The sequence below is a fragment of the Hyphomonas sp. genome (genome assembly GCF_965284475.1).
In the GTDB taxonomy this organism is placed as follows: domain Bacteria; phylum Pseudomonadota; class Alphaproteobacteria; order Caulobacterales; family Hyphomonadaceae; genus Hyphomonas.
The window spans coordinates 2006328-2228855 of record NZ_OZ260087.1; the positions used below are offsets into that span (position 1 = coordinate 2006328).

The 222528-nt window shown below is 62.0% G+C and carries 219 protein-coding genes, 1 other RNA gene and 1 pseudogene (2 of these 221 running past the window's edge); 129 read left to right on the forward strand and 92 right to left on the reverse strand.

Annotated elements, in window-relative coordinates:
• Positions 1–1246: the 3' portion of an AMP-binding protein gene (locus ACQ66M_RS09915; protein ID WP_430403551.1), read on the forward strand. The gene continues 224 nt to the left of window position 1, outside the view; the window shows 1246 of its 1470 coding nt (coding positions 225–1470); the start codon falls outside the window, past its left edge; the stop codon is at positions 1244–1246.
• Positions 1247–1331: 85 nt separating this feature from the next.
• The gene (locus ACQ66M_RS09920) at positions 1332–1922 is read left to right on the forward strand and encodes an exopolysaccharide biosynthesis protein (protein WP_430403553.1); all 591 of its coding nucleotides are present in this window, start codon (positions 1332–1334) and stop codon (positions 1920–1922) included.
• Here ACQ66M_RS09920 and ACQ66M_RS09925 read toward each other — a convergent pair whose 3' ends face one another.
• On the reverse strand, positions 1923–3149 hold the full coding sequence (locus ACQ66M_RS09925) for a hypothetical protein (RefSeq protein ID WP_430403555.1): 1227 nt from the start codon (positions 3147–3149) through the stop codon (positions 1923–1925).
• A 114-nt stretch (positions 3150–3263) separates the two neighbouring features.
• On the opposite strand from ACQ66M_RS09925, the gene ACQ66M_RS09930 reads away from it, so the two are divergent.
• Both ACQ66M_RS09930 and ACQ66M_RS09935 read left to right on the forward strand, forming a co-directional pair.
• Positions 3264–4154: an acyl-CoA desaturase gene (locus tag ACQ66M_RS09930; RefSeq protein WP_430403557.1), complete on the forward strand. Its 891-nt coding sequence runs from the start codon at positions 3264–3266 to the stop codon at positions 4152–4154.
• Between the two features lie 154 nt (positions 4155–4308).
• Positions 4309–5067 carry a vWA domain-containing protein gene (locus tag ACQ66M_RS09935; protein WP_350170483.1) on the forward strand — a complete coding sequence of 253 codons (759 nt, stop codon included), beginning with the start codon at positions 4309–4311 and terminating at the stop codon, positions 5065–5067.
• A 152-nt stretch (positions 5068–5219) separates the two neighbouring features.
• Here the strand turns inward: ACQ66M_RS09935 and ACQ66M_RS09940 are convergent, their stop codons facing one another.
• On the reverse strand, positions 5220–5999 hold the full coding sequence (locus ACQ66M_RS09940) for an SDR family NAD(P)-dependent oxidoreductase (protein WP_350170482.1): 780 nt from the start codon (positions 5997–5999) through the stop codon (positions 5220–5222).
• A 66-nt stretch (positions 6000–6065) separates the two neighbouring features.
• Between ACQ66M_RS09940 and ACQ66M_RS09945 the strand changes: the two genes are divergently transcribed.
• From ACQ66M_RS09945 to ACQ66M_RS09955, 3 genes are all read left to right on the forward strand, one after another.
• Positions 6066–6467 carry a YkvA family protein gene (locus ACQ66M_RS09945; protein ID WP_350170481.1) on the forward strand — a complete coding sequence of 134 codons (402 nt, stop codon included), beginning with the start codon at positions 6066–6068 and terminating at the stop codon, positions 6465–6467.
• 6 nt (positions 6468–6473) lie between these two features.
• Complete coding sequence (locus ACQ66M_RS09950) at positions 6474–7121, forward strand: lysoplasmalogenase (RefSeq protein ID WP_430403558.1); 648 nt, start codon at positions 6474–6476, stop codon at positions 7119–7121.
• A gap of 155 nt (positions 7122–7276) precedes the next feature.
• The gene (locus ACQ66M_RS09955; protein ID WP_430403560.1) at positions 7277–7708 is read left to right on the forward strand and encodes a MauE/DoxX family redox-associated membrane protein; all 432 of its coding nucleotides are present in this window, start codon (positions 7277–7279) and stop codon (positions 7706–7708) included.
• Positions 7709–7714: 6 nt separating this feature from the next.
• Here ACQ66M_RS09955 and ACQ66M_RS09960 read toward each other — a convergent pair whose 3' ends face one another.
• On the reverse strand, positions 7715–8551 hold the full coding sequence (locus ACQ66M_RS09960) for a TauD/TfdA dioxygenase family protein (protein WP_430403562.1): 837 nt from the start codon (positions 8549–8551) through the stop codon (positions 7715–7717).
• A gap of 134 nt (positions 8552–8685) precedes the next feature.
• Here ACQ66M_RS09960 and ACQ66M_RS09965 point away from each other — a divergent pair, with 134 nt between their 5' ends.
• From ACQ66M_RS09965 to ACQ66M_RS10000, 8 genes are all read left to right on the forward strand, one after another.
• Positions 8686–9849: a phosphoserine transaminase gene (locus tag ACQ66M_RS09965; protein WP_430403564.1), complete on the forward strand. Its 1164-nt coding sequence runs from the start codon at positions 8686–8688 to the stop codon at positions 9847–9849.
• Between the two features lie 42 nt (positions 9850–9891).
• A complete protein-coding gene (locus ACQ66M_RS09970; RefSeq protein ID WP_430403566.1) occupies positions 9892–10422 on the forward strand; it encodes a GNAT family N-acetyltransferase in 531 nt (176 codons plus the stop codon).
• 1 nt (position 10423) lies between these two features.
• Complete coding sequence (gene serA, locus ACQ66M_RS09975) at positions 10424–12019, forward strand: phosphoglycerate dehydrogenase (protein ID WP_350170475.1); 1596 nt, start codon at positions 10424–10426, stop codon at positions 12017–12019.
• 258 nt (positions 12020–12277) lie between these two features.
• Entirely contained in the window at positions 12278–12856 is a 579-nt protein-coding gene (locus tag ACQ66M_RS09980) for an acyloxyacyl hydrolase (RefSeq protein WP_430403568.1), read from the forward strand.
• A gap of 88 nt (positions 12857–12944) precedes the next feature.
• Positions 12945–14414: a flavin-containing monooxygenase gene (locus ACQ66M_RS09985; protein WP_430403570.1), complete on the forward strand. Its 1470-nt coding sequence runs from the start codon at positions 12945–12947 to the stop codon at positions 14412–14414.
• Between the two features lie 101 nt (positions 14415–14515).
• Positions 14516–15808, forward strand: coding sequence for an adenylosuccinate synthase (locus ACQ66M_RS09990; protein WP_350170472.1), 1293 nt, complete (start codon positions 14516–14518; stop codon positions 15806–15808).
• 76 nt (positions 15809–15884) lie between these two features.
• On the forward strand, positions 15885–16421 hold the full coding sequence (locus ACQ66M_RS09995) for a hypothetical protein (RefSeq protein ID WP_430403571.1): 537 nt from the start codon (positions 15885–15887) through the stop codon (positions 16419–16421).
• 88 nt (positions 16422–16509) lie between these two features.
• On the forward strand, positions 16510–16746 hold the full coding sequence (locus tag ACQ66M_RS10000; RefSeq protein ID WP_430403572.1) for a YdcH family protein: 237 nt from the start codon (positions 16510–16512) through the stop codon (positions 16744–16746).
• 53 nt (positions 16747–16799) lie between these two features.
• Here ACQ66M_RS10000 and ACQ66M_RS10005 read toward each other — a convergent pair whose 3' ends face one another.
• Together ACQ66M_RS10005 and ccrA are read right to left on the reverse strand one after the other, a co-directional pair.
• Positions 16800–17054 carry a hypothetical protein gene (locus tag ACQ66M_RS10005; RefSeq protein ID WP_350170469.1) on the reverse strand — a complete coding sequence of 85 codons (255 nt, stop codon included), beginning with the start codon at positions 17052–17054 and terminating at the stop codon, positions 16800–16802.
• 125 nt (positions 17055–17179) lie between these two features.
• Positions 17180–18436 carry a crotonyl-CoA carboxylase/reductase gene (gene ccrA, locus ACQ66M_RS10010; RefSeq protein ID WP_430403574.1) on the reverse strand — a complete coding sequence of 419 codons (1257 nt, stop codon included), beginning with the start codon at positions 18434–18436 and terminating at the stop codon, positions 17180–17182.
• Between the two features lie 179 nt (positions 18437–18615).
• Here ccrA and ACQ66M_RS10015 point away from each other — a divergent pair, with 179 nt between their 5' ends.
• On the forward strand, positions 18616–19485 hold the full coding sequence (locus ACQ66M_RS10015) for an aminotransferase class IV (RefSeq protein ID WP_430403576.1): 870 nt from the start codon (positions 18616–18618) through the stop codon (positions 19483–19485).
• On the opposite strand, the gene ACQ66M_RS10020 is transcribed toward ACQ66M_RS10015, so the two are convergent.
• Positions 19482–19979 carry a hypothetical protein gene (locus ACQ66M_RS10020; RefSeq protein WP_430403578.1) on the reverse strand — a complete coding sequence of 166 codons (498 nt, stop codon included), beginning with the start codon at positions 19977–19979 and terminating at the stop codon, positions 19482–19484. The genes ACQ66M_RS10015 and ACQ66M_RS10020 overlap by 4 nt on opposite strands.
• A 176-nt stretch (positions 19980–20155) precedes the next feature.
• Between ACQ66M_RS10020 and ACQ66M_RS10025 the strand changes: the two genes are divergently transcribed.
• Together ACQ66M_RS10025 and rimK are read left to right on the forward strand one after the other, a co-directional pair.
• The gene (locus ACQ66M_RS10025) at positions 20156–22150 is read left to right on the forward strand and encodes a methylmalonyl-CoA mutase family protein (RefSeq protein WP_430403580.1); all 1995 of its coding nucleotides are present in this window, start codon (positions 20156–20158) and stop codon (positions 22148–22150) included.
• A 144-nt stretch (positions 22151–22294) separates the two neighbouring features.
• Positions 22295–23704, forward strand: a complete 1410-nt coding sequence (gene rimK, locus ACQ66M_RS10030) for a 30S ribosomal protein S6--L-glutamate ligase (protein WP_430403582.1) — start codon at positions 22295–22297, stop codon at positions 23702–23704.
• Here rimK and ACQ66M_RS10035 read toward each other — a convergent pair.
• Positions 23691–24959, reverse strand: a complete 1269-nt coding sequence (locus ACQ66M_RS10035; RefSeq protein WP_430403584.1) for a multidrug effflux MFS transporter — start codon at positions 24957–24959, stop codon at positions 23691–23693. The two genes, rimK and ACQ66M_RS10035, sit on opposite strands and share 14 nt — an antisense overlap.
• A gap of 153 nt (positions 24960–25112) precedes the next feature.
• Positions 25113–25703, reverse strand: coding sequence for a CC0125/CC1285 family lipoprotein (locus tag ACQ66M_RS10040; protein WP_350170462.1), 591 nt, complete (start codon positions 25701–25703; stop codon positions 25113–25115).
• A gap of 158 nt (positions 25704–25861) precedes the next feature.
• Between ACQ66M_RS10040 and ACQ66M_RS10045 the strand changes: the two genes are divergently transcribed.
• Positions 25862–27421 (forward strand): PQQ-dependent sugar dehydrogenase, encoded by a 1560-nt coding sequence (locus ACQ66M_RS10045; RefSeq protein WP_430403586.1) that lies wholly within the window; start codon positions 25862–25864, stop codon positions 27419–27421.
• 76 nt (positions 27422–27497) lie between these two features.
• Here the strand turns inward: ACQ66M_RS10045 and ACQ66M_RS10050 are convergent, their stop codons facing one another.
• Together ACQ66M_RS10050 and ACQ66M_RS10055 are read right to left on the reverse strand one after the other, a co-directional pair.
• Positions 27498–28928: an aldehyde dehydrogenase family protein gene (locus tag ACQ66M_RS10050; protein WP_350170460.1), complete on the reverse strand. Its 1431-nt coding sequence runs from the start codon at positions 28926–28928 to the stop codon at positions 27498–27500.
• Between the two features lie 126 nt (positions 28929–29054).
• The gene (locus tag ACQ66M_RS10055; RefSeq protein ID WP_350170459.1) at positions 29055–30575 is read right to left on the reverse strand and encodes a helicase HerA-like domain-containing protein; all 1521 of its coding nucleotides are present in this window, start codon (positions 30573–30575) and stop codon (positions 29055–29057) included.
• A gap of 160 nt (positions 30576–30735) precedes the next feature.
• On the opposite strand from ACQ66M_RS10055, the gene ACQ66M_RS10060 reads away from it, so the two are divergent.
• From ACQ66M_RS10060 to mtgA, 5 genes are all read left to right on the forward strand, one after another.
• Positions 30736–31854, forward strand: a complete 1119-nt coding sequence (locus ACQ66M_RS10060; RefSeq protein WP_350170458.1) for an AI-2E family transporter — start codon at positions 30736–30738, stop codon at positions 31852–31854.
• 360 nt (positions 31855–32214) lie between these two features.
• Positions 32215–36921 (forward strand): NAD-glutamate dehydrogenase, encoded by a 4707-nt coding sequence (locus tag ACQ66M_RS10065; protein ID WP_430403588.1) that lies wholly within the window; start codon positions 32215–32217, stop codon positions 36919–36921.
• Between the two features lie 100 nt (positions 36922–37021).
• The gene (locus ACQ66M_RS10070; protein WP_430403590.1) at positions 37022–37696 is read left to right on the forward strand and encodes a glutathione S-transferase family protein; all 675 of its coding nucleotides are present in this window, start codon (positions 37022–37024) and stop codon (positions 37694–37696) included.
• Positions 37677–38816 carry a tRNA epoxyqueuosine(34) reductase QueG gene (gene queG / locus ACQ66M_RS10075; protein WP_430403592.1) on the forward strand — a complete coding sequence of 380 codons (1140 nt, stop codon included), beginning with the start codon at positions 37677–37679 and terminating at the stop codon, positions 38814–38816. The genes ACQ66M_RS10070 and queG overlap by 20 nt, the downstream gene beginning before the upstream one ends.
• Positions 38813–39877 (forward strand): monofunctional biosynthetic peptidoglycan transglycosylase, encoded by a 1065-nt coding sequence (gene mtgA / locus ACQ66M_RS10080; RefSeq protein WP_430403594.1) that lies wholly within the window; start codon positions 38813–38815, stop codon positions 39875–39877. The genes queG and mtgA overlap by 4 nt, the downstream gene beginning before the upstream one ends.
• Positions 39878–39898: 21 nt before the next feature.
• Here the strand turns inward: mtgA and ACQ66M_RS10085 are convergent, their stop codons facing one another.
• On the reverse strand, positions 39899–40816 hold the full coding sequence (locus ACQ66M_RS10085; protein WP_430405150.1) for an SDR family NAD(P)-dependent oxidoreductase: 918 nt from the start codon (positions 40814–40816) through the stop codon (positions 39899–39901).
• 107 nt (positions 40817–40923) lie between these two features.
• Between ACQ66M_RS10085 and ACQ66M_RS10090 the strand changes: the two genes are divergently transcribed.
• From ACQ66M_RS10090 to ACQ66M_RS10100, 3 genes are read left to right on the forward strand one after another with little or no spacing between them, the layout of a single operon-like run.
• Complete coding sequence (locus ACQ66M_RS10090; protein ID WP_350170453.1) at positions 40924–41574, forward strand: HAD-IA family hydrolase; 651 nt, start codon at positions 40924–40926, stop codon at positions 41572–41574.
• On the forward strand, positions 41561–42142 hold the full coding sequence (locus tag ACQ66M_RS10095) for a hypothetical protein (protein ID WP_430403596.1): 582 nt from the start codon (positions 41561–41563) through the stop codon (positions 42140–42142). Before ACQ66M_RS10090 ends, ACQ66M_RS10095 begins: the two co-directional genes overlap by 14 nt.
• Before the next feature lie 3 nt (positions 42143–42145).
• Positions 42146–42439 (forward strand): 4a-hydroxytetrahydrobiopterin dehydratase, encoded by a 294-nt coding sequence (locus ACQ66M_RS10100; RefSeq protein ID WP_350170451.1) that lies wholly within the window; start codon positions 42146–42148, stop codon positions 42437–42439.
• 21 nt (positions 42440–42460) lie between these two features.
• On the opposite strand, the gene ACQ66M_RS10105 is transcribed toward ACQ66M_RS10100, so the two are convergent.
• From ACQ66M_RS10105 to ACQ66M_RS10125, 5 genes are all read right to left on the reverse strand, one after another.
• Entirely contained in the window at positions 42461–44116 is a 1656-nt protein-coding gene (locus ACQ66M_RS10105) for an ATP-binding protein (protein ID WP_430403598.1), read from the reverse strand.
• 100 nt (positions 44117–44216) lie between these two features.
• Complete coding sequence (locus ACQ66M_RS10110; RefSeq protein WP_350170449.1) at positions 44217–45767, reverse strand: GNAT family N-acetyltransferase; 1551 nt, start codon at positions 45765–45767, stop codon at positions 44217–44219.
• 56 nt (positions 45768–45823) lie between these two features.
• The gene (locus tag ACQ66M_RS10115; RefSeq protein WP_430403600.1) at positions 45824–47116 is read right to left on the reverse strand and encodes an ATP-binding protein; all 1293 of its coding nucleotides are present in this window, start codon (positions 47114–47116) and stop codon (positions 45824–45826) included.
• A gap of 8 nt (positions 47117–47124) precedes the next feature.
• Positions 47125–47811, reverse strand: a complete 687-nt coding sequence (locus ACQ66M_RS10120) for a response regulator (RefSeq protein WP_430403602.1) — start codon at positions 47809–47811, stop codon at positions 47125–47127.
• 1 nt (position 47812) lies between these two features.
• A complete protein-coding gene (locus tag ACQ66M_RS10125) occupies positions 47813–48277 on the reverse strand; it encodes a MarR family winged helix-turn-helix transcriptional regulator (protein ID WP_350170446.1) in 465 nt (154 codons plus the stop codon).
• Between the two features lie 54 nt (positions 48278–48331).
• Between ACQ66M_RS10125 and ACQ66M_RS10130 the strand changes: the two genes are divergently transcribed.
• Positions 48332–49216, forward strand: coding sequence for a branched-chain amino acid aminotransferase (locus ACQ66M_RS10130; RefSeq protein WP_430403604.1), 885 nt, complete (start codon positions 48332–48334; stop codon positions 49214–49216).
• Between the two features lie 4 nt (positions 49217–49220).
• Here the strand turns inward: ACQ66M_RS10130 and ACQ66M_RS10135 are convergent, their stop codons facing one another.
• From ACQ66M_RS10135 to ACQ66M_RS10150, 4 genes are all read right to left on the reverse strand, one after another.
• Positions 49221–49472: a DUF3297 family protein gene (locus ACQ66M_RS10135; protein WP_350170444.1), complete on the reverse strand. Its 252-nt coding sequence runs from the start codon at positions 49470–49472 to the stop codon at positions 49221–49223.
• An 83-nt stretch (positions 49473–49555) separates the two neighbouring features.
• A complete protein-coding gene (locus ACQ66M_RS10140) occupies positions 49556–50716 on the reverse strand; it encodes a dipeptidase (RefSeq protein WP_430403606.1) in 1161 nt (386 codons plus the stop codon).
• 126 nt (positions 50717–50842) lie between these two features.
• On the reverse strand, positions 50843–51463 hold the full coding sequence (locus ACQ66M_RS10145; RefSeq protein ID WP_430403608.1) for a glutathione S-transferase family protein: 621 nt from the start codon (positions 51461–51463) through the stop codon (positions 50843–50845).
• 149 nt (positions 51464–51612) lie between these two features.
• Entirely contained in the window at positions 51613–52251 is a 639-nt protein-coding gene (locus ACQ66M_RS10150) for a peroxiredoxin (protein ID WP_430403610.1), read from the reverse strand.
• A gap of 128 nt (positions 52252–52379) precedes the next feature.
• Between ACQ66M_RS10150 and ACQ66M_RS10155 the strand changes: the two genes are divergently transcribed.
• Positions 52380–52907 (forward strand): SixA phosphatase family protein, encoded by a 528-nt coding sequence (locus ACQ66M_RS10155; RefSeq protein ID WP_430403612.1) that lies wholly within the window; start codon positions 52380–52382, stop codon positions 52905–52907.
• 121 nt (positions 52908–53028) lie between these two features.
• Here ACQ66M_RS10155 and ACQ66M_RS10160 read toward each other — a convergent pair whose 3' ends face one another.
• From ACQ66M_RS10160 to ACQ66M_RS10170, 3 genes are all read right to left on the reverse strand, one after another.
• The gene (locus ACQ66M_RS10160; RefSeq protein WP_430403613.1) at positions 53029–53340 is read right to left on the reverse strand and encodes a UrcA family protein; all 312 of its coding nucleotides are present in this window, start codon (positions 53338–53340) and stop codon (positions 53029–53031) included.
• Between the two features lie 85 nt (positions 53341–53425).
• Positions 53426–53608: a hypothetical protein gene (locus ACQ66M_RS10165; protein WP_350170438.1), complete on the reverse strand. Its 183-nt coding sequence runs from the start codon at positions 53606–53608 to the stop codon at positions 53426–53428.
• Positions 53609–53841: 233 nt separating this feature from the next.
• The gene (locus ACQ66M_RS10170) at positions 53842–55407 is read right to left on the reverse strand and encodes an FAD-binding domain-containing protein (protein ID WP_430403615.1); all 1566 of its coding nucleotides are present in this window, start codon (positions 55405–55407) and stop codon (positions 53842–53844) included.
• A 296-nt stretch (positions 55408–55703) separates the two neighbouring features.
• Between ACQ66M_RS10170 and ACQ66M_RS10175 the strand changes: the two genes are divergently transcribed.
• From ACQ66M_RS10175 to ACQ66M_RS10190, 4 genes are read left to right on the forward strand one after another with little or no spacing between them, the layout of a single operon-like run.
• Positions 55704–56138, forward strand: coding sequence for a hypothetical protein (locus tag ACQ66M_RS10175; RefSeq protein ID WP_430403617.1), 435 nt, complete (start codon positions 55704–55706; stop codon positions 56136–56138).
• 12 nt (positions 56139–56150) lie between these two features.
• Positions 56151–57365 carry an acyl-CoA dehydrogenase family protein gene (locus ACQ66M_RS10180; RefSeq protein ID WP_350170435.1) on the forward strand — a complete coding sequence of 405 codons (1215 nt, stop codon included), beginning with the start codon at positions 56151–56153 and terminating at the stop codon, positions 57363–57365.
• A 2-nt stretch (positions 57366–57367) separates the two neighbouring features.
• Entirely contained in the window at positions 57368–57994 is a 627-nt protein-coding gene (locus ACQ66M_RS10185) for a 2-hydroxychromene-2-carboxylate isomerase (protein ID WP_430403619.1), read from the forward strand.
• A complete protein-coding gene (locus ACQ66M_RS10190; RefSeq protein ID WP_430403621.1) occupies positions 57991–59127 on the forward strand; it encodes an acyl-CoA dehydrogenase family protein in 1137 nt (378 codons plus the stop codon). Before ACQ66M_RS10185 ends, ACQ66M_RS10190 begins: the two co-directional genes overlap by 4 nt.
• Before the next feature lie 82 nt (positions 59128–59209).
• Here the strand turns inward: ACQ66M_RS10190 and ACQ66M_RS10195 are convergent, their stop codons facing one another.
• Positions 59210–59647, reverse strand: coding sequence for a DUF2853 family protein (locus ACQ66M_RS10195; protein WP_350170432.1), 438 nt, complete (start codon positions 59645–59647; stop codon positions 59210–59212).
• A 303-nt stretch (positions 59648–59950) separates the two neighbouring features.
• Here ACQ66M_RS10195 and ACQ66M_RS10200 point away from each other — a divergent pair, with 303 nt between their 5' ends.
• Together ACQ66M_RS10200 and ACQ66M_RS10205 are read left to right on the forward strand one after the other, a co-directional pair.
• A complete protein-coding gene (locus ACQ66M_RS10200) occupies positions 59951–61543 on the forward strand; it encodes an FMN-binding glutamate synthase family protein (RefSeq protein WP_350170431.1) in 1593 nt (530 codons plus the stop codon).
• A gap of 95 nt (positions 61544–61638) precedes the next feature.
• The gene (locus ACQ66M_RS10205; protein WP_350170430.1) at positions 61639–61866 is read left to right on the forward strand and encodes a hypothetical protein; all 228 of its coding nucleotides are present in this window, start codon (positions 61639–61641) and stop codon (positions 61864–61866) included.
• Positions 61867–61923: 57 nt separating this feature from the next.
• Here ACQ66M_RS10205 and bfr read toward each other — a convergent pair whose 3' ends face one another.
• The 4 genes from bfr to ACQ66M_RS10225 form a co-directional block, all read right to left on the reverse strand.
• On the reverse strand, positions 61924–62403 hold the full coding sequence (bfr, locus tag ACQ66M_RS10210) for a bacterioferritin (RefSeq protein ID WP_350170429.1): 480 nt from the start codon (positions 62401–62403) through the stop codon (positions 61924–61926).
• A 145-nt stretch (positions 62404–62548) separates the two neighbouring features.
• On the reverse strand, positions 62549–62749 hold the full coding sequence (locus ACQ66M_RS10215) for a (2Fe-2S)-binding protein (protein WP_350170428.1): 201 nt from the start codon (positions 62747–62749) through the stop codon (positions 62549–62551).
• Between the two features lie 32 nt (positions 62750–62781).
• Complete coding sequence (locus tag ACQ66M_RS10220; protein WP_430403623.1) at positions 62782–63009, reverse strand: helix-turn-helix transcriptional regulator; 228 nt, start codon at positions 63007–63009, stop codon at positions 62782–62784.
• A gap of 3 nt (positions 63010–63012) precedes the next feature.
• A complete protein-coding gene (locus tag ACQ66M_RS10225; protein ID WP_350170426.1) occupies positions 63013–63435 on the reverse strand; it encodes a hypothetical protein in 423 nt (140 codons plus the stop codon).
• Positions 63436–63600: 165 nt separating this feature from the next.
• On the opposite strand from ACQ66M_RS10225, the gene ACQ66M_RS10230 reads away from it, so the two are divergent.
• Together ACQ66M_RS10230 and ACQ66M_RS10235 are read left to right on the forward strand one after the other, a co-directional pair.
• Positions 63601–65190, forward strand: a complete 1590-nt coding sequence (locus ACQ66M_RS10230; protein WP_430405152.1) for a lysine--tRNA ligase — start codon at positions 63601–63603, stop codon at positions 65188–65190.
• Positions 65191–65261: 71 nt separating this feature from the next.
• Complete coding sequence (locus ACQ66M_RS10235) at positions 65262–65600, forward strand: hypothetical protein (RefSeq protein ID WP_350170424.1); 339 nt, start codon at positions 65262–65264, stop codon at positions 65598–65600.
• Positions 65601–65607: 7 nt separating this feature from the next.
• Here the strand turns inward: ACQ66M_RS10235 and ACQ66M_RS10240 are convergent, their stop codons facing one another.
• Entirely contained in the window at positions 65608–69066 is a 3459-nt protein-coding gene (locus tag ACQ66M_RS10240; RefSeq protein WP_430403625.1) for an indolepyruvate ferredoxin oxidoreductase family protein, read from the reverse strand.
• Positions 69067–69194: 128 nt separating this feature from the next.
• On the opposite strand from ACQ66M_RS10240, the gene ACQ66M_RS10245 reads away from it, so the two are divergent.
• On the forward strand, positions 69195–69689 hold the full coding sequence (locus ACQ66M_RS10245) for an Lrp/AsnC family transcriptional regulator (protein ID WP_350170423.1): 495 nt from the start codon (positions 69195–69197) through the stop codon (positions 69687–69689).
• 12 nt (positions 69690–69701) lie between these two features.
• On the opposite strand, the gene ACQ66M_RS10250 is transcribed toward ACQ66M_RS10245, so the two are convergent.
• The 4 genes from ACQ66M_RS10250 to ACQ66M_RS10265 form a co-directional block, all read right to left on the reverse strand.
• Positions 69702–70307, reverse strand: coding sequence for a hypothetical protein (locus ACQ66M_RS10250; protein ID WP_350170422.1), 606 nt, complete (start codon positions 70305–70307; stop codon positions 69702–69704).
• A gap of 86 nt (positions 70308–70393) precedes the next feature.
• Positions 70394–71575, reverse strand: a complete 1182-nt coding sequence (locus ACQ66M_RS10255; protein WP_350170421.1) for a thiolase family protein — start codon at positions 71573–71575, stop codon at positions 70394–70396.
• Positions 71576–71942: 367 nt separating this feature from the next.
• A complete protein-coding gene (locus ACQ66M_RS10260) occupies positions 71943–72119 on the reverse strand; it encodes a hypothetical protein (RefSeq protein WP_430403627.1) in 177 nt (58 codons plus the stop codon).
• A 51-nt stretch (positions 72120–72170) separates the two neighbouring features.
• A complete protein-coding gene (locus tag ACQ66M_RS10265; RefSeq protein WP_430403629.1) occupies positions 72171–72527 on the reverse strand; it encodes a hypothetical protein in 357 nt (118 codons plus the stop codon).
• Between the two features lie 296 nt (positions 72528–72823).
• On the opposite strand from ACQ66M_RS10265, the gene ACQ66M_RS10270 reads away from it, so the two are divergent.
• Positions 72824–74398: an ABC-F family ATP-binding cassette domain-containing protein gene (locus tag ACQ66M_RS10270; RefSeq protein ID WP_430403631.1), complete on the forward strand. Its 1575-nt coding sequence runs from the start codon at positions 72824–72826 to the stop codon at positions 74396–74398.
• Positions 74399–74410: 12 nt separating this feature from the next.
• Here the strand turns inward: ACQ66M_RS10270 and ACQ66M_RS10275 are convergent, their stop codons facing one another.
• The 6 genes from ACQ66M_RS10275 to ACQ66M_RS10300 form a co-directional block, all read right to left on the reverse strand.
• The gene (locus ACQ66M_RS10275) at positions 74411–74641 is read right to left on the reverse strand and encodes a dodecin family protein (RefSeq protein ID WP_350170417.1); all 231 of its coding nucleotides are present in this window, start codon (positions 74639–74641) and stop codon (positions 74411–74413) included.
• Positions 74642–74754: 113 nt separating this feature from the next.
• Positions 74755–75081: a hypothetical protein gene (locus ACQ66M_RS10280; RefSeq protein WP_350170416.1), complete on the reverse strand. Its 327-nt coding sequence runs from the start codon at positions 75079–75081 to the stop codon at positions 74755–74757.
• Between the two features lie 154 nt (positions 75082–75235).
• Positions 75236–77410 (reverse strand): M13 family metallopeptidase, encoded by a 2175-nt coding sequence (locus ACQ66M_RS10285; protein WP_350170415.1) that lies wholly within the window; start codon positions 77408–77410, stop codon positions 75236–75238.
• 81 nt (positions 77411–77491) lie between these two features.
• Positions 77492–80713: an efflux RND transporter permease subunit gene (locus ACQ66M_RS10290; protein WP_430403633.1), complete on the reverse strand. Its 3222-nt coding sequence runs from the start codon at positions 80711–80713 to the stop codon at positions 77492–77494.
• On the reverse strand, positions 80710–81984 hold the full coding sequence (locus ACQ66M_RS10295) for an efflux RND transporter periplasmic adaptor subunit (RefSeq protein ID WP_350170413.1): 1275 nt from the start codon (positions 81982–81984) through the stop codon (positions 80710–80712). The genes ACQ66M_RS10290 and ACQ66M_RS10295 overlap by 4 nt, the downstream gene beginning before the upstream one ends.
• A 6-nt stretch (positions 81985–81990) precedes the next feature.
• Positions 81991–83463 (reverse strand): efflux transporter outer membrane subunit, encoded by a 1473-nt coding sequence (locus ACQ66M_RS10300; protein WP_430403635.1) that lies wholly within the window; start codon positions 83461–83463, stop codon positions 81991–81993.
• A gap of 236 nt (positions 83464–83699) precedes the next feature.
• Here ACQ66M_RS10300 and ACQ66M_RS10305 point away from each other — a divergent pair, with 236 nt between their 5' ends.
• Entirely contained in the window at positions 83700–85070 is a 1371-nt protein-coding gene (locus ACQ66M_RS10305; RefSeq protein ID WP_350170411.1) for a sensor histidine kinase, read from the forward strand.
• Between the two features lie 15 nt (positions 85071–85085).
• Here ACQ66M_RS10305 and ACQ66M_RS10310 read toward each other — a convergent pair whose 3' ends face one another.
• Positions 85086–85592 (reverse strand): SRPBCC family protein, encoded by a 507-nt coding sequence (locus tag ACQ66M_RS10310; protein ID WP_350170410.1) that lies wholly within the window; start codon positions 85590–85592, stop codon positions 85086–85088.
• Between the two features lie 189 nt (positions 85593–85781).
• Here ACQ66M_RS10310 and ACQ66M_RS10315 point away from each other — a divergent pair, with 189 nt between their 5' ends.
• Together ACQ66M_RS10315 and ACQ66M_RS10320 are read left to right on the forward strand one after the other, a co-directional pair.
• Positions 85782–86798: a zinc transporter ZntB gene (locus ACQ66M_RS10315; protein WP_430403637.1), complete on the forward strand. Its 1017-nt coding sequence runs from the start codon at positions 85782–85784 to the stop codon at positions 86796–86798.
• 9 nt (positions 86799–86807) lie between these two features.
• Complete coding sequence (locus ACQ66M_RS10320; protein ID WP_430403639.1) at positions 86808–88211, forward strand: mechanosensitive ion channel family protein; 1404 nt, start codon at positions 86808–86810, stop codon at positions 88209–88211.
• A gap of 42 nt (positions 88212–88253) precedes the next feature.
• Here the strand turns inward: ACQ66M_RS10320 and ACQ66M_RS10325 are convergent, their stop codons facing one another.
• The gene (locus ACQ66M_RS10325) at positions 88254–88781 is read right to left on the reverse strand and encodes a GcrA family cell cycle regulator (protein WP_350170407.1); all 528 of its coding nucleotides are present in this window, start codon (positions 88779–88781) and stop codon (positions 88254–88256) included.
• Between the two features lie 277 nt (positions 88782–89058).
• Here ACQ66M_RS10325 and ACQ66M_RS10330 point away from each other — a divergent pair, with 277 nt between their 5' ends.
• The 3 genes from ACQ66M_RS10330 to ACQ66M_RS10340 all read left to right on the forward strand — a co-directional run bounded on the left by ACQ66M_RS10330 (position 89059) and on the right by ACQ66M_RS10340 (position 91178).
• Positions 89059–89934, forward strand: coding sequence for an ABC transporter permease (locus ACQ66M_RS10330; RefSeq protein ID WP_350170406.1), 876 nt, complete (start codon positions 89059–89061; stop codon positions 89932–89934).
• Between the two features lie 79 nt (positions 89935–90013).
• On the forward strand, positions 90014–90610 hold the full coding sequence (locus tag ACQ66M_RS10335; protein ID WP_350170405.1) for an alanine-zipper protein: 597 nt from the start codon (positions 90014–90016) through the stop codon (positions 90608–90610).
• A gap of 229 nt (positions 90611–90839) precedes the next feature.
• Positions 90840–91178, forward strand: coding sequence for a hypothetical protein (locus tag ACQ66M_RS10340; protein WP_350170404.1), 339 nt, complete (start codon positions 90840–90842; stop codon positions 91176–91178).
• Between the two features lie 73 nt (positions 91179–91251).
• Here ACQ66M_RS10340 and ACQ66M_RS10345 read toward each other — a convergent pair whose 3' ends face one another.
• Together ACQ66M_RS10345 and ACQ66M_RS10350 are read right to left on the reverse strand one after the other, a co-directional pair.
• Positions 91252–91980 carry a GGDEF domain-containing protein gene (locus tag ACQ66M_RS10345; RefSeq protein WP_430403641.1) on the reverse strand — a complete coding sequence of 243 codons (729 nt, stop codon included), beginning with the start codon at positions 91978–91980 and terminating at the stop codon, positions 91252–91254.
• Between the two features lie 196 nt (positions 91981–92176).
• Complete coding sequence (locus tag ACQ66M_RS10350; protein ID WP_430403643.1) at positions 92177–92926, reverse strand: GGDEF domain-containing protein; 750 nt, start codon at positions 92924–92926, stop codon at positions 92177–92179.
• A gap of 232 nt (positions 92927–93158) precedes the next feature.
• On the opposite strand from ACQ66M_RS10350, the gene ACQ66M_RS10355 reads away from it, so the two are divergent.
• Together ACQ66M_RS10355 and ACQ66M_RS10360 are read left to right on the forward strand one after the other, a co-directional pair.
• Positions 93159–94472 (forward strand): Na+/H+ antiporter NhaC family protein, encoded by a 1314-nt coding sequence (locus ACQ66M_RS10355; RefSeq protein ID WP_350170401.1) that lies wholly within the window; start codon positions 93159–93161, stop codon positions 94470–94472.
• 888 nt (positions 94473–95360) lie between these two features.
• Positions 95361–95562 (forward strand): annotated as a pseudogene (locus ACQ66M_RS10360) (IS110 family transposase); the annotation flags it as partial.
• A gap of 380 nt (positions 95563–95942) precedes the next feature.
• On the opposite strand, the gene uvrB reads toward ACQ66M_RS10360, so the two are convergent.
• Together uvrB and ACQ66M_RS10370 are read right to left on the reverse strand one after the other, a co-directional pair.
• The gene (uvrB, locus tag ACQ66M_RS10365; RefSeq protein WP_430403645.1) at positions 95943–98132 is read right to left on the reverse strand and encodes an excinuclease ABC subunit UvrB; all 2190 of its coding nucleotides are present in this window, start codon (positions 98130–98132) and stop codon (positions 95943–95945) included.
• Between the two features lie 84 nt (positions 98133–98216).
• A complete protein-coding gene (locus ACQ66M_RS10370) occupies positions 98217–99119 on the reverse strand; it encodes an HNH endonuclease (protein ID WP_430403647.1) in 903 nt (300 codons plus the stop codon).
• A gap of 263 nt (positions 99120–99382) precedes the next feature.
• Between ACQ66M_RS10370 and ACQ66M_RS10375 the strand changes: the two genes are divergently transcribed.
• Positions 99383–99730: a PilZ domain-containing protein gene (locus tag ACQ66M_RS10375; protein WP_430403649.1), complete on the forward strand. Its 348-nt coding sequence runs from the start codon at positions 99383–99385 to the stop codon at positions 99728–99730.
• Between the two features lie 63 nt (positions 99731–99793).
• Positions 99794–100705 (forward strand): DMT family transporter, encoded by a 912-nt coding sequence (locus tag ACQ66M_RS10380; RefSeq protein WP_430403651.1) that lies wholly within the window; start codon positions 99794–99796, stop codon positions 100703–100705.
• 112 nt (positions 100706–100817) lie between these two features.
• On the opposite strand, the gene ACQ66M_RS10385 is transcribed toward ACQ66M_RS10380, so the two are convergent.
• Positions 100818–101027 (reverse strand): cold-shock protein, encoded by a 210-nt coding sequence (locus ACQ66M_RS10385; RefSeq protein WP_045697313.1) that lies wholly within the window; start codon positions 101025–101027, stop codon positions 100818–100820.
• A 277-nt stretch (positions 101028–101304) separates the two neighbouring features.
• On the opposite strand from ACQ66M_RS10385, the gene ACQ66M_RS10390 reads away from it, so the two are divergent.
• Positions 101305–101676: a PilZ domain-containing protein gene (locus ACQ66M_RS10390; protein ID WP_350170396.1), complete on the forward strand. Its 372-nt coding sequence runs from the start codon at positions 101305–101307 to the stop codon at positions 101674–101676.
• Positions 101677–101864: 188 nt separating this feature from the next.
• Positions 101865–103343, forward strand: a complete 1479-nt coding sequence (locus ACQ66M_RS10395; protein ID WP_350170395.1) for a sigma-54-dependent transcriptional regulator — start codon at positions 101865–101867, stop codon at positions 103341–103343.
• A gap of 59 nt (positions 103344–103402) precedes the next feature.
• Here the strand turns inward: ACQ66M_RS10395 and ACQ66M_RS10400 are convergent, their stop codons facing one another.
• Complete coding sequence (locus ACQ66M_RS10400; RefSeq protein ID WP_430403653.1) at positions 103403–103993, reverse strand: TetR/AcrR family transcriptional regulator; 591 nt, start codon at positions 103991–103993, stop codon at positions 103403–103405.
• Between the two features lie 66 nt (positions 103994–104059).
• Between ACQ66M_RS10400 and ACQ66M_RS10405 the strand changes: the two genes are divergently transcribed.
• A complete protein-coding gene (locus ACQ66M_RS10405) occupies positions 104060–104467 on the forward strand; it encodes a GFA family protein (protein WP_430403655.1) in 408 nt (135 codons plus the stop codon).
• Here the strand turns inward: ACQ66M_RS10405 and ACQ66M_RS10410 are convergent.
• Complete coding sequence (locus ACQ66M_RS10410; protein WP_430403657.1) at positions 104464–105360, reverse strand: hydrogen peroxide-inducible genes activator; 897 nt, start codon at positions 105358–105360, stop codon at positions 104464–104466. The two genes, ACQ66M_RS10405 and ACQ66M_RS10410, sit on opposite strands and share 4 nt — an antisense overlap.
• Before the next feature lie 124 nt (positions 105361–105484).
• Between ACQ66M_RS10410 and ACQ66M_RS10415 the strand changes: the two genes are divergently transcribed.
• The 12 genes from ACQ66M_RS10415 (at position 105485) to ACQ66M_RS10470 (ending at position 118385) form a co-directional block, all read left to right on the forward strand.
• Complete coding sequence (locus tag ACQ66M_RS10415) at positions 105485–106045, forward strand: peroxiredoxin (protein WP_430403659.1); 561 nt, start codon at positions 105485–105487, stop codon at positions 106043–106045.
• A 111-nt stretch (positions 106046–106156) separates the two neighbouring features.
• Positions 106157–106699 (forward strand): carboxymuconolactone decarboxylase family protein, encoded by a 543-nt coding sequence (locus tag ACQ66M_RS10420; protein WP_430403660.1) that lies wholly within the window; start codon positions 106157–106159, stop codon positions 106697–106699.
• A 462-nt stretch (positions 106700–107161) separates the two neighbouring features.
• Positions 107162–107677: a division/cell wall cluster transcriptional repressor MraZ gene (locus ACQ66M_RS10425; protein ID WP_430403662.1), complete on the forward strand. Its 516-nt coding sequence runs from the start codon at positions 107162–107164 to the stop codon at positions 107675–107677.
• Positions 107677–108705 (forward strand): 16S rRNA (cytosine(1402)-N(4))-methyltransferase RsmH, encoded by a 1029-nt coding sequence (rsmH, locus tag ACQ66M_RS10430; protein ID WP_430403664.1) that lies wholly within the window; start codon positions 107677–107679, stop codon positions 108703–108705. Before ACQ66M_RS10425 ends, rsmH begins: the two co-directional genes overlap by 1 nt.
• On the forward strand, positions 108702–109037 hold the full coding sequence (gene ftsL, locus ACQ66M_RS10435; RefSeq protein WP_350170387.1) for a cell division protein FtsL: 336 nt from the start codon (positions 108702–108704) through the stop codon (positions 109035–109037). Before rsmH ends, ftsL begins: the two co-directional genes overlap by 4 nt.
• A complete protein-coding gene (locus ACQ66M_RS10440) occupies positions 109034–110659 on the forward strand; it encodes a peptidoglycan D,D-transpeptidase FtsI family protein (protein WP_430403666.1) in 1626 nt (541 codons plus the stop codon). Before ftsL ends, ACQ66M_RS10440 begins: the two co-directional genes overlap by 4 nt.
• The gene (locus ACQ66M_RS10445) at positions 110656–112092 is read left to right on the forward strand and encodes a UDP-N-acetylmuramoyl-L-alanyl-D-glutamate--2,6-diaminopimelate ligase (protein WP_430403668.1); all 1437 of its coding nucleotides are present in this window, start codon (positions 110656–110658) and stop codon (positions 112090–112092) included. Before ACQ66M_RS10440 ends, ACQ66M_RS10445 begins: the two co-directional genes overlap by 4 nt.
• Positions 112089–113525 carry a UDP-N-acetylmuramoyl-tripeptide--D-alanyl-D-alanine ligase gene (locus ACQ66M_RS10450; protein ID WP_350170384.1) on the forward strand — a complete coding sequence of 479 codons (1437 nt, stop codon included), beginning with the start codon at positions 112089–112091 and terminating at the stop codon, positions 113523–113525. The genes ACQ66M_RS10445 and ACQ66M_RS10450 overlap by 4 nt, the downstream gene beginning before the upstream one ends.
• Positions 113525–114718: a phospho-N-acetylmuramoyl-pentapeptide-transferase gene (gene mraY / locus ACQ66M_RS10455; RefSeq protein WP_350170383.1), complete on the forward strand. Its 1194-nt coding sequence runs from the start codon at positions 113525–113527 to the stop codon at positions 114716–114718. The genes ACQ66M_RS10450 and mraY overlap by 1 nt, the downstream gene beginning before the upstream one ends.
• A 10-nt stretch (positions 114719–114728) precedes the next feature.
• The gene (gene murD, locus ACQ66M_RS10460) at positions 114729–116144 is read left to right on the forward strand and encodes a UDP-N-acetylmuramoyl-L-alanine--D-glutamate ligase (RefSeq protein WP_350170382.1); all 1416 of its coding nucleotides are present in this window, start codon (positions 114729–114731) and stop codon (positions 116142–116144) included.
• Between the two features lie 83 nt (positions 116145–116227).
• Positions 116228–117292, forward strand: coding sequence for an FtsW/RodA/SpoVE family cell cycle protein (locus tag ACQ66M_RS10465; protein ID WP_430405154.1), 1065 nt, complete (start codon positions 116228–116230; stop codon positions 117290–117292).
• Complete coding sequence (locus ACQ66M_RS10470) at positions 117285–118385, forward strand: UDP-N-acetylglucosamine--N-acetylmuramyl-(pentapeptide) pyrophosphoryl-undecaprenol N-acetylglucosamine transferase (protein ID WP_430403670.1); 1101 nt, start codon at positions 117285–117287, stop codon at positions 118383–118385. Before ACQ66M_RS10465 ends, ACQ66M_RS10470 begins: the two co-directional genes overlap by 8 nt.
• On the opposite strand, the gene ACQ66M_RS10475 is transcribed toward ACQ66M_RS10470, so the two are convergent.
• Positions 118382–118870 carry a DUF3291 domain-containing protein gene (locus ACQ66M_RS10475; protein WP_430403672.1) on the reverse strand — a complete coding sequence of 163 codons (489 nt, stop codon included), beginning with the start codon at positions 118868–118870 and terminating at the stop codon, positions 118382–118384. The two genes, ACQ66M_RS10470 and ACQ66M_RS10475, sit on opposite strands and share 4 nt — an antisense overlap.
• Before the next feature lie 191 nt (positions 118871–119061).
• Between ACQ66M_RS10475 and murC the strand changes: the two genes are divergently transcribed.
• Positions 119062–120483, forward strand: a complete 1422-nt coding sequence (murC, locus tag ACQ66M_RS10480; protein ID WP_350170378.1) for a UDP-N-acetylmuramate--L-alanine ligase — start codon at positions 119062–119064, stop codon at positions 120481–120483.
• 159 nt (positions 120484–120642) lie between these two features.
• Positions 120643–122127, forward strand: coding sequence for an MFS transporter (locus ACQ66M_RS10485; protein ID WP_430403674.1), 1485 nt, complete (start codon positions 120643–120645; stop codon positions 122125–122127).
• Between the two features lie 36 nt (positions 122128–122163).
• On the opposite strand, the gene ACQ66M_RS10490 is transcribed toward ACQ66M_RS10485, so the two are convergent.
• The 3 genes from ACQ66M_RS10490 to ACQ66M_RS10500 form a co-directional block, all read right to left on the reverse strand.
• Positions 122164–122775, reverse strand: a complete 612-nt coding sequence (locus ACQ66M_RS10490; RefSeq protein ID WP_350170376.1) for a TadE/TadG family type IV pilus assembly protein — start codon at positions 122773–122775, stop codon at positions 122164–122166.
• 4 nt (positions 122776–122779) lie between these two features.
• Positions 122780–123340 (reverse strand): TadE/TadG family type IV pilus assembly protein, encoded by a 561-nt coding sequence (locus ACQ66M_RS10495; RefSeq protein ID WP_350170375.1) that lies wholly within the window; start codon positions 123338–123340, stop codon positions 122780–122782.
• Positions 123341–123509: 169 nt separating this feature from the next.
• On the reverse strand, positions 123510–123953 hold the full coding sequence (locus ACQ66M_RS10500; RefSeq protein WP_350170374.1) for a pilus assembly protein N-terminal domain-containing protein: 444 nt from the start codon (positions 123951–123953) through the stop codon (positions 123510–123512).
• A 274-nt stretch (positions 123954–124227) separates the two neighbouring features.
• Between ACQ66M_RS10500 and ACQ66M_RS10505 the strand changes: the two genes are divergently transcribed.
• The 9 genes from ACQ66M_RS10505 to ACQ66M_RS10545 all read left to right on the forward strand — a co-directional run bounded on the left by ACQ66M_RS10505 (position 124228) and on the right by ACQ66M_RS10545 (position 133340).
• Positions 124228–124383 carry a Flp family type IVb pilin gene (locus tag ACQ66M_RS10505; RefSeq protein ID WP_430403676.1) on the forward strand — a complete coding sequence of 52 codons (156 nt, stop codon included), beginning with the start codon at positions 124228–124230 and terminating at the stop codon, positions 124381–124383.
• Between the two features lie 169 nt (positions 124384–124552).
• Positions 124553–125068 carry an A24 family peptidase gene (locus tag ACQ66M_RS10510; RefSeq protein WP_430403678.1) on the forward strand — a complete coding sequence of 172 codons (516 nt, stop codon included), beginning with the start codon at positions 124553–124555 and terminating at the stop codon, positions 125066–125068.
• A 110-nt stretch (positions 125069–125178) separates the two neighbouring features.
• The gene (gene cpaB / locus ACQ66M_RS10515) at positions 125179–126018 is read left to right on the forward strand and encodes a Flp pilus assembly protein CpaB (protein WP_430405156.1); all 840 of its coding nucleotides are present in this window, start codon (positions 125179–125181) and stop codon (positions 126016–126018) included.
• A 2-nt stretch (positions 126019–126020) separates the two neighbouring features.
• Entirely contained in the window at positions 126021–127595 is a 1575-nt protein-coding gene (locus ACQ66M_RS10520; protein ID WP_430403680.1) for a type II and III secretion system protein family protein, read from the forward strand.
• A 20-nt stretch (positions 127596–127615) separates the two neighbouring features.
• Positions 127616–128320 carry a CpaD family pilus assembly protein gene (locus ACQ66M_RS10525; RefSeq protein ID WP_430403682.1) on the forward strand — a complete coding sequence of 235 codons (705 nt, stop codon included), beginning with the start codon at positions 127616–127618 and terminating at the stop codon, positions 128318–128320.
• A 30-nt stretch (positions 128321–128350) separates the two neighbouring features.
• Positions 128351–129751 (forward strand): AAA family ATPase, encoded by a 1401-nt coding sequence (locus ACQ66M_RS10530; RefSeq protein WP_430403684.1) that lies wholly within the window; start codon positions 128351–128353, stop codon positions 129749–129751.
• Between the two features lie 23 nt (positions 129752–129774).
• The gene (locus ACQ66M_RS10535; protein WP_430403686.1) at positions 129775–131265 is read left to right on the forward strand and encodes an ATPase, T2SS/T4P/T4SS family; all 1491 of its coding nucleotides are present in this window, start codon (positions 129775–129777) and stop codon (positions 131263–131265) included.
• 3 nt (positions 131266–131268) lie between these two features.
• Complete coding sequence (locus ACQ66M_RS10540) at positions 131269–132300, forward strand: type II secretion system F family protein (protein WP_430403688.1); 1032 nt, start codon at positions 131269–131271, stop codon at positions 132298–132300.
• Between the two features lie 11 nt (positions 132301–132311).
• Positions 132312–133340, forward strand: a complete 1029-nt coding sequence (locus ACQ66M_RS10545) for a type II secretion system F family protein (protein WP_430403690.1) — start codon at positions 132312–132314, stop codon at positions 133338–133340.
• Between the two features lie 82 nt (positions 133341–133422).
• Here ACQ66M_RS10545 and ACQ66M_RS10550 read toward each other — a convergent pair whose 3' ends face one another.
• Entirely contained in the window at positions 133423–134388 is a 966-nt protein-coding gene (locus ACQ66M_RS10550) for a tetratricopeptide repeat protein (RefSeq protein WP_430403692.1), read from the reverse strand.
• A 118-nt stretch (positions 134389–134506) separates the two neighbouring features.
• On the opposite strand from ACQ66M_RS10550, the gene ACQ66M_RS10555 reads away from it, so the two are divergent.
• Complete coding sequence (locus ACQ66M_RS10555) at positions 134507–135871, forward strand: leucyl aminopeptidase family protein (protein ID WP_430403694.1); 1365 nt, start codon at positions 134507–134509, stop codon at positions 135869–135871.
• Here ACQ66M_RS10555 and ACQ66M_RS10560 read toward each other — a convergent pair.
• Positions 135859–136533, reverse strand: a complete 675-nt coding sequence (locus ACQ66M_RS10560; protein WP_430403696.1) for a tetratricopeptide repeat protein — start codon at positions 136531–136533, stop codon at positions 135859–135861. The genes ACQ66M_RS10555 and ACQ66M_RS10560 overlap by 13 nt on opposite strands.
• Before the next feature lie 61 nt (positions 136534–136594).
• Here ACQ66M_RS10560 and ACQ66M_RS10565 point away from each other — a divergent pair, with 61 nt between their 5' ends.
• Entirely contained in the window at positions 136595–137443 is an 849-nt protein-coding gene (locus ACQ66M_RS10565) for an SDR family oxidoreductase (RefSeq protein ID WP_430403698.1), read from the forward strand.
• A gap of 2 nt (positions 137444–137445) precedes the next feature.
• Here the strand turns inward: ACQ66M_RS10565 and ACQ66M_RS10570 are convergent, their stop codons facing one another.
• Complete coding sequence (locus ACQ66M_RS10570; RefSeq protein ID WP_430403700.1) at positions 137446–139170, reverse strand: diguanylate cyclase; 1725 nt, start codon at positions 139168–139170, stop codon at positions 137446–137448.
• A gap of 286 nt (positions 139171–139456) precedes the next feature.
• Between ACQ66M_RS10570 and ACQ66M_RS10575 the strand changes: the two genes are divergently transcribed.
• Positions 139457–141199, forward strand: a complete 1743-nt coding sequence (locus tag ACQ66M_RS10575; protein WP_430403702.1) for a hypothetical protein — start codon at positions 139457–139459, stop codon at positions 141197–141199.
• On the opposite strand, the gene ACQ66M_RS10580 is transcribed toward ACQ66M_RS10575, so the two are convergent.
• Positions 141196–141951 carry an alpha/beta hydrolase gene (locus ACQ66M_RS10580; RefSeq protein ID WP_430403704.1) on the reverse strand — a complete coding sequence of 252 codons (756 nt, stop codon included), beginning with the start codon at positions 141949–141951 and terminating at the stop codon, positions 141196–141198. The genes ACQ66M_RS10575 and ACQ66M_RS10580 overlap by 4 nt on opposite strands.
• A gap of 76 nt (positions 141952–142027) precedes the next feature.
• On the opposite strand from ACQ66M_RS10580, the gene ACQ66M_RS10585 reads away from it, so the two are divergent.
• The 13 genes from ACQ66M_RS10585 (at position 142028) to ACQ66M_RS10645 (ending at position 153095) form a co-directional block, all read left to right on the forward strand.
• Positions 142028–143170, forward strand: a complete 1143-nt coding sequence (locus tag ACQ66M_RS10585) for a glycosyltransferase family 4 protein (protein WP_430403706.1) — start codon at positions 142028–142030, stop codon at positions 143168–143170.
• Positions 143171–143187: 17 nt separating this feature from the next.
• A complete protein-coding gene (locus ACQ66M_RS10590) occupies positions 143188–144225 on the forward strand; it encodes a glycosyltransferase family 9 protein (protein WP_430403708.1) in 1038 nt (345 codons plus the stop codon).
• Positions 144226–144322: 97 nt separating this feature from the next.
• Positions 144323–144862 carry a translation initiation factor IF-3 gene (gene infC / locus ACQ66M_RS10595; RefSeq protein WP_350170369.1) on the forward strand — a complete coding sequence of 180 codons (540 nt, stop codon included), beginning with the start codon at positions 144323–144325 and terminating at the stop codon, positions 144860–144862.
• Positions 144859–145209, forward strand: a complete 351-nt coding sequence (locus ACQ66M_RS10600) for an I78 family peptidase inhibitor (RefSeq protein ID WP_430403710.1) — start codon at positions 144859–144861, stop codon at positions 145207–145209. Before infC ends, ACQ66M_RS10600 begins: the two co-directional genes overlap by 4 nt.
• Positions 145210–145685: 476 nt before the next feature.
• Entirely contained in the window at positions 145686–145889 is a 204-nt protein-coding gene (gene rpmI / locus ACQ66M_RS10605; protein ID WP_045698632.1) for a 50S ribosomal protein L35, read from the forward strand.
• 42 nt (positions 145890–145931) lie between these two features.
• A complete protein-coding gene (gene rplT / locus ACQ66M_RS10610; protein WP_045698614.1) occupies positions 145932–146294 on the forward strand; it encodes a 50S ribosomal protein L20 in 363 nt (120 codons plus the stop codon).
• Positions 146295–146417: 123 nt separating this feature from the next.
• On the forward strand, positions 146418–147494 hold the full coding sequence (gene pheS / locus ACQ66M_RS10615) for a phenylalanine--tRNA ligase subunit alpha (protein WP_430403712.1): 1077 nt from the start codon (positions 146418–146420) through the stop codon (positions 147492–147494).
• Positions 147495–147505: 11 nt separating this feature from the next.
• The gene (locus tag ACQ66M_RS10620) at positions 147506–148138 is read left to right on the forward strand and encodes a hypothetical protein (protein WP_350170343.1); all 633 of its coding nucleotides are present in this window, start codon (positions 147506–147508) and stop codon (positions 148136–148138) included.
• Complete coding sequence (gene pheT, locus ACQ66M_RS10625) at positions 148135–150528, forward strand: phenylalanine--tRNA ligase subunit beta (protein ID WP_430403714.1); 2394 nt, start codon at positions 148135–148137, stop codon at positions 150526–150528. The genes ACQ66M_RS10620 and pheT overlap by 4 nt, the downstream gene beginning before the upstream one ends.
• A gap of 35 nt (positions 150529–150563) precedes the next feature.
• The gene (locus ACQ66M_RS10630) at positions 150564–151418 is read left to right on the forward strand and encodes an ion transporter (RefSeq protein WP_350170345.1); all 855 of its coding nucleotides are present in this window, start codon (positions 150564–150566) and stop codon (positions 151416–151418) included.
• Between the two features lie 33 nt (positions 151419–151451).
• On the forward strand, positions 151452–152285 hold the full coding sequence (gene dapB, locus ACQ66M_RS10635) for a 4-hydroxy-tetrahydrodipicolinate reductase (RefSeq protein WP_350170346.1): 834 nt from the start codon (positions 151452–151454) through the stop codon (positions 152283–152285).
• Positions 152286–152385: 100 nt separating this feature from the next.
• Positions 152386–152790: a PTS sugar transporter subunit IIA gene (locus tag ACQ66M_RS10640; RefSeq protein WP_350170370.1), complete on the forward strand. Its 405-nt coding sequence runs from the start codon at positions 152386–152388 to the stop codon at positions 152788–152790.
• Positions 152790–153095 (forward strand): HPr family phosphocarrier protein, encoded by a 306-nt coding sequence (locus ACQ66M_RS10645; protein ID WP_350170347.1) that lies wholly within the window; start codon positions 152790–152792, stop codon positions 153093–153095. The genes ACQ66M_RS10640 and ACQ66M_RS10645 overlap by 1 nt, the downstream gene beginning before the upstream one ends.
• 9 nt (positions 153096–153104) lie before the next feature.
• Here ACQ66M_RS10645 and ACQ66M_RS10650 read toward each other — a convergent pair whose 3' ends face one another.
• Entirely contained in the window at positions 153105–153707 is a 603-nt protein-coding gene (locus ACQ66M_RS10650; RefSeq protein ID WP_430403716.1) for a hypothetical protein, read from the reverse strand.
• Between the two features lie 196 nt (positions 153708–153903).
• On the opposite strand from ACQ66M_RS10650, the gene ACQ66M_RS10655 reads away from it, so the two are divergent.
• Positions 153904–156351 (forward strand): sensor histidine kinase, encoded by a 2448-nt coding sequence (locus ACQ66M_RS10655; protein WP_350170349.1) that lies wholly within the window; start codon positions 153904–153906, stop codon positions 156349–156351.
• A gap of 6 nt (positions 156352–156357) precedes the next feature.
• Here the strand turns inward: ACQ66M_RS10655 and ACQ66M_RS10660 are convergent, their stop codons facing one another.
• From ACQ66M_RS10660 to ACQ66M_RS10670, 3 genes are all read right to left on the reverse strand, one after another.
• The gene (locus ACQ66M_RS10660; RefSeq protein WP_430403718.1) at positions 156358–157191 is read right to left on the reverse strand and encodes a GGDEF domain-containing protein; all 834 of its coding nucleotides are present in this window, start codon (positions 157189–157191) and stop codon (positions 156358–156360) included.
• Positions 157192–157426: 235 nt separating this feature from the next.
• Positions 157427–158278 (reverse strand): methyltransferase domain-containing protein, encoded by an 852-nt coding sequence (locus ACQ66M_RS10665; protein WP_430403720.1) that lies wholly within the window; start codon positions 158276–158278, stop codon positions 157427–157429.
• Between the two features lie 23 nt (positions 158279–158301).
• Positions 158302–159273: an oxidoreductase gene (locus ACQ66M_RS10670; protein WP_350170352.1), complete on the reverse strand. Its 972-nt coding sequence runs from the start codon at positions 159271–159273 to the stop codon at positions 158302–158304.
• 165 nt (positions 159274–159438) lie between these two features.
• Between ACQ66M_RS10670 and ACQ66M_RS10675 the strand changes: the two genes are divergently transcribed.
• The gene (locus tag ACQ66M_RS10675; RefSeq protein WP_350170353.1) at positions 159439–160035 is read left to right on the forward strand and encodes a tetratricopeptide repeat protein; all 597 of its coding nucleotides are present in this window, start codon (positions 159439–159441) and stop codon (positions 160033–160035) included.
• A 4-nt stretch (positions 160036–160039) separates the two neighbouring features.
• On the opposite strand, the gene ACQ66M_RS10680 is transcribed toward ACQ66M_RS10675, so the two are convergent.
• A complete protein-coding gene (locus tag ACQ66M_RS10680; RefSeq protein WP_430403722.1) occupies positions 160040–160567 on the reverse strand; it encodes a bactofilin family protein in 528 nt (175 codons plus the stop codon).
• Between the two features lie 156 nt (positions 160568–160723).
• Here ACQ66M_RS10680 and ACQ66M_RS10685 point away from each other — a divergent pair, with 156 nt between their 5' ends.
• A complete protein-coding gene (locus ACQ66M_RS10685; protein WP_430403724.1) occupies positions 160724–161380 on the forward strand; it encodes a GH25 family lysozyme in 657 nt (218 codons plus the stop codon).
• A 6-nt stretch (positions 161381–161386) separates the two neighbouring features.
• On the opposite strand, the gene ACQ66M_RS10690 is transcribed toward ACQ66M_RS10685, so the two are convergent.
• The 7 genes from ACQ66M_RS10690 to miaA form a co-directional block, all read right to left on the reverse strand.
• Positions 161387–161953 carry a GNAT family N-acetyltransferase gene (locus ACQ66M_RS10690; RefSeq protein WP_430403726.1) on the reverse strand — a complete coding sequence of 189 codons (567 nt, stop codon included), beginning with the start codon at positions 161951–161953 and terminating at the stop codon, positions 161387–161389.
• A gap of 13 nt (positions 161954–161966) precedes the next feature.
• Positions 161967–162986, reverse strand: a complete 1020-nt coding sequence (gene ilvC / locus ACQ66M_RS10695; protein WP_430403728.1) for a ketol-acid reductoisomerase — start codon at positions 162984–162986, stop codon at positions 161967–161969.
• Between the two features lie 46 nt (positions 162987–163032).
• Complete coding sequence (locus tag ACQ66M_RS10700) at positions 163033–163683, reverse strand: hypothetical protein (protein WP_430403730.1); 651 nt, start codon at positions 163681–163683, stop codon at positions 163033–163035.
• A complete protein-coding gene (ilvN, locus tag ACQ66M_RS10705; RefSeq protein WP_350170359.1) occupies positions 163683–164252 on the reverse strand; it encodes an acetolactate synthase small subunit in 570 nt (189 codons plus the stop codon). Before ilvN ends, ACQ66M_RS10700 begins: the two co-directional genes overlap by 1 nt.
• Positions 164249–164941, reverse strand: a complete 693-nt coding sequence (locus tag ACQ66M_RS10710) for a hypothetical protein (protein ID WP_430403732.1) — start codon at positions 164939–164941, stop codon at positions 164249–164251. Before ACQ66M_RS10710 ends, ilvN begins: the two co-directional genes overlap by 4 nt.
• A gap of 43 nt (positions 164942–164984) precedes the next feature.
• Entirely contained in the window at positions 164985–166781 is a 1797-nt protein-coding gene (locus ACQ66M_RS10715; protein ID WP_430403734.1) for an acetolactate synthase 3 large subunit, read from the reverse strand.
• A 173-nt stretch (positions 166782–166954) separates the two neighbouring features.
• On the reverse strand, positions 166955–167905 hold the full coding sequence (gene miaA, locus ACQ66M_RS10720; RefSeq protein ID WP_350170362.1) for a tRNA (adenosine(37)-N6)-dimethylallyltransferase MiaA: 951 nt from the start codon (positions 167903–167905) through the stop codon (positions 166955–166957).
• Between the two features lie 55 nt (positions 167906–167960).
• Between miaA and serB the strand changes: the two genes are divergently transcribed.
• Complete coding sequence (gene serB, locus ACQ66M_RS10725) at positions 167961–168884, forward strand: phosphoserine phosphatase SerB (RefSeq protein ID WP_430403736.1); 924 nt, start codon at positions 167961–167963, stop codon at positions 168882–168884.
• A 3-nt stretch (positions 168885–168887) separates the two neighbouring features.
• On the opposite strand, the gene ACQ66M_RS10730 is transcribed toward serB, so the two are convergent.
• From ACQ66M_RS10730 to hflK, 4 genes are all read right to left on the reverse strand, one after another.
• Entirely contained in the window at positions 168888–170336 is a 1449-nt protein-coding gene (locus tag ACQ66M_RS10730) for a Do family serine endopeptidase (protein ID WP_350170364.1), read from the reverse strand.
• Between the two features lie 78 nt (positions 170337–170414).
• Positions 170415–170615, reverse strand: coding sequence for a DUF2065 domain-containing protein (locus ACQ66M_RS10735; RefSeq protein ID WP_350170365.1), 201 nt, complete (start codon positions 170613–170615; stop codon positions 170415–170417).
• Positions 170616–170626: 11 nt separating this feature from the next.
• The gene (locus ACQ66M_RS10740; RefSeq protein ID WP_350170366.1) at positions 170627–171523 is read right to left on the reverse strand and encodes a protease modulator HflC; all 897 of its coding nucleotides are present in this window, start codon (positions 171521–171523) and stop codon (positions 170627–170629) included.
• Positions 171523–172647 (reverse strand): FtsH protease activity modulator HflK, encoded by a 1125-nt coding sequence (hflK, locus tag ACQ66M_RS10745; protein WP_350170367.1) that lies wholly within the window; start codon positions 172645–172647, stop codon positions 171523–171525. The genes ACQ66M_RS10740 and hflK overlap by 1 nt, the downstream gene beginning before the upstream one ends.
• 141 nt (positions 172648–172788) lie before the next feature.
• Here hflK and ACQ66M_RS10750 point away from each other — a divergent pair, with 141 nt between their 5' ends.
• A complete protein-coding gene (locus ACQ66M_RS10750; protein ID WP_350170368.1) occupies positions 172789–173895 on the forward strand; it encodes an Mrp/NBP35 family ATP-binding protein in 1107 nt (368 codons plus the stop codon).
• Positions 173896–173901: 6 nt separating this feature from the next.
• Here ACQ66M_RS10750 and ACQ66M_RS10755 read toward each other — a convergent pair whose 3' ends face one another.
• Positions 173902–174810, reverse strand: a complete 909-nt coding sequence (locus ACQ66M_RS10755; RefSeq protein ID WP_430403738.1) for an SMP-30/gluconolactonase/LRE family protein — start codon at positions 174808–174810, stop codon at positions 173902–173904.
• A 76-nt stretch (positions 174811–174886) separates the two neighbouring features.
• Complete coding sequence (locus ACQ66M_RS10760; protein WP_350170577.1) at positions 174887–175429, reverse strand: dihydrofolate reductase; 543 nt, start codon at positions 175427–175429, stop codon at positions 174887–174889.
• Between the two features lie 145 nt (positions 175430–175574).
• Between ACQ66M_RS10760 and ACQ66M_RS10765 the strand changes: the two genes are divergently transcribed.
• Positions 175575–176240: a hypothetical protein gene (locus ACQ66M_RS10765; protein WP_350170576.1), complete on the forward strand. Its 666-nt coding sequence runs from the start codon at positions 175575–175577 to the stop codon at positions 176238–176240.
• 4 nt (positions 176241–176244) lie between these two features.
• On the opposite strand, the gene ACQ66M_RS10770 is transcribed toward ACQ66M_RS10765, so the two are convergent.
• Positions 176245–176931 (reverse strand): aquaporin, encoded by a 687-nt coding sequence (locus ACQ66M_RS10770; RefSeq protein WP_350170575.1) that lies wholly within the window; start codon positions 176929–176931, stop codon positions 176245–176247.
• 112 nt (positions 176932–177043) lie between these two features.
• Positions 177044–177838: a thymidylate synthase gene (locus ACQ66M_RS10775; RefSeq protein ID WP_430403740.1), complete on the reverse strand. Its 795-nt coding sequence runs from the start codon at positions 177836–177838 to the stop codon at positions 177044–177046.
• Positions 177839–177995: 157 nt separating this feature from the next.
• Here ACQ66M_RS10775 and ACQ66M_RS10780 point away from each other — a divergent pair, with 157 nt between their 5' ends.
• The 4 genes from ACQ66M_RS10780 (at position 177996) to ACQ66M_RS10795 (ending at position 184068) form a co-directional block, all read left to right on the forward strand.
• Complete coding sequence (locus tag ACQ66M_RS10780; protein WP_430403742.1) at positions 177996–179366, forward strand: VWA domain-containing protein; 1371 nt, start codon at positions 177996–177998, stop codon at positions 179364–179366.
• A gap of 76 nt (positions 179367–179442) precedes the next feature.
• Positions 179443–180816 carry a pilus assembly protein TadG-related protein gene (locus ACQ66M_RS10785; RefSeq protein WP_430403744.1) on the forward strand — a complete coding sequence of 458 codons (1374 nt, stop codon included), beginning with the start codon at positions 179443–179445 and terminating at the stop codon, positions 180814–180816.
• A gap of 161 nt (positions 180817–180977) precedes the next feature.
• Positions 180978–182519 (forward strand): pilus assembly protein TadG-related protein, encoded by a 1542-nt coding sequence (locus tag ACQ66M_RS10790; protein ID WP_430403746.1) that lies wholly within the window; start codon positions 180978–180980, stop codon positions 182517–182519.
• Positions 182520–182556: 37 nt separating this feature from the next.
• Positions 182557–184068: a pilus assembly protein TadG-related protein gene (locus tag ACQ66M_RS10795; protein WP_430403748.1), complete on the forward strand. Its 1512-nt coding sequence runs from the start codon at positions 182557–182559 to the stop codon at positions 184066–184068.
• Here the strand turns inward: ACQ66M_RS10795 and ACQ66M_RS10800 are convergent.
• On the reverse strand, positions 184058–185014 hold the full coding sequence (locus ACQ66M_RS10800) for a bifunctional helix-turn-helix transcriptional regulator/GNAT family N-acetyltransferase (RefSeq protein ID WP_430403750.1): 957 nt from the start codon (positions 185012–185014) through the stop codon (positions 184058–184060). The two genes, ACQ66M_RS10795 and ACQ66M_RS10800, sit on opposite strands and share 11 nt — an antisense overlap.
• Positions 185015–185101: 87 nt before the next feature.
• On the opposite strand from ACQ66M_RS10800, the gene ssrA reads away from it, so the two are divergent.
• Positions 185102–185461, forward strand: a transfer-messenger RNA (tmRNA) gene (gene ssrA, locus ACQ66M_RS10805).
• 6 nt (positions 185462–185467) lie between these two features.
• On the opposite strand, the gene ACQ66M_RS10810 is transcribed toward ssrA, so the two are convergent.
• Both ACQ66M_RS10810 and ACQ66M_RS10815 read right to left on the reverse strand, forming a co-directional pair.
• Positions 185468–186895 (reverse strand): amidohydrolase, encoded by a 1428-nt coding sequence (locus ACQ66M_RS10810; RefSeq protein WP_350170568.1) that lies wholly within the window; start codon positions 186893–186895, stop codon positions 185468–185470.
• Positions 186896–186970: 75 nt separating this feature from the next.
• Positions 186971–188209, reverse strand: a complete 1239-nt coding sequence (locus tag ACQ66M_RS10815; RefSeq protein WP_430403752.1) for a pyridoxal phosphate-dependent decarboxylase family protein — start codon at positions 188207–188209, stop codon at positions 186971–186973.
• Positions 188210–188359: 150 nt separating this feature from the next.
• Here ACQ66M_RS10815 and ACQ66M_RS10820 point away from each other — a divergent pair, with 150 nt between their 5' ends.
• The 4 genes from ACQ66M_RS10820 (at position 188360) to ACQ66M_RS10835 (ending at position 190998) form a co-directional block, all read left to right on the forward strand.
• Positions 188360–188533 carry a hypothetical protein gene (locus ACQ66M_RS10820; RefSeq protein WP_350170583.1) on the forward strand — a complete coding sequence of 58 codons (174 nt, stop codon included), beginning with the start codon at positions 188360–188362 and terminating at the stop codon, positions 188531–188533.
• Between the two features lie 208 nt (positions 188534–188741).
• The gene (locus ACQ66M_RS10825; RefSeq protein WP_350170566.1) at positions 188742–189209 is read left to right on the forward strand and encodes an SspB family protein; all 468 of its coding nucleotides are present in this window, start codon (positions 188742–188744) and stop codon (positions 189207–189209) included.
• A 13-nt stretch (positions 189210–189222) separates the two neighbouring features.
• Entirely contained in the window at positions 189223–189678 is a 456-nt protein-coding gene (locus ACQ66M_RS10830; RefSeq protein WP_350170565.1) for a PaaI family thioesterase, read from the forward strand.
• Positions 189679–189768: 90 nt separating this feature from the next.
• Positions 189769–190998 (forward strand): cytochrome P450, encoded by a 1230-nt coding sequence (locus ACQ66M_RS10835; RefSeq protein ID WP_430403754.1) that lies wholly within the window; start codon positions 189769–189771, stop codon positions 190996–190998.
• A gap of 7 nt (positions 190999–191005) precedes the next feature.
• Here ACQ66M_RS10835 and ACQ66M_RS10840 read toward each other — a convergent pair whose 3' ends face one another.
• From ACQ66M_RS10840 to ACQ66M_RS10850, 3 genes are read right to left on the reverse strand one after another with little or no spacing between them, the layout of a single operon-like run.
• Positions 191006–191365 carry a RusA family crossover junction endodeoxyribonuclease gene (locus ACQ66M_RS10840; RefSeq protein ID WP_430403756.1) on the reverse strand — a complete coding sequence of 120 codons (360 nt, stop codon included), beginning with the start codon at positions 191363–191365 and terminating at the stop codon, positions 191006–191008.
• Positions 191362–191664, reverse strand: coding sequence for a ribosomal protein L7/L12 (locus tag ACQ66M_RS10845; protein ID WP_350170563.1), 303 nt, complete (start codon positions 191662–191664; stop codon positions 191362–191364). The genes ACQ66M_RS10840 and ACQ66M_RS10845 overlap by 4 nt, the downstream gene beginning before the upstream one ends.
• Positions 191665–191718: 54 nt before the next feature.
• Positions 191719–192291, reverse strand: a complete 573-nt coding sequence (locus ACQ66M_RS10850) for a hypothetical protein (RefSeq protein ID WP_430403758.1) — start codon at positions 192289–192291, stop codon at positions 191719–191721.
• Between the two features lie 51 nt (positions 192292–192342).
• Here ACQ66M_RS10850 and fumC point away from each other — a divergent pair, with 51 nt between their 5' ends.
• Positions 192343–193743, forward strand: coding sequence for a class II fumarate hydratase (gene fumC / locus ACQ66M_RS10855; protein WP_350170561.1), 1401 nt, complete (start codon positions 192343–192345; stop codon positions 193741–193743).
• A gap of 12 nt (positions 193744–193755) precedes the next feature.
• Here fumC and ACQ66M_RS10860 read toward each other — a convergent pair whose 3' ends face one another.
• Entirely contained in the window at positions 193756–194247 is a 492-nt protein-coding gene (locus tag ACQ66M_RS10860; protein ID WP_350170560.1) for a DUF2938 domain-containing protein, read from the reverse strand.
• A gap of 224 nt (positions 194248–194471) precedes the next feature.
• Between ACQ66M_RS10860 and ACQ66M_RS10865 the strand changes: the two genes are divergently transcribed.
• From ACQ66M_RS10865 to ACQ66M_RS10885, 5 genes are all read left to right on the forward strand, one after another.
• Positions 194472–195275: an SDR family oxidoreductase gene (locus ACQ66M_RS10865; RefSeq protein WP_430405158.1), complete on the forward strand. Its 804-nt coding sequence runs from the start codon at positions 194472–194474 to the stop codon at positions 195273–195275.
• 123 nt (positions 195276–195398) lie between these two features.
• The gene (locus tag ACQ66M_RS10870; RefSeq protein ID WP_350170559.1) at positions 195399–195695 is read left to right on the forward strand and encodes an aspartate decarboxylase; all 297 of its coding nucleotides are present in this window, start codon (positions 195399–195401) and stop codon (positions 195693–195695) included.
• Entirely contained in the window at positions 195692–196282 is a 591-nt protein-coding gene (locus ACQ66M_RS10875; protein WP_350170558.1) for a GNAT family N-acetyltransferase, read from the forward strand. The genes ACQ66M_RS10870 and ACQ66M_RS10875 overlap by 4 nt, the downstream gene beginning before the upstream one ends.
• A 14-nt stretch (positions 196283–196296) precedes the next feature.
• Positions 196297–196485, forward strand: coding sequence for a DUF4169 family protein (locus ACQ66M_RS10880; protein WP_430403760.1), 189 nt, complete (start codon positions 196297–196299; stop codon positions 196483–196485).
• Between the two features lie 79 nt (positions 196486–196564).
• On the forward strand, positions 196565–196687 hold the full coding sequence (locus ACQ66M_RS10885; protein ID WP_430403762.1) for a hypothetical protein: 123 nt from the start codon (positions 196565–196567) through the stop codon (positions 196685–196687).
• Between the two features lie 4 nt (positions 196688–196691).
• Here ACQ66M_RS10885 and ACQ66M_RS10890 read toward each other — a convergent pair whose 3' ends face one another.
• Complete coding sequence (locus ACQ66M_RS10890) at positions 196692–197696, reverse strand: hypothetical protein (protein ID WP_430403764.1); 1005 nt, start codon at positions 197694–197696, stop codon at positions 196692–196694.
• Positions 197697–197849: 153 nt separating this feature from the next.
• On the opposite strand from ACQ66M_RS10890, the gene ACQ66M_RS10895 reads away from it, so the two are divergent.
• Complete coding sequence (locus ACQ66M_RS10895; protein ID WP_350170554.1) at positions 197850–198956, forward strand: NADH:flavin oxidoreductase; 1107 nt, start codon at positions 197850–197852, stop codon at positions 198954–198956.
• A gap of 133 nt (positions 198957–199089) precedes the next feature.
• The gene (locus ACQ66M_RS10900) at positions 199090–199635 is read left to right on the forward strand and encodes a DUF3833 domain-containing protein (RefSeq protein WP_350170553.1); all 546 of its coding nucleotides are present in this window, start codon (positions 199090–199092) and stop codon (positions 199633–199635) included.
• On the opposite strand, the gene ACQ66M_RS10905 is transcribed toward ACQ66M_RS10900, so the two are convergent.
• Positions 199632–200183 carry a DUF5655 domain-containing protein gene (locus ACQ66M_RS10905; RefSeq protein ID WP_430403766.1) on the reverse strand — a complete coding sequence of 184 codons (552 nt, stop codon included), beginning with the start codon at positions 200181–200183 and terminating at the stop codon, positions 199632–199634. The two genes, ACQ66M_RS10900 and ACQ66M_RS10905, sit on opposite strands and share 4 nt — an antisense overlap.
• 65 nt (positions 200184–200248) lie before the next feature.
• Between ACQ66M_RS10905 and ACQ66M_RS10910 the strand changes: the two genes are divergently transcribed.
• The 7 genes from ACQ66M_RS10910 (at position 200249) to ACQ66M_RS10940 (ending at position 210236) form a co-directional block, all read left to right on the forward strand.
• Entirely contained in the window at positions 200249–202579 is a 2331-nt protein-coding gene (locus ACQ66M_RS10910) for an ATP-dependent helicase (protein ID WP_430403767.1), read from the forward strand.
• Between the two features lie 510 nt (positions 202580–203089).
• Positions 203090–204130 carry a rod shape-determining protein gene (locus ACQ66M_RS10915; protein ID WP_045697107.1) on the forward strand — a complete coding sequence of 347 codons (1041 nt, stop codon included), beginning with the start codon at positions 203090–203092 and terminating at the stop codon, positions 204128–204130.
• A gap of 37 nt (positions 204131–204167) precedes the next feature.
• Positions 204168–205055 carry a rod shape-determining protein MreC gene (gene mreC, locus ACQ66M_RS10920; RefSeq protein ID WP_350170550.1) on the forward strand — a complete coding sequence of 296 codons (888 nt, stop codon included), beginning with the start codon at positions 204168–204170 and terminating at the stop codon, positions 205053–205055.
• Entirely contained in the window at positions 205055–205606 is a 552-nt protein-coding gene (locus ACQ66M_RS10925; RefSeq protein WP_430403769.1) for a hypothetical protein, read from the forward strand. Before mreC ends, ACQ66M_RS10925 begins: the two co-directional genes overlap by 1 nt.
• A complete protein-coding gene (mrdA, locus tag ACQ66M_RS10930; RefSeq protein ID WP_350170548.1) occupies positions 205603–207534 on the forward strand; it encodes a penicillin-binding protein 2 in 1932 nt (643 codons plus the stop codon). The genes ACQ66M_RS10925 and mrdA overlap by 4 nt, the downstream gene beginning before the upstream one ends.
• Positions 207531–208736 carry a rod shape-determining protein RodA gene (gene rodA / locus ACQ66M_RS10935; protein WP_350170547.1) on the forward strand — a complete coding sequence of 402 codons (1206 nt, stop codon included), beginning with the start codon at positions 207531–207533 and terminating at the stop codon, positions 208734–208736. Before mrdA ends, rodA begins: the two co-directional genes overlap by 4 nt.
• Before the next feature lie 84 nt (positions 208737–208820).
• Positions 208821–210236 carry a sodium-dependent transporter gene (locus ACQ66M_RS10940; protein ID WP_350170546.1) on the forward strand — a complete coding sequence of 472 codons (1416 nt, stop codon included), beginning with the start codon at positions 208821–208823 and terminating at the stop codon, positions 210234–210236.
• A 32-nt stretch (positions 210237–210268) separates the two neighbouring features.
• On the opposite strand, the gene pip is transcribed toward ACQ66M_RS10940, so the two are convergent.
• Positions 210269–211258: a prolyl aminopeptidase gene (gene pip / locus ACQ66M_RS10945; protein ID WP_350170545.1), complete on the reverse strand. Its 990-nt coding sequence runs from the start codon at positions 211256–211258 to the stop codon at positions 210269–210271.
• A gap of 113 nt (positions 211259–211371) precedes the next feature.
• Between pip and ACQ66M_RS10950 the strand changes: the two genes are divergently transcribed.
• Positions 211372–211983 (forward strand): hypothetical protein, encoded by a 612-nt coding sequence (locus ACQ66M_RS10950; RefSeq protein WP_430403771.1) that lies wholly within the window; start codon positions 211372–211374, stop codon positions 211981–211983.
• Here ACQ66M_RS10950 and ACQ66M_RS10955 read toward each other — a convergent pair.
• Positions 211980–212330, reverse strand: coding sequence for a DUF423 domain-containing protein (locus tag ACQ66M_RS10955; protein WP_430403772.1), 351 nt, complete (start codon positions 212328–212330; stop codon positions 211980–211982). The genes ACQ66M_RS10950 and ACQ66M_RS10955 overlap by 4 nt on opposite strands.
• A complete protein-coding gene (locus tag ACQ66M_RS10960) occupies positions 212327–212758 on the reverse strand; it encodes a PaaI family thioesterase (RefSeq protein ID WP_430403774.1) in 432 nt (143 codons plus the stop codon). The genes ACQ66M_RS10955 and ACQ66M_RS10960 overlap by 4 nt, the downstream gene beginning before the upstream one ends.
• A gap of 105 nt (positions 212759–212863) precedes the next feature.
• Between ACQ66M_RS10960 and ACQ66M_RS10965 the strand changes: the two genes are divergently transcribed.
• Positions 212864–213976, forward strand: coding sequence for a hypothetical protein (locus ACQ66M_RS10965; RefSeq protein WP_350170541.1), 1113 nt, complete (start codon positions 212864–212866; stop codon positions 213974–213976).
• Positions 213977–213989: 13 nt separating this feature from the next.
• Here ACQ66M_RS10965 and ACQ66M_RS10970 read toward each other — a convergent pair whose 3' ends face one another.
• Both ACQ66M_RS10970 and ACQ66M_RS10975 read right to left on the reverse strand, forming a co-directional pair.
• Positions 213990–215129: a serine hydrolase domain-containing protein gene (locus ACQ66M_RS10970; protein ID WP_430403776.1), complete on the reverse strand. Its 1140-nt coding sequence runs from the start codon at positions 215127–215129 to the stop codon at positions 213990–213992.
• A gap of 94 nt (positions 215130–215223) precedes the next feature.
• Complete coding sequence (locus tag ACQ66M_RS10975) at positions 215224–215925, reverse strand: winged helix-turn-helix transcriptional regulator (RefSeq protein WP_430403778.1); 702 nt, start codon at positions 215923–215925, stop codon at positions 215224–215226.
• A gap of 167 nt (positions 215926–216092) precedes the next feature.
• Between ACQ66M_RS10975 and ACQ66M_RS10980 the strand changes: the two genes are divergently transcribed.
• On the forward strand, positions 216093–216332 hold the full coding sequence (locus ACQ66M_RS10980) for a tautomerase family protein (protein ID WP_430403780.1): 240 nt from the start codon (positions 216093–216095) through the stop codon (positions 216330–216332).
• Positions 216333–216394: 62 nt separating this feature from the next.
• A complete protein-coding gene (locus ACQ66M_RS10985; protein ID WP_430403782.1) occupies positions 216395–217519 on the forward strand; it encodes an acyl-CoA dehydrogenase family protein in 1125 nt (374 codons plus the stop codon).
• 39 nt (positions 217520–217558) lie between these two features.
• Here ACQ66M_RS10985 and dgcA read toward each other — a convergent pair whose 3' ends face one another.
• Positions 217559–218542, reverse strand: a complete 984-nt coding sequence (gene dgcA / locus ACQ66M_RS10990) for an N-acetyl-D-Glu racemase DgcA (protein ID WP_430403784.1) — start codon at positions 218540–218542, stop codon at positions 217559–217561.
• Positions 218543–218629: 87 nt separating this feature from the next.
• Between dgcA and ACQ66M_RS10995 the strand changes: the two genes are divergently transcribed.
• From ACQ66M_RS10995 to ACQ66M_RS11010, 4 genes are read left to right on the forward strand one after another with little or no spacing between them, the layout of a single operon-like run.
• Positions 218630–219763 (forward strand): ABC transporter permease, encoded by a 1134-nt coding sequence (locus ACQ66M_RS10995; RefSeq protein ID WP_350170538.1) that lies wholly within the window; start codon positions 218630–218632, stop codon positions 219761–219763.
• On the forward strand, positions 219760–220524 hold the full coding sequence (locus ACQ66M_RS11000) for an ABC transporter ATP-binding protein (RefSeq protein WP_350170537.1): 765 nt from the start codon (positions 219760–219762) through the stop codon (positions 220522–220524). The genes ACQ66M_RS10995 and ACQ66M_RS11000 overlap by 4 nt, the downstream gene beginning before the upstream one ends.
• A gap of 14 nt (positions 220525–220538) precedes the next feature.
• The gene (locus ACQ66M_RS11005; RefSeq protein WP_350170536.1) at positions 220539–221495 is read left to right on the forward strand and encodes an MlaD family protein; all 957 of its coding nucleotides are present in this window, start codon (positions 220539–220541) and stop codon (positions 221493–221495) included.
• A complete protein-coding gene (locus ACQ66M_RS11010) occupies positions 221492–222082 on the forward strand; it encodes an ABC-type transport auxiliary lipoprotein family protein (protein WP_430403786.1) in 591 nt (196 codons plus the stop codon). The genes ACQ66M_RS11005 and ACQ66M_RS11010 overlap by 4 nt, the downstream gene beginning before the upstream one ends.
• Positions 222083–222084: 2 nt before the next feature.
• Here ACQ66M_RS11010 and ACQ66M_RS11015 read toward each other — a convergent pair whose 3' ends face one another.
• Positions 222085–222528: the final stretch of a low temperature requirement protein A gene (locus tag ACQ66M_RS11015; protein WP_430403788.1), read on the reverse strand. The gene runs 708 nt beyond the window's last position; the window shows 444 of its 1152 coding nt (coding positions 709–1152); its start codon lies off the right edge, out of view — the gene reads right to left on this strand; its stop codon occupies positions 222085–222087.

Here is a 222528-nt window from a genome sequence, read left to right on the forward strand (position 1 = left end):
GAAGCTTGGCGCCACGCCACAGCCGATATCTGCCAGACTGCCCAAATTTGAGCGCGACCAGATTATCGAACTTGGCAAGCCGACCCTGGTTGTCGGGGTCGAAGCGGAAGAATATGCGCCTACTCCCTGCCTGACGCAGGGGTTCGAGCCGGATGCGAGCCTGCCGGACTCCCAGTTGCCCGAGCGGACGGCAGCCTCTTTCAAGGCGATGACGTCAGGCGGGTCGACGGGGCGCCCGAAACTGATCGTTTCCAAACTGCCAGCCGCCTGGGACCCGGACACGCCCTACCTTGAGATTGCCAATCAGGGGACCATGCTGATTCCCGGCCCGCTCTATCATAATGGCCCCTTTCTCTGGGCGATGATCGCTCTGTTCAAAGGGTGCACGATCGTCATCACAACGCGTTTCGATGCCGAACAGGTGCTGGAGCGGGTCGAGACGATGGGCGTCGATATCGTCTACCTGGTGCCAACCATGATGCGGCGCATCTGGGCACTGCCGGAAGAGGTGCGGACGAAATATGACGTGTCCAGTCTCCGGGCGGTCTGGCATCTGGCCGCGCCCTGTCCCGCCTGGCTGAAGGAGGCCTTCATCGAGTGGCTTGGGGCTGAGGTAATCTGGGAACTCTATGGCGGAACCGAAGGGCAGGGGTCGACCACGATCCAGGGGACCGACTGGCTTGAGCATCGCGGCTCGGTTGGGCGGCCGGTCGAAACCTGCGAAATGAAGATCGTCGGTGAGGCGGGCGAAGCCTTGCCGCCCGGCGAGGTGGGCGAAGTCTACATGCGGCCGCTGGCGGGGCCGGGCACGACCTACACATATCTCGGCGCTGAAGCGAAGATCATCGACGGCGGCTGGGAAAGCCTTGGCGATCTCGGCTGGATGGACGCTGACGGCTTTCTGTATCTCTCAGACCGTTTGTCGGACATGGTCCTGTCAGGCGGCGCCAACATCTATCCGGCGGAAGTGGAGGCCGCGCTCGATGCCTTCCCGGGCGTCCGCTCGTCTGCCGTGATCGGCCTGCCGGACGAGGATCTGGGCGCACGGCTTCACGCCATTGTGGATTTTCCCGACGGCGCACCGGATGAGCCGGGCCTGCTGGCCCATCTTGCGGAGCGGCTGGTGCGCTACAAGATCCCGCGCTCGTTCGAATGGGTTCGCGAACCCCTGCGCGACGATGCCGGCAAGGTGCGGCGCAAGGCGCTCCGCGAGGCGCGCCTGGGCCAGGAGCAGCCGGCAGGCTGACAGCGGCGGCGACAATCGGGGGGGGGCGCCCCCAGTGGGATGACTTCATCATGAAAGGGAACTTTCCGGGGCCCGCGCGCATAGAATGGGTATGGCCGATGACCATCCCCTCGAAGACCTTCTGGATACGGCAACGGAAAATACACCGGGCGACAAAGTCTCGGTCGGTGATCTTCTCGACATGTGGGAGGATCGCACCTTTGGGCCGGTGTTCACGCTGCTTGGCCTGCTGGTCGTGCTCCCGCCCCTGGGCGCTGTTCCAGGGTTGCCGCTCATTGTCGGCCTGGTCCTTGTGCTTTTCGCCTTCCAGATGATGGTCGGCAGTACCCATCCCTGGGTACCGCAATTCATCGAAGACGTTTCCGTTTCCAAGAAGAAGATGCGCAAGGCGCACAAGAAGGCGCATGGCGTGCTGTATGCGATCGATTCCTGGGTGACCAGGCGCCTGTCCTGGGTCACCAGCCAGCCCGCACGCCAGGTCGCTTCAGGCATTGTCATGGTCCTCGCCCTGACGCTGATCCCGCTGGAAATGGTGCCTTTCGCGGTCGGCATACCCGGTCTGGCGATTACCACGATCGGCCTTGCAATCCTTGCGCGCGACGGCGTGCTGATGCTGCTGGCGCTGGGTCTCAGCCTGGCCGCCTTCGGCGTGGTCGGGGCCGCATTGCTGGCCTGATCAGTCTGCTGGCGCTTCGCGGCGGCGTGTGTAGAGGATGAGCAGCGCGACCAGGCCGATACTGGTGCCCTGGCTGGAGAACAGTTCCAGCATCCCGGCAAAGAACCAGCTCGGAATGGCAGCGCGTGCCTGCGTCTCGATCAGGATGTCGCCGTTGCCCTTGCCGAGCAGGTCTGCATTGGCCGCTTCGATCTTGGCCTGCAGGTCGTCGCGGCGGCGGGCGAGGCCAAGCTCGTTCTGGGCATCGCGATAGGGCTTTTGCTCGGTGCGGCCGACACGCTCAACCTCTGAAATGTAGGCTTCCAGTCCTTCAACGGAGCGTGTTTCCGGGGGGATGCCGGAGAGTTGTATGCGCCAGTCACTCACTTGCTGTTCCAGCAGGGCGCGGTTTGATCCGGCCGTGGTGATCTCGGCCTGCGCGGCCTCATTGTTGGCGGCGATGTACATCTGCGTGCCGAGGATGCTGGTGCCTGCGCCTGCGAGGGCAAAGAGGAGCGCACGGACGCCTTCCTTCATGCGCTTATTGGCCGTGTGCCAGTAGAAGAAGGTGAAGCCGCCGAACGAGATGATGGCGGCAATCACACCCGTCCAGCCCCAGATTCCGGCCTGGAGCGGGTCTGTCACAGAGCTGGAAAAGGCCTGGTAATTGGCAAAGCCCGACAGGGCTGCCGCGCTGAGGCCTGCGCCCAGAAAAACCAGCGCGAGCAGGGTGATGATGACCCGTTCACCGAGGTTGCGGTGGGGGCGGAGCGCGGGGGAGGTGTATGACTGTGGCGTCTCCTGGTGCTCGGGGGTGGATATGTGGGGGGTGAGGGCGCGTTTGGTCGCATTCGGTTCAGCTTTGTGAACTTCGTGGTATTCCGCCTCCCGCACGACGGACGCGACCGGAAATCCGTTGTCTTCGAACTCCCGAACAAGGTCATCAAGATTGCCATGGGCATTACAGCTCCTGCACCTGAATTCACCTGCCTGAAAATTGATCACGAGATCGGGGTCACCCGCTTCCCGGCAATCCTGTGAAAGCGAACAGGATATGTTCAGCGCGGTTTCGTCCTGACTGGCGTCCGGATCCAGACCCATGGATACAAGGCGGTCGATCGCTTTGATGCGCCGGTCTTCCTGCATCGTGTGGCTTCCCCGCGTTTTCGAACCAGACCCACTGTCGTGCGCATTTACGCGAAACACGACGACTCCGTCACCCCCGCGAATCACACAAGTGTCAGGCATGCGGATTTGTGCTTTCCGTCAGCGGTCTCGGCCCTTAAGTAAGTGTTAATCGGCCCGGCCTGAGAATGCCTTGCAGAACGCACCGGCCCGCCGGCAGATTTGGAGACGACCCATATGATACCTCGCTCGCTGGCCATCCCGAAAACGTGGAAAACCTTCAATCCGGCAAGTTTCTTTTCCGCCTTCGGTTACCCGGCACTTGGCGTCGCCCTTTTTACCACGATGGTCGTGCTCGGGATCGCGCTCAGCGAGTTGACCCTGCACTGGTGGTATTTTCCGCTGGCCTTTGGCGTGACCGCATTTTCGGTGTTCCTGTGTAATGCCGGGATTGGCCCGCTTCACCGTATCCTGCAGCACCGGGCGGGTGAGCTGAAAGCCCCGGCCCAGTTCATCACCATGCTGAACCTGGTCTTTGCCATGCAGGGCAATGTGAAGGACTGGGTGAATTACCATTCCCAGCATCACCGCTTTGCCGATGCGCCCGGCGACCCTCACAACCCGTTTGAATCCAAGCGCTGGGCATGGGTCGGCTGGATCCTGTGGCGCGACAGGAAGGATATGGAGCGTCCGATCCCCATGTGGCTGAAGGACCAGCCCGTGATTGTCTGGATGGACCGGTTCTACAATGAGCTGAGCCTTGTCGTGCATCTGCTGATTCCGGCCGTTATCTACCTGATCGTCTGGGCGGCAGGCGGATCGCTCGTGCTGACAGCGATCATCCATGCCAGCGTCGTCATTGGCCGCGCGATCCAGTTCCACGCCACCGTGTACGGCATCAACGTGCTGGGCCACCTGAAAACGCCGATCTGGGCCGATCACCTGATGGCGCTCCTGACTGGTGGTGAAGCATTCCACGACCATCACCATGATGCGCCGCAAAGCGCCCTTCACCGTCCGCGCAAAGGCGTCTGGAACCGTATCGTGGATTATAACGGCACGATGCTGCTCGCCCTCGAAAAGATCGGCTGGGCCAAGAATCTGAAAATTGCACCGCAATTTGCCTGACGCTTTTGCGACGCCCTGATGGAAAGCCCGCCTTGCAAAAGGCGGGCTTTTTCTTGTCTTCGGCACAGGTCGGCCACAGGCGCGCCCTAATCTTCGGTAATGTTTGCCTCCATCAAAGGCTGGGGAGCCGAAGCAAATGGGAAGGGACGCCCCGATGAAATCCACACTCGTGACACTCGCCATGACTGGCCTCAGCCTCGCCATGGTCCTGCCTGCTGCCGCCAAGCCGGCGCCGACACCTGCCCCTACGGCCGGGTCGGTCCACTCCTACATCCTGCTGGACCGGACCGGTTCAATGAGCGGCATCTGGGACGAAGCCCTCGGATCCGTGAACGCCTATGCCGCCAGCGTGGGGGAAGCCGATGAAGGCGAAATCGAAGGCGCCGACATCAAGACCGCCGTGACACTTGCCGTATTCGACTATCAGGAATCCCTGCAATTCGATGTCCTGCGCAAGGATGTTCCGGCGGAAAAATGGACCGACGTCACCAATGACGAAGCCAATCCGCGCGGCATGACGCCGCTGTTCGATGCCATTGGCCGGGTCATCTCGCTGGCCGAAGCCGACAAGCCGGAAAAGGCCGTGATCGTCATCATGACGGACGGCCATGAGAATTCGTCAAAGGAGATCACCCGCGATGGGGCGAAAGCCGCGCTTGACCGGGCCAAGGCCAATGGCTGGGAAGTCGTCTTTCTGGGGGCTGAGTTTGCAAGCTTCGGAGACGCGGACGCAGTCGGCATGAGTGCCTCCAAGACAATGGCTGTCGGCCAGGGCCGCATGCAGGATTCCATGTCGGCACTTGCAAAGAAGTCCCGCGCCTATGGCAAGGGCGAAGAAGCCGAGATTGTCTTTGACGATGCCGACCGCGCCGCTGCCGATGAAGAAGGCGTGAAAGAGCGTAAAGGCCAGTAACAGGGTTCGGGGCGGTCCAGCCTTCCCGTCACCCGCCCTGATGATGAAAGCCCGTTCTGCCCGAGCGGGCTTTCTGATTTGCGGAATACACACAGAGAAAAGCCCGCCCGGATCGCTCCGGACGGGCTTTATTCATTGCCGTGCCGAAGGGCTCAGCGCGGGGCCATGCGGATGGCACCGTCAAGGCGTACGTCTTCACCGTTGAAATAGGCGTTGCGGCACATTTCCGTGGCGAGCGAGGCGTATTCTTCCGGATTGCCGAGGCGGGCAGGATGCGGCACCTGCGCGCCGAGCGCCTGCTTCACGGGCTCTGGCGCTGCGGCCAGAAGCGGCGTGTTGAAGATGCCCGGCAGGATTGTGTTGACGCGGATGAATTCGCGGCTGAGGTCGCGGGCGATTGGCAGGGTCATGCCGACAACGCCGCCCTTGGAGGCGGAATAGGCCGCCTGGCCGATCTGGCCATCTTCAGCGGCAACCGAAGCGGTGTTGACGATTGCGCCGCGCTCGCCGTCAATCGGGTCCAGCGTCATCATTCCGGCAGCCGATTTGGCGATGCAGCGGAATGTGCCGACCAGGTTGATCTGGATAATCAGGTTGAACTTGTCGAGCGGGAAGTGGCTGATCTCGCCCGTGTTCTTGTCGCGGCTGGCGGTCTTGATGGCGTTGCCTGTGCCGGCGCAGTTGATCAGGATGCGTTCCTGGCCGATGGCCGCGCGCGATTTCTCGAAGCCGGCATCAACCGAGGCGTCATCAGTGACGTTGACATTGCAGAAGACGCCGCCAAGCTCTTTGGCGAGTGCTTCGCCCTTCTCGGCGTTGAGGTCAAAAAGGGCGACCTTCACGCCATGGCTGGCAAGCATTCTGGCGGTTGCGGCGCCAAGGCCGGATGCGCCACCTGTAATGACGGCTGAGATACTGGAATCGAGTTTCATGGGGCACTGCCCTCCCTGGTTTTCGTAAACTGAGACCCGTGTCTATAATGGTCTGAGGAGTTCGCAATGAGTGACGCAGCGGAAATTATTCAAACGATCAAGGGACGGGACGGAACGTACCTGCCAAAAAGCATAGAGCGGAATGAGCGCCTGGCCCGCGGAGTTATCCCCAAACTGATGCGGGTGATTGGCCGGGTGCCGTTTGCAGATGATCTCGTTGCGGCCTGGTATGCGGCGCGCGACCCGCTGACGCCGATGAAGGCGAAGGCCGTGCTGTTTGCTGCGGTGGCCTATTTCGTCATGCCGGTTGATGCCTTGCCTGACATTGTTGTCGGCCTCGGTTTCACGGATGATGCCACAGTGCTGGCGACGGCGCTGGGCGTGGTTGGCATGTATGTGAAGGAGCGTCACCGGCGCATGGCGCGGCGACTGCTACGGCTGCCGGAGCCGGTCAAGCAGGCAGAATAAGCCGGCATGACGGGGGGCGAGATATCCTTGTATGGCGCTCTGGCGCTCGGCGCGCTTTACGGCGCGGGCTTTTGCTATCGCGACAAGGGGCCGGCCGGGCTTGTGGTCAAGACGGGATCCACGGCATTGCTGGCGCTCTGGGCCTATCTGGCAGGCGGGCCAGCCCTGCTCGTTGTGGCGCTGGCATTGAGTTCGCTGGGCGACCTGTTCCTGGCGCTGGAGGGTGAGCACTGGCTGAAGCCCGGCATGGCGGCCTTCTTCCTGGCACATGTTGCCTATGTGGTTCTGTTCTGGGAGCTGGCATCGGAAGAGCGAACGCTGCCGGTCCTGGCGGCGCAGGTTGTGCTCGTGTTTGGCGGGGCGTTTTTCGTGCGCTGGCTGTCACCGTATCTGGGGGCCATGCGGGTGCCGGTCTTTGCCTATGCAGCCGTCATCCTTGTGATGGGCGCGGCGGCCCTGCGGCTTGATACGGCCTACTGGCTGGTCACGCTGGGGGCGGTCATGTTCATTGCTTCCGATGCGATCCTGTCGCTGCAGCTGTTCCGCAAGCCGGCAGACGAGCCCGCGGGTATCGCGCCCTCGCTTGCGGTCTGGTTCCTCTATTTCGGCGGGCAGGCCCTGATTGCGTGGGGAATGCTCGGCGCGGCGCTGTAGTGCTTGCGTGAACTTTACAGCAGTTCGGGCGTTTGTGGTGCAGAACCTCATGAGAAGCTGCGAGGATCCCGATGTCGCATCAAGCCATTCACAGCCGCGTTGAAGGCCGCGGCTCCCGCCTTTCCGAATATTGGCCGCTGGCCGCTCTGCTGGGAGTGAGCGCACTGGCCGCCGGTGCCATTGTTGCCGGATTTGGCGGCGGCGTTCGGACATTCATGCACGCCTATATGGGACTTTTCCTGTCAGTGTTCGCGCTGCTGAAACTCTTTGACCTGGAGGGGTTTAAGGACGGGTTTGCGATGTACGACCTGGCTGCACGCCGGACCTCGGCATGGGGGTACGTCTATCCCTTCGTCGAACTCGCACTTGGCCTGGCTTATCTCGCCTTCTTCCTGCCCGCGCTGACCTATCTGGTGACGATCCTGGTCTTTTCCTTTGGCGCTGTCGGTGTGGTACTGGCATTGCGGCGCGGGCTGGACATTGATTGCCCCTGCATGGGGAACATTCTCAGCGTGCCCTTGTCCACGGTGACACTGACCGAAGACCTCGGCATGGTCGCGATGGCGCTGATGCTGCTCGTGATGTGAGGCGGCCTAGCGCGGCTTGTCGCCATCCACCGTGGCACGGCGCATGTGGCGGCGGTGGCCGTGATAGTCGTTGAGGGCATAGTGCCAGACGCAGCGATTGTCCCACATCGTCACATCGCCCGCCTGCCAGCGCACGCGGCAGGTGTTGCGCTCTTCCTTTGATACTTCGAACAGGTAGTTCAGCAGGGGGCGGCTTTCCCTGCGGCTCCAGCCGGCAAAGCGCAGCGTGAAGGCCGGGTTGATGAAGAGGCCCTTGCGGCCGGTTTCCGGATGGGTGCGAATGACGGGATGTTCGTATTCCGGCGCGTCCGGGGCGGCGGTCGCATCCATGGACTGACGCACGGCGGCGGAATAGCCGTCAGCGCCGTATTCCCTGCTGGCGGTGTGGATGGCTGTCATGCCGCCGAGCGTTTTCTGCAGGCCGGGTGAGAGGCGGTCATAAGCGGCCTGCTGGTCGGCGAAAAGCGTGTCGCCGCCATAAGGCGGCACTTCAAGCGCATGCAGGATGGAGCCAAGTGCGGGCTCTTCAAGGAAGCTCATGTCGGAATGCCAGCCGCCGCCGAAATTGGTCTTTTCCTCGGGTTCCTTGATGATTTCCAGCAATTCCGGGTGATCCTCCATGCCTTTGACATAGGGATGGATGTTCAGCGTGCCGAAGCGGCGGGCAAAGGCCTTGTGCTGGTCCGGCGTCAGGCCGTTCTGGCCACGCAGGACGATGACCTTATGGTCGAGAAAGGCCTGATGAATGGCGTCGAATTCCGCGTTTGACAGGTCGGATGTCAGGTCTGCGCCGTGGATGACTGCGCCGAGTGTGCCGGTGAGAGGCTGGATGGTGATGCTCATGGGGCAAGTGAACCATTCGCGCGCAGGCAGTGCAAGATTGTCATTTGCACGGCCCCGCGAAATATGAGACAGACGCGGCGGGCCACATGCCCCCAACGGCATGCAGCCTATCTGTGAGGATAGGAGTAAAACAGATGACGACGACCGCCAAACCCGGCGTGCTGCCAGCATGTCCGCATTTTTCTTCCGGCCCGACTGCCAAGCGTCCCGGATTTTCCCTGCAAAAACTCGAAACCGCCGCTCTTGGCCGTTCGCACCGTTCAGGCGATGCGAAAAAGAAGCTGAAGGCCGCAATTGACCGCTCCAAGGCGATCCTCGGCATTCCCGATGATTACCGTGTGGCCATCGTGCCCGCGTCCGACACGGGCGCCGTCGAGATGTGCATGTGGTCCATGCTGGGCCCGAAACCGGTGGACGTGTTCGCCTGGGAAAGCTTTGGCCAGGACTGGGTAACCGATGCCGTCAAGCAGCTGAAGCTGAACGATTGCAATACCCATGTCGGCGATTATGGCGTCCTGCCGGATTTCGCGAAAGTCCGCGACGATGCCGACATTATCTTCACCTGGAACGGTACGACGTCCGGGGTGCGCGTTGCCAATGCCGACTGGATCAGACCGAACCCCGACCGTGTTGTGATCTGCGATGCGACCTCCGCCGCCTTCGCGCAGGACATTGAATGGGAAAAGCTCGATGTGGTCACCTATAGCTGGCAGAAATGCCTTGGCGGAGAAGCCGCGCACGGCATGCTGGTGCTGAGCCCGCGCGCCGTTGCCCGTCTCGAAAACTATACGCCTGACCGTCCGCTGCCGAAACTCTTCCGCATGACCAAGGGTGGCAAGCTGGACGAGGCCCTGTTCGAGGGTGCGACGATCAACACGCCGTCGATGCTGTGTGTGGAGGACTATCTCCAGGCGCTCGACTGGTGTGAAAGCCTGGGCGGATGGAAGGGGCTTCAGAAGCGTTCTGATGAGAGCCTCGGCATCCTGACGGACTGGGTCGCGAAGACCGACTGGGTCGATTTCCTGTGCGCGGACGCAACCGTTCGCTCGAACACTGGCGTGACGTTCAGGATCGTCGATCCGCGCGTTGCGGGCATGGACGAGGATGGCCAGCGTGATTTCGTCAAGCGCATGATGAAGCGTCTCGAAAAGGAAAACGCCTGCTTCGACGCCGCCGGCTATGCCAAGGCCCCTCCGGGCCTGCGCATCTGGTGCGGCGGATCGGTGGAGCCGTCGAACGTGGCGGCCCTGACGCCATGGCTCGACTGGGCTTTCACTGAAGAAGTCGCCAGCCTCTGACTGCGAATGCCTGTGTCCGCCCTGACGGACTGGAAAATGGCCATGACCGTGACCCTGCGCCCCGCCACGCTTGCTGACGTGCCTCACTTTGCCCGGTGGGATACGCAGCCGCATGTCATCCGCGCCACAAGTGACGATCCGGATGCGGATGTCGCCTTTGAGGATGCTGTCTGGGCCGAGGAAATCGGCAGTGATGATCCGGCCAGCACCTACTATGTCGCCGAGCTGGGCGGCCGCCCCGTCGGCGCCATGCAGGTGATCGACCCGGCGCTGGAGCGGACGCACTACTGGGGCGCTGACTGCCCGCAGAACCTGCGCGCCATGGATATCTGGATTGGCGAACCGGACTGTCTCGGCAAGGGCCTTGGAACACGGATGATGACGCTCGCCATCGATCAGGCCTTTGCCGACCCGAACGTCGGGGCGATCCTTATCGATCCCCTTGCCTCAAATACACGCGCCCATCGCTTTTACCGGCGGTTGGGATTCACCTTCGTGGAGCAGCGCTTCTTCGATGAAGACGATTGCTTCGTTTACAGACTGAACCGCGCCGGCTGGCGCAATGGAGCCTGAAATGCCTAAAGTCCTTATCGGAGACAAACTCTCCCCCGCCGCCGTGGAGATTTTCCACGCCCGCGGTATCGAAACCGTCACAAAGACCGGCCTGAACACGGAAGACCTGATCAAGGAAATCCCGGGTTATGACGGCCTTGTCGTCCGCTCGGCCTGCAAGCCGAATGCTGAGGTCATGGCGGCCGCCACGAACCTGAAAGTTATCGGCCGCGCCGGTATCGGCGTCGATAATATCGACATCAAGGCTGCGACGGCCAAGGGCGTCGTGGTGATGAACACGCCTTTCGGCAACGCGATCACCACGGCGGAGCACGCCATTGCGATGATGTTTGCCGCGGCCCGCCAGATCCCTGCCGCCAACGCGGAGACGCAGGCCGGAAAATGGCCGAAATCCGGCTATATGGGCATCGAGGTTTCCTACAAGACACTCGGCCTGATCGGCTGCGGCAATATTGGCAGCCGGGTCGCGGAGCGCGCTATCGGCCTGAAGATGAAAGTTGCCGCCTATGATCCGTTCCTTACGCAAGAGCGGGCTGTCGAACTGGGGGTCGAGAAAGTGGAGCTGGACGAGCTGCTGAAGCGCGCCGACGTCATCACGCTGCATGTGCCGCTGACCGACCAGACCCGTAACGTGCTGTCGCGTGAGAACCTGGCGAAAACCAAAAAGGGTCTGATCCTGGTCAACTGCGCGCGCGGTGGGCTGGTTGATGAGGAGGCCGTCGCCGAAATGCTGGAAAGCGGGCATCTGGCCGGTGCGGCATTTGACGTGTTTGCCGTCGAGCCAGCCAAGGAGAATGTTCTCTTCGGCAAGCCGAACTTCATCGCCACGCCGCATCTCGGTGCGGCGACCAATGAAGCCCAGGAAAATGTGGCGCTTCAGGTGGCGGAGCAGATGTCGGACTATCTCCTGTCCGGCGCGGTGACCAATGCGCTGAACATGCCGTCGATAACGGCGGAGGAAGCCCCGCGCATCAAGCCGTTTGCGGGCCTTGCCGAGAAGCTGGGCTCGTTTGCCGGCCAGATTTCGGACTTTGGCTATGATGAAGTGGTCATCGAGTATGAGGGCGAAGTGGCAGACCTCAACCGCAAGCCGCTGACGGCGGCATTGCTGGCCGGCCTGCTGCGTGCCTCGCGCGGCGATGTGAACATGGTGTCTGCGCCTGCCATCCTGGCTGACAGCGGGGTCAAGCTGACCGAGACCAAGACTGAGGCGAGCCCGGTCTATGACAGCCTGATCCGCGTCAAGGTGAAGACCAAGGCGACCAAAAACGCGCCGGAAGGCGGCTGGCGCACGCTGGCGGGTACGATCATTGCCGGCCAGCCGCGTATCGTGGAAGTGAAGGGCATGGCGCTGGAGGGCGACTTTTCGCCCGTTACGCTCTATGTGAACAATCTCGACAAGCCGGGCTTTATCGGCGCGCTGGGCCAGATGCTGGGCGAAGCAAAGGTCAATATCGCGACCTTCCATCTTGGCCGTACATCGGCAGGCGGCGAGGCTATTGCCCTGATCGGGATCGATTCGGTTCCTGCTGATGCGCTGATGGACAAGCTCGAGACGCTGCCGCAGGTCCGGTATGCGAAAGTGCTGACATTCTAGGCCTTGTCGGCCCGAATAATTCTAATGCAAACAAGGCGGGCTGCCGGTAGGACAGCCCGCCCTTCAATTGAGGGCGCAGGACGTGGTCGTGCCGCTCCTGGCCAGTACGCCTCGACCTTGAAACGGCAGAAATGTTCGGCAGGCGTGTCGCAGAAGCCACCCTGCGCCGGGTTCGCGCCGGGGCATGACGGAACCGTCTTGACGACAACGGGTTTAAGCCCTTGGTCAGTCCGCACACGCCTACCAGGGGAATCATGCATGCATCGCGTCTATCTCAGCATTCTCGCCTCTTTCGCAATGGCGGGAACGGCGTTCGCCGACCTCCTGGATGAGGCGCGCGTCGGGGTCATGCAGCACAATGTGTGCGTGACCGACTGTAACAATGCCGACAAGGAAGACGGACCGAATATCAGCGCCGAACTGGTGTTCAAGTCGCCGGACTTCCTGTCGGTCGTCCTTGCGCCGCGGCCCTATGTGATGGGTAGTCTCAATACTTCGGGCAATACGAGCTATGGCGCGGCAGGACTGATCTGGAATTTCAGCCTGACCGAGCGGCTGTCCTTCGAGCCGGGCGTGGGATACGCGTTGCATGACGGCGCCCTGGAAAGCCCGTTTCCGCAGGGCGATCCGCAAGGCGACGCGTTCACGTCCAATCATGTCCTCCTCGGCTCGGAAGACCTGTTCCGGACATCGCTGGCCCTCAATTATGCGATCAGTGACCGGTGGGGCGCGCAGGTCCTGTATGAGCACCTCAGTCATGGCCAGATACTCGGCAATGGTCGCAACCAGGGGCTCGACAATGTCGGCCTGCGGGTGACTTACGCGCTGGGGAACTAGGCGGCAGGACGCATTGGCGTAGCGACACCCCTTGCGCTGAGGCCGGTTCCTGACACTCTCCTGTGAAAAATATCATCAGGAGGAAGTTATGCCAGACAAGCATGTTGTGGTGATCGGTGCGGGCCTTGGCGGCCTGACAGCTGCGATCAAGCTGCAGGAAGCCGGATACGATTTCACCCTGCTGGAGCAGGGTGATCGTGTCGGCGGTACATGGGCAGCGAACACGTATCCCGGTTGTGCCTGTGACGTGCAGGTGGCGCTCTACCAGCTCTCCTTCGCCCAATCCATGGTGTGGACCAGGCTCTATCCGTTGCAGGCCGAGATCCAGGCCTATGCCGAGGAAATCACCGACCGCTTCCAGTTGCGCCCCAGGCTCCACCTGAATGAAGGTGCCGCCAGTGCAGTCTGGAGTGATGCGGACAGGATGTGGACCGTGACCACGACCAAGGGGCGCGTGATTGAAGCCGATGCCGTGATCGGTGCCCTTGGCCAGCTCAACCGTCCATTCTGGCCTGACATTCCCGGGCTCGACACGTTCAAGGGGCCGAAAATGCATTCGGCTGGCTGGGATCATTCGGTGGATTTCAAGGGCAAGCGTGTGGGCGTCGTGGGCTCGGCGGCGAGCGCCGTTCAGCTCATCCCGCAGGTGGCGATCGAGGCCTCCAATGTGGGGGTCTTCCAGCGCTCGGCCAACTGGATGATCCCGCGCAATGACCGGGAAATTCCGCCGGAAGAACTGGCGCTGATGTTCACGATTCCGGAAAAGGCAGCTGAGTTCGCCGCGCTGAACCGCAAGATCATCTACGAAAATGCCGACTATTTCTTCTGGCAGGCCTTCCAGTGGACACCGGAAGGGCGTGCTTTCTTCACGCGCCAGGCGACCGATCACCTCAACGCACAGATCCCCGATCCGGAGCTGCGCAGGAAACTGACGCCGGACTATCCTGTCGGCTGCCGGCGCATCCTCATCGCGGATGACTTCTATCCGACGCTGATGCGTGACAATGTCGACCTGATTACCGACCCCATCGCGGAAATTGTGCCTGAGGGTATTCGCACCGGGGATGGCGAACTGCATGAATACGACATTCTCGTCTTCGCGACCGGGTTCGAGACAACCGGCTGGCACTGGTCTGTCGATGTTGTGGGGCAGGGGGGCGTGTCAATTGAAGAGGCCTGGTCTGACGGACCTGAGGCCTATCTCGGCATCACGGTCGCGGGTTTCCCGAACTTCTTCGTCCTCTACGGCCCCAACACCAATCTCGGGCACAATTCGATCACCTTCATGCTCGAACGCCAGGTCGAGTATACGATTGAGGCCCTTGGCAAGCTCGAAGAGGCCGGCGCGGCGGCGATGGCCCCGAACCGGGCCGTGCAGGACAGGTTCAACAAGGACCTTCAGGCCCGTCTCGGCAAGACAGTCTGGGCCGATCCTGCCTGCAACAGCTGGTACAAGACCGAGAATGGCCGGATCACCCAGAACTGGGCCGATCACACCCGTGCCTATGCCGACGCCGTCGCAGCTGTCGACCTCAAGGACTATGATCTCGTCAGGTAGGCTCGAAAGTGCGCAAAACGCGCCCGAAAACAGCGTCTGGCCCCTTGCTTTTCGGGCCAGACTCCTGCCCTTGTCGCGGCGGCTGAACACGGGAGCAGAGCATGTCAGGCGTCGTCGTCGTAGGTGCCCAATGGGGCGATGAAGGAAAAGGCAAGATTGTCGACTGGCTGTCGAGCCGGGCCGATGTCGTCGTGCGCTTCCAGGGCGGACACAATGCCGGCCACACGCTGGTCATCGACGGCAAGGTGTTCAAGCTGGCGCTGCTGCCATCGGGCCTGGTGCGCGGCGGCAAGCTGTCGGTCATTGGCAATGGCGTGGTGGTTGACCCGTGGCACATGCTGACGGAGATCGATGGCATCCGGGCGCAGGGCGTCGAGGTGACGCCCGAAAACCTGATCCTTGCAGACAATGCGTCGCTGATCCTGCCCTGGCACAAGGATATTGACGCCGCGCGCGAAGGCGCACTTGGCGCGGCGCAGATCGGTACCACCAAGCGGGGCATCGGCCCGGCCTATGAAGACCGTGTCGGACGCCGGGCAATCCGCGTGGCCGATCTGGCTGACCCGGCGGCCCTCGACATGAAAATCGAACGCCTGCTGGCGCATCACCGTCCGCTGCGGATCGGCCTCGACCTGCCAGAGCCGGACGGCGTGCAACTGAAGGCCGACCTTCTCAGGATCGCGCCGCAAATCCTCGCCTATGCGCAGCCTGTGTGGAAACTGCTCGATGAACAGGTCCGGCGCGGCCGCCGCATCCTGTTTGAAGGGGCCCAGGGGGTCATGCTCGATGTTGACCATGGCACCTATCCCTTTGTCACTTCGTCGAATGTGGTTGCCGGGAATGCCTCTGCCGGTTCGGGCGTGGGCCCCGGGGCGATCTCCTATGTGCTGGGCCTTGCCAAGGCCTATACAACCCGTGTCGGCGCCGGGCCCTTCCCGACTGAACTCCACGATGAAATCGGCGAACGCCTGGGCCGAATCGGGCGCGAAGTCGGCGTCAATACCGGCCGGGCGCGCCGCTGCGGCTGGTTTGACAGTGTCATGGTGCGCCAGGCCTGCGCCACGAGCGGTGTGACGGGGCTGGCACTGACCAAGCTGGATGTGCTTGACGGGTTCGACGAGATCAAGGTCTGTGTTGCCTATCGGCTGAATGGCAGGGAAATCGACCATTACCCGGCCGGACTGACCGATCAGGCAGCGGTGGAACCGGTGTATGAAACCATCCCCGGATGGCAGGGATCGACGGCCGGTGCGCGCAGCTGGGCCGATCTTCCGGCTGAGGCTGTCAAATATGTCCGCAGGCTGGAAGAGCTTGTCGGGAAGCCCTGCGCCCTGGTCTCGACATCGCCAGAACGCGAGGACGTGATCCTTATGCGGGACCCGTTTGAGGCCTGATCGAGGGGAAATCCCTTATTGCAACGGACAGTCCCGGCAGGTTAGCTGATTGCAGCGAAACCATGCGAGGCCTGTCATGATGCGGATCAGAATTGTCGCTGCAGCCATGCTTTGTTGTCTGTTGGCGGCCTGCGCCTTTGGATCGTACAAGGCCCTGATCCCATCTGAAGCGGTTGTCCTGCCACTTGGCACAGCGTCCAGTGCGGCAACCTATATTCAGAACGCCAACGACCCGGCGCGCTGGGACGAGGTGACAGCGGACGGCGGTCCCGAGTCATTCGACATTCGCCAGGAGGGATATGGCTACTGGCTGGATTCGGATTCGTGGCTGGTGTTCGCGCAACTGGACGGCTCAGCCGACGAATACCTGATGCAGGTGGCGCTGCCCGACGAAGCAATCGAAGGCGGCTACGTATACAGTTATGCCGTTGGCAAACTGGTCGGCAGCAAACTTTACGTGAAAATCCCCGATTGCGACGACCTGTCGATTGATACGATGAATGCGCTCGGCCTCGACGCTGAATGCGAGATCAGCTCTTATGCAGACCTCCAGCGGGTGATTGCGGAGACGAAGGATGCTGCGGGTTATTCGACCTACTACCTGTTGCGCTGATCAGCGCATACGCAGACTCCCTTAGTGACTTGGGGCAACCAAATTGGCCTGATGGCGTCAGTTACGATGCCTCAGGAGCACCCACGCCATGTCAAACACGCCCCATGAACTTGCTGAAGAATTTCCGGAACTGGCAGACAGGATCCACGAACTCAAAGTGTCGAACCCGCATTTTGCGCGCCTGGCAGACGAGTATCATGATGTGAACCGCCATATTCACCGGCATGAGTCAGGCATTCAGCCAGCCAGCGAGACCCATGAGACAGAACTGCGCAAACGCCGGATCGTGCTCAAGGACGAAATCTATGCAATGCTGAAATCATGAAGATCTGACACCGCGTTCCGCCGCACAGGCCGGTGTGGAAACGGTGGCGACCTTCAATCGTTGGAATCACTGTCATCCTCGTCAGAATCCTGCGGTGTGGCCGTGTAGCTGGCCGCCTCCGGTTCACTGCCGAGGATGATATTGTCACCGCCCTTGAAATGATCGACGGGCGTGTCCCGATCCGGTGCATGCGGGCCCTCGCCGGGCAACATCTGGGCCCGACGGTGATTGGCCGCCGTTTCAATCTGATCGGCTTCGGCGGGCGAAGTGTGCGGGCGTGCTTCGGCATCCAGAGTCTTGCGGGGCATCCTGTTTCTCCTCTTGCCGGATCAACGGGCGCTGCAAAAGATCGTTCCCATGCTATGAACCGCGCGGGGAGGGTGGGGATGCCGCCGCTCTCCGTCCAGCGAAGGGCGGCGGCTCTGGTTCAATCTCAAGCCTGTCCGTTCACGGCGAGTACGTCTTCCACGGTACGCAGGCCGGGTTTGGGACTGGTGACAAGGACGGCCATGTTGCCGGGAAGGTGCTTGTTGTCGAGCATCTTGTCGTGAGCCGCCGGAATCTGGTCCCAGGTGAAGACTTCCGACATGCCAGGATCAATACGGCGATTGATGACCAGCTGGTTGGCCGCACTTGCCTGCTTGAGGTGGGCAAAGTGGCTGCCCTGCACGCGCTTCTGGCGCATCCAGAGGAAGCGGGCATCCATGGTCAGGTTGAAACCTGTCGTGCCGGCGCAGATGACAACCATGCCGCCGCGCTTCACCACGAAGACCGAGACGGGGAAGGTGCTCTCGCCCGGATGTTCGAACACGATATCGACATCCTGCTTGTTGGTGATTTCCCAGATGGCTTTGCCGAACTTGCGCGACTCTTTCATATAATCGCTGAATTCCGGCCCGTTCACCGTGGGCAGCTGGCCCCAGCAATTGAAGTCCTTCCGGTTGAGCACGCCCTTGGCGCCGAGGCCGAGGACGTGATCCTTCTTGTCGTCGGAACTGACCACGCCGATGGCATTGGCGCCGGTCACCGCACAGAGCTGCACGCCGAAGCTGCCGAGGCCACCCGAGGCGCCCCAGACCAGCACATTGTCGGCCGGCTTCACGATATGCGGACGGTGGCCGAACAGCATGCGATAGGCGGTCGCAAGCGTCAGCATGTAGCAGGCGCTTTCTTCCCAGGTGAGGTGTTTCGGGCGCGGCATGCACTGGCGCGCCTGCACACGGCAGAACTGGGCGAAGGACCCGTCCGGCGTCTCATAGCCCCAGATGCGCTGGGAGGGCGAGAACATGGGGTCGCCGCCATTGCACTCCTCGTCGTCGCCGTCATCCTGGTTGCAGTGGATGACGACTTCGTCGCCGGGCTTGACGCGGGTGACCTTGCGGCCGACAGCCCAGACAATGCCCGCAGCGTCCGAGCCGGCGATATGATAGTCCTGCTGGTGGATGTCGAAGGGCGAGACCGGCTCGCCCAGACCGGCCCAGATGCCGTTATAGTTGACGCCGGCGGCCATCACGAGGACGAGCACTTCGTCAGAATCGATGTCCGGCACGGGAACCTGTTCGAGCTGCATCGCGGTCGATGGACGGCCGTGGCGCTCGCGGCGGATGGCCCACGCGTGCATGAGTTTCGGCACATGGAATTCCGGAGGAATTTCGCCCAGTGCGTAAATGTCTTTCTGTTCTCTGCCCATAATTGAAATACCAATCCTCCAAAATCTGGTCAGGGGGCCGCATGCGCACGATTATTGCGTGTCTTCACAAAGCCCCCGGGTCGCGGCACCTTGGCGTCACGCTGGCGAGGATGCAAGGCATTTGTTGCGGCGCACAATAACGCAACCGTAACAGCGTGACAAAAATGACAATATGCACCATGGCCTATCTCAACGGCGCCTTCTGTTCTGCAGCGGATGCTAGGATATCTGTCTTTGACCGGGGCTTCCTGTTTGCCCATGCCGCCTATGAGGTGACGGCCGTTTATGGCGGTAACCTGGTGGATTTCGGGGGGCATGTCGCGCGTCTGGGCCGCACGCTGGCCGGGATTGGCATCCCGGATCCCCTTTCGGGCGAAGGGTGGGGCAAGGTTCATCGCGACCTGATTGCTTATAATGCCCTGAGCGAAGGCCTGATTTACCTGCAGGTGACGGCCGGTTCCTATGGCCTGCGTGACTTTGCCGGGCCGGAGGAGTTCGAGCCGACCGTATTCCTTTATGCCGATGCACGGCCACTGATCGGCGCGGCCGCGCGCGACGGGATCAGGGGTATCTTCGTGGAGGATACACGCTGGAAGCGGCGCGACATGAAGACGACACAGCTTCTGTCGCAGGCGCTGGCCTATCGCGCAGCGCGGGAGGCGGGGGCCGATACGGCCTTGATGGTGGAGGACGGCCGGGTGACGGAAGCGGCATCGGCCAATGCCTGGATTGTCGATGATGCGGGGCATCTGCTGACGCGCGACCTGTCCCCCTCCATCCTGCCGGGGGTCACGCGGGCTGGCGTGCGCGACCTGCTTGCGCAATCGGGCATGCGTCTCCTGGAGCGCGCCTTCACGCCGGATGAGGCCCGGCAGGCGAAAGAAGTGTTCACCACGTCTGCCGGCGCAATGATTGCGCCGGTGGTCGCGATTGATGGAAAGCCGGTGGGCGATGGCCAGCCGGGGCCGGTGACGCGGCAGATCCAGAGACTGTATTACGAGAGGATGGGGGCGGATGTGGCCGCCGTGGCGCCTTGGGCGATGGGCTAGCGGGGGCCGGCTTCGGGGTCGTGGAATTCGCCCTCGATAATCTCGCCGCCCATATCATTGCCACCGGGACTGGCCTGGCGGAACGACGCGTTCATCGTTGACATGACGGTGCCGACTTCGGTTGTGGCAATGCGGGCGCTGATCGCGTTCGCGGCGAGGACGAAACCGGTAACCCCGAAAAGAATGGCGGCATCTGCGAGGCCCAGGCCGCGGGCGAGCGATGTGTCGCGGAACAGGGCAAGCACGCCGAGCAGTACGATGAACAGGCCGGCCAGCCCGCCGAGACGCACGGCGAATCCGGGCAGGATGGCGGCCAGCGACAGAGGGGCGGGCGACCCGGTGAGCCGGGCGAGACGCATGCGTTCGACCAGGCTGACGCCGACCATGGCGGCCGCCAGAAGCACGATCATCAGGACGCTGCGCTGCATCAGGGCCACAAGGACCACGCCGAAGGGAAAGGCGAGCAGTGTGGCCAGGCGCAGGCCGAGTGCCATCTGAAGGGGGGAGGAAGGCTTGTTCAAGGCGGGGTCCGGGTGGGGCAGGGGTGTGGTATGACCGGATCGATGTGGCCATGATGACACGTTAGCACAAGGGCGCGAGTCTGGCCGCTTGCGCTCGCGAACGCCGCACGGCATGTTGCGCCGCAACAAAACAATTGGGGAGCCCCGGCATGGCCGACACACAGAAACCGATCCAGCACGCGCCGGACAGGCCGTGGATATTCCGCACCTATGCGGGCCATTCGACGGCGCAGAAGTCGAACGAGCTGTATCGGGGCAATCTGGCCAAGGGACAGACGGGCCTGTCTATCGCGTTCGACCTGCCGACCCAGACGGCCTATGACGCCGATCATATCCTCGCGCGTGGCGAAGTCGGCAAGGTGGGCGTGCCGGTCAAGCATATGGGCGACATGGCGAAACTGTTCGACCAGCTGCCACTGGAAGAGATGAACACGTCAATGACGATCAATGCGCCGGCGGCCTGGATGCTGGCCATGTATGTGGCGCTGGCCGATGAGCGCGGCGATGACCGCGCCCAGCTGCGCGGCACGACGCAGAATGACATCGTCAAGGAGTATCTGTCACGCGGCACCTATGTGTTCCCGCCGGAACCTTCGATGCGGCTGATCGCTGACATGGTGAGCTGGTGCTATACAGAAGTTCCAAAATGGAACCCTATGAATGTCTGCTCCTATCACCTGCAGGAAGCCGGTGCGACGCCGGAACAGGAGCTGGCCTACGCGCTGGCGACGGCAATTGCGGTGCTGGACCGGGTGCAAGCCGGGGGACAAGTTCCGGAATCAGACTTTGAAACCGTATTCGGGCGCATTTCCTTCTTCGTGAACGCGGGTGTGCGTTTCGTTACGGAACTCTGTAAGATGCGAGCCTTCGTTGACCTGTGGGAAGAGATTGGCCGCGAGCGCTATGGCGTGACGGACCCGAAGGCGCTGCTGTTTCGCTATGGCGTACAGGTGAACTCGCTGGGCCTGACCGAGCCGCAGCCGGAGAACAATGTCTATCGCATCCTGATCGAGGCGCTGGCCGTGACGCTGTCGAAGCGCGCCCGCTGCCGCGCACTGCAATTGCCAGCCTGGAACGAGGCCATGGGCCTGCCGCGGCCATGGGACCAGCAATGGAGCCTGCGCCTGCAGCAGATCCTGGCTTATGAGACGGACCTGCTGGAATTCGAGGATATTTTCGACGGCAGCCACGTGATTGATGGTAAGACAGAGGAGCTGAAAGCGAAGGCCCGCGCCACACTGGCCGAGATCGACGCGCTGGGCGGGGCAACGAATGCCATTACCCATATGAAGGAAAGCCTGGTCGGCGCACATATCGACAGAATCAAGGCCATCGAGAATGGTTCGCTCAGCGTTGTGGGCGTCAACAAGTATACATCGACGGAAGAAAGCCCGCTGGGCACCGGCGATGGCGCCATCATGACGGTCGACCCTGCCGAAGAGGCCGCCCAGGTACGTGACCTGAAAGCGTGGCGCGCGAAACGTGACGATGCGGCGGTTGAAGCGGCGCTGGCCAACCTGAAAGCGGCAGCAGCGAGTTCGGTGAACATCATGGAGCCGTCCATTGCCTGCGCCAAGGCCGGCGTAACGACCGGCGAGTGGGGCACAGCAATGCGCGAAGTATTCGGCGAATTCCGTGCGCCGACGGGCGTAGCCATGGTTATCAGCGGAGACGGCGACGAGGACATCGCGGCCGTGAAAACCGATGTTGACCGTGTGTCGGAGGCGCTGGGGCGGCGGCTCACCTATGTGTTGGGCAAGCCGGGCCTCGATGGCCATTCCAATGGCGCCGAGCAGATTGCCGCGCGCGGCCGCGAAGTCGGCATGGATGTGGTGTATGAAGGCATCCGCTTCACGCCGGCCGAAATTGCGGCGCAGGCGAAAGCGGCCAATGCGCATGTCGTCGGCCTGTCGATCCTGTCGGGCAGTCATCTGGACCTGGTGCGTGAAACGATCGCGGAACTGCGCAAGCTGGGGCTGGAGAATGTGCCGCTGGTTGTCGGCGGCATCATCCCGCCGGAAGACGCGCGCGCCCTCGGCCAGATGGGCGTGACCCGTATCTACACGCCGAAAGACTTCAAGATCACCGGCATCATGGGCGATGTCGTGAAAGTGGTCGAGAAGGCCTGGCTGGCGACGGCCTAGGCGTTGCCTGTCCTCCCCCGCGTGCGGGGGAGGTGGGCCCGAAGGGGCCGGAGGGGACGCTCATGCGCGCGCAAGATTGCGATGCGCTGGCAACCCGGTTAAGGGGCGGCGAATACTTACAATTCAGACCAGTCAGGAGCCGGCATGGGACAGTTTGAACTCGGCTGGGAAGAATGGCTGGCACTGCCTGAGCTTGGCCTGCCTGCGATCAAGGCAAAGGTGGATACCGGGGCGAAGACCTCGGCGTTGCACGCCAGCGTAATCGAGCCGTTCGGGCCGAACACCAAGCCGCAGGTGCGCTTCCTGATCCAGCCCGACCCGAACGATCCGGGCCTCGAAGTGACCTGTTCGGCGCGCGTCATCGACCGGCGTGAGGTGACGAGTTCAAATGGTGATACCGAGCTGCGTTACGTGATCGAGACCGAGGCCGAGATGGGCGGGCGGCGCTGGCCGATCCAGCTGACCCTGTCGAACCGCGAGAACATGACCTACCGGATGCTGTTCGGCCGCGGCGCGATCCAGCCGGACATGATCGTCAACCCGAACGTGTCGTTCAGCCAGCCCCTGCTGGACTATGCCTGCTATAGCGGGCTGCCGAAACGAACGCCGGTGAAGCGGCCCCTGCGGATTGCGCTGCTGACGCGCGAGCCGAACAATTATTCCTCCCGGCGCCTGATGGAAGCGGCCGAGGCGCGCGGGCATATCATGGAGATGATCGACACGGCGCGCTGCTACATGCAGATCGGGACGCTCGATCCGGAAGTTCATTATGATGGCAAGGCGCTGGCACGGTTTGATGCCGTTATCCCGCGCATTGGGGCGTCGATCACCGACTATGGCATGGCGGTGCTGCGCCAGTTCACCAATACGGGCGCGTTCTGCCTGAACGGGGCAGGGGCCATCGGGCGGTCGCGCGACAAGCTGCTGGCGCACCAGTTGCTGGCACGAGCGCAGATCGGCATGCCGATCACGGCCTTTGCGCACAGCCCGAAGGACACAAAAGACCTGATCTCGCTGGCGGGCGGCGCGCCGGTCGTGGTGAAGCTGCTGTCATCGACGCAAGGCAAGGGCGTGGTGCTGGCCGAGACGCGCAAGGCGGCCGAGAGCCTTGTCGATGCGTTCCGGGGCCTTGAGGCGAACTTCCTGGTGCAGGAATTCATCAATGAGGCGGCGGGCGCCGATACGCGCTGTTTCGTTATTGGCAACAAGGTGGTTGGCGGGATGAAGCGCCAGGCGGCAAAGGGAGAGTTCCGGTCCAACCTGCACCGCGGTGGCACCGCCAGCGCAGTCAAGCTGACGCGAGCCGAACGCGATATCGCGCGCGATGCAGCGCGCGTTTTGGGCCTGCGTGTGGCGGGTGTGGACCTGTTGCACACCGATGACGGCCCCAAAGTGCTGGAGGTCAATTCCTCGCCCGGCCTGCAGGGGATCGAAGGCGCGACGGGCAAGGACATTGCGGGCATGATCATCGAACACCTGGAGCGTCAGGTGCGGCCATTGTCCAAGGTGCGAGAGAGCCATGCCAAGCCGCGCCGCCGTATCAACGTGAACTGAACAGCTTGCCCTTCTCGGTGATCAGGATGATCGCCAGTGACGCGATACCGAGACAGACGAAGCCCAGCATGAGCGGCACCGTCGTGCCATCATACTGGCTGGCTATGGCCATGCCGAGCAGGCTGGCGACCGTGGTCGTGGCGAAGCCATAGGCGGCCGAGGCCGTGCCCGCGATCTTGCCGAGCGGCTCCATGGCCAGCGCGCTGAAATTCGATCCCATCAGGCCGAAGCAGCCAAAGCAGAGCGCGAAGATGGGGAAGAAGACCCAGAGATTGTCTGTCGTGAAATGCGTCACCACGGCGAGGATCGCCGACACGCTTGTGAAGACCAGAAGCGCAACATGACTGATGCGGCGCATGCCGACCTTCTCGACGATGCGCGAGTTCAGGAAGTTGGCGCAGGCGAGCGTACCGGCAACTCCGGCAAACCAGAGCGCGAAGGTCTCCCGCTGTCCGAAGACTTCACGGAAAATCTGCTCGGAGGACGCAATGAAGGAGAACAGTGCGCCGAAGATGACGCCAGATGCGCACATGTAACCGAATGTGACGCGTGACTGGACGATCTGCCCGTATGCACTGGCCGCCTGGCGAACGCTGAGCGGCTGGCGCGCTGCTTCGGGCAGGGTTTCAGGCAGGCGTATCCAGGTCCAGATCAGCATGACGATACCGAATATGCCCAGCACAACGAATATGCCTTCCCAGGGCGCAACATACAGGACGATCTGGCCTATCCCCGGCGCGAGGATGGGGACGACCATGAAGATGGTCATGACGAGTGACATGAACCGCGCCATCTGGCGGCCGGCGAACAGGTCCCGCACAATCGACACGGCGACGAGGCGGCCGCCGGAGGCAAACACGCCTTGCAGGAAGCGCATGACCAGAAGGGCCATGAAGTCGCGCATGACGATGCAGGCAAAGGCGGTGACGATATAGCCGACCAGGGCGACGAAGAGCGGTCCGCGCCGGCCGAACCGGTCAGAGATGGGGCCCCATATGATTTGCGGCGCACCAAAGCCCAGCACATAGGAGAAGACGATCATCTGCTGGCGATTGTCGCTCTCGGTGCCGGCGGCAGTGAGGCCCACGGCATGGGAAATTTCGTTCAGGGCGGGCAGCATGATGTCGATGCCAAAGGCATTGAGCGCCATCAGGCCGGCGATCATTACGACAAGTTCGCTGCGCCCTGGCACCGGGCGTCTGGCGCCAGGCAACACGCCTGTTGGTGGAACGGCAGGGGGGTGGGTGTCGGCCATGGCCCCGCCTTTCCTGTCAGATGCGGTTGGAGAGCAAGGCGCCTATCTGGGTCATGCCTGCGGGCTTGACTAGTGGCGGGGGCAGAAAAAGCGGCAGCCATGCGAAAACGCCGCCCTGTGAAGGGGCGGCGTTCTGCACGTTTGCAAGAGCGATCAGGGCTGGGGGCGCTGGATCTGGCTGCCCAGGTTGAAGATCACCTGTTCAGCGTCGAAATAGGCCGGATCATCGGGTTTTGGGCCTTTCCCCATGATGATTTCTGCCGAGGCGACATAGCTGGTGATTTCACGATATTCCTGCGGGCCATCCCAGAAGGGATCATAATAACCGAAGCGGGACGCGTAGAATGAGCGTGGATAGGCCCAGCGGCGATGGGGATTGTAGAAGTATCCGGCGCGCGGCCCGAAATAATGATAGTCGAGATAGAAATTGCTGTAGAAGGGCGAGTAGCCAGTCGTCGTCGGCACGACGCGGCTGTCTGCATCCGTGGCGCGCTGGACGACGCGGAAATGGTCAAAACCGTTCTGCCTGGTCAGTTCTGCCGCGCGATAGAGCATATAGGTCTCCACCGTTTTGCGATCTGTCAGGCTGTTGCCTGCAAACTGGACCTGGAACCGGTTGGCTTCGATCTGCTGTTCCGAGTAGCCGCGTTCTGAATCATACGCCGCCTGATAGGGGGTCGCGGTGGTGCAGGCAGCCAGCATGGCGAGCGCCGCGAACCCGGCGGCAATCCTGGATATCTTCATATGACGTTCCTCCTGAGGATGTCTGTCCTTTTATATTTAGGCTCATCCTGATGGAACGCCAGTTGTATTGGGTGGTTCCTCATCTACAATTTGTCATATGACAATCACGATTTCGCGAACTAGCCTCACGATCGGGGTTGATATTACGGAGATAAAGCATGCCTGGAATTAATCGACGCGGCCTGTCCGCCATCGGCCTGGCCGTGTGGGCGCCTTTACTGGTAGCGGCATGCGGCGGGGGCGGGAGCGACGGCGCATCTCCGCCACCACCGCCTTCACAGGCCAACCGGGCGCCTGCCTTTACGTCCCCCGCGCAGGTGACGGTCGACGAGAACACGACCGGGGTGCTTTACACGTTCACCGCCTCGGATCCGGACGGTGATGCGCTGACCTATTCGGTTATTGCGGGCGGCGACGAGGCCCGTTTCGATGTGGATATCCCGTCGCGCACGGTCCGGGCCCTGACCTCGCTTGATTTCGAGGCGCCGGCTGATGCGAATGGCGACAATGTCTATGAGGTGACTCTGGAGGCGCGCGATCCCGGCGGGCTTTCCGCGCAGCTCGCCCTGCAGATTACGGTGGCCGACGTGGCCGAAGATGTCGCCCTGAGACGGGTCGGCGCGGGATTCACCCAGCCGCTTTATCTTGCTGGCCTTCCGGGTACGGCGCGGGTTCTCGTCGTGGAGAAAGCGGGGCGCATCCGCATACTCGATCCGCAGACCGGTGCGATCGACTCGGTCGACTTTCTCGACGTGTCCGGCGACACGTCGGCGGATGGGGAGGGCGGCCTGCTCGGGCTCGCCTTCTCGCCTGACTTTGCGACTGACCGCACATTCTACATCAACATGACGAACAATTCCGGCGATTCGGAACTGCGCCGCTACCAGATGTTGACGGGATCATCTACGCAGGCTGATCCGTCCACGGCCGATATTATCCTCGCCTTTGATCAGCCGGACTCAAACCATAATGGCGGCTGGATCGGATTTGCCGATGACGGGCTGCTGTTCGTTCCGACGGGGGATGGCGGCGGCAGCGGAGATCCTGACGGGAATGCGCAGGACCCGGACACGCTGTTGGGCAAGATGCTGCGTATCGACGTGACCGGCGATGATTTTCCTGCAGATGACACGCGTGACTATGCCATCCCGCCCGGCAACGCGTATAACGGGACCGATGGCCGTGTGGAGATTTTCGCAATCGGCCTGCGCAATCCGTTTCGCTGCAGCTTTGACAAGGTGACCGGTGACCTGTTCATCGGAGATGTCGGTCAGGACGCGATTGAAGAGGTCGACCGCCTGCGCATGACAGATGCCGGAGCAAATTTCGGCTGGAATGATCAGGAAGGCACACAGGATTACCAACCGGTCGGCACGCCCGGCCTGACCGATCCCGTGGCGGAGTATGGGCATGGTACCGGGCCGACACAGGGGCGATCCATCACGGGCGGCTATGTCTATCGGGGCAATCTTGAGCTGATCAAGGACAAATACGTCTTCGCCGATTTCATTTCGGGGAATGTATGGGCCGTGCCGGAGGAAGACCTTGTCATCGGCCAGACCGTGGCCGCGGCATCCTTCCAGCGCCTCAACGGATCGCTGATACCGGATGCAGGCAACCTGGAGAGGATTTCCAGCTTTGGCGAGGACAATGACGGCAATCTGTATCTCGTCTCGATTCTCGGTGACGTGTTCCGCATCGAGGCAGCCCAGCCCTGATCTTTCCGCGTGCAAGTGAAAAAGGGCGGCCTTGCAGGGCCGCCCTTTGTTTTGTCTCTCATTCAGGGTCGCCGGATCAGGCGGCCTTGTAGCCGATGACAGCCTTGGTTTCGAGGAATTCCTCAAAGCCGAGCTCGCCCCATTCGCGGCCATTGCCGGACTGGCCGTAGCCGCCGAACGGTGCCGAGAAGTCAGGGCTTGCGCCATTGACGAGGATCTGGCCGGCGCGAATCCTGTTGGCGACTTCGTGGGCTTCCTTGTCAGGACCCTGAACATAGCCGGCGAGACCATAGACCGTGTCGTTTGCCATCTCGATGGCATCTTCCAGCGTGTCATAAGGCAGGATGCAGAGAACCGGTCCGAAGATTTCTTCGCGCGCGATGGTCATCTGGTTGGTGACGTTCGCGAAAACGGTCGGGCGGGTAAAGTAACCCTTGTTGAAGCCTTCAGGGCGACCCGTCCCGCCTGCAACGAGCGTCGCACCTTCGTCGATACCGACCTGGATGAGGTCCTGCACCTTCTGGAACTGATTGCCGTTCGAGATCGGGCCAATCGCGCCCGGCGTCGCTTCACCCGGCATCATGACCTTGACCGATTCAGCTGTAGCCCTGGCAATCGCGATGGCCTCGTCCTGCTGGTCTTTCTGGACGAACATGCGCGATGGGGCGTTACAGGACTGGCCGGTATTCGTCATCATCTGCATGACGCCGCCCGAGACCGCTTTCTTCAGGTCTGCGCTTGGCAGCACGATATTCGGCGACTTGCCGCCGAGTTCCTGGGCAACACGCTTGACTGTCGGCGCGGCCGCCTGAGCGACGAGTACGCCTGCGCGGGTTGAGCCGGTGAAGCTCATCATGTCCACGTCCGGATGGGCTGAGAGCACGGCGCCAACGCCTGGTCCGTCGCCATTGACGAGGTTGAACACGCCTTTGGGCACGCCCGCTTCATGCAGGATTTCAGCGAAGATGAGCGCGTCGAGCGGGGCGATCTCGGAAGGCTTGAGCACCATGGTGCAACCAGCCGCCAGGGCAGGTGCCACCTTGCAGGCGATCTGGTTCATCGGCCAGTTCCAGGGCGTGATGAAACCGCACACGCCGATCGGCTCCTTGCGCAGCAGTGTCGTGCCCTTGAGTTCTTCCCATTCATAGCCGCGAAGGATCGCCGCCGTGGTGGCAAAGTGACCAAGGCCTGCAGGAACCTGCGCAGCATTGGCCAGCCACATCGGCGCGCCCATTTCGTCGGATATGGCGGATGCAAGTTCGGGCATGCGTTTCTGGATACCGGCAGCGATCTTGTCGAGCAGGTCAGCGCGGAATTCGACCGAGGTTTGCGAGAAAGACGGGAAAGCGGCCTTGGCGGCGGCGACGGCCTTGTCGACATCGGCTTTCGAACCGAGCGAAATCCGTGCAAATGACTCTTCTGTGGCCGGGTTCTCGACCTCGAGTGTGCGGGGCTCCACCGGATCGACCCACTCACCGTTGATGTAGAATTTGAGATAGTCTTTCATGGGCCGGAGCCTCCCTTTGATGTCTGTGGTTCTGCCATGACTATAGGTGACGCGCACGTCACCGGCGAGTCCTGACGCAAAGGAAATCTGGGTGGTAACAGGGAATTCATCAAGGACAGGCGGGGCCTATCGTTTCATGCCGCCCAGAATGCCACGCAGGATATAGCGGGTAAATTCACGCGATGCTGTGCGGGCGGCCTGCTTTCCGGCGGCCTCCAGCGGCGTCTGGCGCCGGGATCGCGTGGATTTGGTCCGCGCCGTCTTCTTCTCGAGCGCGGCTTTGGCCCTGGCTTCCCTGGCTGCCAGCTTTTCGGCCTGTTCGGCGGCTTCCGCCTCTTTTTTCTCCAGGATCTCGTAAGCGGACTCGCGATCTATAACCTCTTCATACTTGCCCGCGAAGGGGCTGTTCTTCTGAACGGCGGCGCGTTCGGCTGGCGTGGCCGGCCCGAGGCGGGAGGCAGGCGGGCGGATCATGGTACGCTGGACCATGGACGGCGCGCTCTTCATGTCGAGGGTCGAGACGAGCGCCTCGCCGGTTCCGAGCTGGGTAATGACCTCTTCAGTGTCGAATGACGGGTTCGGCCGGAACGACTGGGCCGCCGCGCGCACGCCCTTGCGTTCGGCCGGCGTATAGGCGCGCAGGGCATGCTGCATCCGGTTTCCAAGCTGGGCGAGGACGCTTTCAGGCAGGTCACGCGGATTCTGGGTGACGAAGAAGACGCCGACGCCCTTCGACCGGATCAGGCGGACGACCTGCTCGACCTTTTGCAGCAGGGCCGGTGGCGCATCGTTGAACAGGAGGTGGGCTTCGTCAAAGAAGAAGACGAGCTTGGGCTTGTCCGGGTCGCCAACTTCGGGAAGCTGTTCGAAGAGTTCCGAGAGGAGCCAGAGCAGGAAGGTGGAATAGAGCTTGGGGCTGTTGATCAGCTTTGTGGCATCAAGGACGTTGATATAACCGCGCCCGTCCTGCGTGGTGCCCATCAGGTCTGCCAGTTCGAGCGCCGGTTCGCCGAAGAAATGTTCTGCGCCCTCACGTTCGAGCATCAGGAGGTTGCGCTGCACGGCGCCGAGGGAGGCGGCGGCGACATTGCCGTATTCCTGGCTGATCTCGTCGCGAACCTCCTTTTGCGACAGATGGACCAGCAGTTTGCGCAGGTCTTTCAGGTCGAGCAGGAGGAGACTGTTATCGTCTGCGTATTCGAAGGCGATGTTGAGCACGCCTTCCTGCGCATCGGTCAGGCCCATCAGGCGCGACAGGAGCAACGGGCCCATTTCGGAAATCGTGGCGCGGATGGGGTGCCCGTTCTCACCGAAGACATCCCAGAAGATGGTGGGCGAAGCATTGTAGCCATATTCGGCAAGACCGATGAGCTCGGCCCGCGCGACGAGCTTTTCGTGCAGCTTGTGGTCGGCGCTGCCGGGCACGCAGATACCGGACAGGTCACCCTTCACGTCGGCGCAGAAGACAGGGACGCCCGCATCGGAAAAGCCCTGAGCGAGGATTTGCAGGGTAACCGTCTTGCCCGTGCCGGTCGCGCCAGCCACGAGACCGTGACGGTTGGCCACTTTCAGCAGCATTTCCTGGGCAGCATTTGGCGTGCCGGTTCCGTCTGCGTCTGCGCCGCCGATGAATAGTGAGTCCGTCATGCCAGCCAAATCTCCCCTGATTGCGGCCGAACGCTAGTGGTTTCGCAGGATTCGGCAAGGGGGTGACTGAACGTGGCCGCCCCAGCGCAAAAAGAGGCACAGATGCGTCTTGACGCCAAAGCAGGCTGCTCGCAACCTGCAGCAGCTTTTGAGGGCTAGCATGGATCGCGCAACCAAAACCGGTATCTGGATCATCGCCACGGGCGTGATCGTTGCCTTCCTCTATGTTGGCCGCGGTATCCTCTCCACATTTGCCATGGCCGTGTTCCTGTTTCTCGTGATGGAAGGCTTTGCGACAGTGATCGACAACTGGTCGCATACGATGCGCCGGGGGGGCGCAAGGGCCATAGCGGTGCTGACCGTGCTGGGCGGGTTTGTCGGATTCATCGCCCTGATGGCGCACGGCATGTCACAATTCGGACGTGACGCGGCCGAGTACGAGGAGAAGATCAACGCGCTGATCCGGGAGGCCTATGGCCTGGTCAACATGAGCGACGCGCCGACGCTCACCCATCTCCTGTTCAACGCCCAGGGCCAGCGGTTCTTCGCAACCATTGCCAACGCGACGGGTGACCTGTCTGGCGACATGGTGCTGATCTTCATCTATGTCGCGTTCCTGTTCATTGCCCAGTCGGGCTGGACGCGGAAGCTGGACAACATTTTTCCCGAGCACGACAAGCGTGCTCAGGTGCGGGAGATCGGCGACGAGGCACGTCGCAGCATCGAGACCTATTTGTGGACCCAGACCGTCATCTCTGCACTGATCACGGTGTTGACCTATATTTCGCTGCTCGCGCTGGGCGTGCAGAATGCGCTCTTCCTGGCGGCGCTGATCTTCGTCCTGAATTATATACCGACCGTTGGCTCGATCGTTGCTGCGCTCGTGCCGCCGCTGTTCGCGCTCGTCCAGCCGGACGTACCGGCATGGATCCCGGGGGCTTCTCCGCAGGACACATATATCTATGCGGCGATTGTGTTCGGGATTGTCAGCTTCTGGCAATTTTCAATCGGTAATTTCATCCAGCCCAGAATGATGGGCGAATCGCTCAACCTGTCCGCTCTGATTGTATTGCTGGCCCTTGCAATCTGGGGGGTGCTCTGGGGCATTCCCGGGATGTTCCTTTCAGCACCTCTGACTGTGCTGATGATGATACTGTTTGCGCAATCGGACGGAACCCGGTGGATCGCGATCCTGCTGTCGGCCGACGGAAACCCGCAAGGCAAGGGTGGCCAGTCCGTCGCAGTTTCAACTGCCAAAGATTATGGTGAAACAGAATGAAATGTGGCATCCGGCCAAATTCGAATAGAACATTGCCCAGGGTTTCTGCTTCAGGTCATCGAAGCCTTCATGATTTGTAATGTACCAATAACATCAGGCCTACTTGCTTATTCAGAGCGAGAACCGAAATGACAGAGATCAGGCCTCCGCGTGCGTCCCCCCACCCAGCCTGCGGAACGCCTGTAGGGCCCGTCGGACACGTCCCCGTTCGACGGGCCCGCCTATTTCAAAGCGGAGCCCAGCGCTCTTGCGAACTGGTTTCGTTTGCAACAAACCATTGAAGGCACTCACGGCTCAGGCTAGACCGGACTGAGTCTCCCCTCTGCCGCGCGAGCACTTCAAATGTCCCCAGCCGTCTCCATGACCGACCCGCTCCAGCAAGTTCTGGAGCAGGTCAAACAGGAATCAAACAATGAAGACCTGACCGGTCTGACAGCAGGCGATATCCGCCGTCTGGCAACGGACATGTGGACCTGGGCCAGCGCTGTCCCACCGGACAGGCAGGACGCCCGGATTCTAATTGAACCGGAAGGTGAGGCCGGACCGCTGCCGCGCGCCATACTCGAGGCAGCCGGACCCGATATGCCTTTCCTGGTCGATTCGCTGCTCGCGGAGTGCGCCGCTGCGGGACACGAAGTCAAAACCCTGTTTCACCCGATCGTGAAGCTGGACGACGGGCAATGCGTTTCGGTTATCCAGATTCATTTGCCACTGGTGACGGATGCCGAAGCCAGGAGGCTGGTTCAGGAGGTTCGCAAAACGCTGTCGTCCGTGCGTGAAGTTGTACGTGATTTCGAGCCGATGAAGGCGCGGATGCAGGCGGAAATAGACGGCATCGCGCAACTCAAGACACTTGCCTATGACGATACGCGTGAAACCATCGCCTTTCTGGAATGGTTGCTGGAGGAGCATTTCGTTTTCCTTGGCTGCCGCGAGTACCATTTCGAGACAGATGCGAATGGCCGGGTGCTGCCCGAAGAGCCGATCATGGTCGACGGATCGAACCTCGGCATCCTGCGTGACGAGCAGTTGAACGTGCTGTCGCGTGACAGCGAGCCACTGGTGCTGACGCCCGAAATCAGCGACCTGCTGGCTGAGCCGTTCCCGATGTTCGTGGCCAAGTCGACCCTGGTCAGCCGTGTGCACAGGCGGGTCAAATGCGACTATATCGGCATCAAGAAATATGATGCGGACGGGAAGGTGAATGGCGAGGTGCGTTTCCTTGGCCTGTTCACGGCCGAGGCCTATGATGAGACCGCGCGCTCCATTCCCTTCGTTCGGCGCCGGGTGAAAAAGGTGATCGAGGCATCCGGAGCGACACCGGGCGGGCATACGGAGAAAGCCGTTGCGAACCTGCTGGAGACCTGGCCTCGCGACGAATTGTTCCAGACCCATTCACGCATGCTTGCCCCGATGATCATCGGGGCAATGCATCTGGTTGGCCGCCCGCGCACACGCCTGTTCCTGCGCCGCGACCAGTTCGACCGTTTTGTCACGGCCATCGTGTTCGTGCCACGTGAAGCCTATGACACGGCGCTTCGCATGCGGATCGCAGACGTTCTGACGCGCGCCTTTGCAGGATCGCTCGTGAAGTTCCAGCCCTATTTTGACACCGGCCCGATGGCGCGCGTTCATTTCGAAATTTCGCTCGACCGCAATCACCCTCAGCCGGACCGGGACGTCCTTGAAAACGAAATCACCGAGCTTGCCCGCACATGGGACCAGGGGTTCCGCCAGGCATTGATGGAAAGCCCGCTGGCCGACGCCGACCGCGAAGGCGCGCGCGCCTTTATTGGCGGGTTCAATGCGGCCTATCGCGAGGCGTTCACGCCGGAAGAGGCCTTGCGCGATGTGACCGCCATGGCGCGGCTGCATTCTGACACGCCCATCCTCGCCCGCGCCTTTCGGGCGCAAGGCGACGATGCCGACAAGATCCGCGTTAAGATCTATGCCCGGGAGGGCAGTATCCCGCTGTCACGCTGTGTGCCTGTGTTCGAGCATATGGGCCTGTTCGTGAATTTCGAGACGGGCTATCCGATCCGGCCGTCTGAAAAGCCTGCGGCGGACGCGCCGGAGATTTACTGGGTGCATTCGCTGTCCATGCGTTCCGTCGATGGATCACCGGTTGACCTTGGAACGCTGGCGCACGGCTTCGAGGATGCCTTCGTTGCCGTGTGGAGCGGCCTGACCGAAAATGACGGTTTCAACCGCCTCGTGCTGACGGCCGGTGCGAGCTGGCGCGAAGCGGCCCTCTTGCGCGCACTGTCTGCCTATCGGCGCCAGTCCGGCCTCGATCAACCCCAGGAGGTACAGGAAGGTGCGTTGGCAAACCATCCGAAAATCGCCCGTCTCCTGCTTGATCTCTTTGCGGCGAAATTTGATCCGGCTGCCCACGCCACACTGGATGCGCGGCGCGCAGCAGCGGAGTATATCCGCACCGACATTGAAACCGCTTTGCGCGATGTTGCAGCCCTGGCTGACGACCAGATCCTCCGGCGGCTGACGGACTTGATTGGCGCGGTGCAGCGGACGAACTTTTACCAGGTTGATGAAAATGGTCATCCCCGCCCATTCATCAGTATAAAGGTGGCCAGCCGCGAGCTGGAAGACTTGCCAGAGCCAAAACCCTATCGGGAAATCTTCATGTCGAGCCCGCAGGTCGACGGTGTTCACCTGAGATTTGGACCGGTCGCCCGCGGCGGACTGCGCTGGTCTGACCGCCCATCGGACTACCGTACCGAGGTCCTGGGCCTTGTGAAGGCCCAGCAGGTCAAGAATGCGGTTATCGTGCCGGTGGGGTCCAAGGGAGGATTTTTCCCGAAGCAGCTGGCGGACCGGTCGAACCGCAATGCGTGGTTTGAAAGCGGCCGCGACGCCTACAAGCAGTTCATCACGGCGCTGCTCGGCGTGACGGACAACCTTGATGGCGCGAAGGTGATCCACCCGGACAATACGGTCATCTGGGACGGCGAAGACCCTTATCTTGTGGTTGCTGCCGACAAGGGCACGGCGACCTTTTCCGACACGGCCAATGCCATAAGCGAGGCACACGGGTTCTGGCTGGGTGACGCGTTCGCGTCCGGCGGATCAGTTGGTTATGACCACAAGAAGATGGGCATTACGGCACGCGGTGCGTGGGAGGCGGTCAAGCGCCACTTCCGCGAACTGGGTAAGGATATCCAGACCCAGCCTTTCACCGTCATCGGCGTCGGTGACATGAGCGGTGACGTGTTCGGCAATGGCATGCTGCTATCGCCCGAAACCCGGCTGGTGGCGGCATTCAACCATATGCATATCTTCCTCGATCCCAATCCTGGCGACTCAAAGGCGAATCTTGCCGAGCGCCAGCGCCTGTTCGACCTGCAGGGATCGTCATGGGCGGATTATGATACAAAGCTGATTTCGAAAGGCGGGGGCGTCTTCGAGCGCTCGGCCAAGTCGATCAGTCTGAGCAATGAGGTCAAGGCGCTGACCGGACTGTCGAAAGATGCGGTAACGCCGGACGAGTTGATTCATGCCCTTCTGAAAACGGAAACTGACCTGCTCTGGTTCGGCGGCATCGGCACCTATGTGAAGGCCAGTACCGAGACCCATGCCGAGGCAGGCGACCGCTCGAGCGATGCGTTCCGCGTCAATGGGCGCGACCTGAAGGCGAAAGTCATCGGGGAAGGGGCCAATCTCGGCATGACGCAGGCAGGGCGGATCGAATTCGCGCAAAGCGGCGGGCGGATCAATACGGATGCGATTGACAATTCGGCAGGCGTCGACAGTTCTGACCATGAGGTCAACATCAAGATCCTGGCTGCGGAAGCCATTCGCCTGAAATCGCTGAAAGCGAAGGATCGTAATGCGCTGCTCGCCGAGATGACGGATGACGTGGCTGCGCATGTTCTGCGCCACAACTACGACCAGACAGGCGCGCTGACGCTGGCCGAATCCACCGCCGCCAATGACCATGACGCCCTTGAGCGCCTGATGGTCTATCTTGAACAGCGCGGGGTGCTGAACCGTGCACTTGAGGGCCTGCCAAGCGCGTCGCAGATGCGCGTGCGCCAGGAAGCCGGCCAGTGGCTGACGCGGCCCGAGCTCGCCGTGCTGCTGGCCTGGACCAAAATCGTGCTGATCGATGACGTGGTCGCGTCGGATATTCCGGATGACCCGTATTTCGAAACCGTCCTGAAATCTTACTTCACACGTCCGATAGACACGTATGAAAAGGCCATACTCAATCACCGGCTGAAGCGGGAAATCATCGCGACCGTGATTGCCAACCGGACGCTCGACATGGCCGGACCGGTGCCGTTGCTGCGCCTGCGCGAAATGACTGACCATGAGAACGCGGCCATCGTTCGCGGCCTTGAAGCGTCGCGTGCCGTGCTGGATTTCGGATCCTTCTGCCGGGAAGTCGAAGCGCTCGACAACAAGGTCGGCGCAGACCTGCAAACGGATATGCGCATCCAGGCCATGCAGGCCATGAGCGAGGCGGCGACATGGTATGTGCGGTCGATGCCGGGCGTGTCGGTTGGCGAGGCCGTCTCCCGGACCCATGCGCCGCTGAACGAATTCAAGACTGCGCTCTCAACCGTGCATTCCCCGTTCCCTGCGGCCCGGATAGAGCGGGCGGCGCGTGGCTTTGTGAAGCGCGGTGCGCCCGAAGCGCTGGCACGGTGGACCGCAGCGATGAGCCACTTCTCGCAAGGCCTCGTCGTCATTGACCTTGCCAAGTCGGCCTGTGTTGACGTGCCTGAGGCAGGATCGGCATTCTATGCCATTGGCGACTCATTGCGGCTGGATCGCCTGCGGGCATCGGCGCGTGAAGGCCTGGCCAGGGCGGGCTATTGGGATCGGGTTGCCGGACGACGTCTGGTCGGTGAACTGGTGCGCCTGCAGGCAAGCGCCGCGAAGGAAGCGATTGCGAGCGGCGGCGTTGATGTCTGGCTCAGCGAGCGCACCGATGCGCGCCGTCATCTGGTGGCGACGCTTGGCACCCTGACCAAGGGCAAGGACTGGTCGTTCGCGAAATTCACGCTGTCGACCGATGCCGTCCGGCAATTCATGGGACGGTAAGGGCTGGCGAGTTATACACAGGGCCGGAGCGCAGGTGACGGCAGCCGTATAAAGGCTTTGCTTAACAGGCGCGATAAGCCTGCTATGAGTGATCGCCATCATGAAACGGCTCTATCATTGGCCTCTCGATCCAGCCGGACGGCTGGTGCGTCTCGTTCTCGGCGAGAAAGGCGAAACATTTGAATCACATGCATCCACGCCCTGGGCGCCCCATCCGGATGTGGCGGCCCTCGCACATGGCGCTGTCGCGCCCGCCCTGGTCGAGGCCACGCCAGCCGGCAAGCTGTTTGCCTGCGGAACGCGCGCTATCTGCGAACAGCTGGAAGAGCTTCAGCCGGCACCGGCGCTGTGGCCGGCAGATCGCAATGAGCGCGCAGAGGCGCGGCGTCTCTGGGCCTGGGTCGAGGCGGGGTGTGAAGAGGTGACTGACAAGCTGCTGACAGAGCGTGTGATGCAATGGGTCCGGCGAGACCGCCAGCCGGATTCTGAAAAGCTGCGCCGGGGCGCGCACGCCTTGCGGGGACGGCTGACTTTCCTGAACGCCATGGTGGAACTGAATGGCAACCTGGCTGGCCGGACACTGTCGATTGCAGACCTCTCGGCTGCGGCCCATCTGTCTGCCTATGATTATTTCGGTGATGTCGAATGGGATGCGGTTCCGGACCTGAAGACCTGGTATGGCCGGATCAAGTCCCGTCCGAGTTTCCGCCCGCTGCTGGGCGACCGGATCGACGGAACCCGGCCGGTAGCCCATTATGCCGACCTCGATTTCTGATCCCCTGTCCGGTTCGCCCGAAGCCTTCCTGAAGGAGGCGGCGCGCTCGCTCGGCTTTGACAGCGTGCGCATCGCCCGTGCCGATGAACCCTGGGTGGCAGGCGAGCGGCTGGAGACCTTTGTCTCCGAAGGCCGCCATGGCCAGATGGAATGGATGGAAACGACGCTGGAGCGACGCAGGGCCCCGACAGCCATGTGGGCGGATGCGAAATCGGCTGTCGTCGTGGCGCTGAATTACGGACCGGGTCACGATCCGATGGACATGCTGGCCGAGCGCAGCCTCGGCAATATCTCAGTCTATGCCAGGGGAAAGGATTATCATGACCTGCTGAAGTCACGCCTGAAACAGCTGGCGCGCGCCTTCGTGTCGGAGACGGGCGCGGAGGTGAAAGTCTTCGTTGATACTGCGCCGCTGATGGAAAAACCCCTCGCAGCAAAGGCCGGTATGGGCTGGCAGGGCAAGCACACGAACCTGGTCAGCCGCGAGCTCGGTTCCTGGTTTTTCCTGGGCGTGATGCTGACCGAAGCTGAACTGGTTCCGGATGTGGCGGAAACCGACCATTGCGGGTCCTGCCGGGCTTGCCTCGATATCTGCCCCACCAATGCCTTTCCCGCGCCTTACCAGCTCGATGCGCGCCGGTGCATTTCCTACCTGACCATCGAGCATGCCGGCCCCATCCCGCGGGAATTCCGCGAGGCGATGGGCAACCGGATTTACGGCTGCGACGATTGCCTGGCGGTATGCCCATGGAACAAGTTTGCGGCGTCTGCCTCGGAGTCAGGGTTGCATGCGCGAGCCGAACTGAAAGCGCCCGGCCTCGATGAGCTGGCAGCCCTGGACGATGCCACGTTCCGTGACGTGTTTTCCGGTTCGCCGGTCAAGCGCAGCGGCCGCGACCGGTTTGTGCGCAATGTCTGCATTGCCATCGGCAATTCGGGTAACAGCCAGCTTGTCCCACCGCTTCTGCGCCTGCTCGACGACAGTGCGCCGGAAGTGCGCGGGGCGGCGATATGGGCGCTGAGCCGTCTTGATCCTGACAGATTTCAGACAGAGAAGTCGGGGCGCCGGGATCGCGAGCTTGATCCGGGCGTTATGGCGGAATGGGACGAAGCAGCATGACGGGTGGAGCGGGCGGCAAGGGACCTGTACGCGTGTGGCTCGGGCGGCTGGTGAAGCTGATCGCAGGCCTCTTCGTGGCCGTGCACCTGTATGCGGCTGCGCTGATCTTCCTGCCGGTGCCCGGCACAATCCTGATGGTGCAGCGGGCGGCGGGCGGCGAGACGATCCGCCGGAACCTCACCCCGCTTGAGGACATGTCCCCGCATCTGGTCAGCGCTGTGATTGCAGCCGAGGATACGCGCTTTTGCGGGCATCATGGCATTGATCCGGAGGCAATCGAGAAGGCGATTGACGAATACCAGCGCGGCAAGAAAGCCCGCGGCGCATCCACCATCACCCAGCAGACCGCCAAGAACGTGTTCTTCTGGAACGGGGGCGGCGCGCCGCGCAAGGCCGGTGACATGTGGATGGCTACATTCATTGACTATGCCTGGGGCAAGCGGCGCGTGATGGAAGTCTATCTCAATGTCGCCGAATGGGGGGATGGCATTTTCGGAGCGGAGGCTGCTGCGCAGGCGCGCTTTGGCAAATCCGCGGCGGCATTGACCGAACGCGAAGCAGCCCTGCTGGCGGCCGTGCTGCCCAGCCCGAACAAGTGGCGTATTGATCCGCCAGGGCCTTATGTCTCCAGCCGTGCCGGCACCTTGCAGGCGCGCATGCGCGTCGTGCGCAATCAGGGGCTGGATGCGTGCGTGTTCGGCGACAAGCGCCCCGCGCCGCTGCCGCCTGTGAAGGGCGCTCCGGCGCCGCCACCGCCAGAGGTCATGCCGGACCTGCCGCCTGAACCGGCGCCGCTGCCGGAGGAGGCCGGCCCTGAACCCCAGGTCGGGCGTGATGATCCGCTGAATGATGTGCTCGATGCGGCTGACGAGTCCTTTTCCCGGCCTGTGCCGGAAGTGACCGAAGAGCCTGAGCCGCTCACTCTGCCGGAAGATGCGCCTGACCTGCCATCGGCGCCTGAAATGCAGGCGCCTGACGAGCCGTCCGGCCCTGTGGACCTGCGTCCGCGCGAGGATATCGCGAGTGATCCTGAACCTGCGGCAGACGACCCGCCCCTATAGGGCGGGCCGATGCCTTGATGCCTAGACCGGATCGTAAGGGAAGACGCTGGCCGATGCGCCGAGATCGGTAAAGCTGCCCTGCATGGCAGGGAAGGCATTGTCGATCAGGCTGTCAGGTGTCCATCCTTCCATGCGGGCGACCGATTTGACCGGCCGGGGCTGGTCGCACAGGATCACTTCATTCCCGCGTACGATGAAAATCTGTCCGCTGACATGCCTGGCCTTGTCGGCGCAGAGTGCGACGGCCAGTTGGGCCACCTGGTCTGCGCGCATGGAATTCTTGATCCGCTCGACACGCTGGGCGCCGGCTTCGTCCTTGACCGGGATGGAGGCGATCATGCGGGTCCAGGCGAATGGCGCGATGACGTTGGAGCGGACATTCTTGCGTTCGCCCTCCATGGCGATGATGCGCGAGAGACCGACAATGCCCATCTTGGCGGCGGCATAGTTGGCCTGGCCAATATTGCCGATGATGCCGGACGTGGACGTAAACAGCACGAAGGCGCCGTTTTCCTTTTCGCGAAACAGCTCGATGGCCGCGCGCGTGACATTGAAGCTGCCGCGCAGGTGAACGTCGATGACACTGTCCCAGTCATTTTCGCTCATCTTGTGGAACATGCCGTCGCGCAGGATGCCGGCCGGGTTGATAATCGCGTCGAGCGAGCCGAACGTGTCCCTGGCCTGTTCGACCATGCCTTCGACGGCGCGCATGTCGGTAACGCTTTCCGAATTTGACACCGCCTCGCCGCCCGCTGCGCGGATTTCAGTCGCGACTTTCTCGGCCGGACCGGCGTCGCCCTCGTCGCCCCCGGTGAGGCCACCGCCGAGATCATTGACAACCACTTTGGCACCCTCGCGTGCCGCGAGCAGCGCGGTTTCGCGCCCGATACCGTTGCCGCCGCCTGTGATGAGTACTGTTTTGCCTTCAAGCACGCCCATGATCGCCATTCCTTTGCGTTTTTCCGATGTCATTGACGGGCACCCTAGATACGGCCAAGCAATGTTCAAGGTTTGAAACTCGATTTGAGGAAGGCTAAAGCTGCCCTATGGAAAAAACGTTCAAAGCAGTAATCTGGGATTTCGGGGGCGTTTTCACCTCCTCACCCTTCGATGCCTTCACGCGATATGAAGAAGAAAATGACCTGCCAAAGGACTTTATCCGCTCCGTAAATGCAGTGAATCCGCTGGAGAACGCCTGGGCACTGCTCGAGCGTAGCGAAGTGGACGCTGCCGGTTTCGATGCGATGTTCCGCTCTGAATCGATGGCCCTGGGGCATGAAGTGCCCGGCCGCGACGTGTTGTCCCTGCTGTCAGGATCGCTGCGCCCGCGGGTCGTGGCGGCGCTGGATGCCTGCAAGGCGAAAGGCAAGGTCGGCTGCATCACGAATAATGCGCCAATCGGCAAGGGGGCTTCGATGACGAATGATGCCGCAAAGGCGGCAGAACTGGAAAAGGTATTTGCCCGGTTCGATCATGTCATTGAAAGCTCGAAGCTTGGCATTCGCAAGCCGGACCCGCGTATCTATGCCTTGATGTGCGAGGCACTCGACGTGGCACCGCAAGAGTGTGTCTATCTGGATGACCTGGGCATCAACCTGAAGCCGGCACGCCAGATGGGCATGACAACGATCAAGGTGCTCGGCGAGGATCAGCTGCTGAGCGACCTCCAGGCCGTGACCGGCTATGCGCTGGCGTAGCGTACTCCTTGCGGTCGGGGCCTTTGCCCTCGCCGCATGCAGCCGGGGCGGCGATGAACCCGCGCCTGCCATTCCGGAAGAGAGCCTGACACAGGCCCCTGTTGCACCCGAACCCGTCGAGATTTCCGGTGAGGTCAGCAAGACTCGCGACACTTTGCTGAGACACGCCCGGGCTGGCTCATTGGGCGGCCTGTCGCGAATGGCGGAAGCGAGCGACGGGTTCATCTCCAATTTCGGCGGCCAGCCGCACAGGGATTTCTGGGACCTGCTGCGGCGCACCGGCCTTGATCCCAACCTCAAGCTTCGCCAGTTGCTTGATGAGCCGGCGGGTGTGCGGGAGGTGGATGGTGAACGCTGGTATGTCTGGCCGGACCTTGCCGCACGCGATGCGGCAGACCTGATCCCCGAGAAGATGTCGTTTCAGGATCGCAAGCGGCTGAGGGAACTGATCGGCGATGACGGCATTGCCCTTATACGCGACGGGAAAGGGTATCCGGGCATGCGAACCGCAATCGCGGAAGATGGTCGCTGGGTATATTTCGTGCTCGGGCTCGACGGAGAGGATTAGGTAATGGCAGGCAAGATCGGCGCGAGCGCTGCGCTCAAAAAAGTGGACGGCTGGGCAGCCGGGACTGGCGAGCGTGACATCATGAAGAAGACGTTCAGGTTTTCCGACTTCAAGACGGCGTGGGGGTTCATGTCATCGGTGGCGCTCAAGGCCGAGGCGATGGATCATCATCCCGAATGGTTCAACGTCTACAACAAGGTCGAGGTGACCCTGACAACGCATGATGTGGATGGCGTGTCGGAGAAGGATGTGGAACTGGCGACGTTCATGGACGCGCTTGCGGCCAGACTCAGCTGATGGCCCGTGGCTCAGCCCGGATCAGTTGGTCTGCAGCAGTTTTTGAAGATTGGCTGCGGTTGATACGTCGAGGAAAGTGTCGCTGAAGGCTGGAGAGCGGCGGCTGGATCGTGTGCGCAGTCTGCTCTTGATACGCGATAGCGCGGTCATGAGTTCGCGCTCGAGTATCGGCTTGGCGATGTATTCGTCCATCCCCATCGCGAGGTATTTCGTCCGGTCGCCTGCCATGGCGTCAGCGGTGACTGCGATAACGGGTACGATGGACCAGGGCATGCCGCTCTGGCGGATGTGTTTCAGGGTTTCCGGTCCATCCATGCCCGGCATGTGGGAATCGAGAAGCACGATATCGATCTCCGTCCTGGAAAGCGTGATGAGCGCCTGTCGTCCGCTGGTGGCCTCCGTGACCTCGACCCCAAGAGGTTCAAGCGCTGCGCGTGCGACCCGCAAATTGATCTCATTGTCATCAACGACAAGCGCGCGAATTCCCTTGAGCGAAAAGGTCTCGCGCAGGGGACCGACCCTCAATGAAGCAGGGCCGTCTTTCGGCTCCTCAGCGAGACGTGTTTCGAAGGAAAGCGAGAAGACGGATCCTTCACCCGGTTTGCTGGTGCATGTGATGTCGCCACCCATCAGGCGCGCAAGCTTGCGTGAAATCGCGAGTCCGAGGCCCGATCCCCCAAAGCGCTGGCTGGTGGATCCGTCGGCCTGTTCAAACGTGTTGAACATGCGCTCGCGCTGTTCAGGCGCGATGCCGATGCCTGTATCGCAGACGTGCACGGTGAGGGTGATGCGACCGTCCCGGGACATGTCGCCGGCCATCACGGCGATTGTCACACCACCTCTGGATGTGAACTTGAGCGCGTTGAACACCAGATTGTCGATACACTGGCGCGCACGTGTCGCATCGAAGGCCAGATATTCCGGAAGCCTGGGATCGAAAGCGACCTCGAGCGAGAGGCCTTTCTTGCGCGCAATGGGCGCATAGGTACGCTTGAGCCAGCATATGCGCTCACGAACGTTTTCCACAACCGGATTGATGTCGAGGCGACCTGCCTCGATCTTCGACAGGTCGAGGATATCGTTGAGCAGCACAAGCATGGTGTGGGAACTGTCCACGATCGTGTCGACCATTTCCTTTTCGGCGGCGCCCAACTGCCTGTGCTGCAAGGCTTCCGACATCCCGATGACCCCGTTCAGCGGCGTGCGTATCTCGTGGCTCATCGTGGCAAGGAATTCGGACTTTGCTTCGCTGGCAGTTACCGCATCCCGGCGGGCGTCTTTCAGCGAGACTTCCCGTTTCACCAGGTCGGTGACGTCATGAGCGATACCGACCACGAGGTCATCGTCGAGTCGGGAATAGGTCGCGACCACGTGCCGCCCGGTCGCCGTGACCATGTCAAGTTCGCTACACTTGCGGATTGCATCCATCACCAGCGACTGGCGGACCTGGAAAGTGGCCTCATTGATGCGCGGGAACACGCTTCGCATCTGCAGGCCTACGGCATCGAACAGAGAGGCGCCGTCATCCAGGCTGGAATACATGATCGGCCAGTGGGACCGTGCAGTCCTGTTCGCAAACAGAAGGCTCAAATCGGGACGAAAGACCGTGAATCCGACCTGCAATCTGTCCAGGGAGCGCCAATCCGTATCAGACAGCGTCAGTGCAGTTTCGGTCATTCTGTTGGTCCAAGCGTCACCCTCCCGGCAGACTAGGCCGAAAACATGTAGGGAGTGTAAAACCGCTGTCCGTAGCGGCAATTCCCTGGCTTCCTCAGCGTCAGCTGCCCTTGGTCCACGCGACCTGGTACAGGTCGAAACGCCTGTCCTTGAGGTTCTGCACCGCGCCGGACTGGCGCGCGGTCAGCAGGTCGGAGAGGGACAGGTCTGCGAGGGCAACTGTTTCGGTGTTGGCCGGTGTGTCGGCCGCGATACCATCGCGCGAAAACGGAAAGTCTGACGGCGTGAGGATGCAGCTTTCAGCGTAGTGGATGTCCATGTTTTCGACATTGGGCAAATTGCCCACGACACCGGACATGACGACATAGCACTGGTTTTCGACTGCGCGGGCCTGGCAGCAATAGCGCACGCGCAGGTATCCGCGGCGCTCATCCGTGCAGAAGGGTACGAAGAGGAGGAGTGCGCCCTGATCGACGAGGTGGCGGGCCTGTTCCGGGAATTCGCTGTCATAGCAGATCATCACCCCGATCGGGCCACAATCGGTCTGGATCACGGTGTTGCCCTTGCCGCCCTGGATATTCCACCAGCGGCGCTCGGACGGCGTGGGATGAAGCTTCTGCTGTGTGTGAACAGATCCGTCGCGCAGGAAGACATATGAGATGTTGAGAATGTCGCCATTCTCCATCTTGCTCGGGTGCGACCCGCCAACAATATTGATATTGTAGGAGACCGCCAGCTTCTCCATGAATTCGATGAAGCGCGGTGTATATTCGGAAATCTTCTCGATGGCGTCGATCGGCGCCAGCGGCGTTTTCTCCAGCGACAGCAATTGCAGTGTGAAGAGTTCCGGGAAGACGACAAAATCCGAGCGATAGTCAGATGCGATATCGACAAAATATTCGACCTGGGCCTCGAACTCGCTGATGGCCTGGATTTTCCGCATCTGGAACTGGACCGTAGTTATGCGGACGCTTTCAGGCAGATGAGTGCCTCCGAGGCTTGGTTTGGCCTTGATCTCCTCCTGCGCCAGCGGGTTTTTCCAGAACATGTGCGTGGCATGGTTCATCGAGGCGGCATCGCCGTCGAGATAGTTTTTCAGCACGCCGATTGGTTCGAACCCCTGGCGGAGCTGGAAAGTTATCACCTGATCCTTCAGTTTCGACCCGACCACTGCCGCCACATAATCGGCCGGGTCCGGATATTCCTTGGCGCGCCTCGCATAGCCGGGCATGCGGCCGCCAAACACGATACCCTTCAGTTCGAGGTACTGGCACAGTTCCTGGCGAACCCGGTAGAAGCGCTGGCCAATCCGCAGGCGGCGGAATTCCGGGTCGACACCCACGTCCATGCCGTAGAGCACATCGCCTTCCGGATCATGCCGCGCGGCGAACCCTACACCGGTGATTTCGTCCCAGGTATGCGGCGCGAAGGCGATGTCGGAATTGATCATGAATGTGGCGCAATGGCCGACAATCCTGCCCTCGTATTCGGCGACGAACTGACCCTCAGGGAAGCGGTTGATATGTCCGAGCAGGTTGTCGCGCGTATAGCCCATGCCGGGGCCGTAGATGCGTTCCGACAGGCTGATCATCGCACCTGCATCGGCAGGTGTCGCGTTGCGGATGATCAGTTTGGCAGCTGAGGTCGACATGGGCTCTCCGGTTACAAGGTAGAGGAAATGAGGTGCCGTCTTGGAATGTGTTCCGGCTAGTGAGGCAGGCGCAGGCTCGCACGCAAACCCCCGAGGACACTGTCCGACAGGCGCAGGTCCCCTCCATGCGCCCTTGCCGTGTCGCGCGCAAGGGTCAGTCCCAGTCCGGTTCCCGATGCGTTCTGGGTTCGCGCTTCATCGAGCCGGGAGAACGGGCGGAACGCCTCCTCGCGGCGCTCGGGGGCAATGCCGGGGCCGTTATCGTCAACGTGGACTTCTGCGGCATGGGGCCCGTCGACCAGGGTGACCCGGATATCCGTTGCGTATTTGACGGCGTTCGAGATCAGGTTGTTGATCGCCCGCTTGAGGGCGAGGGGGCGTCCTGTCACGCGCATGGCATTCGGACCTGCGACGGCGACATGCGCGCCAAACCCTGAGGCCGCTTCGCGGACGAGATCGGAAAGGTCCAGCGAGATGGCCTCGTCTCCTTCCTCACCGCGGGCGAAGGTCAGGTATTCGTCCAGCATCATGGCCATATCATCCAGGTCCGACTGGGCGGCACGGAGATCCTCGGTCGGCTCCATCATGGCGAGAGAGAGTTTGAGGCGCGTAAGCGGTGTGCGCAAGTCGTGACTGACGCCGGCCAGCATCGCCGTGCGCTGGTCGGCAAATGCTGTCAGGCGGCTCTTCATGTCGAGCAGCGCGCGGGCCGCATCGCGCACCTCGGTGGCCCCGGACGGTCGGAAGTCCGGGGCATCGCGTCCCCGCCCAAAGGCGCGGGCGGCGTCCGAGAGGCGCAGGATCGAGCGGACCTGCTGGTTGAGGAAGGCGACCGCGAGGGCGAGCATCAGCAGGGACGATGCGATCACCCAGACGATGAAGAAGTGGGAGTTCACTGTCAGGGCGCGTTTGCGCTCGATGAGAATTTCCACGGTATCGCTGCCGGAAGGGAAGCGGAAATGGAGCATCGTCGCGGGGTCGATGCTGACATCGACCGGCACGCCCAGCCGCGTTTCGAGCTCCTCGCGCAGGGTTCGGCCATAGGCGAATGTGCGCGTCAGTTCCAGGGCGCCTGTCTCCGGATCGACATGGTCGCATTCGAACGTCACGTCGAGGTCGCCTTCGAGCCGTTCGCGCGTGATGGGCGTGTCAGGGCGTTCGTCGCAATAGGACTGGATCAGCGCCGCGTCCCGGGCAATCGACTGGGCCAGCTTGCGGTTCACCTCGGCGAGATGGCTGTTGTAATAGTACCAGGTCATCAGCGCGAGGATCAGCACGACCGGGGCCACGACCAGAAGCAGGCTGCGCGCATAGAGCCCGCGCGGCGTTATATCCCTCAGGCGAAACATGCGACGTCTCAATCCGGCATCAGGCGATAGCCAACGCCTCGCACGGTCTGGATATGGATGGGTTCACGCGGGTTGGGCTCTATCTTGCGGCGCAGCCGGGTGACCTGGACGTCGACCGAGCGTTCCATGCCGGCAGATGTGAGCGCAGCAAGGTCTTCCCGTTCAACGGGTTCGCCGGCTTTCGCCGCAAGTACGGTCAATAATTGCAGTTCCGCATCCGTCAGGCGGATGCGCTTGTCGCCCTCGCGCAATTCGCCGCGGGCGGCGTTGAACACAAGGCCGGACATTTCGACCTCTTCGGGCGGCGTGTCCTTTTGCGACCGGCGCAGGATGGCCGCGCAGCGCAGGGCCAGTTCTTCAGGCTCAAATGGCTTTGGCAGATAGTCGTCCGCACCGGTGCGCAGGCCTGCAATGCGGTCACTCGCCTGGTCGCGCGCAGTCAGAAGCATGACGGGCGTCTCCTTCTGCCGTCCTTCCCGCATGCCGGCCAGCAGGGAGAGACCGTCTTCACCGGGCATCATGACGTCAAGTATCGCGAGATCGAACTCCATACTTGAAAACATGCGGCGTGCCGAGACGGCATCGCTTGCCGTCGTGACCCGGTAGCCTTCGCGCGCCAGGAACCGTTTCAGCAGGTCCCGGATGCGGTCATCATCATCGACAACGAGAATGTGGGCAGGATCCTTCATGGCCATCTCACCTGGACAGCGCCTCGAGTGCGAGCCGCATGCCAGCCACAGAGTCCGGGCCTGCCGCCCGGAAGGCGAGGCGCAGGCGTTCGCGCAGGACAATGGCAATCGGGGTGGTCAGGGTGACCCCGGCGTCAGACAGGACCAGTGTGCGGCGGCGGCCGTCCCGTTCTTCGCGTTCGCGCTCGATCAGGCCGCGCGCGTCGAGCCCGCCGATCAGGCGTGCAAAAGTGGGGACCGTCATGCCCAGCGCTTCGCGCATCTCACTGACTGTGCGGCCCGGCTCATAGCGGATCGATATGAGAATTTGCATTTCTGGCTTGCTCAGCCCTGCTTTCCTGCGGGCTGATTCTGCGGCAGACATGAGTTCGCGCCCACCCGCCAGCAGCAGGCCGACGCCGCGATCAAGTTCCTGATCCATCAGGAAAAGGCGCGGATCGAATGGTCTGTTCAGGTTGACGTCAGGGGCCATAGTCTGAAATGAACGCGAATACATAAAAAGTGCAAGCGAGGAGCGCTGAAATCCATGGCAAGTATCCCTTATGACGACCGCGACGGGTACATCTGGATGGACGGCGAATTCGTCGCCTGGCGTGACAGCAAGGTCCACATCCTGACCCATGCGCTGCACTATGCCTCTGCCGTGTTCGAAGGCGAGCGCGCCTATGGCGGCAAGATTTTCCGTTCGCTCGACCACTCGCAACGCCTGCACAATTCCGCCCGCATCATGGGCTTCGAGATCCCGTTCACGGTTGAACAGCTGGAAGAGGCCAAGCGGGAAGCCCTGGCAAAGTCCGGGCTGGACAGCGCCTATGTTCGTGCCATCGCCTGGCGCGGATCGGAGATGATGGGCGTTTCGGCGCAGAACAACACGATCCACCTGGCGGTGGCCGTCTGGGCCTGGGGTGACTATTTTGCCGACAAGATGAAGGGCATCCGGATGACGCATGCCGAGTGGCGCCGCCCGGCCCCCGACACTGCGCCATGCCACGCCAAGGCGGCTGGCCTTTACATGATCTGCACGCTGTCCAAGCATGCAGCCGAAAAGGCGGGCTATGCTGATGCGCTGATGCTCGATTACCGGGGGCAGATTGCCGAAGCCACAGGCGCAAACATCTTCTTCGTGCGCGATAACGTCCTGCATACGCCGACGCCTGACTGCTTCCTCAACGGGCTGACGCGCCAGACAGCGATCAAGCTTGCCAGGGCCCGCCAGATCGAAGTCGTCGAGCGGGCGATCATGCCGGACGAGCTGGCGAGCTTTTCGGAATGTTTCATCACGGGCAGCGCCGCCGAGATCACACCGGTCGCGGAGATCGGCGCGCATGTCTACAAGCCTGCTGAAATCAGCCACGCCTTGGTGGATGACTATACACGGCTTGTGAACGGCAAGATGGAGCTGGCGCTCTAGCGCTTCAGCCTTCGGCCTGGTCGTCCTTGATCCAGACTTCGACCGGACCTTTGAGCAGCATTGTCAGGGGATTGCCCTTGCGGTCGACGGCCTTGCCGGCGGAGACGCGAATCCAGCCTTCGGAGACGCAGTACTCCTCGACATTGGTTTTCTCTTCGCCCTTGAAACGTACACCAACGCCGCGCAGCAGCAGGGCCTCGTCATAGTAAGGGCTTTTCGGATTGACGCTCAGGCGGTCTGGAAGTGTGTCTGTCATGGGAATGCTCTTTGCCTGCTTCGGGGACGGGACTCAAGAGGACGTTTCAGCCGTCCGCACAAGGCCCGGTCTTCGCTCGCACGTCACTGGCTTCCGGCGACACTGCCCTGCTGCCAGACGCGCAGCAGGTTGCCGCCGAAGAACTGCGCTGCTTCCGGCTCGCCCATGCCGCGCTTTAGCAGCAGGCCCGCGAGTTCCGGCAGGCGGCGGTAGTCGTCGAAGACCGGCTTGTAATTGCCATCCATGTCGGTGCCCATGCAGACATGATTGATGCCAACGGCCTCGGTCAGCTGGAAGATGCGGTCAGCATAACCTGCCAGGTCGCTGATGCCGATCCCGCTCGGCCAGGCGCCGATCAGCCCGCCGGTCGCGGCGACTTCCCGGGCCAGGTCTGCGGAAATGAAGCGGGGATGGCGCATGTCGGTGGTGTTGATGTGGGTGTGCGAGAACATGACTGGCCTGTCCGTGACCGCCAGTACGCGGCGCGCAGCGGTCTCCGGCATGTGGGCGAGGTCGATCAGCATGCCGAGCCTGTTCATTTCGCGCACGATGGATTCGCCTGCGGGTGAAAGCGTGCTGTCATCGCCTGCGTCCGTCATCGGGGTGCTGATCTCATTGGCGCGATAGTGCACCAGCGTGATCGAGCGCACACCATCGGCATGGGCTTCCTGCAGCCGCTCGCTGGAGCCGCCCAGGAAATCTGCGCCTTCGACGGTCCAGATCGCGCCCGGACGGCCGGTCGCCCTTACGGCGCCAATTTCGCCCGGCGCCGACAAGGGTGTCACGAGTCCGTCGCTCGCCAGCTTTTTCAGATTGGTGATCTGAATCTTGTAGCTCGCCCAGGCTTCGCCTTCATCGAAGGAGCGTCGCTCGACGAGCCCCGCTTCCCTTGACAGGTCAAGCACGTTGAAATCGGCCACAGCAGCGAAACTGGCTGCGGCAAGCCCCCCTTCCACCATGTCGCTCACGGTGCGACCCTCGAAAGTGCCCTTGGCAGAATAGACCTGCAGCAAGGGCGGCAGGCCGCTGGCACCCCGCACGAATGTCTGTCCGGGATGGGCATGGGCATCCACGGCAGGATGGGCCTTCAGGAAAGCAGTGCCGCGGGCGCGCTCTTCTGCGCTGAGGTCAAATCCAAGCGGGGCGGCTCGTGGCCGCTTGCGCAGTGAATGGACGCCATAGGCCGTCCCTGCCACAAGCGCGGCCCCCGCGCCCAGCACGGCACGTCGTGTTATCTTGCCCATCCTGTCCTCCCGCCTTTTTGCGCCACTAGCGGCGAGGTCTGCGGGCCCGTCAAGGTGGCGGTCACGCTTGGAAAGTGATGGAGGACCGGATGCCGGGTGGCCGTGGGAGGGTGGCGAGGGGTGAAGTCAGCCCGCTTCGGCCATTGCAGCATCATCCTTGGCCGACGCCCGTTTGAAGGCCTCGCGCGCGTAGACGCGTTCGGAATACGCGGAGAGTTCCGGACTGGCCGGGATGGAGCCGAATTGCAGTCCCCAGCCGATCTGCGACCCGACATAGACGTCGGCGGCGGTAAACCTGTCGCCGCACACAAAGTCCCGGCCCGTGACGGCTGAAATCAGCGTGGCGTGCATCAGGTCGAAGTCGCCATAGCCAATCATCCGTTTCTTGTCCTCGGGAATGTCGATGCCGAGCGACCTGTTGGAGACCGCTGCTTCGACAGGGCCTGCCGCGAAGAACAGCCACCGGTAATAGTCGGCGCGTTCGTCAGGTCCTGGCGCGAGACCGGCCTCCGGGAAGGTGTCCGCAAGGTAGGCGCAAATGGCAGCGCACTCCGTGACGACCCTGTCGCCATGCGTGATGGCCGGCACCTTGCCCATCGGATTGATCGCGAGATATTCCGGTGATCGCATGCCATCGTCATAGCTGATGATGCGGGTGTCATACTCTGCGCCGGTCTCTTCCAGCATCCAGCGGGCAATGCGTCCACGCGACATCGGGTGTGTGTAAAGCGTCAGTTTCCCGGCCATTATCATCACTCCGTTCCCGTTTTGATCTATCGGTTGTGACGGGCCGGAGTCAACGCCAAACCCGGCAGCAAAAATGAAAATCCCGTCACGTCCCAAAGGGCGAGTGACGGGAATGCCAGGGTATTGCGGGTGGGGGGCTGAAGCGGGCGCTATTTGCCGGGCTGGGGCGTGTACCTCAGATAGGGCTTCACCGCCGTGTAGCCTTTCGGGAACAGACGTTTGATCTCATCGGGATCCGTCAGCGAGGGCACGATGATGACGTCTTCGCCATCGCGCCAGTTCACCGGCGTGGCCACTTTGTAATTGTCGGTCAGTTGCAGGCTGTCGATCAGGCGCAGGACCTCGTCGAAATTGCGGCCCGCGCTCGGCGGATAGACGATTGAGGCGCGGATTTTTTTGTCCGGATCAATGACATAGACGGCACGAACGGTGACTTTCGCATCGGCGTTCGGATGGATCATGTTGTACAGGGTTGCCACCTTGCGCTCGGTATCGGCAATGATCGGGAACTGCACGCTGGCATTCTGGGTCTCTTCGATATCCTTGATCCAGCGCTTGTGATCCTCGACACTGTCGACGGATACAACCAGCGCCTTGGCCCCGCGCCTGGCAAATTCGTCTTTCAGCTTTGCCGTATAACCAAGCTCGGTCGTGCAAACCGGGGTGAAGTCGGCCGGATGCGAGAAGAAGACAACCCAGTCCTTCCCGGCCCACTCGTGAAACTTGATCCGGCCTTCCGTGGTGTCTGCTTCAAAGTCGGGGGCTACATCGCCAATCAGAAGGCTCATTATTCAAACTCCTATCACTTGATTTCTGGATCGAAAATGGTGCCTAAGAACAGCATAACCAATGCGCGGCACCTGAAGGTGTCGATCAGTTTTTCTAATGGTCCCGGCAAAGCGAGCAAAAAGCGCCCATGAAACGCCTGATCCTGATGCGTCATGCCAAGACCGAGGCCTGGACCGAGGGTATCGACGATTTCGGCCGCGCGCTGACCGAGCAGGGGCATGTGGATGCCCGTCGCATTGCCGAGGAAATCGTCGCGCAGGGCTGGAGTCCGGCACGCATCCTCGTGTCAACGGCCCGGCGGGCGCGCGAAACCTGTTCGGAGGTCGCCAAAGTGGTTGAAGGGGAACGCGTGCGGCCCATGGAGTCGCTGTATCTGTCAGGCGTTCGCGGCATCGCCGATGCCGTGCGGCAGAATGACAGCGCGTCAACCTTGATGGTAATCGGACACAATCCGGGCCTGCACGACTTTGCGCTGAACATCCTGCGGGACGGCGGTAGCAGCGATTTCACGAGTTCGGAGCGGCTGCTGGAGAAATTTCCGACGTCATGCGCTGCCCTGTTCGAGGCTGATGAAGAGGGCGCATTCCTGCCGGTACATTTCCGGCTGGCCGATGTCCTGCGGGCGAGGGACTACCGGGAAGCCGGTACGGCCTGAAGATACTCCGAAAAGAGGACGCCACCCTGCCATTGGAGAAAAGCAGGATGGCGTCGGAAGCCGCAGGCGAGCAGGGTCAGGGGAGAGGCAGTGTCGCCGGAGAGTGCGGCTTCTGGTGTGTTCAGCCAGCCGTTCTGGCAGCGTGAACATCCGTAAGCGCGGGAATGTCGATCGCGCTTATGGCCTTGCTCATTGTCTGTGCTGTGCAAAGCGAGGTGGCCAGATCCTGTCCGACCTGGAAGTTTGCATGTTCAGCGGCGCAGCGCTTGGCGACCTCGTCCCGAATCTTGGTGTATTCTGCCGGCGCGCCTTCAGGCGTTTCAGCTGCGGTGCTGTCAAACGTGACAGCCATCTGGAAGTCATCGCTCGCTGCAAGCGCCGGAGCGGTGAGGAGGGAGGCAACCAGGGCGGCGGCAATAAGGGGGCGTTTCATCTTTCTGATCCTTTTGAATGCTCGGGAAGAAAACCGGCGCCGCGCCCCGAGGGGCAGGGGCGCAGCGCCGGTTGGACGCTGACGATCAGCGGGCGTCGCGGCGTGCGAAGCGGCGGCGGCGGCGGACCAGCAAGGCAGGTCGTCCCCCGAGGCTGACATCATTGGCCGGCATGGACCGGGCGGTTGCCGCGCCGGTCAGGATGGCATGAGCCATCTTGGCGGCAGGGGCAGGGGTTTCGATGTCGTTGAGACGGGCGCGGGGGGGCATGTTCTTCTAGTCCTTCTTGCTTGGTCTGAATGTCTTGGGCGAACCATTCCGCCGTCGACACAAACAAGATAGGGTGATAATTATCGAAAAGCAATAATAATTTATCGAAAAAAAATAAAAATGAGATAAATCCGGGACTTATGCCTCGTTGTTTTTCGATATGGTAGCACTGTGTCCCGGTACAAGGCCCGTTAAATCCGATTCATGATGAAAAACGTCAGGCCTGATTCTGTTCAGGCTGACGGGGCGCGCCCCGAATCCGCCATGTCGGGCAGGCGAAGGTCAAAGGCGAGTTGGCGCGGAGCGGCCGGTTTCTGTTTCCTGACCGGGTTTGAGCGGCGGGAGCGGGGCGCTTCCGGCATGGCATCGTGGGACCGGAGCGTGGTGGCCCTGCCCGAATAGATTCGGTCCCGGGCTTCCCGGGCCGCCGCCATGTGATCGACAATGCGCATCGGATAGGTCTGCCCCAGAACAATACCGGCATCGGCCAGTTCAGCCTTGGGCGCGTCCCATGGCGCATGAATGTGGGCCGTCGGCAGCGTGGCCAATTCCGGCACCCAGCGCCGAATGAACGTGCCGTCGCGATCATGGTCGAGCGATTGCTTCACGGGATTATAGATTCGCGGGATCGCCGATCCGGACGCGCCCGATTGCAACTGCGCCTGGGGATAATGAATCGCCGGTTCAAAATCGGTGAACAGGGCCGCGAGGCGTGCGGCGGGATGACGCCAGTCCATCCAGAGATGCTGCGAAGCAAAAGCCATGACCATGGCGCGTGCGCGATGATTAAGCCAACCGGTCTGGTTGAGCGAACGCATGCACGCGTCGAGGAAGGGAAAGCCCGTGCGGCCATTGATCCATGCTTCAAGACGCGGGTCACCGTCTGACAACACATCGCGCTGCACATCAGGCTCACCCAGCAGGTTGCGTCCACTCAGCGAGGTCTGGTTTTCGAATTTCTGCATGTCGTTGCAGTGCCACTGGAGGCGTGAGAGAAACGCGTCCAGCGACGCGGCAAAGGTGGAGTCGCCGTCAAGTTCCAGATCGGTCCGTGCGCGCATTACGCCCTGACAGGCTTCCCGGATCGATACGGTGCCGAATGCGAAATGCGGTGACAGGCGCGAGCACGCGCCGGTGGCGGCCTGGGGGCTCGCCATGTCGGTGCGATAGCGCCGGCCGCGCGCCGCAAGGAAAGACCGGAGAAGTTCAACGCCTTCGGCCCGGCCTCCGGGCTGGCGGCCGGGACAGCGATCTTGCGGCAGACCAAAGTCTTCAGCGATGGGCCATTCACCAGGCGGCACGTCCGGAGGGGGGAGACTTTCAGGCGCCTTCGCGCGGGGAAGGCTCATGAAGGCTTCCCAGTGTCGCTTCCAGGCCTCAACGTCATTATGCCGCCTGACAACGCCGTTCTGCGGCTGCTCTCGGAATGCGACACCTGCCTTGAGGGCCCAACGCTGCACCGTGCGATCACGGTCATAGGTCCATTGTGAGCCGGTTTCCTCATGCGCGTGGATCGCCGCAAGACCATGGCGCCTGTGAAGCCCTGCAAACACTTCTGCTGCGTTGCCAACGCGCAGGCACAATGCCGAACCGCGTGCCTTCAATGCTTCGTCGAGGCTCTGGAGGCTTTCCATCAGGAAATCGAACTGCCGCCGGGAATGTTCGGCCTGCGCCCAGAAATCAGGTTCGAAAATATAGAGCGGCAGCACGGGTGCGCCGCTAGCCATCGCGGCAAGAAGTGGCGCATGATCATGGACCCGGAGGTCGCGCTTGAACCAGACAACATGCAAGTCAGTCATGGAACAAATATAGAACATCCTTGCAGACGCTCAAGCTTTTTCTGCATCAAAATTCGCCCGGAGCGATTTCTTTGACGAATGTTCGGAGACCGAAGCGACGTCTGCTTCTGGTTTGTCGCTGAACTTATCCACAGACCGTTTCCAGCCACATGGCTGCGGATGGGTTCTCTTCATTCGAGCAAGATGCGTCATCCCGGCAAGGAATGTGGCCCTGCCGGAGCCGGACATGTTTGCGGCGGACGAGGCGGCATGATCTCGCCACCGACACTTGAGGCGCCGCCACCCCAGTTTGGCGTATGGCCGGCTCAGCGATTGCGCTGGCTCTGGGGCTTCCCGCAGATCTGGCGCGACCTGATGCGGCGGCCGCGCAACTCGATCAGGGTGATCGGCCTCGCAGGCTTTGTGTCCATACGGCGGACGCCGGGGCCGTTGGGGAGGGCCTGATGCTGCAATCCTATGCCTCCGGTATCGGCGCTGGCCTCGCCGCGCCGGGCAGGCCACCTGCGGTCAAGGTCCTGGTCGCACTCACATCGTCGCTTTACGGGCCGCTGCAATCCGTCGCCATGGCCCGCCCAATCCATGGGCTCTGCCACACGCCGCACGTCTGGGCGAAGACGCATCATGTGCTCCACCGCCCCTCAAGCCCGCACGGCCAATTTTACCCGGCGTCAGGCTTGGCGAGCCTGCGATGGAGAACTAGGATCACTCCAGATACAATGCCTGACAATTGAGGAGCCGCCGCCATGGCCTATGACGTCACCGAAGATCTGGACGCGTTCCGCGCCGAAGTGCGTGACTGGTTGGAGGCGAACTGTCCGCCTTCGATGCGCACGCCAATGAAAGACGATGAAATTGTCTGGGGCGGCAGGAAGGGGGAATTCGTCAATCCGGACTCAAAGATCTGGCTGGAACGGATGGGTGAAAAAGGCTGGACGGCCCCGGAATGGCCGGCTGCCTATGGTGGCGGTGGGCTCAACAAGGACCAGAACCGCGTGCTGCAGGAAGAATTGCGCCGGATAAGGGCGCGCCCTGCGCTCTTTTCATTCGGCCTGTGGATGTTCGGCCCGGCCCTGCTCGAATTCGGCAATGAAGAGCAGAAGAAGCGTTTCCTGCCCGATATCGTCAAAGGCAAGACACGCTGGTGCCAGGGCTATTCAGAGCCAGGCGCAGGGTCCGATCTCGCCGGCCTCCAGACCAGGTGTGAGGACAAGGGCGACCATTACCTGATCAACGGCCAGAAGGTGTGGACATCCTATGCCGATCAGGCCGACTGGATCTTCTGCCTTGTGCGCACCGACACATCTTCAAAGCACGAAGGCATCAGCTTCATCCTGTTCGATATGGAGAGCCCGGGTGTTGAAGCACGTCCGATCCTCCTGATCTCCGGTTCGTCGCCCTTCTGCGAAACCTTCTTCACCGATGTGAAAGTGCCGAAGGACCAATTGGTCGGCCGCGTGAATGGCGGCTGGGAAATCGCCAAGCGCCTGCTTCAGTTCGAACGCTCGTCGATTTCGGCTGGCGGTTTTGGCGGCACCGGCGGGTCAGGTATTCTCGGCCCGGAAGAATATGCCAAGATGCATGTCGGCACCGACAGCGAAGGCCGGATTGCCGATGGTGACCTGCGCGGGCGCATTGCGGACCACAAGATGTATGCCAAGGCCTTCAACCTGACGGTTCAGCGACAGACCGAACAGGCCAAGGCCGGCCAGCAGGTCGGGCACACCGCGTCCATCCTGAAATATGGCGCGGCCAAGATGAACCAGGATCGCCATGAACTCCTGATCGAGGCGCTCGGTTCGGAAGGTCTCGGCTGGGAAGGGGAGGGCTTTGACGAAAGCGCGATGAAAGCCACCCGCGGCTGGCTGCGGTCAAAGGGCAACTCAATTGAGGGCGGCACCAGCGAAATCAACCTCAATGTCATTGCCAAGCGCGTTCTGGGACTGAAAGACCATCAGTAGGCATGGGCGTGATCGAGTTCTGGTTCGAGTTTGCATCGACCTATTCCTATCCGGCTGCGATGCGGATAGAGGCGCTCACCAGTGCAGCGGGGCACACGGTTGCTTGGACACCGTTCCTGCTCGGGCCCCTGTTTCATTCGCAGCAGGGGCTGACTGATAGTCCATTCAACGCCTTTCCTGTGAAGGGCAGATACATGTGGCGCGACTTTGCCCGTGTCTGCGCGAAAGAGGATTTGCCGCTGGAAACGCCGGCGGTGTTTCCGCAGAATGGGCTCCTCGCGGCGCGTTGTACACTCGCGCTTCCAGAGGAGGCACGCGCTGCGTTCGTCAAGGCGGTCTACACCGAGAACTTTGTGCGTGGCGCAATGATTTCCGAACCGGATGTCATTGCCCGTTGCGTGGAGTCCGCCGGGCAGGATTCCGGCGCTGTGCTGGCGCGATCCGGCAGCGATGAGATCAAGGCCGAACTCAAGGCCAATACCGGGGAAGCCATCCGCCGCGGCGTGTTTGGCTCGCCAACCTTCTTTGCCGATGACGGCGAAATGTTCTGGGGCAATGACCGTCTGGAAGACGCCATCGCATGGCAAGACGCGCCCCGCAAAGTAAAGTCCATTGGAGGGACGAAATGAGCTTCGTATTGACTGAAGACCAGGAAATGCTGCGTGACACCGCCCTGGCATTTGTACGCGATGAGCTGCCAGTGACCCATTTGCGCACCCTGCGCGACAAGGGTGCCAATGGCCATGACGCCGACACCCGCAAGAAACTGGCAGAGCTCGGTTTCTTTGGAGTCATCATTCCGGACGAACCGGGCGGCGAGCATTTTGGCCTTGTTGGTCTCGGACAGATCCTTGAGGCGCAAGGGCGTACGCTGGCGGCGACACCCCTGCTTCAAACGGCCCTCATCGCCGCGTCAGCCATCCAGCTCGGCGGCAGCAAGGCGCTGCAGGCTGAGTGGCTGCCAAAGATCGCCTCGGGCGAAACGACGTTCGCGCTGGCGCTTGATGAGACAGCGCATTTCTCTCCGCTGAATGTCGCGACAGAAGCCGAGCGCAATGGCCAGGGCTATACGCTGAACGGCATGAAGCGTTTTGTGCCCGGCGGCCATGATGCAGACATGTTCATCGTCGTTGCCCGCACATTCGGAGAGCCTGGCGACCGCCACGGCATCACCCTGTTTCTCGTACCCGCAAATGCCAGGGGCGTAACGGTGCAGGAACTGAAAACGGTTGATTCCCATGGCGCCGCGCACGTGACGTTCGAGGATGTCATGGTCAGGGAAGGCGCAGCGATTGGCCCCGTCGACGAAGGTGCGGACGTGCTGGAACCGGTGCTGGACCGGGCTGCCATCGGGCTGGCCGCCGAAATGCTCGGATCGTCTGCGGCCGCATTCGAGATGACGCTGGAATACCTGCAGAGCCGCAAGCAGTTTGGCCAGCTGATTGGCTCGTTCCAGTCGATGCAGCATCGCGCCGCCAAAATGTTCGTCGAACTGGAAATGACCCGGTCCTGCGTGGCCGCAGCCCTGGCTGCCGTTGATTCCGAAAAGGGCGACGTGGCCGAGCTGGCAAGCCTGGCCAAGGCAAAGGCGGGCGAGCTTGTGCATCTTGTCTCGAACGAATGCGTCCAGATGCATGGCGGCATCGGCATGACCGACGTGGCCGATCCGGGCCTCTACATGAAACGCGCCCGCGTACAGGAAGCGCTTTATGGCAGCGCCAGCTGGCATCGCGACCGTTACGCGCGGCTTCAGGGTTTCTGATCTCCGTTCGAATCCAGACATGAAAAAGCCGGGCCAGCCATGCTGTGCCCGGCTTTTATTTTTCCGCAAGCGGATCGAACGGTCAGCCCTTGAGGGCCGAGCCCTTCTTGAGCGCCTTGGCGATCAGGTAGTACATGACGGGGCGGTGCTTGGCGCGCACCGACTTGCCATATTTGGCAATCGCGTCCGCGATGGCGGCATCCGCCTTGGCTTCGTCCGTGACGCCCAGCTTCTTCGCGACAAAGCCCTTGCGAACGCGTGCAAGTTCTTCCTTGTCGGAAGCGGCGATGGTTGCCGTGTCCGATTTATAGATGGTTGGACCAGATGCTTTCACGGCAGCTTCGAGCAGCGCCATGTCAGGACGGGCTTCGCCGACTTTTTCTTTCAGGTCGGCGATGTATTTTTCCATCAGCACTTCCTTCGCTGTTGGCGCCTTGGCTGGCGCAGCGATTTTCGGTGCGGGTGCGGCCTTCTTGGCGGCGGCGGGTTTCTTGGTTTTTGGCTTGGTTGCTTTTGCCATGGGAGTGTCTCCTCAATGGGCCCTGAAGCGGGCGGTTTTTGTCTTACGCAGCTTAAATCTCGAATCATTTCGACACGCGCAGGCACACTGACCTTTTTTTCCACACCCTGCCAACCCCCTTTCGCTGCAAGATGCATTTCCGTTCACCTTCAAAACATCCGTAGAAAGAATAAAAAGTGCGCCCAGGCATTTGCAGCTTACATCCATGCTGGAGAGCTCGCAATCAGGTCTCTGGCTGTTTGTTGACGATGCGGCGCACTTGGCCCAAGGCTGGAGACAGACAAAAAACACAGGGAGTTCAACATGCTGCGCTTTGTTCCACTTCTCGCTATCATTGCACTGTTTGTCATGTGCCTGCTGAGCGCGGGGTCGGTTCCATGGTTGCGTGCAGCTGCCGTGATACTTGGTCTTCTTGTCCTGCTGGGCCTTTATGATTTTTTTCAGCGGCGCCACACTTTATGGCGCAACTTCCCGATCCTTGCGCACATCAGATGGATAGCGGAAGAGTTGCGACCTTTCTTCAGATCCTATGCTGTCGAGAGTGATACGGAAGGCCGGCCGTTCAACCATGAGCAGCGCGCGCTGGTCTATCGGCGTGCAAAGAACGTGTCGTCGGTCGAGCCGTTCGGCAGTCAGATCGATATCGACAAGCCGCCTTATGAATGGCTCGCGCATTCGATTGCCGCGAAGCACAATGTGGAAGCCTGTCCGCGCATCAGCGTCGGCGCGCCAGGCACGACGCAGCCTTACTCTGCCAGTGTGTTCAACATTTCGGCCATGAGTTTCGGCTCCCTTGGCGCACATGCGATCGAAGCGCTGTCGACCGGGGCAGGGAAGGGGAACTTTTATCACGACACGGGTGAGGGCGGCGTATCGCCATACCACCGTGCAGGCGGGGCTGATCTCGTCTGGGAAATCGGCTCTGGCTATTTCGGCTGCCGTGCGCGCGATGGCTCGTTTGATGCGGCCCGCTTTGAAGATGTTGCGAAGGACCCTCAGATCAAGATGATCGAGATCAAGCTGAGCCAGGGCGCGAAGCCTGGCCATGGCGGCGTTCTGCCGGGCGCGAAGGTGACAGCCGAGATTGCCGCGACGCGGGGCATACCAATTGGTGAGACGTGCTTTTCGCCGCCCGCGCACTCGGCGTTCTCGACACCGCTGGAAATGATGGCCTTTGTTGCGCGCCTGCGGGACCTGTCAGGCGGCAAGCCGGTTGGCATCAAGTTCTGCGTCGGCAATCGCTGGGAGATTCTGGCGATCTGCAAGGCAATGCTCGAGACAGGTATCCGGACAGACTTCATGGTCGTCGATGGCGGTGAGGGCGGCACGGGCGCCGCGCCGGCCGAATTCCTGGACCATATCGGCGCGCCATTGCGTCAGGGGCTGGTTCTGACACGCAACGCCCTGATCGGCACGGGACTGAAGGATCATGTCCGTCTTGCCTGTTCAGGCAAGCAGACGAGCGCCTTTGCGCTCGCCTCGTCCATGGCGCTCGGTGCGGACTGGGTGAACACGGCGCGGGGCTTCATGTTTTCGCTTGGCTGCATCCAGTCGCTCAACTGCCACAACAATACCTGTCCGACCGGAATTGCGACCACGGACAAGGGGCGCCAGCGCGGGCTGGTCGTCGCCGACAAGGCGGAACGTGTCTACAATTTTCAGCGCAACACTGTGAAGGCCCTGATGGAAGTTGTCGGTGCAGCCGGGTGCGAGCATCCGTCAGAGCTGACGCCGCGCCACATCATGCACAGGGTGACGGAAGACGTGGCGCAGGCGGCCCACCGGGCCTATGACCTGCTTGAGAGGAACGCGTTGCTTGATGCGCCGGAGGAGACGAAGCTGGCCAATGAATGGGCGATGGCGCAGGCCGCCTCATTCCGTCCGGTGAGCACATAGCGTCCGCTGGCGGCCAGCTGTCCGGGCAAGGCGCTTGGCAAAAGCCGCAAAGCTTGGTTTCATCCGCTCCGGGCCATGCAGAGGAGGACGCACCCATGGATTCCGAAAGTTCAGCCGCATTTGCGGTCATTGGTATTATCTACCTGGCGATGATCATTTTCTTTATCGTCTGCTACTGGAAGATATGGAGCAAGGCAGGCTTCAACGGCGCTTGGTCGCTGCTGATGCTTATTCCGCTCGTGAACCTGATTGCCTTTGCCTATCTTGCCTTTGCCAAATGGCCGATCCACGCAAGGCTCAATCCGACCGACACGTTCAACTAGCGCGCGGCGCCAATACGATATCAAGCCGGCCCCCATATGAAGGGCCGGCTTTTGATGTCAGGAGCCGTTCGCTTCCGATTGCAGCAGCGTATAGCGCTCGATGCCGATGCGCTCGATCAGGTCGAACTGGGTTTCCAGATAGTCGACATGTTCTTCCTCATTGTGGAGGATCTTGCCGAACAGGTCGCGGCTGCCATAGTCGCGAACCTTTTCGGCATGCTCCATCGCATCCTTGAGCGTGGGGATGGCCATCATCTCCACCTTCATGTCGCATTCGAGGATTTCCTGCACGCTTTCGCCGATATGGAGCTTGCCGAGGTCCTGCAGGTTGGGCAGGCCGCCAAGAAAGAGGATACGCTCGATCAGCCAGTCGGCGTGATGCATTTCCTCAATTGATTCCTTGTGCTCGTGCTCGGCGAGCTTGGAGACTCCCCAGTCCTTGAGCATGCGGGAATGCAGGAAATACTGGTTGATCGCCGTCAGCTCGTTCTTAAGACAGAGATTCAGGAACTCGATGACTTTGGTGTCGCCTTTCATGGGGCACTCCTGCGCAAGTGAATGTGGATACGCGCGGAATAGGTGAATCCCCTGTCGAAAGCAAGAAAATCTCGAATAAAAACAAGTTCATCTGCAAGTGAGACACAGTCTCACAGCGTGCTGAAACGCAGTCTCAAATGGTGGCTTACTCGGCGGCGATCAGCGCAGGCGACGGTGCCTTGCGATCCATCTCCTGGGAAATGATCTCGCCAATCGAGCAGCTGCATTTTCCGCAATTGAACTTGCAGCCATGATGGGCCTGCACGGCTTTCGGGCTGCGCGCACCGGCATCGACCGCGGCGCGGACGCTCGAGCAATTGATACGGTTGCAGACACAGATGATCATGAGAACCATTTGCAGTAAGTTGCGAATGAATGTCAAGCGCGTTTTTGCGCCTCCCAGCCGAATACGTCTTCCAGGCCAGCGTCGAAGGCTCTGGCTATGCGGAAGGCACTCTCCAGAGACGGAGAATAGCGTCCTTGTTCAATGGCAATGACCGTCTGGCGCGTGACCCCGATAATCTCTGCGAGTGCAGCTTGGCTCATGTGCCCGTGCAACTCGCGTAATTCCTTGATGCGGTTGGTGATAGGTGGTCGGTCGGCCATCGCCTAGACGCCCCGTCGGTACAGGAATATCTGGAAGACATATTCTGCAATCTGGCTCAGCATCAGCGCACCGAAGATGATGTGGAACAGCAGGTTGCCGTCGCCGAGCCAGCCAAAGTGCCAGAGGCCGGTGAGCGCACCGAGCGCGAGAACATAGCCTGACCAGTGCCCCGCCTTGTGGAGAATGGCAGTCTCGCGCTCGTCAGCAGGTGCGTTGGCCTCCTTGCCGGATGTGGCGGCGAGCATGATGTTCACAATGATCGTCGTGATCACGACGAGAGCGACATAGCCGATAAAGAAGCGCAGGTCGGGCGGCGAAGTATGGCCCAGCCCATTCGAAGCGTTCACGATCCTGGTGAAGTACCAGGCTCCTGCCATGAACAGGATGAAGCTCATGGCCCAGGCGGTTTTCTCTCGGAATGACATGGGTGCGTCCTCTGTATGTAAAAAATTTCTTACATCTCAAGTAGTAAAGAATTTTTGACATGTCAAATATTTCTTACACCCCCATGACCGGGCTCGCTTGACGCTGTGGGGTGGGGCCTTTACGCCCGGCAACCTGATTATCACTCACGAATGACTGACACCCAGATGACCGATCTCTCCGTCCTCGCCGAATCCGCCAAGGCATGGCCCTTCGAGCTGGCGCGCGCGCTGAAAAAGCGTGTCGAGCAGCAGAAACAGGCCGGCCAGCGAAAGGATGACGATCCGGTCATCTTCGAGACGGGCTATGGCCCTTCTGGCTTGCCGCATATCGGTACGTTTGGCGAAGTCGTGCGCACGACCATGGTGCGCCATGCGTTTGACGTGCTGACGCGCGGAGACATCCCGACGCGCCTCATCTGCATTTCCGATGACATGGACGGTATGCGCAAGGTGCCGCCTACGGTGCCGAACCCGGAAAGTCTTGAGGCATACCTTCAACAGCCACTCACCGCCGTACCGGACCCGTTCGGCACCCATGCATCCTATGGCGCGCACATGAATGCCCGTCTCTGTGCCTTCCTCGACCAGTTCGGGTTCCAGTATGAATTCATCTCGGCGACCGACTGCTACAAGTCCGGCCGCTTCGATCCGATGCTGCGCCGCGCGGCCGAGAAATTCGACGAGATCATGGGCGTGATGCTGCCGACGCTCGGCGCTGAGCGGCAGGCGACCTATTCGCCCTTCCTGCCGATTTCACCGAGCACGGGCCGTGTGCTCTATGTGCCGATGAAGCATGTCGATGCCGCCAAAGGTGAGATCACGTTTGCGGACGAGGATGGTAGGGACGTCACGCTGCCGGTCACCGGCGGTCATGTGAAGATGCAGTGGAAGCCGGATTTCGGCATGCGCTGGGCCGCGCTCGGCGTCGACTTCGAAATGTTCGGCAAGGACCATCAGGCCAATGCGCCGATCTATTCGCGCATCGCAAAGATCCTCGGGCATCGCCCGCCGGAACAATATGTCTATGAACTGTTCCTGGACGAGAAAGGCGAGAAGATTTCCAAGTCCAAGGGCAACGGCATCTCGGTCGAAGAATGGCTCGCCTATGCGCCGGACGAGAGCCTGTCCCTGTTCCAGTTCCAGAAGCCGCGCGTGGCCAAGAAGCTCTATTTCGACGTCATCCCGAAAACCGTGGACGAGTACCTGACCTTCCTCGAAAACTATCCCAGCGAGGAACCGGCCCGGCAGCTGGAAAACCCTGTCTTCCACATCCATTCCGGCAACCCGCCAAAGGCGGATGTTCCGGTCAGCTTCGCGCTGCTGCTCAATCTCGTGGCCGTGGCCAATCCGGAGGACAAGAGCCAGCTCTGGGGCTTCATCTCGCGCTATGCGCCCCGCGCCTCGGCCGGGACGCATCCGCTGCTCGACAGTCTCGCAGGTTATGCCATGCGCTATTACCAGGACTTTATCCTGCCGGCGAAGACATACCGCGCACCCACGCAGCAGGAGCGCGCGGCCATGGCGGACCTCTCGGCGCGGCTGGCAGCCTTCGAGGCGGACCCGACGCCTGAAAACCTCCAGACGCTGACCTTTTCCATCGGCAAGGACCATGGCTTCGAGAACCTGCGCGAATGGTTCCAGGCGCTGTACGAAGTGCTGCTCGGCCAAAGCCAGGGGCCGCGCTTTGGCAGTTTCGCGGCGCTTTATGGTGCCGGGAACACGGCCCGCCTGATCGACGAGGCGCTGGCGCGGTAACGGGGTTTTAACCGGGACGCAGGACAGGGGGGGCGCCATGGCTGCCAACAAACCGGAAAGCGACCCTGCCCATGAAACCGATCCAGGCGCTCCTGCTTGTGCCGCTTTTCCTCTCGCTGCCCGCCTGTATCGCGACCAGGATCGTCACCGTGCCTGTCGGCCTTGCCGTGGATGCGGTGGAAGTTGCGGGCAAGGGCGTGGTCTATGTCGGCGGCACGGCGGTTCGGACCACGGGCGACGTGCTGGACGGGCCGGACGAGATGGCCAGTCTGCACGTCACGCTGAAGACCCGTTCCGGCCGCACCAGACACATCCGCAGGACGGTCAAGGTCAAGTATCTCGAGCGCGAACTCAAGAAGATCGAAAAGAAAGGCCGCATCGTCGACGTCGAGGTCACCAGGGCGGACTAGGCCGGGCCTATTCTGCCGCGATCAGCGTTGTCTTCTCTCTGGGCATGTCGCCTGTCGGCCAGCCCTTCCAGAGCGCGGCTTCCTTTTCGCTGGCGACGGCTACGGCGGCGTCCTTGATGTGGCCATAGCCGCGAATGTCATCCGGCACTTCGGCAATCGCCACGGCGAGGGCATGGTTCTTCGCGGTCAGGCCGGTGGCCAGCGTGTTCAGCGTTTCGAGATAGGTGTCGCGCAGGGCGCGTTCCATGCGGCGTTCTTCGGTGCGGCCGAACAGGTCGAACGGCGTTTCGCGCAGGCCTTTCAGCTTCGTCAGAACCCTGAAGCCGAGCATCATCCAGCCGCCGAAATGCTTTTTCTTCAGGTGGCCGTGGCTGTCCTTCTTCGAGATCATGGGCGGGGCGAGCCAGAAGCGCAGCTCGCCGCCCTTGAACTGGCTCGCGAGCTGGGCCGCGAAAGCGCCATCGGTGTAGAGGCGGGCAACTTCATATTCGTCCTTGTAGGCCATCAGCTTGAAGGCATAGGTCGCAGCTGCGCGTGAGAGCTTGTCTCCGAGGCCGGCAGCCTCCTCGGCTGCGCGGACCTGCGCAACGGCGTCGCGATAGGTCTGGGCATAGGCCTCGTTCTGATAGGCGACAAGGCGGGCTGCGCGGTCGTCGATCAGTTCGTCCAGCGTCTTCGGCTCAAGATGGCCGCGCGGGTCGTGCTGCTGGGCGAGGCGTTCCGGCGCGGCGGCAGCGATACGGCCGATATTGAACGCGGCCATATTGTCATCGACCTTGGTGCCGTTGAGGCGGATGGCGCGGTAGAGGCCGCGCAGTGAAACCGGCACGGCGCCTTTCTGCCACGCATAGCCGACCATGATCATGTTCGTGTAGATCGCGTCGTGCAGGTAGCCGACGGCAAGCGCCTCGGCATCGAACGCGCCGAAATCGCGGGACTGGCGCTTGACGCGGGCAGCGAGGAGGTCGCTCTCGAAACGCTTGGACCGGTTGCGGATGAATTCGCTGGTCGGCGTCACGTCGGAATTGGCATAGGCCGCCGTCCGGCCGGGTTCCATCAGCAGGAGGGCATCGCCGCCGGCCGCGACCACAAGGTCACAGGCGATTACCAGGTCTGCGCTGGCGGGCGGTACGCGGCCCGTGGAGATGTCTTCCGGCTCGCGCCCGAAACGGATGTGCGACAGGACAGGACCGCCCTTCTGGGCAAGGCCAGTCATGTCGAGCGAGGAGGCGGCATTGCCATCAACGTGTGCGGCCATGGCCAGCACGGCGGCGACCGTGGTGACGCCCGTGCCGCCAACGCCGGTGAACAGGACGTTCCAGGGCGTGGCGAGGGAGGGCGTCTCTGGCAATGGCAGGCCGGAGGCGTCGAATGCCCGGCGGGTTTCGCCGGTCCAGGCCGGTTCGCCATCCTTGACGGTGACAAAGCTCGGGCAGAATCCGGTGAGGCAGGAAAGGTCGGTATTGCAGGTCGACTGGTTGATCCGGCGCTTGCGGCCAAGCTCGGTTTCGACCGGCTCGACGGAAAGGCAGTTAGACTTGACCGAACAGTCGCCGCAGCCTTCGCAGACTTCCTGGTTGATGATGACGCGCACACGGTCCGGCGCGATGATACCGCGCTTGGAGCGGCGGCGCTTTTCGGTGGCGCACATCTGGTCATAGATCATCACCGAGACGCCGGGCGTTGAGCGAAGCATGACCTGCACATCCTCAAGGTCTTCGCGGTCATAGATCTTCACGCGGCGGGGCAGGTGTTTCACACCGGCATAACGGGTCGGGTCTTCGGTCACGATGACGATTGTCTCGACGCCTTCCGCTTCGACCTGCTGGGCGATCTGCGCAGGGGTCTGGCCGGATTCGACATGCTGGCCGCCGGTCATGGCAACCGCGTCATTGTAGAGGATCTTGTAGGTCATCTTCGCGCCGGACGTGACGGCGGCGCGGATGGCAAGGCTGCCCGAGTGGGAATAGGTACCGTCGCCGAGATTGACGAAGACATGGTCTTCATCCGTCGCCCAGTGCTGGCCGACCCAGGCAATGCCTTCGCCGCCCATCTGGCTGGTCATGTCCGTCTTCCGGTCGGGCATGAAATTGGCCATGTAATGGCAGCCGATTCCAGCGAGGGCGCGGCTGCCTTCCGGCACCACGGTCGATGTATTGTGCGGGCAGCCAGAGCAGAAATGCGGGCTGCGGACGGTTTCCGAGGCATTGCTGCGCGCGGCCTCGCCGGCGCGGCCGACACGGTCGAAATAGGCATCGGCGCGGGCCGTGTCCCAGCCTGCCGGGATGATCTTCATCAGGGCGGCGGCCATTTCGGGAATGGTGATCGAGGCGACATCGGACAGCAGGGGTGTGCCTTGCGCGGTGCGCTTGCCTTCCACGACCGGACGCTTGGCATCCGGCAGGTCATAGAGGGCGGCTTTCAGCTGATCCTCGATCAGCGGGCGCTTGTGCTCGATGACGACAACACGTTCGAGCCCGGCGCAGAATTCCCTCACGCCTTCCGGTTCGAGCGGCCAGGGCATGGCCACTTTGTAAACAGCCAGGCCGAGGCGGCCTGCCTCTTCCGGCGTGAGGCCGATGGCGGCCAGCGCCTCGAACACATCGCGGGCGGCCTGTCCGGTGACGATGACGCCGATCCGGGGCCTGGGCGAGGGGAGGATGACATGGTCGAGCCGGTTGGCGCGGACATAGGCCTGAGCAGCCGGCAGCTTGAAGTGGCGCAGGCGCGCTTCCTTGTCCAGCGGCGTGTCGCCGCGGCGCATGTGCACGCCGGCTTCAGGCAGGTGGAAGGAAGGCGCAACGAAACTGAACCGGTCGAGATCAATATTCACCACGGCGCCGGAATCCATTGTGTCGGCCAGGGCGACCAGGCCGGTCCATGCGCCGCTATAGCGGCTCATGTTCCAGCCATGGATGCCATAGTCGAGCACGTCCTGGATCGAGGCGGGGTTGAGGACGGGAATCTCTGCGTCCGCCATCGCGAATTCCGATTGCGAGGGCAGGGTGGAGGATTTGCAATTATGATCGTCGCCGATGATGGCGAGCACGCCGCCCAGCGCCGACGTACCGGCGGCATTGGCGTGCTTGAACACGTCGCCCGTGCGGTCAACGCCCGGCGCCTTGCCGTACCAGATGCCGAACAGGCCGTCATAGCGGGCACCGGGGAACAGGCCGAGCTGCTGGCTGCCCCAGACGGCGGTGGCGCCAAGGTCTTCGTTCAGGCCTTCCCAGAACCTGATGTCATGGCTGTCGAGCAGGCCCTGAACAGCCCGCAGCTGCTGGTCATATCCGCCCAGCGGCGAGCCGCGATAGCCGGAAATGAACCCGGCCGTATTGTAGCCGGCACCAAGGTCGAGGCGCTTGCGATCAAGGGGCAGGCGGACGAGGGCCTGAATGCCCGTCATAAAGGCATGGCCCTCGACAAGCTCGTATTTGTCGTCCAGCGTAACTTCACGGTGTTTCATGGATGTGCCATCCTGAATAGCATTTAGGCAGATTATTGGGCATTTCGAACGAAATTGCTTGCCTTTCTTGCGTCATTCCGTGTAATTCGAGGCATAATATGCCTTGATACCGGGAGGAATGCAGAAAATTGGCCCAAGATCTTGATACAATCGATGCCCGAATCCTCGACATTATCCAACGCGACGCGAGCCTTTCGGTTGCGGACATTGCTGATAGAGTCGGACTGTCGTCTTCGCCTTGCTGGCGTCGGATCAAGCGGATGGAAGAGGCCGGGTTCATTACCGGGCGCGTTACGCTGCTGGATAATTTTGCCCTTGGCCTGAACTTTGAAGTGATGGCGAGCGTGAAACTGTCATTGCCGAGCCGGGAAAATCTCGAAGCCTTCGAGGCCATCGTCCAGAACTGGTCGGAAGTGGTCGAGTGCATGACCGTGACCGGCGCGGTCGACTATATGGTCCATGTCGTGACGACGGACATGCATGCCTATGACAATTTCCTGCGGGACAAGCTGCTAGGGTCTGCGCTCGTCTCTGATGTGCAGTCGCGCATTGTCATCCGCGTGTCGAAGCGGACGACGGCCCTGCCACTGGGACTGGTGAGCGACCGGCTGAAATCCTCCTGAAAGCCGGCAGCGTCAGGCCGCTGTCGCGTGGAGCGCAGGCCTGTAGCCAGCTGCAAGAGCAGTGCAGGTGGCTTGCGGGGTGAGCCGCGTGGCCTGTGGGGGCAGGGGCAAGGGATCACCATAACCGGCAAATGACCATGGCCTTCCGGTCTGGCCCTGCTTGAGGAAAGCCCTGCCGCCTGATGCGAAGAAGGCACCATCGGGCAGGCTGGCCGGGGCCAGAGTTTCACGCGCGCTCTGGCCTGTCAGCACGGACTGGACTTCTGCGGCGATGCGGGCGTCGAGATCGGCGGCGCGGACGGGGGCAGCAAGTGCGAGGGCGTCGCGAAAGGCCTTCGCGGCGTCGCGGCGGCATTCGAAACAGGGGCGATGGCCGGACGCGAGGGCGGTCGCCTCATCGAGGAAGAACAGTTCGGTGTAGAGGCCCGGCTGCATGAGCGGGCGCCGGCGGCCCTTGAACTGAAGCTGGCAGATGATCCACTGGCGCGAGGCCCAGTGGCGAGGCTTCAGCGTCTGATCCGGGCGGTGGAAGCAGCCGCCGCGATTGCCCATGAACAGGCCGCGATCCGGCACGGCATGGATTTGCCCGAAGGGATCAACGCGGTTTTGCAGCGGCATGTGAGACCTCTCCCGGAAAACAGAAGCCCGGACAATGCGGCTGGCATTGTCCGGGCTTGATGGCCGTATCAGGTGGCGTGAAAAGCCTAGTAGCGCTCAAGGGCCATGGCGATGCCTTCGCCGCCGCCGATGCAGAGCGAAGCCATGCCCTTCTTGACGCCGCGGTCTTCCATGGCGGCGAGCAGCGTAATGATCACGCGCGCACCGGAGGCACCGATCGGGTGGCCCATGGCGCAGGCGCCGCCATTGACGTTCAGCTTGTCATGGCTGATGCCGAGTTCCTTCATGGCGATCATCGGAACGACCGCGAAGGCTTCGTTGACTTCCCAGAGATCGACATCGTCAATGCTCCAGCCGGCCTTTTCGAGGGCCTTCTTCATGGCGGGCACAGGCGCGGTGGTGAAATATTCCGGCTCGTGGGCATGGCTGGACGAGGCGACGATCCTGGCGATGGGCTTCAGGCCGCGCTTTTCAGCTTCGGACTGGCGCATCAGCACCATGGCGGCGGCGCCATCGGAGATGGCCGAGGCGTTGGCCGCGGTGACCGTGCCGTCTTTCGAGAAGGCCGGGCGCAGGGTCGGGATCTTGTCCGGCATGGCGGTACGGGGCAGTTCGTCCGTGTCGACAATCGTGTCGCCCTTGCGGCCCTTCACCGTGACCGGAGCGATCTCGCGCTTGAACTTGCCATTCTTGGTGGCGTTCTGGGCGCGCGTCAGTGTTTCGAGGGCGTAGGCGTCCTGCTGCTCGCGGGTGAACTGGTATTCGCCGGCGATCTTGTCAGCGAACAGGCCCATCGGTCCGTGGCTGTAGGCATCCGACAGGCCGTCGAGGGCCATGTGGTCCTCCGCGCCCATCGTGCCGTACTTGTGGCCCTTGCGGACATTGATCAGATGCGGGGCATTGGTCATGGATTCCATGCCGCCGACAATGACGATGCTGGCATCGCCTGCCATGATGGCGTTGCGGCCCATGACGGCGGCCTGCATGCCGGAGCCGCACATCTTGTTGATCGTGACGGCTTCGAGCCCCTTGTCTTCACCGGCCTTGAACCCGGCCTGACGGGCTGGGGCCTGGCCCTGGCCGGCGGGCAGGCAGTTGCCCATGATGATTTCGTTCGCTTCGCCCGGCTTCAGCCCGGCTTCGGCCACGGCCGCCTTGACGGCAATTGCGCCCAGCTCGTTGGCGGAGAGGCTGGCGAGGTCGCCCAGCAGGCCGCCCATCGGGGTGCGGGCCATGCCGACGATGACGACGGGATCTTGTTCAGACATTCAGGGTTCCTTCCAGTTCGCATTTTCTTGCAGTTGCGAACACATAGGCGCTTTGACGTGGCGGACGTCAAGACCAGGAAGGGCTGAGACAGGCTGAAGGGCCAGCACTTGCGGCCGCAAACTCGGTTACGGGCGCGGCGGGAAGGGATTTTGATGGAAGGCTCATCCTGAGCGAAGTAGAAGGATAGCCGGGAACAGCGGGATTCGCCCACGCTCGTCCTTCTCCTTCGCTCAGGATGAGCGTTCAGAGAGGTTCCGGATTGATCCGCGTAATCCTGTAGGCAAGAGGCCTGCCGCACGCAAACAGCACAAAGGGTGCACGGACATAGGTGCATTCGCGTGCGGGCAGCGCAGGGACGCAGTTGTCTCAGGCCGTGATGGCGGGGGCTTCGTTACGGTAAAGGCCGGCCCCGCGCGGGGCATCGCCGGCATGGACAATGCGCAGCTGCCCGGTGGTCCAGCAGACTTCGATCAGGGCAGGACGGCGGCAGCGCATCTGCCAGTTTCTGATGAACAGGAGCGGCACCCACACGAAGGGCCGCATCCAGATCGGCGTTCATCCTCCCCCGCGTGGCAGGGGAGGATGAGGGGTAGACTATTCGCTGGCTTGTGCGTCTGTTTCTGTTTCTGTTTCGGCGACGTCTGTGTCGTCTGTCGCAACGAAGGCGCATTCCTTCCCGGCTGCGACGTCCCTGGCATTCTTGATATAGGAACGGGCGTAGGGAATGTTGGTCGGGTTGATCATCGAGCGCTGGGCGCCGGCGATTTCCTGTTCCAGCTCGTCACAGCTCTGGCGCGAGAAGCGGGCCTTGTTGCCGCCGCCCGCCAGCGCGCCGCTGGCGGCAGACCCGGCCAGCGCCGAGCCGGCAGCGCCAGCGACCGTGCCGCAGGCTGAAGCAGTTGTGAGCAGTCCGAGTACCGCGACAGTGGAAACAAGCAGTTTGATATTCATTCCTGGTGGCCCTTTGGCAATTGAAGTGTCTGCCGTGTATGGGACGTCTCCTTATGAGGGTCTTGCCCCCGAGGGGCTATGCGGGGCGATTTTTCTCACCGAGAAATCCCCCCCTCCGTCAAGGGCCTGGCGGCGAGCGCCACCGCCCCGCTGGCAGGGGAGGATAAGGGAGGGGTTGCGCCCGAGGGGGCGGGTTTCTAGATAGGCTGGACCAACGTACTGACGCATGGAGACTGACATGGATTTCGCAACGCGCCCTGCCCGCCGCTGCCTGTTCCTTGCGAAAGTCCCGCCCCATGCCTGCATTCATTACCCTTACCTCCGTTTCCCTCACCACGCCTGATGCCCGCCCGTTATTTGACGGCCTGACCCTGTCTGTCGGACAGGAAAGGGTCGGCCTTGTCGGGCGCAATGGCTGTGGCAAGTCCACACTGCTGAACCTGATGGCGGGAGATGTGGCGCCAGCCAGCGGCAGTGTGCATCGCGCCGGGACGGTGGGGCGGCTGGAGCAGATGCCCGATGCGTCGCTGAGCGTGGACGGGGCGCTGGGCGTAGCGGCGGGGCTGGCCTGCCTGAAACGGCTGGAAGCGGGGCAGGGGAGCGTTGCGGACGCGGCCGAGGCCGACTGGACACTGGAGGGGCGGCTGGCCGATGCGCTGGCCGATACGGGCCTGCCGGAGATGGACCTTGCGCGGCGGATGGGCACGCTGAGCGGCGGGGAGCGCACGCGGGTGATGCTGGCGCGCCTGTTGGTGGCTGCGCCGGACCTGTTGCTGCTGGACGAGCCGACGAACAATCTGGATGCGGACGGACGCGCGGCGATAGCAGGCCTGCTGGAGAGCTGGACCGGCGGCGTCGTGGTGGCAAGCCATGATCGGGCGCTGCTGGAACGGGTGGACCGGATTGTCGAACTGAGCCCCGTGGGCGCCACCGTATTTGGCGGCGGGTGGAGCGCGTTCAGGGCGGCGCGCGATGCGGCGCGGGAACGGGCGGCGGCAGAGCTGGACCGGGCAGCCGCGGAAATGAAGAAGACCGAACGTGATGCGCAGGCGGCGCGTGAGGCGCAGGACCGGCGCGACAGGCGCGGCCGGGCCGCACGGGCAAAGGGCGATGCGCCGAAAATGCTGCTGGATGCACGGGCCGGGCGAGCCGAGGCGACCCGGGCGCGGGGCGGGGATGTTGCGGCGCGGCTGACCGGGGCAGGGCGCGAGGCGTTGGAGGCGGCAAGCGCGCGGGTGGAGGTGGAGACGCCGATGCATATCGACCTGCCGGTGACGGGCCTGCCGCCGGGGCGCGACCTGCTGGCCCTGCACAGCGTGGTGATGCGGCGCGGGGCGCGCCACCTGTTCGGGCCGCTGACACTGGACGTGCGCGGGCCGGAGCGGATTGCAATCAAGGGCGCGAACGGGTCTGGCAAGACAACGCTGCTGCGCCTGATCGCGGGGGAGATTGCGCCCGATGCAGGCGACGTGCGGCACCTGACCGAGCGGGTCGCGATGCTGGACCAGCATGTCAGCCTGCTGGTGCCGGAGGAGAGCGTGCTGGAGAATCTGCGGCGGCTGAACCCGGCCCTGCCGGAGAATGCGGCGCGGGCAGCGCTGGCACGGTTTGCGTTCCGGGGTGAGGCGGCGCTGCAGCTGGCCGGCACGCTGAGTGGCGGTGAGCGGCTGCGGGCGGGCATGGCCTGCGTGTTTGCACGGACCGAGCCGCCTTACCTGCTGCTGCTGGACGAGCCGACCAACCATCTTGACCTGGCGGCGGTGGAATTGCTGGAAGCGGCGCTGTCAGGCTTTGACGGGGCGCTGATTGTGGTGAGCCATGATGAGGGCTTTCTCAGCGCGATTGGTGTGACGCGTGATGTCATACTCTAGCCGCTGGACGGGCTACCTGCTTTTTTTCGCCTTGGGGGCAGCCGGTTCGATTTCGAATGTCATCTGCAGGTTTACGCGATAGGCCGCGATCTTGCCGTTCTTCACGGTGGTCGACATGTTGTTCACGTTGGCCGAGGCAAGGCCGCGGACGGTCTTGGAGAAACGGCTGACGGCGTTCTGGATCGCATCCTCGAAGGACACGGTGGATTCGGCGAGAATCTGTTCGGATTTCATGATGGCCATGGGAGACCTCCCTTTTCAAGCGTTGAAGAGGTGGACCATAAAACGCCTAAAAGGCGTATATGCCAAGGAGACTCTCGTGAGACGGGAACCCCGGCACCGCGCAGGACGGGTGCTCAGATCAGTTCGAAGCCGACTTCGGAGCCTTCCTGCCAGATCACGCGGGCCGGGCCCCTGATGTTCACGCCGCCGGCATTGACCTGGACCTGGGCCGGCAGGATTTCATTGGTCGGGAAGCGGATGCGCAGGCCGGTGGACGTGAAGTCCAGCACGATGCCCTTGCGGGTGTAGCCGGACTCATAAACGACCGAGACTTCGCGATAGGCAGTGGCCCGCAGCGGCCGCGGCGTATCCTGCTCCGGGGCAACAGCATGGGCGATCCGGTCGCGCGCTGGGGCGGCGGGTGCCTTTCTGGATCCAAACATGCGGTTCAGGACGGACATTCCATACACTTTCTGTGCCAAATAGGGGCACACGGCCCCGGCACTCCCCATTACCTGCAATCAGTGCACCACTCTGGCGTATCAAGGTCAACGCAAGACAAAAAAACGGCGCACGAGGCGCCGTTTTCTGTTGCAGATACTACAGGAAACAAGGTTACCAGATACGGATACGTTCCTCTGGCGGAAGGTAGAGCGCATGGTCCGGCGTGATGTCGAACGCATCGTACCATTCATCGAAATTACGCACGATTCCGTTGACGCGGTAGACCGGCGGGGCGTGCGGATCGGTCAGCAGCTGGCGGCGCGCGGCCTCCTCGCGATACTTCGATCGCCAGACCTGGGCGTAGGACATGAAGAAGCGCTGGTCGCCGGTGAGGCCGTCAATCACCTTGTCATCCTTGCCGTTCAGGCTGAGATGGTAGGCTTTGTAGGCCATCGAGAGGCCGCCAAGGTCGCCGATATTCTCGCCCAGCGTGAGGGCGCCGTTGACGCAGGTTTCGCCCTCATCATAGGGGCAGAAGGCGTTGAACTGGGCGACGAGGGCATCGGTCCTGGCCTTGAAACTGGTCTCGTCCTCGGCCGTCCACCAGTTGCGCAGCATGCCGGTGCCATCGGACTTGGAGCCCTGGTCATCAAACCCGTGGCCGATCTCGTGGCCGATCACGGCACCGATGGCGCCATAATTCACCGCCGGGTCAGCCGACAGGTTGAAGAAAGGCGGCTGCAGGATGGCGGCCGGGAACACGATCTCGTTGCGGTTGGGCGAATAATAGGCGTTGACCGTCTGGGGCAGCATGCCCCATTCGGTGCGGTCGATCGGCTGGCCAAGGTCGGACAGCATGTCCTTGTAGGCCCAGTCATTGACGGCCATCTGGTTGGCGAAGGCATCATCGCTGACAGTCAGGCTGTCATAGGTTTCGAACTTTTCCGGATAGCCGATCTTGGGCGTGAACAGGTTCAGCTTGGCTTCGGCCTCGGCCTTGGTATCGGCGCCCATCCAGGCGATCACTTCCAGGTTCTCGGCCATCGCGGTGCGCAGATTGGCAACCAGATTGTCCATCGCGGCCTTGTTCTCGGCCGGGAAATAGCGTTCCGCATAGACCTTGCCGACGGCTTCACCGACCGAGTTCTCGACCGTATCGACGCCGCGCTTCCAGCGTTCGCGCTGGGTTTCGAGGCCACCGAGCGTCTTGCCGTAGAATGCAAACACGGTGTCGTCGATGCCGGACGGCAGAACGTTTGCCGTGTCGATCAGCAGGTGCGCCGTGAGATAGGCCTTCCACTGGTCCAGCGGGGCGGTCTGCATGACATTGAACAGGCCGGGGACACCGCCGCCGGAGAGTTTGGCCACCTGGTCGGCATCAAGACCGTTCTCGGCGATTTCTTCCTCAGTCGGCGTGACCTGGCGCACGACAAAGCCGGACTGGTCACCCAGGCCGAGCGCGTCGATCAGCAGGGCGGTCGGGAAATCGCCGCCCATCGCGATCAGCTCGTCGCGTGTGACCTTGTTATAGGTCAGGTTGCGGTTGCGGCCTGCGGCCCTGTCCCAGTGGGCTTTTGCAATGTCGGTTTCGACGGCGATCACACTGTCGGCAGCGGCGGCTGCATCATCATAGCCGGCGGACGCGAGCAGGGAGGTGAGCATCGTCCTGTAGGCCGCGCGCAGCTCTGTGTTCCTGTCATTGTCGACAAGGTAATAGTCGCGGTCTCCCATGCCGAGGCCGGACTGGGTGACATAGAATATGTACTGGTCGGTCTGCTTGGAATCGACGTCGACCCAGCCGGCGACAGGGGTCTGGTAGCCATTCGCGGCAAAGACCTGTGCGAGATCCTCGCGCGTGGCGATGCTCTGGATACGGTCAAGATAGGGCTGGGCGGGGGCAAGGCCCCTGGATTCGATGGCGGCTGTATCGAGATAGGCATTGTAGAGGGTCGCAACCTTGCCTTCGAGTGTTGCCGGATCCGGCTGTGCGGCGGCCAGTTCCTCGATGATCTTGCGCACGCGCTGTTCGGATTTTTCAGCCAGAAGCGTGAATGAACTATAGCGGGTGCGGTCGCTCGGGATTTCGAAGCTGTCGAGCCATATGCCGTTGACATGGGCGAAGAAATCATCGCCGGGGTGCGTGCCCGCCTTCACATTGGCGAGGTTGACGCCCCATGTGCCCCATGTGTCCGGCGTGGAGAGTTCGAGCCCTTCGGCGGTGACGAACTTGCCGTCAGCGTTTGCCACGGGTGCGGCAGCTTGCGCTGGCGTGTCGGCTTTGTCACCGGCCTGTCCACAGGCGGTGAGGAGCGTGAGGGCGGCGACGCCCAGCATGAGATGTTTCATCTATCAGTCTCCGATTGGATGGATGCGCCGACACCATGACCGTGTACGGAAAGGAAAGCGCATCCGGGTTGGCTCAGGTGATCATTCTGCCGGCGCGAGGGATCCGAGATCATCGCCATGGCTGGTGCCGATGAGTTCTTCCTCGTCGAGCGTCACTTCGCCGGAATAGGTTTCGCCGATCTGGCGGAACGGCTTGCCGCCCCATGTCCAGCGGAAGATGCGCCCGATTTCGACGCCGACCGCATAGAGCGCCGGCACCATCAGCAGCGAGACGAAAATGGCAAAGGCCACGGCGCAGGCAAGCGACACGATCATCGGCTTGAGGAACTGGGCCTGGACCGAGCGGACGGCCAGCAAGGGCAGGATGCCGACGAACGTGGTGACCGATGTGAGCAGGATGGGTCGGAAACGCGAAACGCCCGCATCGACCAGCGCCTGGATCGCGCCGGCCCCTTCATCGCGCCGCCGGTTCACGTAATCGATCAGCACGAGGTTGTCGTTTATGACAACACCGGCCGCCGCGGCGATGCCGAAGAAGGCGAACATGGCCATGGGCGTATCAAAGATGGCGAGGCCGAATATGGCGCCGCAATAGGCAAAGGGCAGCGCCATCATCAGGAGAAGCGGCTGGGCATAGGAGCGGAAGGCCACGGCCAGGAGGATGTACATGGCGCCAATGGCCATGACGAGGAGACGGCCGATTTCAGCGAAGAATTTCTGCTCTTCCTCGAAGCCACCGGCTTCGCCGCGCTGGACATCCGGGAAGTGTTTCTGGAAGTCCGGCCAGAAATCCTCTTCCATAGCGGCCATGATCTGGCCGCGCCCGCCTTCACCCTTGATCTCGGCATAGACAGAGACCGACCGTGTGCGGTTACGCCGGATGATGCGGTTGATGCCGGGGGCATATTCGAAATCGGCGACCTGGGTGACCGGGATTTCGCGGCCGTCCGCGGTGCGCAGTTTCAGGCTGTTGAGGCTGTCGAGATCGGCGCGGGCGCTTTCGGGCAGGCGGACCATGACCCGCACATCTTCCCCGTCACGGGGCAGGCGCTGGACCTCTTCGCCGAAATAGGCCTGGCGCAGCTGGCGTGATACGTCCGCCAGCGTGACGCCGAGCGTTTCGGCGCCGGGTTTCATCGTGATGCGGATTTCCTCAGCCGCAGAGGACAGGTTGTCGCCGATATCATAGGCGCTGGAATAGGTGGCCAGGTGTGCCTTCACCTCAGCAGCCGCTTCGCGCAGGCGGGCGAGGTCGGGGTGGTTGAGCGCAAAGCGCACGCCGGAATCATCGTCATTGAAGGTGAAGTTGAAGCTGATTTCCTGGGCATCCTGGATGTCGCCGACCATGTCGCGCATGCGTTCGGATATGTCCTTGGAGCGGACCGTGATCGGGCGCTCCTCAGGCGGGGCCAGGCCGACCCATGCCTGGACATCGCGGCCGGCGGCCACGACGGAGGCCTGCGTGACGACACCGTTTTCGAGTTCGGGATATTCCGCGCGGGTTTCGTCCCTGAGCTGGTCGATGCCGCTCTGGAGCTGGTCACGCACCTGGAGCAGGCGCTCATAGGGTGTGCCTTCCGGCATTTCGATACTGACCTGGATCAGGTCCGCCTCGATCTCGGGCATGAACTGGAACGGCACGATGCCGAGCGACTGCATCTGTGTGGCAAGGCCGAACAGGCAGAAGAACAGGGCAACCGTGGCATAACGGAAGCGCAGGGCAAGTTCGAGGGCCGGCTTGTAGAGATTGTTGGCGAACCAGAGCAGGCTGTCGGCAATACGGCGCTGCAGCCTGAGGAACCCGCCGGCCGGACCGTCGAATTTCTGTTTCTTCATGTGCGACAGGTGGCTTGGCAGGATCAGCATGCACTCGATGATCGAGAAGATCAGCGCGGCGACGACCACGAAAGTGATCTGCTGGGTGAACATGCGGGTGGGCCCGGAAATGAAGGCCCAGGGCAGGAAGGCGATGATCGTGGTGAGCACGCCGAAGATGATCGGCTTGAGCACGAGCTGCGTGCCGACAATCGCCGCGTCGAGGCCCTCGCGCCGGCCGCTTTCCACTTCCCTGTGTATGTTCTCGCCAACGACGATGGCATCGTCCACGATGACGCCAATCACCAGCAGCACGGCGAAGGTGGACAGGATGTTCCACGACACGCCGAAATAGGGCAGCAGCATGATGCCGCCGGCAAAGGCGGTAATGATGCCCACGGTCACCCACAGCGCCACCATCGGGCGCAGGAACAGGACCAGCACGAGCATCACCAGTACGGCGCCTGAGAGGGCCGACTGGGTGATCAGGTCCATGCGGGCCTTGAAGCCTTCGGAATCGTCCCAGAGAATATCGATCTTGACCGCTTCGGGCAGGATGCCATTGGACGCGTCATTGGCGCGTTTGACGAAATCCTTGAAGCCATCTGTATAGGCGATGATGTCCATCTTGTCGGGGGAGGGGATCATCACGAAGGCGGTCGGCTCGTTATTGAACGTGGCCTTGAGCTTGTCGCTGACGAAGCCATCAATGACGGTGGCGACATCCGACACATAGACGGTGCCCTGTTCGGTGGTCTGGCGGATGATGATCTTGTCGAACTGCTCGGCCGTATCGGCCAGCTGGCGGGCAGTGATGTTCACGTCGCCGGTCGAGCTTTCGATCCGGCCGCCGGAGGAGTTCAGGGATGACTGGCGGATGGCATTGGCGACATCGCTGAAGCTGAGGCCGAAGCGGCGCAGTGCCTGTTCCGACACTTCTATGCTGACCTGTTCTTCAAGCGTGCCCTGAAGCTCGGCCAGTTCGCCGCCGGGCAACTTGGCAAATTCATCGCGGACCTTGTCGGCCACGCGCTTGAGTGTGCGGGGGTCGACATCGCCGTGAACGGCAAAGCCGATAAAGCGGTTGCGCTGTTCCCAGCGCGTGATCTGCGGCTGGAAGGCGGCCTGGGGCAGGTTGTTGATCTGGTTGACCCGGCGTTCGACATCCTTGACGAAGATTTCCATGTCGACATCGTCGCGGCCCTTGATGTTGACCACGCCGAAGCCTTCGCTGGCGATCGACGTGATGCGGTCAAGGCCGTTGAGATCGGCCACGGCCTCCTCGATACGGGTGACGATCTGTTCCTCGATATCCTGCGGGGAGGCACCGTTCCAGGCGACGGATACGGAGGCGCCGGTCACGTTCACGACCGGGAACATTTCCTGTTCCATGCGCGTGTAACCGAAAATGCCGCCCATGAAGGCGACGATCATCAGCAGGTTGGCGGCGACGGCGTTGCGGGCGAACCAGGCGACAATTCCGCTCATTGTGGCGTTCCCTCTGCTCCTGTTACGGCGATGGACGTTTCGGACGCATTGCCGGTTTCGGTATCTGTCCTGTCTTCAGGGTCGTAGACCTTGACCGTGCCGTCTTCGAGACGCTCCATCACGGTGATGCTCATGCCGTCGAACGGGGCCTGGACCGGGCTGACAATGGCCAGTTCACCTTCATCAATGCCAGAACGCACATAGGCGCCATCCGTGTCCGAATAGATGAGATCGACGGTGCGGATCGACAGCTTGCCCTTCTCGGCGTCGCCGATGAAGAGCTGGTCCTCGCCGCGCAGGGCGCCGCGCGGGGCGATCAGCACGTCCGGAATGGTCTCGCCCTCGATCGTGGCATTGACGAACAGGCCGGGTGCCATGGGTGCGTCGCCGTCTGCGCCGGCGCCATAGGGATCTTTCAGCTCGGCGATCACGTTGATCTGCCGTGTCATGGAATTGACGGCAGCGGCAGTGCGCACGACTTCGCCCGTCCACTGGCGCGGCTCGCCGGCAACGGTGGCTTCGAATATCACTTTCGGGCCAGGCTTGTCTGCCGTGGCTGCGAAGGCAAGGGGCAGCCCGAGACGGCCCATTTCATTATCGTCCAGCGGCAGCGACACTTCGACAACATCATTCGCAAAGATACGGCCAAGGGCAGAGCCGGCGGCCGCGACCTGTCCGATATCGACACTGCGTTCGCGCACACGGCCATCGAACGGGGCATAGACTGCCGTCCGGTTGAGCGCGAGTTCTGCATCCTTCAGCTGCGCCTTGGCGCCTTCAAGCGATGCGCGGGCTTCGGCCAGCTGCGGCTCGCGGCGGGCAAGCGGCGAGGCATCATCGAGGCCAAGGTCCTGGATATCCTGCACGGCCAGTTCGGCTTCGGCAATTTCGCGGGCGAGGCGCTGTTCCGCACTGGCGACACCCGACCGGGCACGGATGACGGCCAGCTCATAGTCGGCCGCTTCGACCCGGACCAGAAGCTGGCCTTTCTTGATGAAGCCGCCATCGATGAAGTCCGGCGAGACATAGGACACCCGGCCGGTGATCTGGGGCGCGACGACGATTTCGCGGCGCGGGCGCACTTCGCCCTGCGCGCTTACGGAAAGCTCTAGGTCGCCGCGGCGCACGGGCTCGGCGAAGACGTTGAGGCCCGCGCGTGGCTCATCAGCCTTTTCAGGCTCCGGTTTGATCATGTTGAGGACAACACTTCCGCCGACACCGACAAGAATGATGATGCCAATCGGGGCGAGGATGGAAACAAGGCGACCCATGTAAAATCAGCTCCTGCCGCTGGTTGCGGCGTTCGTGTCGAGGTTAAACATACCATACTGCCCGCTGGATGTACCGCTCGGCAGCCCGCCGCCAAGGGCGAGATGGTAAGAAATGCGGTTGGCTGCGCGACTGGCGCGGGCCGAAACCAGCTGGCTTTCGGCATTGAGACGGCGCGTCTGGGAATCGATCAGGTTGAAGATGGTGACCGTACCGCCGGTATACTGGCGCTCGGCCAGTTCCTCGGCAAGGCGGGCTTCTTCCAGCGCGCGTTCCTGCGCCTCTTCCTGCTCAGCAAGCCACGCGTCTGCGGCGAGGGCATTCTCGACCTCGCGCCAGGCGTCGAGGGCCGAGGCGGCATAATCGGCCACCGCGGCTTCAGCGCGCGCGACTGCAGCATCGCGCTGGGCATCAAGACGCCCGCCCGTGAAGAGGGGCTGGACAAGACCCGCGATCAGGTTTGCCGCGATCTGCTCGGGATCAAGCACATCAGCGATTTCCGTGGTGTTGGTCGAGGCGGAAGCCGTCAGCGTCAGGGATGGCAGCATGGCGGCGCGGGCCTGTTCTGCCCGCAGGCCGGCGGCTTTGACGCGGGCCTCGGCAGCGGCAATGTCCGGACGGCGCGAGAGAAGGAGCACCGGATTGCCTTCGGGCACGATGGCTTCGAGCATCGGGATTTCGGCGGGCGCATCCAGTTCGGCGGACGGATAGCGGCCGACCAGTGTTTCAAGGCGCCGGGCGGTTTCACCCGTGAACTGGCGGCGGGCCGCAATCGCGGCTTCAGCCTGGGCCAGTGTGCTGCGGGCGGTGCGCACATCGAGTGCATCGGCAAGGCCGCGCTGGAAGCGGCGCTCTGTCAGCGTGCGCACCCTGTCGCGGGCCTCGAGGGTGAGCATGGCAACCCGTTCCTGCGCGAGGGCCTCGTTGAGGCTGATCCAGGCATTGGCAGTCTGGGCTGCGATGGAGAGTTCTGCGGCAGCGAAATCTGCCTGGCTGGCGACATAGTCGGCATCAGCCGCAGCGACAGCCGCGCCGAGGCGATTCCAGAGATCGATTTCCCAGCTGCCGTCGAGGCCGACGCCATAAAGGCCGTCCGTTGTGCGGTCTGTCGCGCCGCCGAACGTGTTGGAGCTGGATGTGACGCCGGCGCTGGCAGATGCGCTGAGGCTGGGGCGGCGGCCGGCGCGCGCGGTACGGGTCGCCGCTTCCGAGGCGCGCATGATAGCGGCGCGGGATTCCAGGGTCGGGCTGTTGGTCAGCGCCTCATTGACGAGGCCCACCATCAGCGGGTCATTGAACTGGCCGAGCCAGTCACCGGTCGGGGCGACACCGGTCACACCCCGGGCAGCCCATTCGGCAGGCGCATTGGACGTTTCGGCAAAAAATTCCACAGGTCCGCCTGCTTGCGAACGAGAAGACGTTGGCGAAGTGGCGCAAGCTGCAACAATTGCCGTGCTCAGAAGAAGAATTGAACGTTTCATGCCGCAGACGAGGCTCCCGTTTTTACCGGAGAGGGGGTACGATGGGGCTAGTCGACTGTCAACGAGAAATTATCGAAATTCAATAATTTTCTCCGCACGATAATTTATACCTACAACCTGTGGCCCAGCCCGAAGGGGCTTGGCATTCCGGTGGCGGCGCTGTAGCGGCAAGCAGAGGCGGCCATGCGGACGCCAGCGGATGCGGCACGGGCTGTAATTCGGCGCCGGGAGACGGGATGAACGAGAACGATCCAGCTGAAAACCGGCAGGTGCCGCGTGGCGGAACAGGCCGCAGGGCGCGTGATTTTACCGTGCTGGGCGGCTGTTTCGCTGTGGTTCTGCTATTGCTGGCCATCACGGGCGAGGTGAATTTCGTCGTGGCGATTGCGGCGATCATTGTGCTGGTGTCCATCGCCTTCGCCTATTTTATCGGATCTTCCAGTTTCCTGCCCGTGGGCGACACGAGTATGCCTGCAGCGCCGGAAGATGTACGCAGGCTGGATTCAACTCAATTGCTGCGCGCCCTGCCGCTGCCGGCCTTTGAAGTGGATGATGACAAGCGCATCGTTGCCTTCAACGAGCCGGCCGACCTGATCCTGCGTCTCGACGGGCGGGTCAACCCGCGCACGAGTACGGTCATCCGCTCGCCGGCCCTCCTGTCAGCCATTGACCGGATGGCGCAGGGACCCGGGGATGGCATGGTGTCTGTGGAAGTCGACAGCGGGCCGGACGAGACATGGCGGGCGCACGTGTCGCGGCCGACCGGCGCAGCGCAGACGCTTGTGGTTCTGGAAGACCTGACGCCGGTGCGCCGGGCGGCGCGGGCGCGATCTGATTTCCTGGCCAATGCCAGCCATGAATTGCGTACACCGCTGACGGCCCTGTCAGGCTTCATCGAGACAATGCGCGGACCCGCCAGGGACGATGCCGGCTCCTGGCCGCGCTTCCTTGACATCATGGCGGGCGAGTCCGAACGGATGAGCCGCCTGATCGCCGACCTGCTGTCCCTGTCGCGTATCGAGTTTTCCGAACACATCCCGCCCAGCGAAAGGGAGAATTTCTCCCGCATTGCGCTGGATGCGACCGAGGCCCTGCAGGCCGTGGCGGACGACCGGGAAGTCGGCCTGGTCCTGGAGGGCGATCCCGACGAGGCGCTGCCGGTTGTGGCCCACCGTGACGAGATCATTCAGGTCGTCGAGAACCTCTTGACCAATGCGCTGAAATACACGCAGGCCGGGGGCACGGTGCGGGTATCATTCGGCCGGGCCGACAGCATGGGCGAGGCGCGCAGGCTGGCCGGGCAGGGCTGGGTCGATGCCGAGCGGATGACGCTGCTGCAGGCGGCCGGACGGCCGGGAAAGCCGGATGCGTCCGTCTGGCTGCGCGTGGAAGACGAGGGCCCGGGCATCGAACGCGAACACCTGCCGCGCCTTGGCGAGCGCTTCTACCGCGCCGACCAGAGCCGCGGCGGCAAGATCACGGGGACGGGCCTTGGCCTTGCCATCGTGAAACACATCATGGCGCACCATCGGGGCGGCCTTGCCGTGGAAACCCGCATGGGAAAGGGCAGCGCCTTCGGAATCTGGCTGCCGGCGGCGCGGACATAGACCGTTGCGCCCGCGCTAGTCTTCACTGACCAGTCGCGTGATTGCGTCGGTCTTTACATAATCGACAGCCGGGGCGAGTTCGCCGAGACCGCTGGCGGCTGTCCCGTTGGCGGTTTCGGTGAAAGTGACGCGGGTGCCTTCACCTTCGGCGGCAAGGCTGATGGTCCAGATGACATTGACGCCCTTGTCCTGAAGCGGGCCGAACGGCGCATCAAGCCGCAGCAGCTTGCCGTTCAACACGGTGAGAACGGTGCCATGGGCGACCGAGCCATCGTCCCATGTTTCCTTCCAGAGGCCGCCCGCCTTCAGGTCAAGCGAGAGATGCTCGGATGCGCCGGAGAATGTGTGGTCAGGGTGCCACCAGACTTCCGGGTGGATCAGCCGGTCCCACAATTCACCGGGGGTGAGGGTGGAGACCGCTTCCTGTTTCAGTTCGTAATGGTCGGGCGCGGCGGCGAGCACCTCGGCATGGGCCGTGGCGGACGAGGCCAGGAGGAGCGTGCCGGTCATCAGGTGTTTCATGTTTGTCTCCTGTTCAGGCGCAATGGCGTCATGGGTTGTCCCCCGGGAGCGAAAGGGAAGTGAACCCCGAGATTAGTCTGCGCCCGAAGTTGCGGCAAGCGCATGACGGCGCGCTGTTGAACACGCTGTCGTTTGCGCCGGAGACGCCAATGCGGTTTAGTCTGTCGCAGGCAACAGGATACCGAGTGGATGAAATCAGATAGCCGGACCGGCGTGGAAGCAGCTGACAGACATCCCCTGCTTGTCTTCGGTTGCGTCCTGGATGGTGCCGGCGGGTGCCGGTTGGTTGCCTGGGATGATGTGCAGGACTGGCAACCGGCTCATCCCGAAGAGGTGCTGTGGCTGCATCTTGATCGCACGGCGGAAGGCGCGGCGGAGTGGATCCACAGGGCCTTGCCGGCGTCGGAAGCAACGATTGATGTGCTCATCTCGAATGAAACGCGCCCGCGCGTTTTCCGGGAAGAAGACGGGCTGGTCTGCATCCTGCGCGGGGTGAATTTCAATCCGGGGGACGAGCCTGAAGACATGATCGCGATGCAGGTCTGGGCCGAGAAGTCACGTGTCGTGACATTGCGCCGCCGGCGCCTGCAAACGCCGCGCGATGTGCTGGCCCGCCTGCAGGAAACCGGCAACGGACCCAAAACGGCGGGTGATCTCGTGATTTCGCTGACCAAGGAACTGGTCGACAAGATCAACAGTGCCATAGTCGACATGAATGAACGCATCGACGAACTGGAGGCCGATGCAGCGGACGCAAGGCCGGACGACCTGCTTGATGAAATCGGCGGCATCCGGCGCACCTGCCTTGCCTTCAAGCGTTACCTGTCGCCGCAATATGATGCGCTTGCCCAGTTGCAACGCGATCCGCCCGACTGGATGTCGCACGGCAACCGCAATACGATCCGCGAGACACTCGACCGGCTCAGCCGCTATCTTGAAGACCTTGATGTTTCCAAGGAAAGTGCGCTTGTATTGCAGGACGACCTGAACAACCGCGCCGCGACGCAGATGAACCGGACCATGTTCGTGTTCTCGATCATTGCCGCGATCTTCCTGCCGCTTGGTTTCGTAACGGGACTGCTCGGCATCAATGTCGGCGGCATGCCCGGGGTGGATTCCGGCGCGGCGTTCTGGATCACCGTTGTCATCCTTGCGGTGATTGTCGGGATCGAGTTCATGTTGTTCAGGCTGATGAAGTGGCTGTAAGGGCAGATCATGAATCCAGAAGACATTGAGATTGATACCGAGGCAGTGGCCGAACAGGTCGGGACGATCTTTGACAACCTGACAATCTGGTTCCAGGCCATACTGGAGCAGGCGCTTTCGATCGCGACACTGTGGCAATTGGGGATCATCGCTGCGGCCGGCGTGGCCGGATTCCTGCTGTCGCGCCTGCCGAACAGGCGGTTGCATGCCGCCGCCGAGAACCGTGGCCGCCCGGATGCGCTGGCCCGGATCTACCTGTCGATCGCGAGCGTGATGTGGCCGCTGATCAGTGTCGTCTTCATCTGGGCGGCCGTCGGCGGATTTGCGCTTGCCGACCTGCCCAATGAAGGCCTGCGTATCGCTGCCAGCCTGCTGAATGCCTGGATCATTATCAGGCTGCTCACATCCCACATGAAAAAGAGCCTGCTGACGCGCATGATCGCCGTGATCGCCTGGACCGTGGCGGCGCTCTACATTCTCCACTGGCTCGAGCCGACCGTGACGGCCCTGAACGAATTCCAGATACCGGTTGGCAAGAACTCGATATCGGCCTGGCGGATCCTGACGAGCCTGGTGATTGCGATCATTGCGCTCTGGGTGGGGCGAATTGCCGGTATGACCGCGCAGTCACGGCTAAGGTCGAACAGCCGGCTCAACCCGTCCATGGCCGGCCTGCTCGGACAGGTGGCGAATGTCGCGCTGATGGTCGCGGCGATTGCCATCGCCCTGCAGACGGTCGGTGTGAACCTGAGCGCGCTGACAATCTTCTCCGGTGCCCTCGGCGTCGGTATTGGCTTCGGTCTCCAGTCGATCTTCTCCAACTTCATCTCCGGCATCATCATCCTGATGGAGAAATCGGTGAAGGTGGGTGACTTTATCGAGCTGCAATCGGGCGTGACCGGCCTCGTCAACGAGATCAACATCCGCTCCACGCTGGTCACGACGAACGATAATGTCGACATCCTTGTGCCGAACGAGGAATTCATCAAGGCGCAGGTGATCAACTGGACCCTGCGCGATGCGCGCCGCCGCACGCATATCAAGTTCGGCGTGGCCTACGGGACCGACAAGGAAATCGTCCGCAAGGCGGGCATGGAAGCGGCTGCCGAAGTACCCTGGACGCTGGAGAATATGGGGCCACGCATGCCGCAGGTCTGGCTGACCGGTTTCGGCGATTCCAGCCTCGATTTCGAACTCGTGGTCTGGCTCACCGAAGAGGCGGTCAAGAAGCCGGCCAAGGTGACGGCAGATTACAATTGGGCGCTGCATTCTGCACTTGAGCGCCACGGGATCGAAATTCCGTTCCCGCAGCAGGACCTGCACCTCAAATCATCCGAAGCCCTGCGCGTGCGGATCGAGACGGCCGGGACCGGCGATCCTGCACCGGCCACAGAAAAAGCCCCCGAAGAATAACTCCGGGGGCTTTCCTGTTCGCCGCTTTTTTACCGTCTGGGGTCAGCCGGCGATGCGGCGCACATAATCATACTGGCTTTTCTTGGTGTCGCGTTTGCGGGCGGGCTGGAATGCCACTTTTGCATGCTCGCTGCAGTAGGGTCCGCAATCGGACTTGCGGCCGCAAAAGGCGAATTTCGGGTCGGCAGGATCACCGATCGGCCATTTGCACATTGAATCGCGCAGCGTGAGGATCGTGGCGGCGCCGCCATCGGCCTGCTTGAGCGGAGGAAGGGGCGAGATCATTGCCGTGCGCTCGACAGGCCTTGCCTGTTCGGCGGGGGCCGTAACGGCCGGTGTTGGCATCGTGACCGTGCCATCCGGCATGAGACGCGGCTTCGGCCGGGCCAGGCGCGGCGGGCGCTTGACAGGGCGGGACGGCGTGGCGCGCCCGGACAGGCCAAGGCGGTGCACCTTGCCGATCACGGCATTGCGGGTGACGCCGCCCAATTGCTTGGCAATCTGGGAGGCCGAATGGCCCTCTGCCCAGAGTTTTTTGAGCACATTTACCCGTTCATCGGTCCATGACATGGATTGAGGTCTCCCAGCTCTGGGTTCCAGGCCCGATACGCGGTCCCGTTAGCCCCTATATGTTGTGACAGCAGTTACGCGCTATCTCTCTCAGCACCTAGATATCGTATCAGGACCGAAATGAAACACAACATGCAGACTTAGCTTTCCACAGGCTTTCCATATATTGTGTCTTGCGAGTCGCGGTTTGTTCAGGGTGGCCCAAAAAGCGGGCAAAGGCGAAAAAAGTCGCTGCCTGCCCCTCGCTCATCGGGCCGCAGCGCATTAGATACACCGCATGACAGACATCAGCCCTGCCGCCAAACCCGCAATCGCGAATTCCACCGCTTCTTCCAGTCCGCAATCCGGTCTCAGGCCGATCCGCCAGTATGGCGCGGTGAACAGCCTGGGCCTGTGGACCCTGTACAAGCGCGAAGTCGGTCGCTTCATGAAAGTGTGGATGCAGACCGTGTTTGCCCCCGTGGTGACGACACTGCTGTTCATGACGGTGTTCAAGCTGGCCTTCGGCGACCGTGGCCGCCTGACCGGCGATTTCGAGGGCCTGAACTATAATGACTTCCTGGCGCCTGGCCTGGTGATCATGGCGATCCTGCAGAACGCCTTCCAGAATACGAGTTCCAGCCTGGTGCAGGCAAAGTTCAACGCGACGCATGTCGACTTCCTGATGCCGCCGCTTTCACCGCTTGAGCTGACCGCCGGCTTCCTGGGCGGCGCGATTACGCGCGGTGTTATCGTGGCCGTGATCTCGGCCCTCGGCATCCAGCTGAGCGGGCTGGCGAACCTGTCAGTGGTGCATGTCTGGCCGATTGTCTGGTTCAGCCTGACGGCGGCGATCATTCTCGGCGCGCTGGGCGCGATGGGCGGGATATGGGCCGACAAGTTCGACCATCTGTCGGCCGTGACCAATTTCGTCATCGTTCCGCTGACATTCCTGTCCGGCACGTTCTACGACATCAAGGTGATGCAGGAGCCCTTCCTGACGCTCGCACTGATCGACCCGTTCTTCTACATGATTGACGGGTTCCGCTATGGCTTCATCGGGGTGGCGAACAGCTCGATCGTGACGGGCCTGTGGGTGACGGGCGTGTTGTCTGTCCTGTCCACGGCGGCCGTGTGGTGGATGTTCAAGGTCGGCTACAAGCTGAAAGCCTGATTCCCGCATTACGTGAGTCGCGTTGACCCTTCCGCTTCGGGCGCCATTAATGGGTCCCGAACGAAACGCGGAGGTTACAATGCGTATAGCGAAACTCGCTGCCGGCACACTGCTGGCCATGGGCCTGGCAGGGTGCCAGAACCTGATCCCCCAGGAAATGAGCGTGGCCGACTATTGCGCCAATCCCGACAAGGCGCAGGAAAATGTGTGCCGCCTGAAGGTCGAGATTGACGGGCAGTCCACCGCGCTGTCCGACACTGACATGCGCCTGTCGGATGCGCGCGGCGTTGCCGACAGTGCCGCGAGTGCGGCCGCGCAGGCGCAGGCCACGGCCGACGCGGCGATGCAGCGCGCCGAGGAGGCAATGTCCAGGACGGATGAAATGGTCTGCGAAACGCGCACCGTCCAGAAGACCGACACCGGCACATGCCGCCCGGGCTATACGCTGACCAGCTGTACGCAGACGCGCTACACGACACGCGCCGGCGGCCTGTCCTTCCTGCGCGAGATCAATGACGAGAAGTGCCGCTTCAATGATCGCGTGCTGGAAATGCAGGTGCGCTGCTGCAACACTGCGTCGGCTGCGCCGGCGCCGCAGGATGAAACCGTCGACGAGAACATGCCGGAGCCAGAGGCGACGCCTGAGGCACCGGAAGAATCGCCGCTCAGCTTCTAGCAAGCCGGACGGCCGGACCGGGGGGAAGAGAGAAGCCGCCTGCAAGTGCGTTGCAGGCGGCTTTTTTCATGCGCGACATGTCCTGCGGCAGGGCGCCCCGGTCTGCCACATTTTCGCCCGGAGTCTTAGCATTCAGACAGGTTGGGAACGCGATGGCCATGGTGGGGATTGTACTCGCACCTGTCCGGGCATCGGCCCGTTGGGCAGGATGTCAAACGGAGTAGACACCATGAAGAAGACATTTGCATTCGCTGCCATTGCCACGCTGATGGCCACCCCTGCCTTCGCTGGAGAAGATGTGGCCATGGCCGATATCGACGCCAATGCCGACGGCTTTCTGACTATTGAAGAAGTCCAGGCGCACAAGCCTGACGTCTCGGCAAAATCCTTTGCCGACTGGGACGTCAATGGCGATGCCCAATTGTCGGCGGCTGAATTCGCGGCCTGGAAAAAGGCGGCTTCGGAAGACTATGGCAAGCCGACCGTCGAAGACCGCCTGGACGCAGCAGGTGACGCGATCGAAGACGCCGCGGATGACGCCGGCGACGCGATGACGGACGACGAATAATCCGGAAGCGTAATACCCCTTCCGCTTCAGGATAAGGGCAGGCCCTGGCGAAAGCCGGGGTCTTTCCTTTTTGTCAGGCCGCGAGGGCGAAACGGTTGCGGCCGCGGTTCTTGGCATCATACAGCGCCCGATCGGCGCGGTTGAGAAGCGTGGACAGCGTATCGCCGGGCCGGGCGACCGAGAGGCCGAGGCTGATCGTCACGCCGATAGGGTCGCCGCGATAGATGAAGCCGGCCGCTTCCCCGGCCCTGCGCACGGTTTCAGCGATGTCCTTGAGCTGGCTTTCGTTTTCGATCGTGCAGAGGATTGTGAATTCCTCACCGCCGAGGCGCGCGACAAGGGCGCCTTCAGGTGCCGCATGGACCAGCGTGTTGGCCATGTGGACCAGGGTTTCGTCACCGGCCTCGTGGCCGAACGTGTCATTGACGCGCTTGAACCAGTCAATGTCGACAAGGAGGAGGCCGATCTTGACCGACGCGGCCACGGCAAGGCGGGCCGTTGCCTGCTCGGTGAAGCTGCGGCGATTGGCAAGGCCGGTCAGGTCGTCGCAATTGGCCATGTGGCGCACCTTGAGATGAAGGCGCAGGTAACGCATGGTCTGGCGGAGCGTGTAGGCGAGCAGGAGCGACGCGACGATCGCTGACATCAGGGCGGAGGTGAACACCGTCTGGACGCGGGCAGCCGGGTCGAGATGGGCACTTGTCAGCCATGCGCCGAGCATCGTCGATCCGATCGCCCCGGCAAGGACGATGATGATGAGGCGGATCTGCTGCTTCCAGAACCGCTTTTTGATGTCTTGCATGATCGCGGTATCCTGACGGTTTATCAGTTTTCCGGCATTCTATTGGTGATTGGCTTACGAAAACTGCCAGAGTTCGATGGAATTTGACCGATCGCTGCGCTTCAATGCGGCGCGGCGGGGAACTTCGGGCAACGTCATACGCCCTCCGCTTCCAGATAAAGGCAGACCCGGGCCAAGGCCGGGGCCTTTCTTTCTGTCAGGCCGCCAGCGCGAAGCGGTTGCGGCCGCGATCCTTGGCATCATAGAGCGCCTTGTCCGCGCGGCTGAGGAAGGTGGACAGCGTATCGCAGCGCCGGGCGATTGCGAGACCCACGCTGATCGTCACCTGGATGACATCGCCACGATAGACAATATGCGTGGCCTCGACAGCCTGGCGCAGCCGCTCGGCAAGCCGGTTAAGCTCATCCGGCCCGGACACGTCGCACATGACAGTGAATTCCTCGCCGCCAAGGCGCGCGATCAGGGCATCGGCCGGCGCGGCATGGATCAGCGCCTGGGCGACCTGGCTGAGAACGTCATCGCCCGCTTCGTGGCCATAGGTATCATTGACGCGCTTGAACCAGTCAATGTCGGCGAGGAGGAGGGCTGTCTGCTGGTCGGCCGGCTGGGTGTGGGCGGCTTCCGCCAGGCGCAGCGTGCCGCGGCGCGTGAAACAGCGCCGGTTGGCAAGGCCGGTCAGGTCATCGCTATTGGCGAGGCGATGAACGCGCTGGTGAAGGCGATGATTACGCAGGTTCTGGAAAGTGACATAGACCATGGCGCCGGGGGACACGACAGCTGGAATGGCGAAGCCGAGCCACAACGCGACAACACGCCCGTCCGGCGGCAGGTCACCGAGTGAAAGCCAGACCAGCAGCAATGACAAGGAAACCGAGGCAAATACAACAATCGCACTGAGCCTGGCCTGGTTGCGCCAGAATTTGCGGGTGGATATGTCTTCGTTCATGTCATGTCCGGCATGCGCTGCGCATTGTCCGGATCGGCCTAAAGCATGATGGCTTAGATTTCGTGTTCGGGTTCGATGGAATTTGACCGATCCCTGCGCTTCGCCGCCGCGCCGCAATGTTGGGCTGGGCTTTTGGCGACAGATCGGCTTAGTCTGGCAGCCTTTACCAATGGGAGGCTGAGCCCTGGATATCCTGACTGTCCTGCCGCCGGTACTGGCGATCATTGTCGCCATGCTGACGCGCAATGTGTATGCGGCGCTGGGACTGGCGCTGGTCATGTCCGAGACGCTGATTGCGGGGCTCAATCCGGGGCTGGGCGCGCTCGGGGCAGTGGACCGGGCCGCCGCCGTGTTCGAGAGCGCGGGTAATTCGCGCGTGCTGCTTTTCTGCCTGCTGATCGGTGCGCTGATCGCCTGGATGCGCGACAGTGGCGGTGTGGAGGCGCTGGTGAGCGGCCTGATGAAGCGGGGCCTCGTCTCCACGCCGCGCCGGGCGGCCCTCGCCCCCGCACTGGCGGGAACGGCGATTTTCGTGGAAACCAATGTCAGCCTGCTGAGCAGCGGCGTGCTGGGACAGCGCCTGTTCGACGCGCACGGCCTGTCGCGCGAACGCCTCGCCTATATCATCGATTCCACCTCTGCGCCGGTCAGCGCGCTGATCCTGCTGAACGGCTGGGGCGCCTATGCGCTGGGCCTGGTGGAGCCGTATGGATTTGAGAGCCCGATTGGCGTCGTGGCAGGCACGATCGGCTGGAACTTCTATGCGCTGCTGACGCTGGCGGGGGTCTACCTCACCGTGTTCACGGGCCGCGTGTTCGGGCCGATGAAGACGGCGTCCAGCCGGGCCGTGATGGCAGAGGACGCAGAGGCAGTGGCGCCGACGCGGGCGATCTACATGTGGCTGCCGCTGCTGGTGATGATCGCCGGTGCGCTGGCCTTCATGGCCTGGACCGGCAATGGCAATATCCTGGCGGGCAATGGTAGCCAGTCGATCCTGTGGGCAGTATGCCTCGCCATGCTGGTGGCGGCGGCTCTGCTGATGGCGGGCAGGGCGTTTCCGAAGGGCGCCCTGCAGGAACGCGGCTTTGCGGGCATTTCCGAAATGGTGCCGGTTGTGGCGATCCTGTTCCTGTCCATCGCACTGGGCGACAGCCTGCGCGTGCTGGGCACGGGCGCGTTCATGGCGAGTGTCGCGGAGGCGTTTGTGGCGCCGATGGTTGTGCCGGCGGTTCTGTTTGTTGTGGCGGGCGTGACGGCCTTCATGACCGGCACGAGCTGGGGCACTTATGGCATCATGATCCCGATTGCCATGCCGCTGGCCATTGCGCTCGGACTGCCGCCCTCGCTGGTGCTGGCGGCGGTGATCGGTGGCGGCGTGTTCGGTGACCATTGCTCGCCGATCTCCGACACGACGATTATCGCCTCGCTGGCCGCCGGATGCGACCATATCGACCATGTGCGCACACAGATGCCCTATGCCCTGGTAACGGGCGGGATCGCGGTGGTGCTGTACCTGGTGGCGGGGGCGGTGGTGGGGCTGGGCTGACCCCCACGCCTTTTTGGGCCATTGCGGTGAAATCGCCTGCCCTCACAAGCCCGTTTGCAGGAGGAGGATCAGTCCGCATCCTTGGAAAGGATCGCCTTTCGAACAAAATCCTGGCCCCATAACAAAAAAAGGCGCGATCCCGAGAGATCGCGCCTTCTCTGGTTCATCGAATCGGACTACCGAGACTATGTGCTAGCACTCGTCGTCGGTCATCGACTGACCTCGGGTCCATTTGTTCCGCCGAAGCGGTTCTCCTGTCACCCGTTTTCGGATCCGGTTGGTCGCCCTTGCGGGCGCCCAGCTCCTTTTCCGAGCCCATCCATCACCCAGGGGTGAAGGTCAGACCTGACCGCCTGGAATCCTTGCGAATTCCGCTTGGTCCCGTGTTTCGGATCGCGCCCCGGTCACGGTCTAGGGCTCCTCGGTCCGGGGTTCTAGCTCCCCATCTCATGGACATCGCCTGCTTTGTCCCGTCGCCTCCACCTTGCCTTTTGCGCCACGGTTCTCACCGTCTTGCTCCTGGCCCGGCTTCGTCCGGGTGCGATGTACTTGGCCGCCGCGCTGTCGGGGTGTGCTCCCCGCTGCATCTCGTTGGCTTACCGAAACGATCTCACCAAAACTCCCCTGAGTCGAGTCCATGTAAATGAAAAATTCGCCATTCACGGGAGGAATTCCACAGTTTTGCGACAGGTGTGAATTTGCTGCGGCGCACGCCGATACGAAGCATGAACGGATGCGCGGCAGCGGTAAGGGCCTGGATGGGGGAGAGGGGGTGGTGGGTCCGGTGGGGGAGTTGCGTGGACAGAGCCCGCCCATCCATCATCTTTCCCATCGGCCTGAACGGATACAGGGGCTCTAAGGCCCGCATGACATGCAGAGGCAGGAAAGTTGACCAAGATGACCAACGGCGCGGTCGGTTCGAAAGACACGCCTGATGTTCACCTTCACCCTGATGGCGCACACCGTTAGTTTATAAAGGATGCTGCGGGCTTCCGGCTGGTTCTCGGCTGGATCGGCCGCCAGCCTGTCGCGCGTCTCAACTTGGAGGCAAGCGGGGGGCTACCACCGCGCGATGGGGAAGCCGGGTTTGCTGTGGCCAGGAGAATACTCGTCAGGCTGAACGCCATGTTGAAAGCCGGAACGACCTATGCCTCCCGGAGACAATTGCTCAGGTCAATGTGTCTGCACTGAAATGAAAGGGTCGCGTCGATACCTTTCCGACGTCTGCTTTCTGGAACGGACACGACGAGGTAATGGCAGAGGAATGAGATAAAGATGGCGAGAAAGAAATTAGACCCAACACTGAACAAACTCATGAATTGATTCAGCCTGATTACATGCTGATCAGCGCTATCGAGCGCTTCGAACACAAAACAGAACACGATGACAGCGACGCAAACTGCTGGCAATTTCGTTGAAATCAGGCGCTCAACCCTGGTGAGCATCTTCTGGCACTGTGTGCACAGTTGATCATATCCCCAAATCCAATTCCCGCAGCCGTTTCAGCTCGTCGCGGAGCTTGGCGGCCTGTTCGAACTCCAGGTTGGCGGCGGCTTCGCGCATCCGCTTTTCTGTATCCGCGATCACTGATTTGAGGTTGTGGCCGGGCTCGCCGGCAAGTGGCAAGGCTTTTTCTTCGGCGAGGCCCTTGTCGCGCTCACGGCGGGCGCGGGATTTGGTGCCGGGTTTCTCGCCGAGCTCGCCGAGAATGTCCTGCACGCCGCGGATGATCGTAGTGGGCGTGATGCCGTGTTCCAGATTGTGGGCTTCCTGCTTGGCGCGGCGGCGGGCGGTTTCCTCCATGGCGCGTTCCATGCTGCCGGTGATGCGGTCAGCATAGAGGATGACGCGGGCCTCTGAATTGCGCGCGGCGCGCCCGATGGTCTGCACAAGGCTGGTCTCGGAGCGCAGGAAGCCCTCCTTGTCCGCATCGAGAATGCCTACAAAGGCGCATTCGGGAATGTCGAGTCCCTCGCGCAGGAGGTTGATGCCGACCAGAACATCGAACACGCCGAGGCGCAGGTCGCGGATGATCTCGATGCGCTCGATCGTGTCGATGTCGGAATGCATATAGCGCACGCGCACACCGTTTTCGTGGAGGAATTCCGTGAGGTCTTCCGACATTTTCTTGGTCAGCGTGGTGATCAGTGAACGGAAGCCTTTCGCCGCGACCGCCTTGACCTCTGCCATGACATCATCGACCTGGTTGGCGCCGTCCTTCGAGACGGGGCGGACCTCGACGGGCGGGTCGATCAGGCCGGTGGGGCGGATGACCTGCTCCGTGAAGACGCCGCCGGTGCGCTCCATTTCCCACTTGCCGGGCGTGGCCGAGACATGGACCGTCTGCGGGCGCATGGCATCCCATTCCTCGAACTTGAGGGGGCGGTTGTCCATGCAGGAGGGCAGACGGAAGCCATATTCGGCAAGCGTGGACTTGCGGCTGAAGTCGCCCTTGAACATGGCGCCGATCTGCGGAACGGTCTGGTGGCTCTCGTCGCAGAAAACGAGGGCATTGTCGGGCAGGTATTCGAACATGGTCGGCGGTGGCTCGCCGGGCTTGCGGCCGGTGAGGTAGCGGCTGTAATTCTCGATGCCGTTGCAGGAGCCAGTGGCCTGCAGCATCTCGATGTCATACTGGCAGCGCTGCTGGATGCGCTGGGCCTCGAGCAGTTTGCCGTGTTTCTCGAAATGGGCGATCGTGGCCTTCAGCTCGGCCTTGATCTTCTCGGTCGCCTGCTGGAGCGTCGGGCGGGGCGTCACATAGTGGCTGTTGGCGTAGATCTTGATGGCGGGGAGGGACTGGATCTTCGCGCCGGTGAGTGGGTCGAACTCGGTGATCGATTCCAGCTCGTCGCCGAAGAAGGAGAGCTTCCAGGCGCGGTCCTCATAGTGGGCGGGGAAGATGTCGACGACATCGCCCTTGATGCGGAACGTACCGCGCGTGAAGGCAATGTCGTTGCGCGTGTACTGGTTGGCGACGAGGCGCTCGGCAACGGCACGCGGGCCGATCAGGTCGCCGGGCGTGAGCTTGAAGGTCATGCTCGTATAGGTTTCCACCGAGCCGATGCCGTAGATGCATGAGACGGAGGCGACGATGATCACGTCATCGCGCTCGAGAATGGCACGGGTGGCCGAGTGGCGCATCCGGTCGATGGCCTCGTTGATGGAGGATTCCTTCTCGATATAAAGGTCGGCGCGGGGCACATAGGCCTCCGGCTGGTAATAGTCATAGTACGAGACGAAATATTCGACGCTGTTCTCGGGAAAGAAGGACTTGAACTCGCCATAGAGCTGGGCGGCGAGCGTCTTGTTGGGGGCGAGGATGAGGGCGGGGCGCTGGGTCGCCTCGATGATCTTGGCCATGGTGAAGGTCTTGCCGGTGCCGGTCGCGCCGAGCAGGACCTGGTCGCGCTCGCCGGCCTGGATGCCCTCGACGAGTTCGGGAATGGCGGTGGCCTGGTCGCCGGCGGGCTCGTAGGGCGCGTGGACCTTGAAGCGCTTGCCGCCCTCCAGCTTGTCCCATTCGCGCTCCGGCCGGTGGGGCGTCCAGATCGACGGGGCGAGCGTCTCGATGGCGCCCTGCGCCGGACCGTCCAGCGTGAACACGGACGGGGCTTCAGAGACGCCTTTTGCGGAGGATTTGGAGGTGGAGCGGGCCATGCCGAGAGATATGGCGCGGGGCAGGGGGAGTGTCTAGGGTGTTCTTGGTTTGTTTGCTGTCACTGCTGACATGAACGGTCAGAGTCAATTTTTGAACCTCTTGCGATGCCACTCGAGATATTTCGGATGTGGACGATGATTTGGGTTTTCGGGAACGATCGCCTTTCGCGAAGGATGAATGAGGTTCTCAATCTGGTCTCTGTTGTTGATCTGACGTGAAACGAGGATCTCATACTCGTCGCTCAATGAGAGCAGGCCTCTGTCAAACATCCAATGGACTGTTCCGGACAGCGCAATTCCATTTGTAATGATGTCGGGGCCTTTTTCGGCCACACCTTTAATGTGCGCGGCTTCCACTTCAGCTCGGCCGCCACCATTAATGAGTTGCAAGCCTGTAAATGCGCAGCGTCGATCATAAGCATCGAGAACTATTCGACGAAAGACGCGGTTTCGGACGAGTCTGTTTGTAATCGTCTCAATCCGGTCTCGATCAAAGTCGAATTCAAATGGCGCAGGAACATCTTCGAATCCGACTGATCCCTTCGCTTCAGGATCATCGACCCTTGGCAATAGGTTTTCCGGTGCCAATCCTCGCGCCAGAATTCGATTAAAATCCAGCTCTGATATTGGGCGAATTGCCCACTGAATTAGTCCGCCATTTAGTCGCCCGTCAGTCTGCTGCAAATCTGATTCGAGAAACCCCAGTTCAGAGTGATAGGGAACAAAAGTTTCCAGGGGCATGTATGTGCCTGGCTCGATCAAAGCGAGATACATACCTTCTGCCGAAGGATCAGTGATAATCTCAGCGACTTGTGCAATTGCATTGTAACCCATACGACCGCCACCGCCTCTGGGCTCATAATAGGCAATCCAATCTCCCTCAAAGTGCTTCGCGCGGTTGAGGTATCGTTTGGGGAACTGGTATCTTTCTTCAGGGGCGTCATCGTATATCGAATCCGCTCGATGAACGAAAATCCCTTTCGCCACTTTCTGATCCCTTTCACCTGAGTTGGGTGCCCATAGGACCAGCGTTCAGCATCACCGTCGAGATGTTTCTGTTGAAGAACTGTCGCTTGAGAGGAAAGCTAGCCGGTAGCTACCTATTCCCATTCTTCGCTTTGCTCCCCCCATCCCGGTTAACCTCTCCCTGCTGGAACCCTGAAAATTCACCCGGTTTTTGAGAGGTTTGGCCAAGGGGGGCGGAGTAGATTTGGGGGAGCTCGACGGGGGCTTTACGGGTGGAGACCAGGATGACGCAATTCGAGAACAAGCGGGAAGTGCCTCGCGCCACGATCGATTCACCGGCACGGGTCGTGCTGGCCAGTCTGAGCGAGACCTGGGATGTCACGGTGCGGGACGTGTCGGTGCGCGGCGCGTGCCTGCGCCTGTCGGGCCAGGCAGAGGCGCCGCGCGCCTTCTACCTGCTGCTGGAAGCGGGGGCCGATGCCCCGCCGATCCGGCAGACCTGCGAGAAGCGCTGGCAGGTGGGAGACGTGGTGGGCGTGCGGTTTGCCGAGCCGCTGAGCGAGACGCAATTTGCCGACATCCTGCACCGGGCAATGCACCCTGATCCGGGCGCCTTCCTGCGGGCGGGCTGAACCGGCGCGCAGCGGACGCGCGGGAATGGTGGACTTCGCGCGCGGCGCTGATTAGCTGCGCGCATGATTGCGCGTCTCCTGTCTGCCCCGCTATTGATCGTGGTCCTGGCCATTGGCATGGGGTCGGGCATTGATGCGCTGGTGAAGGGCACGGCCCCGGAAGCTGGCCTGATGCAGCTGGTCGCTTGGCGGTTCCTGTTCGGGGCGATGATTGCGGCGGCAGTGTTCCTGGCGCAGCGCCGGGCGATGCCGCGCGGCGAGGCGATACGCTTCCATGCGATGCGCGGCGTGGTGCAGCTGGTCAGCGCAATCCTGTTCTTTTTTGCCCTGACGCGGCTGGCGCTGGCCGAGGCGACGATTATCGGTTTCACGGCGGCGCTGATGGTGCCCTTCGTGGCGCGGGTTGTGCTGGGCGAGGCGGTGTCGCTGCGCGCGTTCGCGATTACGCTTGTGGGTTTTGCCGGGGCGGCCTTTGCGGTCAGCGGCGGCACGGGGACGGGAGGCGATGACGGGCGGTGGCTGGGCGTGGCGGCGGGCTTTACGTCGGCCATGCTGTATGCGGTGGTGCTGGTGCTGCTGCGCCTGAGGGCGGTGCGCGAGGATGCGACAACGATTGCCCTGTTCACGAATGCGGTCCCGGCGCTGTGCATGTCGCCTGTCCTGTTCGGACTGGCGGGGCCGGTGGACATGGCGGACATGCCGGTCTTCGCGCTGCTCGGGGCGCTTGGCTATTCGGTCTGGTACCTGATGACGCTGGCCTATGCGCGGGCGCGGGCGCAATTGCTGGCGCCGATTGAATATACGGCGCTGATCTGGAGCGCGGTGTTCGGGATCGTGTTCTTTGCCGAGATTCCGGGATGGCAGGTCTGGGTCGGGGCGGTGGCGATTATCGGGTCGTGCCTGGGGATTGCGTTCGAGGATCATTTCGCCACGCGGCGCGCGACGCGCCTGCCTGTCAGCGACATTCCAGAATAAAGGGCCCGAATAAGGGACCAGAACATGGCGCAAATAAAAACCCCCGCACCTTACGGGACGGGGGCTTCAGGATTGTGTGGCTCTCGCGGCGTTCGCGGGGGCCTAAAGGCTTCTAGGCGGAGGCCAGCTGGCCAGCCGACATCTTGCCGCTGCGAGCGTCTTTTTCGAGCTCGTAGCTGACTTTCTGGCCGTCGTTGAGGGTGGCCAAGCCAGCGCGCTCGACTGCAGAGATGTGAACAAACACATCAGCGCCGCCGGCGTCGGGTTGAATGAAGCCAAAGCCTTTTTGGCTGTTGAACCACTTAACAGTTCCTGTGGACATAGATCTTACCTGGTCTAAAAAAATTCACGGGCATGCGGAGTTGCGCGCACGTGATCAATCTCGGATTTTGTGGGGAGAAGTCGGTCTTGCAGCGGCGCAGAGCACGGCCTTAGTTGCGAGTTATCCGACACAAGTTCGAAGTCGATAAAGGCTGTATTACACATTTCGGGCGCAAGCTCAATCACTCTTCGCACACCTGTTGCCGGGTCGTGCGGCGATGATGAATTCGCCCGTTTTCGTTTGCAATCGGTTTACCCGGTCGCTTCATAAATGAGGCATGAGCAGATTCACGTCCAAATTGCAGGCTGGGTTCAAATGGGTCCAGATGGAGATGCGCCGGTCCGAACCGCGCGTCCAGGCCTATCGGCCGGGACGTATCGTGTGGCCTGATCTCAGCGCGTCGCGGGATATCTCCATCCTGGACATGTCGCCCTCGGGCGCCAAGCTGACCTTTGGCGAAGGCGCACTGCAGCCGGACCTGCCGCGTGAGTTTTTCCTGTTCGTGCATGGACGGGGCGGATCCGTCTCGATGCGCCTTGTCTGCGAACGGCGCTGGCAGCATGACGAACTGGTCGGTGTGCGCTTCGTGCAGCGCCTGGATGATGCAGACTTTGAACGCATGGTGGCGACCGAGACGGCGCCGCACTGAGACCTGCGCCGTGGGGCAGCGCTTACAAAATTCACCTGAAATTTGATCGATCACTTCAACGGGACCGTCATCCCATTGTGTCAGAACGGGGCGTCGCGATGTGGGACGCTGCTTGTTCCATATTGCTCCAGTGAGTACCGGCACGGCGGGGCATTCGAGACCCTCCGGCCACGAACAAGGGTAAGATGATGGCGAAGACCGTTCTGGTTATTGATGACGATCCGACACAGCGCCGCCTGCTGCAGGCCGCCGTGGAGAAAGCGGGCTTTGCCTGCCGCACCGCGCCGGATGGCGAGACCGGCATTGCCGTGGCAGCAGATGCCAAGGACGGTGTCGATGTCGTCCTGCTGGACCTGACCATGCCGGGCCTGTCCGGTCTCGACACGCTCGACCGTCTCGCCACCAAGCGGCCCGACCTGCCGGTCATCATGCTGACCGCGACCAGCGGCATCGACACAATCGTTCAGTCGATGCGGCGCGGCGCGGTGGACTTCATCGTGAAGCCCGCCAATCCCGAGCGCGTGGTCGTGTCGATCCGCAACGCCCTGAAGATGCAGTCGCTGACCGGTGAAGTGAAACGCCTGTCGCGCAAGGCCGAAGGCGGCATGAGCTTTGACGACATGATCGCCTCGGCCGCGCCGATGCGCCAGGTGATCCGCATGGCCGAGCGCGCGGCGGTTTCGGACATCCCGGTTCTGATCCTCGGTGAAAGCGGCGTCGGCAAGGAAGTCGTCGCGCGCTGTATCCAGGGCGCCTCGGGCCGCTCGGGCAAGCCGTTCGTGACGGTGAACTGCGGCGCCATTCCCGAAAACCTGGTTGAATCGATCCTGTTCGGACATGAGAAGGGGGCCTTTACCGGCGCCGTTTCCAAATCGCCGGGCAAGTTTGTCGAGGCCGATGGCGGCACGCTGTTCCTTGATGAAGTGGGCGAGCTGCCACTGGACGCGCAGGTGAAACTGCTCCGTGCGCTCCAGGAAGGGGAGGTGGACGCGGTGGGAGCGCGCCGCCCGACCAAGGTGGACGTACGCATCATTTCCGCGACCAATCGCGACCTTGCCGCGCAGGTGGCCGAAGGCACGTTCCGCGAAGACCTGTTCTATCGTCTCAACGTGTTCCCGGTGGACATGCCAAGCCTGCGCGAGCGCCGGGATGACATTCCGGCCCTGGTCGAGCATTTCATCACGCGCTTCAATGCGAGCGAAGGCACGAAAGTGTCCGGCGCGGCAGATGACACGCTGAAGATGCTGTATGCGTTTGACTGGCCGGGTAACGTGCGCCAGCTGGAAAATGCCGTCTTCCGCGCAGTGGTGCTGTGCGATGGCGACCTTCTGCAGCCGCAGGACTTCCCGCAGATTTCCGGCCAGATGCCGGACATTGCAAGTCTTCCGGCGGCGCCTGCCGTTCCGGTTGCGGCGAATGCCGTGCCGACGGCGCTGCCCGCCGCCAATGACGCCGAAGCGGTCAGCAGCCCGGTCAGCATCACCGATGCGCATGGTGAACTGCGTACACTGACGGATATCGAGCATGATATCCTTCAATACGCGATCGACTTCTATGAGGGGCACATGAGCGAAGTCTCCCGCCGTCTCGGCATTGGCCGTTCGACCCTGTACCGCAAGGTGCGCGAATACGATCTCGACGTACGCGGCGAACGCGAAGCGGGCTAGGGCCCGGCCTGATCACATTTGACAAAAAGCCCTGCCGCGTCCTGCGCGGCAGGGCTTTTTCATGCGAGCCGGGACAGGCCGAACCAGAGGCTGCGGATCGCGTGAAGGATGGCGAGGCGGCCTTCATCGCTTTCGCCGAAACCGTCCAGCACGGCCCGGTCATAGGCACCGCTCATCATCGAGGCGAGGGCATCGGCAGGAATGTCGCCGGGCAAGCGGCCTGCCTCCTGCGCGGACATGATGCCGGCGAGCAGGCTGTGGGATGTGGTCTGGCGGTCAAACGCAAGGAGCTGGCCGGCGCCGAGTACGGCCGGGCCATCGACCAGCAGGATCTGGCGTGACGCCGGATCATTCATGGCGGCAATGAACCGTTCGCCGCCTTCAACCAGCATTTCGAGCGTATCGCTGATCGTTTCGGGATCCTGCTCGATCTCACCTTCCACACGCCTGTATTCTGCCTCGACAACTGCGGTGAAAAGGGCCGCCTTGTCGGCAAAGTGATGGTAGAGCGCGCCGCGCGACACGCCTGCGGCCCGGGCAATGGCTGGCGTACTTGTCGCGCCGTAGCCGAGCGTGCCGAACAGGTCGCGGGCAGCCGCAATCAGGGCGCGTCTGGACTCATCGCTGCGCCGGGCATTCGTCCTCATCATCAGCCTCACAGGATTGACTTTCTAACAAACATACAGTCTGTTTGTTTTTTGGCAAGGAGGACCGTGATGAAAACGTTCAGAGGCGGGTGCCAGTGCGGCGCGGTGCGCTATGAGGTGGACGGGCCCCTGCACTTTTCGGCCATCTGCCATTGCCCGTCCTGCCGGAAATCGGCCGGAGCGCCCATGGTCGGGTGGGTCATGTTCGAACATGCCCGTCTGCGCTGCGACCGGAAGGGCGTGACAGGGTTTGCCTCTTCCGACGGTGTCATGAGGTCATTCTGCGCAACCTGCGGGACGAACCTGTTCTTCGAGGCGGACTATCTTCCGGGCCTTGTCGACATCACGGCGGAAAGCCTTGATGCACCTTATCCGGAGGTCTTGCCCCAGGCGCAGATCTGGACGGCGCATGAAACGGAGAGTGTGAAAGCGCTGGCCGGCATGGCCAGGTTCGAGACCTTGCCGCCCCAATCCTAGTTCACGGCGGCCTTGACCAGTTCGCCGATCTTGCGGGCGTCGGCTTCGCGCGGGCTGCCGGCTTTCCAGGCGATGCCGATCTGGCGGCCGATGACCGGTGTCGTGAAGGCCCGCACGGCCACGTCATTGCTGACCGCGAGGCCATGGTCCATTGCGAGACGGGGCAGGAGGGACACGCCCAGCCCGCCGGCAACCATGTTGACCAGTGTGCCGAGCGAGGTGGCGGCGACCTGTCCGGCATGGTCACCGGAATTGAAACGGCAGATCGACAGGGCATGATCGCGCAGGCAATGGCCGTCTTCGAGCAGGAGAATGTCTTCGCCGGCCAGATCCTCCGGTGACAGGCCGTTCTTCCTGGCCAGCGGATGCTGGTTGGATGAGGCAAACAGGAATTCGTCATCAAACAAAGGCAGGGTCTCGATGCCGGGCGTATCCCAGGGCAGGCCGATCAGGGCGGCATCCAGTGTGCGGGTCCGCAGCTGGTCGATCAGGCGGGTCGTCTTGTCCTCGTGGAGGTAAAGCTTGAGGTTGGGATATGCGTCTGACAGGGACCGGACGACTTGCGGCAGGACGAAAGGCGCGATGGTCGGGATGGCACCGAGATGAAACGGGCCGGTCAGCATGGCGCCTGCGCTCTGGACAACCTGGACCAGGGCATGGGCGTCTGCCAGCAGGGCGCTGGCGCGGGTGACGGCCAGTTCTCCGGCATGGGTCAGGCGGGCACCGCGGGCCTCCCGATCGGCAAGGCGGACGCCGAGCAGCTCCTCGAGTTCCTTGATCCCGGCCGACAGGGTTGGCTGCGTGACATGGCAGGCTTCAGCTGCGCGCGAGAAGGAGCCGGTGTCGCCGAGTGCGGCGAGAAACTGGAGCTGTCGGAGGGTCGGAATTGCCATAGAGTGTATCTATACCAAGTGTAGAGAATATCAATTTTTCTTTTAGGTCGAACTGGCCCACATGCACGCCTGACGGGCGTTCACCGTGCCCTTCACAACCACCCATTGCACCAGGAGACCTCCCATGCTCGGCATAGGCCAGAAACTTCCCGATTTTGAAATCACCGGCGTGAAGCCGAAATTCATGCAACACGAACAGAACGGCGAAAGCGCATTCGAGACGCTGACGCAGGACAGCTTTGAAGGCAAATGGAAGGTCATCTTCTTCTACCCGAAGGACTTTACCTTTGTCTGCCCGACCGAAATTGCGGAATTTGCGCGCCTCGGCGGCGAATTCGAGGATCGCGACGCGGTCGTGCTCGGCGGTTCGACGGACAATGAATTCGTCAAGCTGGCCTGGCGCCGCGAACATCCGGACCTGTCAGAACTGCCAATCTGGCAATTCGCTGACACCAATGGCTCGCTCGTTGACGGCCTTGGCGTGCGCGAGCCAGATGCCGGCGTTGCCTATCGTGCGACCTACGTTGTCGATCCGCACAATGTGATCCAGCACGTCTATGTCACCAATCTGAACGTGGGCCGCAATCCGTCCGACACGCTGCGCGTGCTTGACGCCCTGCAGACTGACGAACTGTGCCCATGCAACCGCCCAGTCGGCGGCAACACGCTGGAAATCGCCGCCTAGGCTGCGACCTGCACATACCCGCGCGAAAAGGGGCTGGCCGCTGCGTCTTCGGGCGATACCGGCCGGTCCCTGACGCGACCTTCTTACCAATTCGTCTGAAAGGACACCGCGATGTCCCTTGATACCCTGAAATCCAGGCTGCCGGACTATGCCAAGGACCTGAAGCTGAATCTTGGCTCACTGGCGAATGAAACCATCCTGACCGACCAGCAGAAATATGGCTGCATGCTGGCATCGGCCCATGCGGTTGGCGAGCCGCAAACGCTGCGCGGCCTTGAGGCCGAAGCCCGTGGCAAGCTGAGCGACGACGCCATCAGGGCCGCCAAGGCGGCAAGCGCAATCATGGGCATGAACAATGTCTATTACCGCGCCGTGCACCTGGTCTCGAATGCGACCTACCAGACCGTGCCGGCCAAGCTGCGCATGAATGTCATCGGCGCCCCGGGCATCGAGAAGGCCGATTTCGAGCTCTACTCGCTGGCCGTGTCGGCGGTGAATGGCTGCGGCATGTGCCTGGATGCCCACGAGGCCGAACTGCGCAAGCATGGCCTGACAACCGATCAGATCCAGGCCGGCCTGCGCATTGGCGCGGTCGTCAATGCAGTGGCCCGCACCATGGCGGCGGAAACCGCGCTGGAAGCCGAGCCTGCCTGACAGGGGAGGGGGCTGCCACATGCAAGCGTCTTCGCGCCCCCGCCGCCTGGCGTCGGGGGCGCTTTGCTTGCGGGCCGCGTGTATTCGCGCGGCTTTCTTTTTACCCGGAGCAAGGAATCAGTCGCACAGATCATGACCTGTTGGGCGACGGCACATTGATTTGATGTAATGTCAGCCGCAAGGACACGAATTTGCAGTCAACTTCGGCGCGCGATGTATTCCAACAACAGGTATCTGCAACCAACTGATTCAGAACGACAAAATCGGGCCGTCCCATGCCCGCCCAGGTGCGTGTTCTGACATGTTCCCTGTGTGTGCCACCTATGTTCTCTCAGGGCGCGCTTGTGGATATTTGGATTCACCCACTCAGCCCATTGAGGCCCATTCATACCCATGGTATCCCGAATTTACACATGGTTTACCCATGCTGGGGTTTAGGCATAACAAAGACAGGGTTGGCGGGTGTTCGTTTCCACCTATGAGAGCGCTATTGATGCAAAAGGCCGGGTGTCCATCCCCGCGTCCTTTCGCGCCGCGCTTGGCGGTGGCACCCGGATTTTCCTCTGGCAGGCCCTCGACGGTTCAGGCTGCCTGGAGGGTGGCGGCGAGGCCCTGATGAACATGTACCGGGCGACCCTGACGCGCCTTGCCCCGCAATCAGAGGTGCGCAAGGCACTGGTGAACCGCATCATCGCCGGGTCCGCCGACCTGAAGATGGATGAAACCGGCCGGATCAGGCTGCCCGAGGAGCTCTGCAAGGCTGCCGAACTCGACGGCCGGATCAAGTTTGCCGGCAATATGGACAGTTTCCAGATCTGGAACCCGGAAAAGCACGCCGCCTTCAATGCCGCCATGGAAGCCGCCGCCGCGGCGCCTGAAACCCTGGCCGCCTTCGGCCGGGCCTATTCCGAAGTCCTGCACCAGCAGGGCGCCGGAAACTATATGGGCCCCAAACTGGTCGACGGGAGCGAAGGCTGATGAGCGCACGGCACACAGCAGCACGCACACCTGCATCCGGCCACAGGCCGGTCATGATGGATGAAGTGCTGACATGGCTGGCGCCGCAGGATGGCGACCTGATCGTTGACGGCACGTTTGGCGGCGGCGGCTATACACGGGCGATCCTTGAGGCGGCAAAGTGCAGCGTCATGGCGATTGACCGCGACCTTGATGCCATCCTGCGCGCCGAGAAACTGGCGCTGGAAACACCGCGCCTGACCCCGCTACTCGGCCGGTTTGGCGAAATGGACGCCCTGGTTGTCAATGCCGGGCACAAGGCGGTGGACGGCGTGGTGCTGGATATCGGCGTGTCGAGCTTTCAGATCGATGAAGGCGAGCGCGGCTTTTCCTTCATGAAGGATGGCCCGCTGGACATGCGCATGGGCGCCGCCGGGCCGACGGCAGCGGATGTCGTGAACACGATGTCCGAGCGCGACCTGTCCAACATCATCTACCGCCTTGGCGAGGAAAAGCAGGCGCGCCGCATTGCCCGCCACATCGTGCAGCGCCGGGCCCAGCAGCCGTTCGAGACGACGTCAGACCTCGCCGATTCCGTTGAAGTGGCGGTTGGCGGGCGCCGCGGGGCGCGGACCCACCCGGCGACGCTGACCTTCCAGGCGATCCGCATGTATGTGAATGACGAGCTGGGAGAACTGGCCCGCGCCCTGTGCGCCGCCGAACGCCTGCTGCGTCCCGGCGGCCGCCTGGTCATCGTGGCGTTCCATTCGCTGGAAGACCGGATGGTCAAGCAATGGCTGCGCGACCGGGCCGGCAAGCAGGGCGGCGGCTCGCGCCACATGCCGCTGGCTGCCAAGGGGCCGGAGCCGACATTCGAACTCGCTGTTTCGAAAGCAATTGTTCCGTCTGATAAGGAAGTGGAAGGCAATCCGCGCGCACGTTCAGCCAAGCTGCGGGCTGCGATCCGTACCGGTGCGCCCGCGATCGAGGAAGACGCCAGCGACGGCATGAACCTGCCGCCCCTGTCGGACCTGGAGGATGTGGTATGAGCCGTCGTGCATTCCTGTTCGGAATCCTGATTGTGGGCCTGCTGATCGTGAGCCTCTACCGGGCAAAGTATGGCGCCAGGGACACGGCCGCCGAACTGATGGCCGTCGAGGCACAGATCGAGGATGCGCGCCACGAAAAGGCGCTGCTGGAGACCGAACTGTCCCATATGAGCCGCCGCGAATGGATCGAGGAATATGCGCGCAACGAACTGGGCATGGCGCCGCCGCGCCCGGACCAGATTGCCCGTGAATCCGATCTCGACGCGGTGGTCGGACCGCCGCTGAAGGCGGGCGAGAGCGTCAAGCCGGAAGATGCGGAGGGCGAAAAATGACCGAACGCGCCCGCGACCGGACACGCCTTGTCGGATTGGGCCTGAGCGCCCTCTTCGTCGTGCTGGCGGGCAAGGGCGGCTACCTTGCAATCTCGTCAGCGCCGGCACGCGCGCACAGCGTGGCCAAGGTGGAAGCGCCCGCACGGGCCGACATTGTCGACCGCAATGGCGAGTTGCTGGCAACCTCGGTGACGGCCTATTCGCTCGTCGCCAATCCCAGGCTGATCTGGGACGCAGGCGATGTGGCCCGGTCGCTGAAGAGCGTGCTGCCGGACGTGGACACCGACGACCTCACCCGGGACCTGTCGAATGAGGCGCGCGAATTTGTCTATGTCAAACGCGGCCTGACGCCGCGCCAGCGCAAGGCCGTGTTCGATCTTGGCCTTGAAGGCCTGCGCTTCGAGGAAGAAAGCCGCCGCGCCTATCCGCGCGGTACGCTGGCCGGGCATTTGCTCGGCTATACCAATGTCGACGGCAGGGGCATTGGCGGCATCGAATACGCGATGGACGAACGGCTGAAGGCGGGCGGCGAGCCCCTGCGCCTGACCATCGACAATGGCGTCCAGTCCGCCGTGGAATCGGAACTGTCGGCTGCGGCCGCCGAGCATGACATTCAGGGCGGGACGGTCATCCTGATGGATTCCCATTCCGGCGAAGTGCGCGCGATGGCCAGCTGGCCGCCACTGGACGCCAATCGCGCGCGCGACCTGAAAGCGGACGATGCGGCACGGCTGAACCGGGCCACAGGCGCCGTGTATGAGCTTGGCTCGGTGTTCAAGCCGTTCACGGTGGCAGCGGCCCTTGAAGCGGGTGCGATCAAGCCGACCGACCTGTTCGACGTCGAGACGCCGATGGATATTCGCGGCTATGAAATTCACGATCTGCACCCGATCCGTGGCCCGGCCAACGCGGGCCGGATCATCTCGGAAAGCTCGAATCTCGGGACCGTGCATATCAATGCCGCGCTGGGCCCGCGCCGCCAGAAGGCCTTCCTGGAAGGGCTGGGGCTGATGGAGCGTGCGCCGATCGAACTGGCCGGCAGCGCCAGGCCAATCCTGCCGGAACGGTTTGATGACCTTTCGGCGGCAACCGTGTCTTACGGACATGGCATCGCGGTGACGCCCATGGCCTTCCTGAGCGGATTTTCAGCCTTTGCGAACGGGGGCGAGCGAGCCAGCCCGACACTGGTCGTGGATGAGGCGCGCAAGCCCGCCCCGGTGCGCGTCATGTCGGCCCTGACGGCCGACATGGTCAACGTGATGATGCGCGAAGCGGTGGTGAACGGCACGGGCAAGCGCGCCGAAGTGGCCGGCTATGGCGTGGCCGGAAAGACCGGCACGGCGGAGAAGCCTGTACCGGGCGGATATGACGATACACGCAACGTGGCGAGCTTTGCGGCCATCTTTCCCTATGACCGCCCCCAATATGCCCTGATCGTGACATTGGATGAACCAAAGGCAGGGGCGGAGCGGGGCGATACAGCCGCGCTGAACGCAGCTCCGACGGCCGGACGGATCATCGAACGCGTCGCGCCACTGCTCGGACTCGCGCCGCATTTCGAAGGCGTCCGGCCCGCTGGCGCTGAACTCCGCTCTGCATCAGATGAGAGGAGTTCCCTGTGAAGCTGAAGGACCTGTTTCCCCTCGCCGAAGACGGCGACACCGAGATCACCGGCATGACGGCAGACAGCCGCAAGGTGCAGCCGGGCTTCCTGTTTGCGGCCCTTGCGGGCACGGCGACGGACGGACGCAAGTTCGTGCCGCAGGCGGTCGAGGCCGGTGCGGCCGCGATCCTGTCGGATGGCGGCGTCGAAAAGATGCCTGTGCCGCATGTCATCGCCGACGAGCCGCGCCGGGCGCTGGCGCTGGCGGCGAAGCATTTCTACCATTCCCAGCCTGAAACCGTGGTGGCAATCACGGGCACGAACGGCAAATCTTCAACGGTGGACTTCCTGCGCCAGATCTGGTCGCGGGCCGGTCTTGGGGCCGCCTCTATGGGCACGCTGGGCGCCATCGGCCCTGGCGGCAAGATTGATGTCGGTCACACGACGCCGGACCCGGTGACCATTCATGAGACGCTGCGCGAGCTTGTCCGGCAGGGCGTGTCGCATTGTGCGATGGAAGCCTCCAGCCACGGGCTTGAGCAGTACCGCCTTGACGGGGTGGACCTTGCGGCCGTGGCGTTCCTGAACTTCACGCAGGACCATCTCGACTATCACGCCACGATGGAAGCCTATCTCGATGCCAAGCTGCGCCTGTTCCGCCAGCTCGGCCATCAGGGCATGCCGGCCATCGTGAATGCCGACAGCGACCATCGCGACGTGTTCGAGGAGGCCGCCAGGACGGCCGGCCTGCAGATCGTGTCGTTCGGCTGGCGCGGCGAGGATCTGTGGATTGACGAAATCATGCCGCGCGCCACGGGGCAGGTGCTGAACCTGTTCTGGCGCGATGTGGAGCAGAAGCCGCTGGAACTGCCGCTGATCGGCGAGTTCCAGGCCCTGAATGCGCTGGCGGCGGCGGCAATTGCCCTGGCACTCGGCCTGACCTTCGAACAGGTTGCCGACGGGCTGACGCACCTGCAGCCCGTGAAGGGCCGCCTTGAACTTGTCGGCAAGACACCGGCCGGGGCAGGGGTATTCGTTGACTATGCGCATACGCCGGACGGCCTTGATGTGTTGCTGCGCGCGGTGCGCCCGCACACGGCCGGGCGGCTGAAAGTGATCTTCGGCTGCGGTGGCGACCGGGACGCGACGAAGCGCCCGATCATGGGCGAGATTGCGACGCGCCAGGCCGATGACGTGATCGTGACGGACGACAATCCCCGCACGGAAGATGCCGCCGCCATTCGCAGGTCCGTTCTGGCGGGTGCGCCGGGCGCGCGCGAGATCGGCGACCGGGAAGTGGCAATCCGCACCGTCATCGCGGAACTGAAGAAGGGCGACACGCTGGTCATCGCCGGCAAGGGCCATGAGACCGGCCAGATCATCGGCAGCACCATCATCCCCTTCTCGGATCAGGACACGGCGCTGTCGGCGCTGGCAGGGGAGCACGCATGAGCCAGCTTCTCTGGACCTCTGAAGAGATTGCCCTCGCGACCGGCGGGACGGCCTCCGATCCGTTCTGGGTGTCGGGCACGATCTCGATTGATACGCGCACCCTGATGCCGGGTGACCTGTTCGTGGCGCTGCAGGACCAGCGCGACGGGCATGATTTTGCCGAGGCCGCCTTCAAGGCCGGCGCGGCAGGCGCGCTGGTATCGAAACCGGTGACCGGCGGGGCGACCCTGATGGTCGATGACGTGCAGGCGGCGCTGGAGATGATGGGTATCGCGGCGCGGGCCCGGTCCGGCGCGATCCGCACGGCTGTCACCGGCAGTGTCGGCAAGACTTCGGTCAAGGAAATGCTGGCGCGCATCTATCGCGCGGCCGGCCCGGCGCACTGGAACGTCAAGAGCTTCAACAATCACTGGGGCGTGCCGCTGACACTGGCCCGGATGCCGGAGGCGACGGAGCGCGCCGTGTTCGAGATCGGCATGTCGACGCCGGGCGAAATTGCGCCGCGCAGCCTGATGGTGCGTCCGCATATCGGCATCATTACCTGCATTGCCGGGGCGCACCTGGAAGGCCTTGGCAGCCTTGAAGCGGTCGCCGACGAAAAGTCCGACATCTTTGCCGGGATGGAAGCGGGCGGCACGTTCATCCTGCCGGCCGATGACACGTTTCTCGACCAGCTCTCAGAGCGGGCCCGTGCGCTGTGTCCGACAGGCAATCTTGAAACCTTCGGCGTGGCAGACGATGCGACGGCGCGTGTGACGGGATATGAATCCGATGGCGCAACCAGCCATATCAGCGTTGACGTAATCGGCACGCGCGCAGAAGTGAAGATAGATGCGGTCGGCAAGCACTGGGCGCTCAATGTGGCCGCAGCGCTGCTGGCGGCGAGCCAGACCGGAATGTCCGTTGCTGACTGCGCAGCCGCCCTCTCGGGCTATGCCCCGCCACCGGGACGCGGAACGACAGAACGCATGGCGCTGCCGGATGGCGGTCATTTCACGCTGGTTGACGATTCCTACAATGCCAACCCGTCAAGCATGCGGGCGGCTCTCTCGGCCCTGCCGCAGCGCAAGGGCGGACGGCGGCTCGTGGCGCTCGGCGAAATGCTGGAACTGGGTGAGGAGTCAGCCCGCGAACATGCCGCTCTGGCGCCGGATGTCGTCGCCAGCGGCGCCGAGGGCGTGTTCCTCGTGGGTGACAAAATGACTCACCTTGCAGAGGCCCTGCCACCCGGCCTGCAGCAGGTGTGGGCACCCAGGGCGGATGAGCTGTGGAATGCACTGCTAAATGCAGTGAGAGATGGCGACGTGCTCTTGATCAAAGGGTCGAATGCCTCCGGGATGGGACGTATTGCAGACCGCTTGCGCCAACGAAGTGCAGCGGCTGGTTTGGGCAAGATGGATAGCGGCGCGCAAGACGCTGCAGAGGTCAGGTGATGCTGTACGAATGGCTGGCCGCAGATAGCGGTTTCTTCAACCTACTGAATTATATCACGTTCCGCGCCGGTGCTGCCGTCGTGACGGCTTTTCTGGTGTCAGTGGTGTTTGGTGACGCGATCATCAACATGCTCCGGGCCCGGCAGGGCAAGGGTCAGCCGATCCGCGACCTGTCGCTGGAAGCGCAGATGTCAAAGCAGGGCACACCCACGATGGGCGGCCTGCTGATCTGGATCGGTCTGCTGGTCGGCGTGCTGCTCTGGGGCAATCTTCACAATCCGTATGTCTGGGTCGTGCTGTTCGTGACGCTGTCCTATGCCTTGCTCGGATTCCTCGATGACTATGCCAAGGTGACGAAGGAGAGCGCCGATGGCGTGTCGGCGCGCGCCCGCCTGCTGATCGGGTTTGCGATTGCGGCGGTTGCCTGTGCCTTCATCATGGGGCTGCATGGCGCCCATACGCCTGACGGGCATGCCCAGTGGGGCCCGCTGAACGGCCTGGCCGAGCAGATTGCCGCCCTCGCCCCGAAGACCTCCGTGCAGCCGGCAGACCCCGCCTTTTCCGGCGGTGTCGCGGTGCCCTTCGTGAACAATTATTTCCTGCCGCTCGGTGGCTTCTTCATCCTGTTCGGCATGATCGTTGTTGTCGGCAGTGCCAATGCGGTGAATTTCACGGATGGTCTCGACGGGCTGGCCATTGTGCCGATGACCTTCGCGGCGGCCGCCTATGCGATGATTGCCTACCTGACCGGCAACTTTGTCTTCGCGCAATATCTCGGCATCCAGTTCGCGCCGGGCGCAGGCGAGATCGCTGTCGTGCTGGGCGCCATGATCGGTGCCGGCATGGGTTTTCTCTGGTACAATGCCTATCCGGCCAAGGTTTTCATGGGCGACACCGGCTCGCTCGGCCTTGGCGGCATGCTGGGCGTTGTCGCCGTGGCGACCAAGCACGAGTTTGCGCTGGTCATCATTGGCGGCCTTTTCGTGATGGAAGCCCTGTCGGTGATGCTGCAGGTCGCCTGGTTCAAGATCACCCGCCGCCTGACCGGCACCGGCCAGCGCATCTTCCTGATGGCGCCGCTGCACCATCATTTCCAGAAAAAGAACTGGCCGGAAACGCGTGTCGTCGCGCGCTTCTGGATCCTGTCCGTCCTGTTCGCCCTTGCGGGCCTCGCAACACTGAAGCTGAGGTAACCGCCACCCCATGATCCCCATTACGGAATACGCAGGACGGGATGTCGCCGTGTTTGGCCTTGGCCGGACAGGCCTCAGCGCAGCAAAAGCGCTGAAGGCGGGCGGCGCACGCGTGCATGCGTGGGACGATAATGAGGACACGCGCAACAAGGCCGAAGCGGCGGGCGTCACACTGTCGGACATCAACAAGCGCGACTGGCAGACCTTCGCCGCGCTCGTCCTGTCGCCCGGCATTCCCTACAGGTTCCCGGCGCCGCACCGGATCGTGCGCATGGCCGAGATGACCGGCGTGCCGGTTGTCGGCGACATGGAGCTGTTTGCGCGGGCCGTGCAGTCGCTGCCCGAACGCGGCCGCCCGAAGATCATTGGGATCACCGGGACGAACGGAAAATCGACCACGACGGCCCTGATCGGACACATCCTGAAACAGGCCGGTCGCGACGCGCGCATCGGCGGCAATATCGGCACCGGCGTACTGGATCTCGCCGCGCTGCATGCCAATGCAGTCTATGTGCTGGAACTGTCATCCTACCAGCTCGACCTCGTGAAAAGCCTGCACTGCGATGTTGCCGTGCTGCTCAACATGAGCCCGGACCATCTCGAGCGGCATGGCGGCATGGAAGGCTATCAGGCTGCCAAGATGCGTATCTTCCAGAACCAGCAGCCCGGTGACGTGGCGATTGTCGGCTTCGATGACGTCATCACGCAGTCCATCGCCATTGGTCTTGCCGGGCAGGGCAAGGGCCGCGTCGTCCATGCGTCCTCGACCTATTCGCTGGGGCGCGGCGTCAGCGCGATTGACGGTCGCCTGTATGACAACCAGTCCGGCAAGGCCGAACTGATCGGCAACCTGGCTGACTGCCCGTCACTGCCGGGCACGCACAATCACCAGAACGCAGCCGCGGCCTATGCCGCCTGCCGTGCCCTCGGTATCGACCAGCAGGTGATCATGGCAGGCCTGAAATCCTTTGCCGGCCTGGCGCACCGTCTTGAGACTGTGGGTGAAGTTGACGGGGTCAGGTTCGTGAATGATTCCAAGGCGACCAATGCGCAAGCCGCAGAGCAGGCGCTGAGAGCCTTCAGGAATGTCTACTGGATTGCTGGCGGCGTGCCGAAGGCGGAGGGCATTGCACCGCTGGCGCCCCTGTTCCCGAACATTGCGAAAGCCTACCTGATCGGTGATGCGGAAGACGCGTTTGCCGCAACGCTGAAGGGCAAGGTCCCCTTGCAGAAATGCGGCACGATGGAAAAAGCGGTCGAGGCCGCGCTGCGCGATGCCCGTGGCGCTGGGGATGAGCACCCGATCGTGCTGTTGTCGCCCGCCTGCGCGAGTTTCGACCAGTATCGCGATTTCGAGCATCGCGGGGATGTCTTCCGGTCAATTGTTCAGGCGATGATGCCGAATGAGATCAAGGTGATGGCTTGAACGCAGCCCCGACCGCCCTGCAGTTCGCCCGGTCCGATACGTCGTGGCTGACCGAGTGGCGTCGCACGGTTGACTGGGGTCTGATGGGCGGGGCGTTCTTCCTGATCGCGATCGGGCTTCTCATGTCGCTGGCGGCCGGCCCGACCGCCGCCAAGCGTATCGGTTACGACCATGAGTATTTCTTTGTTATCCGGCAGGCCGCTTTCGCGGTGTCCGCAGCCGTCATCCTGATCGCATTCAGCATGCTCAACCAGGCCTGGGCGCGGCGGGCGGCCACGGTGATCTTCATTGGCGCGCTGTTGCTGATGGTATGGATCCTGGTGTTTGGCTACGAGGCAAAGGGCGCACAGCGCTGGCTGCGCATTGCCGGCTTTTCCCTGCAGCCGAGCGAAATGGTCAAGCCGGCGCTGATCGTGCTGAGCGGCTGGCTGCTGGCCCAGCGCGAAGCCTATCCGAGCGGTCCGTGGGCGGTGATCGCCTTTGTGTTTTATGCGGTCACGCTGGGCCTGTTACTGCTGCAGCCCGATGTCGGGCAGGCGGCCCTTCTGACGGCGGCATTTGTCATCACGTTCTTCATCAGCGGCCTGCCCTGGAAATGGGCGGCGGCCTTTGCAGGGGGCGGGGCAGGGCTTGCCGGCCTTCTCTATGCGCTGCTGCCGCATGTGCGCGTGCGGGTGAACAGTTTCGTCAATCCGACGCAATATGACACATACCAGATCGACAAGGCGGCCGAAGCCATCGGGCGCGGGGGCCTGTTCGGTGTCGGGCCGGGGGAGGGGCTGGTCAAGGCCAGCCTGCCGGACGCACATACCGATTTCATCTTCTCGGTCATGGTCGAGGAATTCGGGCTGGTCGCGGCGATCGTGCTTCTGGCTGTTTTCTCGCTGATGGTGCTGCGCGGCTTCCGGGCAGCAGCCCGGCTTGATGATGGCTATGCCCGCGCGGCGGCGGCCGGACTGTTCTGCCTGTTCGGTCTTCAGGCGGCGATCAATATTGCCGTGAATGTGGCCTTGATCCCTCCAAAAGGCATGACTTTGCCATTTGTTTCCTATGGCGGCTCCTCGATGATCGGCACGGCATTGACACTCGGGCTGGCACTGGCACTTGTGCGCGGACAAGGTACGCGCACAAGAGGCAGGTATGGATAAGCCAAACACCGGGAAACTGGTGATCATTGCAGCAGGCGGTACGGGCGGACACATGTTCCCGGCACGCGCGTTTGCGGACGAAATGCGCGCGCGCGGATGGAAGGTGGGGTTGATCTCCGACAACAGGGGCCTGCGCTATGCGGCCGACTTTCCGGCGGAATGGAAAGAGGAGGTGAAGGCCGCATCGCCGAACTTCCGCAAGCCCTGGACACTGCCTTCGGCAGCCCTGAAGATCCGGGCGGGCATCGCCCGCGCGGGGCGCCTGATGAAGGAGACACAGCCGGCTCTGGTGGCCGGTTTCGGCGGCTATCCGGCCTATCCTGCACTGGCGGCGGCGAAAAAGCGCGGTGTGCCGATCATCATTCATGAGCAGAATGCTGTGCTTGGCCGGGTCAACAGACAATTTGCCCGGCATGCCAGGCTGGTGGCGAGCGGGTTCAACCGGCTGGACTATCTTCCGGCAGGCGCGGCCCATATGCCGATTGGCAATCCGGTGCGGGCGCCCATCGTCGCGATGCGCGATGCGCCCTATCCTGCAACCGAAGGCAAGCTGGTCCTGTTCGTAACGGGTGGCAGCCAGGGGTCGAGCGTCATCGGCGATACCGTTCCGCTGGCGATTGCGGACCATGTCCCTGAGTCGCTGCGCGGACGCCTGAAAGTGGTGCAACAGGTGCGGGCAGAGCAGATGGAGGGTGTGCGCAACATTTACCGGCGGGCCCAGGTTGACGCCGACCTTGCGCCATTCTTTGCGGACATGCCGGAACGGCTGGCAGCGGCGCATCTGGTTGTGGCCCGGTCAGGGGCGGGCACGGTGAGCGAACTGGCTGTCGTCGGACGCCCGTCGATCCTGATTCCGCTGGCGATCGCGATGGATGACCACCAGACGGCCAATGCCGAGGCGCTGACGGATGTCGAGGCGGCCGACATGCTGCTGGAAGGCAATCTCTATCCCAAGATGCTGGGCAGCCTGATCGCCGTGCGGCTGGCCCATGGCGACGACCTGCGCAAGCGCGCGGCGGCGGCCAAATCGGTCGGCAGGGTGAACGCGGCGAGCGAGCTGGCCGACATGGCCGAGCGGGTGGCTGAGCTTTAGGCGGCCGAGGGTCGGCAGCCATGCGTCTTGTGCATCCGGGCTGCGCGCAGCCAGTCCCAGCCAAAGGCGTCGTCAGTGTCGCCTTCGCGCTGACGCCGGGCGAGCCGGTCAAGGGCCTCCTCCAGCGTTGGCTGATGGCCCTCGGGCACCCACCACATGACGAAATGCATGTCGCGCATGACCTCGAACCAGGTCTCGCGGCGGTCGTAAAACTGGCGGTGGACGGTGCCCCAGACGAACCGCTCAAGGCTCTCAACGTCTTCCCACACAGTCAGGTTTGCAACGAACTGAGGGTCTCCGCCGATCCCGGCGTCCGTATTGCCTTTGCCGGGTTCGCCCGAGCCTTCCATCATCCAGACAAAGCCGGGCATCTGCTTCCCAAGTCCGTTGATCAGGTCGAGATTGTCCATGAATTCCCTGACCCGCAGGTCGTCTGTCGGGGCAACGAGGCGCCCGACATTGAGTTCGGCCAGGTGCATTTTCATTGAATTTCCCTCTCGCCCTCAAAGCTTCGCAAAAGTCGCCCGGTTAAGCCCATCATTCGCCACGATTGCCATCGAAGCAATGAGTTGAGGTGAGACTGGCGGAATTTCAATGTTTCGGGGTCCTTGCGTCCCGAACAGGCAGCACGGTATCGCTATCACTGACGTTTTTCTCTGACTGGATCGGTTCGCGCATGACATCTCCCACCCCTTTCGATCTCGGCCCGGCGCATATTGTCGGCATAGGCGGCATCGGCATGTCGGGCATCGCCGACGTGATGCTGACCATGGGCTACCAGGTGCAGGGCTCCGACATTTCCGACAGCGCAAATGTGCAGCGCCTGCGCGAGAAGGGAGCCAGTGTTTTCATCGGGCATCGCGGCGAGAACGTGAAGGGTGCCGGAACGGTGATTATTTCCTCGGCGATCAGGAAGGACAATCCTGAAGTGCTGGCTGCACGCGCAGCCGGCATTCCCGTTGTGCGAAGGGCCAACATGCTGGCCGAGATTACGCGGCTTAAATACACGGTCTGCGTTGCCGGGACGCATGGCAAGACGACGACAACGAGCATGGTGGCCTGCCTGCTGGATGGCTGCGGCATTGACCCGACCGTCATCAATGGCGGGATCATTCATGCCTACGGCTCGAACTACAAGGCGGGCGAGAGCGACTGGATGGTAGTAGAGAGCGACGAGAGCGACGGCACGTTTGCCAAGCTGCACCCGACCTGCGCGATCGTGACGAATATCGACCCGGAGCACATGGACCATTACGGCTCGATGGAAAAGCTTCGCGAAGCCTTTGATACATTTGTGGAAAACCTGCCATTCTACGGCTTTGCCGTGCTCTGCACCGACCATCCCGAAGTGCAGGACCTGGCGGCGCGCGTCACTGACCGCCGCCGGATCAGCTATGGCTTCAACCGGCAGGCCGATGTGCGGGCGGTGAACCTGAATACCGATCTTGACGGCGCGCATTTCGATGTCGCGCTGCGGCGGCCGGGTTCGGCCAGCCCGCGGATCATCAGGGACCTGACGCTGCCCATGGCGGGCGAACACAATGTGCAGAACGCGCTGGCGGCGATCACGGTGGCGCTGGAGCTGGGCGCGACAGACGAGCAGATCCGGGCGGCGCTGGCCGGTTTTGGCGGGGTGAAGCGGCGGTTCACGACGGTGGGGGAATGGGCGCCGAAGGGTGCCGGCGAGGGCACGGTACGGATCATTGACGATTACGGCCATCACCCGGTCGAGATTGCCGCCGTGCTCAAGGCGGCGCGCGCCATGCTGGGCCAGGGCCAGCTGGTCGCCGTCTGCCAGCCGCACCGCTACACACGCCTGCGTGACCTGTTCGATGAATTTTCCCGCTGCTTTGACGCTGCCGATGACGTGTTCGTGTCGCCGGTCTACGAGGCGGGCGAAACGCCGATTGAGGGCATCACCCATGAGACGCTGGTTGCCAGCATCCGGCGGCACGGCCACAGGGGCGCCCATGTGCTCGCCTCGCTCGACGACCTGCCCGAAGCGATCAGGGGTATTGCCAGGCCAGGCGGCATGGTTGTCTGCCTTGGGGCAGGGGATATCACCAGATATGCCGGGGACCTGGCCGACAAGCTCTGATCGGGGACGTCAGCGTCTGTCAGCAGAGCGCCCGGTGTTTCCCCGACGCAAACAGGCTGGAAACGGCCAAATCGCTTCCATTGCGGCGCGGAATATCGCACGGTCGGCAAAAGACGGCGAACAATCATGCCGCAGACCGACCCGGGAGATTATCGCCGAATGACCGAATCAATTGCCGCAGCGCCATTGACTGGAAGCCTTGCGAAGCAGCCAGCTGTGGACGGGGGACCTTTTGGCATCAAGGGGCTGGCCTGGGCGATCTTCGAGGGGGCCCGCAACCCCTATTACAATCTGATCGTCATCTACATTTTCGCCCCGTATTTCGCCGAGGTGATGGTGGGCGGCGGTGAGCAGGGCCTGACCCTGTCTGGCCTGACCATCACCATTGCGGGCATTGTCACGGCCCTGACAGCGCCGCTGCTGGGTGTGGTGGCGGACAAGGCCGGCCGGCGAAAGCCGCCGATTTTCGTTTTCATGGCCGTCATGGCTGTGTGTTCGTTTGCCCTGTGGTGGGCGCGCCCGGACGGCCCGCTGACGATGTGGCCGACCATGGCCGTGCTGGCGATCGCTTATTGCTGCTACGGCTATTCCGAAGTGCTTCATAATGCGATGCTGCCATCGGCGGGCAGGCCCAGCGCACTGCCGATCATTTCGGGCCTCGGCCTGTCCATGGGCAATATCCTCAGTGTCGGAATCCTCATCTTCTTCCTGTTCGGCCTGTTGCTGCCGGGATCGGGCCTGCCTTTCGCGGCAGAGTCGCAGGTCATCCCTCTGGACCAGGCGACGCATGAGCCACAGCGTTTTGCCGGGCCATTCGTGGCGGTCTGGATGACCTTGCTGCTTATTCCCTTCTTCGTGTTCATGCCGGACGGCCTGAGCAAGGGATTGAGCTGGAAACAGGCGGCCGGAGACGTGTTCCGGGGCGAGGACCGCAATGCAGGCAAGGCGCAAACATTGATGCAGCGTGCAAGCGTTTTCAAAAAGTACCTGGCGCAACTGTTCCGCGAACATCCTCAGACGATGCGCTTCCTGATTGCACGTACGATTTATGCTGACGCCATGGCGGCCCTGCTGACGCTGGGCGCAGTGTTTGCGAAGACATTCCTTGGCTGGAGCGGTGTCGAGATCCTGTTCTTCGGCATCACGGGTGTCCTGTTCGGGGCCGTTGGCGGATTTGTCGGCGGATTCCTTGATCGCGTCCTGGGGCCAAAACTCGCGCTGGTCTGGGAGCTGGGTGTGCTGACCTTCCTGTTGCTGCTGCAACTGTCGATTACGCCGGATTCCCTTCTGTTCGGCCTGGTCCCGAGCGGCACGCCAATCTGGGGCAGCCCGTTCTTCGACACCTTGTCGGACGTGACCTATTTCCTGTTCGTGATCCCTGTGGCGATTGCCGTCGTGGCGTCGATTTCATCGAGCCGATACATGCTGGTGCACATCGCCCCGCATGACCGGATTGGCGAGTTCTTCGGCCTTTACGCGATTGCCGGGACCGTGACCGTCTGGATGGGGCCGGGCCTTGTCAGCCTGCTGACCTGGCTGACAGGCAACCAGCGCATCGGCATGGGCGGAATCGGGTTCATGTTCCTGCTGGGACTGATCATCCTGTGGAAAGTTCACGCGCCAAAGCGGGGCTTTGACGCGTGATGTTCAGGATCAGTTGGAAGGCCGGTGGAGAGCCCTCTAACTGGTTGGTCCGAAGGACGTGCCATCTCCGTCCGGTTTGTGCGTGCGGCTGATTTCGCTGACGCGGCGGGGGCGCAGGTAGAACTTGTCGGAAACGGTGCGTTCCAGTTTCAGGACATAGCCGAACGGGCTTTGATAATTGAACTGGACTTCCGCCACGATGGCCGATCCGGGGGAGGGGATGATACCGTCCGGCACGGTGACAACAGAGCCCTCAGAGAGCGGTGACATGGCATAGGCATCCGACCAGGCGACCTTTGTGACGCCATCGCCATCGTCGACGATGCTCGAGATGCGCATGCTGCCGGCTTCGGCATCATAGGGCTGCATCATGACTTTGGCTGCAGCAAACATTTCGGCCATGTCGTCATCGGTGACCGTCGCCAGACGGGCGGTCAGGTCACCGAGGCTCGAACTGGTCGATGTCACACGGCGGTCCATGCGCATCAGGAAGCTGAGCTCGATACAGCCAAAATAGATCAGGACCATGAGCGGAGCGATCAGGGCGAATTCGACGGCCGAAACGCCCTTTTCATTATAGTGCAGGCCCTGAATGCCGCGCCATTTCAGGCGGCGGTTCATCCGGGAAAGGAAAGACTTGGCGGACATGGGTCTAGTCTCCAAAGGGTTCGTTGCGGAACACGGCATTGCCCTGGATGAGGTGCTTTGTTCCAGCCATGTTCGAAAGCGGAGCCGTCAGCAGGGGCGTAATGAGGTTCCACTCGTAGAATACGCGTACGGCAACGATATCGTTCGGGCCGCCGGGATCGTAATTGAAACCGCTATCGTCAAAATTGCCATCGACATCGAGCGGAGAAACGAGGTTGGCAGCACCGAAATTGTCGATGGCCTTGACGTCGATGTGCAGCTTGTCGTCACAGTCAAGCAGGCCGAAGAACTTGTCACAGACCGTTGTCCGGAAGTTCTGCTCGTTAAAGCCGCTTTCCTGGGCCTGTCCCGTGCGGATCTGGCGGGACGCTTCCTGTACGGCGTGTTCCATTGCCGTTGAGACAAGGAACAGCATGCAGACTTCCAGCAGGCCAAATATCAGCAGGAAGAAGGGAAGTGCCACCATGGCGAACTCGACGGCGGCCACGCCGCGGCGGTCTTTGGCATACGCATTCCACTTCGCCAGGAGGCGCGGTGCGATTATGCCGTAACGGCTGTTGAACATGATCTAACCCCGGACAGACAACTGTGTCAGATTGCCGGGATATCAGAACTGGGTTTGCATACGGTTTATCCGATGCGGGAAATTTCATCGATTGGCCGGCGGCGGCCCGCAGCAAAGCGGCCACGTCCGGGGACGTGGCCGCAATGAGGCCGGTTCAGGAGCGCGGAAATCAGTTTCCGCTGTTCAGGGTCTGGACGTCGCTGTGCTGCTCGGACAGGGCGGCGAAATAGTCGCTCTGGTCGCCAATGCTGATGACCGGGCGGCACTCGGGCGCGCAGTCATAGGTAAAGTTCTGGCCGGACCGGTTCACCGTGACCAGGTTTGACGAATTGACGGTGACGACGACATCGGTGGAGTAAATCTGGTCGCCGGCCTTGTTGAACACCATCAGGTTTGTGGTGCCGAACGTCTTGCCGGTGATGAAGATGAGGTTTTCGTTGTGCACGGCGACATCGGCGACATTCCGGTTGCCGAGGACGATGCTGGCAGCCTCGCCATTGATCCGGACAGGAATGGTCTTGTTGGCTTCAACGGACAATTGCCCGGCTGCGGCGGTCGCCGCGAACAGGGAGCCCGCCAGTGCCAGGGCGCATGACTTGGTCAGAATGTTCATTTCAGGACTCCACGTTCGGCTTTGGAAAAACATTTGGCTGAAGAAGGTTGCCCGTTTCCTAACCGGCGAAAGATCGCCTGTTCTGACGTTATATATATAGGGCCGCGAATCAGCAGGCCGGGCCGCGATGAAGGGTAAACAAATGCCTTCCCCGCCTTCATGGATTATCTGTATTCCGTAACGCGATATTGAGAATAGTCCTGTAATTTCAGTACTGTTCCGGAAAGAAAAAAATGTGTCCGGAACGTTTTTTAATGCATGATGGGAGTTTCCAATGTTTGCACGTTTTCTTAAAGACGAATCCGGCGCCACGGCTATCGAATACGGCCTGATCGCTGCTCTGATCGCAGTTGCTATCATCGGTGGCGTTACCGCCCTCGGTACGAACGCCAACACGACGTTCTCGGCCATCGCGACCGAAATGGAATAAGCAACCTGATCTTTCAGGATTGTGGGAAGGCCGTCAGGGAAACCTGGCGGCCTTTTCTTTTGCGGCCTGTTCCCGTCCGGGCAGGGGCTGGCAGTATCAGGCAAATAAAAACTTCCTTCAGTCTTTTCCGTCACGGTGCGCCCGAAATGACGGCTGGAGGACAATTCCGATGATACTGAGCATCCTGGGGGGCGCGTTTCTGGCCCTTTGTGTTTTTGCGGCAATGCATGATGTGAACCGGTTGACGATTCCCAACTGGCTGAACCTCTCGCTGGCTGGCCTGTTCATTCCGGCTGCTGCCGTTTCCGGCATCCCCATGGAAATCATTGGCGGGCACCTGATGGTGGCGGCGCTGGCCTTCCTTGTGGCCTTCGGCCTGTTTGCCTTCAACATTTTCGGGGGAGGGGACGCCAAGATGATCCCGGCCGTGATGCTTTGGATGGGCCCGAATGCCGGCTTCACCTTTGTCGTGGTCATGGCGCTGGCAGGCGGCGCATGTGCGGTCTTCATCCTGATGGTTCGACGGCTGATGCCCGCAGCCGTCCTGCCGGGAATGATCCGTGCACCGTTTGAGGAGAATGCCGGCGTGCCTTACGGGGTCGCAATTGCAGCCGGCGCGTTCTTCGCCGCGCCAGCGTCTCCATTCCTTGCCAGTTTATTAAACCAAATCAGTAGTTTCAATTAACCAAGCCTTAGTGCCCGGCATGGGAATATTAATCTTCGAGTGGGGATTCGGCCTGATCAGGGGCGCTCACCGCGTTTTGTTATCACAGGGAGTGGCGCCCAATGTCGCCGATGCGTCTTATCATTCTAGTGGGTGCCGCCTTAGCCGCCATGGCTGCTGCATTCCTCGTTCGCAACATGGCTGAACCGACCACTGTGACACAGACCGTCACGGAGCTTCAGACCAAGATCGAGACCAAGGAAGTTTCCGAAGTCAAGGTTCTGGTTGCCCGGCGCGACATGGCGATCGGTGATCGCCTGGCGACGGCTGATTTTGAATGGGCGCCATGGCCGGAGAAGAATATCGTCGAAGGTTACCTGACCGAAGCCGACAATTCCGACGCAATCGAGAAAATGGCCGGCGCCATTGTCCGCATCCCGATATACAAGCGCGAACCCATCCTTCCGCAAAAACTGGTCCTGGCAGATCAATCCAGCCTCATGGCCGCCTTGCTGGCGCCGGGGATGCGCGCCATGTCGGTCGAGATTTCGACTGAGTCGGCATCGGGCGGGTTCATCCTGCCAAACGACAAGGTTGATGTCATCCTGACCCATGAAGTGCAGGTGCAGACGGACCAGATGCTTGTGGAGCGTCCGGTTTCGACAACGATCATCAAGAATGTGCGCGTGCTGGCCATTGACCAGGTCTTCAAGCCGGATGAAGCCGGCGGCTCGTCCCAGATTGGCAACACGGCAACACTGGAAGTTTCCGACACGGAAGCCGAACTGGTCGCCCTGTCGCAGCGCATGGGCACGCTGTCCCTGTCCCTGCGGCCCTGGTCGGATGCCGGTGAAGAGATGGCCCGCGATTCCCGTACTGACCTGCTCGGCAGTGGCGGCAGCGGCGGTCGGGGCGGCGTCACGATCTACCGCAATGGTGCAGCCACGTCGGCTACACTCGGGGGAAGCTGAACATGAGAATGTCTCGTCCGATCAGATACGGTCTTTTCTCGGCGCTTGCGGCAAGTATGCCGCTTCTGGCGCATGCCACGCCGAATGATCTCGGGGTCAATGTGACCGGGCCGGGCCAGTCGCATGTATCACAGCAAGTCACGCTGGGCCTCAACAAGTCGATGATCATAGATCTTGATGCGCCGGCGGCAGACCTTGTGATCACCAATCCCACCATTGCAGACGCAGTCGTGCAGACCTCCAGACGGATCATTTTCCGCGGCATCGCCTATGGCCAGACGAACGCGTTCGTCTTTGACCGCCAGGGAAACCAGCTGCTGAACCTGGAAATCAATGTCGAAACCGACATGACCAGCCTGCACAAGCTGATTGAGCGCCATGTGCCGGATGGCCGGGTGAGCATTGAAGGCATCAATGGCAGCATCCTGCTGACCGGCACGGTGGACAGCCTTTCGCAGGCTGACCAGGTCGAGCGGCTTGTCACCGCCTTTCTGGGCGGGGGCGATGAGGCGCCGACGAAGATCGTCAACATGATGGAAGTTGCCGCCAAGGACCAGGTCATGCTGGAAGTGCGTATTGTTGAAATGCAGCGCACGGCGATCAAGCAGCTTGGCATCAATCTTTCCGGCACGCCGTCCTTCGGCGACATGGCGAGACTCGTCGAAAAGCAATTGTTCAGCGATACAAATGGCGACGGCATTCCGGAATCGACCGGCATGACGGCGCTCGTGCCAGGACTGCCGCAGACCTTTTCCGGCGATATAAGTGCCAGTAACAGCTTTCCGATCCAGGGCCAGGCCCTTGGTGGCCTGGGTGCCAACCTGACTTATTCCAACTATGTCGGCACGGACCTGCAAACCAGCATTGGCGCGACAATCGACGCGCTGGAGCGCATCGGTATCGTGAAGACACTGGCAGAGCCCAACATTGTTGCGATGTCTGGCGAGTCCGCAAAATTCCTTGCCGGCGGTGAATTCCCCGTCCCGGTCGGGCAGGACAATAATGGCCGCGTATCGATTGAATTCAAGCCTTACGGTGTGGGACTGGGCTTCACGCCCGTGGTCCTGTCCGAGGGGCGCATATCCCTTAAAGTGTCGACCGAAGTCTCCGAACTGACAAACCAGGGGGCATACCAGGGCGCAACGCGAACCGGGATCGACGCGGACGGTAACGTCATCACGCTGGCCGGCATCACCATTCCGGCGCTGACGGTTCGGCGGGCCGAGTCCGTAATCGAACTGCCTTCGGGCGGCTCGATGATGATGGCCGGTCTTATCCAGTCAAAGACGCGTCAGACGCTGGACCAGCTGCCGGGCCTCAAGAAGCTGCCGGTCCTCGGCGCCCTGTTCCAGTCGCGCGATTTCCTTCAGGACGAGTCCGAACTGGTGGTCATCGTGACGCCCTATCTGGTCGATCCGACACAGAAGAACCAGCTGCGTACACCGGCAGACGGCTACGCGAACGCCTCCGACGCCAAGACGATCTTCTTCGGCAAGCTGAACGAGCAATACGGCAAGGACGGCGCGCCAGTTGATGCAGAAAATTACCGCTCCCCCGTGGGCTTTATTGAAGAGTAAGGGATATCAGGATGAACCCGATGCTTAAACCAACGACAGCGCTTGTCGCGGCTGGATTTTGCCTCACCGGTCTCGCCGGCTGTGCGAGCCATGCGCCAACAGCCGTGCCGCAATCCTACTTGCAGGGCACGGCACTGGACCGCAACGCGATCGGCGTGACGAAGCGCACCGAATTCCTCGAAGTGAACATAGATCCTGTCTCCAGCGAGCTGACGCTGAAGGATCGTGCGCGGATCGAATCCTTTGTGAAAACCTATCGAGCGAAGGGACACGGGCCGCTGATCATGTCGCTTCCGGAAGCCAGCGACAATTCGCAACTGGCCGTTTCGGCCATCGTCACGGCCCGGGAAATCGCGTGGCAGAACGGCGTCGAGTATGACGAAATCTCCGGAAGCAGCCATGGGGCGGACTCAGGCAAGTCCGAACCGATGATCCTGGCGTTCCAGGTTTACGATGCTGTTGCGCCAGATTGTAAATCCATGGCGGACTATGACGTGTCGGATATCCGGTCGAACAATGAAATGCCGAGCCTTGGCTGCTCGGTTCGCACCAATCTGGCCGCCATGATTGCCAACCCTGCTGACCTTCTGGGCCAGCGCGAGATTGCTTCCGCCGATCCGCTTCGCCGCAAGGTCATTCTCGACAAGTTCCGTCAGGGCGTCACCACAGCCTCTGCGCGTTCGTCGGATGAAACGGGCACGATATCTGACGCGGTCAAAGAATAGCCGGCGCCTGAATAGAAGGACGAGAGTAAAATGTCGAACGAAAAAGCCCTCTTTGAAGCCGACTTCGACTCAGATTTCGAGGATGTCTTCGCTGAAGACGCTTCGGACGCCGATCTTGTGGCGCCTGCCAACGATCCGTTCGACATGCCGATGGACGAGGATCCCGGCGCGATTGCTGAACCTGCCCAGAAGCCTGTCGCGGCGGACCAGCCGATCTTCACGATGCCGGACCAGAATGGCGGCGACGTGCCGCTGCCGGCCATCTCGATCAAGGTTTTCTACGAGCGCGAAGAAACGCGCCAGATGCTGGAAGTCTGCGCGCGTGACCGCCGCATGGGCCGGGCCACACTCGAAGCCATTCCCGGCGGCATTCCGGCGGCCACCGCCTATATGCAGCAGAACCCGACACCCAATCTCGTGATGGTCGAGTCATCCGCCGAGGCGCAGCAGATTCTGGGCGAGATCGATGCGCTGGCTGAGCATTGCGACGAGAATGTCCAGGTCATGGTTGTTGGCGTGGTCAACGACATCCGGCTTTACCGGCAGCTGGTCGCACGCGGTGTCAGCGAATACCTCGTGCCGCCATTCGAACCGATCCAGATCATCCGGGCCATCTCCAACCTGTTTGTTGATCCCGACCGTCCGTTTGTCGGCAAGCAGATCTCGGTGATCGGTGCCAAGGGTGGGGTAGGGGCGTCCACCATCGCCCACAACCTGGCCTGGGCCCTGGCGGAGAATGCGCGCGTCAACACGACACTGGTCGACCTCGACCTGTCATTCGGCACCACTGCGCTCGACTTCAACCAGGAAACGCCGCAGACCATCGCGGATGCGCTTCTGGCCCCGGAGCGTGCCGATGACGCCGTGATCGAGCGCCTGCTGGCCAAGGCAACAGACCGCCTGTCGCTGTTCACTGCGCCCGCCACGATCAGCCAGATCATGGATATTCCGGACGAGGCCTTCTCGACCGTTATCGAAAGCGTGCGGCGCAACGTGCCCTATATGGTGCTCGACCTGCCGCACACATGGAGCCGCTGGGTCCAGCGCACCCTCGTGGCATCGGATGAAGTCATCATTGTCTGCCAGCCGGATCTCGCATCGTTGCGCAATGGCAAGAATTTCATCGACCAGCTCAAGGGCCAGCGCCCGAATGACAATGCACCGCGCCTTGTCATCAACATGAGCGGCGTTCCAAAGCGTCCGGAAATCCCGGTGAAGGATTTTGCAGCGGCCATCGGCGTCGAGCCTGAAATCATCCTGCCATTCGAGCCGGAACTGTTCGGCACGGCGGCCAATAACGGACAGATGATCTCGGAGACGGACCCCACATCGCGCTCGTCAATGGCCATCGATCACATGGCGTCCGTTCTGACGGGCAGGGCAGTCGTCCAAGCCCAGAAATCGATCTTCAAAAAGCTTCTTGGCAAATAGAACTCAAGGGAAAGGGCCCGTAAATGGCCTTCGGCAAACGTTCAGGATCCACCAATGTTACTGCGCCGGCGGCGCCGAAGCCGGCGGCTCCTGTGGCGAAGCCGCGCCCGCAGGTTGCCAAACCCAAAGTGCCGGAGCCTGTGCCCGTAAAGGGAGCTCCCAAGCCGCTCTCGAGCCCGCCTTCCAGGACGACAGCACCTGAGGTGAAGCCGGAACCTGTGCGCAGGGTGAACCAGCAGTCGGAACAGTATTACGCGACCAAGACCACGATCTTCAACGCGCTGATCGATACGATCGACCTGTCGCAGCTCGCCCAGCTGGACGCCGAGAGTGCGCGCGAGGAAATCCGCGATATCGTTGTCGAGATTATCAGCATCAAGAACGTAGTGATGTCGATTTCCGAGCAGGAGCAGCTGCTTGATGACATCTGCAATGACGTGCTTGGCTATGGTCCGCTAGAGCCGCTGCTGGCGCGCGATGACATTGCCGACATCATGGTGAACGGCGCCGACACGACTTATATCGAGGTCAACGGCAAGATCGAACGCACCAATATACGTTTCCGCGACAATGCCCAGCTGATGAATATCTGTCAGCGCATCGTGAGCCAGGTTGGCCGCCGCGTCGATGAAAGCTCGCCGATCTGTGACGCGCGCCTTCTGGATGGCAGCCGCGTGAACGTCATTGCGCCGCCCCTGGCCATTGACGGGCCCACACTGACCATTCGTAAGTTCAAGAAGGACAAGCTGCAGCTTCAGGATCTGGTCAATTTCGGATCGATCAGTGAAGCGGGCGCCGAAGTCCTGCGCATTATCGGCCATTCGCGGTGCAACGTCCTGATCTCCGGCGGTACGGGTTCGGGCAAGACCACGCTGCTCAACTGCCTGACCGCGTTCATTGAACCGGGCGAGCGCGTCATCACCTGCGAAGACTCCGCCGAACTCCAGCTTCAGCAGCCGCACGTTGTGCGCCTTGAAACCCGCCCGCCCAATATTGAAGGCTCGGGCGAGGTGACAATGCGCGAACTGGTCAAGAACTGCCTGCGTATGCGTCCGGAACGCATCATCGTGGGCGAAGTTCGCGGACCCGAAGCGTTCGATCTCCTGCAGGCCATGAACACCGGCCACGATGGCTCGATGGGCACGCTGCACGCCAACAGCCCGCGCGAAGCCCTCAGCCGAGTCGAATCCATGATCACGATGGGCGGATTCTCGCTGCCCGCCAAGACGATCCGTGAAATGATCGTCGGTTCGATTGATGTTGTCGTACAGGCCTCACGCCTGCGCGACGGCTCACGCCGCATCATGTGTGTCACCGAAGTCATGGGCATGGAAGGAGACACGATCGTGCTCCAGGATGTCCTCAAGTTCGAGATGGATGGCGAAGACGAGAACGGCAAGATCATCGGTACGCACCGCGGCACGGGTGTGGGTCGCCCACGCTTCTGGGAACGCGCCGCCTATTACAACCTTGAGCGTGAACTCGCTGGCGCGCTTGATGCGCTCGGGAGCTGATCCATGGACAATGAGATGATGATCTATGCCGTGGCCGGCCTCGCATTTGTGGCGCTGGCAGGAATCGGCCTCGCATTCACGGGCGGCGAATCGGAAGCAGCGCGCAAGCGCGCAAAGGCCATTGGCGCAGGCACAAGTACAGGCAAGGCGCGCGGCGGCAAGGTGCACGATGAAAACTCCAAGCGTCGGGCAAAGACGCAGGAAATGCTGGACAATCTGCGCAAGCAGGACAAGGAGCGCCGCAAATCGATCACGCCGCGCGACATCGGATCGAAACTGACGCAGGCTGGTCTCGACATTCCCGTATCAGCCTTCTGGATCGGTTCGCTCGTGATGGGTACGCTTTGCGCTGTCCTGATCTACATGTCTGGCGCAGATGGCCTGGTGATTTCCGGCATGAACCTGAAAAGCCAGCCAGTCATGGTCACCGGCGCATTCCTGGCCGGCACATTGGGACTGCCCCGTCTTATCCTCGCGACGATGACCAAGGGTCGTCACAAGAAGATGGTCAACCAGTTCGCCGACGCGCTGGATATTATCGTGCGCGGTGTGAAGACAGGCCTGCCGCTGAACGAGTGTATTCGTATCATCGCAAAGGAATGTCCGGACCCGCTGCGGTCTGAATTCGTTTCGCTGGCCGACAACCTCGCCATGGGCGCAGGCCTCGAACGCTCGGTGAACCTGCTTTACAAGCGGGTTCCGCTGCAGGAAATCAACTTCTTCTGCATCGTGCTGCTCATCCAGGCCAAGGCAGGTGGCAACCTGTCTGAGGCCCTGGGCAACCTGTCCTCGGTCATCCGTTCACGCAAGATGATGCGGGAAAAGGTCAACGCCCTGTCGTCAGAGGCCAAGGCATCGGCCTCGATCATTGGCGCGCTGCCTTTTGCCGTTGGCCTGATGGTTTTCCTGACAACGCCCGATTACATCATGCAACTCTTCATTACGGAAACGGGCCACGTAGTCCTGACCGTTGCAGCCACGATGATGACGCTCGGCGTGCTGACGATGAAGAAAATGATTAACTTCGACATGTAAGGTCACGGATAATGTATGATTTCATCCTGTCCTTTACCAAGCCCGATACGCTGGCGGCCTATCTGGTTGCGGCGGCCGTGTTCGCGACATTCGTGACCGTTTTCCTGCCTTACCTGAAAGGCGACAAGCTGGAAACGCGCCTCAAGGCCGTGTCGAACCAGCGCGAGCGGCTGCGCAAGCAAAGCCGCGCTGCGCTGGAAACCAAGAGCCTGCGCCGCGAGGACAAGAGCATGATGGGCTCGGTCTCGTCCAAGCTCAACCTGGCCAAGGCGCTGGAAGACCCCAATGTAGTCAAACTGATGAACCAGGCGGGCCTGCGCGGGCCCGGCCCGATTTCCGCATTCTACTTCGCCCGTATGGCGCTGCCCTTTGTCGGTCTGATCCTGACCTATATCTACATCTTCTTCGTCAATGACCATGGCTTCCAGCCGGTGATGAAATACGGCTCGCTCGCCTTCGGCATGGCGGCCGGTTTCTATGCGCCGAACCTCTATGTGAAAAACGTTGCTGAAAAGCGGCAGAAGTCAATCATGCTGGCCTTCCCGGATGCACTCGACATGCTGCTGATCTGCGTCGAGGCCGGCATGTCGATCGAGCTGGGATTCAACAAGGTGAGCCAGGAGATCGGTTCGGCTTCACCGGAACTTGCCGAGGAATTCGGCCTGACCGTGGCGGAGCTTTCCTATCTTCCGGATCGCCGGCAGGCATATGACAATCTTGCGTCCCGGACCGGCCACGAAGGCGTTAAAGCCGTCTGTATGGCACTGTCCCAGGCAGAGCGTTATGGTACGCCGCTGGGCGATGCCCTGCGCGTGATGGCGAAGGAAAACCGCGAAATGCGGATGTCGGCCGCCGAGAAAAAGGCCGCCGCTCTTCCAGCCAAGCTGACGGTTCCGATGATCCTCTTCTTCCTGCCTGTCCTGTTCCTGGTGGTGCTTGGACCGGCCTATATCAAATACCAGGCGATGCAGAACAAGAATGAAGCGGCGCCGCAAGTGACGCAGATTGCGCCTGACCGGTCCGTGCAGGACGTCTCCTGATCACTCAGGGCGCCATGAAACAAAAAGCCCGCTGACCGATCGGCCAGCGGGCTTTTTGTTTCGGGGGCGGTGCCCTGCAGGATCAGTAAGAGCGGCGCAGGCGCAGTCCGTTCTCGTTTTCGGGCGTGGTCACCGGCGCAGGCTCGTCGGTTACGGGCGTTGATGTGGCGGCGACGGCGCGCTCGGAATCAGACGTCATCCTGCTCTTTGGCGCGGGCGGCAGCGCGCCTGTCTCGGCGCGTTCGGCGAGGGCTTCCCAGGTCCGGGCCGGCTGGACCATTTCGCGCAGGAGTGCGGCGTTCTCTTCAACGATGCTGGCGGGGGCATTGGCGCTGCTCGCTTCCTTCATTTCAGCATATTTTCCCTGAAGGCCGAGGACGAGCGCGAGGTTTTCCTTCACCCGCGTGGTTGTGTCGGGTTGGGCGTCGGCAAGACGCAGTTTCGCTTCGGCGCCCGTGAGGTCACCGGACAGGGCCAGCGACAGTCCGTAATTTGCCAGCGTGGAGGTGCGATTGGGTTCGATGGTGAGCGCGCGCTCATAGGCTTGCTGCGCATCGCCATGCTGGCCGAGCTGGTCGAAGGCGGTGCCGAGTGCCGCCCAGGCTTCGGCGCGGCCTGGCTCAATCTCGCCGGCCTGGCTGAAGGCGTGTGCGGCGGCGCGATAGTCCTGTTGTGTCGACAGCGCCCGGCCGAGCACCATGCGCAGTTCAGCGCTGGCAGGGTGGACAACGAGCACACGTGAGAGGACGTCAATGGCGCGGTCATCGCTGCCAATACCGCGCAGGGCTTCGCCGAACGCGATGGCGTTTTCGAGGTTTTCCGGATCCTTGGCGTATTCCTTCGACCAGAAATTGGCTTTGGTCAGCGGGTCTGACCGGTTGGCAGCGGCCACTTCTTCCGGGCTGGCCGGCTTCAGGGCTTCTTCCACTGCGCGCTGCAATTCCGCGTTCGCGGCCTTTTCCTCCTTTGACGCCGTGCTCGCGCACCCCGTCATGGTGGCCGCAAGGACCAGCGCGAGGGCTGCCAGTGACGTTTTGGCTCTGGACATGGGCTGGCTCCAAGTATGTATCAGGTGCATCTTCTGCCGATTCTGGCCTGATTGACGTCAAGGTTCGGTTAACAGGAACGGTCATCTGATTAACAAATTGCCCCGAGAGGCGCCCGCAATGCACAAGAGCTTTATCGCCAAAGCGGCCAAGCCAGCCGCAATACACCTGTTCACGAATTCCGGGTTCGACGCCCTGGGAGACGACCCGTTCCCCGGCGCGAAGGCGCTGGCCGGGGGGCAGGGGTTCAGCGGTGCAGCCGGGCAATTGGTGATCCAGGCGGGCAAGGACGGGCAGGTCAGCCATGTTCTGGCGGGTCTGGGAAATGGACACGATGCGCTTGGCGTGGCTGCCGTCTCGGCGAAATTGCCAGAGGGCGACTATACGATCGCGGCAGATGGCGGGCTGGGCTTTGCGCAGATCGCTTCAGGCTGGGCGGACGGCGCCTACCGGTTCGACCGCTATCTCGGCGAGAAGGCAAAGCCGCCGCGCCTCGTGATCCCTGCAGGTGAGGATGCCGAGGCGCTATCGCGCGAAGCCGATGCTGCCGCGCACCTGCGCGATCTGGTGAACACGCCGGCGAGCGATCTGGGGCCGGAGGCCCTGCAGGCGGAGCTGGCCGCGCTGGCAAAGCAGTTCGGCGCGAGCCTGAAAGTGATCGCGGGGAACGACCTGCTGAGGGAGAACTATCCCCTCGTTCACGCTGTCGGCCGGGCGGCCACGTTCGCGCCGCGTTTCCTTGAACTCGAATGGGGCGATCCGGGCCATCCGAAGCTGGCACTGGTCGGCAAGGGGGTCACGTTCGATTCCGGCGGCCTGAATATCAAGGGCGGCGACGGCATGCGGATCATGAAAAAGGACATGGGCGGTTCGGCCCATGTGATTGCGCTGTCGGAACTGGTCATGGGCAGCAGGTTGAAGGTGCACCTGAAACTGTACGTGCCGGCCGTGGAGAACGCGATTGCCGGCAATGCCTTCCGGCCGGGCGATATCCTGATGAGCCGCAAGGGCCTGACGGTCGAGATTGACAATACCGATGCCGAAGGGCGCCTGATCCTGGCCGATGCGCTGGCCCGTGCCAGCGAGGACGACCCGGACCTGCTGATCGATTTTGCAACGCTGACAGGCGCGGCGCGTGTGGCGCTGGGGCAGGACCTTGCCCCGCTCTATACCGATGACGAGACGCTGGCGGCAGATGTGCTGGCCGGGTCAAAGGCGAGCGGCGACCCGGTCTGGCGCATGCCGCTCTGGGATCCCTACATGTCGGACCTGAAGAGCCCGATTGCGGACCTCGTGAATTCGGGCGGACGCCAGGCCGGCTCGATTACGGCGGCGCTGTTCCTGAAGCAGTTCGTGTCGGCCAGAAGCTGGGCGCACCTTGATGTCTGGGCCTGGCGCAAGGGCAAGTATGGCCGGCCCGAAGGCGGCGCACCGACGGGCCTGCGGGCCGTCTGGACGATGCTGAAAGCGCGCTATTCCGCCTGAGGGGGGACGATCCGGACTTCCGACAGGCGGATGGCTTCGCGCACACGTCCGCGCAGGACCAGTGTGTCGATATTGTCCGGCTCGGCGACCATGGCGGCCTTGACGTCGGCCAGAGCGAGATCGAGATCGCCCTTGTTGAGCCGGGCCTCGGCACGCAGGTGATGCGCCGTGCCGAATCCGGGTGAGGATTGAAGGGCTGCATCCAGGTCTGATATGGCCTCTGGCCACTGTTCCAGCATGATATGGGCCGTGGCGCGGTCGACCAGCAGGTTCGGATCATCTGGAATGATTTTCAGGGCGTTGGTGAGCGTCACGATGGCGGCCTCTGCCGCGCCCGCGACGAGCCAGGCATTGCCCGCCTGTGTCAGGTAAAGTGCGCGCTGTTCGAGCGTTCCGCCATCCGTCGCATTGGCCAGTTCTTCAAGCCTGGCTGCGCCTTCAGCCTCCTGGCCAAGCGCGATCAGCGAAAGGGCGACGCACTGGCGCGCGCCGGGCCGGTTGCCTTCAAAGCTCCAGGCGAGGGCGTCTTCATAGGCTTCTTCAGGGTTTTCATCGATGCGGGCGATGCAGGTGTCGAGACGGGTGGCCTCTGTTTGGGCGATTCCAGCGCTGACGCTCTGAAGAAGCGCGTAAGAGACCGCGGCGAAGGCAAGGATAGACATGGATAAGAGGCTCCCGGACCTGTAGTGGTGCCTATAGTCATGAGTGGGAGGCCCAGTGCAAATGACAGTTCCGCCATCTCTGCTTTTTGTTTTCGGCATGGGCTATTCGGCGCGCAGGCTGGCCGCGCGGATTGTGCCGCAGGGCTGGCAGGTAACAGGAACGACACGGGGGGGCGCAAGGCATCTGGGCGAAGGGGTTGAGACCGTGCAATGGGGGGGTGAAGGCGTGATCGTGCCGCCCGCCGGTGCCCACTGGCTGGTGACCTTGCCGCCGGGCGCAGAGGGATGCCCGGCCGCCCGCGCCGCCGGGCATCTGGCACGCGATGCCGCCTCGGTGACCTATCTGTCGACAACGGGTGTCTATGGCGACCTTGGCGGCGGCTGGGTGATGGAGTGGAGCGACGTGAACCCGGGGTCTGACCGGGCCAAGGCGCGGGTGCTGGCCGAGCAGCAATGGCTTGCGGCAACGGGCGGCGCGGCGCGGATCGTGCGCCTGCCGGGCATATACGGTCCGGGCCGGTCACCGTTCGGGCGGTTGCGCGATGGCAGCGCAACCCGTGTGGTGAAGCCCGGGCAGGTATTCAGCCGGATCCATGTCGAGGACATTGCCCGCGGACTGGAGGCCCTGCTGGACAGGCCGGGCCTGAGCGGCGTGTTTCACCTGTGCGATGATGAACCGGCGCCGCCGCAGGACGTGACAGCCTTTGCCTCCCGTCTCCTGGACATGGCGCCGCCGCCGGAAACGGCGATTGACGCCGCCGGTCTCAGCGCGATGGGGCGCAGCTTCTATGCCGAGTGCAAACGGGTATCGAACGGGCGCACGAAGGGCGCGCTGGGCTGGCGGCCGCTCTATCCGACCTATCGGGAAGGCCTGACAGCCGTGCTGGAGGAAGAACAGGCCGGGGCCTGATATCAGCCGCTGACGAGGGCCGGGCGGAAGGATTCCTTGCCGACCGGGGGCTGGCGCTCATCATACAGGCGGACGACACCCTTGCCGTCACGCTTGGCATGATAGAGCGCGGCATCGGCGCGCTGGATTCCGGTCTTGAATTCCTCATCATTCTGCACGAAGGCGATGCCGACACTGGCGCCGACAAACAGCACTTCGGTGCCGAAAAGGATCGGCCGGCCGATGCGCGCGATGCAATCGCTGCCGAAGGCCTGAATGACGGCGCGGTCGGCGTGTTCGGAATAGAGCACCACAAATTCGTCACCACCGGTGCGGAAGGATTTGGCGCGGCCAAGGCTGAGCTTTTTCAGGCGCTGGCCGATGACGCGGAGCACGGCGTCGCCCGCCTCATGGCCATGCGTGTCATTGATCGCCTTGAAGCCATCAAGGTCGATGGCGAGGACGGCTGTGCAGGGCGGTTCGGTGCGTTGCACCGTGCGATCAAAGGCGGAATCCAGCTTGCGGCGATTGAACAGGCCGGTCAGGGGATCTGTCACGGCGCTGGCTTCGGCGGCCTTGACCCGGTTGCTGATGGCCCAGCTGAATTGCAGGACGGTCAGGCAGAGGGCGATTGGCACGATATAGTGATTGATCCCGAAATAGGGCGTGATGTCGAAGATGCGCAGATACATCCAGACTGTGGCCATGATGGAGGGTGCCCAGCCGAGCAATACCGCGCCAGCGCCATAAACGCCCCGGCGATGCAGAACCCAGACGCCGGCCAGTACGATGATCGGTCCGATACTGGACATGAGCATGTAGAGCGCCATGGCCGCGAGAGGCGGCATTGCGGAGATCAGAACCGACACGGTGGACAAGGCCGCGATCAGAAGGATGACCCTGTTGAAAGCGGGCCAGCGCGTGCGGATGTCCAGGAAGGACGCGATGAACAGGGCGCCAAAGACGGTGCTGGCCGCCTGCAGCGCATTGATCAGCACCATCGTGCCAATGTCGCTGTGCGGCCAGAAGAAGGCTTTGCCGATACCGGTCGAGAACAGGATGTAGAGCGCGGATGAAACACAGAAGCAGACATAGAGCCGATAGGCATTGTTCTGCGAGGTGCGGGCGACCGAAATGGCATAGGCCGTGAACGTGCAGAGGATCCCGATCATCAGGAAATGAAGGGCGATGCTTCCTTTTGACCATAGCTGGAAATCCGCACTGGAATGCAGCCACATGGACAGGACGACGACCGTGTTGCTGTGAACCCGAAGATACAGGGTGCGCGAGTCCTGTGCCGGAACGTCGATTTCGAAAGCCGGGAAGGGGTCGGGAATGGCGATGCCGGACCGTGCAGCCGTCGCACCGGCGCGGCCCTGATGTTCGACACCCTGAGGCCCGACAATATAGGCATCGACGACCTCCAGATAGGGAAAGCGGATTACCAGATTGCCGCGCAGGGCGGTATCACCGGAATTGACAAGGTCTGCCCTGATCCAGATGTCGCCCGACTGGCCGGAGCCATGAAACGTGTTTGTCAGGCTGGGGTGGAAGACAATCTTGCTGCCGGGCTCCATCACCTGGTCGAGCGTCACGGCCGGATCGACCTTCTCGGCAATCGCGATCTTGCTGCCGATGTCGATACGCCCGTCCAGGCCGCCAACTTCGATCGGCCGGGCTTCCGACGGAAAGGTCAGCGAAACGACGACAACCACGAGGAGGCTGATGAATCTGCTGAAGAAGCGCATGACAGCCTTTCGCGGCACGTAAAAACCAGGAGCAGCCTGCGCTCCACAATGGAATTTATGCCACGAAAACAGATATTTATGGTTAGTTCATCAGGTGTGATTTCCGCTGTTCTGTACAGGTCCCGTTAACCATCCGGGCGCGCGCCATGAAAATGGCCCCCGCCGGGGCCGTTGGCGGATCAGATTATGGCATCACTGCCGCACGGATTCGTGCTAAGGGAGAATTATCAACAGACCGGGCCTTCAGACCGTCTGGCTGGCAGGCCCCGTGACAAGGGGACGGACAATGACACACAAGATTATGGTGATGGCTGTAAGCGCCATCGCACTGACCGGCTGCAGCCATATCAAAGAGTGGATGCATGGCCCGGAGGAGGCGGACACGGCAGTGGCGCCGGTCGCGGAACTGGCGGCGACGCCACCTGAAGCCGAAGCGCCCGATGTCGCGGCGATGGCCGGCGCGCCGCTGTTCGAGGGCATGGGCGATTTCCACCGCGAAATCACAACCTCGAGCGCTGACGCGCAGAAATATTTCGACCAGGGCATGGTGCTGGCCTTTGGCTTCAACCACGCCGAATCGATCCGTTCGTTCAGGGCCGCACAGACGCTCGATCCGGCGTGCGCGATGTGCTTCTGGGGCGAGGCCATGGCGACGGGGCCGAACATCAATGTCACCAGCAAGGGCAAGGCGGTGATGTCCGATGCCGACAGGGCCTCGGCCTTTGCGGCGATCAACAAGGCGATTGCACTGAAGGAGAGTGCGAGCCCGGCCGAACAGGCGCTGATCGAGGCCATGGCGAAACGCTACAATGGCGACCCGGCCACCTCGCGCGAGCCGCTGGACGTGGCCTATGCCGAGGCGATGGGGCAATACGTGGCCGACCATCCAGGCGACCATGACGCAGCGGCCATGTATGCCGAGGCGTGGATGAACACGATGCCGTGGGACTACTGGTCCGCCGACGGAGAACCAAAGCCGGAGACGGTGAAGGTGATCGCGACGCTGGAGGATATTATCGCGAAGGCGCCGGAGCACCCGCTGGCGCTGCACCTTTATATCCACGCGGTGGAAGCTTCCAGCGATCCGGGCCGGGCCGAGGACGAGGCCGACAGGCTGGCCGGGCTGGTCCCGGGATCTGGCCACCTTGTGCACATGCCGGCGCACATCTTCTGGCGCGTCGGGCGCTATGACGATGCGGCGAAGGCCAATATCACGGCGGCCAAGGTCGACGAGGACTATATTGCCCAGTGCAATGCGCAGGGCTTCTATCCGGCCCTGTATTACCCGCACAATATCCACTTCCTGTGGGCGGCGGCGAGCATGTCGGGCCAGCGCGAGATGGCGCTGGAGGCCGGGCAGAAAGTGGCGGACAATGTTCGCCTGGAGCAGATTGAACAATTCCCGACGGTCGAATTCTTCAAGACGATCCCGCTATTGTCGCTGGTCCAGTTCGGGCAGTGGGCGGACGTTCTGGCCACCCCGCAGCCGCCGGAGACGCTCGATTACTCGAATGCCATCTGGCATTATGCCCGCGGCGTGGCAGCCGCCCGCACCGGATCACTCGAAGCGGCGCAGGAAGAGCGCGCGGCGCTGGCCGGCATGAAGGGCAGCGTGCAGATCAGTTTCCTCGATACGGCGGACTATCCGGCCAGCACGCTGCTGACGATTGCGGATGAATTGCTGCAGGGCGAGATTGCCAGCGCCGAGGCGCGCCATGACGAGGCGATTGCGCACTTTACCCTTGCGGTCACGGCGCAGGATACGCTGCCCTACATGGAGCCGCCATTCTGGTACTATCCGACGCGGCAATCGCTGGGCGAGGCGCTGGTCGCGGCGGGCAGGCATGCCGAGGCTGAAGCGGTATACCGCAAGGACCTTGAAGACTATCCGCACAATGGCTGGTCGATGTCGGGCCTGATCAAGGCGCTGAAGGCGCAGGACAAGACCGAAGAGGCCGCCGAGATGACGCACATGTTCGAAATTGTCTGGCGCAACTCGGATGTGGAGCTCGACGGTTCGCGGCTCTAGGCCAGGGTTGCGGCCATGTCGTCACAGGTTGCGAGCAGGCGGGCAATGTCCTGCTCGCGGCTGAGGCGGTGGTCGCCATCCTTGATCAGGGTGATTGTCAGGTCGCTGGCAGTCATCGCATCGACGAGGCGGGCGGCATGGGTCCATGGCACGTCCGCGTCCTGCATGCCCTGAAGGATGCGGACAGGGCCGTCAAACGCGATGGGCGCGTCGAGGATCTGCCACTGGCGGCCATCCTCGATGAGCGCGCGGGTGATGACATAGGGCGCGTCATAGTCTGACGGGCGCAGCGTGTAGCCCTGCTGCATGATCTCGGCCTGGGCGGCGGCGGAGAATTCCGGCCACATCAGCTTTTCGGTAAAGTCCGGCGCGGGCGCGATGAGAATGAGGCCCTTCACGCGGTCCGGGCGGGCGAGGGCGGCGAGCAGGGCCATCCAGCCGCCCATGCTGGAGCCGACAATGACCAGCCGACCATCTGTCTGGCTGTCGATGGCGGCGAGCGCGTCGGCGCGCCACTGGCTGACCGTGCCGTCCTCGAATGCGCCGTCTGACTGGCCATGACCGGAATAGTCAAAGGCGAGGAAGCCGTGGCCGGTGCGATCCGCCCAGTCCTCGAGACGCATGACCTTGGAGCCGGTCATGTCGGACTTGAAGCCGCACATCCAGACAAAGGTCAGCTGGCCGGCACTGGCGGCGCGGCGGCGGAAGGCGAGGCGATTGCCGCCGGGTGTGGTGAAATAGGTCGTTGTCATAACCCTTCCGTTCCTCCATCTGTTTCGCCTGTCAAGCGAGCGAGGGGCGAGAGCGGCTTTGGACGATTTCCCGGACATGACCGGCAAGACCATCCTTCAGGTGGCGCCCGAACTGTCAGCCGGCGGTGTCGAGCGCACCGTGCTGGAGATGACCGAGGCGATTGTCGCTGCCGGTGGCCGCGCCCTGCTGGCCAGCAAGGGCGGACGGCTGGAAGATGAGTTTGCGGCGCTGGGCGGCGAGCTGTTCCGGATGGATGCCAAGTCCAAGAATCCCCTGGTGCTGAAGCGTAACGCGCATCAGCTGAAGGGCCTGATTGCGCGCGAGGGCGTTCACCTTGTGCATGCCCGCTCGCGCGCGCCGGCCTGGAGCGCCTACTGGGCAGCAAAGGCCGCGGGCGTGCCCTTCGTGACCACCTATCACGGGGCCTATTCGGGCAGGACAAGGCTGAAACGGGCCTATAATGCGGTGATGGCCAAGGGCGATCTCGTGATTGCCAATTCGAACTGGATTGCGGCGCATGTGGCCGCCGAGCATGGCGTGCCGCCGGAGCGGATCGTGACGATCCCGCGCGGCGTGGACCTTGAGCGGTTTGATCCGGCCGCGGTGGCGCCGGAACGGGTCGAGGCGGTCCGCGCCAGCTGGGGCATTGCGGGCGACAAGCGCCTGACCCTGTTGCTGCCGGGACGGTTGACCGAGTGGAAAGGCCAGCTGGTCGCCATCGAGGCGCTGGGCATGATGGAAGTGCAGGAGCTGAAGGGCCTTGTTCTGGTGCTGGCGGGCGATCCGCAGGGGCGGGCCGGCTATGTGACCAAACTTGAAGACGCGATCCTGGCGCACAGACTGGGCGGAACGGTTCTGCTGGCCGAGCATGAGCGCGACATGCCCGCCGCGTGCCTGGCGGCGGACGTGGTGCTGACCCCGTCGATCAGGCCGGAAGCCTTTGGCCGCGTCGCGGTGGAGGCATCGGCCATGGGCCGGCCCGTGATCGTGGCTGACCATGGCGGCGGGCGCGAGACAGTGATCGAGGGCGAAACCGGCGCGCGGGCCGAACCGGGCAATCCGGCAGCTCTGGCAGGGGCGATAAGGGCCCTGCTGGACATTGGCGCATCGGCCCGGGCGGGCATGGGAAAGGCCGGCCAGGCGCATGTCAGGGCGCATTTCTCCAAGCGGGGGCTTCAGGCGGCGACGCTTCATGTCTATAAGCGACTGCTGGAGTAGGGACCTGATACACAGGGATGACGAAGACAGACACAGAGATGAGCCCGGTTAACCCCGGTGCCCAGGCCAGGGAAGTGCTCGTTATCAAGCTGAGCGCGCTGGGCGACTTTGTGCTGGCTTTGGGCGCGATGAAGGCCGTGCGCGAGATGCACCTGTCGGCGCGGATCACCCTGCTCACGACGCCTTTCTTCGAGGAATTCGGGAAACTGTGCCCCTATGTCGACCGGGTCGAGACCGATGGCCGGCCCGAGGGCATGAAGGCGACGGCGGCGCTGATCCAGCGCATCCGCAAGACCGATTACGACATCGTCTATGATTTCCAGACCAGCGGACGGACGCGGAACTATTTCACGGCGCTGAACCGGTCGGGCAAGGCACCGCTCTGGTCGGGCCATCACGAGAAGGCGGCCTTCTTCCATGACAATGCCGAGCGCGGGAGGATGCACTCGATCGACCGGCTGGCCGAGCAGCTGGAAGTGGCGGGCGTGGCGCCCGGCGGGCGGTGGCTGGGGACCAGTGCGCCATTCCCGGACCTGTCATGGGTGCGCCACAAGCTGGGCGACACGCCGCGCCTGCAGCCGGCCTATTTCGCGCTGACCCAGCCCTATATGCTGTTGATACCTGGCGCCTCGGCGCACCGCGAGGCCAAGCGCTGGCCGGAAGCGAATTATGCCGAACTGGCGACGCGGATTGCTGACAGGGGCATCATGCCGGTGATCATAGGCGGCAAGGCGGAAGGCCCGCTGGCGCATGAGATCGTGCGCCGAGAACCGCGGGTGAAGAATCTGGTGACCCGCACCGACCTGTTCCAGATCGTGACGCTGGCGGAGAAGGCGCTCTTCGTGGTGGGCAATGATACCGGTCCGATGCACATGGCGACGCTGGCTGGCGCGCCGGGCATCGCCCTGTTCGCGCTGACCGAGAGCGACCCGGACCATTCCGCCCCGCGCGGCCCGAAACAGCCGGTCATCATCAATTCGGCCCCGACGCTGAAAGAGCTGAGCGTGGATGATGTCTGGCAGTCGGTCAGGGCGCTTGGGCTGTTGCCTGCTTGACTTCAGCTGAAATAGCGCACAACCGAAGCGCCTTGATGAATAGGCCAACCACTGGCATATTCGCCAAGCCTATGAACAGCCACAAAGGAGACAGGCCATAGCTCGCAGACCAGACCAGGGTGGACCACAGAAACAGGTTGGCCCACGCACAAATGAAGACATCACCGCCGCCAAGGTTCTCCTGATTGACGAGAACGGCGAAAAACAGGGCGTGATGCCCCTCGCAGCAGCCCTTGATGCGGCGCGCGAGGCGAGCATGGACCTTGTGGAAGTTTCCCCTGACCAGGAAGTGCCGGTCGTGAAGATTCTCGACTATGGCAAGCTGCGTTTTGAAGAACGCAAGAAGAAGGCGGCTGCCAAGAAGAAGCAGCGCTCCAGCGAACTCAAAGAGATCAAGATGCGCCCGAACATCGATACGCATGACTATGAGGTCAAGGCGCGCGCGATGCAGCGTTTCTTCGAGGATGGCGACAAGGTGAAGGTGACCCTGCGTTTCCGTGGCCGCGAAATGGCGCACCAGCATCTGGGCATGCAATTGCTCGAGCGGGTGAAGGTCCAGTTCGAGGAGACGACGAAAGTGGAAACCGAGCCGAAGCTTGAAGGCCGTCAGATGACGATGGTCCTGGCACCGCGATGAGGCGTCTTGCGAGCCTGCTGCCGGGCCTGGCCCTGATGATGGTGGCCGCGTGCAGCGCCCCTGTGCCGGTCGAGCCGGAAGCGGAGGCGCCTTCTGCCGGGGTTTCCGAGCCTGACAGTGTGGCAAAACCGGAGATGGATGTTTTGGACCGCGTTGAAGACACGTGCGGGATGGCCGCCTTCGAATCCTATATCGGGCAACCGGCCGCGAGCATTCCTGCCGTCGATCTGCCGGACCGCGCCCGCATCGTCGGGCCGGACACGCAGGTGACGATGGACTATGTCGAAGGCCGCCTGAACGTGCTGACGGACGAGGCCGGAACGGTGATCGGCCTGAAGTGCGGGTGATCTAGCTGGATTGATGGCAGCAGTAAAAGCCGGACGGGCGGTTTGGCCCTCCGGTTTCCGATTGTGTGGCGGGCGGAGGAACAGGGGCCGCTTCGCAATATGACAAGACACAGGATCGACAGGGTCACCTACCCTGTCCCTCCGCTGCCGGGGCTTGTGGCCCGCATGACACCGGGCGGAAGACCCGCTGTCATGCCAGGGCCGGTACTGCACCGGAATGCCTTCCGGTCGGACAGATTCGGCGCTTTTTCCGGCGGCGCTGTGCATTGGCACGGCACGGGTGGAGGAAGGGCCCTCGCTTTTCCGGCGATTTGCGGTGCAAACGCCTGCTGAATCGGGCATCTGGCCTCTTGATTCTCTGTTCCTGATCCGTCATAAGCCGCCTCTTCCGAGTGGTGCGGGCGAACGGCATGCCCCTCTGCTCATGAACTGACCAAGGGCCGCCCACGGGTGAGAGCTCGCTAAAGGAGATGAAAATGCCGAAGATGAAGACCAAGAAAGCCGCTGCAAAGCGGTTCAAGATCACGGCAACCGGAAAGCTCAAGCACGGTGTTGTGGGTAAACGCCACCGTCTTAGCAGCCATAATGCGAAATACATCCGCCAGAACCGGGGCACGAAAGTGGCCGCGCACGCTGATGTTGCCCGCGTCATGAAGAAGTTCCTGCCTTACGGCCTCTAGGCTTTTCCCGCTTTTCCCCCGATCTTGACTTAGGAGGCCACCATGCCCCGTTCACGCAATAAAGTGCCGGCCCACGCCCGTCACAAGAAAATCATCAAGCAGGCCAAAGGCTTTCGCAACCGTTCGAAGAACACGTTCTCGAACGCCAATGCGGCTGTCTGGAAAGCCGGCCAGTACGCCTATGTCGGCCGCAAGGTCAAAAAGCGCAAATTCCGCTCGCTCTGGATCCAGCGCATCAACGCGGCTGTGCGCATCCACGATGACGAGCTGACATATAGCCGCTTCATCGACGGCCTGACCAAGGCTGGTATCGAAGTTGACCGCAAGGTCATGTCCGACATCGCGATCCGCGAACCCGACGCGTTTGGTGCACTGGTCAAGCAGGCGAAAGCCGCGCTCGCCTAGGCTGCACCCACGTGCTGCGAATCAGGAGAGCCCGGCCCCCAAGGCCGGGCTTTTCCTTTTGGCGTTTGCATGATGACCCGAAGCGACTAGAAAGCGCGCAGAATCCCAGGAGAGGCTGAAACCTTGTCTGATATCAAAACGATAGAGAAAGAGGCGCTTGCGGCGATCGCGGGCGCAGCGAGCCTGGACGCGCTGGACGCCGTGCGTGTGGCCGAGCTGGGCAAGAAGGGCCGCGTGTCGGGCCTGATGGGCGCGCTGGGCAAGATGAGCCCGGAAGAGCGCAAGGAAAACGGCCCGAAACTGAACGCGCTGAAAGTGGCCGTTGATGAGGCGGTCCGTGTCCGCAAGGCGGCGCTGGAGGCCGAAGCGCTGGAAGCGCAGCTGGCAACCGAGCAGGTTGACCTGACGCTGCCGCCGGCGCCCGGCCCGCGCGCCGGCACGCTGCACCCGGTGATGCAGGTGTTCGAGGAGATCGCGGCGATCTTCGGCGACATGGGCTTCACCGTGGCCGAGGGCCCGGACATTGAAGATGACTGGCACAATTTCACCGCGCTGAACTTTCCCTCAGGCCACCCGGCGCGCGAGATGCATGACACATTCTTTCTGGAGGCGCCCGAGGGCGGCGACCCGAAAGTGCTGCGCACGCATACGAGCCCGGTGCAGGTGCGCACCATGATGAGCCAGAAGCCGCCGCTGCGCATTCTGGTGCCGGGCCGCGTCTACCGCAATGACTGGGACGCGACGCATACTCCGATGTTCCACCAGGTCGAGGGCCTCGTCATCGAGGAGGGGATCCATATGGGGCACCTGAAGGGCTGCCTGATCGACTTCGTGAAGGCCTTCTTCGAGGTGGACAATGTCGTGGCGCGCTTCCGCCCGCACTTCTTCCCGTTCACCGAGCCGTCGGCCGAGATGGACGTGCAATGCCTGCGCGAAGGCGGCATGGTTGAGGTGGGCAAGGGCACGGACTGGCTGGAAGTGCTGGGCTGCGGCATGGTGCATCCGAACGTGCTGCGCAATTGCGGGCTGGACCCGGCGACGCATCAGGGCTTTGCCTTCGGCATGGGCGTTGATCGCCTGGCCATGCTGAAATATGGCATGCCGGACCTGCGGCCCTATTTCGAAGCGGACCCGCAATGGACCCGCCATTACGGTTTTGCGCCGTGGACCACGCCGTCCGTGAGCGGCGGATTGAGCTAGGTTGAATCGTGATGGGCAATGGAAACAAAGCCGAAATGCTGATCGCCGTCTGCGCGGTGATTACCAGCGTTGTCGCTTTGTATATTGGTTGGGACCAGGCGCGTGTCATGCGTCTTCAGCAGAAGGCGGATGTGTGGCCCCTGTTGCAGATCGATCAGATCACCAGTGTCGAGAACGGAAGCCTTGTCTATCGCATGCGCATCGAGAGTGCAGGTGTCGGCCCGGCCTTTCTGGAGCGGTACGTCATCACGATCCCCGGTGAGAAACAGACAACGGATTTTTCCAGGTTCTACAATTACATGATGCCGGAAGGCCTTGATGCGCCAATGATCAGCAACGAGTCCGTCTCCGGACGCGTGATGCGCTATGGTCGCGCCACAGAGCCCTTCAGTCTTGCCTGGCCGTATTCGGACGCTTCGAACCAACGCTTCCAGGAAAGGATCAGCGAGATCCTGCAGGGCGAGCGCGACCCGGCCATCCTGTTCGTCTGTTACTGCTCCATCCTCGATGATTGCTGGGTGACCAGTTCTGAAAACTACGGCCGGCCCAGCGAGGTTGAGAGCTGCAAGAGTCTGCCTGCGGTCGCGGCCCTGCAAAGCAAGCCACGCGAAAACAACGATACTCAGGAGGGCGCACGCCCATGAAATTCACCCTATCCTGGCTAACCGATCACCTTGCGACCAAGGCGGGGCTCGATGAAATTCTGGCGCTGATGCTGAAAGCCGGGCTCGAGGTCGAGGAGGTTATCGATCCGAACCAGACGCTGAAGGATTTCACCGTCTGCAAGGTGATCGAGGCGGTGCCGCATCCGGACGCCGACAAGCTGCGCGTGTGCACGGTGGAGACGGTGGACGGGACCAAGCAGATTGTGTGCGGCGCGCCGAATGCGCGCGCGGGCATGACGGCGATCTATGCCGGACTGGGCACGTATATTCCGGGGCTCGACTTTGCGCTGGACAAGAAGCCGCGCGCCATTCGCGGCGTCGAGAGCCACGGCATGATGTGTTCCACCAAGGAACTGAATGCGGGCGAGGACCATGACGGCATCGCCGACCTGGACGATTCCCTGCCGCTGGGCATGCCTGCGGCAGAGGCGCTTGGACTGAACGATCCGGTGATCGACTTTGAAGTGACGCCGAACCGGCCGGACTGGCTGGGTGTGCAGGGCGTTGCGCGCGATCTGGCGGCGGCGGGTGCCGGCCGGTTCATCCGGTCGGACGCGAAGAAAGTGCCCGGCAGCTATGATTGCCCGGTCGAGATAAAGCTGGAAGCACCGGATGCGTGCCCGATGTTTGCCGGGGCGATGATCCGGGGCGTGACGAATGGTCCGTCGCCAGACTGGATGCAGGCCCGCCTCAAGGCGGTGGGTATCCAGCCGAAATCGCTGCTCGTGGATGTGACCAACTATATCTCGCTGGACCGCGCGCGGCCATTGCACGTGTATGATGCGGCCAAGCTGCGCGGGGCTGTCGTGGCGCGGCGGGGCAAGGCTGGCGAGACGCTGGATGCGCTGGACGGCAAGACCTACAAGGTAACGCCGGACATGTGCGTGATTGCCGATGGCAGCGGCGTGATCGGCCTGGGCGGCGTGATGGGCGGGGCCTCGACGGCGGTGTCGGCCGAGACCGTGGACGTGTTCATAGAGAGCGCCTGGTTCGATCCGCTGCGTACGGCGCGCACGGGCCGGACGACCGGTATCCATTCCGATGCGCGCTACCGGTTCGAGCGCGGCGTGGACCCGCAAAGCTGTGTTGACGGGGTGAACCTGGCGCTGGAACTGATCCTGGCGCATGGCGGAGGAACCGTGTCGAAGCTGAACGTGGCAGGGTCCATCCCGGCACGGATCGACAAGGTGACCTTCTATCCGGCCGATGTGGAACGCCTGACGGGCCTTGTCGTGAAGCTGCCGGAAATGCGCCGCATCATCAAGGACCTGGAATTCGACATCGAGGATGCAGGAGATGCCTGGTATCTTCTGCCGCCGAGCTTCCGGTTCGATATGGAACAGTCGGCGGACCTGGTCGAGGAAGTGGCGCGGCTGATCGGGTATGACTCGCTGCCGGTAACGTCGCTACCGGAACCGGCAGGCGGGCGCAGGGCGATCACGACACCAATCCAGGAACGGGTGCGCGTGGCGCGCCGCGTGATGGCGTCGCGAGGATTCCTCGAGGCGGTGACATGGAGCTTCATGGCGAAGGGTCATGCGGCGCTGTTCGGCAAGCTTGACCCGGCGCTGACCGTGGCCAACCCGGTCGCGAGCGAGCTCAACCAGATGCGCCCGTCGATCATCGGCAACCTGGCGGTGGCCGCACAGCGCGCTGCCAATCATGGTGAGCGCGGCGCACGCCTGTTCGAGGTTGGCCCGGTTTATCTGGGCGATGGCCCCAAGGACCAGCGCTGGGCTGCGACGGGCATTGTGCGTCCGGCCAGTGAACGCCACTGGCAGGGCGCGCCGCATGCCTATGATTCCTATGCAGCGAAGGCCGACCTGTTTGCCGTTCTGGATGCGCTGGGCCAGCCGGGCGAGCGGTTCCTTGTGGCACCGCCGACCCAGCCTCACTGGCATCCGGGGCAGGCGGCCTGCCTGAAACTGGGGCCGAAAGTGACCGTTGGCCATTTCGGTGCGGTGCATCCGGGTGTGCTCAAGGCGATGGGCGTTGACGGGCCGGTGTTCGGGTTTGAACTGAACCTCAATGCGCTGCCGCAGATGAAGGTGAAGCCGACGAAGACAAAGCCGGTGCTGCAACGCGCCGAGCTGACACCGATCCGGCGCGACCTGGCCTTCCTTGTGGCCGGGACCGTGCCGGCAGCTGACCTGGTCAAACATGCGACGGGTGCGGACAAGCAGCTGATCGTTTCGGCCGATGTGTTCGATGTCTATCAGGGCAAGGGCGTGCCGGAGGGACAGAAATCGGTCGCCTTCGAAATCATGATCCAGCCGCGCGAGAAGATGACGGATGAAGACATTCAGGGCCTGATGGACCGGGTTGTCGCCTCTGTCGCCAAAGGCACTGGCGGCGTGCTAAGAGGCTAGGGATTTCGCGTTTCCGGGTAGGGGCCCTGTTGCCGATGGTAGTGCACCAAATCGCCGTTCAGCAGGGCCTGCGTCACCGGCTGTATCAGGAACTGGTGCCGGAAGCGCGCGAGAGCGGCATCTCGCGCATCAACTGGCTGATCATCGTTCTGGTCCTGCTGAGTTTCGTCTCGCTGGCACTGGAGACCGAGCAAACGCTGACGTCGCGCCCCGGATGGCAGCTGGGCTTCGATATTTTCAATGTCGTCGTGGTCGCGGTTTTTGCCCTCGAATATGTGATGCGCGTCTATGTCAGCGGGCTGAGCGAGGAATTTGCCGGGTTCCGTGGCCGGTTGTACTACATGACGCGTTTCCATTCGATTGCGGACCTGCTGGCCTTCCTGCCTGAAATGATTGTCCTCATCCTGGGTGGCGGGATGCCGCTGGTTGCTCTGCGCGTCTTTCGCCTGTTTCGCCTGATCAAGCTGGCGCGCTTCGTGCCGGCGTTTGATGTGCTGGGAGCCGCTGTCCAGCGGGCCGGATCGCAGCTTCTGACGACGCTCGCGATGGCGCTGGCGCTGGTCTATGTGTCGGCCGTGGCGCTCTATTTCATCGAGGGCGTGGGCGGCAAGCAGCAGGAGATGTTCCAGTCCATCCCGCGGGCCATCTGGTGGGCCATCGCGACGCTGACCACGGTGGGCTATGGCGACGTCTATCCCGTGACGCCGCTGGGGCGCATCTTTGCCTCGGTGATTGCTCTTGCCGGCATTGGCGTTGTGGCCCTGCCGGCCGGTGTGTTTGCAAGCGCCTTTTCGGACGAGCTGCGCGAGCGTGAGCTTGCCAAGCTGAAGGACAGGGTGGAGGAAGGCGACGCAGAGGCCGGTGTAACGCCGGATATGGACAAGACCTGAGGCGGATGCAGCCTGCGCATGGGAAAGGACCCGATGACCGAGACAGAAAACCAGAGCGAATTCAGCGTGGCGATTGCCGGCGTTGCCGGGCGCATGGGGCGCCAGCTGGTGGCGAGCGCGCTGGATGCGGGCCTGTCTGTTGCGGGCGGCACCGAAGCGCCGGGCAAGGGGCCGTTTGACCGCGACATTGGCGAACTGGCCGGGCGGCAGGTACTCGGTATCCGTCCGGTAACCGATCCGGTTGCTGCGGCCGGCAATGCCAATGTCTGGATCGATTTCACCCGGCCCGAGGCCACGCTGGCGGCGCTGGACGCGCTCAAGCATACGCGGGTCAGCGGCGTCGTGATCGGAACGACCGGATTCAGCGTGGCGCAGGAGCAGGAAATCGCCCGCGCCGCGGCGCAGTTTGCGATCGTGAAGGCGGGCAATTTCTCGCTTGGCATCAACCTGTTGCAGGCGCTGACGCGGATCGCGGCCGGTCGGCTCGGCGACGGCTGGGACATCGAAATCCAGGAGACCCATCACCGCCGCAAGGTGGACGCGCCATCGGGCACGGCCCTCATGCTGGGCGATGCGGCCGCCGAAGGGCGGGGCGGCATGCTGGATGACCTGCGCAGCCCGCCCTATGACGGCCCTGACAGTGAAAGGCAGGCCGGGCAGATCGGCTTTTCCGTACGCCGGATGGGGGATGTGATTGGCGAACATGCCGTGAGCTTCGGCTCGGACATGGAAATCCTGACGCTGAGCCACACCGCGCTCGACCGGCAGGTCTTTGCCCATGGCGCCGTGCAGGCGGCAAACTGGGTCAAGGGCCGCAAGCCCGGCCTGTATGGCATGGATGATGTGCTGGGGCTGGTTGAGGCGTGACACACCGGCCCTTCAGGGCAACGGCTGAATCAGGGTTGACGCGGCGCTGAGGCGTGGCAGCATGACAAGTTCGTAAAGAATGGCCCTGGAAGGTTCCGGCATGATCGGCATTGTTGTCGTCAGCCACGGCAAGCTTGCACGCGAACTCGTCGCCGCGACGGAACATGTCGTGGGCGAACAGCCTTGCTTTCGCTCGATTTCCATCGAGGTCGAGGACGATATCGAGGCGCGGCGCGACCAGATTCGCGAAACCGCCAAATCCTGTGACAGCGGCCGGGGGGTCATCATCCTGACGGACATGTTTGGCGGCACGCCGTCCAACCTGGCCATGTCGATCATGGGGGTGGGCAATATCGAGGTGCTTTCGGGGGTCAACCTGCCCATGCTGATCAAGCTGGCTGAAGTGCGCGAAACCCTGCCGCTGGCCGAGGCGGCCAAGGTGGCAGCAGAGGCTGGCCGCAAATATATCAGTATCGCATCCGACCTGCTGGCGAAGTCGACCTAGTGCAGAAGGCGACGACAACAGCCTCCCAGCGCGTCATGATCGTGAACCGCAAGGGCCTGCACGCGCGGGCGTCTGCGCGCCTGTCGAAGCTCGCAGGCCAGTTCGATGCCCATGTCACGGTGTATCATGAGGCCGAATGCGCTGATGCGCGGTCGATCATGGACCTGCTGATGCTGGTGGCCCATACGGGGTGCGAGGTCGAATTGCGGGCCGAGGGGCCTGAAGCGGCCGAAGCGGTCACGGCAATTGCCAGCCTGATCGCCGAAGGTTTCGGCGAACGTGGCCCGGACGACGAAATCTGCTGAAAACAGGGCCTATTCGACGCGGGCGAAGATGTCCGGTTCTTCCAGATCACTCCACTGGCGCTTGTTGTCTGATGCCTTCGGTTCGGGCGCTTCGAGCTTGGCCACGTAGATATTGCCATCCGCGTCTGCATAAGTAGTGGCGAGCTGGGCGACCACGGCGACGAATTCTCCCTCCGATACGACCCGGTCCAGATTGGGGTCAAACCGCACGGGATTGGCCAGGGTGTCATCGCGTGTCGGCAGGCTGTGGGCCCAGTCCTGTTGTTCCAGCGCGCTGAGCCGGCCGTCCTGATTGGTATCGGCGACGGCAAAGGCGGCAATTGCCCCCGATCTCAGCTCTTCCGGCGTCACGCGGCCATTGTCGTCTGCGTCAAAACTCATGACCAGGCCGCCACCGGGCAGAAGACGGCCCGCAGCGTGGCGTGAGCGCCGCTCACCTCTTTTCATCTCGCCCTGGCCGGGAAGGCGGACAATGTCATCGCCCTCGGCGCTGTCCTCGTCCGGGATATTCACGAGGTTAACGGACTGAGGCGTGACGGCCTCCTGTGCGGAGGCGGGCGCGGCGAGACAGAGGGCCGCGATAAGCGCAGTTGCCAGAAAAAATGGGCGCATGTGGGGTACCTGTGGAATGGCCATGAAGCATGGTATGCGGCTGTTGTTTATTTGCAACATGACGATTCAGTTACCTTGCGCGCCCCGTGCGCTGGTCTTACCGTCGCGTTAACGCCGCCTTAATGGAATGGGAGCATTCCGTTAACTTCTTGTGGCTGCCTGATAGCGGCTGATTCGGCGATGGAATTGGAAGATTATGGCGATAAGTGCAGACCAGGTGCCGATCATCATGTCCGCTGGCGCGGCGTCGCTGGGACTGGCGGCACTATTGTGGGCATTGCGGGTTTCGGATGGTGCGCGCGGCGCTGCGCGCAAGTTTCGCGACCGGTCGGCACAGCTTGAAACCACGCTGGCAGAGCACAGGTCAGTCCTCGGTGCGCATCCCGGCGTGATTCTTGTCTGGCAGGGCAATGCGCTGGAAGCCGATGGTGATGAAATCATTCCGCCGGAACTGTATGGCTCGCCGGTGGCGCTGGCCGGCCTGTTGAGCTTTACCGACGATGCGCTGTCGATGGACCCTGCGGTGCGCATTATCGAGGGCCTGGCTGACCTTGAGGCGCGCGACAGTGCGGGGCAGGACACGACGCTGCGCATTCGCCTGCGCGAGCTGCGTGAGACAGGACAGGCCTTTTCGCTGACCATTATCGGCCCGTCCGGCCGGTTTCTCGAGGCGGACGGCCGCACGGCCGGGGCCCGCGCCGTTGTCTGGGTAACGGATACAACGATCAAGGGACTGGAAGAAAGCTCCGCCCGCGGCAAGCTGGAAGAGGCGCGCCAGGTGATTGCGCGCGACCCGACGGCCTTTCTCGACATGCTGGGCAAGTCGCCTTTCCCGGCCTGGCGCGTGTCGGGCATGGGCAAACTGCAATGGGTGAACCCGGCCTATATCGAAGCGGTGGATGGCATCAATCTCGACCGTGTGCTGGACCGCCAGCTGATGCTGGACCAGGCGGCTGCCGAACAGGCGCGCAAGACGATTTCCGAAGGCCTCGATATCGACGAGACGCGCCACATGGTGATCAAGGGTGAGCGCCGCGCAATGCGTGTGCTGACCTTCCCGCTGTCGGGCGGGGCAGGAGCCATGGCGTTCGACGTGACGGCGCAGGAAAATGCGCGCGAGGAACTGAACCGCCATGTCCGCGCGCATGACGAGACGCTGAACCATGTGGCCGATGCGGTGGCGATCTTTGGCGCTGACCGCAAGCTGACCTTCTACAACAAGGCGTTCCGCGACATGTGGGACCTGGACGAGACGTTCCTGCTGGACCGGCCGAGCCATGGCCAGCTGCTGGACCGGCTGCGCGAGCGCCGCAAACTTCCGGCGCGGACGAATTATGCCGAATGGCGCGCCGAGGAATTGTCCTATTATCTCGACATTGACGGGGTGAAGGAAGACATCTGGTCGCTGCCGGATGACAGGACCCTGTCTGTCACGCGCCAGCGACACCCGATGGGCGGACTGTTGCTGCTGTTCAAGGACATTACCGGCGAGCTGGACCTGAAGACCAAGTTCAATGCCATCGTGAAGACGCAGACCTCGACGCTGGATAATCTGCACGAGGCCGTTGCCGTGTTCGGCGGGGATGGGCGGCTGAAACTGTTCAACCACGCCTTCGAGCGCCTGTGGGGCCTGTCGCATGACCTGCTGAAGGACCAGCCGGATTACTCGGCCGTGATCGAAGCCTGTGTGCCGCTGTTCCACGATGTCGAAATCTGGGACGCCATCAAGGGCCACATCACGGACCCGTCCGCGCGGGCCCGCCAGTCGACGACTGGCGAGATGCGCCGCTCCGACGGGTCGATCCTGACCTATCTGACCCACCCGTTACCGGATGGAAATACGCTGATCGCCTTTGCCGATGTCACCGCCACACGGCGCGTGGAATCGGCCCTGCGTGACCGGGCCGAGGCGTTCGAGGCCGCCGACCGGCTGAAGACGGAATTCGTGCGCAATGTCAGCTACCAGCTGCGCTCGCCGCTCACCGTGATCTTCGGCTATGCCGAATTGCTGGAGACCCAGCGCAATGGTCAGCTGACGGACCGCCAGTCTGACTATGTCAGCGCCATCCTGTCGGCGTCTGACCATTTGTCGAAGCTGATCGAGAACATTCTCGACCTGGCCATGATCGAGGCGGGCCGCATGGATCTCGACCTGGAAGATGTCCAGCTGCGCGACGTGATCGACGAGAGTATCGAAATGGTCGTGTCGAAAGCCGAAGACACCGAGATCACGGTGCGGGCCGACGTCAAGGGCAAGCTGGGCGTGATTCGCGCCGACCAGCGTCGCATTCGTCAGGTCCTGTTCAACCTGATTTCCAATTCGCTGCGATTCACCGAATCCGGCGGCGAGATTGTTGTCTCGGCGCAGCGGATTGGCGACATGGTGACATTGTCAGTACGCGACAATGGCAAGGGGCTGGAGGCGGACAAGCGCGCGACCAGTTTCGACAGTTTCGTGTCGGGCGACCAGCGCGGCGCGGGACTTGGCCTTGCACTGGTGAAGCATTTCGTCGACCTGCATGGCGGCACGGTCGGCATGAAGCCGGTTGAGGGCGGCGGCCTGGAAGTGACCTGCTGGCTGCCGGCGCAGGCGGTCGTGCATGCCGGTACGCCAGACCTCATGCTGGCCGACGCGCGGGCTTAAGACGGCCTAAATGGCGATTGAAAATTCGTCATCCGGGTCGGCTTTCGCAAAGCCGATCTGGTCGCTGCGCTTGGTGCCGAGCAGGGCCTTGTCGGTCGCAACGAACATTTCCGAGGCAGAGTTGAAGGCTATGGAATAGAAGCCGACGCTGACCGTGGATGGCGCGTGGAGCGTCTTGCCGCGATAGGAATGCGGGCGCGAGAGGACATCCTGGAGTTCCGATGCAAAGGCAGCGGCGTCTGTACCATCAAATGTTTCCCAGAGCAGGATCGCGAATTCATCGCCGCCGAGGCGCGCGGCGACACCGGGCCGTTCACCGATCGTTGCGCGGATCCGCTTGGCGACATGCTGGAGGACCGCGTCGCCCGCGTCATGGCCATGCGCATCATTGACCTGTTTGAAATTGTCGAGATCGAGCAGGATCAGGGTGAAGGGCGCACCGCCAAGGCCGGCGGCGCCGAAGGCGTCAGCAAAGGATTGCTCGAACCGGCGGCGGTTTGCGAGGCCCGTAAGGAAATCGGAATTGGCGAGCTCAGCCAGGCGCATCTGCGCCGCTTCGAGTTCCTGGTTCTTGCTGATGATATCCTCCGAATTGCGGGCCGCGATGCGATAGGCGCTGCGGAACTTGCGCTGGAGAATGACATTCTGGTGCAGGACGGCGGCGTTGAACAGGAAGGCGGGAAAGCCGACCACGGTGCCAAGGATCATGCCGCGCCCGAGGTCCATCCACAAATTCGTGCCGAGCAGGATGGAAAAGGCGAGTTCACCAAGTGCGATGACTGCGAGAATCAGGAAAGTGGAGCCAATCGCGACGCGCAGCACGTCGGTCTGGGACTCCATTTTCGGATGCATTCGCTCCCGAACCCATCGCACAAACAAGCTTTTGGGACCCACGTACACACCCTCCACCGGTAACGGCGAAACTTACAGGAGCGGGGTTCAGATGGGCTGAAGCAGGTAGATGCAGTTTGCGTGCTGACGTTAAGAATTGCGAAGGCACGATGGAGAAAGGTATTGAGCCGGCCGGTCGCTAAGGCGCTCCCGGCCGGTGTCATGGCTGCGACAGGACCAGTTGTCAGTTCCGGGTGAACTTGAGCAGGAAACGGTTGGTCTTGCGGCGGATTGCCGGGTCAAACACGTTCAGGCTGCCATCATCATCGGCATTGGCCAGCAGGTCGCTTTCGTCTGTCAGGGTGAAGCCATTGGCCTCTGCCATCGCGATCAGGATGGCCTTGTCGATGCGGTGGGTGTCGCCGCCTGTTGTCGCAGGCGATCCGGGCGGGGCCATGTGGTCGAGCACGACGAAGCTGCCGCCTGGCCGGGTGACGCGGGCGATTTCCGCGAATGCGCCATCCGGGTCGCCCATCGCGCCGGGCTCTGCCCCGTCGGGCGTGTACCAGAGGTCATGCGGGCCGAGCAGCCATGTCACGAGGTCGGCCGAGGCGTCCGGCACGGCGGAGAGGTCGTCAAACGCGGCCTTGACCTTGGTGACATTGGCAAGACGCCCGTCGACGCGCTTTCCGACAGCGTCGCCGAGGAAGGCATCAAAGGCGGGCGGGTTCTGCATGTAGACCTTTCCCGTGTCGCCAACGACGCGGGAAAAGAGTTCTGTATACATGCCGCCACCTGCTTCGAGGTCGACGACGGTCATGCCGGGCGCAACGCCGGTGAAGGCGAGGACGTCTTTCGACTTGCGCACCTCATACTGCTCATAATCTGCAGCGGGACGGTCATCCTGGCCAAATACGCTGTCATAGTCGAAGCCTTCCGGCGCGTCAGGTTCGGCCGGCGCAGCGGAGGACGCAGCTGCGGGCGTGGTGGTCTCGACCGGTGACAGGGTGGCGGGCTCGGGCGGGGCAGGGGGAGGGGGCGTGGCACAGGCGGTTGTCAGGCCGCCTGCGATGAGGGCCGTCAGTACGTATTTCATGTGTTTCCTCCTTTTTGCTGATCTCAGGCCTCGGCCAGCATTTTCTCGCTCATCGACCAGAGGCGTTCGGCTTTTTCATCATTGCAGATCCATGGCCGGGCATGTTGCCAACGCTGGCTCTCGCCGGTTGCGAGCTGCGCGATGTCGCAGTCTTCACAATAGACGCCGCCGCGGCCGTCAAGCCGGGGCGAAGTGGCGGCCCAGACACTGGTGGCCGCGCCCTGTTCCGGTGTCTTGAACATGGCCTGGACCTGGGGCGGGATCGTGCCGTCGGCAGCTTTCCAGCCAAGGGCGACCATTTCCTCTTCCGACAGGTGGCGCTGGAGCGGGGTGAAAATGCCGCCGGGATGCACTGAAAAAGCGCGCACGCCGACATCGCGGCCGCGATGGTCAACACCCAGCGCAAACAGGGCATTGGCTGACTTGGCCTGTCCGTAGGCTTCCCATTTGTCATAGGGGTGTGTGTTGAAATGCGGGTCGTCCCAGAGAATGTCCGAGCGCACATGCCCGGTCGAGGACAGGGCGACGACGCGGGCGGACTCGGCCCGCTGCATGGACGGCGCGAGCGCCAGGCTCATCGCCATGTGGCCAAGATGGTTGACGCCGAACTGGCGTTCCCAGCCGGGGCCGACGCGCCCTTCCGGGCAGGCCATGATGCCGGCATTATTGATGAGAATGTCGAGACCGCGTTTGGCGTCGTCATAGTCGCGCGTGAACTTCTCGACCGATTTCAGGTCCGCCAGGTCCATCGCGGCAATTTCGATTTCGCCGGCCACGTCAGCCAGGGCATCTTCCGCCACTTCGACGCGGCGGGCAGGAACGGTCACCCGCGCCCCGGCGCCGGCAAGGGCGCGGACGGTCTCGAGGCCGATGCCGGAATACCCGCCTGTGACGATGGCATTCTTGCCGGTGAGGTCTATGCCTTCAAGCACCTCGCTGGCGGTCGATTTGCCGTGGAAGCCTGATCCGATGGGTAGCTGGTCTTGTGCGGCCATGCGCCTGATGTCTCCCGAAATCTCTGTCTGTTTGAGCGAGTTTGCGCTCTGGCGGCTGCGGCGGCAAGGGGCGGGTTACGACTTGTTAAGCAGTGCGCCACGTGGACGATGCCACGGTCGGGGCGTATGATCTGTGTCAATTCACATTAAGCGGAGTGTTCGACCATGCGTCTTCTCACAAGCCTGTTACTTGTCCTTGCGGCCGGTCTGTCAGCGGCTCCGGCGCTGGCGCAGGGCAACCAGGTGGAGCGAACGCAGTCGGAAATCGCCCTCGAAGAAGCGACGCAGACGCTGGCGAAGGATCGGGCGGGCCGGGCCGATGCCATGCGCGAATGTGGGGCGAAGGACTATGCCGCGTGCACAAGGCTGGGAGACTATCATCGCAAGGGCCGGGGCGGCATTCAGGATTATGAAGCTGCGGCGAAAGCCTATCGCAAGGCGTGTTCGGGCAAGGATGCAGCCGGGTGTGCGACGCTCGCCTATCTGGCCGCGAAGGGCAATGGCATGGAGCAGGACCTGCCCGAAGCCCGGCGCCTGTACAGATTATCGTGTGATATGGGGGAAGTCAGCGCCTGCGCCGGCTATGGCAACATGCTGTTCACGGGCAAGGGCGGACCGAAGAATGTCGCCGAAGGCACGCGGCAGCTGCAGGCGGCCTGCGATAGCGGATATGAATGGGCCTGCGACCGGATCACGGGACTGGCCGCCTATGACCCGAACGATGACACATGGGAACGCCTGAAGGATGGCGCGGGCCGTTGAGGCCTCAGCTGCCCGATCCCGGCTTGGCGGGCTGGGCGAACATTGTATTCGTGAATGCTGGCATCGGCGCCGGGCGGGATGCTGCGGCGGCTGGCGGTGCGGGCACAGGTTCTGGCGAGGTGATTGGCGCGGGCCGGGGAGCAGGGGCAGTGACGGCCACGTCCTGTGACATCCAGCTGGCAGGCCGTTCAGGCGCGATCAGAATGTCTGCCAGCATGCTGGCTCCTTCATCAACCCGCATGCTCGGCGCGTAGGCGCGGCCTTCCAGGCGGCAACCGGGCCAGGCTTCGATCCCTTCACTCGCGCTGACGGAGCCCTTGATCTTGCCATGGACGACAATGACCGTGGCGGAGACATTGCCTTCGATGACGGCGCCCGCCTCGACGACCAGAAGGCTGTCAGTGGTGATGTCGCCTTTGACATGCGCTGACACCATGACCGGCCCGGAAAAAGCGAGATTGCCTTCCAGCACGGACCCTGCCGAGAGATAGCTGCCGTCTTGCGATCGCGGCGTTGCGGAATGATTGGCCAATGGATTCGTCCCCTGGTGATTGAATAATCCGGGAAAAACAAGCAAATCACGTGCCACACGCGAATGTCCTGTGCGAAACACCGCGTGCAGGTTGAGCCCCGAAAAGGCATGGGTTTGGACGCGACGCGGCCATCATTGCATGCCAGACTGGCGATCATGACAGTGAGATTCGCAGCATTTGCAGCAGTTCTGGCCCTGACGGCGTGTGTGCCAGAGGACGCGGCGGGGCCTGATGCCGGCCTGCTGCCGCCCGGGGCGCGCGGCATTGACCTGTCCCATCATAATGGACGCGTGGACTGGGAGGCGCTGGAAGCAGAGAGTTTCGATTTCATCTACCTGAAGGCCACTGAGGGGCGCGACTGGAAGGACAGGCACTTCCAGTCAAACTGGATCGAGGCGACCCGGCGGGGATACCACCTTGGCGCCTATCACTTCTATATCCTGTGCAAACCCTGGGAGGCGCAGGCGGTCAATTTCATCCAGTCAGTGGAAGTGCGGGGCGGAACGCTGCCGCCGGCGGTTGATCTGGAATATGCCCATAATTGCGATCCCTACCGGGATGAGGCGGGCACGAAGGCGGACTTGCAGGCTTTCCTCGACAGGCTGGAGGCTGAGTATGGCGCAGCCCCTGTCATCTACACGACACCGGAATTTCACGCCGACTGGATCGCTGGATCGTTTGACCGCTATCCGCTCTGGATACGCAGCGTCGATGGGCCTCCGGGCATGCCCCATGCGATCTGGCAGTATTCGATGCGGGGGAAAGTGGCGGGAATCAAAGGCGATGTGGATCTGAACCGGGCGGCGGAGTGATCACGTTCAGGCCAGCGTCTTGCCCATGCGCAGGACCGGCACCTCGACGCCATCGGCGGACGCGCCGATCGTGTGCTCGATCAGGCGATAACCGCAGGCCTCGTACAGGGGAACGCCGGCCAGCGTTGCACCCATTTCCAGCCTCGTGAATCCTTCTGCACGGGCCGCGCCTTCGCAGAGCGAGAGGACCATCCGGCCGAGGCCGCGGCGGGTGAAATCAGGGTGGGTATACATCGCGCGAATGCGGGCAGCGTCCGTGCCCGGACGCAGCAGCGCGTCATTGCGCTGGGCGGAGGTATGGTCTCCGCCATAGAGCGTTGCGCGACGGCTCCATCCGCCAGACGCAGCGAGCCTGTCCGTCCCGCAATCGTGGATCAGGAAATAGGTGCCGTCGGCGATCAGGGTCCGGTCGAGCCCCATGATTGACCGCGATACGGCGATCTGCTCGGGGCTGAGGAAGCCCTTCTGCAGCTCGCCGATGGCCGCGTTCATGAGGGCGCTGATCTCCGCCGCGTCATCCGGCGTCGCGACGCGATGCGAGAAACCGGGACGCTGCGGAGACCTGTCAGCCATGTGCAGGCAGGCCCTAGTTGCGGGCCTTGTCGACCAGGCGGTCATTCTGGGCCCAGTGCATCATGCCGCGCAGCTTTTCGCCGACTTCCTCGATGAGATGGTCGTTCATGCGGGCGCGCTTGGCGTGGAAGCTGGGGGCGCCAGCCTGGTTTTCCAGCACCCAGTTGCGGGCAAATGTGCCATCCTGGATGTCGGTGAGTACGCGCTTCATCTCGGCCTTGGTTTCCGAATTCACGATGCGCGGACCGGAAACATATTCCCCGTATTCTGCGGTGTTGGAGATCGAGTAGTTCATGTTGGCGATGCCGCCTTCATAGATCAGGTCGACGATCAGCTTGGTTTCGTGGAGGCATTCGAAATAGGCCATTTCCGGCGCATAGCCGGCCTCGACCAGCGTTTCGAAACCGGCCTTGATCAGTTCGACGATGCCGCCGCAGAGAACGGCCTGTTCGCCGAAGAGGTCGGTCTCGGTCTCTTCACGGAAGGATGTTTCGATGACGCCGGCGCGCGTGTTGCCGATGGCTTTCGAATAGGAGAGGGCGACATCCCTCGCGCTGCCGGAAGCATCCTGGTGGATGGCGATGAGGCCCGGCAGGCCGAAGCCCATCTGGTATTGCGCACGCAGCGTGTGGCCGGGGCCTTTTGGTGCGGACAGGGAAATGTCGACGCCTGCCTTCGGACGGATCAGGTTGTAGTGAATGTTGAAGCCGTGGCCGAACATGATGTGCTGGCCTTCGCGTGTATGCGGCTCGATCTCATTGGCCCAGACAACGGCCTGCAATTCGTCAGGGATGAGGATCATCACGACGTCAGCCCATTTGGTGGCTTCGGCGGGCGTCATGACCGTCAGGCCTTCGGCCTTGCACTTGGCGCGGCTGGCAGAACCTTCCTTCAGGCCAACGACGATATCCTTCACGCCGCTGTCGCGTGCGTTCAGCACATGCGCATGACCCTGGCTGCCATAGCCGATGACGGCGACCTTTTTCTTCTGGATCAGGGAAAGGTCTGCGTCCTGCTCGTAATAAACTTTCATTGGCTTCAAAAAGCTCCGCTTTGGGGTGGGGTTAATGGGGTGTGGTTCAGTTGCCGTTGCAAATCCAGCTGTCGCTGAAATTGGCTACGCCGATGATCATCTGGTTGATCCGGGCGATTTCGTCGGATGCGCGCGCATGGCGCGAGAAATTGCGTGGACCTTCAGGTGTGTTGATCGTCGTGACGATGTCGTGTGTGTCGAGCAGGAGCACAACGCGGCGCGACCCGTCAGGGTTGACCGAAACCTCTTCGCGCGGACCATAGGCGGGAAGGTCTGATGCTCCGATTGTGGCCAGGGCGGACGAAACATTGGCCGATACATCGGCTGGCAGGTTCGTGCCAAGCCTGCAGACGGGCACGCGTGTGCGCTCGGTTTCGTCTCCGGGAACGGAATGGGCCGACAGCCAGTAGGACGGGCCGGTGCCGATCACGTCATAGATATAGGCTGCGCCGCTGGGGGAGGCCGTGTCGACAATGCGGATGACGGGCTCGGATGATCCGGCTGCCAGCCGCTCCGACCGGTTCACGAGTTGCGCTGCGCGATCAACATCGCACTGCAATTGCGCGGCTTCGGCGTCAGCTGCGAGGGCAAGTGCGCCGCCGGCAACTTTCGGGCGGCAGCTTTCGGGCGGATCCTCTGCGGCGCTGGCGGTGCCGGCGGCCAGAAGGACAGCGATTGCAAGGGTCTGGAGCCGCATCATCCCTGTTCCTTTCCCCGCTTGATCGAGAGTACGCCCGTCCGGCTGACCTCAACCAGGCCGAGCGGACGCATCAGGTCGATGAACTGGCTGATCTTATCAGATGCACCTGTCAGCTCAAAGATGAAGCTCTCATTCGTCGTGTCGATGACGCGGGCGCGGAATATTTCGGCGATGCGAAGCGCCTCGACGCGGACTTCGCCCGTGCCGGCCACCTTGATCAGCGCGAGCTCGCGCTCGATGCCGCGTTTCGACTTGGTGATGTCGATCACTTCGCCAACGGGCACGATACGCAGGAGCTGGGCCTCGATCTGTTCCAGGATGTGCGGCGTGCCCTGTGTGACGATAGTGATACGTGACCGGTGCTGGCTGGCATCGACTTCGGCGACCGTGAGGCTGTCAATGTTGTAGCCGCGCCCGGAGAAGAGGCCGACCACCCGCGCGAGCACGCCCGGTTCGTTGTCGACGAGCACGGCCAGCGTACGGCGCTCGACAGCTTCGTCAGCGTGCGAGAGAAAATAGGCCGACTTGGGCGCACCCGGTGGATTGCCGATGGTTCCGTCGCTCATTGTCGCGTCTCCGTAGGGGCGGCAGGCGGCTTTGACGTGTCGAGGACAAGTCCGGGCCTGCGGGATTCAAGGCGCGCTTTCAGCGCATTGGCGCGCTCGATGGCTTCGCGCCGGTTTTCGTGGGTCTGGTCATCATAGCGCTCAACAATCTTGTCGAGGCGGCGCGGATCGAGATGGGCCTGCAGTTCCGACACCATCAGACGACGGCAATCGTCGATGAAGTCTGCGCTATTGTCGCCCGTCGGGCCGCCATCGCGTGTCAGGGCGTCAAGCTCGAAATAGGCCCACATCATCGCGTCGAGGATGGGCGGGCGGTGTCCGCGATAGGCGCCGTCCTTGTCCATGCCTTTATTATCGGCATCAAGGTTCGGGAAGAACATGCGGCCGCGTTCGACGAGTGCGGACAGGTTGATCATCAGGCTGGTCTTGCCGCCGGCGAATGTGCCGTCATTGGCCTGCAGATGGCGTGTGCGGGCGAACATGGCAGCGCGGCCAAGCGCATCAATCGCGTGATTACCCCATTCGAGGCTTGCCGCATCAATGCTCTGGCGCAGGCGTTCGGTCTGCAGGCGGCGCTGGCGACGGGTTTCGGCGCGCGACGCAAAGGCGCTGACCAGTGCCACCAGCGCCGAGCCGATCGCGATCACCACATCAAGATGTTCGCGCAGCAGGGCGAGGATGTCGCTCATACTCATCTACACAATCCGTCCCAAAACCCATGCCTGTCTGGCGCTAGACCAGCTTCTTCCCGGCGTCGCTGACCTCGTTACCAGTTATCTCCCCAAGGATCATCTCATTATGAGCAGACCCCGACGGAATCATCGGCAGGCAATTCTCGGCCTTCTCGACGCGGCAGTCGAACAGGACCGGGCCATCATGGTCGATCATTTCCATGATTTTTGCATCGAGTTCTTTCGGATCGTCGCAGCGGATGCCGTGGCCGCCGAGGGCCTCAGCCAGCTTCACGAAATCCGGCAGGCTTTCCGAATAGGAATGCGAATAGCGCTCGCCGTGCAGCAATTCCTGCCACTGGCGCACCATGCCCATCCATTCATTGTTGAGAATGTACACCTTGACCGGCAGCTTGTGCTGCACGGCGGTCGAGAATTCCTGCATCACCATCTGGATGGAGGCTTCGCCGGCGATGTCGATGACCAGCGCGTCGCGATGCGCTGTCTGGATGCCGACTGCTGCGGGCAGGCCGTAACCCATCGTGCCAAGGCCGCCGCTGGTCATCCAGCGATTGGGTTCCTCGAAATGATAGAACTGCGCCGCCCACATCTGGTGCTGGCCGACTTCGGTGGAGATGTAGGTGTCCCGGTCCCGGGTCAGCTCGTAAAGGCGCTGGACGGCGTATTGCGGCTTGATGACGGTATCGGAATTCTGGAAGGCGAAGCAGTCGCGGGCGCGCCAGACGGCAATCTGCTTTTTCCAGATTGCCAGGTCGGGCCGCTTGCCCCTGCGGGTGGAGAGCGCCTTGAGGACGGCTTGCAGCGTTTCGGCGCAGTCGCCGATGACGGGCACGTCAACGCGCACGATCTTGTTGATCGAGGAGGCGTCAATATCGATGTGGATCTTCTTGGAATTGGGCGAGAAGGCGTCGATCCGGCCGGTCACGCGGTCGTCGAAGCGGGCGCCGACGCAGATCATCAGGTCGCAGTCATGCATCGCATTGTTTGCTTCAAAACTGCCATGCATACCGACCATGCCGAGCCAGTCGGGATGCGAGGCCGGGAAGGCGCCGAGGCCCATCAGGGTCGATGTGACCGGTATGCCGGTGACAGACTGAAGTTCACGCAGCAGTTCTGACGCGCGCGGCCCGGAATTGATCACGCCGCCGCCCGTGTAGAAGACCGGGCGCCAGGACGACATGATGAGGTCGACAATGGCGGTGACGGAGTCCTGATCCGGGGTTGTGCGCGGCTTGTAGGTGGCCTTGTGCACACCTTCCTTGCCGATATAGGTGCCGGTTGCGAACTGGATGTCCTTCGGAATGTCGATGACCACCGGACCGGGCCGGCCTGACGTGGCGATCAGGAAGGCCTCGTGAATGGCGCGGGCGAGGTCGTTGACATCGGTGACGAGGTAATTGTGCTTGGAACAGGTGCGCGTAATGCCGACCGTGTCGCATTCCTGGAACGCATCGGTTCCGATCAGGTGGGTGGGCACCTGGCCGCACAGGACAACCATGGGAATGGAATCCATCATGGCGTCGGTGATGGGCGTGACCATATTGGTCGCGCCTGGCCCGGATGTGACCAGGGCCACGCCGCACTTGCCGGTCGAACGGGCATAGCCTTCGGCCGCATGGCCGGCGCCCTGCTCATGGCGCACCAGGATGTGCTGTATGTCCGGCGCCGAGAACAGGGCATCATAGATGGGCAGGACCGCGCCGCCCGGATAGCCGAAGATCGATTCGACGCCTTGCTCACGCAGGGCCTCGATGACGATTTCGGCTCCGGTCATGATGCGGGGCTCATTCTTCGCCGCTTGGGCGGCGCGCGTCTTGGACTTGGTGGCTGTGGTCATGAGTGTCTCGGGGGTGGCTGGATCAAAATGGGTCTGGGCTGAAATGAAAAAGGGCCCCCTGAGGAGACCCTTTAATGCGCGCATCCGCAATCGACTGAAAGGTCAGTCGACTACGGATGCCTAATAACGAGTACCAGTGATGTGCGCACAGTGCGTTTCCTCCAACGTCTGGCTTAGGAATAATCTGCCTCTTTGACGCTGTCAATCTCCCTGTAAAGGGCATGAATCACCCTTAGGCGGTTTTCAGGCTCCAGGGATGGAATGCGCGGCCAGAACGGGAATTGCCTGCCAATCCACGTAAATTGCCTTTTTGCATAGCGCCTTGTGTCGCGCTTTGCATTTTCGGCCGCAAGCTCGGCGCTGATCTCGCCGCGCGCGAAAGCCGTGAGCCATGGCATGCCGTGCGCCTTCATCGCGGGCAGTTCAGGATCGAGGTCGCGTTCCATCAGGCTGCGGGCCTCGTCCATAGCGCCCTGCATCAGCATGCCTTCGAACCGGCGGTCGATTTTCTGGTAGAGGCGCGACCGGGGCGGAGTGAGGGCAAATCCGATCCATTCGCCATCCTGCAGGACGGGGGGCTGGCGTTCTTCCTGAAACTGGCTGATCGGGCGGCCTGTGGCGAGCCAGACTTCGTAAGCACGCGCGAGCCGCTGGCGGTCGCCTGTGCCCAGCCACTCGGCTGTTTCAGGATCGACAGGCGCGAGCCGGTCGCGCAGGCCGATTGCGCCTTCGCTCTCCGATATGGCGCGGACTTCGGCGCGAATATCCTCGGGAACCGGCGGGATACTGGACAGGCCCTGCGTCAGCGCCAGCAGGTAAAGGCCGGTGCCGCCGACGAGGATGGCGCGCTTGCCTTTCAGCTCGATACGCTTGATCTCGCGCCGGGCTTCTTCCAGCCAGTCACCGGTGGAATAGCGGGTGGCCGCATCAACATGGCCGAACAGGTGGTGGGACACGCCGTTCATTTCCTCCGCATCGGGGCGGGCGCTGATGACCTGAAGGTCCCTGTAAACCTGCATGGAATCAGCGTTGATGACTTCACCCCCCAGTCGCCGGGCGACGGCGATGGCGAGGGCGGTCTTGCCACTGGCGGTGGGACCATGAATGAGGATTGCCGGATGCATGCTCTAGACCTAAGGGCTTGTCGGGCGCGTGGAAAGACACCAGGAGACTGAAAACATGACCCAGAACCCGGATAATTCCCGCAAAATCCTTGCCGTGACAGCTGTGGCGGCGCCAGGACGCACTGAACTTTCTGCGCAATTGGGGGAAATTCTGGCCGCGGCGGGCGTCGACAAGATGCAGCTGCGCATCCTGTCTGACGGCGCGGTGTGGCAGGCGTGCGAATATGTTTTCGATGGGAGAGGTGAGGGTGTTGTGGAGGCGGTGCGTGCCGCCGCGAAGGGGCTGGAGGCCGATGTCTGCATGCTGCCGGCAGCGAACCGGCGCAAGCGCCTGCTGATCTCCGACATGGATTCCACGATTATCGGGCAGGAATGCCTCGATGAACTGGCTGACTTTGCCGGACTGAAAGCGCAAGTTTCTGCGATCACCGAACGCGCGATGCGCGGCGAGCTGGATTTCGAGGGCGCACTGACCACGCGGGTGGCGATGCTGAAGGGGCTGGAACTGCCCGCGCTGGAAGCGGCCTATCGCGAGCGGATTACGCTGAACGCCGGCGCGCGGACGCTGACGGCGACAATGAAGGCCCATGGCGCCCATGCCGTTCTGGTGTCTGGCGGCTTCACTTTCTTCACGTCGCGTGTCGCAGACATGTCCGGTTTCGACGCCCATCGCGGAAATACGCTGATGGATGATGGCGCGGCGCTGACGGGGCAAGTCGGCCGACCGATTCTCGGACGCGAAGCGAAGCTGACAGCGCTGGATGAAGCCGCTGCGGCGCATGGGCTGGTCCGCGATGATGCGCTGGCGCTGGGCGACGGGGCGAACGACCTGGACATGATCCGCGCGGCCGGACTCGGCATTGCCTATCGCGCCAAGCCGATTGTCGCCGAACAGGCGACCGCCGCGATCAGCCATACGGACCTGACAGCGGCGCTTTTCTTCCAGGGCTATGCGGCCAGCGAGTTCGTCACCGGCTAGCGCCTATTTCGTGAGCTCGATCGACAGGAACTGGTCGAACCATCCGGCATCGCCCCGGCGCTTGACGCGCAGCAGCAGGGGTTGTTGCGGCGTGGTCATGGCGGTTTCCACCTTCGCCACTGTATCGGTGACACTGGAAACCTCGTTGAAGTTCACTTCCACGATAACGTCCCCGCGGCTCAGCTTGCCAAAGGCGCGTCCGCGCGCACTGACGCTGGTGACGACAACGCCTTCCACATCCTTCGGAATGCCGAAGCGGCGCCTGATATCGTCGTCTATGGCCGAGAGTTCCGCGCCGAGATCATTGCTGCCGGAGGGGCCGTCGGGCATCGGGCTGGCTTCTGCCTCTGTCTCGTCATCTTCCAGCTCGCCGAGCGTGACCGATATTGTGCGGGCCTTGCCGCCGCGAATGATCGAAAGCGGCACCGTCTTGCCGATCGGCGCGTCGGATATGAGGCGCGTCATTTCGCGGACACTGGCTATCGGCTGGCCATCGAAGCTGAGCACGAGGTCGCCAACCTCGAGCTTTGCCTGGTCGGCCGGGCCGCCATCGGTGATGCGCGTGACGATCACGCCGCCCTTGCCCCTGGCCTTGTAGGCCTTGACCAGAGCGGCATCGGCATCCTGCACATTCACGCCAAGCCATGAGCGGCGCACCTTGCCCTGGTCGATCAGCTGGTCCGCTATGCGCCTGACCAGGTTGGACGGCACGGAGAAGCCAATGCCGACCGATCCGCCGGTGGGGGAGATGATGGCTGTGTTTACGCCGACGACTTCGCCACCGAGATTGAACAGCGGGCCGCCGGAATTGCCCCGGTTGATGGCCGCATCTGTCTGGATGAAGTCATCGGACCGGCCGGCATTGAGGTCGCGGTTGCGTGCCGAGATGATGCCGGCGGAGACTGACCCGCCAAAGCCGAACGGATTACCGATGGCGATGACCCAGTCACCCACTTCGGCATGGTCGCTGTCGGCAAGGTCGACATAGGGCAGGGGCGTATTGCTGGAGACTTTCAGCACGGCGAGGTCGGTGTCGCGGTCGCGGCCTATCAGCCTGGCGTCGAGCACCCGGCCGTCGGAGAAATTGATCTCGATCTCGTCGGCATTTTCGATAACGTGATTATTGGTGATGATGATTCCATCTGCGCTGATCACGAAGCCGGAGCCAAGCGAGCCCTGGCGCTGGAAACCGTCTTCGTCGCGGCCGAAGAAATCATTGAAACGCTCCATCGGCGAGCCTTCCGGAAAGGTTGGCAATCCATTTGGCGCAATCGTCTGCTGGGTCGAGATGTTCACAACGGCCGGCATCAGGCGTTTAGACAGATCGCGGAAGCTTTGCGGTTGTACTTTCTGGTCGACGCCATCAACGGGACGCGACAGGCTGCCTTGTGCCGAAACCGGTAGGGCGAAGGCAGCGAGGAAACCGAGGGCGGCGAGTGCCGGAATGCGCATGAGGCGAGGGGCTCCTGGGAGTCGGATGTTGCACGTATCCTGATCAGTATGGCGCTTTGCGCCCCTGTTGCAACAGGCTCAGGCGGCTCTGACTGCAAAGACGAGCAGGGCTGCGCCGATGACGGCAGAGGCGAGGCCTGCAAAGGCGACATCGCGGCTGGGCATCTCGGCGAGGCGTGCGGCCATGCGGCGCATGAAGTCGGGGGCGATCGCATAGACCGCCCCCTCCAGAAAGAACCAGATTCCGGCCGCAGCCAGTATCAGATAGAGTGATGACACGCGCTTCAGCCCTAGCGGGAACCGCCATTGACGCGGGCGCTCTCAATGAACTGGTCGCATATGCCAAGGTTATCGGGGCCGACAATGATCTGTGTGCCGTCCTGAATGGCCTTGTCACAGGCAATCAGGGCGCGCTGGAAGCGGAAGAATTCCGGGTCCCGGTTGTAGGCATTGGCATAGACTTCAGTCGATCTGGCATCGCCTTCACCGCGGATGCCTTCAGCCTGCTCGCGCGCCTGCGCCTCGATGACCGTTCTTTCACGGCTGGCCTGGGCGCGGATCAGGCGGGATTTTTCCTCGCCCTCGGCACGAATGCGCTGGGCTTCCTGAAGACGGGCCGACTGCATCCGGCTGTACACGCCCTGCGCCACTTCCTGCGGCAGGTCAGCCTGACGGATGCGGACATCAATAATGTCGATGCCATCCTCGGTCAGTTGGGCATTCACGCTCTCGCGGATACGGTCCATCAGCTGCGAACGCTGCCCGGAAATGATTTCCGGCACTGGCACGTCGCCCAGGGCTTCGCGGATGTTCGAGTTGGTGATCTGGTTGAGCTGTCTGGCAGCGGCGGTCTCATTGCGGAAACGCTGGTAGAATTTCAGCGGATCCTTGATGCGCCAGCGGACAAAGGCATCAACGGAGAGGCGGCGCTGGTCGGACGCAAGCACTTCAATATTCTCGATATCAAGGCCGATATTCTTCTTGTCGAGCTTTTCGACCTGCTGAATCAGGGGAATCTTGAAGTAGAGTCCGGCCTGATCCTGGCCAGGCGCATTATACACCTGTTTGGGTTCGCCGACCTGAAGCATCAGGGCCTGTTCGTCCTGACGAACGACGAAGAATGAATTCATGAGCACCAGAATTACGGCGCCGACGACAATGATGGTCAGCCATCCAAAAGCACGCATTATTGCTGCCCTCCGCTCGGGTTGCGCTGGGTGCGTTCCAGCGGGAGGTAAGGCACGGCGCCCGAATCCTGATCCATGATCAGCTTGTCGGAGCGCTCAAGCACCTTTTCCATGGTTTCCAGATACATGCGTTCGCGCGTGACGCGGGGCGCCTTGCGGTACTCCTCGTAGATCTGTTCGAAACGCGACGCTTCACCCTGGGCATCGGCCAGAACCTGGTCACGATAGGCTTCAGCCTCCTGCAACAGGCGCTGGGCCGTACCACGGGCCTGAGGCACGACTTCGTTGGCGAACTGGGTCGCCTGGTTGATATTCGTCTCGGCGTCCTGTTCGGCGACGTTTACGTCGTTGAACGCCTCGATCACCTGTTGGGGCGGGTCAGACCTGTCGATCGTGACAGCCAGAATCTGGATGCCGGCGCGATAGTCATTGAGCAGGGCCTGGACCTGTTTCGCCACTTCCGTCTGCACGACATCGCGCTCGGTCGTGATCACGCCCTGAAGGCGCGTCTTGCCGACGACTTCACGCATGACCGATTCGGCGACCTGTTCGACGGCTTCGGTCGGGTTCTTCACGTTCAGGATGAAGTTCTCGGGGTTCTGGGAATCCACTTTCCAGAAGACGGAGAACTGGATGTCGACGATATTCTCGTCCTGCGTCAGCATCAGGCTCTCTTCGAGCGTATTGCCGATTCGGGTTTCCTTCCGGTTTTCCACTTCGACAAGCACATGCTGCTCAAACGGGGCAGGCAGGTGGAAATGCAGGCCGGGGCCGAAATTGGTCTGCCATTTGCCAAAGCGGAACACGGCCGCCTGCTGGGTCGGGTCGACCATGACGACGCTTGTTGACAGCCAGCCGAGCAGGCCGATGCCGATGAGCACAACGAGGCCGAGCGGACCAAAATTCGGGCCGCCTCCGCCGCGGCGTCCACCGCCACCTCCTCCGCCATTACCGCCACCGCGTTTGCGGAAGCGTTCCTGCATGCGTTTCATCTGTTGTTCGAGATCGCCGTTTCCGGAACCGCCAGCCGGGCGCGTCCAGGGCGAACCGCCGTCCTTGCCGGGTTCATCATCTGATCCGCCGCCCCACGGGCCGCTGGATTTCGTCTTGTCGTCCCAGGGCATAGCCCCTCCTGTATTGCTTTGCAGGCTTCTATATAGGTGTTTCGGTGATAAGTGCATGCCTCAATCTGAGCTTCAAGGACGCAGGGGTTATATTACGTGTTTGGTTCGAAGCAAAAATCGCGTCGGAAACTGGCTGCACAGGTGCGCAAAGCACTGGGTGCGCCTGATTGGCTTGAGTCCGTCGATGTCGACGATGGCGGTCGCGCGATCCTCGTCCTGCTGGCCGATCCGGCCGATACGCACGCCGCCGAGGCACGCCGGATCGAGGCGGAAGGCCGGGCTGAACTGGTGGCGGGCGTGAAATCGGTGACGAGTATCCTGACAGCCGAAAAATCGGCAGCGCAGGCGCCGCAGGTCAGGCTGGAACCGTCTCCAAGGCGGGTGTCAAAGGGCGCGCGCCTGTCCGACGAGGCCATGCAGCAGGCAGCACCGCCAGCAGCGGCGGGTATTCCGAAGATTAAGGGTATCGACCGGATCCTGGTCGTAGCCAGCGCCAAGGGCGGGGTCGGCAAGTCCACCGTGGCGGTGAACCTGGCGGCGGCCATGGCGAAAACGGGCATGAAAGTCGGCCTGCTGGACGCCGATGTCTATGGCCCGTCGGTTCCGACCATGCTGGGCATGCAGGACGCGCACCCTGAAACTGCCGCGTCGAAAAAGCTGGTTCCGGTCGCGGCGCATGGCCTGAAAACCCTGTCGATCGGCTACCTGTCCGATCCGGACTCACCGATGATCTGGCGCGGGCCGATTGTCATGTCGGCAATCGCGCAAATGCTGAACGATGCTGAATGGGGCGAACTTGACGTGCTGGTCATCGACACGCCGCCGGGCACGGGCGACGCGCAGCTGGCGATTGCGCAGCGCGTGCCGGTGACGGCTGCCATCATCGTCACCACGCCGCAGGAAGTGGCGCTGGCCGATGTGCGGCGCGGGGCGGCCATGTTCACCAAGACCGCCGTGCCAGTGCTTGGCATTGTCGAGACGATGAGCTGGTTCGAGGATCCGGCCGGCAATCGCCACTATCTGATGGGTGAAGGAGGCGGCGCCGATATGGCACAAACGCTTGGCCTGCCCCTGCTGGCGCAGATACCGATGCTGCAGGCGATCCGCGAAGGGGGCGACAGCGGTGAGCCTTCGGCCCTGGCCGGCGGCGAGCCGGGACGCATTTTCCACGAACTGGCGCGCACCGTGGCCGTGGGCCTCGATACGCTGGAATCCAGACCCGCGCCGGAGATTGTCTTCGAGGACTGAGGCGCCCTAGGCGTTGAAGTTGAGGATGAGACCCGGTTCCGGCCAGCGGCACTTGATGAGCTTGCCCGTGCTCGACAGGGTCAGCCAGGCATCCATCATGTCGTCGCCGCCAAAGGCGATATTTGTGACCAGCATGTCCGGGAAGGCCGTGTGGCTGAACGCGCCTTCTGGCGTGATCGTGGTGATGCCGCCATTCAGGATGGTTGCGACGCAAACATTGCCCGCCGCCGTCATGGCGAGGCTGTCAAAGTATTGCAGGCCCGGCATCGTGGCGACGACGCGGCCGCCATTGAAGGGACTGGCGGGCCTGATCTCGCCGGGGGCGGCCAGATCGAAGGCCCACATGCGGCCGGTCATCGTGTCGGCCATGAAAACGGTCTGCTCGTCGGGCGAGAGGCCGACACCATTGGGCGAGGAATAGTGGAAATCGAGTTCGACCGCCTCGACTGTGCCAGTGGGCAGGTAGAACAGGCCGCCGAAATCGCGGTGCCGGGAATAGGTTTTCCCGTGATCGGTAAAGTAGAGATTGCCTGCCTTGTCGAACACAAGATCGTTCGGGCCCTTCAGGGGGTTGCCACCAACCGTGTCGAGAACACGATCGACCTTGCCGGTTGCAAGGTCGATCCGCTCGATCCTGCCGCCGGAATAGTCATCCGGGCAATTGCCGGGAATGAGCAGCCCGCCGACATCATGGTACTGGAAGCCGCCATTGTTGCAGCACCAGAGGGCGCCGTCCGGCCCGATGGCGAGGCCGTTGGGGCCGCCGCCCGGCGTGGCGATCACTTCCGACTTGCCGCCACCCCAGTGACGCGAGATCTGGCCCTTCTGGATTTCGACGATGATGATGCTGCCATCCGCCATGACGACAGGGCCTTCGGGAAAGCCGAGACCCTCGGCCACGAGTTCGAAATCCATGCGTATTCCTCCATGTTATGGAGGCATATTACGGGTGGCACACGGTGCTCACAACGGCTTCCGCCGGGGGAGGGGCCTACGCGTCGGTGCGGGCGTCGACCGGTGTGCGCTCAAGCCTGCGGATGGTGAATGCGTGATCGTCGCCTTCGCTGACCTCGAAACGGGCCGCTGAAGTTTCATGCCATTCATTATCGGGCAGAGCAGGGAAGAAGGCATCGCCTTCAGGCGCCGCATCGACATCGGTCAGATAGATGCGGTCGGCCAGGGGCAGGGCCCGCTTGTAAATGGCCTCCCCGCCAATCGCGAAGACTTCGGCCTTTCCGTCACGCGCGGCGATGGCCTTGGCCGCGTTTACGGCAGGCGCAAAGCTGGAATAGACCCGCGCGCCGGGCGCATCATAGGTCCAGTCACGGGTCATCACGATGTTCTCGCGATCCGGCAGGGGACGCCTTGGCAGGCTTTCCCATGTCTTGCGCCCCATGATGATCGGGCTTCCCAGGGTGACCTGCTTGAAGAACATGAGGTCGCTCTTCAGGCGCCAGGGCAACTGGCCGGAAACGCCGATCACATTGTTGAGGCCACGGGCCACGATGAGGCTGAGTTTTACGTTACTGTGCATTACGGTCGAACAAGCCCTTCATGATATTTGTGGCTGCGAGGCAATTTTCCCCTCGCTTTATTAAGCATGTGGAACACATCGTTTTGTGGTCGAAGCAACCGGATTTGTCAGCTATCAGAGACCAATCGCAGTTCGAGGGGCAAGTGTGTTCAGCTCAATCATCTCTATTATCACCAATGACAACCCCAGTCTGGCCATTCAGGTTGTAGGCGCGCTGGCGCTCACCTTTACGGCGATTTACCTGCTCAAAGGGCGCGGCTGGGCCCTGATGTATGTCGCTTTGATACCTTTCCTCAACTGGTCATTCGGTGTCATCCCCGAATTCCAGATTGTCGACAAAAGCGAGACCTGGACCCAGGGGATTTCGCTTCACCCCATGACGCTGGTCACTGGCATGGTCTTCGTGATTCGCGACTTCGTCCAGCGGGAGATGGGACACCGCGTGCTGGCTGTGATGGCAATGGCTGTGGCCTGGTCTTTCTTTTATGCCTGGCCGGTGATTGCGCTGGCGAGTGGTATCGCATTCGCAGTGTCGGAGGGTGTCGACTGGCTGATGTTCACCTTCACCAAGTATCGCCTGTCGACACGGATCCTGTTGTCGAGCGCGCTGGCCGCGCCGGTCGACACAACCGTCTTCCTGTATGGCGCGGACCTGGCCAAGCAGATGGAATTCGGGGCAGAGCCCGGCAATTCGCTGCATGTCGCGAACTGGGTCGTGTTCGTGATCGGGAAAATGGTGGGCGCCGTGATTGTTTCGCGCGTCATACGGCGGCGGGAAGACCTCGGCCTGACGAATCCGGCCGAGGCCTGAAGCGCTAGGCGGCGTCCTTGTCGAGCAGTCCCATGCGGCATTTCAGGCCTGCGAGACCTGCGCCGACGAGGGGTGCAATGAGGAACAGCCAGAGTTGCGATATCGCCTCTGCGCCGACAAACAGTGCCGGGCCGAAACTGCGTGCCGGATTGACCGACACGCCGGTGACCTGGATGCCCACGATGTGGATAGCCGTCAGAGTCAGGCCGATCGAGAGGCCGGCCATGGCGGTTGGTGCGGCAACATGGGTCGAGCCCAGAATGACGACGAGGAAGATGAAGGTGGCGACGATCTCGAACACAATGGCTGCTGCCAGCGTGTATTCACCGAGATAGCCCGTGCCCCATCCGTTCTGGCCGAGGCCGTTGACCCCGATATCATAGCCCGCCTTGCCGGTGGCGATCAGGTAGAGGATGCCGGCGCCGACCGTGGCGCCGATGAATTGCGCCGCCCAATAGGTCAGCATGCTCTTGCCATCCATGCGCCCGGCGACGAATGCACCGAAACTGACGGCTGGATTGACGTGGCAGCCCGAGATCGGGCCGATACCATAGGCCATGGCGACAATGGCCAGGCCAAAGGCGAATGCGATGCCAAGTTGCCCGACCTGCTCGCCTGCAAGTACGGCGGCGCCGCAGCCAAACAGGACGAGTGTGAGTGTGCCGAGAAGTTCGGCGAGGAAGATTTTCATTGTATCCCTCCCAGGAAAAGACGGTTGAGTACCGCCGGGGAAGGAAACTGCGTGAATTCGCCGGTTTGGGCAATTGACATGCGAATTCGCATGCCCTGTCCACAAAGTGGGATCAGACGGCGACCGGCGCCTTGATGTGGGCGTGGGGCGTGTAGTTCTCGACCCTGAAGTCCTCATACTCCCAGCTGAAAAGATCAGACTTTGCGGGATTGAGGGTGATGGTCGGCAGGGCGCGCGGTTCACGCGAAAGCTGGAGCTGCGCCTGCTCGATATGGTTCATGTAAAGGTGGGCGTCGCCAAACGTGTGGACGAATTCGCCTGCCTGCAGGCCGGTCGCGCGAGCCATCATCAGCGTCAGCAAGGCATATGACGCGATATTGAACGGCACGCCGAGGAAGATGTCGGCGGAGCGCTGATAGAGCTGGCAGTTGAGCTTGCCGTCCATGACATTGAACTGGAACAGGCAGTGACAGGGCGGCAGGGCCATGTCGTTCACATCGGCCGGGTTCCAGGCCGACACGATGAGACGCCGGGAATTGGGATTGGTGCGGATTTCGTCAAGGACCCACTGGATCTGATCGATCACGCGGCCATCGGGGGCGGCCCAGCTGCGCCATTGTTTACCATAGACAGGTCCGAGGTCGCCGTTCTCGTCAGCCCAGTCATCCCAGATGGAGACGCCATTGTCCTTGAGATAGCCGATATTGGTGTCGCCCTTCAGGAACCAGAGCAGTTCGATAATGATCGAGCGCAGGTGCAGCTTCTTGGTGGTGACCATCGGAAAACCGTCAGCCAAATCAAAGCGCATCTGGCGTCCGAACACGGCTTTTGTGCCGGTTCCAGTGCGATCTGCACGTTCGAAGCCGTGCGCCAGAATGTCTGACAGGAGGTCGAGATATTGTCTCATGAGGGCCTTCTCTGGTGCGATTCGCTGGCGAAAACCATTAACACAAACTTGCCCGGGCTTACCGAAATTCCTCGCCTGTACACACCATATTGAATGAATCTTGTGGGATATTTCCTGCTGTATCCAACACAAAACCTGAGCGGGGAGGTACAGCACGATGAAAAATCATTTCCACGACCTGGTCAAACGCTGGCGCACCGATGCGCGCGGCAACACGGCCATCATCTTTGCCTTGTCGATCATTCCAATCCTGTCGATCGTGGGTGTGGCGGTCGATACGCAGATGACCCTGACGCAGAAGAACAAGGTTCAGGCCGTCGCCGACAGCGCCGTGATCTTCGGATCCCGCTCAATGCAGGCTGGTGCTTCGCGCACGGAAGTGACCCAGGAAGTGACGTCCTATGTGGCTGCCCTTCTGAAACAGCAAAGCAGCGTGCTCGACTGCGCCCCGGTTACGCTCGAATACGCAGATGATGCCGAAGACATCAATGCGTCGATCTTCTGCTCGCAGCCGACAACCCTGTCGAACCTGTTCGGACGGACCAAGATGGACTTCCGGGTCCGCGCCGGTTCGACCTATGGCATCGGCAAGGTCGAAGTGGCGTTCGTGTTCGACGTATCCGGCTCGATGGGCAACAGTGGCAAGATGTCTGACCTGAAGGCCGCGGCGCTGGATGCGGTCAAAACGCTGCTTCCGACGACTTATGATGCCTCGAAGTCTGACGATGTTCGCCTCGCCATGACCAGCTATGACACGATGGTCAATGCAGGCAGCTATTTCAAAGCTGTTACGAACAAGAATCCGACGCGCACCTATACCGCGACCTATGAGGATACAGAGAAAGTCTGTACAAAGACGAACAAAAAGGGAAAGTGTAAAAAGTACGAGAACGTCACGACAACCAAGGAGACGTCCAGGACGATCACCAATACGTGCGTCAAGGAACGTGAAGGATCGGACGCCTTCACGGATGAAGATCCGGGTCCGGGCGCATGGCTGGAAGCGGCAGAGGCGAAATACAATTCGTACAATAACAGCTGGTCGGTCGAGACCTGCAACGATATTGGCCCGCTGCCGCTGACCGATAACCGGTCCGCCCTGAATGCCTATGTCAACAACCTGGACGATTACAGCATGACCGCCGGTCATATGGGCGTTGCCTGGGGCTGGTACCTGATCGATCCGAAATGGGATTCGGTCTGGCCGTCGGCGTCGAAGCCCCTGCCATACGATGAGCCGGATGCAGCCAAGGCCATCATCATGATGACGGATGGTGAGTTCAACTCCTATTTCTCGAGCGGCCAGGGCAATTCCTTCGACCAGGCGAAGAAGCTGTGTGATGCAGCGAAGGAAGAGCATATCGTGATCTATACGGTTGCGTTCCAGGCGCCGTCCAAGGGCCAGGAAATCCTGCAATATTGCGCCTCCAGCGCCGACCATGCCTTCAACCCCGAAGATGGCCAGCAGCTGAAAGACGCCTACAGCATGATCGCCCAATCCATCTCTGATCTGCGTATCACGTACTAAGGCGCCGCAGGCCGAGATGAATCCCGTGACTGAAAATTGTACTGGCATAGCGTTTTGATCTGAACTGGAGAGATAGTTGAAGCGCGCTTTTCTGAACCACCTGCCCAATCGCTGGCGCGCCGATGCCGGCGGCAATGCCGCCATATTCTTCGCCCTCTCTTTGATCCCGATCCTGGCGCTTGTCGGGATCGCGGTCGACACACAGATGACCCTGACCCGGAAGAACAAGGTTCAGGCGGTCATCGACAGTGCCGTGATCTTCGGAGCGCGGCAGATGCAGGACGGTGCCAGCCGCGACGATGTTGCACGGGGTGTCGATGCCTATGTCACGGCCTTGCTGAACCAGCAGAATGGCCGTCTCGACTGTGCGCCCGTGTCGATTACCTACAGGGACGAGACACAGGATATCGATGCGTCAATCATATGTTCCCAGCCGACGACATTATCGAACGTGATCGGACGGACGCATATGGACTTCCAGGTCCGGTCCGGCTCGACCTATGGCATCGGCAAGGTCGATGTGGCGTTCGTGTTCGATGTGTCGGGCTCGATGGGCAATAGCGGCAAGATGGATGACCTGAAGGCTGCGGCCCTCGATGCAATCGACACCCTGCTTCCTGCATCATACGACACGGCCAGGCTTGACGATGTGCGGCTGGCGATGACGACCTATGACACGATGGTCAATGCCGGCAGCTATTTCAAGGCCGTGACCAACAAGAACGCCACCCGCACCTATACGGTCAATTACGACAGGACAACGCGGGTTTGCGTTTCGTACAGGCCCAATGGCAATTGCCGCAGGTATGACGATGTCGTCACGCCACTGGTTGCGACAACGACCATTACCAACAGGTGCGTGAAGGAGCGTGTCGGAGCTGAGGCGTTTACGGATGCCGCGCCCGCCCCGGGCGCCTGGATTGAAGCGGCAGAGGCCAGGTTCAACACGTCGACAGAAACCTGGTCCGTCGAGACATGCAACAGCATTGGTCCGCTTCCGCTTACCGATAGCCGCGCCAATCTCAAAGCCTACGTCAACGGACTGAACGATTTTGGCATGACCGCCGGCCACATGGGCGTTGCCTGGGGCTGGTACCTGATCGATCCCAAATGGGATTCGGTCTGGCCTGCCGCATCCCGGCCCTTGCCCTATGACGAACCGGATGGGGCCAAGGCCATGATCCTTATGACCGATGGGGCGTTCAATACCCATTTCTCGAGCGGCCAGGGCAATTCCTTCGACCAGGCGAAAGCGCTGTGTGACGCTGCAAAGGCCGCGCAGGTGGTCATCTATACGGTTGCGTTCCAGGCACCATCGCAGGGCCAGGAAATCCTGCAATACTGCGCCTCCAGCGCCGACCATGCCTTCAATCCTGAAAATGGTCAGCAGCTGAAGGACGCCTACCAGAAGATCGCCAAGTCGATTTCCGACCTGCGTATCACGCACTAGGTCGCCGGTGATGCCAGCTGGCGGCAGGACGCAAAGAACATGGTTTATCGCGTCTTGCCGCAACCGGGTGAAACACGCTGAAAATTCTAACGCCGAAACAAGCACTTGGAGGCATCCTGACGCGTGGTGCAACCGGAATGGTCGCGGATGAGGTGGGGAAAATGTCCAGGCTTTTGAACGATGTGCGCGTCAGTCACTTTGCGGGCGATGATCGCGCCAACATCACGATGATCGCCGCGCTCGCGATCGTGCCGATCCTGTGCGTTGCAGGCATCGCCATTGATGTGCAGATGGCCGTGACCCAGAAGGCCAAGGTCCAGGCTGTAATCGACAGCGCCGTGATTGCAGGATCGAAGGCCATGCAGGCCGGCCAGACCCGTCAGGAAATCAGCGCCCTTGTGACGAACTATGTGGACTCCCTGATCGACCGGCAGGGCAAGGGGCTGTCATGTGACGATCCCGCCCTTGTTTTCGAGGATGGCACGCAGAATATCGAGGCCTCCATCCAGTGTTCCCAGCTGACGACACTGACGCAGTTGTTGAATCGGGACAAACTCGACTTCTCCGTCACGTCCGGGACGACCTATGGCATCGGCAATGTGGATGTCGCCTTCATCTTCGACGTATCCGGATCGATGAACTCCAACAGCCGCCTCGACAATCTGAAGGCATCGGCAAAGGTCGCCTTTGATGAATTGCTGCCGGATGACCGCGAACTGGATGGTACGGTCCGCATCGCGTTGACGACCTACAATGCCAACGTCAATGCCGGCGAGTTCTTTGACGACGTGACGCGCAAGGTAACGCTCGGCGCGGATGCGCCATCCGGCAGCGATTCAGCCCAGTCACGCTACAATGCCTACCGCAATCGCGTTCTGATCGACCAGTCGACCGGAAAGCGCTTCTTCTATTATGAGAATGCCAGCTGCGACAGTAGCTGCAATTATAGCAGCAACTGGACGATTACGCCCAAGCGGCGCTGGTTCGAAACCGACATTGGCGAAAATACATGCGTATCGGAACGCGTAGGCATCAATGCCTTCACGGACGCTGCCGGCGGAACCGGCGCGACCAATGCCATGATCGCCGGCAATCCGCTGTGGAACTGGGGCACCAACAATTACAACAAGCGCAATGGCTCCAACGAGATTGAATATGGCGGGGCCAATTCCTCATATGGCGCGTTCAACGTGTCGCCGACATTGTGCGAGAATTCGTCGCCACTGCCGCTGACCGAGGACAAGGCTGTCTTGAAATCCTATGTCGACAACCTGCATGCGGGAGGCGGCACGGCTGGCCATCTCGGCATTGCGTGGGGCTGGTACCTGATTTCGCCAACCTGGAACGCGCTGTGGCCGACGCCTTCGCATCCCTGGCCGTGGGACGAACCGGATACGGCCAAGGCCATCATTCTGATGACGGATGGCGAGTTCAACCAGACGCACCCCTCCGTACCGGAAAACTCGATCGAGCTGGCGATGGAATTCTGTGATGCGATGAAGCAGGAGCCGTACAACGTGCAGATCTACACGGTCGGCTTCCAGGTGCCGAGCAATGTGGCAACCACGCCGGGCGGAAAATCCATTCTGGACTATTGTGCAACCTCTGCCGGTCATGCCTTCGAACCCAGCAATGGTGAGGAGCTGACCGACGCCTATCGCGAGATCGCACAATCCATCTCTGACCTGCGGCTAACCCACTAGGCAGGCCCGCCCAACGGGCTTCACGCGAGATAAACCGATGGCAATTGGCAAGGCATTCAGGACGTGGCGGGGCGGACGGGGCGGCAACATCTCCGTGATGAGCGCGCTGTTCATTCCGGCAGTACTGGCGGTCGGCGGCATCGCCGTCGATTTCCAGTTCACGGTCCGCCAGAAGAACAAGGTGCAGTTTGCGCTCGATTCAGCGGTTCTGGCCGGCGCGCTGTCGCGTCAGGGCGGTGCGAGCGAAGATGCCGTGGCTGAAGATGTCAGACGCTACACCGCGTCGCTGATTGGCGAGCAGGGCGGCGATATTGTCTGCACGCCGGTCAGCGTGGCCTTTTTTACAGACAACAAGGACATTCGCGGTTCGATCGCGTGTGACCAGCCGACATTCATTTCAAATCTCATGGGCTGGGAAAAACTGAGCTTTCGTGCGGCATCGACGTCGACCTATGCGGTCGGCAATGCCGACGTTGCCTTCGTGTTTGACGTGTCAGGATCGATGAACAGCTACAACCGGCTCAGCCTCCTCAAGTCGGCCGCTGAAGTTGCGTTCGATGAATTGCTGCCGGATGACGGACCGAATGACGGCAAGGTGCGCCTCGCCATCACGACGTACAACAATGCGGTGAATGCCGGCGCCTATTTCGATGATGTCACGCGCAGTGTGCAACTGTCAGCTGACGGTTCCGATGCGGATGCACGCAGCAATTACTATACGCACAATGATGCACGCATGTTCGATGCGGCGACGGGCAAGCGGTTCTTCTATTACGAGAAGGAGTATTGCCCCGGCGGGTACTGTACCGGTAACTGGGATGCCGCGCGCCGGCCGCTCGAAGACGCCTCCCTGGTCGACACATGCGTGTATGAGCGCACCGGCGGTGAGGCCGCTTCGGATGCTGCGCCAGGTTCGCTGCGCTGGATCGGTGCGGGCAACCCGCGCTGGAACTGGAACGACAGCAATTCACGCAAACGCAACGGCCAGTGGGAAATCGAAAGCGGTGGCGGTAATTCTTCCAGTGGCGCCTATAATGCATCCTATGCAGGGTGCCGTGCCTCCGGGCCTGTTCCGTTGACGGATAACAAGGCGGCCCTCAAGGCGCATGTCCAGTCGCTGACGGCGAATGGCGGAACGGCGGGCCATATAGGCCTGGCATGGGGCTGGTATCTTCTGTCACCCAACTGGTCGTCGATCTGGCCGGAAGCGTCCGTGCCGCTTGCCTACAATACCAAGCAGAACATGAAGGCCGTGATCCTGATGACGGATGGTGACTTCAACACCAACCATCCGACTGCCGCGAAAAGTTCGTTCCGGCAGGCGCAGGACCTTTGCGACACGATGAAGGCGGCCCCTTCCAAGATACAGGTCTACACGGTTGGATTCCAGGTGCCGACAAGCGTCCAGAAGACGGCTGACGGCCGCACGATCCTGGAATATTGCGCCACCAGCCCAGCCTATGCCTTCAACGCGTCAAATGGCGAAGAGCTGACTGCGGCCTACCGGTCAATCGCGCGGTCAATCTCGGAATTGCGGATCAAGCAATAGGGCGTTCCAGCGGATAGGACATGGCCACATCGCAGCGGTCATAGCGTTTGCCGTGGGATTCCAGGATGCCGGTATCGTGCCGGAAGCCGAGCTTTTCATAAAGGTGGATCGCCGCTGCGCATTTGCGATTGGTGAGCAGGTAGAGGCTTTCCATCTCCATCTGGCGTGCACGGTCAAGCGCCGCCGCCAGCAGGAACTCGCCCGACTTTCGTCCGCGCGCCGATTTCAGCACGCCCATCTTGGTCAGTTCGAACCGGCCATCGCCCATCGGCATCAGGGCGCAGGTGCCGACAATGCCGAGCCCGCCGGTTGAGACGAACAGAACCGCGCCGCCCCTGTCGACAATCAGGTCGCGTGGATTGGACAGGACCTCGCGGTCGGTGTCTTCCAGCGTGAACATCTCGCTGATCCATTCTTCGTTGATGTCATAAAACGTCTCGGCAAGGTCGTCGGAAAATTCCACGATGGCATGGCCGTCGGCGGCGCGCTGCGACAGGGACGACTCGTCGAACGCCGCTTCGATGCGCGCGATCTGGTCCAGCAGGCCGGCATCGGGGCCGGCGGCGAGTTCCTCGGCGGCGCGGGCAACATGGGGCCAGACGTCCCGCTTCATGCGGGCAACCGCTGCGGCGCCTTCCACTGTCAGCGAAATGGATTTCTGGCGCCGGTCGGCATCGGACACGGTCGTTTCCGCAAGCCCCATTTCGACGAGCCCGACAAGGCTGCGCGTCACGGCCGGCTGGCTGACACCCAGGGCCGCGACGGCTTCGGTCACTGTCAGGGGGCCGTAACGGTCGAGCGCTGCCAGCAAGGGGAAATGGCTTGGCTGGGTGATGAAACAGTTCTGTTCGAAAATCTGCGCCGCATCGGCCTGCATCCGTTCTGCCAGGCGTTTCAGGCGGCTGCCGAGGGCCAGGTATCCGAGGTCTTTGAGAATGTCAGGCATGACGCGCTCCGCAATATATATAACACGTTATTCAAATTGCGATTCCTGTCAATATGGCCTGAGGGAATTTGCGGCAGGCAGCGTAAAGGCCTTTCATCCGGGCGCCATGTCCCCTATATAGAAATTGTCTTCGGACTATGGCGATAAACGTACGTGTAATAAGCGGTTCGGACCCGGGGGCGGTACCCGGCGGCTCCACCAAAAGCAGGCTCAGGCTCTCACCGGCCTGTTTCTGACGGGGCCGAAATAGGATCGACGGACGTCTAAAGACGATGCTTTCGCCCGTATGAGCCCCGTTAGAAGCTCACATCAACATAGTTGCAAATGACAACTTTGCTGAAGGTGAACTGCTCGCAGCGTAGTCTGTGCGTAGTATACCGCATTAACTCCTAAGGATTCAGCTCCTTAGGCGGGGCCCGGAGGCGCCTGGCAACAGAAGCCTCCACTTTTCCCTTATTTGCGGTAATCGAGCGGCGGATCGCGGTCGCCCAGCAGCGATGTGTATTCATAGTCCTCGCCGCGCGCGGCATCGAATTCCGCACGGGCGGCTGTGCGCAGTTCCGGGTTCTCGTAAAGCTCAATGGCCGCGAGTGTCAGCGTCTTGGCGGCAACCTGCGCGCCCTTGTAGCCGATCGACATGCCACTGGCGGCAACGGCCTGCCAGCTATGGGCAGCCGTGCCGGGCACCCATGTCGCTGTGCGCAGGCCGACGGTCGGCACAGCGAAGGAGACATCCCCGACATCGGTCGAGCCATAGCCGAGGGAGACTTCGAAGGGCTGTACCTCATTCTCGCTGCCGAGGGGCAGGTCCGGCCTGGCAAAGCTTGTATAGATTTCCTCGGCGAAGGCGGCTTCCTCTTCATTATAGTCCACGCCGCCGACCTGGCGCAGCTTGGTGTCCATCATCCTGGCCAGTGTTTCGTTGACCAGGAGCGGATTGTTGCCATGGATCACTTCCCACTCGACACGCGTACCAGTGCCCATGGCCGCGCCACGGGCTGCGTCTTCCATGCGCGCCCAGATTTCCGCCACGCCGTCGGCGCTGGGGTGGCGGGCATAATAGAAGACTTCGGCAAAGTCAGGCACCACGTTGGGCGCAACACCGCCCGAAGTGATGACATAGTGGATACGTGCATCCTGGGGCACGTGTTCGTGCATCATGTTGACCATGTAGTTGAATGATTCCACGCCATCGAGGGCTGAGCGGCCACGCTCAGGTGCGCCGGCCGCATGGGCGGACACGCCATGGAAGCGGAACTTGGCCGAGCGATTGGCAAGCGTGGTCTGCGCTGCTGCAGAGTTCTGGTCGTCGCCGTGCCAGTGCAGGGCAATGTCGACATCGTCGAACAGGCCTTCACGCACCATATAGACCTTGCCGCTGCCGCCTTCTTCGGCGGGCGTCCCATAGAGGCGGACTGTGCCTGGCGTGCCGGTCTGTTCCAGCCAGTCACGAATCGCGAGTGCGGCGCCGACCGAGCCGGCCCCGAACAGGTTGTGTCCGCAGGCATGGCCGGCATGCTTGCCTTCAATCGGGGCGCGGCTGGCCAGGGCATCCTGGTTGATGCCGGGCAGGGCATCAAACTCTGCGAGGATGGCAATGACCGGCCCGCCCGAGCCGTAGCTGGCGATGAAGGCGGTCGGAATGCCCGCCACACCGGCTTCAACCGTGAAACCGGCCTCGTTCAGTTTCGATTGCAGCAGGCCGGATGATTTCTCTTCCTGGTAGCCGACTTCCGCCCAGTCCCAGATCTGCCGGGCCATTTCGGCCGTCTCGTCATAGCGCGCATCAATACTGTCGAGCACGGCCTTGTCGCCGGGTGTCTGCGCATGAACGCAGGCGGTGAGGGCGAGGGCGGCAAGACTGGTCGGGATGAGGCGCATGAGGGGCTCCGGTTGGGTTGGTGCTGGCCGGAGACTGCATCAAGGCGCCGACAGGAACAAGGCATGCCACAGGCGTCAGCTGTAGCGTGCATCAACTTTGGGGCCGTCAACGCCGCCAGCGACGGCGGCGAGACCGGCTTCGAGATCAGCCAGGTAGGCGTCCACCACGTCGGCATGTTTGGGTGAGAGCATAAGGTGCAGGCTTGGGGGCTCCTTGGTGACGGAGGTAAACCAGCCGCGCCGGTAGATCTCGCCGTAAAGGGCAAAGGCGTGATGATCCGGATGCCGGAATGCGACGAGGCCGAGCAGGGGATTGCCGAGCACGTCGAAGCCGAGGCGCTTGACGCCCGCTTCAATCCGCTCGCGCGTTTGGCAGACCAGGCCCTGCTTCGCGCGATAGCCATCAATGCCCAGCGTGTTCATGACAGCCCAGGCAGCCGAGATGGCGCCGCCGGGGCGTGTGCCGGCCAGTGTGGGTGTCTTCATCGGTGCGCCCGACCAGCCGGCCATGTCGAAGGGCATGTACTGGTAAAGCTCTTCAGAGCGGAAGAGCACGGTCGAGGCGCCCTTGGCGCAATAACCATATTTGTGCAGGTCGGCGCTCATCGAGTGGACCTGTTCGACTTCAAAATCGAAGGGTGGCACCGGCACACCATTCATGCGGGCGAACGGGGCGAAATAGCCGCCGACACAGGCGTCGACATGCAGCCACACATTCCTGCCGGCGGCGACCTCGCCCAGCGCTTCAATCGGATCGATGATGCCATGCGGGAAGTTCGGCGCGGAGCCGACCATCATGATCGTGGCGGCATCGACAGCTTCGCCCATCGCGGCCGGGTCGGCCTCATAGGAACCGTCTGTCTTCAGTGGCACCCTGCGCACCTCGATATCCATGAGATGGGCCGCCTTGTCGAAGGCGAGATGCGCCGACTGGGGCAGCACGATATTCGTGCCTTCGCGCGGGCGTCCATTGGCGCGGGCATGGTCACGCGCTGTCTTCATCGCCATCGTGATCGAATCGGTGCCGCCGGATGTCATCGTGCCGGTGGCGCCATCCGGGCCGTGGAGCAGGTCCAGCCCCATCGCGATGACGTCTTTTTCCATCTGCGCCAGGCTGGGAAAGGCGAGGGGGCCAAGACCGTTCTCGGCCATATAGAGTCCATAGGCTTCGTGCTGGATGCGCGAGATGTCCTCGCCGGCATTGAAGACATAGACGGCTGTGCGGCCGTCGCGCCACGCAGCGTCGCCGCCGCCGCGTGCGATCATGTCGGCCCTGACCTCGTCCCAGGCGCGCCCGTGCTGTGGCATCTTCATGGATCGTGCTCCCCTCGAATTCTCTGTTCCGGGCTGCAAGCCTATGCGCGGCCAGGGGCCTTGGCCAGAGGCGAAAGGACAGCGCGTTCCAGTGCAACCTTGCCCGCCATGGCGCGTTGATTCTCACTTAACCGAGAATGGAGACGCATCATGTCAGGCCAACCACCCGAAAAAAAGCAGGACGACAAGGACGTGACCGAGGACATGCGGGACATCCGCCCGTCTGGTCCGGAGAACATGGAGAACCCGCCGGAGAAATGGGACGAGGTTGATGAGGAGAGCGACGAGTCCTTTCCGGCCAGCGACCCGCCAGGCAATTACTGAGATCGCGTTCGGCGCGGCGTGTTCCGGCGCGCCGCGCCTCTTGCTGTTGACATCACTACGCGTTCAGGGATTCCGCTCCCCGTCGGGGCGACTGCGCGAGTGCCGTTTTTTTCCTCGCCTGCCGTGCGAAGCCCGTTGCAGGGAAATGGGACCAGGCATAGTGTACGAAAAATAAACAACATCAGGATTGAGGGTCAGTACGGCGAACATGACGGATTACATCGGATATGATGCGCTCACCCAGGCGGCCATGCGCGGCGTCGTTCGCGAGGCGCTCAAGCGCGCACTGGCCAATGGCGGCCTGCCCGGCGAGCATCATTTCTACATCACGTTCCGCACCAAGGCACCCGGCGTCAAAGTCGCTGATTACCTGACCGAGCGCTTTCCCGAAGATATGACGATTGTCGTGCAGCACCAGTTCTGGGATCTTGAGGTCGGCGATGGCCATTTCGAGATCATCCTGAAATTCTCAGGCGTACCGCAGCACCTGTTCGTGCCCTATGCGGCGATCACGCGCTTTGTCGACCCGTCGGTGAATTTCGGCCTGACCTTCGAGAACACGAACAAGGACGAATCGGTGATCGCCCCTGCCACCGCGTTTGAGCCAACGCAGCAGGATGTGGCACCCGTCGAGGCTGGCACAGTCGTGAATCTCGACGCGTTCCGCCGCAAATAGGGTCGCCGGAATATTGGCAGATACAGACAAGCCCCGACTCAGCGATGCGGACATGCTGGCCCGCTTCCGGGATTCGAAGAAGCGCCCTCCCTGTTCCGATACGCTTGGCATGACGCTGGCTGAAGTCGAGCAGGATGCCATGCGCATCCGCATGGATTTCGATGTGCCGGAGATGTTTTCCAACCCTACGGGCGCCGTGCAGGGCGGGTTCATCTCGGCCATGCTGGACGAGGCGATGAGCACATGCGTGATCATTGCGTCCAATGTGACCATGACCGCGCCAACACTCGAAATGAAAACCAGCTTCCTGCGCCGCCTGATGCCCGGCCCGGCGAGCGTCGAGGCCCGCATCCTGAAACTGGGCAAGTCCGCCGCCTTCATGGAAGCCGAGTGTTTCGGCCCGGACGGCGAACTGATCGCCAAGGCGACGGCGACGGCGATTCCCATGCTGTTCAAGCGGCTGGGCTGAAAATGACCAGGGGCTGACGCAGCGGAAATGCCTCCCGCGTTTCAGAACCGTGCTATTCTCCCTCAAAACAGGCACTGCGGGAGGCAGGCAATGGCAAATGACACCAGCACGGTCAAAGTACCCCAGGGCATCATCGAGATATCGGCCTTCGTACCCGACGCGCGAAATGATCCGCATACCCCGTTGAAGGCTTTGCGCGACGGGTGTCCTGTCATGCGGGACGAGATGGCAAAGACATGGCTGTTGACGCGCTATGATGACGTGCGCGGCCTGGTGAATGATCGCGGTCATGTGCGCCTGCCAAGCAAGGCCGAAGAGGGCTCATTGCCGCGCCGTTTCGTCGACGATGAAAATGACCGTTCACGTACTAGCATCCTCTTCCTGGACGATCCCGACCATGCCCGCATCCGCCAGCCACTGGCCAGGGCATTCTATGCCCGGATCAACAGGATGAAGCCTGACATCGAGGCGATCATTGATGACACGATTGCAGCAGCGCCTGACACAGGCAGTTTTGACCTGATGGAGGCGGTGGCCGTGCCGGTCCCGGTCCTGGTGATTGCGCGCATTCTGGGCGTGGACGAGCGCATGCTGGCCGATTTCCGGCAATGGTCCGAAGATGTGATCCTCGGCCTCAATCCTGTGCGGACCGAGGAAGAGACAGCACGGCTGGCAAGCGGAGCGCAGGCACTGGATGCGTATTTCACCGACCTGATGAACGCGCGGCGGACACAGCCGCGCGATGACCTGATCTCCGATATGGTGATGCTGCAGGCGAGCGGCGAAGCGGACATCACGGATGATGAGCTGATACTGAACCTGCAAGCCCTTCTGGTAGGCGGCAACCTGACCACGACTGACCTGATCGGCAATGGCGTGTGGCTGTTCCTGACGCATCCCGAACAGCTGGCTGCGCTGAAGGACAATCCAGGCCTTGGTGCGCAGGCCGTGGAAGAAGTGCTGCGCTATGAGGCGCCGGTGTCGGCCACTTCGCGCATTCTCGCCGAGGACCAGCAGATCGCCGGGTGCCCGATGAAGGCGCGCCAGGCCGTGTTCTGTTCGCTCGCGTCGGCCAATCGCGACGAGGGCACCTTTGAAGCGGCCGACCGGTTCGACATCACCGTCAAACGGGCGGGCCATGTTGCCTTCGGTGGCGGCCCGCACATCTGCATCGGGGCGCCGCTGGCGCGCATCGAAGCCCGGCGGGTCTACCAGAAACTGTTCGAGCGTTACCCGGACATGCGTCTGGCAGAGCAGGAGATTGTGTGGCGGGCCTTGCCGTTTTTCCGCGGGATCGAGCGGCTGGATGTGGAGGTGTGACCGCAGATCACTCCATCGCTTCGGCGCTGAGCCAGATGCCCTCGCGCTCGCCAACGCGGCGCTCGACCAGCAGGCGGGCAACCTGATGGTCGTCCTCGAACACATTTCCGGTGAGGCTGTCGAGGAGGGCCTTAGCCAGATTGTCGAGGTCCATCCACGGTGCCTCGCCGGTATATTCCATGACGATGTGCACGCTATAGTCGCCAAAGCCCGGCCGCAGGGGCGGGAATTCCTTGCGGAAGAATTCCTTGAGCAGGCCCTTGTAATACTTGGCCTGTGTGGTGAGGCCGTGGCAGCGCACTTCCAGCGCACCCCGGTCCGTAATGCGCGCGCGCACCTTGCCTGACCGGATCCAGTCGTCGATCAATGCCGGGTCATCCCGCGCGATGCCATTCTGGCCTCGATCGCTTCCTTGGACTCTTTCAGGCCAAGGCCGGTGGTCTCGCGCAGCAGCCTGATGGCGGCGATCTTGCGCCTTGCGTCAATCTCGGCGTCAATGTCCATCCAGCGGGACACGGTGACACGGCCAACGGCTTCAGCCACCTCTTCCTTGGTCATCCTGTCTGGCGACAGGGTGCTTCGTCCGCTGCCCCGTATCATGAAGCCAAGGACAAATGCGAGCACGAGCGCGAACAGGACGACCGGGTCGGACAGCGTATCGATCATGGCGGGCATGTTATGCCGCGCCAGCCGTATTGCCAGCTATTTCCGGGTCAATGATCATATTTGCGCGGCGAGATGGGAGGGGGCGACGCGCTTGATGACCTCCACAACGTGCTGGAACCGCGCGCTGATCGTGCCCCTGGTGATGGTGATTTCCATCTGGCCCTCCAGCGGGTCCGCGTCCCGACCATGGATAATTTCGGGGGCGGGGATGACATGAAGCGAGCGGCGGCCCCGCGCTGTGTCTAGGCGCAGGCCGATAATGTCCGTCCAGGCCAGCATCCGCTCCTGCCCGTCGATGTGCAGGCAAATGCCCTGTGTGTCGATCACCATTTCCGGAACCGCCGAGAGGATGCTTTTCAAACGCCAATAGGCGAGCAGGAGCAGGCCGACCAGCCCCATCGCGAGCAGCGTTTTCAGCAGGCCGCCGACAAGGCCGGCACCCGCCGGATCCTGTGCGCCCACCACCAGGGCGCCGAACTGGGCCGAGGGCACGCGGAGCATCACGACAATGCCGACGACCATGGCCATGGCGAGCCCGAACAGCATCACGCCGTCACTGTAGCGCTTCCTGTGGATTTCAAGACGTTCGCCCATGCGTATCGCCACCTTGCCCCGTTCTGCGCGCATGCTAAACCGCGCCCAGCAACAATCCAGCGAAATTCCAGGGAGCCCGCACCGATGGCCAACACCCCCACCCGCACCGAATCCGACACGATGGGCCCTGTTGAGGTCGCAACTGACCGCTATTGGGGCGCACAGGCCGAGCGCAGCCTCGGGAACTTCAAGATCGGTTGGGAAAAGCAGCCGGAGCCGATCATTCGCGCACTTGGCATCGTCAAGAAGGCCGCTGCGCAGGCGAACATGGATCTCGGCAAGATGGATCCGGAGCTTGGCAAGGTGATCGTGCAGGTGGCCGATGAGGTGATCGACGGCAAGCTGAACGACCATTTCCCGCTGGTCGTGTGGCAGACGGGCTCGGGCACACAGTCGAACATGAATGCCAATGAGGTGATCTCCAACCGCGCCATCGAAATCCTTGGCGGCGAGATGGGCTCGAAGAAGCCGGTCCACCCGAACGATCATGTGAACATGAGCCAGTCGTCAAACGATACGTTTCCGACCGCCATGCACATTGCCTGCGCCGAAGAGGTCAGCCATCGCCTGATCCCCGCGCTGAAGCATCTCCATGGCGCGCTCGATACCAAGGCGAAGGCCTGGGCCGACATCATCAAGATCGGCCGCACCCACACGCAGGATGCAACACCCGTCACGCTCGGCCAGGAATTCTCCGGCTACGCCCAGCAGGTGCAGAACGGCATCGCGCGCATCGAATCGACCCTGCCCATGCTGATGGAACTGGCGCAGGGCGGCACGGCCGTGGGCACGGGCCTCGCCTCGCCGGCCGGTTTCGCCGAAGCTGTTGCCGAAAGGATCGCCGCCATTACGGGCCTCGCATTCACCTCCGCACCGAACAAGTTCGAGGCGCTCGCCGCGCATGATGCGATGGTGTTCACGCATGGCGCGATCAGCACAGTCGCCATGAGCTGCTTCAAGATTGCCAATGATATCCGTTTCCTCGGTTCTGGCCCGCGCTCGGGACTTGGCGAACTGGCCCTGCCGGAAAATGAACCCGGTTCGTCCATCATGCCCGGCAAGGTGAACCCGACCCAGTGCGAGGCGCTGACACAGGTGTGCGCGCATATCCATGGCAACAATGCGGCCATTGGCTTTGCAGGGTCACAGGGCCATTTCGAGCTCAACGTGTTCAACCCGATGATGGCCTACAACTTCCTTCAGTCGACACGCCTGCTTGCGGACGCCGCGATCAGCTTCACCGACAATTGTGTGGTCGGCATCGAGCCGCGCCTCGACAATATCAAGCGCGGGCTCGACAATTCGCTGATGCTGGTGACGCCGCTCAAGGAAAAGTATGGCTATGACCGCGCAGCCAGGGTCGCCAAGACCGCGCACAAGAACGGCACGACGCTGCGCGAGGAAGCCATCAGGGACGGCATCCCGGGCGAAGATTTTGACGCCATCGTTCGCCCGGAAAAAATGATCGGACCGGATCCGCATTGATGAGCTCAGCCGTCAGCCCGTAAGCATTTTCAGGGCGAGGGCACTGAGGTAGAGACCGAGACCGAACATCAGGTGTGTGACCAGGCTTCTGGCCCGAGCGACGTTCGGTTTTGGTGTTCTTGATGCCGCAATTCCTGCACCGAGACCGGGCTGCAGGATCAGGAACGGTGCCAGCACGCTGACGGCTCCAAACAAAAGGGCTGGTGCGATCACAGGCGACAGTATCCAGTCCTCACGCATGATTGCCAGAAATGTGGCTGCAAATACCACGCCTGTCAGATAGTGAATCGTCCAGCCCAAGGCCCGCTCATTCGGGATGATGGCTGCGCTGGAAATATGTCCGTCGATGCGGTGCCCGAGCGCAAGGTGTCCGACCCATCGACCTACCAGCCCATAGTCGAGTGCCTTGACGCGGAAAACGTGCTTCTGGACGAGCGCCCAGATGTCCATGAATACGGTTGCGCCTATTCCGATGACAAGCGAGTTCGATAGCAGGTTTGTCAATTTCACACCCCTTTCAAATATGTAATAACATTACATATTCTTCTTTGCCGGAATTCCAAGTCCGGGCTGATCAATAGCCGTTGCAATATGCGACCGGCAGGAACCCGTCGCTTCTTCTGAATTGAGGCAGCCTGTAGTTGACGCAGTGGTATCAGGGGTGCTTGTGGTCCTGAGCCAGTCTTCGGCAAAAGATGACTGCGTAGCGGGAGAAGCAGTACATGAGCATGGATTTCAGCAATTTGTTTTCGGTCGCGGGCAAGACCGTCGTCGTCACCGGCGGATCGCGCGGCATCGGCGAGATGATCGCAGCCGGCTTCCTCAGCCAGGGCGCCAGGGTCATCATCTCTTCGCGCAAGGCGAAGGCCTGTGAGGAAACGGTTGAACGCCTTAAGGCTGAATATGGTGGCGAGATCTATGCGATCCCGTCTGATGTGGGCACGCTGGTTGGCATCAACCACCTCGCCGACGAGATCACCAGGCGCGAGGACAAGATCGACGTGCTGATCAACAATGCGGGCGTGGCATGGGGCGCGACGCTGGAGGACTTCCCGGAAGCCGGCTGGGACAAGGTGATGGATGTCAACGTCAAGGGCGTCTTCTTCCTCACGCAGAAACTGATGCCGCTGCTGCGCAAGTCTGCCAGCGCTGACGAGCCTGCGCGCGTCATCAATATCGCCTCGATCGATGGCATGCACACCAGCCCGATGAGCGGTTTTGCCTATGGCACGTCAAAGGCCGCCGTGATCCATCTTACACGTTTCATGGGCGCGCATCTGGCGGGTGAGCACATCCTCGTGAACGGCATCGCACCGGGACCGTTCCCAACTTACATGCTGTCCACTGGCGTCGGCTTCAAAGGCGAAACGGACGGCGTCGACTGGCAGTCCATCGGCGACCGCAACCCGTCGGGACGCGTTGGTGCACCGAGCGATGTTGCGGGCCTGTCGATCTTCCTGTCGTCAAAGGCGTCAGCCTACATTACCGGCCACACGATTCCCTGTGACGGTGGCATCGTCTCGGCCAGCTAGAGGCCTTCAGAGCCTCTCGTCTGCAGGAAAGTGTGGAGGCTGGCCCGCAGGGGCTGGCGCCGAGCGTCTGTGGGTCTAGATTGGCGCGAGAAGAATCACTTCCGCCCAGAAAGGCAGAGACACATGGCCAAATCCCCCGTCGGTTCCAAGGACAACCCATCCCAGTTTGACGTGATCGGCAAGCTCGCGGACGACGAGCCTTATTTCGTCATCCGCGCGCATGATCCCCTCTCTTCGGCGCTGGTCGAGCTGCACGCCTATATCGGCGCGGGCCAGTCGGGCGCCGCCCACAACAAGCTGGCGGAGATCATGGCGATGACGGCGGCGCGCGCTCCGCGCCCGGCCTCCAGCCCGAAATACCGTGAGACGTTCGCGATTTCGCTGGCCATGGAACAATGGCGCGACAGTCACAAGGAATGAACCTGGCGCCCGTCACGCTGGCGGACGAACATGTCCGGCTTGAGCCATTCGAGGTCTCCCGTCACGGGGCAGACCTGCGGGCCATGGCCGAAGGCGCACCGGACCTGTTCCGGCTCTGGTCGCATCGCGGCCCGGGCGACTGGATCAGCCGCTGGCTCGATACGATTACGGGGCGTTCGGCGGCAGGGACGATGCTCCCGTTTGCGGTGCTCTCACCGGATGGCAGAGACTATCTCGGCATCACCAGCTATCTTGATCCAAGCGCAGTCAATCGCAGCGTCGAGATCGGCATGACGGTCTACACGCCGCACGCTGTGGGCACGGCGGTCAATCCGGCGACCAAGCGCCTGCTTCTGGCTCACGCCTTTGGCCAGGGAGCGGTCCGCGTCCAGTTCCAGGTGGATGACCGGAACAAGCGCTCTCAGGCCGCTGTGCTGAAACTGGGCGCCAGGCAGGAAGGCGTGCTGCGCAATCACCGCATCCTGCAGGACGGGTTCATTCGTGACACCGCCTTCTTTTCCATACTCGACAGCGAGTGGCCGGAGGCAAAAGCCCGCCTTGACGCTCGACTGGCCGGCTTCTGCTGAGTAGGCTGCGCGACATGTCGACTCCGATCAATCTCAACAAGGCCCGCAAGGCCCGTGCGCGTGACGCCAAGGCGCAGGCAGCGGACGAAAACCGCGCAAAGTTCGGCCGCACCCGGGCTGAACGTACGGCAGAACAGATGCGCGCCGAGAAACTGGCCAGGCTGTCGGATGGCCACCGCCTGGGCAGGGAGCCGGGCGACTAGGGTTAACACAACCTTTCAGGACGGCCCCCGGATTGCACTCTGACCGAGCAGAGTGTTCCAAACCGGGAGAAGCTGTCAGATGAAAAATATCCTGATCAAATTCGTCATTTGCACGATCGCCTTTTCGGGCGGTATCGCCTGGGGCATCGCTGCTGAAGCGGGTGAAACCGGCGTGACCCTGGCGACCATGTTTGGCCGTTGAGTCTTCAGCTGCCGGGTCTGGGCAGGGTGCCATCCAGCAGCATTTCATCATAGCGCCGGCCTGACACGCGCTGCAGCGCATCGAAGATCGGTCGCGCCTTCTTGTCCTTCAATAGCGGAATGCCGCTTGCCAGTTCGGCGGCCCGGGCATAGCGCAGCTGCGCAGTTTCCATGTCGCCCCGCGCCTCGGCGCAGGCCCCCAGATTGTGCAGCACGGCTGGCGCGCGGGGATAGGCACCGGCCAGTTCATCCCACTGCGCACAGGCACCAAGGAAATTGCCACCCTTCGTGGCCTCGACCGCCAGGCCAAATCGCGTGTCATTCTGCTCTTCCGGTATCAGCCCTTCGGTCATGATCTCGGCGCGCACGGTCTTGTTGTAGGGGGCGATGTCATAGCGCAAGCGCCGCACTGCCTCGACGACGGCGTCATGTACCATGCCGATGGGCGCGTTGTACGGATTATAGTTTGACTGGCGCGGATCGCGGTAGACGCCCTCAGGGCGGCCATCATCGGGATATTCTGCAATGTCGATGCAGGTTTCCCGCACAGCTCCGCCCGGCTGGCCAGCGGTGAAGACATTGCGGTTGGCTGCAAGATCGACCAGCGTCGTGGTCACTGTCACGGCGACCGACTCGGTCGTGCACTCGGTTTCCACCATGGCGTGCCGCTTGCAGTCAAGCAGGCCGTCATGTTTCACGCAGCGGCGTTCGCGCTCGTAGCGGACTTCCTCGTCCCAGGCATCGATATCCACGCGGCCTTCATAGAGGCTGTCGGGGCGCCCTTGCGTCGCCATGAACCAGGGCATGCCGTCAAGGCGAATCTCGGCGATCATCGCTTCCAGCTCGCCCTCGGCAACATCGCCTGCGGGGCCGCGAAACCTGCCGACTTCGGGCGCGCGGTAATCAGCGGCCTGAGGGAAGTTAGGCGCGATCCGGGCTTCATAATCATAGCCTGGCGTCTGGCAGGCCGCGAGCAGGACCGTTGCGGCCAGGAAGAAGAAAAATCGCATGAATTGCCCCCGTTTTCAGTTCTGTTGGCTTCACTCTCGTGAAAGGCGCTGAACGCTTCATGAACCGGTGCCTCTAACCGCCCCTAGCGTCAATGGTTGACGCGGGCAGGGGGCGTCGCCACTTCTGACGCTGTTTGAATGGAGCCTTCACGAATGACCAGCCCGCTTTTTTCGCCAATCAAGATCAAATCCATGAATATCCCCAACCGGATTGTCATGGCCCCGATGACCCGCAGCAAATCGCCGGGCGGAGTTCCGGGCGAAGACGTGGCGGATTATTATGCGCGCCGCGCCGCAGCCGACGTTGGCCTGATCGTGACTGAAGGCACAACCGTCAAGCGCGGTGGATCGTCGAACGACCCGAACGTGCCGAATTTCTACGAACCCGACTCGCTGGCCGGCTGGAAGCGCGTTGTCGAGAAGGTCCACGCCGAGAAAGGCCTGATTGCACCGCAGCTCTGGCATCAGGGCATGATGCGCAAGCCGGGCACAGGCCCCAACCCTGATGCGCCGACAGACAGCCCGTCGGGCATCACTCATTCCGGCAAGCAGGTATTTGACCCGCCATCGAGCGCGGAAGTCGATGACATGGTCATGGCCTATGCCAATGCGGCCGGTGAGGCGGTGCGTCTTGGCTTTGACGCGATCGAGATTCACGGCGCCCACGGCTACCTGATCGACGAATTCTTCTGGGACGTGATGAACAGGCGCGACGACCGATTTGGCGGCAGCCTGCCGGAGCGCGCAACCTTTGCGGGCGATATCATCCGGGAAACCCGTAAACAGGTCGGGCCCGATACCGCGATCATCCTGCGCTTCTCGCAATGGAAGCAACAGGACTATACCGCGCGCCTCGCCCGGACACCGGCCGAGTTCGAGGCCTTCCTGAAAGTGTTCGTGGATGCCGGCGTCGATGTGCTGCACGCCTCACAGCGGCGCTATTGGGAACCGGAATTCCCGGATGTCGATGGTGAGAATGGCCTTAACACGGCGGCCTGGGCGAAAAAGCTGACCGGCCTGCCAAGCATCACCGTCGGTTCAGTCGGCCTCACCGGCGATTTCCAGAATGCCTTCCGCGGCGAAGGGGCCACGGTACGCAAGCTGGATGATCTGGAAGCCCGCCTCGACAAGGGCGAGTTCGACATGGTCGCGGTCGGCCGCGCCCTGCTGCAGGATCCGGACTGGGCCACCAAGGTGCGCGAAGGGCGCAGTGGCGAGCTGAAGGACTATGACGCGAAATCCCTCGCGGTGCTCTACTAGGGCGCTCGCAAGCTAATCCCCGCCCGGGCGCAGTGCCATGCCGCTGCATCCGGGCAGGGTCGTTTCATCCGATACCGGCGCGATTGCGTATAAGGGGCCAGGAGACATGCTCCTGCAGCCTGAAAGGTTCGGAATGCACATTTCAAAAGCCCTTGCGTCCGTCCTGCTGGTGGCCTCGTCGGTCACAACAGCCTGTGCCAGCCAGCAGGTCAGCCAGTTTGCCGACAGCCCCCGCCAGCTCGTTCTGGAAGACTACTTCCTGGGAGAAACCGCAGCCTATGGCGTGTTCGAAGACCGTTTCGGCAAGGTGCGCCGCCAGTTCAGGGTCGACATTACCGGAACGCTGGATGGCGACAGGCTGACCCTGACGGAAAAGTTCAAGTATGATGATGGCGAGCGCGATACGCGCGTCTGGGAGATCGACGTGCTTGGCGGCGGCGCCTATCGCGGCACCGCCGGTGATGTTCCGGGCCTCGCCGAGGGGCAGGTGTCGGGCAATGCGTTCAACTGGAAATACAAGGTCGACCTCAAGGTCGGCGACTCGACCTGGAATGTCGGCTTTGACGACTGGATGTACCTGATGGACGATAATGTCCTGATCAACCGCGCCTATGTCACGCGCTATGGCATCGAGATTGGTCAGGTGACGATTGCGTTCAGCAAGCCTGCCGGGCGCTAGGCGCGGCCATAGGCATCCTTGAGCAGGGATTTCAGTTCGGCATCGATATCGGCCAGGGTCTCCAGGCGCACCTTATGAGTGCACATTGAGCCTGGCTTTTCTTCCAGAAGGCGGCCCGTGCCGGGCATGCCCTTCAGGTTGAGGCCAAGATCGATGCGGGACTTCGTGGCCGGCGTAACGACCGCGAAATTCTTCGAGCGGCGGAAGGCGACACTGGTCTTCTTGGGCGAGACTTCGACATCCCCGCCCAGCGTACGGGCATATGCCTCCAGTGCGTCATAGACGGGGCGCAGGGCCTCCTTGCCTGTATACTGGCCCGCCAGCATGTCACGTGGATCTTCATCGAAGCGGCCCTTGGCCGCCTGGCAGATCATATTGGCGTGCCCATGGCCGACGCCATGATCCGTCTTGAGCAGCTTCATCTGCTCGCCATGTGTCGCGAGACCGCTTGCCTGGATGATTTTCACCCAGTCGTCCAGCGACCTGCCCGTCTTCGCCTTGAGGCCGGCTTTCATGCTTTCCATCATTTCGTCTGCAGTTTTTGCCATTCGTTCGTCCCTCCAAAGTGCCGACGCAGACTAACACATGTCTCAATCCCTGCTATACGTTCCCGATGAGTTCCAATCCGAATCGCCTCTCGATCAGCCAGATGGCTGCCGCGCGTCCGCCAGGAGCGGCGGGCGAGGCGGCCTATCTTGCGGGCCTGAACCCGGAACAGCGCGACGCCGTGCTGCACACTGATGGCCCGCTGCTGGTCCTTGCTGGCGCAGGCACGGGCAAGACGCGCGTGCTGACCACGCGCCTTGCCCATATCATCGCCACGAAGAAGGCCTGGCCGAGCCAGACGCTGACCGTCACCTTCACCAACAAGGCTGCACGTGAAATGCGCGAACGGGCCCTGAAACTGATCGGCCCGGACGGCGAGGGCCTGCGCTGGCTCGGAACGTTCCACGCGATCAGCGCGCAGATCCTGCGGGCCCATGCCGAGCTTGTGGGCCTGAAATCCAGTTTCACCATCCTCGACACCGACGATCAGGTGCGCCTGTGCAAACAGGTCATCCAGGCCGAGAATATTGACCCCAAGCGCTGGACGCCGCGTTTCCTCGCCAGCCTGATCGATGGCTGGAAGAACCGCGCGCTGACGCCTGACCGGGTGCCGGCCGAAGACGCGCACCTCTTCGCCGACGGCAGGGGCATCAGGTGTTACGAGATCTACCAGAACCGGCTGAAAGTGCTGAACGCCTGCGATTTCGGCGACCTGCTGGTGCACAATATCACGCTGTTCCGCGACAATCCGGATGTGCTGAAGGATTATCACGCCCGCTTCAAATATATTCTCGTGGACGAGTATCAGGACACCAACGTGGCCCAGTACCTGTGGCTGCGCATGCTGGCGCAGGGCAGCCACAATATCTGTTGCGTTGGCGATGATGACCAGTCGATCTATGGCTGGCGCGGCGCGGAAGTGGACAATATCCTGCGTTTCGAGAAGGATTTCGCAGGCGCCAGGGTGATCCGGCTCGAACGCAACTACCGCTCGACCCGCCACATCCTTGCGGCCGCCTCCAGCGTGATCAGCCATAATCGCGGGCGGCTCGGCAAGACACTCTTCGTGGGCGATGACAGCCCGTCCGACAGCGTTGACGCGGAAAAGGTCAAGGTTCGCGGCCTGTGGGACGGCGAGGCGGAAAGCCGCCTGATTGCCGACGATATCGAGAGCTGGGTGCGTGGTGGCGGCAAGCATGATGACTGCGCCGTGCTGGTGCGTGCCTCGTGGCAGATGCGGGCCTTCGAGGAACGCTTCATCATGCTGGGCATCCCCTACCGCGTGATTGGCGGCCCGCGCTTCTTCGAGCGCGCCGAGATCCGCGATGCGATGGCCTATCTGCGCCTGATCCGCTCGCCCGACGATGACCTCGCCTTCGAGCGGGTAGTCAACGAGCCGAAACGCGGTGTGGGCAACATGACACTGGCCAAGCTGCAGGCCTATGCACGGGCCGACGGGCGCAGCCTTTACACGCTGACGCCGATGGTCCTGCAGACGGACGAGATCAAGGGCGGGGCCAAGCGCGGCCTCACGCAGTTCATCGACCATATCAACATGTGGCGCGACAAGTATGCGAACGGCCTGCCGCATACCGAACTGGCCGAAATCATCCTCGAGGAGTCCGGCTATACCGACATGCTGCAGAAGGATCGCAGCCCGCAGGCCCAGACCCGGCTCGACAATTTGAAGGAACTCGTCCGGTCGATGGGCGAATTCGATACGCTGGCGGGCTTCCTGGAGCATGTCGAACTGGTGATGGATGCCTCCAGTGGCGGGGCAGGGGAGGACCAGGTCCAGATCCTCACGCTGCATGGCGCCAAGGGGCTCGAATGGCCCATGGTCTTCCTGCCGGGCTGGGAGGAAGAGGTGTTTCCCTCGCGCCGCAGCCTCGACGAAAGTGGCCTGAAAGGCCTGGAGGAAGAGCGCCGGCTTGCCTATGTCGGCATCACGCGGGCGCGTGCCCGCGCCTATATCTCCTTCGTCGCCAATCGCCAGATCTATGGCCGCTGGCAAAGCGTCATGCCCAGTCGTTTCGTGGACGAACTGCCCCATGACCATGTCGATGCGATGAGTGAAACCGGGTTTTCCGGCCTCCCTGGCGGCGACGAGGCCTTTTCGGGAACGATGGAAGACCTCGGCGCGCGCTCATCCTATGACAGCCCTGGCTGGAAACGCCTGCAGGAGAACGCCGGGCGCACCCCCTCACGCCCCCCTTCCGACGCCGGTCCCCTCACCGCCACAGCCGGTGGGGCCAGCACGTTCACGGCCGGGTCGCGGGTCTTCCACGACAAGTTCGGCTACGGCAAGGTGGTGTTTTCGGAGGGCAACAAGCTCACCGTCGACTTCGACAAGACCGGCCGCAAGAAGGTCATCTCCACCTTCGTGACCGCTGCCTGAAGAAAGAGCAGCACCGGCAGGCGGCTTGCCAGGGGTATGATCAAGCCAAAGGCGCCAGGGATGGGCCGGCGCGCGCCTTTTCAAGGGCCAGACCGGTGCTGCCTTTCCGGTATGCGCTGCACCATCCGAACCGTTTCCGAACGGCGCATTCATCTGCCGCTCATCGGCAGCCGGATGCACGCCTATGCGGATTTTTTGTGTTTCAGGCAGAATCGGAACCGGGCGTACAGGGTCTGGAATCAGCCAAATCGTTAACAAAGACCCCGCCAGCGTTTACACTTGGTGAACGGACCGTTCCATTTGGCGCCAGCATTCACTGCAGATTCTGTGGTAAATGCCAATGAATACCGTTGATTTTCAATGGGTGTACGGCTGGTTCCGTTTATCTGCCGCGCGTGCCTTGCATTAAATGGGCGTTAACGGCACATGAGGTATGGGGCTGTGTATAGAATTGCACAATAGTGGCGTTTTCATCGCTTCGCCACGCATCAGAAAGAGCTCGTAGACGTCATGATTGGTAGCCTTCTCGGCATGTTGTCCACGGACATGGCCATCGACCTCGGCACGGCGAACACGCTCGTTTATGTGAAGGGCCAGGGCGTCAAGCTCGATGAGCCCTCGGTCGTCGCCTACATGACCCAGGGCGGCCGCAAGATCGTCTATGCGGTCGGCGAGCAGGCCAAGAACATGCTCGGCAAGACGCCAGTGAACATGGAAGCCATCCGCCCGATGCGCGACGGCGTCATCGCCGACTTTGAAGTCGCCGAGGAAATGATCAAGCACTTCATCCGGAAAGTGCACAATCGCCGCGCCTTCGTGTCCCCGCTTATCATCATCTGCGTGCCCAGCTCCGCCACCAGCGTCGAGCGCCGCGCGATCCACCAGTCTGCCCTCGCGGCCGGTGCCCGCCAGGTCGAGCTGATCGAAGAGCCCATGGCCGCTGCCATCGGCGCCGGACTGCCCATCGACGAGCCAGCCGGGTCCATGGTTGTCGATATTGGCGGCGGCACGTCGGAAGTGGCTGTCCTGTCGCTTGGCGGCATTGTCTATTCGCGCTCCGTGCGCGTCGGCGGCGACAAGATGGACCAGGCAATCGTCAATTACCTTCGCCGCGAGCAGAAAATCCTGATTGGCGAAATGTCGGCCGAGCGGATCAAGAAAGAGATCGGCACCGCGATGCCGCCGGAGAATGGTGAAGGCATGGCCCTCACGGTTCGCGGGCGTGGCACGCTGGATGGGGTTCCCAAGGAAACCGAGATCACCGAGGCGATGATTGCCGAGGCCCTGCGTGAACCGGTCACCGACATAATCGATGCCGTAAAGATCGCCCTTGAAGCGATGCCGCCCGAACTGGCAGCCGACATCGTCGATCGCGGCATTGTGCTGACAGGGGGCGGCGCACTGCTGCGCAATCTGGACACGGTGATACGCGAGCAGGCACAATTGCCAGTAATGATTGCAGATGATCCGCTGAAATGCGTCGTGAATGGCTGCGGTTATGTGCTAGAAAACTACTCGAAAATGAAAACGGTACTGTCTCCGGAAGTCTAGGAAAAGCAGGCCGAAAAACGGCAAGGAAACAAGGCGAATGGCGCGCCTCAGCCGCTCAGGTCAGAAACCCGGCAAGCGCTCAGCAAAGCGTCTGATTCTCTTTGTCTTCATTTTCGGCGCTGCAGCGCTCGTTGTGGCCCAGTCCGCCCCGCAGATCCGCCATTTCTTCGATCCCGTTCGCACGGTTGCAGGTGACCAGCTGGGCGGTAGTGACACTGTCAGCCTCTGGGCCCGGGTCACCGGCCAGGTCGCGCGTGAGCGCCGTATCAAGGATCTTGAATCCGAAGTGCGCGAACTGTCACGTTACAAGGCGGCCGCCATTTCCATGGCAGAGCGTCTCGAAGCGTATGAGAACATCCTGAACCTGATGGGCGAGCCGCCGGTTCGCGGTGTCACGGCGCGGGTCACCGCCGAAAGCGACGGTCCATTTGCGCAGACGCTTCTGGCAAATGCGGGCCGGGCACATGGTGTTGAGCCGGGCGCAATTGCCGTCAATGAAGGCGGCCTTGTCGGCCGCGTGATTCAGCTGGGTGAACACTCGTCCCGCATCCTGCTGATCACGGATTTCAACAGCCGCGTACCCGTCATGGGCGAGGTGAGCGGTGTGCGGGCCATCCTGTTTGGCGGGCGTGACGGGCTCGGCGGCCTGACTGACCTGCCTGAGCGTAGTGGCTTCATCGAAGGCGAGCGCATTCTGACGTCGGCAGATGGCGGCGCATTCCCGCGCGGCCTTGTTGTAGGCGAAGCCCGTCTTCTGAGCGGCGAGTGGCGTGTCAAATATGGCATGGCGAAACGGTCGGGCGGATATGTCCAGATGGTGCCGCCGCCCATGATCGAGGCGCCGGAACCGGTCGCAACCCTTCCACAGGCAGACGAGACGGATGCGCCGGCGCAGGCCAGCGCGGCACAGGGGGTGCGCCAGTAATGGCCAAACGCACCTCCGGTCGCCAGCGCAAGAGCCTCTGGTCGCAATCGGGCCCGACACCCCGCCTCCTGTTTGGCGCTTTTGCGATTGCTGCGGTCGGGTTGCTCGGATTGACGCCAAAAACCCTGTTTGGCCTGTCCATCGCCTGGCCTTATGCGGCCCTCTGGGGCGCCGTCGGCTGGGGCCGTGTCGGCCTCTCGCTCCGCCCGATGCTTCTCCTGATCGTGTTCGGCCTGATCCAGGACATCAGTTTCAATGCACCCTTCGGCTGTTTCGTTATCGTCAACCTGGTCGTCTATGGATTCAGCGCCTGGATCGCCAGCATATTCGACGTGATGAACGAGCCGCTGGTAGCGGTCATTGCACCCGTACTGCAGTTCATATCGGGCTTCGTCGTGCTCTGGCTGCTCGCGAGCGCACTTGAGGAACATGCCGTGCGGGCCACGCCACTCCTTGCAGCCTTGCTGACCACTGGCGTGATCTACGCCATGTGCCACAAGCTTTTCGACCTGGGCCGCACGCCGGGGCAACCCGTGGGGCAGGCAACATGAGCCAGAAGCCCAGTATCGAGGATGATTTCAGCCGCCGCATGATCCTTGCGGCCGGGGCAGGCGGTGTCGTCTGGGCTGGCCTGGTCGCGCGCCTGTTCCAGTTGCAGGTTCTGGAAAGCGAGAAATACCAGGCGGCCGCTGAAGACAACCATATCAAGCTTGCCCTGGCGCCGCCCCAGCGCGGGCGCATCCTCGACCGTTTCGGCAAGCCGCTGGCCTCGCATCGTCGTGCCGGACGGGTATCGATCGTGCCGGAGCAGACCCGGGATCCGGCCGGCACGCTTGCAAAGATCGCTGCGCTCATCGAGCTGCCTGACGAACGTGTCGAAAAACTGATCAAGGAGATCGCCACCAGCCGGCGGCGAAATGCCGGCTTCGTGCCGGTCATCGTCGCCAATGAGCTGACATATGAAGACTTTGCCAGCATGAACGTTCATGCGGCGGAAATCCCCGGCGTGCAGGTCGAGATGGCGCTGACCCGCTCCTACCCGCGCGGCCGCGACCTTGCTCACGTGCTCGGCTACGTCGCGCGCGCCAGCCAGGACGATCTCGACCGCCTTTCTGTCGGCATGGTCGACGACGAGGCCAAGCGGCTCGAAAAGCTGTTCCGCCATCCTGACATGCGCACGGGACGTCAGGGCATGGAGCGCTTTGCCGAGGAATGGCTGCGCGGCAAACCCGGCTTCCGCAAGCAGGTCACCAATGCCCATGGCCGCGTGATCGAGGAAATTCCGGACGAGAAGTTCGCGCCCGTGGCAGGCAAGGATCTCTACATCACGATCGATTCCGAGCTCCAGCGCGCTGCCATTGAGCGCTTCGGCGAGGAAAGTGGCGCTGCGGTCGTACTCGACGTGGAAACCGGTGATGTTCTGGCCATGGTCTCGACGCCCGCGTTCGACCCGAACGATTTCGTGAACGGTATTTCAGGGTCAGCCTATGCCGAGCTGCGCGATAATTCGCGCTCGCCCCTGTATCCGCGCGCCCATGGCGGCGTCTACCCGCCTGGCTCGACGTTCAAAATGGTGGTCGCAACGGCTGCGCTGGAATCTGGCGCCGTCAAGCCGACCGACCGCGTGCATTGCAACCGGTACTATCATTTCGGCAACCGCACCTGGCACTGCTGGAAGAAGGGCGGCCACGGCACGGTTGACATGCACAGCGCCATCAAGGGCTCGTGCGACGTCTATTTCTACGAGATCGCCCGGCGAACCGGCGTTGACGCGATCGCCGCGACGGCGCGCAAGTTCGGCTTCGGTGAAGCCTGGACGCTCGGCATGACAGGTGCGCGCGGTGGCCTCGTGCCGGATCCTGAATGGAAACAGAAGGCGCTTGGCGAAAAATGGTATGAAGGCGAGACGCTGAACTTCGGTATCGGTCAGGGGCAGCTCGGCGTGACACCGCTTCAACTCGCGCTGATGACCGCCCGCATCGCCAGCGAAGGGCACAGTCTGAAGCCCAAGCTTGTCGGCCTTGGGCCGAAATCCGAGCAGGATGGCATCCTCGATGCGCCGCTTGACGGCGATATCATGCGCCGCATGAAGGCTGGCATGTATGGCGTTACGTCCGAAGGCGGTGGTACCGCCTACCGTTCGGGTGATCTCGGCCTTGGCGGGCCGCGGCTTGCCGGCAAGACGGGCACGGCGCAGGTGCGCCGCATTACCCAGGCTGAACGCGATAAGGGGATCCGCACAGGGGACAAGATCGAGCGCGAATTGCGCGATCATGCGCTGTTCGTCGCCTATGCCCCGGCCGATGATCCGAAATATGCGATTGCCGTCGTGGTCGAGCATGGCGAAGGCGGTTCGTCGACAGCGGCGCCGCTCGCGCGCGACATTCTCCATTTCGCCCTCAAGAATGACAGCCGCCGCAAGGCGGCCTACGGGCAGACGGCATCCGTCCAGACACCCGGACAAGGCGAACCATCATGAGCCGCGACGGCTATACCGGTTTCAGCCGCGGCGAGGCGCGCACGCGCACGGCCCGCACGCTCTCATTCGAGAATGTCGGACCGCTCGGCAAGCTGGCAAAACTGCCCTGGGGTTTTGTTCTCCTCATCACAGCCATGGCTTTGACCGGCGTCGCGATGCTGTATTCGTCGACCCACACGAACCCGAGCGAAGGCAATCTCTGGAGTCTCCAATTGTCACGATTCGGGATGAGCTTCGTCGTGATGCTCGGCCTGGCCCTCTTGCCACTGTCGCTATGGCGCACACTGGCGCTCCCGGCCTATGCGTTCACGATCGTGCTGCTCATCCTGGTTGAAATGATGGGCGTGACCGGCGGCGGCGCGCAACGCTGGCTGCAGATCGGGCCAGTCGCAGTGCAGCCGTCTGAATTCGCCAAGCTGGCCACGACGATGGCGCTTGCCTGGTATTATGATCGTGTCATCACACCGACATCGGGGCGTCTCCTGATCCATATTGGTGCGGTGATCATCATGCTTGTGCCGGCCACGTTGATCTTCAAGCAGCCGGACTTCGGCACCACGCTCGCGCTGGTTGCTTCCGGCGGCGTCGTCATCTTCCTGGCGGGCCTGTCCATGCGGGTCATCTTCGCAGGCATTGTCGCGGGCATCGCGGCCATTCCCGGGGTTTATTTCATACTTGCCGATTACCAGCGCGAGCGGGTCGATACATTTCTGGCCCAATTGACGGGCGATTCAACCAATGCGCTGGGTGAGAGCTATCAGATCGAGCAGGGGCTGATCGCCATTGGCGGCGGCGGGGTCAACGGCAAAGGATGGCTCCAGGGAATCCAGTCACAACAGGATTACGTGCCCGAGCAGCATACTGACTTCATCCTGACCGTGATCGGCGAGGAATTCGGCTTTATCGGTACGGCGACCCTTCTGCTCGGATTTGCCGTCATTCTCGGCTGGGCCTTCTATTCGGCGTTCCAGTCGCAAAGCTGGTTTGGTCGGCTCGCTTCTGCGGGCGCGGCGGCCACGGTTGCATTCTATATCGTGTTCAATGTGGGCATGGTCATTGGCCTGCTTCCGGTGGTCGGCATGCCCTTGCCCCTCATTTCCTATGGCGGCACGGCCATGCTCACGACCATGGCCTGCTTCGGCCTGATCCTGGCAGCACATCTTCACAGGGACGAAAAACTGTCCTCGACGGGGCTCATCTGACCCGGTAGCAAAGCCCTGAATTGATTTTTATGCCGCGAACGCTAGGGTCGCGCGGAATCTTTTACCCCGGGGAGAGGGCATCACATGGCAGGCGTTGGTCGCAAGACAGATACGTGGAGTTCGCGTTTCGGATTCATCATGGCGGCGGTGGGGTCCTCCGTCGGTCTTGGAAATTTCTGGCGGTTTCCCTATACCGCTGGCGAAGAGGGCGGCGGCGCGTTCATCGTAATCTACCTTGCCTGCGTCCTGTTGATCGGCCTGCCACTCCTGATGGCGGAATATGCCATGGGCCGGAAATCCGGCATGTCGGCCATTGAGGGCATCCAGTCGCTTGCCCGCGCCGAGAGCCGGAGCCAGAACTGGGGCATCGCAACATGGATCGGTACGCTGACAGCCTTCTTTATCAGCACGTTCTATGTCGTCATTTCGGCCTGGCTGGTGGCGTTCCTGATCCAGTCATTCAGCGGCTTTTCCGGCATGGATGCAGCAGCGTCCGGCCAGAATTTTGTCGACACGATCGGGCAGGGCGAACATCCGCTGCGCTCGAAATGGTATATCCTGTCCCTGCTGGCCTGTTTCATCGCCGCGAATGTCTTCATCGTCGGGCGCGGCGTGAAAGGCGGCATCGAACGGGCATCAACCATCCTCATGCCGGCCTTCTTTGTCATGCTGATCGTCGTCGTTATTTTCTCGATGACCAATGGTGACACGGCGCGGGCGGCATCCTTCATCCTCGAGCCAAAATGGGAAGATGTCGGCTTCAAGACGTTCCTTGCTGCAATCGGCCAGGCCTTCTTCTCGATCGGGGTCGGCGTTGGCCTGATGGTGACCTATGGCGCCTATCTGTCGAAGGATACCAACATCCCGCGTTCGTCATTCATCGTCGTGGGGTCTGACACGCTGGTCGCCCTGATTGCCGGCTTTGCCATCTTCCCCATCGTGTTTGCAGCCGGACTTGACCCGGCCGGTGGCCCCAGCCTCTTCTTCGTCTCCATGCCGGTCGCGTTCGGCGCAATTCCGGGCGGGGCGATCTTTGCAACCGTGTTCTTCGCGCTGGCACTGTTTGCTGCCTTCACGTCGTCAATTTCGCTCATGGAGGTCAGCGTATCCTGGCTGGAGGAACGTCAGGGCGTGACGCGTTTCGGCGCGTCGCTCGGCATCGGCTTCTCGATGTTCATGATCGGTGCAGCCTATGTCTTCTCGCTCGAATATCTCGACTTCATGGACTTCATGACCGAGGGCCTGCTGCTCCCATTGGGCGGCCTGCTGACAGCCACATTCGCGGGCTGGATTCTCAGCCGTGACATGCTGGTCTCGGAACTTGGTGAAGGCAGGATCATGAATCTCTGGCGCTTGCTGATGCGCTGGTTCGTGCCACCCTTTATCGCGGTCATTCTTGTCTTCGGTTTCATGGACAAGATCCAGGACCAGTATCACGTGCCGCTACCCGGTGTGTTGACCATGCTGCTTGGCCCCAACTGGGTCCCGCCTGTGGAATAGGCTATTACCGGCCCCCGGCCATGTGCCGGGGGTCAGGCTCTGATGGCAGGCAGGAACTGATCGGCCATTTCGTCCGTGGCCTGAATCAGCTTGTCGACAATGCCCGGTTCCATTGACGAGTGTCCGGCATCGGGAATGATATGCAGGTCTGCTCTGGGCCATGCCTTTGAGAGCGCCCACGCGGTCGACAGCGGCGTCACCACGTCATAACGTCCATGGACGATTACGCCGGGCACATTCTGCAGGGTGCGCCCGGCCTCTTCGAGCAGCCATGAATCGTGGGCAAAGAAACCGCGATTGATGAAATAATGGCATTCGATCCGCGCGAAGGCATCGACGAAATCATCCTCATTGAAGCGCGGCGGTGTGGTCACCGGCCCCTTGATCGACAAGGTCTCGCCTTCCCAGCGGGCCCAGGCGCGCGCCGCCTCGATCCGCGCCGTCTTGTCCGCGCCGATCAGGCGCCGATGGAACGCGTTCAGCAGGTCTCCGCGCTCCTCCTCGGGAATGGGGGCGACATAGCGATCGTAGGAATCAGGAAACAGGCGGCTGGCACCTGACTGGTAGAACCAGCTGATCTCGGCCTTCGACACAAGGAACACGCCGCGCAGGATGACGCCCAGCACCCGTTCAGTGTGGGTCACAGCATAGGCCAGTGACAGGGTCGAGCCCCACGAGCCGCCGAAAACCACCCATTGATCGACGCCCACATGCTCGCGCAGTGTCTCCATGTCGTCGACCAGATCCCATGTCGTATTTTCGCGAAGTTCCGAGTGCGGAGTCGAACGGCCACAGCCACGCTGGTCGAACAGGAAGATACGATAGCGGGTCGGATCAAAAAACCGTCGCATTTCAGGGTTCGATCCCCCGCCGGGCCCGCCATGCAACGCGACCACCGGAACGCCGTCAGGATTACCCGATTCTTCCCAGTAGATCTCGTGCAGATCGGAAACGCGCAAGCGGCCGCTACGCCGGGATTCGTGCCTTTGATACAATGTGCGGCGGGTTTGGCGTTTATTCATGCGTTCTTCACTATTTGTCAGCCAGTCTGGGAACTAATACTGGACTTGGCTTATTACCATTCGTAAGAGTTATTACGGGTGGGGACCCGATCAGGTGTTTAGGTGGCCGATTGATGCGTAGCGTAATACTGACTGTATCCCTATGCCTTCTGGGCGGTTGTGCAACGGTATCCATGGTGCCGGGCGAAGCAACTGTCGTCAGCGGCCTCTCGCACAATCAGTCGGTCCTGCGCAAGGTTTCCAGTGAATATAGTGACGCGGTTGTCGATGCCGGCTGGGTTCAGCCCTCCGGCGGCCTCGCGGGCCTTGCCAACACGCTGATCAATGGCCGCGGTGACACGGTGGAAGATTATGCCGCGCGCATCGGCGCCGACAGGAACGCGCCATCGCTGGTTCTCTCGCGCATTACGGCGGACACACAAATTGCGCGTTCCGGGCTGGCCGGCGTCTCGAACGAAGCCATCGCCGTCCTGAAGGATTCAGGCGATGCAACCGCGACCCGTGGAGACGTGATGAGCTTTGAACGCGCGCTTGTACGTGCCCAGATGGCTTATCGCAACTTCCAGAGCGCGCTCAGCACCGTTGCCTCGCGTCCCGACATGGACATGGATACGGCCCCGGTCGATGCCGAGCTTGCTGATTTTGCAGATACGATTGATGCTGCCCGCAAAACGGCCGATCAGCTCGCCGACAAATATGCGTCGCTGAATTCCAAATCGTCCTAGCGCCGCGTCGCGCCTGCCGCGACCAGAACCCAGCCTGCCAGAAATGACACGCCGCCAAGCGGTACGACTGCGCCCAGCCAGCGTGGTGCGCCCACAGCCATCGCATAGAGGCAGCCGGAAAATACCGCCGCGCCAGATATGAATGCCCATCCGCCCCGCCGCACAAGCCCGTTGCCGCCTGACAGGGCAATCGCCAGCGCGGCTGCGGCATGAACCAGCGCATACAATGTCGCCGTGTGCCACCACTCCAGCGTCTGGCCACCAAGGTCCAGTCCGTGGGCGCCAAATGCGCCGAGCGCCACGCCGGCAAAGCCGGTGATGGCAGCGGCAAGCGCGAGCCGGTTCATCGCGCAGCCTCCGGCTTGCGGGGCAGGGCATAGGTCACGACAGCATGGCTTGACGGTTTTTCCGCGCCCTCTATCCGCACATCTACATCCATGACCGCCAGGGCCTGGCCAATCTTCATCACGCGCGCGTCCGCCACAACGACATTGCCGATGCAGGGCCGCAGGAAATTGATGCTCAGATTACTGGTCACCGTCATCGGCTCGTGACCAGTCAGCGTCATCACCGCCATATAGGCAACCGAATCGACCAGGCTCATCTGCGTCGGGCCGGAAATGTATCCGCCGGGCCGTAAATGTGTCTCGTCGGCAACCAGACGCATCTTCGCGCGGCCTTCTTCCATCAGGACCACCTCGTTCCGGTTGCCGCTGTTCGGAAAGGCCGCCGCGAGGAATGTGTTGGCCTCGTCGGCCGTCATGCGTGTTGTCATTCGAACCGGCTCCCTTCGCGTCACCCCTTGCTGGGTCCGCCTGCTTCGTCCACCCTAAGCCTGACTGATCACCCGCCAAGAGGTGACGCCAAGGAAGGATATCCCATGCTCAGCGCCGGTGACGAATACCCGATCCACCAGACACCCGAACCCGTTGCCTTTTCCGGCTCCGACCGCAATTTCTACGACCGCTATTTCTTCAACGGCTACAGCGCTGACGGTTCGACATTCTTTGCGGCGGCCATGGGTGTTTACCCGGCGCTGAACATTATCGACGGCGCCGTTTCCATCCTGCGCAATGGCAAGCAGTCGAGCGTCTATCTCTCGCGCCCGCTGAACATGGAGCGAATGGACACGCATGTCGGTCCGCTCTCGGTCGAGGTTGTCGAGCCGCTGAAGAAGATCCGGCTGCGCCTTGAGGAAACCGAGGGCCTCGCGCTCGACGTGGAATTTGAGGGCAGGGCGTTCCCGATCGAGGAGCCGCGCTTCACGCGCCGCCTCGGTTCGCGCATGATGATGGATCTCACCCGCATGACGCAGAACGGTCGATGGACCGGCAGCCTGCGGGTCGATGACACGCGCGTCGAGATCAAGCCGGCAGATTTCACCGGTACGCGCGACCGCTCATGGGGGATCCGCCCGATTGGCGCGCCCGATCCGCAACCGCTGATCCCTGCGCCGGTGCCGCAATTCTACTGGATCTGGACGCCGACCAATTTCCCGGACCTGTCCATGTTCTACCACGTCAATCATGACGAGCATGGTGTGCCATGGAACACCCGCGCCGTGATTGTTCCGGATGGTGTCGCGCAGGGCGAAGGCATCCATCTCTCCGATGCACAGATGAATGTCACCTACGCGCCAGGAACCCGCCGCATGGCCAGCGCCAGCCTCGCCATGACTGATCCGCAGGGCCGCGCCCATGCGGTCTCGTTCGAGCCGATGGGCACCTTCCTGATGAAGGGCATCGGCTACGGGCATGACAAATACCGGCATGGCGCCTTCCGAGGCGACCAGCTTGCTATCGCCCGCGAAGATTTCGAACCATCGAAAATGCCATGGCAGGTTCCGGAGAACCTGCACATCCAGGAAATCGTCCGTGCAAGGCATGAGGGACCGGATGGTCTCCAGTCTGAAGGCATCGGCACGTTCGAGCAGCTTTTCATGGGGCTGCACGCGCCGAGCGGATTCAAGGAACTGCTGGACGGCGCCAGATAGTCGGTGCCCCGCCTCAGGCCATCAGGCCGGGCATCGCCTGCATGGCGAGGGTGATCGCGCGCATGTCGCCTGTCGTCGTGCCTTCCATCCGGTTCATCGCGTAGGACATGGTTGTGTGCGCTTCCATATCGATCAGCGCGATGGATCCGCCATAACCGCCCCAGAACATGGAATGCTTGTTCAGCGCAGGCGACATCGGCCCTGACAGGCCGAAGCCAAGGCCATAGCGCACCGGTATGCCGAGGATCAGGTCGGTGCCCTGGATCTGCTCTTCCAGTGCTTTCCGGCAGCCCGCCTCGCTCATGAAGCGCTTGCCGTTCGCCATCCCGCCATTCGCAAGGATCGTGTGGATCGTTGCAACGGAGCGCGCATTGCCCGTGCCGCCCGCAGCCGGAATTTCGGCGCCCCGCCATGCCCGTGTGCGGGTTTCGCTGACATCGATGCCGGGATTGGAGAATGTGATCTTCTTGATCTCCGTCATGGTCGGATCAGCCGAGATGCTGGCGTCCGCTGGCGGTTTCAGGTCTGCGACGCGCGCATCTTCGGACGCAGGCAGGCCAATATGGAAATCCGCCCCCAGCGGCCCGGCAATCTCTTCGCGGAACAGGGTGCCGACGCTTTTGCCCGCCACCCGGCGGATGACCTCCCCGACAAGGTAACCTTGCGTGATGGCATGATAGCCGGGCGCAGTGCCTGGCTCCCACAAGGGTGCCTGCGCGGCCAGAAGGCTGGTCGCCTTCTCCCAGTCATAGAGATCGTCATTGGTCATGGGCTCGCGCCAGCCCGACAGGCCGGCTGAATGGCTCATCAGGTGACTGACTTTCACGTCTGCCTTTCCGCTCGCGGCAAACTCCGGCCAGTATTTCGCGACAGGCGCATCAAAATCCAGTTCGCCCCGGTCGGCCAGCAACAGGGCGGTCAGCGCCGTCATCGTCTTCGTCGTCGAATAGACGTTGACGATCGTGTCTTTCTCCCAGGGCCGTGTGCCCTCCATATCGGCAAAGCCGCCCCACAGGTCGACGACTGTCTCGCCATCCTTGGTGACGCAGAAAGAGGCCCCGATATCGGCGCCCGTATCCAGGTGCGTCTGGAACTGGCTCCGCACACCTTCAAACCTGTCGTCTGCAACACCCTGCACTCTGGCCTGCGTCATCGCCCATCCTCCCGGCTTTTTTACTGTTCCAAGCCAGACCCTATGAGCGCCCCGCTGGCCCGGCAACGCCTGACGGTGGGGCAGGTCGGCCGGATCACCGGTCGGTCAGGTTGTCCGGCAGAGGCATGCGATCGGATTCACCAAATATGCTTGGCCGCAGCCATGACGTTATATTCCGGGTCAAGGCAGGGGCACCCTGCACATAGAGGTCACCGGACTTGATCGCATCGCGATAGGTCCGGTCGCCCATCCAGACATCATGCATGGTGCGTATTGTGCAGGTAAAATAGACATCCACGTCCCTGCCGGGATTCTTCAGGCAAAGATCTACATTGTCGTCCCGGACCAGTAACCAGTAATCGCTCTGCTCGACAAGATCGGTAAACTTGAACTGGATCACGCTCTCATTGCCGATAAGCTTGGACGGATCGATGCTGCGTTCGAGGTAGAGCATCAGGAAGTCCACGTCGAAATCTTCATCGAGTACGTTGTGCCTGGCCCAGCACAGGCCCCATTCGCCCATCGCCACCAGAACCGGCAAAAGTGCCTTGCAGGCTTCTGTTGGAAAGTATTCGTACCCCTTCTGTCCGGTAATCTTGTGTCGGACAATTATACCCTGTTCTTCAAGAGATTTCAGGCGCCCCGTCAGCAAGGCCGGTGAAATATCCCCCAGTCCACGTTGAATGACATTGAACCGGGTGGCGCCCATGAGGATTTCGCGGACGATCATGATCGTCCATTTCTCTCCGAGAATTTCCGTCGCTTTGGCGATCGGACAGAACTGGCCGTATTTCATGGGGCACTCCTGAGGCGCTGCCAGAGGAGAAAGATCGCCTCTGAAGTGGTTCACTTTACATTCTGAAGTGGTTCGCTTCAACGTCTGAACTATCCTATACGTCGAAACAGACGCATTGATTTCCTGTCGCCGGATTGCCCGGTCACAATTCAAAGAGGAGATTATCAATGCCACTCGTCACGATTGATCTTATCAAGGACGTTTTCTCACCAGCCCAGAAGGCGGACATTATCAGCAAGGTTACCGAAACCATGGTGGCCATCGAGGGTGAAGCTTTGCGCTCTGTCACCTGGGTCCGCATCAATGAAGTGGAACAGGGCGACTGGGGCATTGGCGGCCAGTTGCTGCGGGCCGCCGATGTGCACGCAATGGCCGCTGCAGGCCAGAAGGTCGCCGAGACGGCCTGAGACACTCAAGCGGGAACGCCGCATTGTGCGGTGTTCCCGGTCCTGATCCGATGGAGATGAAGATGCCCTTTGATACGATCCTACAGGATACGGCCGACACGCTCGGGGCCGATTTTGCCTCCCGGTCAGCTGGCTTCGAATGCCGGGATGCGTTCGTCCATGAAAACTATGCCGCGCTGAAGGCTCGCAAGGTATTTTCGGCGCAGGTGCCGGAAGATCTCGGCGGCGAGGGTGTTTCACACCGTGAGATGTGCGCCTTCCTGCGTCGCCTCGCCCGCGATTGTCCGTCGACTGCCCTTGCGGTGTCGATGCACCAGCACCTTGTTGCTGCCGCGCGCAAGAACCATCAGGACGGCAAGGCCGGAAAAGCCCTGCTGGAAAAGGTTGCAGGCGGGGAACTCGTCCTTGTCAGCACCGGTGCCAATGACTGGCTCGAATCGAATGGCGAGGCGCGCAAGGTCAACGCCGGTTATGTGATCAATGCCGTGAAACCCTTTGCCAGCGGTTCACCGTGCGGCGACATTGCCATCACGTCCTGCGCCTTTGAATGCCCCGCTGACGGCCCGTCTGTCCTGCATTTTCCGGTCTCGCTGAAAGCCGAAGGCGTGGAATTGCTCGGTGACTGGGAAGCGATGGGCATGCGTGCTACCGGCTCGCAGACGATCCGGTTCAATAATGTCTTCGTGCCGGACGAGGCTATCGGCCTGAAACGTCCACGCGGTCCCTTCCATGGTGCTTTCAGTGTCATTGTTACGGTCGCCATGCCCCTCATCATGTCAGTCTATACCGGCGTGGCAGAATCCGCAGCGGCTCTCGCGCTCGAAAAGGCCAGGGCCCGCGCCAGTGACCCGGTCACGGTCCTGCAGGTCGGCGAGATGGAGAACCTGCTCATCACCGCGCAGATCGCCCTGGAATCCATGATCTCGCTTTGCGACGACCTGGCTTTCACGCCTGGCGAGGCCCTTGCCAGCCAGATCCTTGCCCGTAAGACCATCTGCGCCAATGCCGTGATCGCCGTCACGGAAAAGGCGCTCGAGATCTGCGGTGGCGCCGGCTTCATGCGCAAGGCAGGGATTGAGCGCCTGCTGCGCGATGCCCATGCCAGCCATTTCCACCCGCTGCCCGAAAAGCGCCAGCAAATGTTCACCGGCCGCGTCACTCTCGGCCTTCCGCCGGTGGCTGCCTGACGCGCTCCCAGCTGCCTGCAATGTCAGGCGGTTGGGAGTTTACCCCCAAAGGCCGGGCAGGGGTGGTTCGACCCATCCGTCACGGTACACGAGGCCGCCTTCGACATCCTCGGCCAGCCAGAGCGGCCCGTCGAGGTCGGCTGCGTCGCAAAGCCCCGCCAGCAGCACGGCCGGGGCCATCGAGATGGACCCCGCCACCATGCAGCCCACCATCACGCTCATGCCGCTCGCCTTCGCCGCACGCACCATGGCCAGCGCCTCGGTCAGACCGCCGGTCTTGTCGAGCTTCACATTCACCGCGTCATAGCGCCGGGCGAGGTGCTGGATATCGGCCGATGTATGCGCGCTTTCATCGGCACAGATGGCAACCGGGCCGGGCCTGCGCTCCAGCGCGGCATCGTTGTCAGCGGGGAAGGGCTGTTCGATCAGCACCACGCCGAGGTCAGCGGCGGCCCGCGATATCGCCGGGAACTCTGCAGGCACAAGGCCCTCATTGGCGTCGACAATCAGCCGCGCGTCCGGACGCGCCAGGTGCACCGCCTCGACGCGTTTCAGGTCGTCCGCGCCGCCGAGTTTCAGTTTCAGCAAACGGCCCTGAATGGCCCGCGCAGCCTCCGCCATTGCCTCGGGCACATCCAGGCTGACGGTCACGGCGGTTTCGACAGGCTTCGGTTCGGGCAGGCCGGCCAGTTGCCAGACGGGCGTGCCGCTGAGCTTGGCTTCGAGGTCCCATAGCGCACAATCCAGCGCGCAGCGGGCCGCGCCTGCGGGCATGCGGATCTGCAGTTCGTCGCGGGTCAGGCCTCCCTCAATCGCATCGCGCATGGCCTCGATTGCGGTGGTGACGGTCTCCACCGTCTCCCCATACCGGCCATAGGGCACACATTCACCCCAGCCCGTGCCAGCCCCTTGCCGCACCCGCACCTGCACCGTGTCGGCCTGCGTCTTGGCCCCCCGCGAAATCGCAAAAACGGCCCTCAGCGGTGTGGAAACGGGGGTAATGTCAATCTGCCGGGTGCCCATGCTCTATCCTGATAGGTGAAATTTGTTCCATTCCGGTGCCCATGCCTTAAGCATGTTTTGCTAGGCAAGTCAGGTAGTTAGACTCTGATGGCAGTTACAGTTTCCCCCGAATTCGCACTTGATGAAAGTGACGAACGCTCGGTTCTCCGGCTCACCGGGGACTGGACTGTCGCGCATGTGCAGGATGTCGACCAGGCCCTGCGGGATATCACGCCTCAATTCCCCCTCAGCATCGACGTGTCCAGCCTCGGCCAGCTCGATACGGCCGGCGCTTTCGTGCTCGACCGAACGCTGCGCGCCGCCGGTTCGGCCGAGGACGGCGTGCCGGATATTATCGGGGATCATCCCACCGCGCGGCGCCTCATTGCGCAGGTCCACGCCGTTTCTGCGCCCCTCCCTCCGGCCGCAGTACCAGACCATGGCGTCTACGCTCTTCTGGAGCGCACCGGCGAGGGCTTCATGGACCTTATCTCCGAGACGGTCGCGACACTGGCATTCCTCGGCGAGACCCTCGTTACCTGCGGGCGCCTGCTCCTGCAGCCATGGAAGCTGCGCTGGACCAGTATCGTGTCGGTGATGGAAGAAGCCGGTCTCGATGCCTTGCCCATCATCGCCTTCCTCTCCTTCTTCGTCGGCATGGTCGTCGCCTATATCGGCGCGACAACGCTCAGCGACTTTGATCTTGAAATCTACACGGTCGAACTGATCGGCTATTCGGAACTGCGTGAGTTCGGCGTGGTTCTCACGGGCATTGTCCTGGCTGGCCGGACGAATTCGTCCTTCACGGCCCAGATCGGCACGATGAAGATGCGCCAGGAAATCGATGCGATGACCACGCTGGGGCTCAAGCCCATGGAAGTGATTGTCGCCCCGCGCGTCATCGCCATGGTCCTGATCACGCCCGTGCTCGCTTTCGTTGCGATGCTGGCGGGCATTTCCGGCGGTATCATTGTCGGCTGGCTGTCGCTCGACATCAATCCGGCTGTCTTCATCGATCGCCTGCGCAATTCGGTGCCGATCGACCAGTTCTGGGTCGGCATGTCCAAGGCGCCGGTCTTCGGCCTTGTCTGTGTGCTCATTGCCTGCCGTCAGGGCCTGAGCGTTGGCGGCAGCGTCCAGTCGCTCGGCAGGGCCACCACGACTTCGGTCGTGCAGGCCCTGTTCGCGATCATCGCCATCGATGCCCTGTTTGCAATTTTCTACATGGAACTCGGCATATGACCGCCGAACCGATCATCCGCATTCGCGACCTCAAGACTGCCTATGGCAGTCATGTTGTCCACGAGCATCTCGACCTCGACATTCGCCGCGGTGAAATCATCGGCATTATCGGGCCGTCGGGCTGTGGTAAATCCGTGTTGCTGCGTGCCATTGTCGGCCTCAAGGAACCGGCTGCAGGCAGCATTGAAGTGTTCGGCAGCCGCCTTGAAACGCTCGATCCCGAGGAGCGCCGCGCGATTGAGCGCCGCTGGGGCGTCATGTTCCAGGATGGCGCCCTGTTCTCGAACCTCACGGTGCGTGAGAATGTCATGGTGCCCATGAAAGAGCACTCGGACATCAGCCCCCGTTTGCGGACCGAACTGGCAGACATGAAGATCCGGCTTGCAGGTCTTGAGCCGGAAGCAGGCGACAAGTTCCCGTCCGACCTGTCAGGCGGCATGCGCAAGCGCGCAGCCCTCGCGCGCGCACTGGCGCTGGACCCGGAACTGCTCTTCCTCGACGAACCGACCGCAGGCCTCGACCCGATAACCGCAGCCGGGTTTGACGAACTGGTGCGCCAGCTGCAGCAGGCGCTGGGGCTCACGGTCTTTCTTGTTACGCATGATGTCGATACGCTGCACGCAACTTGCGACAGGATTGCCGTGCTCGGAGAGAAACACGTTCTGGCCCTTGGAACGATTGATGAGCTGCGAGAGTTCGACCACCCCTGGGTGCAGGAATATTTTGGCGGCCCGCGTGGCCGTGCCGCCACCGGACACTAGAATGGAGACCGGATATGGAAACGCGCGCTAATTATGCCCTCATCGGAGCATTCGTTCTGATTGCGGGTTTCGCCATTGCAGGTTTCGTCATGTGGCTCGGCCAGTCGCAGTTCCGGCAGGATTTCAAGGCCTATGACATCGTGTTCGAAGGGCCGGTTTCGCTCGAGGAAGGCTCTGCCGTGCGCTATATCGGTATCAAGGTGGGGGAAGTGTCGACCGTCCGCATTGACCGTGCGGATCCGTCGAAAGTCCGCGCCCGTATCCGCATTGATCGCGAGACGCCCATCAAGCAGGATTCGACCGCCTCGATCCAGCTTGCGGGCATTACCGGTATCACCTTCATCCAGTTGACCGCCGGCACCGGCAAGTCGCTCGAAGCGCGCGCAGGTGAGCCAGTACCTGTCATCCGGGCCGAGCGGACTCAGCTTGACCAGCTCTTTTCAGGCGGTACGGAAGTGCTCGGCAATGCCAATCGAGCAATCCAGCGCGTCAACCTGATCCTGACGGATGAGAACATTGATGCACTGGCGACATCCCTCAGGAATATCGAGACAATCAGCACCAAGCTTGCCGCCCGGGATGGGCTCGTCGACCAGGCCTCGACCACGCTGGCCGATATGTCGAGCGCGAGCAACCGTTTCGAGGCCGCTTCAGCTTCACTGGAAAAGGTCGGTACGACAGCTGACGCGCGCATTGCGGGTTTTGCCGACCAGATGGACATGCTTGTCGGCGATGTACGAAGCGTTGCACAGTCGGCGCGTGACACGATTTCAACCAGCAACCGCGCCGTATCGGCTGCGGCCGATGCCATTGAAGGCCCCGCGACTGAAGCCATCCAGGATGCTCGCCTCGCCAGCCAGGACCTGCGCGTCCTGATCAACCGGCTTGACCGCATCGCCCGTGAGGTCGAACAGAACCCCCAGGGCTTCGTCGTCGGCGATCCCATTCCTTATGAAGGAGGCCGTCGATGATCCGCCGTTTCGCCCTGATAGTCGCTGCAGCCAGCCTGGCGGCCTGTGTGTCCGTCCTGCCGGAACAGAAGGCGCCGGAAGGCCTTTACCGTTTTGGTCCGATGGAAGCGCTGCACATGATCGATGCGTCGGTCGTGATACGAGAACCGGAAGCCTCCCGCCTGTTTGGCGGGCGGGCGATTGCATCCGAAGATTCCGCCGGTGCCTTGCGCCTGGTAAACGGCGTCGAATGGTCAGACAGTGCAACGCGCATGATGCAGGTCGCCCTGCTTGACACACTCGGTGGAGAGAATGGTGGCGTCGCCGTCGCTTCTGACACAGGCGCGCCAACAGACTATGAACTGGCCTGGCGGATTTCCGATTTCACGCTTTCCGGTACAACGGCGCGATGCCGTATCGAGGCGACTCTCCTGGAAGGGCGTTCCCGCAAGGTGCTTGCCCAGACCAATGTGTCAGCCACCGCAATTGCACTCGATTCAGGGAACGCTGCACGCGCAATGGCCCTGACCGATGCGGGCCGGGCCTGTGTCAGTGATATCGCGGCCTTCGTCGCCGAGAAAGCCAACGCGCCGGAACCGAAATCCTGATATCAGCCAGTGCCGTCAGCACCTGCCAGTCGCTTCGTGCGCACGATGGCCGCGACCAGAACGACTCCGGCCAGCGCTTCGACCGCAAACGGCACGAAGGGTGTCGCGAGGCTGATCACGGCTGCCACCGGCAGGATCGCTGCATTGGCTGTGCTCAGGTAAAACTGGTCACGCACCAGCCATAGGCCTGCCAGATAGACTGTGACGGGAATTGCAATTGAAAGGTGGCCGACCAGGGCAGGCACGTGCGCGTGATGTGTCAGGATTTCGACCATCACCGCAAAACCGGCACCGGTTGCCGCGCCTGCCGCGAATATGAATACATGCCCATAGCCCCAGATAAAGACGCGATTCGGGTCCCGCGACTGCAGATGGTCCTCACGCGAGAAGTAAAGCCACCAGAGCGAAAAGGTGATGACTGCCGCGCTGGCCGCCAGCCGGATCAG

Bases quoted from the DNA above. Each gene is read 5' to 3' on its own strand.
- ACQ66M_RS10195 (WP_350170432.1), bottom strand. From the start codon at position 59,647: ATGGCAAAAGCAACCAAGCCAAAAACCAAGAAACCCGCCGCCGCCAAG.
- ACQ66M_RS10215 (WP_350170428.1), bottom strand. From the start codon at position 62,749: ATGATCATCTGTGTCTGCAACCGTATCAATTGCTCGAGCGTCCGCGCC.
- ACQ66M_RS10265 (WP_430403629.1), bottom strand. From the start codon at position 72,527: ATGAATATCAAACTGCTTGTTTCCACTGTCGCGGTACTCGGACTGCTC.
- ACQ66M_RS09980 (WP_430403568.1), top strand. From the start codon at position 12,278: ATGCATCGCGTCTATCTCAGCATTCTCGCCTCTTTCGCAATGGCGGGA.
- ACQ66M_RS10340 (WP_350170404.1), top strand. From the start codon at position 90,840: ATGAAGAAGACATTTGCATTCGCTGCCATTGCCACGCTGATGGCCACC.
- ACQ66M_RS10980 (WP_430403780.1), top strand. From the start codon at position 216,093: ATGCCACTCGTCACGATTGATCTTATCAAGGACGTTTTCTCACCAGCC.
- ACQ66M_RS10810 (WP_350170568.1), bottom strand. From the start codon at position 186,895: ATGCGCCTCATCCCGACCAGTCTTGCCGCCCTCGCCCTCACCGCCTGC.
- bfr (WP_350170429.1), bottom strand. From the start codon at position 62,403: ATGAAAGGCGACACCAAAGTCATCGAGTTCCTGAATCTCTGTCTTAAG.
- ACQ66M_RS10045 (WP_430403586.1), top strand. From the start codon at position 25,862: ATGCCTGGAATTAATCGACGCGGCCTGTCCGCCATCGGCCTGGCCGTG.
- ACQ66M_RS10780 (WP_430403742.1), top strand. From the start codon at position 177,996: ATGAAAAATCATTTCCACGACCTGGTCAAACGCTGGCGCACCGATGCG.
- rodA (WP_350170547.1), top strand. From the start codon at position 207,531: ATGAGCCGCGACGGCTATACCGGTTTCAGCCGCGGCGAGGCGCGCACG.
- ACQ66M_RS10065 (WP_430403588.1), top strand. From the start codon at position 32,215: ATGACCGACCCGCTCCAGCAAGTTCTGGAGCAGGTCAAACAGGAATCA.
- ACQ66M_RS10880 (WP_430403760.1), top strand. From the start codon at position 196,297: ATGTCGACTCCGATCAATCTCAACAAGGCCCGCAAGGCCCGTGCGCGT.
- ACQ66M_RS10005 (WP_350170469.1), bottom strand. From the start codon at position 17,054: ATGCCCCGCAAGACTCTGGATGCCGAAGCACGCCCGCACACTTCGCCC.
- ACQ66M_RS10950 (WP_430403771.1), top strand. From the start codon at position 211,372: ATGCGTAGCGTAATACTGACTGTATCCCTATGCCTTCTGGGCGGTTGT.
- ACQ66M_RS10125 (WP_350170446.1), bottom strand. From the start codon at position 48,277: ATGGCCCCTGACGTCAACCTGAACAGACCATTCGATCCGCGCCTTTTC.
- ACQ66M_RS10155 (WP_430403612.1), top strand. From the start codon at position 52,380: ATGAAACGCCTGATCCTGATGCGTCATGCCAAGACCGAGGCCTGGACC.
- ACQ66M_RS10500 (WP_350170374.1), bottom strand. From the start codon at position 123,953: ATGAACATTCTGACCAAGTCATGCGCCCTGGCACTGGCGGGCTCCCTG.
- ACQ66M_RS10530 (WP_430403684.1), top strand. From the start codon at position 128,351: ATGTCGAACGAAAAAGCCCTCTTTGAAGCCGACTTCGACTCAGATTTC.
- ACQ66M_RS10100 (WP_350170451.1), top strand. From the start codon at position 42,146: ATGGCAGGCAAGATCGGCGCGAGCGCTGCGCTCAAAAAAGTGGACGGC.
- ACQ66M_RS10060 (WP_350170458.1), top strand. From the start codon at position 30,736: ATGGATCGCGCAACCAAAACCGGTATCTGGATCATCGCCACGGGCGTG.
- ACQ66M_RS10260 (WP_430403627.1), bottom strand. From the start codon at position 72,119: ATGCGGCCCTTCGTGTGGGTGCCGCTCCTGTTCATCAGAAACTGGCAG.
- ACQ66M_RS10335 (WP_350170405.1), top strand. From the start codon at position 90,014: ATGCGTATAGCGAAACTCGCTGCCGGCACACTGCTGGCCATGGGCCTG.
- ACQ66M_RS10040 (WP_350170462.1), bottom strand. From the start codon at position 25,703: ATGAAGATATCCAGGATTGCCGCCGGGTTCGCGGCGCTCGCCATGCTG.
- ACQ66M_RS10300 (WP_430403635.1), bottom strand. From the start codon at position 83,463: ATGAAACGTTCAATTCTTCTTCTGAGCACGGCAATTGTTGCAGCTTGC.
- ACQ66M_RS10905 (WP_430403766.1), bottom strand. From the start codon at position 200,183: ATGGCAAAAACTGCAGACGAAATGATGGAAAGCATGAAAGCCGGCCTC.
- ACQ66M_RS09995 (WP_430403571.1), top strand. From the start codon at position 15,885: ATGATGCGGATCAGAATTGTCGCTGCAGCCATGCTTTGTTGTCTGTTG.
- mreC (WP_350170550.1), top strand. From the start codon at position 204,168: ATGGCGCGCCTCAGCCGCTCAGGTCAGAAACCCGGCAAGCGCTCAGCA.
- serB (WP_430403736.1), top strand. From the start codon at position 167,961: ATGACCCAGAACCCGGATAATTCCCGCAAAATCCTTGCCGTGACAGCT.
- ACQ66M_RS10815 (WP_430403752.1), bottom strand. From the start codon at position 188,209: ATGAAGATGCCACAGCACGGGCGCGCCTGGGACGAGGTCAGGGCCGAC.
- ACQ66M_RS10180 (WP_350170435.1), top strand. From the start codon at position 56,151: ATGGCCTATGACGTCACCGAAGATCTGGACGCGTTCCGCGCCGAAGTG.
- ACQ66M_RS10575 (WP_430403702.1), top strand. From the start codon at position 139,457: ATGACACACAAGATTATGGTGATGGCTGTAAGCGCCATCGCACTGACC.
- ACQ66M_RS10475 (WP_430403672.1), bottom strand. From the start codon at position 118,870: ATGAAAATGCACCTGGCCGAACTCAATGTCGGGCGCCTCGTTGCCCCG.
- ACQ66M_RS10690 (WP_430403726.1), bottom strand. From the start codon at position 161,953: ATGGCTGACAGGTCTCCGCAGCGTCCCGGTTTCTCGCATCGCGTCGCG.
- ACQ66M_RS10940 (WP_350170546.1), top strand. From the start codon at position 208,821: ATGGCAGGCGTTGGTCGCAAGACAGATACGTGGAGTTCGCGTTTCGGA.
- ACQ66M_RS10090 (WP_350170453.1), top strand. From the start codon at position 40,924: ATGGAAAAAACGTTCAAAGCAGTAATCTGGGATTTCGGGGGCGTTTTC.
- ACQ66M_RS10550 (WP_430403692.1), bottom strand. From the start codon at position 134,388: ATGTCCAGAGCCAAAACGTCACTGGCAGCCCTCGCGCTGGTCCTTGCG.
- queG (WP_430403592.1), top strand. From the start codon at position 37,677: ATGCCGACCTCGATTTCTGATCCCCTGTCCGGTTCGCCCGAAGCCTTC.
- ACQ66M_RS10700 (WP_430403730.1), bottom strand. From the start codon at position 163,683: ATGCGGCTCCAGACCCTTGCAATCGCTGTCCTTCTGGCCGCCGGCACC.
- ACQ66M_RS10000 (WP_430403572.1), top strand. From the start codon at position 16,510: ATGTCAAACACGCCCCATGAACTTGCTGAAGAATTTCCGGAACTGGCA.
- ACQ66M_RS09950 (WP_430403558.1), top strand. From the start codon at position 6,474: ATGACGGGGGGCGAGATATCCTTGTATGGCGCTCTGGCGCTCGGCGCG.
- ACQ66M_RS10250 (WP_350170422.1), bottom strand. From the start codon at position 70,307: ATGCCGCTGCAAAACCGCGTTGATCCCTTCGGGCAAATCCATGCCGTG.
- ACQ66M_RS10995 (WP_350170538.1), top strand. From the start codon at position 218,630: ATGGCAGTTACAGTTTCCCCCGAATTCGCACTTGATGAAAGTGACGAA.
- ACQ66M_RS10280 (WP_350170416.1), bottom strand. From the start codon at position 75,081: ATGTCCGTCCTGAACCGCATGTTTGGATCCAGAAAGGCACCCGCCGCC.
- ACQ66M_RS10825 (WP_350170566.1), top strand. From the start codon at position 188,742: ATGACGGATTACATCGGATATGATGCGCTCACCCAGGCGGCCATGCGC.
- ACQ66M_RS09925 (WP_430403555.1), bottom strand. From the start codon at position 3,149: ATGCCTGACACTTGTGTGATTCGCGGGGGTGACGGAGTCGTCGTGTTT.
- ACQ66M_RS10140 (WP_430403606.1), bottom strand. From the start codon at position 50,716: ATGGGCAAGATAACACGACGTGCCGTGCTGGGCGCGGGGGCCGCGCTT.
- ACQ66M_RS10325 (WP_350170407.1), bottom strand. From the start codon at position 88,781: ATGTCATGGACCGATGAACGGGTAAATGTGCTCAAAAAACTCTGGGCA.
- ACQ66M_RS10965 (WP_350170541.1), top strand. From the start codon at position 212,864: ATGCTCAGCGCCGGTGACGAATACCCGATCCACCAGACACCCGAACCC.
- ACQ66M_RS10400 (WP_430403653.1), bottom strand. From the start codon at position 103,993: ATGATGAGGACGAATGCCCGGCGCAGCGATGAGTCCAGACGCGCCCTG.
- ACQ66M_RS10310 (WP_350170410.1), bottom strand. From the start codon at position 85,592: ATGAAACACCTGATGACCGGCACGCTCCTCCTGGCCTCGTCCGCCACG.
- ACQ66M_RS10835 (WP_430403754.1), top strand. From the start codon at position 189,769: ATGGCAAATGACACCAGCACGGTCAAAGTACCCCAGGGCATCATCGAG.
- ACQ66M_RS10865 (WP_430405158.1), top strand. From the start codon at position 194,472: ATGGATTTCAGCAATTTGTTTTCGGTCGCGGGCAAGACCGTCGTCGTC.
- ACQ66M_RS10375 (WP_430403649.1), top strand. From the start codon at position 99,383: ATGACGCAATTCGAGAACAAGCGGGAAGTGCCTCGCGCCACGATCGAT.
- ACQ66M_RS09930 (WP_430403557.1), top strand. From the start codon at position 3,264: ATGATACCTCGCTCGCTGGCCATCCCGAAAACGTGGAAAACCTTCAAT.
- ACQ66M_RS10275 (WP_350170417.1), bottom strand. From the start codon at position 74,641: ATGGCCATCATGAAATCCGAACAGATTCTCGCCGAATCCACCGTGTCC.
- ACQ66M_RS10790 (WP_430403746.1), top strand. From the start codon at position 180,978: ATGTCCAGGCTTTTGAACGATGTGCGCGTCAGTCACTTTGCGGGCGAT.
- ACQ66M_RS10955 (WP_430403772.1), bottom strand. From the start codon at position 212,330: ATGAACCGGCTCGCGCTTGCCGCTGCCATCACCGGCTTTGCCGGCGTG.
- ACQ66M_RS10015 (WP_430403576.1), top strand. From the start codon at position 18,616: ATGGCCTATCTCAACGGCGCCTTCTGTTCTGCAGCGGATGCTAGGATA.
- ACQ66M_RS10660 (WP_430403718.1), bottom strand. From the start codon at position 157,191: ATGGAGTCCCAGACCGACGTGCTGCGCGTCGCGATTGGCTCCACTTTC.
- ACQ66M_RS10410 (WP_430403657.1), bottom strand. From the start codon at position 105,360: ATGGCAATTCCGACCCTCCGACAGCTCCAGTTTCTCGCCGCACTCGGC.
- ACQ66M_RS10115 (WP_430403600.1), bottom strand. From the start codon at position 47,116: ATGTTTCGCCTGAGGGATATAACGCCGCGCGGGCTCTATGCGCGCAGC.
- ACQ66M_RS10640 (WP_350170370.1), top strand. From the start codon at position 152,386: ATGATCGGCATTGTTGTCGTCAGCCACGGCAAGCTTGCACGCGAACTC.
- ACQ66M_RS10070 (WP_430403590.1), top strand. From the start codon at position 37,022: ATGAAACGGCTCTATCATTGGCCTCTCGATCCAGCCGGACGGCTGGTG.
- ACQ66M_RS10770 (WP_350170575.1), bottom strand. From the start codon at position 176,931: ATGAAAATCTTCCTCGCCGAACTTCTCGGCACACTCACACTCGTCCTG.
- ACQ66M_RS09945 (WP_350170481.1), top strand. From the start codon at position 6,066: ATGAGTGACGCAGCGGAAATTATTCAAACGATCAAGGGACGGGACGGA.
- ACQ66M_RS10495 (WP_350170375.1), bottom strand. From the start codon at position 123,340: ATGTTCAACAGCCGTTACGGCATAATCGCACCGCGCCTCCTGGCGAAG.
- ACQ66M_RS10235 (WP_350170424.1), top strand. From the start codon at position 65,262: ATGAAACCGATCCAGGCGCTCCTGCTTGTGCCGCTTTTCCTCTCGCTG.
- ACQ66M_RS10670 (WP_350170352.1), bottom strand. From the start codon at position 159,273: ATGGCCGCACAAGACCAGCTACCCATCGGATCAGGCTTCCACGGCAAA.
- ACQ66M_RS10395 (WP_350170395.1), top strand. From the start codon at position 101,865: ATGGCGAAGACCGTTCTGGTTATTGATGACGATCCGACACAGCGCCGC.
- ACQ66M_RS10175 (WP_430403617.1), top strand. From the start codon at position 55,704: ATGGCCGGCTCAGCGATTGCGCTGGCTCTGGGGCTTCCCGCAGATCTG.
- ACQ66M_RS10710 (WP_430403732.1), bottom strand. From the start codon at position 164,941: ATGAGCGACATCCTCGCCCTGCTGCGCGAACATCTTGATGTGGTGATC.
- ACQ66M_RS10380 (WP_430403651.1), top strand. From the start codon at position 99,794: ATGATTGCGCGTCTCCTGTCTGCCCCGCTATTGATCGTGGTCCTGGCC.
- ACQ66M_RS10545 (WP_430403690.1), top strand. From the start codon at position 132,312: ATGTATGATTTCATCCTGTCCTTTACCAAGCCCGATACGCTGGCGGCC.
- ftsL (WP_350170387.1), top strand. From the start codon at position 108,702: ATGAGCCGTCGTGCATTCCTGTTCGGAATCCTGATTGTGGGCCTGCTG.
- ACQ66M_RS10485 (WP_430403674.1), top strand. From the start codon at position 120,643: ATGACCGAATCAATTGCCGCAGCGCCATTGACTGGAAGCCTTGCGAAG.
- ACQ66M_RS10345 (WP_430403641.1), bottom strand. From the start codon at position 91,980: ATGCAAGACATCAAAAAGCGGTTCTGGAAGCAGCAGATCCGCCTCATC.
- ACQ66M_RS09985 (WP_430403570.1), top strand. From the start codon at position 12,945: ATGCCAGACAAGCATGTTGTGGTGATCGGTGCGGGCCTTGGCGGCCTG.
- ACQ66M_RS10295 (WP_350170413.1), bottom strand. From the start codon at position 81,984: ATGGGTCGCCTTGTTTCCATCCTCGCCCCGATTGGCATCATCATTCTT.
- ACQ66M_RS10190 (WP_430403621.1), top strand. From the start codon at position 57,991: ATGAGCTTCGTATTGACTGAAGACCAGGAAATGCTGCGTGACACCGCC.
- ACQ66M_RS10975 (WP_430403778.1), bottom strand. From the start codon at position 215,925: ATGAAATACGGCCAGTTCTGTCCGATCGCCAAAGCGACGGAAATTCTC.
- ACQ66M_RS09990 (WP_350170472.1), top strand. From the start codon at position 14,516: ATGTCAGGCGTCGTCGTCGTAGGTGCCCAATGGGGCGATGAAGGAAAA.
- miaA (WP_350170362.1), bottom strand. From the start codon at position 167,905: ATGCATCCGGCAATCCTCATTCATGGTCCCACCGCCAGTGGCAAGACC.
- ACQ66M_RS10450 (WP_350170384.1), top strand. From the start codon at position 112,089: ATGAGCCAGCTTCTCTGGACCTCTGAAGAGATTGCCCTCGCGACCGGC.
- ilvN (WP_350170359.1), bottom strand. From the start codon at position 164,252: ATGAGCGACGGAACCATCGGCAATCCACCGGGTGCGCCCAAGTCGGCC.
- ACQ66M_RS10875 (WP_350170558.1), top strand. From the start codon at position 195,692: ATGAACCTGGCGCCCGTCACGCTGGCGGACGAACATGTCCGGCTTGAG.
- ACQ66M_RS10120 (WP_430403602.1), bottom strand. From the start codon at position 47,811: ATGGCCATGAAGGATCCTGCCCACATTCTCGTTGTCGATGATGATGAC.
- ACQ66M_RS09960 (WP_430403562.1), bottom strand. From the start codon at position 8,551: ATGAGCATCACCATCCAGCCTCTCACCGGCACACTCGGCGCAGTCATC.
- ACQ66M_RS11000 (WP_350170537.1), top strand. From the start codon at position 219,760: ATGACCGCCGAACCGATCATCCGCATTCGCGACCTCAAGACTGCCTAT.
- ACQ66M_RS10165 (WP_350170438.1), bottom strand. From the start codon at position 53,608: ATGCCCCCCCGCGCCCGTCTCAACGACATCGAAACCCCTGCCCCTGCC.
- ACQ66M_RS10145 (WP_430403608.1), bottom strand. From the start codon at position 51,463: ATGGCCGGGAAACTGACGCTTTACACACACCCGATGTCGCGTGGACGC.
- ACQ66M_RS10590 (WP_430403708.1), top strand. From the start codon at position 143,188: ATGACGAAGACAGACACAGAGATGAGCCCGGTTAACCCCGGTGCCCAG.
- ACQ66M_RS10665 (WP_430403720.1), bottom strand. From the start codon at position 158,278: ATGAAATACGTACTGACGGCCCTCATCGCAGGCGGCCTGACAACCGCC.
- ACQ66M_RS10290 (WP_430403633.1), bottom strand. From the start codon at position 80,713: ATGAGCGGAATTGTCGCCTGGTTCGCCCGCAACGCCGTCGCCGCCAAC.
- ACQ66M_RS10135 (WP_350170444.1), bottom strand. From the start codon at position 49,472: ATGACAGACACACTTCCAGACCGCCTGAGCGTCAATCCGAAAAGCCCT.
- ACQ66M_RS10850 (WP_430403758.1), bottom strand. From the start codon at position 192,291: ATGCGCGCAGAACGGGGCAAGGTGGCGATACGCATGGGCGAACGTCTT.
- rsmH (WP_430403664.1), top strand. From the start codon at position 107,677: ATGAGCGCACGGCACACAGCAGCACGCACACCTGCATCCGGCCACAGG.
- ACQ66M_RS10200 (WP_350170431.1), top strand. From the start codon at position 59,951: ATGCTGCGCTTTGTTCCACTTCTCGCTATCATTGCACTGTTTGTCATG.
- ACQ66M_RS10170 (WP_430403615.1), bottom strand. From the start codon at position 55,407: ATGACTGACTTGCATGTTGTCTGGTTCAAGCGCGACCTCCGGGTCCAT.
- ACQ66M_RS10510 (WP_430403678.1), top strand. From the start codon at position 124,553: ATGATACTGAGCATCCTGGGGGGCGCGTTTCTGGCCCTTTGTGTTTTT.
- ACQ66M_RS10820 (WP_350170583.1), top strand. From the start codon at position 188,360: ATGTCAGGCCAACCACCCGAAAAAAAGCAGGACGACAAGGACGTGACC.
- ACQ66M_RS09965 (WP_430403564.1), top strand. From the start codon at position 8,686: ATGACGACGACCGCCAAACCCGGCGTGCTGCCAGCATGTCCGCATTTT.
- ACQ66M_RS10270 (WP_430403631.1), top strand. From the start codon at position 72,824: ATGCCTGCATTCATTACCCTTACCTCCGTTTCCCTCACCACGCCTGAT.
- dgcA (WP_430403784.1), bottom strand. From the start codon at position 218,542: ATGGGCACCCGGCAGATTGACATTACCCCCGTTTCCACACCGCTGAGG.
- ACQ66M_RS09935 (WP_350170483.1), top strand. From the start codon at position 4,309: ATGAAATCCACACTCGTGACACTCGCCATGACTGGCCTCAGCCTCGCC.
- ACQ66M_RS10285 (WP_350170415.1), bottom strand. From the start codon at position 77,410: ATGAAACATCTCATGCTGGGCGTCGCCGCCCTCACGCTCCTCACCGCC.
- ACQ66M_RS10915 (WP_045697107.1), top strand. From the start codon at position 203,090: ATGATTGGTAGCCTTCTCGGCATGTTGTCCACGGACATGGCCATCGAC.
- ACQ66M_RS10220 (WP_430403623.1), bottom strand. From the start codon at position 63,009: ATGGCCGACCGACCACCTATCACCAACCGCATCAAGGAATTACGCGAG.
- ACQ66M_RS10505 (WP_430403676.1), top strand. From the start codon at position 124,228: ATGTTTGCACGTTTTCTTAAAGACGAATCCGGCGCCACGGCTATCGAA.
- ilvC (WP_430403728.1), bottom strand. From the start codon at position 162,986: ATGAAAGTTTATTACGAGCAGGACGCAGACCTTTCCCTGATCCAGAAG.
- ACQ66M_RS10890 (WP_430403764.1), bottom strand. From the start codon at position 197,696: ATGCGATTTTTCTTCTTCCTGGCCGCAACGGTCCTGCTCGCGGCCTGC.
- pip (WP_350170545.1), bottom strand. From the start codon at position 211,258: ATGAATAAACGCCAAACCCGCCGCACATTGTATCAAAGGCACGAATCC.
- ACQ66M_RS11005 (WP_350170536.1), top strand. From the start codon at position 220,539: ATGGAAACGCGCGCTAATTATGCCCTCATCGGAGCATTCGTTCTGATT.
- ACQ66M_RS10555 (WP_430403694.1), top strand. From the start codon at position 134,507: ATGCACAAGAGCTTTATCGCCAAAGCGGCCAAGCCAGCCGCAATACAC.
- ACQ66M_RS10160 (WP_430403613.1), bottom strand. From the start codon at position 53,340: ATGAAACGCCCCCTTATTGCCGCCGCCCTGGTTGCCTCCCTCCTCACC.
- ACQ66M_RS10055 (WP_350170459.1), bottom strand. From the start codon at position 30,575: ATGACGGACTCACTATTCATCGGCGGCGCAGACGCAGACGGAACCGGC.
- ACQ66M_RS11010 (WP_430403786.1), top strand. From the start codon at position 221,492: ATGATCCGCCGTTTCGCCCTGATAGTCGCTGCAGCCAGCCTGGCGGCC.
- ACQ66M_RS10600 (WP_430403710.1), top strand. From the start codon at position 144,859: ATGAGGCGTCTTGCGAGCCTGCTGCCGGGCCTGGCCCTGATGATGGTG.
- ACQ66M_RS10390 (WP_350170396.1), top strand. From the start codon at position 101,305: ATGAGCAGATTCACGTCCAAATTGCAGGCTGGGTTCAAATGGGTCCAG.
- ACQ66M_RS10330 (WP_350170406.1), top strand. From the start codon at position 89,059: ATGACAGACATCAGCCCTGCCGCCAAACCCGCAATCGCGAATTCCACC.
- ACQ66M_RS10655 (WP_350170349.1), top strand. From the start codon at position 153,904: ATGGCGATAAGTGCAGACCAGGTGCCGATCATCATGTCCGCTGGCGCG.
- ACQ66M_RS10795 (WP_430403748.1), top strand. From the start codon at position 182,557: ATGGCAATTGGCAAGGCATTCAGGACGTGGCGGGGCGGACGGGGCGGC.
- ACQ66M_RS10150 (WP_430403610.1), bottom strand. From the start codon at position 52,251: ATGAGCCTTCTGATTGGCGATGTAGCCCCCGACTTTGAAGCAGACACC.
- ACQ66M_RS10315 (WP_430403637.1), top strand. From the start codon at position 85,782: ATGAAATCAGATAGCCGGACCGGCGTGGAAGCAGCTGACAGACATCCC.
- ACQ66M_RS10205 (WP_350170430.1), top strand. From the start codon at position 61,639: ATGGATTCCGAAAGTTCAGCCGCATTTGCGGTCATTGGTATTATCTAC.
- ACQ66M_RS10025 (WP_430403580.1), top strand. From the start codon at position 20,156: ATGGCCGACACACAGAAACCGATCCAGCACGCGCCGGACAGGCCGTGG.
- ACQ66M_RS10130 (WP_430403604.1), top strand. From the start codon at position 48,332: ATGGCAAGTATCCCTTATGACGACCGCGACGGGTACATCTGGATGGAC.
- mrdA (WP_350170548.1), top strand. From the start codon at position 205,603: ATGAGCCAGAAGCCCAGTATCGAGGATGATTTCAGCCGCCGCATGATC.
- uvrB (WP_430403645.1), bottom strand. From the start codon at position 98,132: ATGGCCCGCTCCACCTCCAAATCCTCCGCAAAAGGCGTCTCTGAAGCC.
- dapB (WP_350170346.1), top strand. From the start codon at position 151,452: ATGACCGAGACAGAAAACCAGAGCGAATTCAGCGTGGCGATTGCCGGC.
- ACQ66M_RS10895 (WP_350170554.1), top strand. From the start codon at position 197,850: ATGACCAGCCCGCTTTTTTCGCCAATCAAGATCAAATCCATGAATATC.
- fumC (WP_350170561.1), top strand. From the start codon at position 192,343: ATGGCCAACACCCCCACCCGCACCGAATCCGACACGATGGGCCCTGTT.
- ACQ66M_RS10885 (WP_430403762.1), top strand. From the start codon at position 196,565: ATGAAAAATATCCTGATCAAATTCGTCATTTGCACGATCGCCTTTTCG.
- ACQ66M_RS10970 (WP_430403776.1), bottom strand. From the start codon at position 215,129: ATGACGCAGGCCAGAGTGCAGGGTGTTGCAGACGACAGGTTTGAAGGT.
- ACQ66M_RS10985 (WP_430403782.1), top strand. From the start codon at position 216,395: ATGCCCTTTGATACGATCCTACAGGATACGGCCGACACGCTCGGGGCC.
- rpmI (WP_045698632.1), top strand. From the start codon at position 145,686: ATGCCGAAGATGAAGACCAAGAAAGCCGCTGCAAAGCGGTTCAAGATC.
- ACQ66M_RS10465 (WP_430405154.1), top strand. From the start codon at position 116,228: ATGGGCGGGGCGTTCTTCCTGATCGCGATCGGGCTTCTCATGTCGCTG.
- ACQ66M_RS10490 (WP_350170376.1), bottom strand. From the start codon at position 122,775: ATGTCCGCCAAGTCTTTCCTTTCCCGGATGAACCGCCGCCTGAAATGG.
- ACQ66M_RS10440 (WP_430403666.1), top strand. From the start codon at position 109,034: ATGACCGAACGCGCCCGCGACCGGACACGCCTTGTCGGATTGGGCCTG.
- rimK (WP_430403582.1), top strand. From the start codon at position 22,295: ATGGGACAGTTTGAACTCGGCTGGGAAGAATGGCTGGCACTGCCTGAG.
- ACQ66M_RS10525 (WP_430403682.1), top strand. From the start codon at position 127,616: ATGCTTAAACCAACGACAGCGCTTGTCGCGGCTGGATTTTGCCTCACC.
- ACQ66M_RS10630 (WP_350170345.1), top strand. From the start codon at position 150,564: ATGGTAGTGCACCAAATCGCCGTTCAGCAGGGCCTGCGTCACCGGCTG.
- ACQ66M_RS10420 (WP_430403660.1), top strand. From the start codon at position 106,157: ATGTCCCTTGATACCCTGAAATCCAGGCTGCCGGACTATGCCAAGGAC.
- cpaB (WP_430405156.1), top strand. From the start codon at position 125,179: ATGCGTCTTATCATTCTAGTGGGTGCCGCCTTAGCCGCCATGGCTGCT.
- ACQ66M_RS10540 (WP_430403688.1), top strand. From the start codon at position 131,269: ATGGACAATGAGATGATGATCTATGCCGTGGCCGGCCTCGCATTTGTG.
- ACQ66M_RS10900 (WP_350170553.1), top strand. From the start codon at position 199,090: ATGCACATTTCAAAAGCCCTTGCGTCCGTCCTGCTGGTGGCCTCGTCG.
- murC (WP_350170378.1), top strand. From the start codon at position 119,062: ATGACATCTCCCACCCCTTTCGATCTCGGCCCGGCGCATATTGTCGGC.
- serA (WP_350170475.1), top strand. From the start codon at position 10,424: ATGCCTAAAGTCCTTATCGGAGACAAACTCTCCCCCGCCGCCGTGGAG.
- ACQ66M_RS10760 (WP_350170577.1), bottom strand. From the start codon at position 175,429: ATGCACAGTAACGTAAAACTCAGCCTCATCGTGGCCCGTGGCCTCAAC.
- ACQ66M_RS10960 (WP_430403774.1), bottom strand. From the start codon at position 212,758: ATGACAACACGCATGACGGCCGACGAGGCCAACACATTCCTCGCGGCG.
- ACQ66M_RS10925 (WP_430403769.1), top strand. From the start codon at position 205,055: ATGGCCAAACGCACCTCCGGTCGCCAGCGCAAGAGCCTCTGGTCGCAA.
- ACQ66M_RS10305 (WP_350170411.1), top strand. From the start codon at position 83,700: ATGAACGAGAACGATCCAGCTGAAAACCGGCAGGTGCCGCGTGGCGGA.
- ACQ66M_RS10385 (WP_045697313.1), bottom strand. From the start codon at position 101,027: ATGTCCACAGGAACTGTTAAGTGGTTCAACAGCCAAAAAGGCTTTGGC.
- ACQ66M_RS10565 (WP_430403698.1), top strand. From the start codon at position 136,595: ATGACAGTTCCGCCATCTCTGCTTTTTGTTTTCGGCATGGGCTATTCG.
- ACQ66M_RS10910 (WP_430403767.1), top strand. From the start codon at position 200,249: ATGAGTTCCAATCCGAATCGCCTCTCGATCAGCCAGATGGCTGCCGCG.
- ACQ66M_RS10355 (WP_350170401.1), top strand. From the start codon at position 93,159: ATGCTGACGCGCAATGTGTATGCGGCGCTGGGACTGGCGCTGGTCATG.
- ACQ66M_RS10620 (WP_350170343.1), top strand. From the start codon at position 147,506: ATGGGCAATGGAAACAAAGCCGAAATGCTGATCGCCGTCTGCGCGGTG.
- ACQ66M_RS10035 (WP_430403584.1), bottom strand. From the start codon at position 24,959: ATGGCCGACACCCACCCCCCTGCCGTTCCACCAACAGGCGTGTTGCCT.
- ACQ66M_RS10845 (WP_350170563.1), bottom strand. From the start codon at position 191,664: ATGATCGATACGCTGTCCGACCCGGTCGTCCTGTTCGCGCTCGTGCTC.
- ACQ66M_RS10870 (WP_350170559.1), top strand. From the start codon at position 195,399: ATGGCCAAATCCCCCGTCGGTTCCAAGGACAACCCATCCCAGTTTGAC.
- ACQ66M_RS10225 (WP_350170426.1), bottom strand. From the start codon at position 63,435: ATGTCATTCCGAGAGAAAACCGCCTGGGCCATGAGCTTCATCCTGTTC.
- pheT (WP_430403714.1), top strand. From the start codon at position 148,135: ATGAAATTCACCCTATCCTGGCTAACCGATCACCTTGCGACCAAGGCG.
- ACQ66M_RS10020 (WP_430403578.1), bottom strand. From the start codon at position 19,979: ATGGCACTCGGCCTGCGCCTGGCCACACTGCTCGCCTTTCCCTTCGGC.
- ACQ66M_RS10230 (WP_430405152.1), top strand. From the start codon at position 63,601: ATGACCGATCTCTCCGTCCTCGCCGAATCCGCCAAGGCATGGCCCTTC.
- ACQ66M_RS10685 (WP_430403724.1), top strand. From the start codon at position 160,724: ATGACAGTGAGATTCGCAGCATTTGCAGCAGTTCTGGCCCTGACGGCG.
- murD (WP_350170382.1), top strand. From the start codon at position 114,729: ATGATCCCCATTACGGAATACGCAGGACGGGATGTCGCCGTGTTTGGC.
- mraY (WP_350170383.1), top strand. From the start codon at position 113,525: ATGCTGTACGAATGGCTGGCCGCAGATAGCGGTTTCTTCAACCTACTG.
- ACQ66M_RS10535 (WP_430403686.1), top strand. From the start codon at position 129,775: ATGGCCTTCGGCAAACGTTCAGGATCCACCAATGTTACTGCGCCGGCG.
- ACQ66M_RS10570 (WP_430403700.1), bottom strand. From the start codon at position 139,170: ATGCGCTTCTTCAGCAGATTCATCAGCCTCCTCGTGGTTGTCGTCGTT.
- ACQ66M_RS10520 (WP_430403680.1), top strand. From the start codon at position 126,021: ATGAGAATGTCTCGTCCGATCAGATACGGTCTTTTCTCGGCGCTTGCG.
- ccrA (WP_430403574.1), bottom strand. From the start codon at position 18,436: ATGGGCAGAGAACAGAAAGACATTTACGCACTGGGCGAAATTCCTCCG.
- ACQ66M_RS09970 (WP_430403566.1), top strand. From the start codon at position 9,892: ATGACCGTGACCCTGCGCCCCGCCACGCTTGCTGACGTGCCTCACTTT.
- ACQ66M_RS10185 (WP_430403619.1), top strand. From the start codon at position 57,368: ATGGGCGTGATCGAGTTCTGGTTCGAGTTTGCATCGACCTATTCCTAT.
- ACQ66M_RS10405 (WP_430403655.1), top strand. From the start codon at position 104,060: ATGAAAACGTTCAGAGGCGGGTGCCAGTGCGGCGCGGTGCGCTATGAG.
- hflK (WP_350170367.1), bottom strand. From the start codon at position 172,647: ATGCCCTGGGACGACAAGACGAAATCCAGCGGCCCGTGGGGCGGCGGA.
- ACQ66M_RS10320 (WP_430403639.1), top strand. From the start codon at position 86,808: ATGAATCCAGAAGACATTGAGATTGATACCGAGGCAGTGGCCGAACAG.
- ACQ66M_RS09940 (WP_350170482.1), bottom strand. From the start codon at position 5,999: ATGAAACTCGATTCCAGTATCTCAGCCGTCATTACAGGTGGCGCATCC.
- mtgA (WP_430403594.1), top strand. From the start codon at position 38,813: ATGACGGGTGGAGCGGGCGGCAAGGGACCTGTACGCGTGTGGCTCGGG.
- ACQ66M_RS09920 (WP_430403553.1), top strand. From the start codon at position 1,332: ATGGGTATGGCCGATGACCATCCCCTCGAAGACCTTCTGGATACGGCA.
- ACQ66M_RS10255 (WP_350170421.1), bottom strand. From the start codon at position 71,575: ATGTCTGAACAAGATCCCGTCGTCATCGTCGGCATGGCCCGCACCCCG.
- ACQ66M_RS10085 (WP_430405150.1), bottom strand. From the start codon at position 40,816: ATGGGCGTGCTTGAAGGCAAAACAGTACTCATCACAGGCGGCGGCAAC.
- ACQ66M_RS10650 (WP_430403716.1), bottom strand. From the start codon at position 153,707: ATGCGCCCATTTTTTCTGGCAACTGCGCTTATCGCGGCCCTCTGTCTC.
- ACQ66M_RS10105 (WP_430403598.1), bottom strand. From the start codon at position 44,116: ATGACCGAAACTGCACTGACGCTGTCTGATACGGATTGGCGCTCCCTG.
- ACQ66M_RS10415 (WP_430403659.1), top strand. From the start codon at position 105,485: ATGCTCGGCATAGGCCAGAAACTTCCCGATTTTGAAATCACCGGCGTG.
- ACQ66M_RS10050 (WP_350170460.1), bottom strand. From the start codon at position 28,928: ATGAAAGACTATCTCAAATTCTACATCAACGGTGAGTGGGTCGATCCG.
- ACQ66M_RS10740 (WP_350170366.1), bottom strand. From the start codon at position 171,523: ATGCGTGCTTTTGGATGGCTGACCATCATTGTCGTCGGCGCCGTAATT.
- ACQ66M_RS10715 (WP_430403734.1), bottom strand. From the start codon at position 166,781: ATGACCACAGCCACCAAGTCCAAGACGCGCGCCGCCCAAGCGGCGAAG.
- ACQ66M_RS10730 (WP_350170364.1), bottom strand. From the start codon at position 170,336: ATGCGCATTCCGGCACTCGCCGCCCTCGGTTTCCTCGCTGCCTTCGCC.
- ACQ66M_RS10675 (WP_350170353.1), top strand. From the start codon at position 159,439: ATGCGTCTTCTCACAAGCCTGTTACTTGTCCTTGCGGCCGGTCTGTCA.
- ACQ66M_RS10470 (WP_430403670.1), top strand. From the start codon at position 117,285: ATGGATAAGCCAAACACCGGGAAACTGGTGATCATTGCAGCAGGCGGT.
- ACQ66M_RS10775 (WP_430403740.1), bottom strand. From the start codon at position 177,838: ATGAGACAATATCTCGACCTCCTGTCAGACATTCTGGCGCACGGCTTC.
- ACQ66M_RS10560 (WP_430403696.1), bottom strand. From the start codon at position 136,533: ATGTCTATCCTTGCCTTCGCCGCGGTCTCTTACGCGCTTCTTCAGAGC.
- ACQ66M_RS10110 (WP_350170449.1), bottom strand. From the start codon at position 45,767: ATGTCGACCTCAGCTGCCAAACTGATCATCCGCAACGCGACACCTGCC.
- ACQ66M_RS10800 (WP_430403750.1), bottom strand. From the start codon at position 185,014: ATGCCTGACATTCTCAAAGACCTCGGATACCTGGCCCTCGGCAGCCGC.
- ACQ66M_RS10350 (WP_430403643.1), bottom strand. From the start codon at position 92,926: ATGAACGAAGACATATCCACCCGCAAATTCTGGCGCAACCAGGCCAGG.
- ACQ66M_RS10580 (WP_430403704.1), bottom strand. From the start codon at position 141,951: ATGACAACGACCTATTTCACCACACCCGGCGGCAATCGCCTCGCCTTC.
- ACQ66M_RS10240 (WP_430403625.1), bottom strand. From the start codon at position 69,066: ATGAAACACCGTGAAGTTACGCTGGACGACAAATACGAGCTTGTCGAG.
- ACQ66M_RS10095 (WP_430403596.1), top strand. From the start codon at position 41,561: ATGCGCTGGCGTAGCGTACTCCTTGCGGTCGGGGCCTTTGCCCTCGCC.
- rplT (WP_045698614.1), top strand. From the start codon at position 145,932: ATGCCCCGTTCACGCAATAAAGTGCCGGCCCACGCCCGTCACAAGAAA.
- ACQ66M_RS10755 (WP_430403738.1), bottom strand. From the start codon at position 174,810: ATGGATTTCGAACTCGTGGCCGAGGGTCTCGGCTTTCCCGAAGGCCCT.
- ACQ66M_RS10585 (WP_430403706.1), top strand. From the start codon at position 142,028: ATGACCGGCAAGACCATCCTTCAGGTGGCGCCCGAACTGTCAGCCGGC.